At 60.2% G+C, this 230,686-nt stretch carries 195 protein-coding genes, 10 tRNA genes and 2 pseudogenes (1 of these 207 cut by a window edge); 118 read left to right on the top strand and 89 right to left on the bottom strand.

Features of this window, described 5'->3' with window-relative positions:
- Positions 1-256 carry the 3' end of a HEPN domain-containing protein gene (locus tag KVG87_RS12465; RefSeq protein ID WP_217850938.1) on the top strand. The gene continues 509 nt to the left of window position 1, outside the view, so only the last 256 of its 765 coding nucleotides appear in the window; its start codon lies off the left edge, out of view; its stop codon occupies positions 254-256.
- A gap of 69 nt (positions 257-325) precedes the next feature.
- On the opposite strand, the gene KVG87_RS12460 is transcribed toward KVG87_RS12465, so the two are convergent.
- From KVG87_RS12460 to KVG87_RS12410, 11 genes are all read right to left on the bottom strand, one after another.
- Positions 326-1,069, bottom strand: a complete 744-nt coding sequence (locus KVG87_RS12460; RefSeq protein WP_217850937.1) for a hypothetical protein — start codon at positions 1,067-1,069, stop codon at positions 326-328.
- A 198-nt stretch (positions 1,070-1,267) separates the two neighbouring features.
- Positions 1,268-1,744, bottom strand: coding sequence for a phage virion morphogenesis protein (locus KVG87_RS12455; protein ID WP_217850935.1), 477 nt, complete (start codon positions 1,742-1,744; stop codon positions 1,268-1,270).
- A 185-nt stretch (positions 1,745-1,929) separates the two neighbouring features.
- Entirely contained in the window at positions 1,930-2,712 is a 783-nt protein-coding gene (locus KVG87_RS12450) for a phage head morphogenesis protein (protein ID WP_217850933.1), read from the bottom strand.
- A gap of 1 nt (position 2,713) precedes the next feature.
- Positions 2,714-4,207, bottom strand: coding sequence for a DUF935 domain-containing protein (locus KVG87_RS12445; RefSeq protein ID WP_217850931.1), 1,494 nt, complete (start codon positions 4,205-4,207; stop codon positions 2,714-2,716).
- Positions 4,204-5,811, bottom strand: coding sequence for a hypothetical protein (locus KVG87_RS12440; RefSeq protein WP_217850928.1), 1,608 nt, complete (start codon positions 5,809-5,811; stop codon positions 4,204-4,206). The genes KVG87_RS12445 and KVG87_RS12440 overlap by 4 nt, the downstream gene beginning before the upstream one ends.
- A complete protein-coding gene (locus tag KVG87_RS12435) occupies positions 5,808-6,359 on the bottom strand; it encodes a phage protein Gp27 family protein (RefSeq protein WP_041478366.1) in 552 nt (183 codons plus the stop codon). The genes KVG87_RS12440 and KVG87_RS12435 overlap by 4 nt, the downstream gene beginning before the upstream one ends.
- A gap of 2 nt (positions 6,360-6,361) precedes the next feature.
- The gene (locus KVG87_RS12430; protein ID WP_041478368.1) at positions 6,362-6,655 is read right to left on the bottom strand and encodes a VpaChn25_0724 family phage protein; all 294 of its coding nucleotides are present in this window, start codon (positions 6,653-6,655) and stop codon (positions 6,362-6,364) included.
- Positions 6,652-6,957 carry a DUF2730 family protein gene (locus tag KVG87_RS12425; RefSeq protein ID WP_041478369.1) on the bottom strand — a complete coding sequence of 102 codons (306 nt, stop codon included), beginning with the start codon at positions 6,955-6,957 and terminating at the stop codon, positions 6,652-6,654. Before KVG87_RS12425 ends, KVG87_RS12430 begins: the two co-directional genes overlap by 4 nt.
- 150 nt (positions 6,958-7,107) lie before the next feature.
- Positions 7,108-7,671: a hypothetical protein gene (locus tag KVG87_RS12420; protein ID WP_217850926.1), complete on the bottom strand. Its 564-nt coding sequence runs from the start codon at positions 7,669-7,671 to the stop codon at positions 7,108-7,110.
- A 278-nt stretch (positions 7,672-7,949) separates the two neighbouring features.
- The gene (locus tag KVG87_RS12415) at positions 7,950-8,372 is read right to left on the bottom strand and encodes a hypothetical protein (RefSeq protein ID WP_217850924.1); all 423 of its coding nucleotides are present in this window, start codon (positions 8,370-8,372) and stop codon (positions 7,950-7,952) included.
- Between the two features lie 18 nt (positions 8,373-8,390).
- Positions 8,391-8,690 carry a hypothetical protein gene (locus KVG87_RS12410; RefSeq protein WP_217850922.1) on the bottom strand — a complete coding sequence of 100 codons (300 nt, stop codon included), beginning with the start codon at positions 8,688-8,690 and terminating at the stop codon, positions 8,391-8,393.
- 243 nt (positions 8,691-8,933) lie between these two features.
- Between KVG87_RS12410 and KVG87_RS12405 the strand changes: the two genes are divergently transcribed.
- The 8 genes from KVG87_RS12405 to KVG87_RS12370 all read left to right on the top strand — a co-directional run bounded on the left by KVG87_RS12405 (position 8,934) and on the right by KVG87_RS12370 (position 15,808).
- The gene (locus KVG87_RS12405) at positions 8,934-9,170 is read left to right on the top strand and encodes a DNA-binding protein (RefSeq protein WP_041478373.1); all 237 of its coding nucleotides are present in this window, start codon (positions 8,934-8,936) and stop codon (positions 9,168-9,170) included.
- A gap of 259 nt (positions 9,171-9,429) precedes the next feature.
- Positions 9,430-9,720, top strand: coding sequence for a helix-turn-helix domain-containing protein (locus tag KVG87_RS12400; protein WP_221264906.1), 291 nt, complete (start codon positions 9,430-9,432; stop codon positions 9,718-9,720).
- A 48-nt stretch (positions 9,721-9,768) separates the two neighbouring features.
- Positions 9,769-10,659: a hypothetical protein gene (locus KVG87_RS12395; protein ID WP_437180898.1), complete on the top strand. Its 891-nt coding sequence runs from the start codon at positions 9,769-9,771 to the stop codon at positions 10,657-10,659.
- 3 nt (positions 10,660-10,662) lie between these two features.
- A complete protein-coding gene (locus KVG87_RS12390; RefSeq protein ID WP_217851063.1) occupies positions 10,663-12,426 on the top strand; it encodes an integrase catalytic domain-containing protein in 1,764 nt (587 codons plus the stop codon).
- A complete protein-coding gene (locus tag KVG87_RS12385; protein ID WP_217850917.1) occupies positions 12,426-13,607 on the top strand; it encodes an ExeA family protein in 1,182 nt (393 codons plus the stop codon). Before KVG87_RS12390 ends, KVG87_RS12385 begins: the two co-directional genes overlap by 1 nt.
- A 1-nt stretch (position 13,608) precedes the next feature.
- Entirely contained in the window at positions 13,609-13,923 is a 315-nt protein-coding gene (locus KVG87_RS12380) for a hypothetical protein (RefSeq protein WP_241150601.1), read from the top strand.
- A gap of 30 nt (positions 13,924-13,953) precedes the next feature.
- On the top strand, positions 13,954-14,316 hold the full coding sequence (locus tag KVG87_RS12375) for a Mor transcription activator family protein (protein ID WP_217850915.1): 363 nt from the start codon (positions 13,954-13,956) through the stop codon (positions 14,314-14,316).
- Positions 14,317-15,454: 1,138 nt separating this feature from the next.
- Positions 15,455-15,808, top strand: coding sequence for a DUF6124 family protein (locus tag KVG87_RS12370; protein ID WP_016773880.1), 354 nt, complete (start codon positions 15,455-15,457; stop codon positions 15,806-15,808).
- A 290-nt stretch (positions 15,809-16,098) separates the two neighbouring features.
- Here the strand turns inward: KVG87_RS12370 and KVG87_RS12365 are convergent, their stop codons facing one another.
- From KVG87_RS12365 to inhA, 6 genes are all read right to left on the bottom strand, one after another.
- Entirely contained in the window at positions 16,099-16,518 is a 420-nt protein-coding gene (locus KVG87_RS12365; protein ID WP_217850913.1) for a type II toxin-antitoxin system YafO family toxin, read from the bottom strand.
- Between the two features lie 6 nt (positions 16,519-16,524).
- Complete coding sequence (locus KVG87_RS12360; protein ID WP_163005103.1) at positions 16,525-16,671, bottom strand: hypothetical protein; 147 nt, start codon at positions 16,669-16,671, stop codon at positions 16,525-16,527.
- 348 nt (positions 16,672-17,019) lie between these two features.
- Positions 17,020-17,724, bottom strand: a complete 705-nt coding sequence (locus tag KVG87_RS26210; protein ID WP_437180899.1) for a methyl-accepting chemotaxis protein — start codon at positions 17,722-17,724, stop codon at positions 17,020-17,022.
- Between the two features lie 378 nt (positions 17,725-18,102).
- A complete protein-coding gene (locus tag KVG87_RS26205) occupies positions 18,103-18,585 on the bottom strand; it encodes a PAS domain-containing protein (RefSeq protein WP_437180897.1) in 483 nt (160 codons plus the stop codon).
- A gap of 102 nt (positions 18,586-18,687) precedes the next feature.
- Entirely contained in the window at positions 18,688-19,479 is a 792-nt protein-coding gene (locus KVG87_RS12350) for a CPBP family intramembrane glutamic endopeptidase (protein ID WP_217850911.1), read from the bottom strand.
- 209 nt (positions 19,480-19,688) lie between these two features.
- Entirely contained in the window at positions 19,689-20,375 is a 687-nt protein-coding gene (inhA, locus tag KVG87_RS12345; protein ID WP_217850909.1) for an isonitrile hydratase, read from the bottom strand.
- 89 nt (positions 20,376-20,464) lie between these two features.
- Between inhA and KVG87_RS12340 the strand changes: the two genes are divergently transcribed.
- Positions 20,465-21,448: a GlxA family transcriptional regulator gene (locus KVG87_RS12340; RefSeq protein ID WP_217850907.1), complete on the top strand. Its 984-nt coding sequence runs from the start codon at positions 20,465-20,467 to the stop codon at positions 21,446-21,448.
- On the opposite strand, the gene KVG87_RS12335 is transcribed toward KVG87_RS12340, so the two are convergent.
- Complete coding sequence (locus KVG87_RS12335; RefSeq protein ID WP_217850905.1) at positions 21,417-22,304, bottom strand: alpha/beta fold hydrolase; 888 nt, start codon at positions 22,302-22,304, stop codon at positions 21,417-21,419. The genes KVG87_RS12340 and KVG87_RS12335 overlap by 32 nt on opposite strands.
- A 90-nt stretch (positions 22,305-22,394) precedes the next feature.
- Here KVG87_RS12335 and KVG87_RS12330 point away from each other — a divergent pair, with 90 nt between their 5' ends.
- The gene (locus tag KVG87_RS12330) at positions 22,395-23,027 is read left to right on the top strand and encodes a hypothetical protein (RefSeq protein ID WP_217850902.1); all 633 of its coding nucleotides are present in this window, start codon (positions 22,395-22,397) and stop codon (positions 23,025-23,027) included.
- Here KVG87_RS12330 and KVG87_RS12325 read toward each other — a convergent pair.
- The 3 genes from KVG87_RS12325 to KVG87_RS12315 all read right to left on the bottom strand — a co-directional run bounded on the left by KVG87_RS12325 (position 22,999) and on the right by KVG87_RS12315 (position 26,320).
- Positions 22,999-23,388, bottom strand: a complete 390-nt coding sequence (locus tag KVG87_RS12325; RefSeq protein WP_217850900.1) for a hypothetical protein — start codon at positions 23,386-23,388, stop codon at positions 22,999-23,001. The genes KVG87_RS12330 and KVG87_RS12325 overlap by 29 nt on opposite strands.
- Before the next feature lie 312 nt (positions 23,389-23,700).
- Positions 23,701-25,527 (bottom strand): glycoside hydrolase family 15 protein, encoded by a 1,827-nt coding sequence (locus tag KVG87_RS12320; RefSeq protein WP_217850898.1) that lies wholly within the window; start codon positions 25,525-25,527, stop codon positions 23,701-23,703.
- Positions 25,520-26,320, bottom strand: coding sequence for a glucose 1-dehydrogenase (locus KVG87_RS12315; RefSeq protein WP_217850896.1), 801 nt, complete (start codon positions 26,318-26,320; stop codon positions 25,520-25,522). Before KVG87_RS12315 ends, KVG87_RS12320 begins: the two co-directional genes overlap by 8 nt.
- 234 nt (positions 26,321-26,554) lie before the next feature.
- On the opposite strand from KVG87_RS12315, the gene KVG87_RS12310 reads away from it, so the two are divergent.
- Entirely contained in the window at positions 26,555-27,727 is a 1,173-nt protein-coding gene (locus KVG87_RS12310; RefSeq protein WP_073474040.1) for an MFS transporter, read from the top strand.
- Between the two features lie 111 nt (positions 27,728-27,838).
- Here KVG87_RS12310 and KVG87_RS12305 read toward each other — a convergent pair whose 3' ends face one another.
- Positions 27,839-28,972 carry a cupin-like domain-containing protein gene (locus KVG87_RS12305; protein WP_217850895.1) on the bottom strand — a complete coding sequence of 378 codons (1,134 nt, stop codon included), beginning with the start codon at positions 28,970-28,972 and terminating at the stop codon, positions 27,839-27,841.
- A 136-nt stretch (positions 28,973-29,108) separates the two neighbouring features.
- Between KVG87_RS12305 and KVG87_RS12300 the strand changes: the two genes are divergently transcribed.
- The 6 genes from KVG87_RS12300 (at position 29,109) to KVG87_RS12275 (ending at position 55,631) form a co-directional block, all read left to right on the top strand.
- Positions 29,109-29,849 (top strand): thioesterase II family protein, encoded by a 741-nt coding sequence (locus KVG87_RS12300; protein WP_217850894.1) that lies wholly within the window; start codon positions 29,109-29,111, stop codon positions 29,847-29,849.
- 35 nt (positions 29,850-29,884) lie between these two features.
- On the top strand, positions 29,885-30,868 hold the full coding sequence (locus tag KVG87_RS12295; RefSeq protein ID WP_217850893.1) for a TauD/TfdA family dioxygenase: 984 nt from the start codon (positions 29,885-29,887) through the stop codon (positions 30,866-30,868).
- 187 nt (positions 30,869-31,055) lie between these two features.
- Entirely contained in the window at positions 31,056-34,457 is a 3,402-nt protein-coding gene (locus KVG87_RS12290) for a non-ribosomal peptide synthetase (RefSeq protein ID WP_217850892.1), read from the top strand.
- The gene (locus KVG87_RS12285; protein WP_217850891.1) at positions 34,454-42,277 is read left to right on the top strand and encodes a non-ribosomal peptide synthetase; all 7,824 of its coding nucleotides are present in this window, start codon (positions 34,454-34,456) and stop codon (positions 42,275-42,277) included. The genes KVG87_RS12290 and KVG87_RS12285 overlap by 4 nt, the downstream gene beginning before the upstream one ends.
- 13 nt (positions 42,278-42,290) lie before the next feature.
- Positions 42,291-54,605: a non-ribosomal peptide synthase/polyketide synthase gene (locus KVG87_RS12280; protein WP_217850890.1), complete on the top strand. Its 12,315-nt coding sequence runs from the start codon at positions 42,291-42,293 to the stop codon at positions 54,603-54,605.
- A 69-nt stretch (positions 54,606-54,674) separates the two neighbouring features.
- A complete protein-coding gene (locus KVG87_RS12275; RefSeq protein ID WP_217850887.1) occupies positions 54,675-55,631 on the top strand; it encodes an alpha/beta hydrolase in 957 nt (318 codons plus the stop codon).
- 844 nt (positions 55,632-56,475) lie between these two features.
- On the opposite strand, the gene KVG87_RS12270 is transcribed toward KVG87_RS12275, so the two are convergent.
- The 5 genes from KVG87_RS12270 to pvdM all read right to left on the bottom strand — a co-directional run bounded on the left by KVG87_RS12270 (position 56,476) and on the right by pvdM (position 64,405).
- The gene (locus KVG87_RS12270) at positions 56,476-58,959 is read right to left on the bottom strand and encodes a TonB-dependent siderophore receptor (protein ID WP_217850885.1); all 2,484 of its coding nucleotides are present in this window, start codon (positions 58,957-58,959) and stop codon (positions 56,476-56,478) included.
- A 115-nt stretch (positions 58,960-59,074) separates the two neighbouring features.
- A complete protein-coding gene (locus KVG87_RS12265; RefSeq protein WP_217850883.1) occupies positions 59,075-60,724 on the bottom strand; it encodes a cyclic peptide export ABC transporter in 1,650 nt (549 codons plus the stop codon).
- Between the two features lie 109 nt (positions 60,725-60,833).
- Positions 60,834-61,721 (bottom strand): dihydropyoverdine dehydrogenase, encoded by an 888-nt coding sequence (pvdO, locus tag KVG87_RS12260; RefSeq protein WP_217850881.1) that lies wholly within the window; start codon positions 61,719-61,721, stop codon positions 60,834-60,836.
- A 36-nt stretch (positions 61,722-61,757) separates the two neighbouring features.
- Positions 61,758-63,044 (bottom strand): pyoverdine-tailoring periplasmic protein PvdN, encoded by a 1,287-nt coding sequence (pvdN, locus tag KVG87_RS12255; protein ID WP_217850878.1) that lies wholly within the window; start codon positions 63,042-63,044, stop codon positions 61,758-61,760.
- The gene (gene pvdM / locus KVG87_RS12250; RefSeq protein ID WP_217850876.1) at positions 63,041-64,405 is read right to left on the bottom strand and encodes a pyoverdine-tailoring dipeptidase-like protein PvdM; all 1,365 of its coding nucleotides are present in this window, start codon (positions 64,403-64,405) and stop codon (positions 63,041-63,043) included. The genes pvdN and pvdM overlap by 4 nt, the downstream gene beginning before the upstream one ends.
- A gap of 207 nt (positions 64,406-64,612) precedes the next feature.
- Between pvdM and pvdP the strand changes: the two genes are divergently transcribed.
- Positions 64,613-66,238: a pyoverdine maturation tyrosinase PvdP gene (gene pvdP / locus KVG87_RS12245; protein WP_217850874.1), complete on the top strand. Its 1,626-nt coding sequence runs from the start codon at positions 64,613-64,615 to the stop codon at positions 66,236-66,238.
- 615 nt (positions 66,239-66,853) lie between these two features.
- Here pvdP and KVG87_RS12240 read toward each other — a convergent pair.
- Genes KVG87_RS12240 through KVG87_RS12230 form a run of 3 tightly spaced genes read right to left on the bottom strand, consistent with a single transcriptional unit; the run spans position 66,854 to position 71,414 of the window.
- On the bottom strand, positions 66,854-68,272 hold the full coding sequence (locus tag KVG87_RS12240; RefSeq protein ID WP_217850872.1) for an efflux transporter outer membrane subunit: 1,419 nt from the start codon (positions 68,270-68,272) through the stop codon (positions 66,854-66,856).
- 7 nt (positions 68,273-68,279) lie between these two features.
- Complete coding sequence (locus KVG87_RS12235) at positions 68,280-70,250, bottom strand: MacB family efflux pump subunit (RefSeq protein WP_217850869.1); 1,971 nt, start codon at positions 70,248-70,250, stop codon at positions 68,280-68,282.
- A complete protein-coding gene (locus KVG87_RS12230) occupies positions 70,251-71,414 on the bottom strand; it encodes an efflux RND transporter periplasmic adaptor subunit (protein ID WP_217850867.1) in 1,164 nt (387 codons plus the stop codon).
- A 280-nt stretch (positions 71,415-71,694) separates the two neighbouring features.
- On the opposite strand from KVG87_RS12230, the gene KVG87_RS12225 reads away from it, so the two are divergent.
- The 10 genes from KVG87_RS12225 (at position 71,695) to KVG87_RS12180 (ending at position 85,992) form a co-directional block, all read left to right on the top strand.
- Entirely contained in the window at positions 71,695-72,177 is a 483-nt protein-coding gene (locus KVG87_RS12225; RefSeq protein ID WP_016773904.1) for a sigma-70 family RNA polymerase sigma factor, read from the top strand.
- A gap of 133 nt (positions 72,178-72,310) precedes the next feature.
- Entirely contained in the window at positions 72,311-73,648 is a 1,338-nt protein-coding gene (locus KVG87_RS12220; protein WP_076567052.1) for a lysine N(6)-hydroxylase/L-ornithine N(5)-oxygenase family protein, read from the top strand.
- Between the two features lie 559 nt (positions 73,649-74,207).
- A complete protein-coding gene (mgtA, locus tag KVG87_RS12215) occupies positions 74,208-76,907 on the top strand; it encodes a magnesium-translocating P-type ATPase (RefSeq protein ID WP_217850866.1) in 2,700 nt (899 codons plus the stop codon).
- A 169-nt stretch (positions 76,908-77,076) separates the two neighbouring features.
- Positions 77,077-77,511 (top strand): ANTAR domain-containing protein, encoded by a 435-nt coding sequence (locus tag KVG87_RS12210; protein WP_041478514.1) that lies wholly within the window; start codon positions 77,077-77,079, stop codon positions 77,509-77,511.
- Between the two features lie 125 nt (positions 77,512-77,636).
- Positions 77,637-78,269 carry a response regulator transcription factor gene (locus KVG87_RS12205; protein WP_076567062.1) on the top strand — a complete coding sequence of 211 codons (633 nt, stop codon included), beginning with the start codon at positions 77,637-77,639 and terminating at the stop codon, positions 78,267-78,269.
- A 10-nt stretch (positions 78,270-78,279) separates the two neighbouring features.
- Complete coding sequence (locus KVG87_RS12200) at positions 78,280-81,486, top strand: transporter substrate-binding domain-containing protein (RefSeq protein ID WP_217850865.1); 3,207 nt, start codon at positions 78,280-78,282, stop codon at positions 81,484-81,486.
- A gap of 158 nt (positions 81,487-81,644) precedes the next feature.
- Positions 81,645-82,511 carry a pirin family protein gene (locus KVG87_RS12195; protein ID WP_076567068.1) on the top strand — a complete coding sequence of 289 codons (867 nt, stop codon included), beginning with the start codon at positions 81,645-81,647 and terminating at the stop codon, positions 82,509-82,511.
- A 226-nt stretch (positions 82,512-82,737) separates the two neighbouring features.
- Entirely contained in the window at positions 82,738-84,180 is a 1,443-nt protein-coding gene (locus tag KVG87_RS12190) for a mechanosensitive ion channel family protein (protein ID WP_217850864.1), read from the top strand.
- Between the two features lie 83 nt (positions 84,181-84,263).
- Complete coding sequence (xth, locus tag KVG87_RS12185) at positions 84,264-85,058, top strand: exodeoxyribonuclease III (protein ID WP_130887377.1); 795 nt, start codon at positions 84,264-84,266, stop codon at positions 85,056-85,058.
- A gap of 100 nt (positions 85,059-85,158) precedes the next feature.
- Positions 85,159-85,992: an arylamine N-acetyltransferase family protein gene (locus KVG87_RS12180; protein ID WP_217850863.1), complete on the top strand. Its 834-nt coding sequence runs from the start codon at positions 85,159-85,161 to the stop codon at positions 85,990-85,992.
- On the opposite strand, the gene KVG87_RS12175 is transcribed toward KVG87_RS12180, so the two are convergent.
- Both KVG87_RS12175 and KVG87_RS12170 read right to left on the bottom strand, forming a co-directional pair.
- The gene (locus tag KVG87_RS12175; RefSeq protein ID WP_016773914.1) at positions 85,989-86,324 is read right to left on the bottom strand and encodes a BrnA antitoxin family protein; all 336 of its coding nucleotides are present in this window, start codon (positions 86,322-86,324) and stop codon (positions 85,989-85,991) included. The two genes, KVG87_RS12180 and KVG87_RS12175, sit on opposite strands and share 4 nt — an antisense overlap.
- Positions 86,325-86,327: 3 nt before the next feature.
- Positions 86,328-86,612 carry a BrnT family toxin gene (locus KVG87_RS12170; protein ID WP_217850862.1) on the bottom strand — a complete coding sequence of 95 codons (285 nt, stop codon included), beginning with the start codon at positions 86,610-86,612 and terminating at the stop codon, positions 86,328-86,330.
- Positions 86,613-86,864: 252 nt separating this feature from the next.
- Between KVG87_RS12170 and KVG87_RS12165 the strand changes: the two genes are divergently transcribed.
- The gene (locus KVG87_RS12165; protein WP_024012376.1) at positions 86,865-88,388 is read left to right on the top strand and encodes a nucleobase:cation symporter-2 family protein; all 1,524 of its coding nucleotides are present in this window, start codon (positions 86,865-86,867) and stop codon (positions 88,386-88,388) included.
- A gap of 113 nt (positions 88,389-88,501) precedes the next feature.
- On the opposite strand, the gene KVG87_RS12160 is transcribed toward KVG87_RS12165, so the two are convergent.
- Positions 88,502-88,577, bottom strand: a tRNA-Asn gene (locus KVG87_RS12160).
- A 10-nt stretch (positions 88,578-88,587) separates the two neighbouring features.
- Here KVG87_RS12160 and KVG87_RS12155 point away from each other — a divergent pair.
- Positions 88,588-88,800 (top strand): hypothetical protein, encoded by a 213-nt coding sequence (locus KVG87_RS12155; protein WP_217851068.1) that lies wholly within the window; start codon positions 88,588-88,590, stop codon positions 88,798-88,800.
- Complete coding sequence (locus KVG87_RS12150) at positions 88,797-89,027, top strand: hypothetical protein (protein ID WP_024012377.1); 231 nt, start codon at positions 88,797-88,799, stop codon at positions 89,025-89,027. The genes KVG87_RS12155 and KVG87_RS12150 overlap by 4 nt, the downstream gene beginning before the upstream one ends.
- Here KVG87_RS12150 and KVG87_RS12145 read toward each other — a convergent pair.
- Together KVG87_RS12145 and KVG87_RS12140 are read right to left on the bottom strand one after the other, a co-directional pair.
- Positions 89,024-89,224, bottom strand: a complete 201-nt coding sequence (locus KVG87_RS12145; RefSeq protein ID WP_041478524.1) for a hypothetical protein — start codon at positions 89,222-89,224, stop codon at positions 89,024-89,026. The two genes, KVG87_RS12150 and KVG87_RS12145, sit on opposite strands and share 4 nt — an antisense overlap.
- A 232-nt stretch (positions 89,225-89,456) precedes the next feature.
- On the bottom strand, positions 89,457-90,653 hold the full coding sequence (locus KVG87_RS12140) for an amino acid aminotransferase (protein WP_016773918.1): 1,197 nt from the start codon (positions 90,651-90,653) through the stop codon (positions 89,457-89,459).
- Between the two features lie 337 nt (positions 90,654-90,990).
- Between KVG87_RS12140 and uvrB the strand changes: the two genes are divergently transcribed.
- The 13 genes from uvrB (at position 90,991) to KVG87_RS12075 (ending at position 102,736) form a co-directional block, all read left to right on the top strand.
- Entirely contained in the window at positions 90,991-93,006 is a 2,016-nt protein-coding gene (gene uvrB, locus KVG87_RS12135; RefSeq protein ID WP_016773919.1) for an excinuclease ABC subunit UvrB, read from the top strand.
- 197 nt (positions 93,007-93,203) lie between these two features.
- On the top strand, positions 93,204-94,685 hold the full coding sequence (gltX, locus tag KVG87_RS12130) for a glutamate--tRNA ligase (RefSeq protein WP_071171803.1): 1,482 nt from the start codon (positions 93,204-93,206) through the stop codon (positions 94,683-94,685).
- A gap of 188 nt (positions 94,686-94,873) precedes the next feature.
- Positions 94,874-94,949: transfer RNA gene (locus KVG87_RS12125), tRNA-Ala, on the top strand.
- 79 nt (positions 94,950-95,028) lie between these two features.
- A tRNA-Glu gene (locus KVG87_RS12120) sits at positions 95,029-95,104 on the top strand.
- Between the two features lie 53 nt (positions 95,105-95,157).
- Positions 95,158-95,233: transfer RNA gene (locus tag KVG87_RS12115), tRNA-Ala, on the top strand.
- Positions 95,234-95,313: 80 nt separating this feature from the next.
- Positions 95,314-95,389 (top strand) — tRNA-Glu (locus KVG87_RS12110).
- Between the two features lie 181 nt (positions 95,390-95,570).
- Positions 95,571-96,110 (top strand): TetR/AcrR family transcriptional regulator, encoded by a 540-nt coding sequence (locus tag KVG87_RS12105; RefSeq protein ID WP_016773921.1) that lies wholly within the window; start codon positions 95,571-95,573, stop codon positions 96,108-96,110.
- 30 nt (positions 96,111-96,140) lie between these two features.
- Entirely contained in the window at positions 96,141-96,974 is an 834-nt protein-coding gene (locus KVG87_RS12100; RefSeq protein ID WP_056784361.1) for an alpha/beta fold hydrolase, read from the top strand.
- A 46-nt stretch (positions 96,975-97,020) separates the two neighbouring features.
- Positions 97,021-97,464: an acyl-CoA thioesterase gene (locus KVG87_RS12095; protein WP_076567088.1), complete on the top strand. Its 444-nt coding sequence runs from the start codon at positions 97,021-97,023 to the stop codon at positions 97,462-97,464.
- 175 nt (positions 97,465-97,639) lie between these two features.
- Entirely contained in the window at positions 97,640-98,599 is a 960-nt protein-coding gene (locus KVG87_RS12090; RefSeq protein ID WP_016773924.1) for a tRNA dihydrouridine synthase, read from the top strand.
- 119 nt (positions 98,600-98,718) lie between these two features.
- Positions 98,719-99,165: an Hsp20 family protein gene (locus tag KVG87_RS12085; protein WP_016773925.1), complete on the top strand. Its 447-nt coding sequence runs from the start codon at positions 98,719-98,721 to the stop codon at positions 99,163-99,165.
- A 188-nt stretch (positions 99,166-99,353) separates the two neighbouring features.
- Positions 99,354-100,049, top strand: a complete 696-nt coding sequence (locus KVG87_RS12080; protein ID WP_217850860.1) for a DUF1266 domain-containing protein — start codon at positions 99,354-99,356, stop codon at positions 100,047-100,049.
- Positions 100,046-102,736, top strand: a complete 2,691-nt coding sequence (locus KVG87_RS12075) for a DUF805 domain-containing protein (protein WP_076567094.1) — start codon at positions 100,046-100,048, stop codon at positions 102,734-102,736. Before KVG87_RS12080 ends, KVG87_RS12075 begins: the two co-directional genes overlap by 4 nt.
- Here KVG87_RS12075 and KVG87_RS12070 read toward each other — a convergent pair.
- The 3 genes from KVG87_RS12070 to KVG87_RS12060 form a co-directional block, all read right to left on the bottom strand.
- The gene (locus tag KVG87_RS12070; protein WP_217850859.1) at positions 102,733-104,424 is read right to left on the bottom strand and encodes a molecular chaperone HscC; all 1,692 of its coding nucleotides are present in this window, start codon (positions 104,422-104,424) and stop codon (positions 102,733-102,735) included. The two genes, KVG87_RS12075 and KVG87_RS12070, sit on opposite strands and share 4 nt — an antisense overlap.
- Before the next feature lie 94 nt (positions 104,425-104,518).
- Positions 104,519-107,797 carry a PAS domain S-box protein gene (locus tag KVG87_RS12065; protein WP_024012383.1) on the bottom strand — a complete coding sequence of 1,093 codons (3,279 nt, stop codon included), beginning with the start codon at positions 107,795-107,797 and terminating at the stop codon, positions 104,519-104,521.
- A 63-nt stretch (positions 107,798-107,860) separates the two neighbouring features.
- On the bottom strand, positions 107,861-108,751 hold the full coding sequence (locus KVG87_RS12060; protein ID WP_024012384.1) for a LysR family transcriptional regulator: 891 nt from the start codon (positions 108,749-108,751) through the stop codon (positions 107,861-107,863).
- Between the two features lie 139 nt (positions 108,752-108,890).
- Here KVG87_RS12060 and leuC point away from each other — a divergent pair, with 139 nt between their 5' ends.
- From leuC to KVG87_RS11945, 23 genes are all read left to right on the top strand, one after another.
- A complete protein-coding gene (gene leuC, locus KVG87_RS12055) occupies positions 108,891-110,321 on the top strand; it encodes a 3-isopropylmalate dehydratase large subunit (RefSeq protein WP_217850858.1) in 1,431 nt (476 codons plus the stop codon).
- A 2-nt stretch (positions 110,322-110,323) separates the two neighbouring features.
- Positions 110,324-110,968: a 3-isopropylmalate dehydratase small subunit gene (gene leuD / locus KVG87_RS12050; RefSeq protein WP_056784378.1), complete on the top strand. Its 645-nt coding sequence runs from the start codon at positions 110,324-110,326 to the stop codon at positions 110,966-110,968.
- Between the two features lie 95 nt (positions 110,969-111,063).
- A complete protein-coding gene (locus KVG87_RS12045; RefSeq protein WP_217850857.1) occupies positions 111,064-111,831 on the top strand; it encodes a class I SAM-dependent methyltransferase in 768 nt (255 codons plus the stop codon).
- Positions 111,832-111,886: 55 nt separating this feature from the next.
- On the top strand, positions 111,887-112,969 hold the full coding sequence (leuB, locus tag KVG87_RS12040; RefSeq protein WP_016773933.1) for a 3-isopropylmalate dehydrogenase: 1,083 nt from the start codon (positions 111,887-111,889) through the stop codon (positions 112,967-112,969).
- A gap of 66 nt (positions 112,970-113,035) precedes the next feature.
- Positions 113,036-114,148, top strand: coding sequence for an aspartate-semialdehyde dehydrogenase (gene asd, locus KVG87_RS12035; RefSeq protein ID WP_016773934.1), 1,113 nt, complete (start codon positions 113,036-113,038; stop codon positions 114,146-114,148).
- 245 nt (positions 114,149-114,393) lie between these two features.
- Complete coding sequence (locus tag KVG87_RS12030; protein ID WP_122506453.1) at positions 114,394-115,404, top strand: aspartate-semialdehyde dehydrogenase; 1,011 nt, start codon at positions 114,394-114,396, stop codon at positions 115,402-115,404.
- 209 nt (positions 115,405-115,613) lie between these two features.
- Positions 115,614-118,274: a motility hub landmark protein FimV gene (locus KVG87_RS12025; RefSeq protein WP_217850856.1), complete on the top strand. Its 2,661-nt coding sequence runs from the start codon at positions 115,614-115,616 to the stop codon at positions 118,272-118,274.
- Between the two features lie 273 nt (positions 118,275-118,547).
- Entirely contained in the window at positions 118,548-119,372 is an 825-nt protein-coding gene (gene truA, locus KVG87_RS12020) for a tRNA pseudouridine(38-40) synthase TruA (RefSeq protein ID WP_217851060.1), read from the top strand.
- A gap of 64 nt (positions 119,373-119,436) precedes the next feature.
- Entirely contained in the window at positions 119,437-120,069 is a 633-nt protein-coding gene (locus KVG87_RS12015; RefSeq protein ID WP_217850855.1) for a phosphoribosylanthranilate isomerase, read from the top strand.
- A gap of 199 nt (positions 120,070-120,268) precedes the next feature.
- Positions 120,269-121,189 carry an acetyl-CoA carboxylase, carboxyltransferase subunit beta gene (gene accD, locus KVG87_RS12010; protein WP_016773939.1) on the top strand — a complete coding sequence of 307 codons (921 nt, stop codon included), beginning with the start codon at positions 120,269-120,271 and terminating at the stop codon, positions 121,187-121,189.
- Positions 121,186-122,493: a bifunctional tetrahydrofolate synthase/dihydrofolate synthase gene (folC, locus tag KVG87_RS12005; protein ID WP_217850853.1), complete on the top strand. Its 1,308-nt coding sequence runs from the start codon at positions 121,186-121,188 to the stop codon at positions 122,491-122,493. The genes accD and folC overlap by 4 nt, the downstream gene beginning before the upstream one ends.
- Positions 122,477-123,136: an SPOR domain-containing protein gene (locus KVG87_RS12000; RefSeq protein ID WP_016773941.1), complete on the top strand. Its 660-nt coding sequence runs from the start codon at positions 122,477-122,479 to the stop codon at positions 123,134-123,136. The genes folC and KVG87_RS12000 overlap by 17 nt, the downstream gene beginning before the upstream one ends.
- Positions 123,137-123,234: 98 nt before the next feature.
- A complete protein-coding gene (locus KVG87_RS11995; protein ID WP_016773942.1) occupies positions 123,235-123,795 on the top strand; it encodes a CvpA family protein in 561 nt (186 codons plus the stop codon).
- 41 nt (positions 123,796-123,836) lie between these two features.
- Positions 123,837-125,342, top strand: a complete 1,506-nt coding sequence (purF, locus tag KVG87_RS11990; RefSeq protein ID WP_016773943.1) for an amidophosphoribosyltransferase — start codon at positions 123,837-123,839, stop codon at positions 125,340-125,342.
- Positions 125,343-125,413: 71 nt separating this feature from the next.
- A complete protein-coding gene (locus KVG87_RS11985; protein WP_217850850.1) occupies positions 125,414-126,625 on the top strand; it encodes an O-succinylhomoserine sulfhydrylase in 1,212 nt (403 codons plus the stop codon).
- The gene (locus KVG87_RS11980; RefSeq protein WP_150741439.1) at positions 126,622-127,398 is read left to right on the top strand and encodes an SDR family oxidoreductase; all 777 of its coding nucleotides are present in this window, start codon (positions 126,622-126,624) and stop codon (positions 127,396-127,398) included. Before KVG87_RS11985 ends, KVG87_RS11980 begins: the two co-directional genes overlap by 4 nt.
- Before the next feature lie 183 nt (positions 127,399-127,581).
- Positions 127,582-127,657, top strand: a tRNA-Val gene (locus KVG87_RS11975).
- A 55-nt stretch (positions 127,658-127,712) separates the two neighbouring features.
- Positions 127,713-127,789, top strand: a tRNA-Asp gene (locus KVG87_RS11970).
- 93 nt (positions 127,790-127,882) lie between these two features.
- Positions 127,883-127,959 (top strand) — tRNA-Asp (locus tag KVG87_RS11965).
- Positions 127,960-128,450: 491 nt separating this feature from the next.
- Complete coding sequence (locus KVG87_RS11960) at positions 128,451-131,282, top strand: xanthine dehydrogenase family protein molybdopterin-binding subunit (RefSeq protein ID WP_217850847.1); 2,832 nt, start codon at positions 128,451-128,453, stop codon at positions 131,280-131,282.
- Positions 131,275-131,814, top strand: a complete 540-nt coding sequence (locus tag KVG87_RS11955; RefSeq protein WP_123443186.1) for a (2Fe-2S)-binding protein — start codon at positions 131,275-131,277, stop codon at positions 131,812-131,814. Before KVG87_RS11960 ends, KVG87_RS11955 begins: the two co-directional genes overlap by 8 nt.
- Positions 131,815-131,816: 2 nt before the next feature.
- The gene (locus tag KVG87_RS11950) at positions 131,817-133,052 is read left to right on the top strand and encodes a c-type cytochrome (RefSeq protein WP_217850844.1); all 1,236 of its coding nucleotides are present in this window, start codon (positions 131,817-131,819) and stop codon (positions 133,050-133,052) included.
- Position 133,053: 1 nt separating this feature from the next.
- Positions 133,054-134,025: an XdhC family protein gene (locus KVG87_RS11945; protein WP_217850842.1), complete on the top strand. Its 972-nt coding sequence runs from the start codon at positions 133,054-133,056 to the stop codon at positions 134,023-134,025.
- A 129-nt stretch (positions 134,026-134,154) separates the two neighbouring features.
- Here the strand turns inward: KVG87_RS11945 and KVG87_RS11940 are convergent, their stop codons facing one another.
- A complete protein-coding gene (locus tag KVG87_RS11940; protein WP_217850840.1) occupies positions 134,155-135,438 on the bottom strand; it encodes an NAD(P)/FAD-dependent oxidoreductase in 1,284 nt (427 codons plus the stop codon).
- A 183-nt stretch (positions 135,439-135,621) separates the two neighbouring features.
- Between KVG87_RS11940 and KVG87_RS11935 the strand changes: the two genes are divergently transcribed.
- Positions 135,622-135,698, top strand: a tRNA-Val gene (locus KVG87_RS11935).
- Between the two features lie 464 nt (positions 135,699-136,162).
- On the top strand, positions 136,163-136,618 hold the full coding sequence (locus KVG87_RS11930) for a DUF2214 family protein (RefSeq protein ID WP_217850838.1): 456 nt from the start codon (positions 136,163-136,165) through the stop codon (positions 136,616-136,618).
- 219 nt (positions 136,619-136,837) lie between these two features.
- On the opposite strand, the gene csrA is transcribed toward KVG87_RS11930, so the two are convergent.
- Positions 136,838-137,032 (bottom strand): carbon storage regulator CsrA, encoded by a 195-nt coding sequence (gene csrA / locus KVG87_RS11925; RefSeq protein WP_003179932.1) that lies wholly within the window; start codon positions 137,030-137,032, stop codon positions 136,838-136,840.
- Positions 137,033-137,282: 250 nt separating this feature from the next.
- Between csrA and KVG87_RS11920 the strand changes: the two genes are divergently transcribed.
- Positions 137,283-137,648 (top strand): SPOR domain-containing protein, encoded by a 366-nt coding sequence (locus tag KVG87_RS11920; RefSeq protein ID WP_056784413.1) that lies wholly within the window; start codon positions 137,283-137,285, stop codon positions 137,646-137,648.
- 84 nt (positions 137,649-137,732) lie between these two features.
- Here the strand turns inward: KVG87_RS11920 and KVG87_RS11915 are convergent, their stop codons facing one another.
- From KVG87_RS11915 to KVG87_RS11905, 3 genes are all read right to left on the bottom strand, one after another.
- Positions 137,733-138,422 carry an endonuclease gene (locus KVG87_RS11915; RefSeq protein WP_217850836.1) on the bottom strand — a complete coding sequence of 230 codons (690 nt, stop codon included), beginning with the start codon at positions 138,420-138,422 and terminating at the stop codon, positions 137,733-137,735.
- 4 nt (positions 138,423-138,426) lie between these two features.
- Positions 138,427-138,696 carry a DUF1654 domain-containing protein gene (locus tag KVG87_RS11910; RefSeq protein ID WP_016774035.1) on the bottom strand — a complete coding sequence of 90 codons (270 nt, stop codon included), beginning with the start codon at positions 138,694-138,696 and terminating at the stop codon, positions 138,427-138,429.
- A 197-nt stretch (positions 138,697-138,893) separates the two neighbouring features.
- Positions 138,894-139,982 (bottom strand): asparaginase, encoded by a 1,089-nt coding sequence (locus tag KVG87_RS11905; protein ID WP_217850834.1) that lies wholly within the window; start codon positions 139,980-139,982, stop codon positions 138,894-138,896.
- 336 nt (positions 139,983-140,318) lie between these two features.
- Here KVG87_RS11905 and KVG87_RS11900 point away from each other — a divergent pair, with 336 nt between their 5' ends.
- The 8 genes from KVG87_RS11900 to KVG87_RS11865 all read left to right on the top strand — a co-directional run bounded on the left by KVG87_RS11900 (position 140,319) and on the right by KVG87_RS11865 (position 147,932).
- Positions 140,319-140,768, top strand: a complete 450-nt coding sequence (locus tag KVG87_RS11900; protein ID WP_041478549.1) for a hypothetical protein — start codon at positions 140,319-140,321, stop codon at positions 140,766-140,768.
- Positions 140,769-140,966: 198 nt separating this feature from the next.
- On the top strand, positions 140,967-141,923 hold the full coding sequence (locus KVG87_RS11895; protein WP_024012403.1) for a sugar ABC transporter substrate-binding protein: 957 nt from the start codon (positions 140,967-140,969) through the stop codon (positions 141,921-141,923).
- Positions 141,924-141,978: 55 nt separating this feature from the next.
- On the top strand, positions 141,979-143,532 hold the full coding sequence (locus tag KVG87_RS11890; protein ID WP_217850831.1) for a sugar ABC transporter ATP-binding protein: 1,554 nt from the start codon (positions 141,979-141,981) through the stop codon (positions 143,530-143,532).
- A complete protein-coding gene (locus KVG87_RS11885) occupies positions 143,529-144,506 on the top strand; it encodes an ABC transporter permease (protein WP_016774040.1) in 978 nt (325 codons plus the stop codon). The genes KVG87_RS11890 and KVG87_RS11885 overlap by 4 nt, the downstream gene beginning before the upstream one ends.
- Positions 144,507-144,509: 3 nt before the next feature.
- Positions 144,510-145,529, top strand: coding sequence for a LacI family DNA-binding transcriptional regulator (locus tag KVG87_RS11880; RefSeq protein WP_041478551.1), 1,020 nt, complete (start codon positions 144,510-144,512; stop codon positions 145,527-145,529).
- 24 nt (positions 145,530-145,553) lie between these two features.
- Positions 145,554-146,471: a ribokinase gene (gene rbsK / locus KVG87_RS11875; RefSeq protein ID WP_217850829.1), complete on the top strand. Its 918-nt coding sequence runs from the start codon at positions 145,554-145,556 to the stop codon at positions 146,469-146,471.
- Positions 146,468-146,872: a D-ribose pyranase gene (gene rbsD, locus KVG87_RS11870; protein WP_041478553.1), complete on the top strand. Its 405-nt coding sequence runs from the start codon at positions 146,468-146,470 to the stop codon at positions 146,870-146,872. Before rbsK ends, rbsD begins: the two co-directional genes overlap by 4 nt.
- Before the next feature lie 31 nt (positions 146,873-146,903).
- Entirely contained in the window at positions 146,904-147,932 is a 1,029-nt protein-coding gene (locus KVG87_RS11865) for a nucleoside hydrolase (RefSeq protein ID WP_056784434.1), read from the top strand.
- 33 nt (positions 147,933-147,965) lie between these two features.
- On the opposite strand, the gene KVG87_RS11860 is transcribed toward KVG87_RS11865, so the two are convergent.
- Positions 147,966-148,166: a hypothetical protein gene (locus KVG87_RS11860; protein ID WP_016774045.1), complete on the bottom strand. Its 201-nt coding sequence runs from the start codon at positions 148,164-148,166 to the stop codon at positions 147,966-147,968.
- Between the two features lie 129 nt (positions 148,167-148,295).
- Between KVG87_RS11860 and KVG87_RS11855 the strand changes: the two genes are divergently transcribed.
- Positions 148,296-148,598 (top strand): hypothetical protein, encoded by a 303-nt coding sequence (locus tag KVG87_RS11855; protein WP_217850827.1) that lies wholly within the window; start codon positions 148,296-148,298, stop codon positions 148,596-148,598.
- Positions 148,599-148,764: 166 nt separating this feature from the next.
- On the top strand, positions 148,765-149,082 hold the full coding sequence (locus KVG87_RS11850; protein WP_217850825.1) for an I78 family peptidase inhibitor: 318 nt from the start codon (positions 148,765-148,767) through the stop codon (positions 149,080-149,082).
- A gap of 65 nt (positions 149,083-149,147) precedes the next feature.
- Here the strand turns inward: KVG87_RS11850 and KVG87_RS11845 are convergent, their stop codons facing one another.
- Complete coding sequence (locus tag KVG87_RS11845) at positions 149,148-149,360, bottom strand: cold-shock protein (RefSeq protein WP_003179963.1); 213 nt, start codon at positions 149,358-149,360, stop codon at positions 149,148-149,150.
- A gap of 290 nt (positions 149,361-149,650) precedes the next feature.
- Complete coding sequence (locus KVG87_RS11840) at positions 149,651-149,953, bottom strand: hypothetical protein (protein ID WP_217850823.1); 303 nt, start codon at positions 149,951-149,953, stop codon at positions 149,651-149,653.
- 370 nt (positions 149,954-150,323) lie between these two features.
- Between KVG87_RS11840 and thrS the strand changes: the two genes are divergently transcribed.
- The 10 genes from thrS to KVG87_RS11790 all read left to right on the top strand — a co-directional run bounded on the left by thrS (position 150,324) and on the right by KVG87_RS11790 (position 158,198).
- Positions 150,324-152,246 carry a threonine--tRNA ligase gene (thrS, locus tag KVG87_RS11835; protein ID WP_024012407.1) on the top strand — a complete coding sequence of 641 codons (1,923 nt, stop codon included), beginning with the start codon at positions 150,324-150,326 and terminating at the stop codon, positions 152,244-152,246.
- Entirely contained in the window at positions 152,246-152,797 is a 552-nt protein-coding gene (gene infC, locus KVG87_RS11830) for a translation initiation factor IF-3 (protein ID WP_169432615.1), read from the top strand. Before thrS ends, infC begins: the two co-directional genes overlap by 1 nt.
- A gap of 60 nt (positions 152,798-152,857) precedes the next feature.
- Complete coding sequence (gene rpmI, locus KVG87_RS11825; protein ID WP_002553160.1) at positions 152,858-153,052, top strand: 50S ribosomal protein L35; 195 nt, start codon at positions 152,858-152,860, stop codon at positions 153,050-153,052.
- A gap of 27 nt (positions 153,053-153,079) precedes the next feature.
- A complete protein-coding gene (gene rplT / locus KVG87_RS11820) occupies positions 153,080-153,436 on the top strand; it encodes a 50S ribosomal protein L20 (protein WP_002553161.1) in 357 nt (118 codons plus the stop codon).
- Between the two features lie 109 nt (positions 153,437-153,545).
- Complete coding sequence (gene pheS / locus KVG87_RS11815; protein WP_003226365.1) at positions 153,546-154,562, top strand: phenylalanine--tRNA ligase subunit alpha; 1,017 nt, start codon at positions 153,546-153,548, stop codon at positions 154,560-154,562.
- A gap of 26 nt (positions 154,563-154,588) precedes the next feature.
- Positions 154,589-156,967: a phenylalanine--tRNA ligase subunit beta gene (gene pheT / locus KVG87_RS11810; RefSeq protein WP_217850821.1), complete on the top strand. Its 2,379-nt coding sequence runs from the start codon at positions 154,589-154,591 to the stop codon at positions 156,965-156,967.
- A 3-nt stretch (positions 156,968-156,970) separates the two neighbouring features.
- On the top strand, positions 156,971-157,273 hold the full coding sequence (gene ihfA, locus KVG87_RS11805; protein ID WP_002553164.1) for an integration host factor subunit alpha: 303 nt from the start codon (positions 156,971-156,973) through the stop codon (positions 157,271-157,273).
- The gene (locus KVG87_RS11800; protein WP_003179985.1) at positions 157,254-157,610 is read left to right on the top strand and encodes a MerR family transcriptional regulator; all 357 of its coding nucleotides are present in this window, start codon (positions 157,254-157,256) and stop codon (positions 157,608-157,610) included. Before ihfA ends, KVG87_RS11800 begins: the two co-directional genes overlap by 20 nt.
- Positions 157,611-157,699: 89 nt before the next feature.
- Positions 157,700-157,776: transfer RNA gene (locus KVG87_RS11795), tRNA-Pro, on the top strand.
- Positions 157,777-157,982: 206 nt separating this feature from the next.
- Complete coding sequence (locus KVG87_RS11790) at positions 157,983-158,198, top strand: hypothetical protein (RefSeq protein ID WP_076567342.1); 216 nt, start codon at positions 157,983-157,985, stop codon at positions 158,196-158,198.
- Positions 158,199-158,616: 418 nt separating this feature from the next.
- Here KVG87_RS11790 and rtcR read toward each other — a convergent pair whose 3' ends face one another.
- Positions 158,617-160,221: an RNA repair transcriptional activator RtcR gene (gene rtcR, locus KVG87_RS11785; protein WP_217851058.1), complete on the bottom strand. Its 1,605-nt coding sequence runs from the start codon at positions 160,219-160,221 to the stop codon at positions 158,617-158,619.
- Between the two features lie 195 nt (positions 160,222-160,416).
- On the opposite strand from rtcR, the gene KVG87_RS11780 reads away from it, so the two are divergent.
- From KVG87_RS11780 to KVG87_RS11770, 4 genes and pseudogenes are all read left to right on the top strand, one after another.
- Positions 160,417-161,643: an RtcB family protein gene (locus KVG87_RS11780; RefSeq protein WP_217850819.1), complete on the top strand. Its 1,227-nt coding sequence runs from the start codon at positions 160,417-160,419 to the stop codon at positions 161,641-161,643.
- 27 nt (positions 161,644-161,670) lie between these two features.
- Positions 161,671-161,796: pseudogene (locus tag KVG87_RS25885) on the top strand (nucleotidyltransferase); the annotation flags it as partial.
- 9 nt (positions 161,797-161,805) lie between these two features.
- A complete protein-coding gene (rtcA, locus tag KVG87_RS11775; protein WP_217850817.1) occupies positions 161,806-162,834 on the top strand; it encodes an RNA 3'-terminal phosphate cyclase in 1,029 nt (342 codons plus the stop codon).
- Positions 162,835-163,008: 174 nt separating this feature from the next.
- Complete coding sequence (locus tag KVG87_RS11770) at positions 163,009-163,296, top strand: hypothetical protein (protein ID WP_041478565.1); 288 nt, start codon at positions 163,009-163,011, stop codon at positions 163,294-163,296.
- 82 nt (positions 163,297-163,378) lie between these two features.
- Here KVG87_RS11770 and KVG87_RS11765 read toward each other — a convergent pair whose 3' ends face one another.
- Together KVG87_RS11765 and KVG87_RS11760 are read right to left on the bottom strand one after the other, a co-directional pair.
- A complete protein-coding gene (locus KVG87_RS11765) occupies positions 163,379-163,594 on the bottom strand; it encodes a hypothetical protein (RefSeq protein ID WP_041478566.1) in 216 nt (71 codons plus the stop codon).
- A gap of 127 nt (positions 163,595-163,721) precedes the next feature.
- Complete coding sequence (locus tag KVG87_RS11760; RefSeq protein ID WP_041478567.1) at positions 163,722-163,997, bottom strand: hypothetical protein; 276 nt, start codon at positions 163,995-163,997, stop codon at positions 163,722-163,724.
- A 196-nt stretch (positions 163,998-164,193) separates the two neighbouring features.
- Here KVG87_RS11760 and KVG87_RS11755 point away from each other — a divergent pair, with 196 nt between their 5' ends.
- Positions 164,194-164,523, top strand: a complete 330-nt coding sequence (locus tag KVG87_RS11755; RefSeq protein WP_041478568.1) for a hypothetical protein — start codon at positions 164,194-164,196, stop codon at positions 164,521-164,523.
- A 30-nt stretch (positions 164,524-164,553) separates the two neighbouring features.
- On the opposite strand, the gene KVG87_RS11750 is transcribed toward KVG87_RS11755, so the two are convergent.
- The 3 genes from KVG87_RS11750 to KVG87_RS11740 all read right to left on the bottom strand — a co-directional run bounded on the left by KVG87_RS11750 (position 164,554) and on the right by KVG87_RS11740 (position 167,872).
- A complete protein-coding gene (locus KVG87_RS11750) occupies positions 164,554-165,498 on the bottom strand; it encodes an alpha/beta hydrolase (protein WP_076567352.1) in 945 nt (314 codons plus the stop codon).
- 114 nt (positions 165,499-165,612) lie between these two features.
- Positions 165,613-166,611, bottom strand: a complete 999-nt coding sequence (locus KVG87_RS11745; protein WP_217850815.1) for an NAD(P)H-quinone oxidoreductase — start codon at positions 166,609-166,611, stop codon at positions 165,613-165,615.
- 61 nt (positions 166,612-166,672) lie between these two features.
- Complete coding sequence (locus tag KVG87_RS11740; protein WP_217850813.1) at positions 166,673-167,872, bottom strand: YbfB/YjiJ family MFS transporter; 1,200 nt, start codon at positions 167,870-167,872, stop codon at positions 166,673-166,675.
- Positions 167,873-167,983: 111 nt separating this feature from the next.
- Here KVG87_RS11740 and KVG87_RS11735 point away from each other — a divergent pair, with 111 nt between their 5' ends.
- A complete protein-coding gene (locus KVG87_RS11735) occupies positions 167,984-168,859 on the top strand; it encodes a LysR family transcriptional regulator (RefSeq protein ID WP_056784468.1) in 876 nt (291 codons plus the stop codon).
- 180 nt (positions 168,860-169,039) lie between these two features.
- On the top strand, positions 169,040-169,525 hold the full coding sequence (locus tag KVG87_RS11730) for a hypothetical protein (protein WP_225930862.1): 486 nt from the start codon (positions 169,040-169,042) through the stop codon (positions 169,523-169,525).
- A gap of 41 nt (positions 169,526-169,566) precedes the next feature.
- Here KVG87_RS11730 and KVG87_RS11725 read toward each other — a convergent pair whose 3' ends face one another.
- Complete coding sequence (locus KVG87_RS11725; RefSeq protein WP_217850810.1) at positions 169,567-170,289, bottom strand: pirin family protein; 723 nt, start codon at positions 170,287-170,289, stop codon at positions 169,567-169,569.
- A 220-nt stretch (positions 170,290-170,509) separates the two neighbouring features.
- Between KVG87_RS11725 and KVG87_RS11720 the strand changes: the two genes are divergently transcribed.
- On the top strand, positions 170,510-171,460 hold the full coding sequence (locus KVG87_RS11720) for a GlxA family transcriptional regulator (RefSeq protein ID WP_076567360.1): 951 nt from the start codon (positions 170,510-170,512) through the stop codon (positions 171,458-171,460).
- A gap of 90 nt (positions 171,461-171,550) precedes the next feature.
- Complete coding sequence (locus KVG87_RS11715) at positions 171,551-173,023, top strand: ATP-binding protein (protein WP_217850808.1); 1,473 nt, start codon at positions 171,551-171,553, stop codon at positions 173,021-173,023.
- Here the strand turns inward: KVG87_RS11715 and KVG87_RS11710 are convergent.
- Together KVG87_RS11710 and KVG87_RS11705 are read right to left on the bottom strand one after the other, a co-directional pair.
- The gene (locus tag KVG87_RS11710) at positions 172,988-175,837 is read right to left on the bottom strand and encodes an ATP-binding protein (protein ID WP_217850806.1); all 2,850 of its coding nucleotides are present in this window, start codon (positions 175,835-175,837) and stop codon (positions 172,988-172,990) included. The two genes, KVG87_RS11715 and KVG87_RS11710, sit on opposite strands and share 36 nt — an antisense overlap.
- 134 nt (positions 175,838-175,971) lie before the next feature.
- The gene (locus tag KVG87_RS11705; RefSeq protein WP_056784487.1) at positions 175,972-176,403 is read right to left on the bottom strand and encodes a helix-turn-helix domain-containing protein; all 432 of its coding nucleotides are present in this window, start codon (positions 176,401-176,403) and stop codon (positions 175,972-175,974) included.
- 236 nt (positions 176,404-176,639) lie between these two features.
- On the opposite strand from KVG87_RS11705, the gene KVG87_RS11700 reads away from it, so the two are divergent.
- From KVG87_RS11700 to ycaC, 6 genes are all read left to right on the top strand, one after another.
- Positions 176,640-177,623 carry an MBL fold metallo-hydrolase gene (locus KVG87_RS11700; protein ID WP_217850804.1) on the top strand — a complete coding sequence of 328 codons (984 nt, stop codon included), beginning with the start codon at positions 176,640-176,642 and terminating at the stop codon, positions 177,621-177,623.
- A gap of 54 nt (positions 177,624-177,677) precedes the next feature.
- The gene (locus KVG87_RS11695; RefSeq protein WP_039762138.1) at positions 177,678-178,601 is read left to right on the top strand and encodes a LysR family transcriptional regulator; all 924 of its coding nucleotides are present in this window, start codon (positions 177,678-177,680) and stop codon (positions 178,599-178,601) included.
- A gap of 906 nt (positions 178,602-179,507) precedes the next feature.
- Positions 179,508-179,921 carry a DoxX family protein gene (locus KVG87_RS11690; protein ID WP_024012430.1) on the top strand — a complete coding sequence of 138 codons (414 nt, stop codon included), beginning with the start codon at positions 179,508-179,510 and terminating at the stop codon, positions 179,919-179,921.
- Positions 179,914-180,540, top strand: a complete 627-nt coding sequence (locus tag KVG87_RS11685; protein WP_073474273.1) for an antibiotic biosynthesis monooxygenase — start codon at positions 179,914-179,916, stop codon at positions 180,538-180,540. The genes KVG87_RS11690 and KVG87_RS11685 overlap by 8 nt, the downstream gene beginning before the upstream one ends.
- 40 nt (positions 180,541-180,580) lie before the next feature.
- Positions 180,581-182,419 (top strand): amidohydrolase, encoded by a 1,839-nt coding sequence (locus tag KVG87_RS11680; RefSeq protein ID WP_042609477.1) that lies wholly within the window; start codon positions 180,581-180,583, stop codon positions 182,417-182,419.
- Between the two features lie 68 nt (positions 182,420-182,487).
- Positions 182,488-183,111, top strand: coding sequence for an isochorismate family cysteine hydrolase YcaC (gene ycaC / locus KVG87_RS11675; protein WP_016774080.1), 624 nt, complete (start codon positions 182,488-182,490; stop codon positions 183,109-183,111).
- A 43-nt stretch (positions 183,112-183,154) separates the two neighbouring features.
- On the opposite strand, the gene KVG87_RS11670 is transcribed toward ycaC, so the two are convergent.
- Together KVG87_RS11670 and KVG87_RS11665 are read right to left on the bottom strand one after the other, a co-directional pair.
- Positions 183,155-184,582 (bottom strand): mechanosensitive ion channel family protein, encoded by a 1,428-nt coding sequence (locus tag KVG87_RS11670; RefSeq protein ID WP_073474277.1) that lies wholly within the window; start codon positions 184,580-184,582, stop codon positions 183,155-183,157.
- Positions 184,583-184,690: 108 nt separating this feature from the next.
- Positions 184,691-185,713 (bottom strand): alpha/beta hydrolase, encoded by a 1,023-nt coding sequence (locus KVG87_RS11665; RefSeq protein WP_217850802.1) that lies wholly within the window; start codon positions 185,711-185,713, stop codon positions 184,691-184,693.
- A gap of 160 nt (positions 185,714-185,873) precedes the next feature.
- Here KVG87_RS11665 and KVG87_RS11660 point away from each other — a divergent pair, with 160 nt between their 5' ends.
- The 4 genes from KVG87_RS11660 to KVG87_RS11645 all read left to right on the top strand — a co-directional run bounded on the left by KVG87_RS11660 (position 185,874) and on the right by KVG87_RS11645 (position 188,389).
- On the top strand, positions 185,874-186,773 hold the full coding sequence (locus KVG87_RS11660; protein ID WP_041478583.1) for a LysR family transcriptional regulator: 900 nt from the start codon (positions 185,874-185,876) through the stop codon (positions 186,771-186,773).
- Between the two features lie 168 nt (positions 186,774-186,941).
- Positions 186,942-187,214 (top strand): CopG family ribbon-helix-helix protein, encoded by a 273-nt coding sequence (locus KVG87_RS11655; RefSeq protein ID WP_041478584.1) that lies wholly within the window; start codon positions 186,942-186,944, stop codon positions 187,212-187,214.
- A gap of 1 nt (position 187,215) precedes the next feature.
- Complete coding sequence (locus KVG87_RS11650; protein WP_041478585.1) at positions 187,216-187,491, top strand: type II toxin-antitoxin system RelE/ParE family toxin; 276 nt, start codon at positions 187,216-187,218, stop codon at positions 187,489-187,491.
- 100 nt (positions 187,492-187,591) lie between these two features.
- Complete coding sequence (locus KVG87_RS11645; protein ID WP_217850800.1) at positions 187,592-188,389, top strand: class I SAM-dependent methyltransferase; 798 nt, start codon at positions 187,592-187,594, stop codon at positions 188,387-188,389.
- 115 nt (positions 188,390-188,504) lie between these two features.
- Here the strand turns inward: KVG87_RS11645 and KVG87_RS11640 are convergent, their stop codons facing one another.
- From KVG87_RS11640 to KVG87_RS11555, 18 genes are all read right to left on the bottom strand, one after another.
- Positions 188,505-188,813 carry an addiction module antidote protein gene (locus tag KVG87_RS11640; protein ID WP_076567387.1) on the bottom strand — a complete coding sequence of 103 codons (309 nt, stop codon included), beginning with the start codon at positions 188,811-188,813 and terminating at the stop codon, positions 188,505-188,507.
- 2 nt (positions 188,814-188,815) lie between these two features.
- A complete protein-coding gene (locus KVG87_RS11635; RefSeq protein WP_217850797.1) occupies positions 188,816-189,109 on the bottom strand; it encodes a type II toxin-antitoxin system RelE/ParE family toxin in 294 nt (97 codons plus the stop codon).
- Positions 189,110-189,339: 230 nt separating this feature from the next.
- Positions 189,340-190,032 carry a hypothetical protein gene (locus KVG87_RS11630; RefSeq protein WP_056784508.1) on the bottom strand — a complete coding sequence of 231 codons (693 nt, stop codon included), beginning with the start codon at positions 190,030-190,032 and terminating at the stop codon, positions 189,340-189,342.
- Positions 190,029-191,219 carry a GNAT family N-acetyltransferase gene (locus tag KVG87_RS11625; protein ID WP_217850795.1) on the bottom strand — a complete coding sequence of 397 codons (1,191 nt, stop codon included), beginning with the start codon at positions 191,217-191,219 and terminating at the stop codon, positions 190,029-190,031. The genes KVG87_RS11630 and KVG87_RS11625 overlap by 4 nt, the downstream gene beginning before the upstream one ends.
- A 4-nt stretch (positions 191,220-191,223) precedes the next feature.
- Positions 191,224-191,913 carry a GNAT family N-acetyltransferase gene (locus KVG87_RS11620; RefSeq protein WP_217850794.1) on the bottom strand — a complete coding sequence of 230 codons (690 nt, stop codon included), beginning with the start codon at positions 191,911-191,913 and terminating at the stop codon, positions 191,224-191,226.
- Between the two features lie 61 nt (positions 191,914-191,974).
- Entirely contained in the window at positions 191,975-193,894 is a 1,920-nt protein-coding gene (locus KVG87_RS11615) for a hypothetical protein (RefSeq protein ID WP_217850793.1), read from the bottom strand.
- Complete coding sequence (locus KVG87_RS11610; protein ID WP_056784521.1) at positions 193,891-195,198, bottom strand: oligosaccharide flippase family protein; 1,308 nt, start codon at positions 195,196-195,198, stop codon at positions 193,891-193,893. The genes KVG87_RS11615 and KVG87_RS11610 overlap by 4 nt, the downstream gene beginning before the upstream one ends.
- Complete coding sequence (locus tag KVG87_RS11605) at positions 195,195-196,196, bottom strand: polysaccharide deacetylase family protein (RefSeq protein WP_024012445.1); 1,002 nt, start codon at positions 196,194-196,196, stop codon at positions 195,195-195,197. Before KVG87_RS11605 ends, KVG87_RS11610 begins: the two co-directional genes overlap by 4 nt.
- A gap of 13 nt (positions 196,197-196,209) precedes the next feature.
- Positions 196,210-197,346, bottom strand: a complete 1,137-nt coding sequence (locus KVG87_RS11600) for a glycosyltransferase (RefSeq protein ID WP_217850792.1) — start codon at positions 197,344-197,346, stop codon at positions 196,210-196,212.
- A complete protein-coding gene (locus KVG87_RS11595) occupies positions 197,339-198,307 on the bottom strand; it encodes a glycosyltransferase (RefSeq protein WP_076567404.1) in 969 nt (322 codons plus the stop codon). The genes KVG87_RS11600 and KVG87_RS11595 overlap by 8 nt, the downstream gene beginning before the upstream one ends.
- Positions 198,304-199,671, bottom strand: a complete 1,368-nt coding sequence (locus KVG87_RS11590; protein ID WP_056784531.1) for an O-antigen ligase family protein — start codon at positions 199,669-199,671, stop codon at positions 198,304-198,306. The genes KVG87_RS11595 and KVG87_RS11590 overlap by 4 nt, the downstream gene beginning before the upstream one ends.
- Positions 199,668-200,759 carry a glycosyltransferase family 4 protein gene (locus KVG87_RS11585; RefSeq protein ID WP_217850791.1) on the bottom strand — a complete coding sequence of 364 codons (1,092 nt, stop codon included), beginning with the start codon at positions 200,757-200,759 and terminating at the stop codon, positions 199,668-199,670. Before KVG87_RS11585 ends, KVG87_RS11590 begins: the two co-directional genes overlap by 4 nt.
- Complete coding sequence (locus KVG87_RS11580) at positions 200,756-202,348, bottom strand: GumC family protein (protein ID WP_056784537.1); 1,593 nt, start codon at positions 202,346-202,348, stop codon at positions 200,756-200,758. The genes KVG87_RS11585 and KVG87_RS11580 overlap by 4 nt, the downstream gene beginning before the upstream one ends.
- Positions 202,349-202,364: 16 nt before the next feature.
- Entirely contained in the window at positions 202,365-203,387 is a 1,023-nt protein-coding gene (locus KVG87_RS11575; protein WP_016774099.1) for a polysaccharide biosynthesis/export family protein, read from the bottom strand.
- Positions 203,388-203,408: 21 nt separating this feature from the next.
- Positions 203,409-204,056 carry a CpsD/CapB family tyrosine-protein kinase gene (locus KVG87_RS11570; RefSeq protein WP_024012451.1) on the bottom strand — a complete coding sequence of 216 codons (648 nt, stop codon included), beginning with the start codon at positions 204,054-204,056 and terminating at the stop codon, positions 203,409-203,411.
- Entirely contained in the window at positions 204,056-204,802 is a 747-nt protein-coding gene (locus KVG87_RS11565) for a sugar transferase (RefSeq protein ID WP_110646483.1), read from the bottom strand. Before KVG87_RS11565 ends, KVG87_RS11570 begins: the two co-directional genes overlap by 1 nt.
- A 14-nt stretch (positions 204,803-204,816) precedes the next feature.
- Positions 204,817-205,851, bottom strand: a complete 1,035-nt coding sequence (locus tag KVG87_RS11560) for an NAD-dependent epimerase (RefSeq protein ID WP_217850790.1) — start codon at positions 205,849-205,851, stop codon at positions 204,817-204,819.
- Positions 205,848-207,200 carry a UDP-glucose dehydrogenase family protein gene (locus tag KVG87_RS11555; RefSeq protein ID WP_217850789.1) on the bottom strand — a complete coding sequence of 451 codons (1,353 nt, stop codon included), beginning with the start codon at positions 207,198-207,200 and terminating at the stop codon, positions 205,848-205,850. The genes KVG87_RS11560 and KVG87_RS11555 overlap by 4 nt, the downstream gene beginning before the upstream one ends.
- 389 nt (positions 207,201-207,589) lie before the next feature.
- Here KVG87_RS11555 and KVG87_RS11550 point away from each other — a divergent pair, with 389 nt between their 5' ends.
- A complete protein-coding gene (locus KVG87_RS11550; protein WP_217850787.1) occupies positions 207,590-209,287 on the top strand; it encodes a sulfatase-like hydrolase/transferase in 1,698 nt (565 codons plus the stop codon).
- Positions 209,288-209,427: 140 nt separating this feature from the next.
- On the opposite strand, the gene KVG87_RS11545 is transcribed toward KVG87_RS11550, so the two are convergent.
- Together KVG87_RS11545 and KVG87_RS11540 are read right to left on the bottom strand one after the other, a co-directional pair.
- Positions 209,428-210,447, bottom strand: coding sequence for an AraC family transcriptional regulator (locus KVG87_RS11545; protein WP_217850785.1), 1,020 nt, complete (start codon positions 210,445-210,447; stop codon positions 209,428-209,430).
- Positions 210,444-211,388: a LysR family transcriptional regulator gene (locus KVG87_RS11540; protein ID WP_217850783.1), complete on the bottom strand. Its 945-nt coding sequence runs from the start codon at positions 211,386-211,388 to the stop codon at positions 210,444-210,446. Before KVG87_RS11540 ends, KVG87_RS11545 begins: the two co-directional genes overlap by 4 nt.
- A gap of 97 nt (positions 211,389-211,485) precedes the next feature.
- Between KVG87_RS11540 and KVG87_RS11535 the strand changes: the two genes are divergently transcribed.
- Entirely contained in the window at positions 211,486-212,334 is an 849-nt protein-coding gene (locus KVG87_RS11535; protein WP_217850781.1) for a helix-turn-helix domain-containing protein, read from the top strand.
- A 12-nt stretch (positions 212,335-212,346) separates the two neighbouring features.
- Here the strand turns inward: KVG87_RS11535 and KVG87_RS11530 are convergent, their stop codons facing one another.
- The gene (locus KVG87_RS11530; protein WP_217850779.1) at positions 212,347-214,320 is read right to left on the bottom strand and encodes an alkyl/aryl-sulfatase; all 1,974 of its coding nucleotides are present in this window, start codon (positions 214,318-214,320) and stop codon (positions 212,347-212,349) included.
- Between the two features lie 139 nt (positions 214,321-214,459).
- Between KVG87_RS11530 and KVG87_RS11525 the strand changes: the two genes are divergently transcribed.
- The 6 genes from KVG87_RS11525 (at position 214,460) to KVG87_RS11500 (ending at position 220,414) form a co-directional block, all read left to right on the top strand.
- A complete protein-coding gene (locus KVG87_RS11525) occupies positions 214,460-215,113 on the top strand; it encodes an ABC transporter ATP-binding protein (RefSeq protein WP_016774109.1) in 654 nt (217 codons plus the stop codon).
- Positions 215,113-217,581 (top strand): FtsX-like permease family protein, encoded by a 2,469-nt coding sequence (locus KVG87_RS11520; protein WP_437180896.1) that lies wholly within the window; start codon positions 215,113-215,115, stop codon positions 217,579-217,581. The genes KVG87_RS11525 and KVG87_RS11520 overlap by 1 nt, the downstream gene beginning before the upstream one ends.
- Positions 217,571-218,638 carry a lipocalin-like domain-containing protein gene (locus tag KVG87_RS11515; RefSeq protein WP_217850777.1) on the top strand — a complete coding sequence of 356 codons (1,068 nt, stop codon included), beginning with the start codon at positions 217,571-217,573 and terminating at the stop codon, positions 218,636-218,638. Before KVG87_RS11520 ends, KVG87_RS11515 begins: the two co-directional genes overlap by 11 nt.
- A gap of 650 nt (positions 218,639-219,288) precedes the next feature.
- Positions 219,289-219,531 carry a hypothetical protein gene (locus KVG87_RS11510; protein WP_217850775.1) on the top strand — a complete coding sequence of 81 codons (243 nt, stop codon included), beginning with the start codon at positions 219,289-219,291 and terminating at the stop codon, positions 219,529-219,531.
- An 11-nt stretch (positions 219,532-219,542) separates the two neighbouring features.
- Positions 219,543-219,743, top strand: a complete 201-nt coding sequence (locus tag KVG87_RS11505; RefSeq protein ID WP_056784567.1) for a hypothetical protein — start codon at positions 219,543-219,545, stop codon at positions 219,741-219,743.
- Positions 219,744-219,829: 86 nt separating this feature from the next.
- Positions 219,830-220,414, top strand: a complete 585-nt coding sequence (locus KVG87_RS11500) for a hypothetical protein (protein ID WP_217850772.1) — start codon at positions 219,830-219,832, stop codon at positions 220,412-220,414.
- Between the two features lie 324 nt (positions 220,415-220,738).
- Here KVG87_RS11500 and KVG87_RS11495 read toward each other — a convergent pair whose 3' ends face one another.
- The 11 genes and pseudogenes from KVG87_RS11495 to KVG87_RS11445 all read right to left on the bottom strand — a co-directional run.
- Positions 220,739-221,566: a glycosyltransferase family 2 protein gene (locus KVG87_RS11495; RefSeq protein WP_217850770.1), complete on the bottom strand. Its 828-nt coding sequence runs from the start codon at positions 221,564-221,566 to the stop codon at positions 220,739-220,741.
- Positions 221,567-221,723: 157 nt separating this feature from the next.
- On the bottom strand, positions 221,724-222,221 hold the full coding sequence (locus tag KVG87_RS11490; protein WP_217850768.1) for a hypothetical protein: 498 nt from the start codon (positions 222,219-222,221) through the stop codon (positions 221,724-221,726).
- Between the two features lie 118 nt (positions 222,222-222,339).
- Positions 222,340-223,350: a DUF6708 domain-containing protein gene (locus KVG87_RS11485; RefSeq protein ID WP_225930860.1), complete on the bottom strand. Its 1,011-nt coding sequence runs from the start codon at positions 223,348-223,350 to the stop codon at positions 222,340-222,342.
- 175 nt (positions 223,351-223,525) lie between these two features.
- Positions 223,526-224,068: a hypothetical protein gene (locus tag KVG87_RS11480; protein WP_217850766.1), complete on the bottom strand. Its 543-nt coding sequence runs from the start codon at positions 224,066-224,068 to the stop codon at positions 223,526-223,528.
- Positions 224,069-224,198: 130 nt separating this feature from the next.
- Positions 224,199-224,546 (bottom strand): ASCH domain-containing protein, encoded by a 348-nt coding sequence (locus tag KVG87_RS11475; RefSeq protein WP_269321742.1) that lies wholly within the window; start codon positions 224,544-224,546, stop codon positions 224,199-224,201.
- 24 nt (positions 224,547-224,570) lie between these two features.
- Positions 224,571-225,026 carry a transposase domain-containing protein gene (locus KVG87_RS11470; protein WP_375709720.1) on the bottom strand — a complete coding sequence of 152 codons (456 nt, stop codon included), beginning with the start codon at positions 225,024-225,026 and terminating at the stop codon, positions 224,571-224,573.
- Between the two features lie 25 nt (positions 225,027-225,051).
- A complete protein-coding gene (locus KVG87_RS11465; RefSeq protein ID WP_156089181.1) occupies positions 225,052-225,267 on the bottom strand; it encodes a hypothetical protein in 216 nt (71 codons plus the stop codon).
- A 197-nt stretch (positions 225,268-225,464) separates the two neighbouring features.
- The gene (locus tag KVG87_RS11460; RefSeq protein ID WP_122506395.1) at positions 225,465-226,433 is read right to left on the bottom strand and encodes a tetratricopeptide repeat protein; all 969 of its coding nucleotides are present in this window, start codon (positions 226,431-226,433) and stop codon (positions 225,465-225,467) included.
- A complete protein-coding gene (locus KVG87_RS11455) occupies positions 226,426-229,434 on the bottom strand; it encodes a hypothetical protein (protein ID WP_217850764.1) in 3,009 nt (1,002 codons plus the stop codon). Before KVG87_RS11455 ends, KVG87_RS11460 begins: the two co-directional genes overlap by 8 nt.
- Position 229,435: 1 nt before the next feature.
- Positions 229,436-230,269 carry a DUF4123 domain-containing protein gene (locus KVG87_RS11450; RefSeq protein WP_122506561.1) on the bottom strand — a complete coding sequence of 278 codons (834 nt, stop codon included), beginning with the start codon at positions 230,267-230,269 and terminating at the stop codon, positions 229,436-229,438.
- Positions 230,254-230,686 (bottom strand): annotated as a pseudogene (locus tag KVG87_RS11445) (DUF2345 domain-containing protein); the annotation flags it as partial. The gene KVG87_RS11450 and the pseudogene KVG87_RS11445, both read right to left, overlap by 16 nt.

Below are 230,686 nucleotides of genomic sequence, written 5' to 3'. Positions count from 1 at the left end.
CGAGCTTGGCACTAATTATAGTGATTTGAAGGCTTCACAGATACCGCATGTCGCGCAACTCTGCTTCGGCGTGGATCTCACTGAGTCAGAGGTTGAAAGCTTTTCCTCCTATAGAAACCTAAGAAACAGTGTTGCGCATGGACAAACTTTAACAATAGATTTTAACGAGGCGAATGCGGCGAATAGCTTTTTGCGCTCCCTAGCATTGAAGATAGACAAACATGTTGTTAAGCACTTTTTGGTCATAGAAATATGACAGTCAATATTTGACTAATAAGTCCCGGCAATCGCAGGTCTTAGAAGGACCTGCGATCAGCCGCTTACTCTACTCTTCTGCTATCGACTGTGGTGTCCACATGCAGTATATATCGCTTTTGCTATATACAATAATTTGAGAAAATCCCCTGAGCGAATCTGAAAGTTTTTCGAGCACGGCGGAGTAGTCTTTTGGCTTATCAATCTTTGGTGGCTGCAATCCAAAGTAACACTTGAGAAATCTTTCTTCATCCGTGTAAACCAGGAGCGCCGTTTTGGAGGGGTAAGTTTTCCCACTCTTTTTCTTCAGGGCTGTTTCGAATAAGTTGATTTTACGCACATGAGTTTCGTGATCTGATTCACTAATAGTCGTGATATTATTCCCTTCTGACAACTCCTCAAGTTGCTTTGCATCTTCCGAGCCCTGCAGGGTCGTGACTTCCAGATAACGTATGTCCGGAAAGCCCAAATTTTCAGCCAGATACTCGACAGTCGCGTCGTAATTTTGATTCCCGTCAACCCACTGGATCAAAACCTCCTTTGACTCAGAAAAATATAGCTTTGCAAAATTGGCGATAGGAAACAGCTCGTCATGAACCTTGCGAAGAAGTCCTGATCGCTGAGGATGCTTTGGTGCTGATCGAGTTCCAAACGTCAAGATGTTGAATAAGCTCTGAATTGAAGCTGCATGAAAATAATACTTGTCTGCTGTTGTAGGCTGCTGGGCAGCTTCTGTAATAGCAATTTTATCTTTCTCCCATTCCATGGTTAGTGGAGCAGATAATGGAAAAACAATTTTATCTTCTGTATTCATTGTTTTTTGATCCGTCTAAAATTATATTTCTCGGCCAACATGCTGGAAAGTATTTCGACTATCTCTATCCTCGTGGGCCTGCAAAATCAATATTGCACGGGCATCTATGTAAAGTCGGACCCGCCAACAAATGCAGTCGAGGTCTAAATAACTGATCTGCCCATGCTTAAGCCATTTCGACATGAACTACCGTATCGATCAAATACACGATAATCGCATTAAAAAATCAAGCGAAATTGCCAAGATGGCCTCCTCCGCTTCGTGTTGAAGAGACCCATGACTATTTGCCGGTAGATACGGCCGTTGCGGTATGTCTCCCCATAAGTGCGGAAAATTTTCCTGAGTCCCACCAAACTGCATCATCGCCGCATACGGTTTGTTGCTGCCAACCATGGCCGAACTCTCGGTCGCGTGCGTGGTTATCGATGCCGCCAAACCAGCAGCACTGGCCTGCAGCATTTGCCCCGGCCAGTGGCCGTGCTTCGCACGTTTCTCAGTGGTGACATCGGAGAGTTCGGGCCATTCGGGACGCCCTTCGTGTTCGAAGTTTTCTTCGGTTTGGCTGGCGAGTTCGGCGGCGATGGATTGCATCAGCGGGGTCAGGTCGCCGATGGCGTCTTCGATATGGTGGAGGGTTTGTTGTAGGTGTTGGCTGGTTAGTTCGATGGTGAGCATGGGGGCCTGTGTTTTGGGAAGTGGGTTTGTCGGTGGGCTTTGGTTTGCCAAGATCAAAAGATCGCAGGCTTCGCCAGCTCCTACAGGGGACCGGTCCGGCTTGGACGTTGTGGTGTTTGGTGGTCCGCTATCGCGAGCAGACTCACTCCTATATGGGGTTGCGGTGGGTGAATTTGGACGTCGGACTAATCTGGGCCGTGGTTAAAGCCTGGGTCTGGGTGGAATGTAAATTCATGGCCTTGGGCGTTGGTCAAGCGGATGCCGGTGACGGTGGCGGTTCGGGTTTCGCCGGTGTGTTTATCGATGCCAGTTTCCAAGGTTTGGGTGACGGTTTTGCCGTGGCTGGTCTGGATGGTGAGGCCTCGGCGTTGGACGGCGGCTGCGGTCAGGGCGATGACGCGGCAGCGGCAGTTGAAGCCGTTGGGTGGGTAGATGGTTTGCCAGATGGGGTCGTCGTGGCGGAAGACCTGGCCGTGCATGGCTCGGTGGCTGGGGCGGGTTTTGCTGTCGAGGATGGAGACGAGCATCCAGTACGGGTGGGTGGCAGTGGCAGCTTGCATGCTGGTTTTGCGGCCGGCCATGTAGGCGCTTTGCAGGTTGGTTTGGTAGATGGTTTTGAGGCGGCGCGGGCTGCCGAGTTGGACGGGTTGGGCAGTGCCGTCTGCGGCGACGATGATTTGTTTGCCCCACCAGCCTTGGGCTTGCAGCGTGGGTGTGAGGTTGGCGGTGAATTGTTTGAGGTTCTGGCCTTGTTGCAGGGCTGTTTCCAGGGCGGCGCGGATGTCGGAGAGCAGGTCCAGGCGCATGGCTTTGGCGACCGTGAAGGCTTGGTGGTGGGCCTGGTCGAGCATGTCTTGCCAATGCCAGGTGATGGCGTAGCCCTTGGCGTGCAGGTAGGCGATGGCGTTGGCGGGTTCGAGGCCGAAGATGGCTTGCAGGTGGCTGGAGTCGAGGGTGTGTTTGGCCATGTCAGTCTTCCCGGTCGGCGGTGGCGCTGAGGTGGCCCCAGGTGTTGGCGATGAAGATGAGCTGGGCCAGGTGTTGTTCCAACGCTTGGGTGTCCATGTGGGGGTTGGCCGCGGCTAGCCGTCCGAGCGCGTCGGCGTCGGTCGGGCTGTGCTCAAGCGCAGCGATCAACGGCGCAATGGCGTGTTGGCTGTGTTGGTGGAGGACGTTGGCTGGTAGACCATTGATGGCTTGGTCGAGGGCGTGCTGGTCGAGTGCGGAATGACTTTGGTACTCGCTGAATGCGGGCGAGCCGGTGACGGTCGGCGTTTTTCGCAGGTCGCCTTCTTGCAGGTTGTAGGTGCGTTGCCAGTAGGCGTTGGTGAATTGGACGCCGGATTCGGTGAGGGCTTTGTCGCGTTGGGCAAGGCTTTTGTCGATTTCTTCTTGTTGCCACAGCTGATAGTTCGGAGCGGCGACGTGGGGGCCGAAGTTGAGGTCGACGACGTGGCGAATACAGGCGTTGAGTGCGGCGGCGACGATGCCGGCGTCGCCGTCGCGGATGTCGTGGGTGACTTCGGCGCCGGCGGTGGCGCTGGCGCGGTTGCTGTCTTTTTCGGTGGTCTGGTTTTGGCCGAGCATGGCGACGTTGATTTCGCTGCGGCAGTACTCGAGCAGTTGGCGGTAGACGTCGGCGCTACCAGCTTTGCCGGCGGCTTCGATGATTTGCACGCTGGCATCATCCGGGATCGCAGCGACGGCGTCCTGGACCATGGCTTCGAGGCTGTCGAGTAGTAGGTCGGTTTCGTGGTCGTTGGCGCCGCGCGGATGTTTGCCGATGACCCAGGGGCTGCCGTATTTCTCGGTGAATTGAACCCAGAATTTCAGGCCGCCGCGCATGAAGGTCGCCGGCCAGAAGCACATGCTCAGGTCCGGGAAGCCATAGGGGTTGGCGTAGGTGGCGTCTTGGCGGGCAACAATGAAGCGTTGCGGGTCGCAGGCTTCGCCATCGTTGCCTGCGTCTTTGGCGCGAAAGCGTAGCGCGTTGTCTGGATCGTAGAAAAACCATTCGGCCGGTTTGCCGAGCAGGTCTTGCGGCACCAGGTATTGGCCCACGGGCTGCCACAGCAATTCGACTGGTTGGTAGCCATACAACGGCGCGTCGAGCAGTTCGCGCAGGATGCGATCGAGGTCGAGGTCGGCAAGCCAGTCGCAGACGAAGCGCTCGACTTTTGCTGGTGCGTCCGCGCGCTTCAGCCCGCGTTCCAGTGAAAGGACGGCGGCTTTGCGGCGGCGGATGTTGCCGCCGACCAACGCGCTGCTACGTAGGTCACGGTAGATCTGAATGTCTTGGCCTTGGGCTTTGAGGATGGGGTCAGGGTTTGGCAGGTGGCGGCTGAAGCCACCGGGTTCGATACGCCCGCGCGTGGCGATGTGGCGGTTGAGCGCGGGACGGCGTTGGGTGTCGGTGAAGTTGACGAATTCAGTGGGGCTGACCCACAGGCCTGGGCTGTTCATGCGTACCCTTGGGTGATGTGTTGGCCCTGACGTGGGCGGCGGGATTTGACGCTGACGGGGCCGGCGCTGACTTCGAGTGTGGCGAAGTGGGCCAAGGCACCGGCGCCGGCGAAGTCGCCGTGGCGGTAGAGGTCAGGGTCTTTGAGGTCTTGTTGCCGTGCTTTGGCGATCATGGGGATGCCGTCGACGGTTTCTATCGCGCGGATGTCTTGGTGCAGCGAGTCGTCACGCGGCAGCGTGACGCTGGCGTCTTCGAAGAGTTGAACGAATTTGGGCATCCAGGCGCCGTACCAGGCACGGCTGATTTTGACTTGGTGGATGCGGTTGTGGCCGAAGGCGTCGGCGGTGTCTTCGGCGAGAGTTTCGCCATTGCCGGTGGCATCGAGTGCGGCGCCAATGAAACGCGGCAGGCCGCGCAGGATGTGAAAGAGAATCTGTTTTTGCTGGCGGGTGGGCACTTTGTGCAGTTCGACGACAAAGGGCACGTCGCGGTGCCGGCGCTGGTCGACGGACATCGGGCAGATGATGGAAAAATCGCGGTGTCGCGCGTAATCCATGCCGAGAAAGTGGCGTAGTTCTGGCGCATGGGTCTGGCGCATGACCGGCACCAGATGGCGTTCTATCCAGTCGGTGACGTAGGCCTCACGGCGATGCACGGGTTGTTGGCTGAAGGCGTCGTCGAGGGCCAAGCGCAGGACGCTGCGACCCGCGCGCATGGCTTCGTCGATCCACACCCCGGGGATGCACACGCCGTTGCCGTCGCGCGGTATGGCGTCGAGTTCTTCGCGCATTTGCGCTTTGCGCGGGCCGTAGGCGTGGCGGATTTTTTTGTACCAGGCCTCTTTGCCTTCGGCCGTGGGTTGCTCCCCCGCCATGTAGCAGACGCGCTCATAGAGGCCATTGGCGACGGCGTCGTCGAAGGTGGCGCGGTAGACCTTGGCGCTATCGCCGTAGCGCTGGTCGCGGATGTCGCTGACCATTTGGTTGAAGGCGTTGGCTTTGCCGTTGTGGGTGCTGATGATGACGATGCGCCCGCCCCAGATGAGCAGCGCGGTGGCGGCGTCGAGCACGGCGGAGACGTTACGGTGGAAGGCGGCTTCATCAATGATGACTTTACCTTGCAGGCCTCGCACGCCGGCGGGGTTGCTGGAGAGCGCGACGATTTTGAAGCCTGAGGCGTAGCGGATGCGGTAGGCGTTGATGTGCCGCGTGTTGCCGCTGTCGTCCTGATCTTCGAATAAAAATTCTTCGATGTGGCTGACGCCGGACGCTTGGGCCTGGGCCATGACGCGGCTGAATTTGGCGCAGTAGCCGATGAATTCGAGGCCCTTTTCTTTGGTGTCGCCGATGTAGAAGCAGTCCATGCCGCCGGCGGTTTTTTGTGAGGCGGCGGTGATGACGCTGTCGAGGGCTTCGGCGAAGGTGATGCCGGTGCGCCGGCCTTTTTCACACAGTTTGATTTGCGCGTCGATGGCCAGCCATTGGCTTTGGTGGGCCATGAGCAGGCCTTCGGCTTGCGGATGATAGTCGGCGGGGATCTGCCGAACGCTGGGCGGCAGTTCGTCCCATTCGATGACGCGCAAAGTGCTGGCGGCCGGTTTCATGCTTTGACGCCGAGGAAGGTTTGGCGCCAGTACTGGGCCTGGTCTTCGCTCATGCCTTGGGTTTTGACGGCATGGTCGAGGGCGGCGGCTTGTTCTTGCAGCAGGCGTTCGCGGGCGGCGGTTTCGAGGGTTTGGCGCTCTTTGACGCTGAGGGTGCGCGCTTCCATGGTGGCTTTGGCGGCGCGGGCCAAGGCGGAGATTTCGGCGATGGTGACGTCGTCTTTTTCGTGGGCGCCGATGGCGGCTTGGTAGGTCAGGGTCGAGATGGCTTCGACGAGCAGTACGCCGGTTTTGTCGGTGGCGTCTTCGCCAAAGGCACCGACGAAGGCTTCGGCCATTTCGCGTTGTTGGCGGGCTTTGTCGGTGAGTTGGTCGAAGCCGACTTTGAAGCGCCCCAGGGCGCTGCGGCTGGGAGGCTTTTGGCTGGGGTAGCGAGCCTGGATGTCGGCGAGCATGGCGTCGAGGGTGAGGCGGTCTTCGCGCAGCAGTTTGTGCAGGTAGGCTTTGACGTCGGCCGGCAGGCGGTTGATGGTGGATTTGCCGGCCATGGTCAGGCTCCGGGCCGTTGGATGCCGGGCACGCGGGCGCGGCCGGCGGCGATGTCTTGGCCGCGTTCGGTGAGGGTGGCGACGAGGACGGGGCCGACTTCGCTGAGGCTGACGGCGTTTTGTTCGGCGAGCCATTGCAGTTCGGTTTTGGTCTGGTCGCGGCTGGTGCTGTGGCCGTAGTGGTCCAGGGCGGTGTTGAGGACGGAGCTGTTGGCGCGGTAGCCGGGCATGTCGGCGAGCAGGCGCAGGATGACGAGACGGATGTCGTGGCGCAGGTAGTCGGTGTAGGCAGTCATGGCTTTTCTCGCAGCAGGTAGTCGTTGATGCGGTCCAGGGCGCGGGCCAATGGGCTGAGGGCGTCTTTGACGCCGGTGAGTTCGGCGCGGATGGCTTTCATGTCACCGAGCAGGTCGGCGATGGCGCTTTGGTCTGGGAGGTGGCGTACGTGTTCTTCGAGGGCGACGATGCGGGTGCGCAGGTCGTGCAGTTGTTGGGCGCTGGCGGCTTGGCGTTTGGCGATCCAGGTGTAGAGGCTGAGGACGGTGAGGACCAGCCACTGGACGATTTGGCCGAGGGTGTTGAGGTCGTCGAGGGTCATGGGATGACCCGGCGGATGTTGGGGGTGTTGCGCGGGGTTTGGGGGTGCATGAGGTTGCCTCCGGTCGCGGCGCCCCGGGGTTTGCGGGGGGCCAGAAATACACACGCCGCTATGGTGGGCGGCGTGGGTTTGGAGGGCTTTTAAATGGGGTTAGGGAGCGGTTGGCGACGTATTGTTGGCTTTCGGGTTTTGTATGTCGCTTTCGCAGAAATCAAAGAACTGAGCTACGAGAGTTTGAATTGGGCCGATTTTAGGTAATTCCTCCTTAGTAAACCCCATCGCTCGCATGGTTTCGTTGTGGCAGATGGCATTCAAGACGTGGAGGACGGGAGGCTCTTCTGCTTCGATGGACAACCGTCTGCCTGCGACGTCAAGCAAACGCTCTTCCGATTCCGCACCGAGCATTAGCTTTTCTAACTCCACATATTTGCGCATAAAGTCTGTGTGGTCCCTCGCGCGGGAAGCGCTGCTAAGCACCAAATTTATGGAAGCAAAAACGGTTACAAGGCCAGAGGCAATGAGCGCAATCTCCTTTGAATTCTCTTGGAGCGTGCCATAAACCGCAACGGAGCCAAAAATCAATGACAGCATGTTAGAAATTTTATCTAACCGGTCAAAAAATGAACGGCGTCGCTGGTGATATCGGATGGAGCAACGCACGCTAAAAAGCGCTGCATACCAACGGTCGGCTAAGGCTTCCGTTGTCGTCTCCATCGTCACTTTCCCCTACCGGGGCGCTTTGGCGGAGTGAGTGTGTCTACCACGTCAGAATTTCCCCTTCTTCTTTTGTCATCGGAGCTTCGACTCGACCCGCTTTCATCTGACTTGTTGGTGTTGCCACGACCCTGATCTTTAGGTTTGTCATGAATGCCACTCTTTTCCTTGCTCACTGGATGACTCCTTTCTTGGTTTAGTGTTGAGGCGAGTTTGACTGTAGGTGATCGCCAGGAAATATGTATCTATTTCCTGAGGCCGAAACGAGTTTTTGATGCTCATTCCGCTGCGACGAGCATGAGCGCGAGACAACCGAACGCACCGGTCGCGATCAACGCATATGTTTTTAGGGCTTCTGGCAGGTGATCTTTCATCGAGAAGGTAATGGCGGCGATACTGATGCAGGCGATGCCGGTTTTTAGCAGGCGTCGGTTGTGGTGGTATTGGTGGATAAGCGCTGTTTGTTGGGCGGCGAGCTGATCGCAGTTGATGCAGTGGGTAGGCTGGGCGCATTCGCTGGGTGGCGGTGGGTGTTTGGGGGTGTGGCTGTCGAGGCTGGGGTGGCCGAGGTGGATGTGGCCTCGGTTGCCTTTGATTTTGATGGTGAGTTGATGATCTTTTCCGTCCGTGGGGAGGTGTTGTATTTGTTCTGAAAGCCTGGCTGACAGTTTGCTGACCAGGTCTTCGTCCTCGCTTGGCATAGCGTTCCTTTTTCTATTTCAGCGATTGATGACCAACTTGAGGATGCGTTCGACGCGCGGTTGGTCGAATTGTTGTTCTTGGCCGAGGGCGTTGTAGATCTCGGCGGCCACTTCGGCCAGCTTTTTGGCGGGCCAGCGCCGGCCGGCCTGTTTGGCGGCGGCTTCGAGCATTTCGATGATGCGCCCCAGTTTTTCCCCGTCGATGGGCGCCCAGGCCGTTGCCGCGGGGTTGGGCACGAGGATTTTTTGCCCGGTGATGATGAAGTACAGGTCGGCGCCGGCTTGGCCGATGGCGGCCATGTAGTTGGTGTCGGGCACGCGTTCGCCTGCTTCGTAGAGCATTTGGGTTTTTTTGGTGACGCCGGCCAGGGCTGCGAAGTCGGTCTGGTTGAGGCCTAGTCGTGTCCGCTCGGCGCGTAGCCGCTCACAAAAGGAAACCATTCGGTTACCTAAATCCTTTTACTTGGAAACCGTTCGGTTCCATCATTAAACCACACCGTCCAACGACGAACGGCTACTTAGTCGGCACCAAGGCGGGTGCCGTTACCCCGGAGGGATTTTATGACGCTACGTACTGCTGATGAGGCCAGAGCTGAGCTTAAGGCTAAGGGTATTTCGATTACTCAGTGGGCGATCGCGAATCGCTTTTCGCCCAACCTTGTGTTCGAGGTGTTGGGTGGGCGCAAGAAGTGTGTGCGCGGTCAGGCGCATGAGATTGCTATCAAGTTGGGCCTTAAGGCCGGTGAGATTTGTGTCGACCCGGCGGCGGCTCTTGAGTCCTCGCGTTTCGTGGCGTGAGGTGCTGGATGACTGCGCATTTCGGTTGTGTGGAATCTACCGCTTTTAAACATTTGTTGAGACTGCGTGCGGACGAAAAAAAGAACTTTCCTACAAAAATCACACTATTTGCCACTTTTTTGCGCCCACCCGCTCGCAGGCTCAATGGGCGGACGCTGCGAGGCCTTGTTTTAAGCGGCGCCAATTTATCCTTTTTTGTTGTGCGATTTGTGTCGGTGCAGATCGGCGCGGGTTCGTGGGTGCGATCGTGAGCCGGCCGATGTCGGCGTCGGTTCGGGTGTTGCGCGTGTTGAAGGCACTGAAGGGCCACACGGTGACCGGGCTGAGTAACTCGGAGTTGGCGGCTTTAACCCAGGACAGTCCGAGCAATATTACGCGGGCGATGCAGACGCTGATTGAGGAAGGGTTGGCGCTGAAGCTGGATAACGGCCGTTTTGCTCATTCGGTGGGTGTGTTGCAGATCGCGCAGGCGCATGCCGAGCACATGGCGCGGTTGACAGGACGGATGCAGGAAATCAATCAGCGTATTGCCGCTGGATCGAGGATTTAAGGAGGTTGTATGGCACGGAGCAAGGGTAATTGCGCGCAGGCGCTGGAGTTGCCGGCGCTGGATGGTGAGCGGCTGACGGCGGATCAGAATGCGATGGCGTCGTTGCAGGCAATGCACGGCGCTGAGCGTGATGTGGTGAATCAGTTGTTGGGCCAGTCGCAGATGGCGGGTGCGCTGGAGGCGTTTTCCCGCACGGTGCGGATTTCGAAGTTGGCGTTTGTGAAGGAAAACAAGCTGTACCGGGCGTTGGCGGGCACTAAAAGTCCGCACGGTGCGCAGGTGTTGAGCGGCACGTGGGAGGACTTTTGCGGGTTGTTGGGCCGCTCGGTGGATCAGGTGGACCGCGATATTGCGAATGTGCGGGCCTTCGGTGAGGAGGCGCTTGAGTCGATGTCGCGCATGGGGATTGGTTATCGCGAGTTGCGTCAGTACCGCCAGTTGCCGCAGGACCAGCAGGCGGCGCTGGTTGAGGTGGCCAAGGCCGGCGACAAGGAGGCGTTTGTTGAGTTGGCTGAAGAAATTATTGCCCGGCATGCGCAAGAGAAAACGGCCTTGGGCCGACGCCTTGAAGAGACGACGGCGGATTATTCAGCGCAAAGCGAGTTGATGGCAAAGAAGTCTTCGGAGCTGGATGACGCACGCCAGGCGCTGGAGCGCTCGCGCCAGCAGGTGCAGGCGATGCCGGCCGATGAGGTGGCGAAGGCGTTGCGGGCTGAGGTGACGGCAATCGGTTTTGAGGTGGAGGCCTTTGTGTTGGGCCCGCTGCGTGAGGGGTTTGCGAAGTTGGCGGCGCTGGCGGCTGACGGTGAGGATCATCGGGCTTTTCAGGCGGGATTGGTTGGACAGTTGGAAGTGACGCTGGGCACGGTTCGCAGTGAGTTCAATTTGCTGAGTGCGGCTAACGGCAACGCGGCTTGGCTGACGGCTGCGGAGGCTTGAATGATGAATCCTGTACAGGTGCAGCAGTTGTTGGAAATTGCCCGTCGGTTGGATGCGGCGGTGCATGGCGAGCGTACGGCTATTTATGAGGCCGGCGCGGCTGCGTTGGGGGTGTCGCTTTCGACGCTGCAACGGCAGTTGCGGTCGGTGCGTGTGACGAAGCCGCGCAAACGCCGAGAGGATGCGGGTAGCAGCGTTTTACCTATTGAGGAAGCCCGACTGATTTCGGCGCTGTTGTTGGAGTCGATCCGGGCCAATAACAAGCAGTTGTCGACGATTATGCGAGCGGTCGAACGCTTGCGTAGTAATGGCTTGATCAAGGCCGGTCGCGTGGATGAGGTGACGGGTGTGTTTCAACCGCTGAGCCGCAGTTCGATTTGCCGGGCGTTGCACACTTATAAGTTGCACCCCTCGCAGTTGTTGCAGGACGCACCAGCGGTGTCGTTGGCGAGTTTGCATCCCAATCATGTGTGGCAGGTGGATGCGTCGATTTCGACGCAGTTCTATTTGGCTGATGACGGCGCGCAGGTGATGCACAAGGCTGAGTTTTACGACGGCAAGCCGGCGAATTTGAAGCGGATCGAGCGCCAGCGTTTGTGGCGTTATGTGGTGACCGATCATACGAGCGGGACGCTGTATGTGGAGTATGTGTTGGGCGCCGAGTCGGCGGAGAATTTGTGCAATGTGTTGATCAATGCCATGCAGAAGCGCGGCGCGACGGACCCTTTCCACGGTGTGCCGTGGATCCTGATGACGGACCCTGGCGCCGCGATGACGAGCGGCATTTTCCGCAATCTGTGCCGGGTGCTTTCGATTGATTTGGTGATCAATCGGGTCGGCAATGCCCGCGCCAAGGGCCAGGTTGAGCAGGCTCACAATTTGGTGGAGCGCGAGTTTGAGAGTGCATTGAAGTTTCAGCCGGCCAAGACGCTGGAGCAAATCAATACGTGGGCGTCGCGGTGGATGCAGTTCTTTAATTCGACGTCGATCCATACCCGCACGCGGCGCAGTCGCTATGGCGTTTGGCAGCTGATTACGCCAGAGCAGTTGCGCTTGGCGCCGAGTGTTGAGGTGTGCCGTGAGTTGGCGGTGTGCACGCCGGAGCGTCGCAAGGTGAGTAATTTGCTGCGGGTGTCGTTCCGTGGCGCGTCGTTTGATGTGAGTTCGGTGCCGGATGTGATGGTTGGAGAGACGCTGCTGATTACGCGCAATTGTTGGCGGGATAAGGATTCGGCGATTGCGGTGTTGGTGGGTGATGACGGCCGTGAGCATTTCCATGTGATCGAACGAATTGGCGTGGATGCGTTTGGCTTCGCTGATTCGTCGGCGGTGATCGGCCAGCAGTTCAAGCGCCACGCGGATACGCCTGCGCAGGTGTCGCGCAAGGTGTTGGAGCAGCTGGCGACCGAGACGAGTTGCGAGGCGGATGCGCAGGCGGCGCGCAAGGCGAAGGCTGTGCCGTTCGGTGGGCGGATCGATCCGCACAAGTATGTGAGTGACACGGTGCTGCCGGCTTATCTGCCACGCCGTGGTTCGACGTTGCATGTGGATGCGCCGACGGTTGAGGTGGTGCCTTTGAGTGTGGTCGAGGCGGCGAAACGGCTTCGGCCGAAGTTGGGCCAGTTGTGGTCGCCGCAGTCTTACGGCTGGTTGTTGGAGCGCTTTCCTGAGGGGGTGCCGGAGGATGAGCTTGAGGCAGTTGAGGCTGAGTTGAGACGGCCTGTCGAGGTCAGGTGCAGGCCGTTCAGTTCGGTTGGGGGTGTGTGATGTTGAAGTTGAAAGGGATTTTGCAGGGTGTGGGCCAGCCGCAGGCGGCGTTGGCGCAGTCGTTGGGCGTGAGCAGTGCGGCGGTGGCGCAGTTGGTGAATCACAATTTGTGGCCTCGCCGTTTGGAGGGTGAGGTGTTGCGTGGCCGGATTCGTGCTTTTTTATCGGCCTCTGGTGTTAACGATGCCGCGATTGCTGCCGCGTTTGATGAGGCGGATGCGCCTGTTCTGAAGCCTGTTGCCAAGCCCTGTGTGAATGTTGTGTCCAAGGAGGACGATTCGATGTTGTTGCCCAAGCAAACGCTCCAACCCGCGACGCGCAAGGCGTTCGGTTTGTTTCGTGACCCGTTCGATGAGTTGCAGAGCGCGGAGGATATGTGGGTAAGCCCGGATATTCGGTATGTGCGTGAGGCGATGTATCAGACGGCGCGCCACGGTGGCTTTTTGGCGATTGAGGGGGAATCGGGGGCCGGTAAAAGTACGCTTCGCCGCGATCTGGTGAATCGCCTTGCGCAGAAAAATGATGCGGTGTTGGTCATTGAGCCGTATGTGTTGGCGTCCGAGGATAACGATACGAAGGGCAAGTCACTGAAGAGTACGCATATCGCCGAGTCGATGATGGCGGCGGTGGCACCGCTGGCGAAACCGAAGAGCAGTCCCGAGGCGCGGTTCGCTCAGTTGCATCGGGCGCTGAAAGAGTCGCATGCGGCCGGGTATCGCCATTGTCTGGTGATTGAGGAGGCGCACAGTTTGCCGGTGCCGACGCTCAAGCACTTGAAGCGGATTCTGGAGTTGGAGGTGGGGTTCACGAAGTTGGTGAGCATCATCATGATCGGCCAGCCGGAGTTGGGGGTGAAGTTGAGCGAGCGCAATGCGGATGTGCGTGAGGTGGTGCAGCGCTGTGAGCGGGTGACGCTGGCGCCGGTGGATCGGTCGCGGTTGAAGGAGTTTCTGACGTTTCGGTTTGAACGGGTGGGCAAGGCGCTGGCCGATGTGATGGATGACGGCGCTGTGGATGCGATCGTGGCGCGGCTGTCTCAGCCGACTCGGCATGGTGGGCGCGATGGGTCTGTTTCGCTGCTGTATCCCTTGGCCATCGGCAATCTGTTGATTGCGGCGATGAATCTGGCGGTGCAGTTGGGTGTGCCGAAGGTGTCCGCCGATGTGGTCAAGGGGGTGTGATGTGGGGACTTTGAATCTGTCAGGTGGTTTGAAGCGTGAGCCGCTGAGTATTTTGGCTGAGGGGTTTCCGGTCATGCTTTCGGCTTTCAATGAGCTGGTGCGGGAGTTGCGCGGCGCTGGGGTCGAGGTCAGGGAGCAGCTGCTTTTGGATAATCAGGTGGAGATTGAGGCGGTCAGCGCGGATTTGTTTGTGGAGCGGTTTGGTGATCGGTTCAGGGGTGTTCGCTACTCGTCTGCGGGGCGGTTCACTCGTAATTCGGTGACTGTGCGCGGGGTGGATGTGGTTTGGCTCTCTTCGATCCGGGAGCAGCAGTGATGCGCGGCCTTGAGGATGCGGCGGTGCGGTATGGGTGAGTTGCGCAGTAAGGGGCCGGAGTTGTTGGTCGATCTGACTGAGCATGTGGCGGCGTCGTTGGTTGAGTTGGTGTCGATGGAGGGTGACGCGGCGCGGCATGTGGCTCAGGAAGTGGCCGATCGGATGGCGGCGCACTGGGGTGGGCAGAATGTGTATTTCCCGATGGGGCTGGCGGGTAAGTTGAGCCGGCGCGATCGGCAGATCTTCGAGGAGTTCACTGGGACGAATCATAGTGATCTGGCGAGGAAGTATGCGGTGTCGCTGCAGTGGATCTACAAGATCGTGAAGGCGGTCAGGAAGGATGAGGTGGCGCGCCGCCAAGTGGATATGTTCGCCCCGTCGGTCGAGGACTGACGGGGCGTTTTTCATTGCAGTGGGTGCAAGGGAATTGCAGGAGGTGTCCCGGTTTGTGCCAGGGTGGCCCGGCTTATGTCGGGATTACCTCGGTTATGGGGTGTGGTTTTGGTCAGGCGTTAACATTTTGGGGGCATATCCGTTGCTGCGGTAACGGCTGCTTAGGGTTCCGCCCTTACGGCGGGTCACCTTTTTCAAACGCCAAAAAGGTAACCCAAAAGGCTTGCTCCTACGTTCGGCCCTCGCAGGCTCGGGTTCCTTCGCTGCGGGACTGATCCGGGCGCAGCGGCTACGGTTTGCTTCGCTGCACCTCCTTCCGTTGTGTTCGACTTCGTCGAACGGTCGCTGCGCTCCCACGCCCGGATCAATCCCTCCGCTCAGCCTTCCGACGTCGCCGGTGGATCAAGATCAAAAGCACTCGAGCTTGCGCTCATTGTTGAGTGGGGCGGCTTCGCCGCGGGCAGCTGCGCTGCTTTGCTTTTCTGCTTTTTGTGGGAGCGAGCCTGCTTGCGAAGGCGGCCTGACAGCCGACCTGATTCTTGTGGTTGTACCCAGTCCAACTGTAGGAGTGAGCCTGCTCGCGATGACGCCCTGACAACCGGCCACTATCTACCGACCGGACTCAATCCCTGTGGGAGCTGGCTTGCCAGCGATGGCAGCCTCCAAGTCGACCAATCCCCCACTGATGTACCCGATCCAAATGTGGGAGCGAGCCTGCTCGCGAAAGCTCCCTTCCAGACGACATCAAACCACCTGCCTGTCAGAGGCAATCCCTGCACTTAAACATCATCAAATAGCCACGTTTAAACTACACGATCCGTTACGCCATCCCGGCTACAACTCCTTGCGCCATTGCCTACGCCTACGCCAGAATCCGCCGGCTTACGCGCTATGAGGTTGGCTATATCGTTTCTAGGTCACTGACAAAAAGCAGTGATCGGGTTTGGTAGCCCGTCTCTAAGCGTCATGACGCCATATGCAGTCTCTGTAGAGACTCGATTTATGGTGGCCATGCGTGGGGCTCCTTCGGGAGCGCCGGGTTTCCTGCTTAGACCGGTCTACCAACCTGCGTATGGTCGCCACCCTCGTTTGGTAGCGAGAGTGATGACTCCTTATTTTCTAAGTAGGAGCTTCATCTATGTTCAAAGTAACCCCCAACCCGCCACCCTCCCACGACCGCGCACTAGACCCGCAAAAAATCCAGGAAGCCACCGACCGCGCCCTCGATTACTACCTCAAACCCGAAGATCTGGCCGCTCCACCAAGCTCTCCAAAATATCGCCCGATCTATGTCGTGGACCCCACGCTGGATGACGAAACCCTGTTGGTCGAGGCCTGCGAGTCGCTTTCATACGCGCATGCCATGGCCGGTAACATCGCCAACTCGATAGGCGGCCCGGAACGCAAACCACTGCTGGCGCTGCAACAGGTGATCATGCTCAATGAACTGTTGGTCAATCGACTGCTGGATAAGCTGAAGTTGCCTCAATAATTTCGTTGGTTTTTATGGCCTCTTCGCGAGCAGGCTCGCTCTCACAGGGGATTGTCGTCGGACACAAATCTGTGATCCCACTACGTTCCGAAGTGGGAGCGAGCCCTGCTCGCGAGGGTGGTTTGCCGAGCACTATCAATTTCAGACAGTTAATAAAAAAACTGGAAGCTTTTACCCGGTTTTGCAGGCTCAGATGATCGCAGCCTGCCACAGCTCTTACGGATGATCGGTATGGACGGTGCGCAGGTAGCGATCTTTCGCTTGTTGCTGATCTCGATCAGCTCTTTGAATCACAAATCATCCAGATCGGGAAAGAAAATCCTGCCTAGTGCCCAGGGTTCAACGATTTCACAATGCAGGGTACGCAAAAATGACCCCCACTCGCTTCGGTTATGGGCATCCGGGCCGGTGATCGTCAGTAGCAAGTACTCATCCCGAAAAGAGTCATAGGCATAAATCAGCCAAAAGTCATTGTCAGCATCATTTACCAATGCTGTCCGGTAATACTGACGATTGATTTTTGCCCATCGAGCCTGCAGTGCCTGTGTACTGGCAAGGTGGATATGGTGCATGTCGTTCAGATCGAGTCGTTCATCCCGTCCGAAAATGGCAGGTAATTCATCGCAGATTTTGTAGTTGTAGAAGTGTGCAGCGAAGTTTTGCCAGTTATTGATTCGTTCAAAAAGTGCAGAGATTTTGATTGCTGGCATTCAGGCCTACTTTGTGATCGGTAGCCTGCCAGTGATCACAAATTTATCGAACACTTTCTGCCCATCACGCGCGGCTTGCCGAACATCGAGGAATGTCAGTTCTTCACGAACTTCCTTTTTGCTGGGTTTGTCGGTTTTTCGAGTGGTGGCCATCGGAGCCTCCGAAGGATGTGTATTCATGCTGACCAGCTTATGTGAATAAGTTTTGACCGGCAAACGATAGAACCTAGCCTCAGCGCGCACCAGTCGGCTCGTTCTGGCGCAGTTGTAGGCAGTATCTGTTTTGCTTGAGTGAGATCGACGTCGGCATAGAAGGCCTCTTCGCGAGCAGGCTCGCTCCCACAGGGGATTGTCGTCGGACACAAAACTGTGGTCCCAAGCAGTTCCAATATGTGAGCGAGCTAGTTCGCGAAAGCGGTCTGCCAAGTATCATCACTTTCAGACAAGCAACAAAAACCCGGAGGCTCTCGCTTTCCGGGTTTTTTGTTTTCGCCAGTTCAATCAGCGGTTAAACCGCGCCACCAACGAATACTGCGTGTTGGCCGTCTTCGTCAGTTCTTCACTGAGCAACGCCGAGTTGTGCGCTTGTTCCGAGGTCTGATCGGCCAGTTCCGAAATATTGCTGATGTTGCGGCTGATCTCCTCAGCCACGGCACTTTGCTCTTCCGTCGCAGCAGCAATCTGCGTTGTCATGTCGGTGATGTTGGCCACCGCTTCGCTGATGCCGACCAGTGCCTGATCCGCTTCCAGTACCCGTGCCACGCCTTCTTCAGCCTGGCGATGGCCGGCTTCCATGGTCTGCACGGCGCTGGAGGCGGTCTGTTGCAACTTGGCGATCAGGGCATGGATCTGCCCGGTGGATTCGCTGGTGCGTTGCGCCAGTTGACGGACTTCGTCAGCCACGACCGCAAAACCACGGCCCATTTCACCGGCACGCGCCGCTTCAATCGCAGCATTGAGGGCGAGCAGGTTGGTCTGGTCGGCGATGCCTTTGATCACGTCGACCACACCGCCGATTTCGTCGCTGTCCTTGGCCAGTTGCGTCACGGTCAGGCCGGTTTCGCCGACGACCACCGACAGGCGCTGAATCGCTTCGCGGGTTTCCCCGGCAATGTCGCGGCCACGGCCGGTCAGGCGGTTGGCTTCCTGGGTGGCGTCAGCGGTGCGCTGTACGTGGCTGGCGACTTCCTGGGTGGTGGCGGCCATCTGGTTGACGGCGGTGGCGACCTGTTCGGTTTCCACGCGCTGGCGTTCCAGGCCGGTTGAGCTGTTGTGTGCCAGGGCGTCGGACTGCTTGGCCTGTTCGGTCAAGTGCTCGGCGGTGTCCTGCAAGCGGGTCAGGCAGGTTTTCAGGCGTGCTTCCTGGCTGAGGATCGACATTTCCAGACGCGCCTGGGCGCCACGGCTGTCGGTGTACATCTGCGCGATCAGCGGGTCGGAGGTGGTCTGTTCGGCCAGGCGCAGCAGGCGCTTGAGCCCGCGTTGCTGCCATTGCAGGCCCATCAGGCCCAGCGGCACCGACAAACCGGCGGCGAGAGCGAAGCCCCACTGCGAGTTGAGCGTCGCGCCAATCATGAAGCTCAGCTAGCTGACCAGAATGAACGGCAGCCAGTCCTGCAGGAGCGGCAGCCATTTGTCCGTCGAAGGAATCGCCGACTTGCCCTGGTTGATGCGTTGGTAGAGCGCTTCGGCGCGGCGGATCTGTTCGGCGGTGGGCTTGACGCGCACCGACTCGTAACCGATCACCTGATTGCCGTCGAACACCGGTGTTACATAGGCGTTAACCCAATAGTGGTCACCGGACTTGCAGCGATTCTTGACGATGCCCATCCATGGCAAGCCTTGTTTCAGTGTGCCCCACATGTGCGAGAACACCGCCGACGGCACGTCAGGGTGACGGACCAGATTGTGCGGCGCCCGGATCAATTCCTCCCGCGAAAACCCGCTGATCTCGACAAAGTCGTCGTTGCAGTAGGTGATCACGCCCTTGGCATCGGTGGTGGAAATCAACCGTTGCTGAGCTGGAAAGGTCCGCTCGCGTTGTGTAATGGGCTGGTTGTTACGCATGGTTTTTCAATCCGCAAGGCTTTGAATGGTTGTCGGCGCCGACAGGTTTTTATTGAAGTTTTTTTTCAGATTTAAGTACGGCGTCGCAAAACCGCGCTTGCGTCAACTGGCCAGCATCGGATAGGTGAACAGGCCGAAGTGCAGCAGGTTCAGGCCGAAATGGGTGGCGATCGCCGCGCCCAGTCCGCCAAAACGGTAGGCCAGACCATAGCCGACCCCGGCCAGTCCCGCCAGCAACACCCAGGTCCAGCCAGCGCCGGCATGCACCAGACCAAACAACAGCGAGGCCAACAGCAGCGCGAGGTTGTCGCCGTAGGGCAGGTGCTTGAAGCGACGGCTCAGCCCGCCCTGTATATAGCCGCGAAACAGCGCTTCCTCGACCAGCGTCACCAGCAGCAGGTTGTTCAGCACCCACAGCCAGGCCTGATCCGGCCACTTCGGCGCCCAAGCGATTACGCCGAGCAACAATGCGCCGCCAAGGGCGAGAATCGCGCACAGCGTCAGGGCGAGGGCAGTGGCATAGACCGTCAGGCGCAACGAACGCCGCGCGACGATCCACGGGCACACCAGCAGCAACCAGAAGCCCACCAGCGGTTTGTCGAGATTGAAGTACATCGCGAACGGCACGGCGTTGTCAGTGAAACGTTGCGGATTGATCACGCGGCCGTTGGCGAAGCCCGGCAGCCAGTGCATCGCCAGTGCCACCGCCAAAACGATGAACAGGCCATGGCCGAGCCAGCGCGCGACTGGCACTTGCTGCTGGCGCACGGCGAATGCGGCGAACAGCAAAAGCCCCACGGAGATCAATGCCAGCCAACCGAGCTGGCCGTAACTCAGGGCCAATCCATAACCGAGGCCGAGCAGCGCGAGATAGAGCCAGGGCAGCGCCTTCATCGAAAGTCCTTGTGCGAGATTTCTGGAAGGGGCTTTCTACACGGGCGAGGGAGGTGGGACAAGTGAAGGTGTGGCAGTGATGCCAGACACAAATCAAATGTGGGAGCGAGCCTGCTCGCGAATGCGGTCTTCCAGATGACGTCACTGGCGACTGACACTCCGCTTTCGCGAGCAGGCTCGCTCCCACAGGTTTTGCATTCGGCTGAAGATCAGCGCAGGCCCAGTTTGGCCGCCGCGCGCTCGGTAATCTCCGTACGCAATTTCAACGAAGGCGCCGCGCGCAACCGCGCCTCATCGACCACCGCGCTCGGCGCCACGTCCGGGCTCCCAGCGTTGAACGGCGGTGCCGGGGCATATTCCAATTGCAACTGCACCAGTTGCGCCGTATCGGCATCGACCAGTTCCGCTGCCAGCACCAAGGCGAAATCGATGCCAGCGGTGATTCCGCCACCGGTAAACAGATTGCCGTCGCGTACCACCCGATCCTTCACCGCAACCGCGCCCAGGGTCGGCAGCAACTGGTGATATGCCCAATGCGTGGTCGCGCGCTTGCCCTGCAACAGACCCACCGCGCCGAGCACCAGCGAGCCGGTGCACACCGAGGTCACGTAACGTGCCTGCGCGGCCTGGCGCTTGATGAAATCCAGCGTCTGCTGATCTTCCATCAGCGGCCCGACACCACTGCCGCCGGGCACGCAGATCACATCCAGATCCGGGCAATCCTCAAAGGTCGTAGTCGGTTTCAGCAGCAGCCCGGTGCTGGATGTCACTGGCATCAGATCCTTCCAGATCAGGTGGACCTGCACGCCGGGCAACGAGGCGAGGACGTCGTAAGGGCCGGTGAGGTCGAGTTGCTGAACCTGTGGGAATAACAGAAAACCGATCTGCAGCGTCATCGTTCTTGCTCCGTTGAAAGAAGTGGACGACTGCACTGTAGGCGCGTAGGTTCTGGCGCATACGCCAATCACCCCACGAATTACGCCAAATGCCCAAAGCCATTCACGTTCTCGCGTTTGCCAACATGCAGATTCTTGATGTCACCGGGCCGTTGCAGGTGTTCGCCTCGGCCAACGATCTGGCTCGCCAGCGCGGCATGCCGACGCCCTATGCGCCGAGCGTGATTGCCAGCGGTGGCGGGGCGGTGATGTCATCGGCGGGGTTGGCGGTGCTCGCCGAACCGTTGCCACAAACGCCCAGCGACACCTTGATCATCGCCGGTGGCTGGGGCATTTATCCCGCCGCCGAAGACTCGCAACTGGTCGACTGGGTGCGCGAGCACGGCACTCATTGCCGGCGCGTGGCTTCGGTATGCACCGGGGCCTTTCTACTCGCGGCCAGCGGCTGGCTCGATGGCCGCCGCGTGGTCACCCACTGGACGCGCTGCGAGCAACTGGCCGCGCAGCATCCGAATCTGCACGTGGAAGCCAATCCGATTTTCATCAACGACGGCCCGGTGTGGACTTCCGCCGGTGTCACGGCAGGCATCGATCTGGCGTTGGCCATGGTCGAAGAAGACCTCGGCCGCGACATCGCCCTCGACGTCGCCCGGCATTTGGTCGTCTTCCTGAAACGCCCGGGCGGGCAGTCGCAATTCAGCGTGACGCTGGCGCTGCAACAACAGGGCAACCGCTTCGATGAACTGCACGCCTGGATCGCCGAAAACCTGACCTGCGACCTCGGCATCCCGACCCTTGCCGAACAGGCCGGCATGAGCGAGCGCAGTTTTATCCGCCACTACCGCGCCGACACCGGCCAGACCCCGGCGCGGGCGATCGAATTGATCCGCGTCGAAACCGCCCGCCGACTGCTCAGCGATACCGGCTTGCCGGTGAAACGCATCGCCGCCAATTGCGGCTTTGGCAGCGAAGAGACGTTGCGGCGCAGTTTTCTGCGAGCGATTGGCGTGACACCGCAGGCTTATCGAGAGCGGTTTTCGGTCAGCGTTGCAGCAGATCCAGTATCGCCTTGAGGGTTTCCTGCGGCGCTTCTTCAGGAATGTTGTGGCCGACACCCGCCAGCACGCGCCGCTCATAGAAGCCGCTGAAATGTTCGGCATCTTCATCAATCAGCGAAGGCGGGCCGACGCCATCATCGGCGCCGCACAGCGAAATGCTCGGCACGCTGATCACCGGCTGTGTGGCCAGCGCTTCTTCCATCCACTCCAGGGCTGGATCGCCCGGGGCGTAGCCGAAGCGATGCCGATAGGAATGAATCACCACGTCGACAAAGTCAGGATTATCAAAAGCGCCAGCGGTCAGCGGGTAGCGTTCATCCTTTCGCGCCCATGTCGGCGACCACAGCCGCCAAAGCAACTGACACAACTCCCGGCGATTCTGCTTAAGGCCCTCGACGCCACGCGGCGTGTGGAAGTAGTACTGATACCAGAGCCGATGCTCGTCTTCGGGGTCCAACGGCTGTTTCGCATGGGCGATGTCCTGCACGAGGTAGCCGTCGCCGCTGACCAGCCCGCGCACTCGCGCCGGAAACAACGCCGCGACAACACACGCTGCCCGACCGCCCCAGTCATAACCGCAAAGCGTGGCCTGTTCGATGCCCAGCGCATCCATCAGATCGAGCAAGTCCTGCGCCATCGCAGCTTGCTGACCGGAGCGCAGGGTTTGCGCACTGTTGAACCGGGTCGGCCCGTAACCGCGCAAGTACGGCACGATGACGCGGTAGTCTCGCGCGGCCAGCGCCGGGGCGACTTCGTCGAAGGTGCGCGGGGAATAGGGGAAGCCGTGGAGCAGAATCACCGGGGCGCCGTTGTTCGGACCGTGCTGTTCGTAGGCAATGGTCAGAAAAGGCGTAAGGACTGACTGAATCATGACTGTCAACTCCGTGCAAACGTCTTCCAAACCCTAGACCATCGGATAGACTGCGCAGCTCATTCTGTCGACTGGCTTCAAGGACGATACATGTCACTCAAAACGCTGCTTGTTATGTCGGGACTTGTCGTGATGCTGACCGGTTGCGCATCGCCGCCACCGGCATTGCCGGACACCCCGCAGCGCCGTGAACTGATGGAACGCATGTTTGCCAAGTCGACGATCATGCTGTCCTTCAAGGAGTTGGACGCACGGTCCGCCGCTGTGCCGGGCGAACCGCAACGCCAGCTCAGCGCCGATGAGGCATTGGCCAGCCATAAGCAACAAATGAATGTAGACCTGCCGGCGGCGTACTGGGAGCAGCGCCGTGCAAACCTCGCGCAACTTATCGATGCCAGAGCAAAAGGTGAAGCCATAGGTCTGGCGACATACAAGCAAAAGTACTTCGAGCAATTGTCCCTGGCACCGACGCCAATGCTCGCGGCGCTGGCCAATGCGCCGAGGATGGACGCGCTGGCAGAGTTTCCATTGGTGCTGCCCAATGATCATCAGCTCAGTTACTTCTACCTGATGACCGTTGCGGATGAAACGTTTTGGGAAATCGAGCAGTTCTACCAGCACATGGCCGATCTGGACGCCCAGTACGGCGTCTGTGCCCTGTACCCGGATTGCTACCGCCCGGACTTCCGCACGGCTAAGCCTCAAGCTCCGCGACCTGATTGAAATATTTCGTCCGATCCGGTGTAAACGTCACCTTCATCTTCGTCCGCGAGCACGTCAGCGAACGCTCCTGCGCCAGATCGATATCCAGATCTTCGCCACGCAGTCCCTGCCACTGCGCAAGATATTTCAGTGAGCCGTACTTCTCGTTTTTTTTCAGGCTGCGACTGACGCCACCCTTCCAGCCAAGCACCGGCAATTCATCGGCCAGGCAGCGCTGGGCCACTTCGGGAAAGCGTTCGGCGCGCTGGCGGCCGATTTCCCAGCATTTGATCAGGCCTTGGTCGGCGGCTTCCCATAGCTGGGTGCGGCTCAGCCCGGTGCGAAGAGGGGAGTCGATGGTGCGCTGGACGTGATGAGGCATTCCGCTTCCTTGAATTCGGGTGTGGTTGGACAGCTCCGCTGTGCCCGTTGCTTTGGATGGTAGGTGTGGATGTAACGGCTGGCAACAAGGTATTTCGGCGTGTAAGCGTACGTTGCGTGAGGCGTTTCAACGTGACGTGAGTGGTTTTTGCAGGTGCGGTTTTTACACAGACTGTCGCCAGACGTAACCGGCGTACGGGTTTAACAGCGGATACGGGCCTGAGCCAGTTGTCTGGCATGCAGGCCCATTGTGGAAAAAATACCTGTCGACCAGAGATCGGTCTGACAAGCGCTGGCGAAAAAGCGCTCACCGCTATGGCTGCCAGGAACTCTTCTCGCCACTCAACTTGCGATCAAGAAAGCTCGCTGCACTGATCAACGCCAGATGCGTCAGCGCTTGCGGCGTGTTGCCCAGGTGCCGCCCATGGCTGTCGAACTCTTCGGCGTATAGCCCAAGCGGATTGGCATATCGCAGCAATTGCTCGAACTCCAGGTGGGCTTTTTCCACCTGGCCGGCGCGGGCCAGGCATTCGACGTACCAGAACGAACACGCGGCGAACGCGCCTTCGGTGCCGCTGAGGCCATCGATGTTGGCGTCTTCGTTGCGATAGCGATAGACCATGCCGTCGCGCACCAGGGTTTTTTCGATCGCTTCGAGGGTCGACAGCCAGCGCGGATCCTTGGCGCTGACGAAGCGCACCAGCGGCATCAGCAGCATCGAGCCATCCAGTGCGGTACCACCCTTGTACTGAACGAAATGCCCGCGTTCTTCGTTCCAGAAGTTGTCCCAGATGTCGGTGTAGATCGCTTGCCGGGTGTTATCCCAACGGGCGAACGGCGCCGGCAGCGAACGCTTGGAAGCCAGACGGATCGCACGGTCCAGCGCCACCCAGCACATCAGCCGCGAGTGCAGGAAATGATGGGTTTCACCGCGCATTTCCCAAATGCCAACATCTTCGCTCTGCCAGTTTTCGCAGACCTGATCGACCACTTCGCCGACGTGCCGCCAGCCTTCGTGGGAAATCGCATCACCGTACTTGTTGACCAGATACACCGCGTCCATCAGCTCGCCGAATATGTCCAGTTGGACCTGATCGTAGGCACCATTGCCGATCCGCACCGGTTGCGCGCCGCCGTGGCCGGACAGGTACGTGAGTTCGGTTTCCGGCAACTCCTGCTGGCCGTCGATGGCATAGAGGATGTTGAGTTTCATCGGTTTGCCGCAGCAATCGCTGACCCGACCACGCAGCCACTGCATGTAATGGTTGGCCTCATCGACGAAGCCCAGGCGCATGAACGCATACACGGTGAACGAAGCGTCGCGGATCCACGTGTAGCGGTAATCCCAGTTGCGTCTGCCGCCGGGTGTTTCCGGCAGGCCGAAGGTGGCGGCGGCGAGGATCGCACCGTGGCGGCGTGAGGTCAGCAGTTTCAGGGCGAGGGCGGAGCGATTGACGATTTCCCGCCAGCGCCCGCGATAGTTGGATTGGCCGATCCAGCCACGCCAGTATTTGAGGGTGCGCTCCATGCACAACTCGCCGGCGCCTTCGGCAAAACGCGGATCGTCGCTGCCGCCGAGCATGAACGCGGCGGTTTCATTGTGCTTGAGGGTGAACTGCGCGACGGCCGCTTGCGCATCGATTTGCAGTGCCTGATCTGAAGCCAGGCGTATCGACGGCTGGCCAGCGGCGTGGAACGTTACGTCTTTTTCGTCCATTTCTGCCCGGGTGTCGGCGCGGCCGTAGTCGTGGCGCACCGCGCAACGCAGATTGAACGTCGCCGAGCCGCTGACCACGCGCACCCGGCGCATCAGTACCGGCAGTGCGTCGACATCGTCACCGATGGGCAACAGATCGGTGATTTCCACCACCGCGTGTTCGCTCAGCCAACGGGTCTGCAAGACGTTGGTGTCGGGCAGATAAATCTGTTCTCGGCGCGCGTCCGGCAAGTCTGGCGCGAGCTGGAAAATCCCTGCTTCAGGGGTGTCGAGCAGCGAGCAGAAGATCGTCGGGCTGTCGAACTCCGGCCAGCAGAAAAAATCCACGCTGCCCTTGTCGTTGACCAGTGCGGCGCTGCGCATGTCGCCGATGATGCCGTGGGCACCGATGGGACTTTGTTGTTCCATTTCAGGCTCAGCCATTGCCGCGAAACTCCGGATAGAGGCTCATCCCGCCATCGATGAACAGGGTGGTGCCGACGATGTAATCGGACAGATCGGAAGCGAGGAAAACCACCGCGTTGGCAACATCCTCGACATCGCCAATGCGCCCGTAGGGAATCAGTTCGAGGAGTTTTTCGCCGGCTTCGCCTGCGGTGGCGTCAGCGTTGATCGCGGTGCTGATCGCACCGGGCGCAATGCTGTTGATGCGGATGCGCTGGTGGCTGACTTCCTGGGCGAGGCTCTGCATCAACTGATCGACGCCGCCCTTGGACGCCGCGTAATTGACATGCCCGGCCCATGGAATGCGCTGGTGCACCGAACTCATGTGAATGATCTTGCCCGCCGCGCGCGACACGCCTTCGCGCACGCCCTGACGCTGGAAAATCCGCAACGCCTCCCGCGCGCAGAGGAACTGCCCGGTGAGGTTGACGCCGATCACCGTGTTCCAGTCGTCGAGCGTCATGTCCACGGCAGCGGCGTCTTTTTGCAGGCCGGAGTTGGCCACCAGAATGTCCAGCGAGCCGAAGGCTTCGACGGTCTCTTTGAACAGCCTTTCGACCTCTTCTTCTTTCGAGACATCGGCGCCGATAGCGAGGGCCTTGCCGCCCTCAGCGTTGATTTGCGCGGCCAGTTCTTCGGCAGGTTCGGCGCTGCTGTTGTAGTTGATCACGACCGCAGCACCGGCCGCAGCGAGTGCTTTGGCGGCGGCATGGCCGATGCCGGAGCTGGCACCGGTGACAAGCGCCACCTGATGAGCGAGGGAAAACTGCATGACGATTCGCGCCTTGGTTCCAGAGACTTAAGTAGCTGACTGATGGCAGACGCTGAGAGTTCATTTGCTGGATGCGGTGATTGCGCCGGCCCCTTCGCGAGCAGGCTCGCTCCCACCGGGGGACGGCATTTCGAATGTGCGAGCGAAGGGGCCTTCACAGACCGCTAACAATTGCGCGCTTCCACGGCATTCAAGGCTATGGCAACTTGGCCGCCCCTGATGAGGCTGCAATCAATGGCAAACCCCTATCGCGAATTGTTCACCGCCCCCGGTGCCCGTGCGTTTGTGCTGGCCGGGATGCTGGCGCGCATGCCGATTTCCATGACCGGCATCGGCCTGATCACCATGCTCGCGCAGTTGAACGGCGGTTATGCGCTGGCGGGTGCGGTGGCGGCGACGTTTGCTTTGGCCACGGCGTTTTGCGCGCCGCAGGTATCGCGGTTGGTGGACCGTTATGGGCAGGGGCGGGTGCTGCCGATCGCAGCGCTGACCGGTGGCGGCGGGTTATTGATGTTGCTGCTGTGCACGCGTGTGCAGGCGCCGGATTGGACGTTGTTCGTCTTCGCCGCGCTGGCCGGGTGCATGCCGAGCATGTCGGCGATGGTGCGGGCGCGCTGGACCGAGATCTACCGTGGCCAGCCGCAATTGCAGACGGCGTATGCCCTGGAGTCGGTGCTCGACGAAGTGTGTTTTATCGTCGGGCCGCCGCTGTCGGTGGGCCTGTCGGTCGCGGTGTTTCCCGAGGCCGGGCCGCTGGCGGCGCTGTTGGCCCTGGCCATCGGCGTGACGGCGTTTGTCGCCCAGCGCAGCACCGAGCCGCCCGTGCACGCGCAGGAGTCGCAGCATCAGGGCTCGATCATTCGCTCGACCGACGTGCAATGGCTGCTGGCGTTGATGTTGGCGATGGGCGTGATCGTCGGGGTGATCGACGTGGTCAGCGTCGCCTTCGCCCAGCACCAGGGCCAGCCGGCAGCGGCCAGTATTGTCTTGTCGGTATACGCGATCGGTTCATGCTTGGCCGGCATCGCCTTCGGTGCGATGCGTTCGAAACTGCCGTTGCCGCGCCTGTTTCTCTACGGCGGTGTGGCGACGGCAGTGACCACGCTGCCGCTGCTTTTGGCGAGCAACATCCTCGGCTTGTCGATCGCGGTATTTATCGCCGGGCTGTTCTTTTCGCCGACGTTGATTGTTGCGATGGCGTTGATCGAACGCATCGTGCCACCAGCCAAACTGACCGAAGGCCTGACCTGGCTGGTGACCGGACTGAGCATCGGCGTGGCGATCGGCGCCGCTGGTTCCGGCGCGCTGGTGGATGCGTTCGGCGCGCGCAGCGGCTTCTGGCTGGCGATTGCGGCGGGGGCGGTGGTGCTGATTTCAGCGTTCCAAAGTTTCCGTCACTTGAAATGAAATTCCACTGTGGGAGCGAGCCTGCTCGCGAAGGCGGTGTGTCAGTAAATATCTTCATACCTGATACGACGCATTCGCGAGCAGGCTCGCTCCGACAGTTATTTTGCGGTGTTACCAGCCGCGGCCTGAGTCGACCCAGAAGTTGACTGACAGCGAAGTCGACACCGACTCCACCTGATGGAACCAGCCCTCTGGCAAAAACAGCAGATCCCCAGCCTCCAGCGTCACCCGCAGAAACGTCACCTCCCGCGCTGCCGGGAAACGTTCATAGTCCGGCGCGTCCGGGTTGAAATCGCAGCCATCCAGGCCTCCCTTGGGCGCGGTCGACCAAGTGCCCAGTGCCTCGCGGTGATGCGGCGCGGCAAGGGTGAATTTCTTCTGTCCCCAGACCTGCGCGAAGAGGTTGTCGGTGTCATCGCGGTGCAACGGCGTCAGCGTGCCCTTGGGGCCGATCCAGATGCGTGGCGGGATGAACAGCGACGTGTCGAAGTAGGGCGGGTACTGGATCTGCTCCAACAATTGCGCCGGCAGGATGTTGTTGCCCATGTACGCCGGCGGCTCGCCGTCCGCGCCCTTGACCGCCGGGCTGTCCAGCGAGGCGATGAACTCGGCCATTGAGGTCGAGCGGAAATCACGCTCGGTGGAAAAGGTCTTCTTCACGTAATCGCCATGGCGGGTGATGCCTTGCAGCTCGGCGAAATGCACCAGCGATTCCTCGCGGCTCAGGCTGAACAATGGCCAGTCGTGCAGGGCATTGCTGATCACCAACGGAATGCCGTTGGGCAAATAACGAGTTTCGAATTCGTGCCGGCTCAACTCGGCGCGCGCACGACGTTCGACGCTGGTCTGGCGAGGCAGCGCGGCAGTGAGCTTTTCGCTGAAGCGTGGCGGCGTCGGGTAGCGCTTGTTCATGTCGACCTTTGCCACCGTGCCGCCACCCTGGCGGGCGTGGTCGATGATCTGCGGCAACATCGTCGCCAGGCCCATGTTGCCGCCGATCTTCAGGCGCCCGCTGGCGAACAGTTCCTCTACATTGACCACGCCGGCCATGATCCCGAGAAAATCTTTTTCCGCGACTTCGATGGTCACGTCCGGGCTCGGGTGGCGCCCGGCTTCCGTGCGCCGGCTGGACTTGATGTCATACCAGTACGCCTGTTGCCCACTGAAGATGAACTGGAAAACCCCCTCGATGCCGACCGCGCCGGCGTTGGCGAACAACTTGCCCAGAATGCTCTGCAGGTCCACGGTGATTCCCTCGCGATTGTTGTTTTTTTCCTGAACAGGCAACGAGCGGCTGGCGGCGGAATTTAGCGGCCGGGCGACTAATTTGTCCGGCCAGTGATCCGTCTTTCTTGCAGACACATTTTTCAAGGAAAGCGCGGTGACCAAGCTGACATTGCTGTGCCTGCCCTATTCGGGCGCCAGCGCCATGGTTTACAGCCGCTGGCGGCGTCAACTGCCGACGTGGCTGCAATTGCAACCGGTGGAACTGCCGGGGCGTGGCGCGCGGTTCGATGAACCGCTGCAAACCGACATGCGCGCACTGGCGCGGCAACTGGCGCGCGAGCACAAAGCGGGGCTGCAAGGCCCGTATGCGTTGTTCGGGCATAGCCTCGGTGCGTTGCTGGCCTGCGAAATGGCCCATGCCTTTCGCGAATTGGGTGTGCCGGAGCCGCTGGCGCTGTTCGCCTCCGGCACCGCCGCGCCGTCCATGCGCAGCGATTACGACCGCGGCTTTGCCGAACCGCGCAGTGATGAAGAACTCATCGAACAGTTGCGCACCTTTCAGGGCACCAGCGAAGAAATCCTCGCCAATAAAGAGCTGATGAGCCTGACCCTGCCGGTGCTGCGCGCCGATTTCATGATGTGCGGCCGCTTTACGCCTGCCGAGCGGCCCTTGCTCAATTGCCCGGTGCACGTGCTCGGTGGCAAGGAAGACCGCGCCACCACCGAACAACTGATCGGCTGGAGCAAGGAGACCCTGGGCAGTTTCTCGGTGGACATGATGACCGGCGGGCATTTCTTCATTCATGAGCACGAGGCGCGGGTCATTCGCACGATCAAGACCCATCTGGAAGTGCATCACCGACGCCTTGCGCAGGCCGTGCAACCGGCGTTCTGAGACGCGCCTCATCTATCATTTTCAGGAGGCCAGTCATGGCTGTTGCTCTGGGATTTTCCGTGCGGCCACTGCTGCCGCAGCGCGGGCGCTTGCCGCTGCTGGTCGAGGCGAGCGATGCCGACACCGATCTGCTGGCGGTATTCGATGAATTGAAGGCCTTGGTTGACGAGCACCTGCTGCGCGACGGTGGCGTGCTGTTTCGCGGCTTCCGCCTCGACGGTGCCGAGCAGTTTCGCCAGTTTGCCGCGAGTTTCGGCCATCCATTGCTCAACTACGAGTTCGGCTCGACGCCGCGCACCAACGTCACTCAAGGCGTGTACACCTCCACCGAATACCCGGCGCACCAGAGCATTCCGTTGCACAACGAACAGGCCTATTCCCGCGACTGGCCGATGAAAATCTGGTTCTACAGCATGATCGCCGCCAAGTCCGGCGGCGAGACGCCGATTGCCGACAGTCGCGAAGTGTACCGGCGCATCCCCGTGGCGATCCGCGAGCGTTTCGTCAGTAAAGGCCTGATGTATGTGCGCAACTTCGGCAACGGCCTCGACGTGGCGTGGGAAGACGTGTTCAACACCGAAGACCGTGAAGTCGTCGAGGTCTACTGCAAGGCCCACGGCATTGTCTGCGAATGGAAGGACGACGGTGAGCTGCGCACGCGGCAGACCTGTCAGGCGGTGGCGGTGCACCCGGTGACCGGCGACCACGTCTGGTTCAATCAGGCGCACCTGTTTCACATCTCCAACCTGCCAGCGGACGTGCGCGAAAGTCTGCTCGATATCGTTGACGAAGAAGACCTGCCGCGTAATGTCTACTACGGCGACGGCTCGCCGATCGAAGACGAAGTGCTGGCGCAGATTCGCGCGGTGCTCGACGACTGTGCGATCAGTTTCCCCTGGCAGGAGGGCGATGTGCTGATGCTCGACAATATGCTCTCGGCTCACGCGCGCTCACCGTTCGAAGGGCCGCGCAAAGTCATCGTGGCGATGGCCGAGGGGCATTCGCAGGACGTGCGCTGACCTGTTCGCAACCCTTCAACTCAAATGCCGAATCCGGGCCTGTACCGGCTTCGGCATTTGTCTGTCTGGCCTTTGTACCGTCGGGCCGTGATTGCCGCTGGCGCGCTAAATCATTGCGCGGGCCATTCGTTCTTGTTGATACGACCGGGTCTCCAGGTCACGCCGCCGATCAGCAAGGACTCCACGCATGAATGCCGCAGACGCACAGAAACTAGCCCGCCGCTTTATCGAATTGCCCCAGGACAAACGCCGTCTGTTCCTCGCCGGCATGGCCCGCGAGGGCATCGATTTTGCGCAGCTGCCCATGACCGCCTGCGATGGCATCGCCGAGCGTGACGGCCTGTCTTACGCGCAGCAGCGCATGTGGTTTCTCTGGCAACTGGAGCCGTCCAGCGCCGCCTACAACCTGCCGATGGCTGTGCGTCTGGATGGTGAGTTGCAAGTCGAGGCACTGGAGCAGGCCTTCAGCCGTCTGGCGGCGCGCCACGAATGTTTGCGCACCACCTTCGGCCAGGACGGCGAGCGGGCCTTCCAGCGTGTGGCCGAACCAAAGCCACTGAAGTTGCCCGTGACTGACCTGAGCGAGTTGCCCCAAGCTCAGCGCTGGCCGCTGGCGCAGCAGCACATGATGGCCGAGGCGACCCAGGCCTTCGACCTGCAAAACGGCCCGCTGCTGAGTCTGCGTCTGTTGCGCTTGGCCGCGCAGGAACACGTGCTGCTGCTGACCCTGCATCACATCATCGCCGACGGCTGGTCGATGAACATTCTGATCGACGAATTCATGCGCACTTACGACGCGCTGGTGGCCGGGCGTGAACCGACGCTGGCGGCGTTGAGCGTGCATTACCGCGACTACGCACTGTGGCAACGCAGCTGGCTGGAGGCCGGTGAGCGCGAGCGGCAACTGGACTACTGGCGCACGCAACTGGGCGACGAACATCCCGTGCTGGAATTGCCCACCGACCGCGCCTATCCGGCGCAAGCCAGCCATCAAGGCGCACGCCTGGAAACGGTGATCGACGCGGCCCTGCGCGAAGAACTGAAAAACCTTGCCCAGCGTCAGGGCGTGACGTTGTTCGTGGTGCTGCTGGCGGCGTTCAAGACCCTGTTGCATCGCTACAGCGGCCAGACCGATATTCGTGTCGGCGGGCTGATCGCCAACCGCACCCGCAGTGAAACCGAAGGCCTGATCGGCTTCTTCGTCAACACGCAGATCCTGCGCAGCGTGGTCACCGCACAAACGCCCTTCACTGAGTTGCTGCAGAACCTGCGCCAGGCTGCACTGGGCGCCCAGGCCCATCAGGATCTGCCGTTCGACGCCTTGATCGAAGCCCTGCAACCGGCGCGCAGCCAAAGCCACAATCCGCTGTTTCAGGTGATGTTCAACCACCAGCCGCTGGTTACCGATTTGCATCAGGCGCAACTCGCTTCAGGCTTGCGCGTGGGTTATCTGAGCGAAGAGCAACTGGCCGGCAGCGCTCGGCAACACGCGGCCACCAGTGATCTGATGCTCGACACCCGCGAGGAGGGCGAGCAACTGTTTGCTGCCTTCACTTACGCCACGGATATTTTTGATGCTTCAACCATCGCCGCGCTGGCCGGGCATTGGCGCAACATTCTCCAGTCGGTGTGCCGCGATCCGCAGCAGTTGATCGGCGAAGTGGCGATGCTCGCCGACAGCGAACGCCACGGGTTGATCCAGGCCACCGCGCCAGCGCCTCGTTTCACTAGCGTGCAAAGCCTGTTCGAAGCGCAAGTCGCACGGACTGCGCAAGCGCCGGCGGTGCTGTTGGCCACTGCCCCTGCACCGGTATTCAGCTACGACGAACTAAACGTTCGAAGCAATCGCTTGGCCCATCAGTTGCGCGCACAGGGTGTCGGCCCGGACGTGCTGGTCGGTGTCGCGCTGGGGCGCTCTCTGGAATTGGCGGTAGCGCTGCTGGCGGTGCTCAAGGCCGGTGGTGCCTATGTGCCGCTGGATCCGCAGACCCCGGCCGAACGCTTGCGCCATGTGCTCGCTGACAGCGGTTTGAACCTGTTGCTCAGCGACCGGCAAAGCCTCGCCAGCCTACCGCCGCTCGACGGCATCGAATGCCTGTGTCTGGAGCAGTTGCCCGCCAGCGAGCAGAGCGACAACCTGCCGGTCACGGTCGAAGCCGACAACCTCGCTTATGTGATCTACACCTCTGGCTCCACCGGGCGGCCGAAAGGTGTGGCGGTCAGTCATGGCGCGCTGAGCGAGTTCATTGCCCGCGCCATCGACTACAGCGATCTGCGCGAAGGCGACCGGGTTCTGCAATTCGCCACGAGCAGTTTTGATGGCTTCGTCGAGCAGTTTTTCCCGCCGCTGTGCCATGGCGCTAGCGTGGTCATGCGCGATGCGCCGTTGTGGGACAGCGCGACGCTGCATCAGGTGATCATCGATCAGGGCATCACTCTGGCCGACCTGCCGGCGGCTTATTGGTATTGGCTGGTGCAGGAATACGCGGCGAAACCGCCGGCCAGTTTCGGTGCGCTGCGGCAGATTCACGTCGGCGGCGAAGCCATGGCGGTGGACGGCTTGCGCCTGTGGCAGCAGGCCGGGCTCGGCCATGTGCGCCTGCTCAACACCTACGGCCCGACCGAGGCCACGGTGGTCTCGACGATTCATGACTGCACCGCGCTGACCGCCCAAGACGTGTCGTGGCGCGGCATGCCGATCGGCCACGCACTGGCAGCGCGGCGTCTGTACGTGCTCGACGATGATCTGAACCTGCTGCCGCAAGGCGCGGTGGGCGAGTTGTACATCGGTGGACCGGGTCTGGCGCGCGGTTATCACCGCCAACCGAGCCTCAGCGCCGAGCGTTTCATTGCCGACCCGTTTGCCGACGGCCAGCGCCTGTATCGCACTGGCGACCGTGCGCGGCTGCGCGGCGATGGCGCGCTGGAGTATGTCGGCCGGGTCGATCATCAAGTGAAGATTCGTGGCTTTCGCATCGAACTGGGCGAGATCGAATCGCGCCTGCAGCAATGTCCGGGCGTTCGCGAAGCGGTGGTGCTGGCGGTGCCATTCGCCGGCGGTGCGCAACTGGTCGCCTACGTTGTGACAGAACCTGCGGTGCTCGCCAGCGCGGCGACGCAAGCGGCATTCCGTCAGCAGACCCGCGCTGCGCTGCAAGCCAGCCTGCCGGATTACATGGTGCCGGGGCATCTGCTGTTGCTGGCGAACCTGCCGCTGACGCCGAGCGGCAAGCTCGACCGCAAGGCTTTGCCGACGCCGGATCCGGCGCAGTTGCAGGGCGATTACCGCGCCCCGCAATCGCCAGCCGAGCAGTGTCTGGCGCAAGTCTGGGCCGAGGTGCTGCACGTGCCGCGTGTGGGCCTGGACGATCACTTTTTTGAACTGGGCGGCCATTCGTTGCTGGCCGCGCAGGTGATTGCCCGGGTCAAGGAGCAGATGGGCGTGGTGCTGCCGCTGCGCAGCCTGTTCGAAAAACCGCTGCTGGCGGATCTCGCCGAGGTGCTCGGGCAACTGGCCGAGGCGAGCGGCGACGACGACTGGTCCGACATGGATCAGTTCATGAATGCTTTGCAAGGAGAAGAAGTATGAGCGGCACGATGGCGGAACGTATTGCAAAAAGGTTCGTCGGCCTGCCGCTGGAACAGCGTCGGCTGTTTCTGGCCAAATTGCGCGAGGAGGGCAAGGATTTCAGCCTGTTGCCGCTGCCGGTCAGCTGCCACGACTGTGCGCAGATTCCCCTGTCGTTTGCGCAGCAGCGTCTGCTGTTCCTGTGGCAACTGGAACCGCATAGCGGCGCATACAACATGGCCGCTGGCTTGCGTCTCAAAGGTTCGCTGAATGAGTCAGCCCTGAGCCGCTCGTTCGATCATTTGCTGGCGCGCCATGAAGTGTTGCGCACGGTGTTTCACACCGACGGCGATCAAGCGCATCAGCTGATTCTCGAGCAACAAAGTATTGCGCTGGAACGCTTCGATCTGACCGGCACCGCCGCGCAAGAGCGCGAAGAACTGCTCGCGCAACACGTGCAAGACGTCACCGCGCAACCGTTCGATCTGCGCCATGGCCCGCTGTTGCGCGCGAGCCTGTTTGCCCTGGCCGACGATGAGTTCGTGCTGGTGGTGAGCATGCATCACATCGTCTCCGATGGCTGGTCGATGGACGTCATGGTCAAGGAATTCGTGCAGTGCTATCAGGCGTTCAGCCTGCAGCGCGAGCCGCAATTGCCGGCGCTGCCGTTGCAGTACGCCGACTATGCGATCTGGCAGCGGCGCTGGCTGGAGGCCGGCGAGGGTGAACGCCAGCTCGACTACTGGCGTCAGCAATTGGGCGACGAACATCCGCTGCTGGAAGTGGCGCCGGACTTTGCCCGACCGCTGACGCAAAGCTTTGCAGGACAGACCCTGAGCTTTGATTTCGGCACCGACCTGTCGCAACAGCTCAACGTTTTTGCGCGCAGCCAGGGCATCAGCCTGTTCATGCTGGTGCTGGCCGGGTTCTCGCTGTTCCTTTCGCGTCTGGCCGGCGAGCGCGACATTCGTGTCGGCGTGCCGAATGCCAACCGTGGCCGCGCCGAAGTCGAAGGGCTGATCGGTTTCTTCGTCAACACCCAGGTGCTGCGTTGCCAGATCGATGAGCGCGGCAGTTTCACTGATTTGCTCGCGCAGGTGCGTGAAGCGGCATTCGGCGCACAGGCACATCAGGAGTTGCCGTTCGAGCAACTCGTCGACGAATTGGTCGCCGAACGCTCCCTGGGCCACAACCCGCTGTTCCAGGCCAAGTTCAACCAGAACGTCGGCATGCAGAAACAGCGCTCGATGGCCTTGCCCGGCCTGACCGTCAGCGAATACCCGCTGGCCAAGGACGGCACGCACTTCGATCTGGCCTTGGACATCACCGACGACGGCACACTGATCCACGGTCAGATGACCTATGCCAGCGATCTCTATCGGGCGGAAACGGTCGCCGGTTTTGTGCCGATGTTGCTGGATCTGTTTACCCAGTTGCTCGACTCGCCGCAGGCGCCATTGCACACGGTTGCCACACCACGGCCTGCTGCGCTTGCCAGCCAACGCGAACCGGCGTTGACGGTGTTGCAGCACTGGGCGCGTGAAGTGGCCCGGCAGCCGCAGGCGTTGGCCGCTCGGGATCTCAAGCAAACGGTGACTTTCCAGGCGCTGGATCAGGAGGCCAATCGTCTCGCCCATTATTTGCGTGCGCAGGGCGTCGATGTCGGCGACCCGGTGGCGGTGCTGCTGGAACGTTCGCTGGACTGGCTGACTTGCGTATTGGCGATTCTCAAGGCTGGCGCGGTGTACATGCCGCTCGACGTCAAGGCGCCAAGCGCGCGCCTGCAACAGATGCTCGGTGCTGCGCAGGCGAGGGCGCTGATCGGTGCTGAAGGCGACGCACGGCTCAGCGAACTGGCGGCTGAGGGCTGTCAGGGTCTGGAGTTTGCGCCGGGGCAATGGCACTCGCTGCCGACGTCCGCGCCTGAGCTGACGCTGTATGCGCAGTCGCCCGCCTACGTGATTCACACCTCCGGTTCCACCGGGCAACCCAAGGGTGTACTGGTCAGCCACGGCGCACTGGGCAGTTACGTGCGCGGCGTACTCGAACGTTTGGCGCCGGCGCCGGAGGCGAGCATGGCGCTGGTCTCGACCATCGCCGCCGACCTTGGCTTCACGGTGCTGTTCGGCGCGTTGTGCTCCGGTCGTTTGCTACATGTGCTGCCAGAAGAACTCGGCTTCGACCCGGATCGTTTTGCCGAATACATGGCCCGCCATCGCGTTGGCATGTTGAAAATCGTCCCCGGGCATCTCGCCGCACTGTTGCAGGCGGCCAAGCCTGCCGATGTGCTGCCGGAACACGCACTGATCGTCGGCGGCGAAGCCTGTTCGCCGGCGCTGGTCGAGCGCGTGCAGCAACTGAAGCCGGGCTGTCGTCTGATCAACCACTACGGGCCGAGCGAAACCACCGTGGGCGTGCTCACCCACGAGGTCGAAGAGCTCGCCGCGCTGGCGCGCAGTGTTCCAATCGGCACAGCGCTGGCCGGTGCCCATGTCTATGTGCTCGACGATGTGCTCAACCCGGTGGCCGATCAGGTTGCCGGTGAGTTGTACATCGGTGGCGACAGCGTTGCCCTTGGCTACCTGAACCAGCCGGCGCTGACCGCCGAACGCTTCCTGCCCGACCCGTTCGGCACACCGGGCGCGCGGGTCTACCGCAGCGGCGACCGGGTCCGGCGCAATCGCGAGCAGGCGCTGGAGTTCATCGGTCGTGCCGACGATCAGGTCAAAGTGCGCGGCTACCGTGTGGAGCCTGCGGAAGTCGCGCGGGTGTTGCTCAGCCTCGACGGTGTCAGCGAAGCCGCCGTGCTCGCGCTGCCACTGGATGACGATCCGGCGCGCCTGCAACTGCTGGCGTGGTGCATGCCGGCAGTGGGCGCGAAGGTGCAGGCGCAGGAACTGCGCGAGCAATTGCAGGCGCGGCTGCCGGATTACATGGTGCCGGCACAGTTGCTGTTGTTGGAAAAGCTGCCGCTGACCGCCAACGGCAAGCTCGACAAGCGTGCCTTGCCAGTGCCCGGCGTGGTCAGCCAGCAGTTCGTCGCGCCGGTCGGTGAGATCGAGGAAAAACTCGCCGCGATCTGGGCCGAGGTGCTCAAGCTCGAAACAGTCGGCAGCAGCGATAACTTCTTTGAACTGGGTGGCGACTCGATCCTCAGCTTGCAGATCATCGCCCGGGCCAAGCGCCAGGGCATCAAGCTCAGCCCCAAGCAGTTGTTCGAAAAACAGACCATCGGCCAACTGGCTGCTGTGGCCAAACTGATCGAAGCCAAACCGGCTGCCGTCGCGGCACCAGTGGCACGCGGGCCGTTGCCGTTGCTGCCGATTCAGGTGCGTTTCTTCGATACGCCGATTGCCCAGCGCCAGCACTGGAACCAGGCGGTGATGTTGCAACCGACCCTGGCGTTGGACGTCGTACATTTGCGTGAGGCGCTGGCGGCGCTGGTCGAGCAGCACGAAGCGCTGGCCCTGAGTTTCGTGCAGTCGGGCGATAGCTGGCAGGCGTTGCCGCAGGCTCAGCGCGATGCCGAACTGCTTTGGCTGCGCGAACTGGACAGTCTCGATGCCTTGCCGGCCGTGGCCGACGCGGCGCAGCGCAGCCTTGATCTGCAACGCGGGCAGTTGCTGCGCGCGGTGCTGGTCAACCTGCCGAACGCCGAGCAGCGCTTGTTGCTGGTGATTCATCATCTGGTGGTCGACGGCGTGTCGTGGCGCGTTCTGCTTGAGGACTTGCAGCAGGCTTACCAGGCATTGGCGGCGGGGATGGCGCCGGTGTTGCCGGGCCAGAGCAGTTCGCTGCACAACTGGGCCGAGCAGTTGCATCGTTATGCGCAGAGTGAAGCGCTTGCCGGCGAACGCGATTATTGGCGCCAGACTCTGGCGGCGGAAGAGGCGGCACTGCCACAAGATTTCGCCGTGGACAGCCAGACTCGCGCCCAGGCCGCCCGCGCCAGTACGCGCCTGAGCCAGACATTGACCGACAAGCTGCTGAAAGTCGCCCCGGCGGCTTACCGCACGCAAATCAACGACCTGTTGCTGACGGCTTTGGCGCGGGTGCTGTGTGACTGGAGCGAGCAGCCGTCGGTGTTGATCCAGCTCGAAGGCCATGGTCGTGAAGACCTGTTCGACGACATCGACCTGAGCCGCACGGTCGGCTGGTTCAGCAGCCTGTTCCCGGTGCGCCTGACCCCGCAGGCCAATCCCGCTGCGTCGCTATGCGCAATCAAGGAGCAACTGCGCGCCGTGCCGGGCAAAGGCATCGGTTATGGCGTGCTGCGTTACCTCACGCGTGCAGCTGAGTTGCAGACGCTGGCGCAACCACGGGTAACCTTCAATTATCTCGGCCAGTTCGACGGCGCGTTCAGCGCTGAGCAAGGCGCGTTGTTCCTGCCAAGCGCTGACAGCACCGGCGCCAATCAGGATGGGCAAGCGCCGCTGGGCAATTGGCTGAGCGTCGACGGACAGGTTCTCGGCGGTGAGCTGGAACTGACCTGGACCTTCGGCACCGGCATGTATCGCGCCGAGACCATCGAGGCGCTGGCCGAGGCCTATCGCCGCGAACTGCAACGCCTGATCGAACATTGCTGCGACAGCGCGACCGGTGGCGTGACACCCTCGGACTTCAACCTCGCCCATCTCACGCAAGCGCAGCTGTCGGCGCTGCCGATGGCGCCGCGTGACATCGTCGATCTGTACCCGCTGTCGCCGATGCAGCAAGGCATTCTGTTCCACAGCCGCAACGAGCCGGACAGTCCGGCTTACACCAATCAGCTGCGCGTCGACGTCGAGCAGCTCGACGCCGAGCGCTTCCGCCAGGCTTGGCAGCAGACCCTCAATGCCCACGACATTTTGCGCACGGCGTTCGTCTGGCCGCAGGATGCCGCCGCGCCGGTGCAAGTGGTGCGCAGCCGCGTGCAGATGCCGTGGCAAGTGCAGGACTGGCGCGGTCGCGCTGGCCTTGATTCAGCACTTGATCATCTGGCCACTGAAGACCTGCATAACGGCTTCGATCTGCTCGACGCACCGCTGTTGCGCGTGACGTTGGTGCGCACCGATGAGCACACTCATCACCTGATCTACACCTGCCATCACATCCTGATGGACGGCTGGAGCACTTCGCAGTTGTTCGGCGAAGTGCTGCAACGTTACGCCGGCATCGCGCCGAGCGCAGGGCAGGGGCGTTATCGCGATTACATCGAATGGCTCGGCCAGCGTGATCAGCAGGCCAGTCGACAGTTCTGGAGTGCGGCGCTGGCGGACCTTGAACAGCCGACCCGACTGGCCAGCGCCATACCGGTCAGGCACGCGGCCAGCGGCTATGCCGATCACGAGCATGTGTTCAGCGAACCGCTGACCGCCGAACTGAACCGCTTCGCCCGCGAGCAGAAAGTCACCCTCAACACGCTGGTACAAGCGGCGTGGCTGCTGCTGTTGCAGCGCTACACCGGGCACGATCACGTGGCGTTCGGCGCGACGGTCGCCGGACGGCCAACCGATTTGCCGGGCGTCGAGCAGCAGATCGGTCTGTTCATCAACACCTTGCCGGTGGTGGCGGCGCCATCGCCGGAGATCGGCGTCAGCCAATGGCTGCAACAGGTGCAAGACCTCAACCTGGCCTTGCGCGAGCACGAACACACGCCGCTGTATGACATTCAGCGCTGGGCCGGTACGGGCGCCGGGGCGTTGTTCGACAGCATTCTGGTGTTCGAAAACTACCCGATGGCCGAGGCGTTGGCGCAGGGCTCTGAGACGGGCCTGAAGTTCTCGGCAATCCGCCGGCAGGAGCAGACCAACTATCCGCTGACGCTGGTGGCGGTCACCGGCCGCGAGATGAGTCTGGGCGTAAGTTACGATCAGGCCAGCTTCGACGCTCAAGCGATCCGCGTGTTGAGTGCGCAGTTGCAAGGCCTGCTCGAGCAGTTCCTCGCCGACGCCGCGCAGCCGCTGGGCGCGCTGGAACTGCTCGCCGAGCCACGACGGCAACAAGCGATCGAGTGGGGCAAGGCGCCGGTTACCACGCCGGATCAACGCACGGTGCTGGCGCACATCGCCGCGCAGGTGCAGCGACAGCCACAGGCGAACGCGGTGCTGTTCGCTGAGCAATCCATCGCTTACCGAAACCTCGATGCCCGAGCCAATCGTCTGGCGCACAAGCTGCAAGGCATGGGCGTCGGGCCGGAAGTGCGCGTAGGCGTGTGCATGCGCCGCACGCCGCAGATGCTGGTCGGCTTGCTGGCGATCCTCAAGGCCGGTGGCGCCTACGTACCGCTCGACCCGGATTACCCGCAGGAACGCTTGCTGCACATGCTCGACGACAGCCGCGCCGCTGTTTTGCTCACTGAGCCAGCGGCCTTGGCGATGCTGCCCGAAACCTTGAGTGCGCAGGTGCTGCTGGTGGACGAGAACGTCGCCAGCGAATACCCGGCCACTGCGCCACTGGTTAATCTCGCGGCAGACAATCTGGCGTACGTGATCTACACCTCCGGTTCCACCGGCAAACCGAAAGGCGTAGCGATCAGCCACGGCAATCTGTCGGCGCTGATTCAGTGGTCAGCGGGTGTCTATCGTGAAGAACAATTGCGCGGCGTGCTCGCTTCGACGTCGATCTGCTTCGACCTGTCGGTGTGGGAAATCTTTGTCACGCTGGCCTGCGGTGGCTGCCTGGTATTGGCGGACAACGCCCTGGCGTTGGCGGATTTGCCGGCGCGCGATCAGGTCACGCTGATCAACACCGTACCGTCGGCGATTGCCGCGTTGCAACGGGCCGGGCAGATTCCGTCGTCGGTCGGCACCATCAATCTGGCCGGCGAACCGCTCAAGCAGAGTCTGGTTGACAGCCTCTATGCCAGCACCCAGGTGCAGCAGGTCTACGACCTCTACGGGCCGTCGGAGGACACTACTTATTCAACCTTCACCCTGCGTACGCCGCAGGGCCGGGCGAACATTGGCCGGCCGCTGGATAACACCGTGGCGTACCTGCTCGACAGTCAGTTGCAGGCGCTGCCCGAGGGCGTGGCGGCCGAGCTGTATCTGGCGGGCGCCGGGGTGACGCGCGGCTATCTGCGCCGCGCCGCGCTGACCGCCGAACGCTTTGTGCCGAATCCTTACGCGAGCAACGGCGAACGCCTGTACCGCACCGGCGATCTGGTGCGCCAAGGCGACGATGGCAACATCGAGTACATCGGTCGCGCCGACCATCAAGTGAAGATTCGCGGCTTCCGCATCGAGCTCAGCGAGATCGAAGCGCGCCTGCTGCAGCTCGACGATATCCTTGAGGCGGTGGTACTGGCGCAGGACGGCGCCGCTGGCAAACACCTGCATGCCTACCTCGTCGCCGCGCCGGACAGCGAGCGGTCGACGCTGGCCGAGCGGGTGCGCAATGCCTTGGCCAGTCGCTTGCCGGCGCACATGGTGCCGGGGCATCTGCACCTGATTGACGCGATCCCGCTGACGCCCAACGGCAAGCTCGATCGCAAGGCGCTGATGGCGTTGGGCGAGAGCCCGACGCAAGAGCAATACCAGGCGCCGCAAAGCGATCTGCAATGGGAGGTCGCGACGATCTGGCAGGAGGTGCTGGAAGTCGAGCGGGTAGGGCTGGCGGACAACTTCTTCCAGCTCGGCGGCCATTCGTTACTGGCGACGCTGGTGGTGACCCGGGTGCAGGAGCGCCTCGGCGACAAGGTGCCGCTCAAGGCGCTGTTCGAGACCGACACGCTCAAGGATTTCTGCGCGCGGATCGAAGCGCTGCGCGTCGAAATGTCGCCCGTTCAGGATGAATTGGCTAAATCACTGGAGGCCCTCAAACGTCTATCCCTCGATGATCTGGAAAAACTGATTTCTTGAGAGGGAAAAACGCGTGCAAGAGTTAATCGAGTCGGTAGGACAACTTTCGGCTAAGCAAAGAAAGGCTCTGGCGGTTCTGCTCAAGCAGAAAGGCGTCAACCTCTTTGACATTGCCCCGGTTTTCAAGCGCACGGCTGAAGAGCCGTTGCTGCTGTCCTACGCTCAGCAGCGCCAGTGGTTCCTCTGGCAGTGGGCACCGCACAGCGCGGCCTACAACATTCCGACGGCCCTGCGCTTGCAGGGGCCGCTGGATGTGCCGGCACTGGAACGCAGCGTCGAGGCGCTGATCGAGCGCCACGAAACCTTGCGCACGGTGTTCTCTCAAGACAGCGCGCAACCCTTGCAAGTGGTCCTGCCCGCAGGACCTTTTGCGTTGGAGATTCATCACCTGAGCGCTGATCTGGCGAATGACCCGGAGCACTCGATCGAGGCTTTCGTCCAGACCCAGAGCCAGAAGACTTTCGACCTGCAGCACGGCCCGTTGCTGCGTGCCGCGCTGCTGCAGGTCGACCCCGCTGAGCATGTGCTGGTGCTGACCCTGCACCACATCGTTTCCGATGGCTGGTCGCTGCAAGTGATGATCGAGGAACTGGTGCAGCTCTATGCCGGTTTCAACCTCGGTCACGATGCCGGTCTGCCGGCGCTGCCGATTCAATACGCCGATTACGCCTTGTGGCAGCGCCAGTGGATGGAGGCCGGTGAGCAGGAGCGGCAACTGGCCTACTGGCAGGAAAAACTTGGCGGCGAACAACCGGTGCTGGAGTTGCCGCTGGATCGCCCGCGCGCGGTGGAGCAGAGCTTCGCCGGCGCCAGCCACAACCTGATTCTCGACCCGGAGCTGAGCCATGCCCTCAAGGCCTTTGCCCGGCAGGAAAACGTCACCCTGTTCGTGTTGCTGCTGGCTTCGTTTCAGGCCTTGCTGCATCGCTACAGCGGGCAAAGCGACATCCGGGTCGGGGTGCCGGTGGCCAACCGTGGGCGGGTGGAAATCGAGCGCCTGATCGGCTTCTTCGTCAACACCCAGGTGCTCAAGGCGGATGTCGACGCAGAGCTGCCATTTGTCGAGCTGCTGCGTCAGGTCAAACAGACCGCGCAGGAGGCGCAGGCGCATCAGGACTTGCCCTTCGAGCAACTGGTCGAGGCGCTGGAGCCGGGCCGCAGCCTCAGCCACAGTCCGCTGTTCCAGGTGATGTTCAACCACCAGGCCGAGCGCCGTGCGAGCGTCGCCACGCGCCTGAACGGCCTGAACATCGAACCGCTGGAGTGGCAGAGCCAGACTGCGCAATTCGACCTGACCCTCAACACCACCGAACAGGCCCATGGCATCGAAGCGGTGCTCAAGTACGCCACTGACCTGTTCGACGCAGCGACCATCGAGCGCCTGGCGCAGCACTGGACTGCGTTGTTGCAAGCGATCGTCGCCGAGCCGACCCGGCGCATCGGCCAGTTGCCAATGCTCGATGCAGCCCAGCAGCAACAGCTGTTGGCGCAATGGAATCCGCCGCTGATTGAACAACCGCTGACTCAGTGCCTCCAGCAAGCCATCGAGGCCCAGGCCGAGCGGCATGCCGATGCGGTGGCGGTGAGCTGTGCCGGGCAACGCCTGACTTACGCCGAGCTCAATCGCCGCGCCAACCTGTGGGCGCATGCGCTGATCGAGCAGGGCGTTGGCCCGGACGTGCGCGTCGGCGTGGCGGTGGAGCGTTCGCTGGACATGATCGTCGCCATTCTCGCGGTGCTGAAAGCGGGCGGCGCCTATGTGCCGCTGGACCCGAGCTACCCGGATGACCGCTTGAGCTACATGATCGACGACAGCGGTATTCAATTGCTGTTGACCCAGGGGCATTTGCTCGGGCAATTGCCGCTGCCGCCGGGGCTGATCTGCCTCGATCTGGATCACACGCCGGAGCACGGCATCTCAAGTAACCCGCCATGCCTGACCACGCCGGACAATCTGGCCTACGTCATCTACACCTCCGGTTCCACCGGCAAACCCAAGGGCGCCTTGCTGCCGCACGGCAACGTGATGCGCCTGTTCAGCGCAACCGCGCACTGGTTCGAGTTCGGCGCGCAGGACAGCTGGACGCTGTTCCATTCCTACGCGTTCGATTTTTCGGTTTGGGAGATCTTCGGCGCGCTGCTGTACGGCGGCAAACTGGTGGTGGTGCCCCACGATGTCAGCCGTTCGCCGGAGGATTTCTACACGCTGCTGTGCGATGAAAACGTCACGGTGCTGAACCAGACGCCGTCGGCGTTCAAGCCGTTGATGCAGGTCGCCTGCGAGTCGAGCCGCAGCAACGCCCTGCGTTACGTGGTGTTCGGCGGCGAGGCGCTGGAAGTACAGAATCTGCGTCCGTGGTTCGAACGTTTTGGCGACCGCGCGCCGACGCTGATCAACATGTACGGCATTACCGAAACCACCGTGCACGTCACTTACCGGCCGTTGTCGCTGGCGGATCTGCAGAGCAATCACAGCAGCCCGATCGGCGCACCGATTGTCGACCTGTCGTGGTACTTGCTCGACAGCTCGCTCAACCTGGTGCCGCAAGGCTGCATCGGTGAGTTGTACATCGCTGGCGCCGGTCTCGCTCGTGGTTATCTGAATCAGGCCGGTATGACCGCTACCCGCTTCGTGCCGGACCCGTTCAACCGCAAGGCCGGCCAGCGTCTGTACCGTACCGGCGACCTCGCACGGCTGCGCGGCGACGGGGTGATCGAGTACATCGGTCGTATCGACCACCAAGTGAAGATCCGTGGTTTCCGCATCGAGCTCGGCGAAATCGAAGCGCAACTGCTCAAGCATCCACAGGTGCGCGAAGCGGTGGTGCTGGCGGTGGACGGTCTCAGCGGTCAGCAACTGGCGACCTGGGTCGTACCCAACGAGATGCTGGACGCGGACGAGCAGGGCGCGCTGCGTGATTCGATCAAGGTGCACCTGCGCGAAACCCTGCCGGATTATATGGTTCCGGTCAGTTGGGCGTTCCTCGACCGGCTGCCGCTGACCGCCAACGGCAAGCTCGATCGCAAGCAGCTGCCGCAGCCGGACGTTGCGCAGGTGCAAGAAGCATACGCGGCGCCGCGCAGCGAACTGGAACAGCGTCTGGCGGAGATTTGGCAGGACGTGCTCAAGGTCGAGCGGGTCGGGCTTCACGATAATTTCTTCGAGCTGGGCGGCGATTCGATCATCTCGATTCAAGTGGTCAGCCGCGCGCGGCAGGCCGGCATTCGCTTTACGCCCAAGGACATTTTTCAGCATCAGACCGTGCAGCGCTTGGCCACCGTGGCGCAGCAGAGCGACGCCGTGCAGACGGAGCAGGGCGAAGTGCTTGGCGAAGCGCCGCTGACGCCGATCCAGCAGTATTTTTTCCACAGCGACATCCCGGCGCGGCATCACTGGAACCAGTCGATCCTGCTGACCCCGGCGAAAACCCTGCAAGCCGCGGCGCTGCAACAGGCCCTGGCGCAGGTGCAAAAGCAGCATGACGCCTTGCGTCTGCGTTATCGCCAAACCGAGCAAAGCTGGCAGCAAAGTTACGGCGCGGCGGATCAGCCACAAGCGTTGTTGCGCACTTTCACGCTGGACGACAGCGCGGCATTGCCAGCGCTTTGCCTGGACCTGCAACGCAGCCTCGACCTGCACAACGGCCCGCTGATCCGCGCGGCGCTGATCGATTTGCCGGACGCCAGTCAGCGTCTGTTGCTGGTGATTCATCACCTGGTGGTCGATGGCGTGTCGTGGCGAATCCTGCTCGAAGACCTGCAAAGCGCCTATCAGCAGATCAGCCGCGGACAGAGCGTGCATCTGCCGGCCAAGACCAGCGCGTTCAAGGACTGGGGCGTGCGCCTGCAAGAACATGCGCGAAGCGCGGCGCTGGGCAGCGAACTGAGCTACTGGCGCGAGCAGTTGCGCGACGCGCCGCTCGGTTTGCCGCTGGACCATCCGCAGGGCCAGTTGAACAACCGCTTCGAACGCAGCGTCGACACGCGGCTGGACGCCGAACGCACTCGCCAGCTGCTGCAACAGGCCCCGGCGGCCTACCGCACTCAAGTCAACGACCTGCTGCTGACCGCACTGGCGCGGGTGTTGTGTGAGTGGACCGCCAGCGACAGTGCGCTGGTGCAGCTCGAAGGCCATGGCCGCGAAGACCTCTTCGATGACATCGACCTGAGCCGCACCGTGGGCTGGTTCACCAGCATGTTCCCGGTGCGCCTGACGCCAAACGCCAGCCTGGAAACCTCGATCAAAGGCATCAAGGAGCAACTGCGCGCGATCCCCAACAAGGGCATCGGCTTCGGCTTGCTGCGTTATCTCGGTACCGCCGAAGCACAAGCGGCGCTGCGTGAACTGGCGCAACCGCAGGTGACGTTCAACTACCTCGGCCAGTTCGATAACAATTTCGACGAAGACGCCTTGTGGCGGCCGGCCACCGAAGACAAGGGCGCCGGTCAGGACGCAAACGCGCCGATGGCCAACTGGCTGACCATCGATGGCCGGGTTTATCAGGGCCAGTTGAGCCTGACCTGGACCTACAGCAGCGACGTCTTCGAGGAGGTGACCATCGCCGCTCTGGCCCGCGCCTACGAAGTGGCACTGAACGAATTGATCGACCACTGCCTCAGCCATGCGGGCGGCCTCACGCCGTCCGACGTGCCGCTGGCCGGTTTGTCCCAGGCGCATCTGGACAGCCTGCCGATCGCCGCCCAGCGCATCGAGGACATCTATCCGCTGGCGCCGATGCAGCAGGGCATTCTGTTCCACAGCCTGTACGACGCGGACGCCAGCGCCTACGTCTATCAGATGCTGCTGGACATCGACGGCCTCGACGTCGCGCGGTTCCAGCAAGCCTGGCAGCGCGTGGTCGACCGCCATGAAGTGCTGCGCGCCGGTTTCATCTGGGGCCGCGATGGCCTCGATGCACCGTTGCAGGTGATCAATCGCCAACTGACCCTGGAAATGCCGGAAGTTGATGTACGCGATGCCGCTGATCTGCCGGCGGTGCTTGAGGCGCGGGCGCAGGCCGACCGCGAGCGCGGCTTCGATCTGCAGAATCCGCCGCTGTTGCGTCTGTGCCTGCTGCGCACTGCCGACGACCGCCATCGACTGATTTTCACTTGTCACCACATCCTCATGGATGGCTGGAGCAACTCGCGGATGTTCGGCGAAGTGCTGCAGGATTACGCCGGCCAGCCGGTGCCGAGCGCACAGGGCCGCTACCGCGATTTTCTGGTCTGGCTGCAAGGCCAGGACAAGGCTGGGGCACAGGAATTCTGGCGCGGACAACTGGCCGAACTCGACGAGCCGACCCGACTGGCCTCGGCCTGCCACGGACGCACCGTGTCCGGGTCGGGCAAACAGATGCATCGTTTGCATTTCGACGAAGCGTTGACCCAGCGTCTGAACAGCTTCTCTCGTCAGCAACAGGTGACCCTCAACAGCCTGGTGCAGGCGGCATGGCTGCTGGTGTTGCAGCGCTACACCGGGCAGGCCACGGTGGCGTTCGGCGCTACGGTTTCCGGGCGGCCGGTGGATTTGCCGGGCATCGAAGAACAGTTAGGGCTGTTCATCAACACTCTGCCGGTGATCGCCAGTCCGCAGGCCAGCCTCAGCGTCGGCGATTGGGTGCGCAGCGTGCAGGACAAGAACCTGTTGCTGCGTGACTACGAACAGACGCCGTTGCAGGACATTCAACGTCTGGCCGCATTGAGTGGCGAAGCGCTGTTCGACACCTTGCTGGTGTTCGAGAACTACCCGGTGTCCGAAGCGCTGGACGCCAATCCGGGCGGGCTGCGTTTTTCCGGTCTGGAGCATCGTGAACAGACCAACTACGGCCTGACCCTGATTGCCGGCGCCAGCGAAGTGCTCAACCTCGATTTCAACTACCTCACCGAACACTTTGCCGAGCGCAGCGTGCTTGCTCTGGCCGCGCATTTGCGTGAAGTGCTTGAGCAATTTATCGCAGCGCCGCAACGGGCACTCGGCGAGATCGGTCTGCTGCCGCTGGCCGAGCGTCAGACGCTGGCGCAGTGGAACGACAATCACGCGGCTTATCCGGCTGAGCGGTTGATCTCGCAGAGCTTTGAAGCACGGGTGGCGGCGCATCCGCAGGCACTGGCGTTGAGTCATGCCGGCGTGGCCCTGAGTTACGGCGAACTGAACCGGCGCGCAAACCAGTTGGCCCGGCATCTGGTGACGCTGGGTGTCACCGCCGAAGTGCGCGTCGGCGTGGCGCTGCCGCGTTCGGCGGAACTGGTGATCGCCCTGATGGCGGTGCTCAAGGCCGGCGGTACCTACGTGCCGCTGGACCCGGACTACCCGGCCGACCGCGTGGCCTACATGCTCGATGACAGCCAGGCGAAAGTCCTCCTGACCCAGCAAGCGTTGCTGGCGCAACTGCCGTCCAGCGAAGCGCAGGTGGTGCTGGTCGAGGCCGGCGGTGAGGCGTTCGCCGCGCAAGCGCCGGACAACCTGCCGGCGCGCGCCGACTCGAGCAATCTCGCCTACGTGATCTACACCTCCGGTTCCACCGGCAAACCGAAAGGCGTGGCCATCGCCCATCGCAACGTGCAGGCGCTGATTCACTGGTCCGCCGAGGTCTACAGCGAGGACGATCTGCAGGGCGTGCTGGCCTCGACGTCGGTGTGCTTCGACCTGTCGGTGTGGGAGATTTTCGTCACCCTGGCGCGCGGCGGGTCCATGGTCATGGCGCGCAATGCCCTGGAGCTGGCGGACTTGCCCGAGCGTGATCAGGTGCGCCTGATCAACACCGTGCCGTCGGCGATTGCCGCGTTGCAACGCATCGGCCAGATCCCGCCGGGCGTGCGCATCATCAATCTGGCCGGCGAGCCGCTCAAGCAGGCGCTGGTCGACACCTTGTACCGCGAGACTTCGGTCGCCCACGTTTACGATCTGTACGGGCCTTCCGAAGACACCACGTATTCGACCTGGACCCGCCGCGAACTCGGCGGCCAGGCCAATATCGGCCGGCCATTACGCAATACCACTGCGTACCTACTCGATGAGCAATTGCAGCAAGCGCCGGTCGGCATCGCAGCGGAGCTGTATCTGACCGGTGACGGCATCACCCGTGGCTATCTGTTGCGCCCGGGCCTGACCGCCGAACGTTTCGTGCCCAACCCGTTGGCGAGCAACGGCGAGCGCATGTACCGCACCGGCGACCTGACGCGTTTCATGGACGACGGCCGTATCGAATACGTCGGCCGCATCGATCATCAGGTCAAGGTGCGTGGCTTCCGTATTGAACTGGGCGAAATCGAAGCGCGTCTGCTGGCCCAGGCCAGCGTGCGCGAAGGCGTGGTGCTGGCGTTGGACGGCGTTGGCGGCCAGCAACTGGTGGCTTATGTGGTACCGGCCGAGGCCGATCAAAGCCCCGCGCAACTGGATGCGCTGGGTGCTGAGTTGCAAGCCGCGCTCAAGGCGCATCTGCCGGACTACATGGTGCCGGCGCAGTGGATGTTCCTCGAACAATTGCCGCTGACACCCAACGGCAAACTCGATCGCAAAGCCTTGCCGGCACCGGATGCCAGCCAGGCGCAACGCGATTACGTGGCGCCGTCGACGGCGCTGGAGCAACAGCTGGCCGAGGTCTGGCAGGACATTCTGAAGATCGAGCAGGTCGGCGTGACCGACAATTTCTTCGCCCTCGGCGGTGATTCGATCATCTCGATTCAACTGGTCAGCCGCGCGCGGCAGCAGGGCATTTGCTTCACGCCCAAAGACCTGTTCCAGCAGCAGACCGTGCAGAAACTGGCCGCAGTGGTTTCGCTTGCAGGCGCGCAATCAGCCAGCGCCGCCGACTATCCCTTGGCGCAGCTGGATCAGGCGCAGCTCGATGCCTTGCCGGTGCTGGCGGAGCTGATCGAAGACGTCTACCCGCTGTCGCCGATGCAGGAAGGCATGCTCTTCCACACCCTGTCGGATAACGGCAGCAGCCTTTACGTGCAACAGGTCAGCCTGCCGATCAAGGGCCTCGACGTTGAGCGTTTCCGCCGGGCTTGGGAATTCATCATTGTGCGGCAGGCGATCCTGCGCACCAGTTTCCATTGGCAGGATGGGCTGGCCAAGCCGCTGCAGGTCGTCCATCGCCAGGCGCCGCTGCAGATGCAGGTGCTCGATTGGCGTGGGCAGGACTGCAGCGAGGCGGCGATTGCCGAGTTCGCCAGCGCCGATCGCGCGCTGGGCTTCGACTTGGCCGAAGCGCGTTTGCAGCGGGTGACCCTGCTGCAGCTGGGCGACGAGCAGTACCAGATGATCTGGACCAGCCACCACATTCTGATGGACGGCTGGAGCAGTTCGCGGCTGTTCGGTGAGGTCTTGCAGTACTACTCCACGGGCGAGGTGACTGGCGAAAACGGCCGCTATCGCGACTTCATTGCCTGGTTGCAGGCGCAAGATCAGGATGCCCAGGAGCTGTTCTGGAAGGCGCGTCTGGCGGTGGTCAACGAACCGACCGCGCTGAGTCAGGCGATGCACCCGCGTCACAGCGCCGACGTTACCGGTCACGATGCGCTCTATTCGAACTGGGACAAAGCGCAAACCGCGCGCCTGCTGGAGTTCTGCCGCGATTTGCGCATCACCCCCAACACGCTGATCCAGGGCGCGTGGCTGCTGCTGTTGCAACGCTACACCGGCCAGCAAACGGTGACCTTCGGCGCCACCGTATCAGGGCGTCCGGAAAGCCTGCCGAACGTCGGCAACATGCTTGGCCTGTTCATCAACACCTTGCCGATCATTCAGACCCCGCAGGCCGATCAGCGTCTGGCCGACTGGCTGGGTGAAGTGCAGGCCTACAACCTCGACATTCGCGATTACTCCCAGGCACCGCTGGCCGATGTGCAGCGTTGGTCGAATCTCGGTGGTCAGGCGCTGTTCGACAGCATCGTGGTGTTCGAGAACTTCCCGATCGACGAGCGCTTGCAGGAAGAAACCGACACCGAGCTGACCTTCGGCAAATCCATCGGCCATGGCGTGACCAACGTGCCGATGGACCTTGCGGTGATGCTCGGCGACGAGTTGTCGATCGAGTACCTGTACCTGCGCAGCCACTTCAGCGCCGAGGCGGTGCAAGGCATTCGCCTGACCCTGGAAAACACCCTCGCGGCGATGATGGCCGCGCCGTATGAGCGGCTGGGCAACTTGCAGCGTCTGTCCGCCGAACAATGGCAAGCGGCGCAGACCTGGAGTGCCGAGCCTGCGCACCGCCATGAACCGCGGCTGTTGCCGGAGCTGATCAGCCGTCATGCGCAACAGCAGCCCGACGCGATCGCGGTGCAATGCGCCGGCGAAAGCCTGACCTACGCAGAGCTGGAGCGGCAGGCTAATCGACTCGCGCAGTGCCTGATCGCCCACGGTGCCGGGCCGGAAGTGGTGATCGGCGTGGCGTTGCCGCGCTCGCTGGAAATGCTGGTGAGCTTCCTCGCCGTGCTCAAGAGCGGTGCGGCGTACGTACCGCTGGACATCGATTACCCGCCGGAGCGCTTGGCGTACATGATCGAGGATTCGCGCATGGCCCTGCTGCTGACGCAAACCAGCCTGCGTGCGACGTTGCCGGCGCCTAACGGCGTGCGGCGTCTGGAAATCGATCAACTCGATCGCAGTCTTTACAGCGATGCTGCCCCGGTCTGCGATGTTCACGAGCAGAGCCTGGCCTATCTGGTTTACACCTCCGGTTCCACCGGGCGGCCGAAAGGCGTGGCCGTTACTCAAGGCCCGCTGAGCATGCACTGCCAGGCGATCGCCGAGTTGTACGAAATGGACGCCAGCAGTTGCGAGCTGCACTTCATGTCCTTCGCTTTCGACGGTGCCCATGAACGCTGGCTGAGTACCTTGTACAGCGGCGGTCGTCTGGTGATTCGCGACGGTTGTCTGTGGACGCCGGAGCAGACCTATCAGGCCCTGCATGATTACGGCGTGACCATTGCCTGCTTCCCGCCGGCCTATCTCAAACAACTGGCCGAGTACGCGGCCGCCAGCGGCATTGCGCCGCCGCCAGTGCGCATCTACTGCTTCGGTGGCGATGCGGTGCCGGAGCAGACCTTCGAACAGGTGAAAGCGGCGTTGCGTCCGCAGTTCTTCACCAACGGTTATGGTCCGACCGAAACTGTGGTCACGCCGATGCTCTGGAAAGTCGCCATCAGCCAGCATTGCGAAGCGGCGTATGCGCCGATCGGCCGCGCGGTCGGTGCGCGTTCGCTGTACGTGCTCGACGACGATCTGAATCCGCTGCCGCCGGGTTTTGCCGGTGAGTTGTACATCGGCGGTTACGGCGTCGCTCGCGGTTATTACGGGCGCCCCGATCTGACCGGCGAGCGCTTCGTGCCCAACCCGTTTGCCCCGGGCGAACGCCTGTACCGCAGCGGCGATCTGGTGCGCCGTCGCGCGGACGGCGTGGTCGATTACGTCGGGCGCATCGACCATCAGGTCAAGGTGCGCGGCTTCCGCATCGAGCTGGGCGAAGTCGAGGCCAGCCTGCGTCAGTTGCCGGCGGTCAGCGATGCGCTGGTGATTGCCCGCGACAATGCCTCCGGCAAGCAACTGATCGGTTATGTGGTCACCGCCACGGGTGATGATATCGGCGATGAACTCAAGGCCGGGCTGCGTGCTTCGCTGCCGGAATACATGGTGCCGGCGCAGATCGTCTGCCTCAGCGCGTTCCCGGTTACGCCCAACGGCAAACTCGATCGCAAGGCCTTGCCGGAGCCGGAGTTCAAAAGCGACGAATATGTTGCCCCGCGCACCGAGCAGGAACGCCTGCTGGCGGAAATCTGGGCGCAGGTGTTGCAGGTCGAGCAGGTGGGTATCAGCGATAACTTCTTTGAACTGGGCGGCGATTCGATCCTCAGCCTGCAAGTGATCTCGCGGGTGCGAAACCACCCGACGCTGCAAATGGAACTGAAGCTGCGCGATCTGATGCGCTATCAAACCATCGCCGGCATCGTCGAGCAGCAAGTGGCGAAGGAGGGCGCCGGGCAAGCGTTGCCGGACCTGACTCAGGTTGCCGCAGAGGGCGCGTTCAATCTGCTGCCGATCCAGGAGTGGTTCTTCGCCGAAGGCATGGCCGAGGCGCATCACTACAACCAGTCGTTGCTGCTCAGTGCACGTCAGCCGCTGGATCTCGATGCCCTGGAACAGGCCCTGAGCTTGATCGAACAGCATCACGATTCGCTGCGTTTGCGGTTTTCCAACGACGGCGGGCGCTGGTTGCAGCGCTATAGCACCAGCGTGTCCGACGAGGCTGTGCTGTGGCGCCGTGAAGCGCAAAGCAGCGAAGAGGTCGAAGCCTTGGCCAACCTCGCGCAGCGCAGCCTCAAACTCAATGACGGGCCGGTCTGGCGGGTCATGCATGTGGCGTTGCCGGATGGTCAGGCGCGGTTGCTGGTGGTGATTCATCACCTGGTGGTCGACACCGTGTCGTGGCGGATTCTGCTCGACGATCTGAAAGTCGCTTATGAGGCGTGCGTGCAGGGGCTGGCGCCGCAGCTGCCGATTCGCACCAGCAGTTATCGTTCGTTTGCCGAGGCGTTGCAGGCGCAGGCGCCGGTGATTGCCGAGCAGGAATTGAGCTATTGGCTGGAGCAACTGGATCAGCCCGGCGTTGATCTGCCGTGCGACAACCCGCGCGGCAAGAACCTTGTGCGGCAACAGGCGCAGGCGCGGCTCAAGCTGTCCCGTGAGCACACCGAACAACTGCTCAAACGGGCCCCGGCGGTGTACGGCACGCAGATCAACGACCTGCTGCTGTCAGCGCTCAGCCGTGCCCTGTGCCGCTGGAGCCAGCAATCGTCGGCGCTGATTCTGCTCGAAGGGCACGGGCGCGAAGACCTCTTCGAATCGATCGACCTGAGCCGCAGCCTCGGCTGGTTCACCAGCATGTTCCCGGTGCGTTTGCGTCCGGACAGCGATGACATCGGCCAGTCGATCATCGATGTGCAGGCGCAACTGGCGGGCGTACCGCAGAAGGGCATCGGCTATGGCGTGCTGCGTCATCTGGCCGGGCCGGAAATCTCGGCGCAACTGGCTGCATTGCCGCAGGCACGGGTGACGTTCAACTACCTCGGGCAGTTCGACCAGAGCTTCGATGAACAGGCGTTGCTGGTGCCGGCACTGGAAGAGACCGGCGACAACTACAGCCTCAAGGCGAACCTGGGCAACTGGCTGGAAATCGTCGGCCAGGTCTATGACGGGCAATTGGCCTTGCGCTGCATCTACAGCAGCCAGCGTTACCGCGCCGGCACCATGGATGCGCTGATGAGCGATTACCAGCGTGAGCTTGAAGCGTTGATCGAACACTGCATGGCGCGGGCGGGTTGATCGCCCGGTCTTTTGCGCGGGCGCTGCGCAGGCGCGCCCGTCTTATTGCGGATACAAGGATTTTTATCGATGTCGTTACACCCTGATCTGGAAGCTTTCCTCGACCTCGCTCAAGACAGCCAGGACGCCGGTCTGCCGGCCATGCACCAACTGACCCCGAGCGAGGCCCGCGCCACCTTCGAGCAGACCACCGCGCAACTGCGCTGGCCGGCGCCGCAGGATGTTGAAGTCACCGAAATTGAGACACTGGCCCGGGATGGCGCGGCGCTGGCGTTGCGTTTGTATCGGCCCAACGGTGTTGAATCGCCGCTGCCGGTGCTGGTGTATTTCCACGGTGGCGGGTTTGTGGTTGGCAGTCTGGATTCCCACGACGGTGTCTGCCGCGAGTTTTGCCAGCGCACGCCGTGTGCGGTGCTCTCGGTCGGTTATCGACTGGCGCCGGAGCATCGCTTTCCGACGGCGCTGGAGGATGGCGAGGACGCTTTGGCCTGGCTGGCCGAACAGGCTGTGAGCCTCGGCCTGGATGGTTCGCGCGTTGCGTTTGGTGGCGACAGCGCGGGCGCCACGTTGGCGACGGTGCTGGCGATTCAGGCGGTGCGGCAGCCGCACACGGTGGCGATCGCGCCCAAGGCGCAGTTGTTGTGTTATCCGGTGACCGATGCTTCGCGGGTGCATGATTCGCGGCTGTTGTTTGGCGAGGGGTATTTGCTCGAGAACGACACGCTGGAGTGGTTTTATCAGCACTACGCGCGTGGGTCGGAGGATTATCTGGATTGGCGCTTTTCGCCGTTGCTGGCGGAGGATCTGCGTGGGGTTGCGCCGGCCATTGTGCTGCTCGCCGGGTTTGATCCATTGCTGGATGAGGGGCAGGCTTATGTCGACAGGCTGCGTGGGCAGGGGGTTGAGGTCGAGGTCGAGGTTTGTGCCGGGTTGACTCATGATTTGTTGCGGTTGGGGGCGGTGGTGCCTGGGGTTCTGGAGGTTTATTTGCGAGTGGGTGGGGCGCTTGCGCGGGCTCTGGTTTAGTGCGCATATCCGTTTCTGCGGGTGCTGCTGATTACGGTTCCGCCCTTACGGCGGGTCACCTTTTTCAAACGCCAAAAAGGTAACCCAAAAGGCTTGCTCCTACGTTCGGCCCTCGCAGGCTCGGGTTCCTTCGCTCCGGGACTGATCCGGGCGCAGCGGCTCCGGTTTGCTTCGCTGCACCTCCTTCCGCTGTATCTGGCTGCGCCAGACGGTCGCTGCGCTCCCACACCCGGATCAATCCCTCCGCTCAGCCTCCCGACGTCGCCGGTGGATCAAAAGCAAGATCAAAAGCACTCGAGCTAACGCTCATTGTTGAGTGGGGCGGCTTCGCCGCGGGCAGCTGCGCTGCCTTGCTTTTGCTTTTGTGGGAGCGAGCCTGCTCGCGAAGGCGTCCTGACAGCCGACCTGTTTCCCTCTGATGTACTCAATCCAATTGTAGGAGCGAGCCTGCTCGCGATGGCGATCTGCGAGGTAACCAATTCCTATCGAATTCACGCGATCCAACTGTAGGAGCCGCCGAAGGCTGCGATCTTTTGATCTGGCTTTGGCTTTGGCTTTGGCTTTTGATCCGGCTCTTGATCTTTTGCCCCTTCGGCAGGCTGCGCCCGGATCGGTCCCGTAACGAAGGTACCCCGAGCCCCAGCGAGCGGGCCGTACGCCGGGGCAAAGCCTTTTTGGTTACTTTTCGCGGGGCCGGCATTCCGGCGTTTGGAAAAAGTGACCCGCCGTAAGGGCGGAACCCTAAGTGGCCTTCACCGCAGCAACGGATATGCCCCCCAATCCCAAAAACCAAAAAGCCCCGCATCTCACAATGCGGGGCTCTCTCACAGCTCAAATCAAAAAATCAGAAATCAGCCTTCACCGACATCACAAAATTGCGCGGATCCCCGTAGAAGTTACCGAACCCCTCGGTACCAATGGTCGCGTAATAACGCTTGTCGAACAGGTTATTGCCGTTCAACGCCACCGACCAGGTGTCATCAATCCGATAACCAATGCGACCGTTCCAGACCGCATAACCCGCGCCGTCGACATTGTCCCCGCCCAGAGGCGAAACGCGGTAGGTGCCTGTCTGCGCATTGACACCCGCACCAATCGTCACACGATCCAGCGGCCCGCTCAGGGCGTAATCACCCCAGACGCGCAACAGGTGACGCGGCACGTAGGAGTTGTAGACCGCGCCATCCTGAGTAGCATCGGCGTCTTCCAGCACTTTGGTCTGGGTGTAGGTATAACCGGCCAGCAATTGCAGGCGGTCGATCACTTCACCGCTGACTTCAGCTTCAAAGCCCTGGGCGCGGACCTTGCCCGAGTTGATCTGGCAGGAGCTGTCTTCGCACCGCAGGTCATCCTGGGCCGCGTCTTTCTGGATGGTGCGGAACAGGTTGAACGTGGTGTTCAGACGACCGTCGTACCACTCACCCTTGATCCCCAATTCGTAGCTCTGGCCAATCAGCGGCTTGAGCGTGCTGCCGTCGATGGTTTTGTACGAGCCTTGCGGGGTAAAGATGTCGGTGTAGCTGGCGTAGGCGGTCAGGTTGTCGTTGAGGTCGTAGAGCAGGCCGGCGAACGGCGTGACCTGGCCGGTTTCGGTGGACTGGGTGTTGACCTCGGTGCCTTCGCCACGGAAGTACTGCACCGAATCGGTGTCGGATTTGTACCAGCTGACCCGGCTGCCGAGTACCAGGGTCATCGGGTCGGCGAGTTTCAGGCGGGCGATCGAGTAAGCGCCGTATTGCTTGATGTGCATGTCCACCGGGCCGCCACGGGAGGCGTTGGCCAAGTAGTAGCTTTCATCCGGCTGCGGGATGTTGTGGTTCGGGTTGAACACGTTCTGACGCTGTGGCAATGCCGCCACCGCGTAGAAGTCGTCCTTGTGCGAACGGCTGGCGTTGGCGCCGACGATCAGTTCGTGCTGCTGGCCGAAGGCGTCGAATTTGCCGTCGACGTAAGCATCGAAACCGTAGTCGCGCTGATCGTAGTCATAGGTACTGCCGAGCATCAGCGTGTTGGTGGCGGTGGCGCCCAACGGCACTGTGCCGCTCGGGAAGGAATATTCCATGTCCTGAGTGTTGCGCGAGTAGACACCGGCGACTTTCAGCGACCAGTCATCGCTGAACTGGTGTTTGACGTCGGCGAAGTAGGTGGCGCGTTTGCTGCGCTGGTTGTTCCACGAGGTGTTCAGGCAGGTGGAGCGTTTCAGGTGCAGGTCGGAGCCGTCGGCGTAGCGCGGCAGGCCGCCCCAGCACGGGGTGGCGTCGACGTCTTCATAGGCCATGCCCAGACCGAGGGTGGTGTCGGGGCTGAGGTCGAAGTCCAGGGCGCCGTAGTAGATCTGATCACGGCGTTCGGCCACGTCGTAGAAATACTTACGGGTCTGCTGGGTCACCACGGCGCGGCCACGGACAGTGCCGGCGTCGTTCAGCGGGCCGCCGGTGTCGACCTGGCCGCGATAGTTGTCCCAGGTTCCGGCCGACAGAGACAGCTGTGTGTGCGGGGTGTCCTGGCCGCGCTTGCGCACGAAGTTGACGCCGCCGGCGGTGCCGCCCGCGCCCTTCATCATGCCGGCCGCGCCGCGGAGGATTTCCACGCGGTCGTAGATGGCCATGTCACTGTTGAAGCTGTCCGCCTGCACGTAGCTGCTGCCGATGTCCAGCGGCACGCCGTCGTACTGGTACTGGCCGGTCATGCGGAAACCGCGGGAGTAGAAATACTTGCCGCCCATTGGCGAGTCGTAGACGGTGATGCCCGGGGTCTTCTCCATCACCTGTTCGATGGTGTTGAGGTTCTGGTCATCGAGCATCTTGCGGGTCATCACCGTGACCGACTGCGGCGTTTCCTTCAGCGAGTGCACGCCTTTGCCGATGGTCACGCCGCCGGTGGTGTACGAGTTGCTGCCTTCGGTGGTGGCGCCGAGGCGGTTGGCGTTGACGTTGGTCGGCGCCAGCTCCATCGCGCTGCCGCCAGTGGCCGGGCCGAGCACGGTGACGGTGTTGCCGTCACGCTGATAGCGAATGCCGGTGCCGCTGAGCATGGCCTTGAGCGACTCGTCATCCTGATAGCGGCCGTTGAGGGCGCTGGAGCGCAGGCCTTGCAGGCTTTCCGGGCTGTAGACGATTTGCAGGCTGGTCTGCTGACCGAGGGTTTGCAGGGCCTGGGCCAGCGGTTGGGCCGGGATGTTCAGGGTCCATTCCTGGGCCTGGACATACGGCGCTGCCGCGAGGGTCAGTGCCAGACCCAGGCCGCTACCGGCCAGGCGTGTGCGGGTCGCGCCGTGCATCAGCAGGGCTCGAGTCAGAGGGCGAAGCATGAAACGGGATGCGGACATGAGGTTAAGACCTTGGCAGGTATAGTTGTTAATGGTTCTTATTCATCTCATTAAGACGAGGAAGCCGCGGCAAACCGGAAAAGTTTTTTCTCCGGCCCGGTCGCGGCTGCCTCGATCAAGCGGTTTGTAGTTCGCTTCTGACCTTGCCGGCCTCCATGCGCACCAGTTGGTCGGCGACGTCGAAGTAACGGTCGTCGTGGGAAATCACGATGATGGTTTTGCCCAGACGTTTGAGGTCGGGGAGCAACTCGGTATAGAAGATGCGCCGGAAGGTCGGATCCTGATCCGCTGCCCATTCATCGAACACCAGCACCGGGCGCTCTTCGAGCCAGGCGTTGACCAGTGCCAGGCGTTTGCGCTGACCGGTGGACAGGTCGGTAGTGCTGAAGGCGCCGTCGCGCACGCTGACCTTGTGCGCGATCTCCAGACGTTCCAGGTAGCGGGTGGCATCCTGCGGCACTTCACGATCGCCCTGGATCAAGTCATCGAACAGGTAGTAATCGGCGAAGATCGTGGTGAAGTTCTGCCGGTAATCATCGCGGTTGACGGCGGTTATCGGCTTGTCGTTAACGCGGATTTCGCCCTCGGTCGGCGCATACAACCCCAGCAGCAATTTGATCAGCGTGGTCTTGCCGCAGCCGTTCTCACCGACGATAAACACAATGTCGCCCTGTTCGATGCGCAGGTTCACCGGCCCGAGGCGGAACGGCTCGCTGCCTTCCACCGCCGGGAAGGCGTAGCGCACGTTGCGCAGTTCCAGGCTGTTGACGGCGGCTGGCTTGCTGCCCTGATCCTGCAGCAACAGGTGCGGTTCCGGTGATGAGAACTGTTCGCTGAGTTCGGCAATGCGGCGGAAGGCAATCTGCGCGCGGCTGATGATCGGCAGGGTGCTGATCAAGTGTTCCAGCGGCCCCTTCATGTACAGCAGCACCAGAACGAAACCGCTCATCACCGCTTTGTCGGCACTCGGCCACAGCGATTGCAGGGCCAGGGCCATGCCGATGACCACGAAGAACAGCATCGAGCCAAACGACTTGGCGATGACGAAGGTGTTGATCGATCTGATCTGGGTGTCGCAGATTTTCTCGGCGGTTTTCTGAATGCCGGCGACGAACATGCGCTGGCGGCGCGGGCGGTGAATGCGCAGTTCCTTGGCGCCTTCGGCGATCGCGTTGTAGTGCTTTTGCAGTTCGTCTTCGGAATCGCGGGCGGCGTAGAAACCGCGCATGCCCTTGGCCCGCGCAATCGCCTGGATGGTGGTGCCGATGGCGATGGCCACCAGCATCATCAGGAACATCGGCCACGACAGCATGGCCAGATAGCCGAGACAACCAAGGGTCACGGTCATGGAGATCGCCAGGGGCGCGAAGGCAAAGGCGAAGTCGCTGATGGTGTCGACGTCGTGGGTCAGCACCGGAATCAGGCGATGGCTGCGATAGCGTTCGATCTGGTCGATCGGCGCCGACAGGACTTTCTCCCCCAGCTCTTTGCGCAGTTTGGCGATGATGTGCTGGCCGACGTAGTTGGTGCCGATGTCCGACAGGATCGTGGTCAGCAGGGCCAGGGCACAGAGGCCGGCGAAGATCATCACCACCGTGCGGGTCAGGCCGTCATCGGAATGCAGGGCGTTGTTGATGGTCGCCAGCAGCACGGTGACGCTCAGGCCGCCGAGCATGCCGAGCACGATGGACGCCGAGACGATCAGGCGGAAGGGCTTGAGCAGGGCGAACAATTCGTTGATCGCCCCACGCGTAGGCTTGGTCATGGAGGATTCCTGCTTCGATGCGGAGGGAGTGCCGGTACTTAAGGAAAACGAATGGTCGCGGAGTTTCTTTAAACGAGCGCAGGCGTGGCTGCGCTCGTCGAGGGCGGGATCAGAGGTCGCGTACTACGCGAAAGCCCAGCCAGTCGCCCTTGCTGGTCGGCCAGCTGCTGTTGCGGTTGCCCGAGCGCGAGAAGATCGGCGCTTCGCCCCAGTCGTTGCCGCGCATGACCTGGCGTTCGCAGTTTTCCTGGGTCCATGGGCGACCGTCGGCGGGCACGCCGGAGTAGTCCGGGTGATAGCAATCGGCGGTCCATTCGTAGACGTTGCCGTGGGCGTCGAACACGCCAAACGCATTGGCCGGGAAGGTGCCGGCCGGCGAGGTGAAGTTGTAGCCGTCGGCCGCGCCGTAAGTGTTGGCGTGTTTGGAGATCTGGTAATCCTTGCCCTCATCGAACGGGAAGGGGAAAGGCCCGGTGCTGCCGCCACGGGCGGCGTATTCGCGGATCGATTCGCTTTGCAGGCGATAGGCGTGGCCGGTCTTTTTCGACAGCCATTCGATGTAGCCCTGGGCTTCGGCGACGTTCATGCACACGGCCGGGTCGCGTGGCGTCTGTTTGAATTCCGGTTTGCCGGCGGTGCAACGACGGCCCGGGCGGTCATCGAAGTCGTAAGGTTTGTTGCCGGTCTCGCGCACGTAGGCGTCCCATTCGCCCACCAGCACCTGCGAGCGGCTGATAGCGAACGGTTTGCTGAACGTCACGGTGTGCAGCGGGCCTTCGTCGGGTTGGCGGCCGACTTCATCGTCCGGCGTGCCCATGGTGTAGCTGCCGGTTGGCAGCACGACCATTTCCGGGCAGTCCTTGCAGTCCTTGAACACTTTGCCCGCAGCGGGCGCGGTCGACGCCTGCGCGCTGCCGGGCAACAGCGCAGCGCAGAGGGCGCTTAGCGCCAGTGCGGGCAGGGCTTTGGAGAGGAGTGACGCGTGAGGCTTTTTCATGGGTCGTCTCTTTGAAAGGAAAACGGCAGTCGAGGGTCAGGCACGCAGCTTTTTGCCGAGGATGTCCATGAAGCGATCCACTTCGGCTTCGTTGTTGAGCAAGCCCGGCGCGGTGCGAATCACCGGCCCGACGTCGCGGCTGACCGCGTCGCAGATCACCCGGTTCTGCATCAGCCAGGCAGCTACTTCATCGCTGTCCTGGCCCTTGATCCGGAAGAAGGTGAAACCGGCGGAGAACTGCGAGGCGAGCGGGGTCACCAACTCGATGTTGCGGTGCTCCTGCAAGCGTTGCTTGAGGTAACTGTTGAGCTGATGAATGCGCGTCTGCACCTCGGCCTTGCCCAGTTGCAGGTGCAACTTGAAGGCTTCGTCCAGCGCCCAGCGATGCTCGAAGGCGTGGTAGCCGCCCGGGGTCATGATGGTCGAGAAAGCCGTGGCCTCGGAGAAGGTCGGCACGCTGGGGCTGACGTATTTCAGTTCTTCGGTGCGGCTGCAGACGATGCCGGTGCCGCGCGGGCCGAACATCCACTTGTGCGTGCCGGCGATGAAAAAGTCGCAGTTCATCTGCGGGAAACTCAAGTCGTCGACGCCGAAACCGTGCACGCCATCGACCACGTAGATCAGCCGGTCCTGGTCGTCGCGCTGACGGTTGTGCTCGTCGACCAGCCGCGAGATGTCGCTGATCGGCAGCTTCACACCGCTGCCGGAATGCACCCAGGTCATGCCCAGCACGCGGGTCTCGGGGCGGATATTGCGATTGATCGTGTCGAGTACCTGATCCAGAGAAATGCTCTGCGGGGTTTCGAACAGCTTGAGTTTGCGCACGCGCGTACCGTCACGACGGCTGCGGAAATCGAGAATGTTGCGCGTCGAGTAGTGCTCGTGAACCGTGGTGAGAATTTCCTGATCCGCGCGCACCTGCACGCTGCCGTAGATCATCGCCAGGCCTTCGGTGGTGCTGCCGGTCAGGGCGATCTGCGCCGGTTTGGCTTGCAGGTATTGGCCGGCCCAATGGCGCACGTTTTCTTCGCGCTTCTCGGTGACGCCCAGATCCCAATCCATCGCCAGACCCGGATTCAGATCCAGCGCCGCGCGATGGCGTTCGATCGCTTCGCGCACCGGTTTGGGATGCGAGGTGACGAGGAAATTGGCGAAGTGAATCGCTTGGGGATCCTGATCGAACATTTGACGCAACTGCGCCCATTTGTCTCGCGACGCGGTCGGCACGGCAGCGATGGCCGCCGGAGCACTCAGGCTGGCGCCCAGGGGCAGGGCGGCGGCGAGCAGGCCGGCCTGCTTGAGAAAAGTGCGACGATCGGTCATGGCCGGGCCACCTCCTGGCGTGACGCCAGCGCCGGTTTCGCGGCTTTTTGCACCTGATCCCAAACGCGCATGAAGTTGCCGCCCCAGAGCTTGGCAATGTCCGCTTCGGAGTAGCCGCGCTGTAGCAGTTCGGCGGTGACGTTGCGGATCTCGCCGACGTTTTCCCAGCCCTTGATGCCGCCACCATCGTTGAAATCCGAAGCAATGCCGACGTGGTCGATACCGATCTTGCGCACCGTGTAATCGATGGCGTCGCCGAAGTCCTTGAGGGTGGCTTTCGGTTCCTCTTCGAGGATCGCGTAGAGGCCGCTGGCGTACTGGCCGAGCTTCTGTTCCGACCAGGCGGTGATGATCGGATCGCCAGGCATCAGCGCCATCGCCAGGTTGGGCAGTGGCGGCAGATCGAAGCGCGCACGCAACGCATTGAGTTTGTCCTGCGTGCCCTGGGTCAGCGGTTTCAGGTACTGCGAGAAGGCGACGACCTGCAACACGCCGCCACTGTTCTTGATCAGTTGCAGCTCTTTGTCGCTGAGGTTGCGCGGGATATCTACCGCCGCCCGTGGCGCCGAGTGCGAGGCCACCAGCGGTGTGCGGCTCAGTTCGGCGACTTGCTCGAGGGCCTTGGTCGACATCTGCGAAACGTCGATGATCACGCCCAGATCGTTCAAGCGCTGCACCGCTTGTTTACCGATGTCCGACAGGCCATCGAGGGCGTCGGGCGAATCATTGAAAAACGGTAGCGGCCGCGACGAGTCGGCCCAGCTGTTGTTGCCGATGTAACTGAAACCGAACATGCGCATGCCGCGCCCGGCCCACAGGTCGAGTTTGCTCAGGTCATTGCCCAGCGGGTAGGCGTTGAGCATGCTGATGAAAATCGCAAACTTGCCTTCGCCGTGCAGGCGGCGGAAATCATCCGGCGTGTAGGCGATGCCGGCCTGATTGGGGAAGTCGCGGACAATCCCGGAAATGATCTTGTAACGCACCTCCTGCTGATTGCGCGCTTCTTCGACAAAACCCTCGGTCGGACGGTGCGGGGCATTCGGGCCGTTCCACATTTCCGGCCAGCCAAACACCGTCAATGCTGCGCCGGACAAGCGCCCACGATTGGCCTTGACCAGGTCGAACTGGCCCGAGCCATCCTTGTCGGCTTCGTGGTCGTGGCTGCCGAAACTCAGCGGCACGGTGATGTGGCTGTCGAACGACAGCAGGCGATCCTGCAACTCGCTCGCCTGTTTCATCACCTTCACCGGATAGCCGGGGTTGTTCCAGTAATCCCAGGCCAGAAATCCTGCGCCGGCACTGATCGCCAGGGCCAGCGGCAGGCCGATGAATAGAGCCTTTTTCCAACGCGGTTTTGTCATTGCCATCTCATTCAGGTTCGCCGTCGAGGTACAGGCGCAGGGGCCTTTGCTATCTGGGAAGAACGAGTGGCTGCACGGCTAATTTAGGTGTGCGTTACAAATGCCCGGCAGCGGCGCGGGTGGTGATTGCCGGCGGCGTAAATTTCCGCGCCGAGCAAACGTTCTAGCTTGGATAAAGCCTGCTTCATGGCTGACACAGGTAGGGCAATGACGATCTCTCGACGCTGGTTCATGGCGGGCATGGCACTCACGGGCGCCGCGCTGCCTGCCGCTTTTTATGCACATCGTGAATTGACCCGCGAGGAGTTTCCGATCACCCCGGGCGAGGCCACGGTCGATCTGGCGGACACCGCCGGGCAACAGCTGGCGGACAATTTGCGTGGGGTCTGGGACATTCGCTTTACCGGTGCGGCGGCGGGGCTTGATGGTTTGCCGGCGCAAGGCCTGGAGCTGTTTCTCGACATCGCTCATCGTGGGCGCGGCCTGCGCGGTTATCTCGACACCGGAGCGAATCTGCGTGCCGAAGGGCCTGTGCGTTATCAAGTGGTTGGCGATCTGGCGCCGGGCAACGGCGCCGAGATGTATTGGCGCCTGCTGCGCACCGATGCGCCGCTGGCGCCACCGGTGTATGAATTCAAAGTCAAACTGGATGAAGTCTGGGCGGCGTTCGGCAATGCCGGCAGCGCCACGTTCACCGGGCAAGTGCTGCGCCTGGACCGGCCGTTGGCCTTGCCCGAGCTGGACAATCAGTTCATCGCTATCAAGCGGCGTTTTCCCGAGGCCCGTGAACGCACCGGGCTTAATCCGCAACTGTTGGCCTGGCTGGTGGCGCCCGAGCATCGGTTGTTCCACCAGCTCTGGCACGCCACCCGCGACAAGTGGCACAAGCTCCCGGAGAAAAAACGCGAAGCGCTGCGCGGCATCGGCTGGCAGCCCGGGCCGCGTGACAAGGAGCGCGACGCCCGTGGGCCAAGCAAGGATCGCAATGGCTCGGGCGTGGATTTTTTCTTTATGCATCGGCACATGCTAGGCATCGCCCGCTCGATGCAGGATTTGCCTTCCTGGCCGGCGTTCCCGCAGCCGCAGCCTGAGCTGGAGCGGGACCGCCAGGGTTTCGCCCGTTACTTCGACAATCATGACGGCAATTCGCTGCCGCCGACCTGGCTGGCCGAGGGCGATGACGAGTACACCAAGTGGGTCAGCGACATCAAAGCGGCGGAGACTTTTCATAGCAATTTTCTGGTTTGGGAATCGCAGTATCGTGATCCGCGTTATTTGTCGAAATTGACCCTTGGCCAGTTCGGCTCGGAAGTCGAACTGGGCCTGCACGACTGGCTGCACATGCGCTGGGCTTCGGTGGCGCGTGACCCATCCAATGACATTCCAGTGCCGATGGCGCGCGATCAGGCGGACTTCGCTGCGCGCTGGTATGCGCCGGAAAACGACTTTCTCGGTGATCCGTTTTCCTCCCATGTGAATCCGGTTTTCTGGCGTTTCCATGGCTGGATTGATGATCGCCTGGAAGACTGGTTCCGCGCCCATGAACGTTTTCACCCGGGCGAAGTGAGTCGTTTGGAAGTCAACGGCGTGCCGTGGTTTGCACCGGGACGCTGGGTGGAAGTCGCCGACCCCTGGCTCGGCCCCGACACCCACGGCTGCAGCACCGTGCCCGGGCTGCAAGTCGGACGCTCAGTGGAGATGGACCCGGAGACCATGAAGCTGGCGCTGCGTATCACCTTCGGCGATGAAGACAACATGACCGAGCTGTTCCGCAAAGTGCCACAGCGCCCTTGGTATGCGCGGCACCTGAAGGTCAAGGGCCGACAGCTCTAGATTGGTTCAACACACACACGCAGAATAGTTCGCAATCCCCTTGCGGGAGCGAGCCTGCTCGCGAATGCGGTGTGTCATCCAGATGCATCAGTGCCTGACAAGGCCTCTTCCCGAGCAGGCTCGCTCCCATATGGGGCCTTGGTCGTGCCGAAGATCTCGGTCCAAACCGAATTCCATTTGTGGGAGTGAGCCTTCTCGCGAATGCGGAGTGTCATTCAGATGCATCAGTGCCTGACAGCACCTCTTCGCGAGCAGGCTCGCTCCCACATGGGCCTTGTTCGTGGCGGAGATTCAGGTCCAAACCGAATTCCATTTGTGGGAGCGAGCCTGCTCGCGAAGGCGGTGTGTCATTCAGATGCATCAGTGCCTGACACGACCTCTTCGCGAGCAGGCTCGCTCCCACATCGGCCTTGTTCGTGGCGGAGATTTCGGTCCAAACCGAATTCCATTTGTGGGAGCGAGCCTGCTCGCGAATGCGTTGTGTCATTCAGGTGGATCAGTGCCTGACAGGACCTCTTCGCGAGCAGGCTCGCTCCCACATGGTGCCTTGTTCGTGGCGGAGATTTCGGTCCAAACCGAATTCCATTTGTGGGAGCGAGCCTGCTCGCGAAGGCGTCAGTCCATTCGACGCATCTCTGTCAGATCACCCCCCCAGCCGCCCCCCAACGCTTTGTACAAGGCAATGCTCGCCTGCAATCGCGACAGGCGCAGCTGCACGTTGAGGTCTTGCGCGGCATAAAGCGTGCGCTGGGTTTGCAGGACGGTGAGCAGGTCTTCGGCGCCGGCCTGGTAGCGACTCTGGGCGATGTCGAAGGCGGTTTGTGCCTGGCTCAGTTCTTCGCTTTGCCATTGCCGTTGTTCGTCGAGGCCACGAATGCTGCTGAGGGCTTTTTCGACGTCGGCGAAGCCGTTGATGATTGCCCCGCGATAGGTCTCCAGCAGTTCATCCTGTCGGGCCTTGGCCTTGTCGCGTTCGGCGCTGAGGCGGCCGTTGTTGAAGATCGGCGCGGTCAGCCCCGAGGACAGGTTGTAGAACGTCGTGCGCAGCAAATCGGCGGCCAGATCGGCGCCGCTGCCGAGGCTGGCGGTCAGGGTGATTTTCGGCAGCATCGCGGCGCGGGCGACGGTGACATCAGCCTGCGCCGCCGCCAGTCTGGCCTCGGCGCTGGCAATGTCCGGGCGGCGACTGAGCAAGTCGCTCGGCACGCCACTGGCGATGTCCGGCCAGTGCAATTGGGCGAAGGATTGCTCGGGCAACGGCAACGCTTGCACCGGTTGGCCGAGCAGGGCGGCGAGGCTGATCAGTGCTTCGCGGGCCTGTTGTTGCACCAGCGGCAGGCGACGCTGTTGTTCGGCCACCAGGCTTTTCTGCTGGGCCAGTTCCAGCGCAGTGGCGCTGCCGGCGTCAAAACGGGTCTGCACCAGCTGCAGCACATTCTGCGCATTTTTCAGATTGAGTTCGGCAATGCGCGCCTGCTCACGCAAGGCCAGAGCCTGGGTGTAACTGTTGGCGACGCCGCTGAGCAAGGTCAGTTCAACAGTAGCGCGGTCGAACTCGCTGGCCTGCACACCGAACACCGCACTGTCACGCGCTGCTCGATTTCCGCCCCAGAAATCGATTTCGTAACTGGCGCTGAGCTCGGCGTCGTAATAATCCAGCGAGCGATTCTCCGGGCTGACATCCAATTGGCTGTAGCCCTTGCCGTGGATCAGTTTCTGCCGATTGGCATTCAGCCCGGCCTTGAGTTCGGGCAACAGCGGGGCGCCGGCGATGGTTGCGCTGGCCTCGGCCTGTCTGACTCGCGCCACGGCGGCGGCGAGGTCGTAGCTGCCCAGCCGCGCCTGTTCCACCAGCCGCTCCAGCTCGGGGCTGCCGAATTGCGTCCACCATTGCCGATTGCTCTGCAGCGCGCCGGGGGTGTCGGCGGACTGCCACGCGCTCGGTGGCTGCACGCCGCTGTCGAGGCGCGGCGCCGGGCCGCTGCAGGCCGCCAGCAACAGGCTGGCGGCGAGGAAGGTCAGTCGCACTTTCATAGGTCGATCATTCACTGGTAAGGGCCGTGACCGGGTCAAGCCGGGCAGCTTTGCGGGCCGGCATGAAGCCGAAAATGACGCCGGTGACCAGCGCACAGGCAAACGCACCGATCACCGCCAGCCCTTGAAAGGCGATCGCCACGCCACTGAGCAACAACACGCCGCCGACCAGCAGCGCCATGCCAATTCCGGCGATACCGCCGACTACCGAGAGCATCAAGGCTTCAGTGAGAAACTGACGGAGGATGTCGCGCTGACGGGCGCCGGTGGCCATGCGAATACCGATCTCGCGGGTACGTTCGCGCACGGTCATGAGCATGATGTTCATCACGCCGATACCGCCGACCAGCAGGGAAATCGCCGCAATCGCCCCCAGCATCAGCGACAGCGTGCCTTGCGTGCGCGCTTCGGCCTGGATCATCGCGGCATTGTTGGTCAGCTCGAAATCCTTCTTGCCGTGGTGCCGACGCAACATCGCCTGTTCGATGGCCTGTTCGGCGTCCTTGACCTTGCGCGCGTCCTTGGCGGCAATCACCACGTATTGTGGATTGCGGCTGCCGAACAGGCGCGTGCTCGCCGCCGAGTAGGGAACGGCGATGCGGTTGTCGCTATCGGAGTCGCCGGAGCTGGCGCCTTTTTCCGCAAGCACGCCGAGGATCTGGAACGGCACGTTTTCGATGAGGATGTATTGACCGATGGGGTCGGCGACATCCTTGAGCAATTTGTCGCGGACCTTGGTGCCGATCACCGCGACGGCGGCGGCGCTGTCCTCGTCGGCCTGGGTGAAGTAACTGCCCTGGATCACCGGCCAGTTGAAAATCTGCGGAAAGTTGGTGTCATTGCCGCCGACGTAACTGCTGTGGTCGGCGTTGCCAAAGCGCACCCCGGCGGTCGAGCCGTTGACCGGCATGATCCGTTCCACCTGGGGCAGGGTGGACAGTTCGGCGACGTCGTCGAGGGTGATGATGCCCTCCGGTGTACGCGGGTTCGGCGCCGAACCGCTGAGGTAAATGATGTTCGAGCCGAACGCGCCCATTTGTGCCATGACCTGACGCTTGCTGCCTTCGCCGACGGCGAGCATGACCACCACCGAGGCCACGCCAATGACGATGCCCAGCAGGGTCAGCGCCGTGCGAAAGCGGTTGATCCACATCACTCGCCACGCCGCTTGTACAGCGTCGACCAGTTCACCTTTCCAGGCGCCGGTCTGGTTGCTGCCGTTGCTCAGGCGCTGGCGCAGGTCGACCGCTTGCAACGCCCCGGGATTGGCCGCAGGCGGCGCGCACGCGTGCTCGTCGCTGTCACTGATGATCAGGCCGTCACGGATTTCGATAATGCGTTTGGCCCGTTGCGCCACTTCGCGGTCGTGGGTGATGAGGATCACCACATGACCCTGATCGGCGAGTTCGTCGAGCAGGGTCATGACCTCGGCGCCGCTGTGGCTGTCGAGGGCGCCAGTCGGCTCGTCGGCGAGGATGATATGGCCGCCATTCATCAGCGCACGGGCGATCGACACCCGCTGTTGCTGGCCGCCGGAAAGCTGATGCGGACGATTGCCAGTGCGAGTGCCGAGGCCGAGACGTTGCAGCAGCGCGTGAGCTCGGGCATGCCGCTCGGCGGCCGGGGTGCCGGCATAGATCGCTGGCATCTCGACGTTTTCCTGGGCCGAGCCGGACGGGATCAGGTGATAGCCCTGAAAGACAAAACCGAACGCTTCGCGGCGCAGCCAGGCCAGTTCATCACTGTCCAGATGCGCGACGTTTTCCCCGGCGAACAGATACTCGCCGCTGGTGGGACGGTCGAGGCAACCGAGGATATTCATCAGCGTCGATTTGCCCGAACCGGAGGCGCCGACGATGGCAACGAACTCGCCGGCGTGGATCGACAGATCGATCCCGCGCAGCACTTCCACCAGCGGGCTGTCATCACCGCCGTAGGCTTTGCGGATCTGCCGCAGGTCGATCAGGGGCGTGTGCATTCAGCCTCCATGACCAGTGGCCGGTGCGCTGAGAACATGCTCGCCCTCGGCCAGACCTTCCAGCACTTGGGTGCGCAGGCGATCGCTGATGCCGGTGCGTACTTCGCGCGCCTGAATATCACCGTTGGCAGCGACGATCTGCGCTCGCTGCCACTGCGGACGCGAGCCCGGTTGCAGGGCGGCAGTCGGCACGGTCAGGGTGTCTTGCGCCTGTTGCGCGACAAAGAACACCTGGGCGGTCATGTCGGTCATCAGGCTGTGATCGGCGTTGTCGACGTCGAGTAGCACGGTATAAAGAACCACGCGTTCGCTGCCGCTGCGACCACTGGTAGGGCTGCCGCCCTGATTCTGTTCAAGCGGACGTGGCGGCACCGGCAGGATCTGCCGCACGGTGCTGCTCCAGCGCCGAGTGCCACCGCTGAGGGTGGTGAAGTAGGCGGTCATGCCGGGTTTGACGTGGCCGATGTCGGCCTCTGAAACCTCGGCCCACACCGTCATCGGCGACAGCCGGGCGATGCGCAGGATCAGCGGGGTCTGTTGCTGCGCGTTGAGGGTCTGGCCTTCGCGCGCACCGACGGCGACCACGGTGCCGCTCATCGGCGCATAGATGCGCGTGTAACCGAGTTCCGCCTCGTCGCTGCGCAGGCTGGCCTGGGCCTGACGGATCTGCGCCTGGAACATGTCGATGCGCGCCTGCGTTGCGCGAACCTCGGCGCGCGCGGTCTGCACGTCTTCTTCGCGGGTGGCGCCACCGGCGGCGAGTTTCTGCTGGCGCTGGTATTTCTGCTGCGCCAGATCGTGCTGGGCACGTTGCTCCTGCAGCTGCGCCTTGAGGTTCTCGATGGAAAAGCGCCCGGCATCGAGCTTGGCTTTCTGTGTCGACGGGTCGATTTCCACCAGCAACTGGCCTTCCTTGACCGTATCGCCGGCCTCGACGTGAATCTTCTGAATCTGCCCCGAAGCCTGTGCGCCGACATCCACATAGCGGCGCGGCTGCAAGGTGCCGAGCGCTGTCACGCTATTTTCGATATCGCCGCGGCTGACCTGCACAGTGGCAACGGCGTCGCGACCGGGTGGCAAGACTTGCCAGGCAGCTACGGCGATCACGGGAATCAGACAGAGGGCGACAAACAGCGCGCGACGGGCGGGGCGGGGACGATTCATGCAGGGTTCCGGCCAGTGGTTGCGGCCCGTCGCAAGGCACGACAGACACAGGGGCTGTCCTGTAAACGAGGCATGGGCGACGGAATTTAGCCGCAGACACATCGAGTTACCGGACGCCGGGCCACGACTATTTGTCCGGGATATGGAATCAACTCTTTAAATCTATATGAGAATTACTATAAATTACGCACCTCAAGTTGCCACTATCTTGCTACTGCGTGATCCGCAGGTCTGATCAGTGCGCTCAAGGACAGAAACGGCATCGATGCGGTCGGGAGTCATGTTGGAAAACTACTATCGTGAGCTGGTGTGTTTCCTCAACGCCAGACTGGGCAACCGTCAGGTCGCCGAGGATGTGGTGCATGACGCCTATGTACGGGTGCTGGAACGCTCCAGCGAGGTACCGATCGAACAACCCCGGGCCTTCCTCTATCGCACCGCATTGAACCTGGTCATCGACGATCACCGTCGCAACGCGCTGCGTCAGGTCGAATCGCTGGACGTGCTGGATAACGAAGAGCGCTATTTCACTCCGTCTCCCCACGGCACCCTCGATCACGGCCAGCGCCTGGAAATGCTCCAGCGCGCATTGGCCGAGCTGCCGCCGCTGTGCCGTGACAGTTTTCTGCTGCGCAAGATCGAAGGAATGTCCCATCCGGAAATCGCCCAGACCCTCGGCATCTCCCGGGCGCTGGTGGAAAAACACATCGTCAACGCCATGAAACATTGCCGCTTGCGCATCCAGCAATGGGATGGCCAGTGATCCGCACCGGTTAAATTTCCTTTCATCGTCCTCGTTCCTACTCAACAGACGACCTGCTGACCTGATTCAGGCCGGTCAGGCCACCCAGGCTTTATTTCCCCGCGTTGAGGGGTTCATCCAGAGGACACTGGAAATGACACAGGCAATTGCATCGCCCATCGTTCACGACCTGATCGGCGTCGGTTTCGGCCCTTCGAACCTGGCACTCGCCATCGCCCTGCAAGAGCGCGGCCGGATCCAGGGCGAACTGGATGTGCTGTTCCTCGACAAGCAGGCCACTTACAGCTGGCACGGCAACACCTTGTCGACGCAGAGCGAGTTGCAGATTTCCTTCCTCAAGGATCTGGTGACCCTGCGCAATCCGACCAGCCCGTACTCGTTCGTCAATTACCTCAAGCACCACGGGCGTCTGGTCGACTTCATCAACCTCGGCACTTTTTATCCATGCCGCATGGAGTACAACGACTACCTGCGCTGGGTGGCCGGGCAGTTCACCGAGCAGAGCCGTTATGGCGAAGAAGTGCAGTTCATCGAACCGGTTTTGCACAACCAGCAGGTCGAGGCATTGCGGGTGATTTCCCGGGGCAGCGACGGCCAGCAATTCGTGCGTACCACACGTTCGGTGGTGGTCAGCGCTGGCGGCACACCGCGCATTCCAGAGGCGTTCAAGGCGCTGAAGGGCGATCATCGGGTGTTCCACCATTCGCAGTATCTGTCGCAAATGGCCAGACAGCCATGCGTGAACAATCAACCGATGAGCATCGCGATCATCGGAGGCGGGCAGAGCGCGGCGGAAGCCTTTATCGATCTGAACGATTCATTCCCGTCGGTGCAGGTCGACATGATCCTGCGTGGTTCGGCGTTGAAGCCTGCGGATGACAGCCCGTTCGTCAACGAGGTGTTCTCGCCGGAATTCACTGATCTGGTGTTCCAGCAGAACAGCGTCGAGCGCGAGCGTCTGGTCAACGAGTACCACAACACCAACTATTCGGTGGTCGACATCGACCTGATCGAACGCATCTACGGCATCTTCTATCGGCAGAAGGTTTCCGGGATTGCCCGCCATGCGTTCCGCACCCTGACCACCGTCGAGAGCGCCAATGCCACGGCAAACGGTATCGAATTGGCCGTGCGCAATAACGCCACCGGCGAAGTAACGGTGCGAATCTATGACGCCGTGGTGCTGGCCACCGGTTACGAGCGCCAGATGCACCGCAAGTTGCTTGCGCCGCTGGAGGAATACCTCGGTGAGTTCGAGGTCGATCGCAACTACAAACTGATCACCGACGAGCGCTGCAAGGCCGGCATATATATGCAGGGCTTCTGCCAGGCCAGCCATGGCCTGAGCGATACGCTGCTGTCGGTGCTGCCGATTCGCGCCGATGAAATCGCCGGCTCGCTGTACGAGCATGGCAAGCAGCGCGGGCACAGCCGCTCGGTGGCGGAGTTGTTGCTGGCCACTGCCAGCTGAATCTGCATTGCCTGACATACCGCTTTCGCGAGCAGGCTCGCTCCCACAATGGTTCTGTGAACGCAGGCCAGAATGTGGGAGCGAGCCTGCTCGCGAAGGGGCCATGGAAAGCCCCACAGATCCTGAATCTGAACCCTTCCTGAACACCCCCCACATTCCCCGAAAACACCTCTTCCAGCTGTTTCGCTGCGGGCGTAAGCTGCGCGCGTTTTCATCAATTGCGGAGACCCACAGTGGGTACTTGTTCGAGTGACAGTTGTCGGCCGGTCTCGATCACCGGCAGATTCTCGGCAAGATAACGCGCAGTCTTTCCCTGCCGTTGTCTCGCCGTAACAGCGAGCAGCGGCATCCCGTGCACGGCCGGTTTTGGGTCGTGTCTCGACGTCCTTCTCATCGACGCTGAACCAGGCGTGATGGCGACCTCAGTCGTCATCGCAGCCTATCGACACGCCTGTCATACCCGACCGGCGTGCCACGCCTTGCCGTGCCGGTTTTCGCGGTGCCAGGGCGCGGCGGTACCTGCTCGACGGTTTCCCGGCTGACCACAGGGGACACAGCCATGAAACTCACGCTCAAGGAATTTTTCGCAGGCTTTCTGCGCAGCCGTCACATCGCCCGGCACTTCCGTCGCCTCGCGTTGCTGGATTCGATCAACGACACCAAGGTCAACCGTGAAGTGCCGCCGACGCTGGCCAATACGCTGGTGGCTGCCGCCCATGCCGACAGCGCCGCGTTGCTGTCGTCGTTGGGCACGCACGGCGAGGGGCTTACCGAGGTAGAGGCCGATGCACTGCGTGCGCAACATGGCCTCAACGAGGTCGAGCACGAGCAACCGCTGCCGTGGTGGACTCATCTGTGGCACTGCTACAAAAATCCGTTCAACCTGCTGCTGACCTTGCTTGCGGTGATCTCCTGGCTGACCGAAGACCTCAAGGCGGCCGTGGTGATTTTCTCCATGGTGGTGCTGTCGACGCTGCTGCGCTTCTGGCAAGAGAGCAAATCCAATCAGGCCGCCGATGCGCTCAAAGCCATGGTCAGCAACACCGCCACTGTGCTGCGCCGGAATGGCCCACGCCGGGAGCTGCCGATCAAGCAACTGGTGCCCGGCGATCTGATCGTGCTCTCGGCCGGCGACATGATTCCCGCCGATTGCCGCGTGCTCAGCGCCAAGGACCTGTTCGTCAGCCAGGCAGCGATGACCGGTGAATCGATGCCGGTGGAGAAATTCACCCGGCACACCGATCGCGACACGCGTAACCCGCTGGAGCTGGACAACATTCTGTTCATGGGCACCAACGTCGTGTCCGGCAGCGCGATTGCGCTGATTCTCACCACCGGCAACAGCACCTACTTCGGTGCGCTGGCGCAAAGGGTCGGCGCGACGGACCGGGCGGTGACCTCGTTCCAGCAGGGCGTCAACAAGGTCAGCTGGCTGCTGATCCGCTTTATGTTCGTCATGGCGCCACTGGTGCTGTTCATCAACGGTTTCACCAAGGGCGACTGGAGCGAAGCGCTACTGTTCGCGCTGTCGATTGCCGTCGGCCTGACCCCGGAAATGCTGCCGATGATCGTCACCTCGACCCTGGCCAAAGGCGCCGTGTTCCTGTCGCGCAAAAAAGTCATCGTCAAACGCCTCGACGCGATCCAGAACTTCGGCGCCATGGACGTGCTATGCACCGACAAGACCGGCACCCTGACTCAGGACAAGATCTTTCTGGCGCGTAATGTCGACGTCTGGGGTGAGGATTCTGACGCTGTGCTGGAACTTGCCTACCTCAACAGCTACTACCAGACCGGCCTGAAAAACCTGCTGGATGTGGCGGTGCTGGAACACGTGGAAGTCCATCGTGAACTCAAGGTCGGCAGTGCGTTTCGCAAGGTCGATGAAATCCCGTTCGACTTCAATCGCCGGCGCATGTCGGTGGTCGTGGAGCGCCGCGGTCAGCCCCATCAATTGATCTGCAAAGGCGCGGTGGAAGAAGTGCTGGCGGTGTGCAGCCGGGTGCGTCACGGCGAAGTTGATGAGGCATTGAGCGATGAATTGCTGGCGCGGATTCGCCAGGTCACCGGCGCCCTCAACGCTGAAGGTCTGCGCGTGGTGGCGGTCGCGGCTCGCTCAATGGCAGAAGGGCGCGAGACTTACAGCCTGGCTGATGAACAGGAACTGACGCTGATCGGTTACGTGGCGTTCCTCGATCCGCCGAAGGAAAGCACCGCGCCAGCGCTCAAGGCCTTGGCCGAGCATGGCGTGGCGGTCAAGGTGCTGACCGGCGACAACGAGCTGGTGACGGCGAAAATCTGCCGTGAGGTCGGCCTCGCGCAACAGGGTTTGCTGCTGGGCAATGACATTGAGCGCATGAGCGATGCTGAGCTGGCCATGGCGGTCGAGACGACCAACGTCTTCGCCAGACTCACGCCGTCGCACAAGGAGCGCATCGTCCGTGTGCTCAAGGGCAACGGCCATGTGGTCGGGTTCATGGGCGATGGCATCAACGACGCGCCGGCGCTGCGCACCGCCGACATCGGCATTTCCGTGGACAGCGCGGTGGACATCGCCAAGGAAGCGGCGGACATCATTCTCTTGGAAAAAAGCCTGATGGTGCTGGAGGAGGGCGTGCTCGAAGGGCGGCGTACCTTCGCCAACATGCTCAAGTACATCAAGATGACTGCCAGTTCCAACTTCGGCAATGTGTTCTCGGTGCTGGTCGCCAGCGCGTTCATCCCGTTCCTGCCGATGCTGCCGATGCACCTGTTGGTGCAGAACCTGCTCTACGATATTTCGCAGATCGCCATTCCGTTCGATAACGTCGACGAAGCGATGCTGAAACAGCCGCAGCGCTGGCAGCCGGCTGACGTCGGGCGCTTCATGCTGTTTTTCGGCCCGATCAGTTCGATATTCGACATCACGACATTCGCCTTGATGTGGTACGTGTTCGACGCCAATACCCCGGATCACCAGACACTGTTCCAGTCCGGCTGGTTCGTGGTCGGGTTGCTGACCCAGACGCTGATCGTGCACATGATCCGCACGCCGAAGATTCCGTTCCTGCAAAGCCGTGCAGCCATGCCGCTGATGGTGATGACGGCGATCATCATGGCAGTCGGCATCTTCCTGCCCATGGGCCCGCTGGCGCATTACTTCAAGTTGCAGGCATTGCCGTCGCTGTATTTCGTGTTTCTGCCAATGATTCTGCTGGCGTACATGGCTTTGACTCAAGCGGTGAAAGGCTTCTACATCCGTCGATTCGGCTGGCAATAGCAGCCATGGAATGCTTTCCCCTGTGGGAGCGAGCCTGCTCGCTCCCACAGGGGATATTGATGCGTCAGGGCCGCCGGATGAATGAGCGGATTTTTAGGAAAAGTCCTACAGAGCTATCCCCGACGCTTGCGTAGTCTTGCCCTCCCCAAACCTCACCGGGAGAATGACCATGAGCAACAAAGCGTTGCGCATCCTGATCGCCGACCCGCAGCATTTTCATCGCATGAAAATCGAGCGCCTGTTCAACTCGCTCGGCTACTACCGCGTCGCCCCGGTGCAGAATCTCGGCGAATTATTGACCCTGGTCGACTACGGCTGCGAGCCGTTCGATGTATTGGTGATCAATGCCGAGCTGGCGGCAGGCTCCCTGGATCTGTCGGGCTTTCTGCTCGATCACCCACAGGTTCGCCACGCTCTGATCTACAACGAACCGTCGGCGCCCTTGCTGGCGGTTGCGGGGTTTGCTCAGGAAAACGCGCAGATCAGCCCGACGCCATTGCCCAATTCACAGCTCATCGGGCAGGTGATGGCGAGAGTCGAAGCTTGCGACGAACGCCAGGCACCGCCCGACTCTCACGCGTCGTTGCGCCATGCCAATGCATAAAAAACCACTCTGCACAACTGTCAGACCTGACAGGTGATTCTCTTGCTCATCCATGTAACAGTGCCGGCGCAGCCACCGACTCCGGGACAGACTGTTGCGGTGTCTTCGATTTTGCAGGAGTACCAATGAAGTCAGCGCTGATCGTCGATGATCACCCAGTCGTGCGCGCGGCCATTCGCATTGTCCTGCAGGCTCAAGGCTTCACGCAGATTCATGAAGCGTCCAATGGCAATGAAGTCGTGCCGTTGATTTGCGCGCATGATCCGCACCTGGTCGTGCTCGATCTCGGGTTGGGGTCCATGGACGGGCTGGAAGTGCTGGCGCGAATCCAGATCAAAGCGCCGACGGCACGCTGCCGGATCCTGGTGTTCAGCATGCATGAGCCCACGCATTACCAGGAGCGCTGTCTGCGCGCGGGCGCGCGGGGTTACGTGACCAAGAGCAATCATCTGACGCTGCTGCACGACGCTATCAAGGCGCTGATGTCCGGCCACACCTATTTCTCCGCGTTGCCCAATACCAGCGGTCTGTACAACGCGGTGCAACGCACTGAACAGGAGCTGATCGCTCAGCTGTCCGATCGAGAGTTATGCATTTTCGTGAACCTGGCGTTGGGCAAACCAAACAAAGCCATCGCCCAGGAGATGCACCTGAGTCACAAGACCGTCAGCACCTACAAGACCCGCATGATGGCGAAACTTGGCCTGGGTTCGCTGGTGCTTCTGCGTGAGTTCGCCAAGCGCAATCACTTGATCTGAGTACCTCGACATGACGCAGGGACTGCGGGTTTTAGGTATTTGGCTGGGGCTTGTGGCCTTGGTCTGGGCGAATGATCAGCCGCAGACGCTGGAGGTGCTGGCGCGCCTCGAACCGGGGGGTATCCAGGTCCGCCTCGATGATAGGGAACGCCAGTGGCTGCGTGAGCATCCAGTCTTGCGCATGGGCATCTCCGGCCCGGATTACCCGCCCTTCGAAATCACCCGCCAACAGCATGAGCTGGAAGGGCTGACCGCCGATTACGCCGATCTGCTGGCGCAACTGCTCGGCATCAGGATCGAAGTGCGGCGTTTCGCCGATCGGCCGGCACTGATGGCCGCACTCAAGCGCGCCGACGTTGATCTCTTGGGCACCTCGAACAGTTTCGAAGCGGCGGATCCGGCCTTCATTCTGTCGCGGCCTTATGCTGAAGATCAGCCGATGCTGGTCACGCGCCACGACGAGAAGCTGCCCGCCGACCTGACGGCCAATCGCATCGCCATGGTCGAGGATTACCTGCCACTGGCCCATGTTCAGGCGTTCTACCCCGGCGCCCACGTGCAGCTTTATGCTTCGGCCATGGATGCACTCGGCGCGGTCGCCTTCGGTGCCGACGACGTGTACCTGGGCGACTTCATCAGCGCCAATTATCTGATCAACACCAACTATCGCAACGACCTGCAATTGGCCGGGCCGTCGGGGCTTGATGCCAATCCGTTCGCCTTTGCGTTATTGCACAGCGATGTGGTGCTCAAACGCATCGTCGACAAGGCCTTGCTGGCCGTGCCCATGGAACGTCGGCATCTGATCGAACAGCGCTGGAGTGTCGGCCTCGCCGAGATGGCCGAGCAGTCCCGGGTACAGCTCAGCGCCGCAGAGCAGCAGTGGCTGGATCAGCACCCGGTGGTGCGGGTGGGCGCGGTCGAAGACTTCGCACCGTTGGCGTTTTTCGATGCCGAGGGACGCTTCAACGGCCTGGCAGCGCAGTTGTTGAGCCTCATCGCCCAGCGCAGCGGGCTGAATTTCGAGATCGTGCGTGGCACCTCGTTGAACGATCAGTTCGAGCAGCTCCAGGCGGGTGAACTTGATGTCCTGCCGGTGGTGACGCCGAGCACCGAGCGGGAAGCGCAGCTGCAATTCACCCGCGCCTATCTGAACAATCCGTTCGTGCTGGTCAGTGCGGCGAACGGCCAACATCCATTGCCACTCGACGACCTGGCGGGCAAACGCCTGGCCATCTATCGCGGCCACCCGTTGCGCGAATACCTGCTGCAACGCGTGCCCGGACTACGTCTGGTCGAAGTCAAAAGCCCTGCCGAAGGCATGGCGCTGATTGCCCGAGGACAGGTCGACGTAACGGTGAGCTCGTTGCTGGTGGCGCGTTTTCTGATTGCCCGGCAGTACCGCGATCGCCTGCGAATTACCGGCACCGTTGGCGATCAGCCGGCGCGCATCGCATTGGCCACGGCACCGCAATCGGCATTGCTGCACTCGATCCTGAACAAGGCGTTACTGAGCATTGCGCCGCAGCAAATGGATGAACTGGTCGAGCGCTGGAGCCACGATGTAGTGGTCGAGAACAGCTACTGGCTGCGCCACCGTCAGGAGATTCTGCTGGGTTTCGCCAGCGCAGCTGCCTTGCTTCTGTTGGCACTGCTGTGGATTGGCTGGCAGCGCCGGCAGATCCACCAGCGTCAGCAATGGTTGCTGCAACTGCAACAGGCCAAGGACGCGGCGGACGAAGCCAGTCGGGCCAAGAGTACTTTTCTGGCGACCATGAGCCACGAGATCCGCACGCCGATGAACGCCCTGATCGGCATGCTCGAACTGGCCCTCAAGCGCGCAGAGGAGGGCGTGACTGATCGACTCGCCATTCAGGTGGCGTCGAATGCCGGCCAGCAATTATTGGCGTTGATTGGCGACATTCTCGATATCGCTCGTATCGAGTCCGGGCATTTGTCCCTCGCGCCCGAGCGAGCTAATTTACGCGAGACGGTGTTATCGGTATGCCGAGTGTTCGAAGGGCTGGCGCGGCAGAAACGCTTGTTGTGGCGCATCGAGCTTGATCCGCGCGCCGACGTGGATGTGTTGATCGATCCGACGCGCTTCAAACAAGTGCTTTCCAACCTGTTGAGCAATGCGATCAAATTTACCCAGTCAGGTGACGTCTGCCTGCGACTGCAGATCGTTGCGATATCGCACGAGCAAGTGAGTGTGCAAGTGCTGATCGAAGACAGCGGCATCGGTATAAGTGCTGAAGATCAAAAGCGCCTGTTCAGCCCGTTCGTTCAAGCGAGCAATAGCCTTCAAGCGGCGCGCAGCGGTTCCGGCCTGGGGCTGGTGATCAGCCGTAACCTCTGCGAAATGATGGGCGGCACGCTGGGTCTCGATAGTGATCTCGGGCAAGGCACGCGAGTAAAAATCAATATCCAGTTGCCGCTGCTGACGTTGGTGACGACCACACTGGCAACGCCCGAGGCGGCAGCCGCGACCTGTGTATTAAGCGTGTTGGTGGTCGACGATCACCCGGTCAATCGCTTGCTGATGTGCTGGCAACTGAGTGAATTGGGGCATCGCACGGTAGACGTGGGCGACGGAGAACAGGGGCTGGACCGCTGGCGAACCCAGGCCTTCGATGTGGTGATCACCGACTGCAACATGCCGCGCCGCAATGGCTATGAGCTGGCACAGGCGATTCGCAACGAAGAAGCCGCCAGCGACCGCAGGCCCTGTCTGATCCTCGGTTTTACGGCCAACGCGCAGATCGAAGAGCGCCTGCGTTGTCTGGATGCCGGTATGGACGGCTGCCTGTTCAAACCGATTCGCTTGCACGATCTGGCTGAAGCCATGAACGGCGCCCGCCGTTGCGAGCTTCACGAGGATGAACTGCCTGGCGCCGAGTCGGTCGAGATTGACCTGAGTGCCCTGGAGCAGATGGCCGGGACCGATCACTCGTTGATCGAGCGTTTGCGCAAGGAAGTCGGCAATAGCTTGCGCGACGATCTGCAGGCTTTGGATCAGACCCACGTCGGCGACCGCAACGGCCTGCGTGAGCTGGCCCATCGCATCAGGGGCGGTGCGCAAATGGTTGGGGCTGCGCGGGTTGTTGCGGCGTGCGCAGATCTGGACACGGCGTGCCGAGACTGTGACAACGCTGTCATCGACCGTGCCATCGGCAAGTTGCGCGAAACCATGCACGGCCTCGCGCGCTGTCTCTGAGCCAACGCAGTCTCCTGTGGGAGCGAGCCTGCTCGCGAATAGCGCATCACCAAATCAATTGTTCTGCCTATGGAACACTCAGGCCGATATGCACCCTCTAGTCGAATATTCGATATGCCTTTAGGCTTAATCCAATGCATTTACCCATTGGAGACCCCATGAAAAACATCATCGGCATTTACACCAGCCCGCGCGGCCATTGGGTCGGCGATGGTTTCCCGGTGCGCACACTTTTCTCTTACGACAACCTGGGCAAGCACATCAGCCCGTTTCTGCTGCTCGATCACGCTGGTCCCGCCGAATTCACCCCGACCACTGAACAGCGTGGCGTCGGCCAGCACCCGCACCGTGGTTTCGAAACCGTGACCATCGTTTACGACGGCGAAGTGCAACACCGCGACTCCACCGGCAGCGGCGGCACCATCGGCCCGGGCGACGTGCAGTGGATGACCGCAGCGTCCGGCATCCTCCATGAAGAGTTTCATTCGGAGAACTTCGCCAGAACCGGCGGCAAGCTGGAAATGGTCCAGCTGTGGGTCAACCTGCCGGCCAAGGACAAAATGGCCGCGCCGGGTTACCAGACCATTCTCGACCGCGACATTCCGAGCGTCGCGCTCAAGGACGACGCCGGCAGTCTGCGTCTGATCGCCGGTGAATTCGACGGGCACACCGGACCTTCGCGCACCTTCACGCCGATCGACGTCTGGGATCTGCGCCTCAATGCTGGCAAGTTGCTGACGCTTGATCTGCACGAAGGACGCAATACCGCACTGGTGGTGCTGAAAGGCTCAGTGCAAGTCAACGGTGCGGAGTCGGTTGGGGTAGGGCAGTTGGCGCTGTTCGAACGCGACGGTGATCGACTCACTCTCCAGGCCAGCGAAGACGCGGTGGTATTGCTGCTCAGCGGCGAGCCGATCGACGAACCGATCGTTGGCCACGGCCCGTTCGTGATGAACACCGAGCAGGAAATCCACCAGGCCTTCGCCGACTTCCAGTCCGGGCGCTTTGGCCAGATGCACGCCTGAACCGAAGCTTTACTGGCAACTGAAATTCCCTGTGGGAGCGAGCCTGCTCGCGAATGCTCTGATTCAGTCGAAGAGGTAGTGACTGACAGGACGCCTTCGCGAGCAGGCTCGCTCCCACAGGTTTTTCAGCGTTTTCGAGACGCTGTTCATCCGCCGAAATCAATTGCTCCTACACTGTGCCAATCTGTGCGATCTTCTCGCGATTGGCCTTTGTCGGAGTTGTTTGATGCTGTCTCTGCTGACCGAACACCCGTTGTTTAGCGCGTTGATCCTGATCCTGCTCGATCTTGGCCTGTGGCGGCTGATCAGCTCTCGCGGCAGCGAATGGAAGCTGCTGGTGCGGGTACTGATTTTCGCCCTGTTCAGCATTGTGCTGTTCAACGAAGGCCTCAACCCGATGGAACCGGCACCGTGGGCCGACAACGTGCCGCTGCATCTGGCGGCGACCGGGTTGCAGATCGGCTGGTGGCTGTTTGGTGCGCGCACCCTGACGGTGTTGATCGGCGCGGCGATGATGCAGCGGGTCGGCCACACCGGCCGGCTGTTGCAGGACTTGCTCGGCGCGGTGATTTTCCTCATCGCGATCATTGCGGCGCTGGCGTACGTGCTCGATCTGCCGGTCAAAGGCGTGCTGGCGACGTCCGGCGCGTTGGCGATCATCGTCGGTCTGGCCTTGCAGAGCACGTTGAGCGATGTGTTCTCCGGCATCGTCCTCAACACCACCAAGCCCTATCAACTTGATGACTGGATCTCCATCGACGGTACCGAGGGCCGCGTCACCGACATCGACTGGCGCGCCACGCGTCTGCAAACCAGCCAGGGCAGCATGGCCGTGATTCCCAACTCGCTGGCGGCGAAAGCCAAAATCATCAACTTCAGCCGACCGAGCAATATGTTCGGCGTTTCCGTCAGCGTGCCCGTCAGCCCCCATGCCCGGCCCAGTTCGGTAATCGAGGCGCTGGAGCGGGCAATGCAGGGTTGTCGGCAATTGCTCGACACACCGGCGCCCAGCGTGTCGTTGAAGAGTTCTGCCAGCGGCGGCGCGGAGTACGAAATCAGTGGATTTGTCGCCTCGATGGGCGAGAAGCGCGTGGTGCGCAATCAGTTGTTCGACCTCGCTTACCGGCATTTGCAGGCCTCCGGCGTCAATCTGCTGTCGAGCAACGAGACCAGCGCCGCACCGCAGTTGTCGCGGCCACGGGCGCTGCTGGAAAGCTCACCGATCTTCTCGACTCTGCGTGAAGAAGAAAAAGACACCTTCAGCCAGAACATGACCCTGCAAACTTTCCGCGCCGGCGAGACGATCCTGGCGGGCGGGGAGGTCAGCGATCACTTGTTCATCATTGAGTCCGGCGTGGTTTCGGTGACGCTCAAGCGCCATGGTGCACCACTGGAATCCGGGCGCATGGGGCCGGGTGAGGTGATCGGCGAGGCCGGGATTCTTTCCGACACCGCCTTGCCGGCGGATTTTTCCGCGAAGACTTTCTGCGCCCTGTATCGCATCGAGAGGTCCTACCTGAAACCGTGCCTGGACGCGCGCCATGACATCCACGATGCGATGCAGGCGTTGCTCGATTTCCGTCTGCACAAGGCGCAGTCGCTGACCGAGGAAACGCCCGTGGTCGCGCCGAAAAGAGGCTTTCTGCAATGGCTGCGTAATCGCGTCTGAGCTGTCGCTTTGTGATTCGATGCAACCTGCGCGGCGTTCTCAGGGTCACAATTTGCAATCCCACCGGGCAGGAGTTGCAGACGATGAAAAACCTGCGAATCGCCACCTTCAACGTCAACGGCATGCGCGCGCGGCTGCCGAATCTGCTGGAATGGCTCAAGCGCGAGCAACCGGACATCGTCTGCCTGCAAGAGCTCAAGTCAGTGGACAGCGCATTTCCCGCCGCCGAACTGGAGGCCGCCGGTTACGGCGCAATCTGGCAGGGCCAGGCGTCATGGAATGGCGTGGCGATTCTGGCGCGCGATGCACAGCCGCTGGAGAGTCGACGCGGTTTGCCCGGCGATCCCGATGACACGCACAGCCGCTATATCGAAGCGGCGGTCCACGGTGTGCTGGTCGGTTGCCTGTATCTGCCCAACGGCAACCCGCAGCCGGGGCCGAAATTCGATTACAAACTGGCCTGGTTCGAGCGTCTGATCAATTACGCCAAAGACCTGCAAAGCAGCGATCACCCCGTGGTGCTCGCCGGTGACTTCAATGTCGTGCCCACCGACATGGACATCTACAACACCCGATCCTGGCTCAAGGACGCTTTGTTGCAACCCGAAAGCCGCGAGTGCTACCAGCGGCTGCTGGATCAGGGCTGGACCGATTCCCTGCGCCACGTGTATCCCGAAGAACGCCTCTACACCTTCTGGGATTACTTCCGCAATCATTGGCAAACCAACTCCGGCCTGCGCATCGACCACCTGCTGCTCAACCCGGCATTGAGCCCGTATCTGCACGACGCCGGTGTTGACGCCTGGGTGCGCAACGAACCGCACGCCAGCGACCATGCGCCGACTTGGATTCGCATCGGCTCGCGGAAAAAACGCTGAACGGGCGATTGGCGAAATCAATTGTCGAAAACTGTGCCTGATCCCGTATACAGGGCAACATCCACGCAGTGTTCTGCGGCCCATGCATAAGGATCGAGCAATGAGTGCGCCACGGCTGACCAGTACCAATCTGTACCTGCAACGTTTGGGTTTCGATGCGCCGCCGGCACCGACGCTGGATACGTTGCGCCAGTTGCAGTCCCGCCACACCGCTCGGTTTGTTTTCGAAAATCTGGCAACGATCAGTGCAGAGCCGGTGTTGATCGACTTGGTCTCCATCGAAGACAAGGTATTGCAGCAGGGGCGGGGCGGCTACTGCTATGAGCTCAATCATTTGTTTTATGCGCTGCTGCTTGAATTGGGCTTCGACGCGCGGGCGATCAGCGGGCGCGTGGTGATGAATCAACCGGAAGGCAGCTGGACGGCGCGCACCCATCGTTTGAGTCTGGTGACCATCGACGAAGTGCGTTACATCACCGACGTCGGCTTTGGCGGCATGGTGCCCACCGCGCCGCTGTTGCTCGACAGTGAAGATGAGCAACCCACCCCACACGAACCCTACCGTATCGACAAGCAAGCTGATGGCTACCTGCTGCGCGCCAAAGTCGCAGGCGAATGGCGGCCGATGTACCTGTTCGATTTGCAACGCCAGGAAGACATCGATTACACCGTTGGCAACTGGTACGTCTCGACGCATCCCGAGTCACCGTTCGCCCAGCGCCTGATGGTGGCGCGCACCGGCGCTGGCTGGCGCAAAACCCTGAACAACGGCAGTTTTGCCATTCATCACATGGGCGCGGACAGTGAGCGGCGCGAGGTGGCAGACGTCGACGAGCTGATGAAATTGCTGCGGCGCGAGTTCGATCTTCAGGTGCCTGATTCACCGCGTGTGCGACAAGCGCTGGCTCGGGTCATCGCGCCAGCCTCCATCTAAGGCTTTACATCAGGCTCCAATACGCGACGGATTTCGCCGATGGCCGCTGACAGCTTTCGCTCGAGACTCTTGAGATCGGTGGCGGTGATGCCTTTCTTGAATTGCCCCGTCAGACCTGAATCGTCAGCGCTTCCCTGCTGGCGTGGGCCATCAAGCAGAGCATGGCGCAGGGTGTTGTTGATCACAGTCTGGTAGCCAAAGCCCTCGGTTTCCGCGGCGGTACGCGCCGCTTCGATCACCGCGTCATCAAGCATGATAGTGATGCGGGTCTTGCCCTTGCTCGGCGCTACTGCGCCGCGTTTACCTGCGGAAAAGTCATATTCGTCTTTCATCGGTCAAGCCTCCTGAAAATACGCGCGTCGTTCGCTGGGTGTGGCGAGACGTGCGGAAATGATTCGAACAACATTGGCTTCGCGATAGCTGTAAGCAACGGCAAGCACACGACCTTTGGCATCGAGGCCGAGGGTGATCCAGCGTTGTTCGTCATGGTCGTTGTCCTCAAGTGTCAGTGCGCGTTCGTCATGGAAAACCGGTTCGGCTTCGGCGAGGCTGATGCCCTTGTGCTTGAGTTTGTTGGCTGGGTTTTTGCTTTTGTCGTACTGAATCTTGAATGACTTCATTATGCATACTTTATATGTATAAAAAAGAGCGCGACTACACCGTCGGTCGCCGTGAACACTTCAGCCTAGTGGGCACTGGCGCGAGCGCAGCGGGGATGTGTTGCCGAATTTGTTGGGGCAAGAAGCGCAGGCTAGAAGGTTGGATGGCTACCTAACCATTATGTGACTGACAAGTTGTATACAACTCTATGGACATTTGTCCTGAGTATTGAATACAGTGTGCGCATAACAAAAACCAGGGAACCCCCCACCATGAAAACGCCCCATGTTTCACACCAACGGCCCGAGGACGAAAACCTCGGGGTCGGCGCGAATATGGCTTACGGCCTGCAACATGTTCTGACCATGTACGGCGGTATCGTTGCGGTGCCACTGATCATTGGCCAGGCGGCCGGTCTGTCGCCGGCGGACATTGGTCTGTTGATTGCTGCTTCATTGTTTGCGGGGGGGCTGGCGACGTTGCTGCAAACCCTGGGTCTGCCGTTTTTTGGCTGTCAGCTGCCGCTGGTCCAGGGCGTATCGTTCTCCGGCGTGGCGACCATGGTCGCGATCGTCAGCAGTGGCGGGGAGGGCGGTTTCCAGTCGGTGCTGGGCGCGGTGATTGCCGCCTCGTTGATCGGCTTGCTGATCACGCCGGTGTTCTCACGCATCACCAAGTTCTTTCCGCCGCTGGTCACCGGCATTGTGATCACCACCATCGGCCTGACGCTGATGCCGGTGGCCGCACGCTGGGCGATGGGCGGCAACAGCCACGCGCCGGACTTCGGCAGCATGCAGAACATCGGTCTGGCGGCGGTCACGCTGGTGCTGGTGTTGCTGCTGAGCAAGGTTGGCAGCGCGACCATTTCTCGGCTGTCGATTCTGCTGGCCATGGTCATCGGCACGGTGCTGGCGGTGTTCCTCGGCATGGCGGATTTCTCCAGTGTCACCACCGGCCCCATGTTCGGCTTCCCGACACCGTTCCACTTCGGCATGCCGACCTTCCACTTCGCCGCGATTCTGTCGATGTGCATTGTGGTCATGGTGACGCTGGTGGAAACCTCGGCGGACATCCTCGCCGTGGGCGAGATCATTGACACCAAGGTAGATTCCAAACGCTTGGGCAACGGCCTGCGCGCCGACATGCTGTCGAGCATGTTTGCGCCGATCTTCGGTTCGTTTACGCAAAGTGCTTTCGCGCAGAACGTCGGGCTGGTGGCGGTGACCGGGATCAAGAGCCGATTCGTGGTCGCCACCGGCGGCCTGTTCCTGGTGGTGCTCGGCCTGCTGCCGTTCATGGGCCGGGTGATTGCTGCCGTGCCGACTTCGGTACTCGGCGGCGCCGGGATCGTGCTGTTCGGTACTGTGGCTGCGAGCGGCATCCGCACGTTGTCGAAGGTGGACTACCGCAACAACGTCAACCTGATCATCGTTGCCACTTCGATCGGTTTCGGCATGATCCCGATCGCCGCGCCGAACTTCTACGATCACTTCCCGAGCTGGTTCGCGACGATTTTCCATTCGGGCATCAGTTCGTCGGCAATCATGGCGATCCTGCTCAACCTGGCGTTCAACCACTTCACGACCGGCAACTCGGATCAACAGTCGGTGTTCGCCGCAGCCGAAGAGCGCACTCTGCGTTATCGCGATCTCGCCGCGCTGCGTGAAGGCGATTACTTCAGCGACGGCAAGCTGCATGATTGCGATGGCAAGGAAGTGCCAGTGATCGAGCCGGATGACCATGATCATGGCCACGGCGCGCCGAAGGTGCAGGTGAAAAGCAGCGAACATGTCTGACCGCTGCGTCTGAAACGGAAAAGGCCGATCTGCCCAAACAGATCGGCCTTTTGGTATTTTTAATGCGCTCACAAAAAAGCCCCTGAACCTTGCGATTCAGGGGCTTTGCTATTTGGCTCCACAACCTGGACTCGAACCAGGGACCCAGTGATTAACAGTCACTTGCTCTACCAACTGAGCTATTGCGGAATTGGTGCGTATGTTACTGATTCAAAAAGAGAAGTCAAGCATCGCCTGGCAACTTTTGCGATTCGTCGGGACGGACGGCATTTTGTCAGCGATTGGCGGTTACCAGAATGACTTCAGAGGTCTACCATGGCAGCCCGGAAGTGGTCACACGCGCTACCGGCCATTCGCCGCAAAGGTACGCGCCATGACTCAAATCACCCGCAACACCGAGGTGCTCGCATGAGCACTGCACAGATCAGCCTGCCCAAAGGGATCGGCCCGCACGCCGAAAAACTTTTCGATGCAATCACCGGGGCAAGTACCGCCGAAGAATTGAACCGCGCCGGCGGCAAGGCCGAAGGTTTCGTCCTCGGTCTCGAAAGCAGCAAGGCCATCAAAAGCCAGGTCGCCGAATCGCTGTATGTGATTTACGACGATGCCGCCACCCAGCGCTCGGCTGAACTGGCTTAACTGCCGAAAGTAATCGTGCCGAGCATCAGCTTGGCATAGACCGCCGTCGCCGCCAGTTGCACCAGCCACAGGGCTAGGCCACCGAGGAATACCCCGGTGGCGACTTGCAGCACCAGGCTCTTTTCACGCTTGGCCGGAGCGCGCGGGATGAAATCATCCAGGTCGTCACGGTCGGCGCGCAGGTTGTCGTTTTTCATGTGGGTTCTCGCAAGGTTCCGGGTTCGGCTCATGTCCTGTGGGAGCGAGCCTGCTCGCGAAAGCGTCTTGTCAGCTGACATAGCATCGACTGGCCGACCGCATTCGCGAGCAGGCTCGCTCCCACAGGTTGGATTTGTGTGCAGTCCAGTCTAGAGGTTGCAAGGCGTTTTCTGAGACAAATAAAAACGGGAAGCCGTTCAAGGCTTCCCGTTTTTTCATCACTCGCCGAAATCAGATGACCTGAACGATCGCGTCCGTCACAGCCTTGATGTTGCTCTGGTTCAAGGCAGCCACGCAGATGCGGCCGGTGTCCAGGGCGTAGATGCCGAACTCGTTGCGCAGGCGATGCACTTGTTCAGTGGTCAGGCCGGAGTAGGAGAACATGCCGCGCTGACGACCGACGAAGCTGAAATCGCGGCCCGGCGCTTTTTCCGCCAGCAGGGCAACCATCTGCTCGCGCATGCCGCGAATACGCAGACGCATTTCGGCCAGTTCGGCTTCCCACTGCGCGCGCAGTTCCGGGCTGTTCAGCACCGCAGCAACGATGCTGGCGCCGTGGGTCGGCGGGTTGGAGTAGTTGGTGCGGATCACGCGCTTGACCTGCGACAGCACGCGCGCGCTTTCTTCTTTCGATTCGCTGATGATCGACAGTGCGCCAACGCGTTCGCCGTATAGCGAGAACGATTTGGAGAACGAGCTTGAGACGAAAAAGGTCAGGCCGGATTCGGCGAACAGGCGCACAGCGGCGGCGTCTTCATCGATGCCGTCGCCGAAACCCTGGTAAGCCATGTCGAGGAACGGCACGTGACCTTTGGCCTTGACCACTTCCAGCACCTTGTTCCAGTCCGCCGGGGTCAGGTCGACGCCGGTCGGGTTGTGGCAGCAAGCATGCAGGACAACGATCGAGCCGTTCGGCAGGGCGTTGAGGTCGTCGAGCATGCCGGCACGGTTCACGTCGTGGGTGGCAGCGTCGTAGTAACGGTAGTTCTGCACCGGGAAACCGGCGGTTTCGAACAGCGCGCGGTGGTTTTCCCAGCTCGGGTCGCTGATCGCCACGACAGCGTTCGGCAGCAGTTGCTTGAGGAAGTCGGCACCGATTTTCAGTGCGCCAGTCCCGCCGACCGCCTGAGTGGTGATGACGCGACCGGCGCTGATCAGCGGCGAGTCGTTGCCGAACAACAGTTTCTGCACGGCCTGGTCGTAGGCAGCGATGCCATCGATCGGCAGATAACCGCGCGAAGCGTGTTGCGCGACGCGAATCGTCTCGGCTTCGATCACCGCGCGCAGCAGTGGAATTCGCCCCTCTTCGTTGCAGTACACGCCCACGCCCAGGTTGACCTTGGTGGTCCGGGTATCGGCGTTGAATGCTTCGTTGAGGCCCAGGATTGGATCGCGGGGTGCCATTTCGACAGCGGAGAACAGGCTCATTATTACGGCGGCTCTGAATGGAGAGTGGAGGGACGTGTAGCGCTCCAGCCGAATGCACTAGAGCGGTGCACAAACGGGGAGCTAGTATAGAGGCCATCACCGCGCAATGGCGACAGGCGAATCGGCTTTTGGGGTAAGTTTTTCCGATTATTTCTGGACCGTTAGTCGATTGACTTTGTCAGACTCTTTACCGGATGTAGGACGTTTGCCTTGAAAGGTTAGGCAATCGCCACCACATTCAGCACAATCCAGGTTTTTTCTTGCGCGACATCGGTCGTTTGCGGTCGTCCTCGTGGTGCTCCGCCTGACGCGGAACGCCGCGATTCCAGAGGTGTGTATGTCGGAATTCCAGCTAGTCACCCGCTTCGAGCCTGCCGGCGATCAGCCGGAAGCCATTCGCCAGTTGGTTGAGGGCATTGACGCCGGGCTGGCGCACCAGACACTGCTCGGTGTGACCGGTTCGGGCAAGACCTTCAGCATTGCCAACGTCATCTCCCAGGTCCAGCGGCCGACGCTCGTACTGGCGCCGAACAAGACCCTGGCCGCGCAGTTGTACGGGGAGTTCAAGGCGTTCTTCCCCAACAACGCCGTTGAATACTTCGTTTCCTACTACGACTACTACCAGCCCGAAGCGTATGTGCCGTCGTCCGACACCTTCATCGAGAAGGACGCGTCGATCAACGACCACATCGAGCAGATGCGACTGTCCGCGACGAAAGCGTTGCTGGAGCGCAAGGACGCGATCATCGTCACCACGGTGTCGTGCATCTATGGTCTGGGCAGCCCGGAAACCTATCTGAAAATGGTCTTGCACGTGGATCGCGGCGACAAGCTCGATCAGCGCGCGCTTCTGCGGCGCCTGGCTGACCTGCAATACACCCGCAACGACATGGATTTTGCCCGGGCGACGTTCCGCGTGCGCGGTGATGTGATCGACATCTTCCCGGCGGAATCCGATCTGGAAGCGATCCGCATCGAGCTTTTCGACGACGAGGTCGAGAGCATTTCCGCCTTCGACCCGCTGACCGGCGAAGTCATCCGCAAGATGCCGCGCTTCACTTTCTATCCGAAGAGCCACTACGTGACGCCTCGGGAAACCCTGCTCGACGCCATCGAAGGCATCAAGGTCGAATTGCAGGAGCGCCTCGAATACCTGCGCAGTAACAACAAACTGGTGGAGGCCCAGCGCCTGGAGCAGCGCACCCGTTTCGACCTCGAGATGATCCTCGAGCTGGGTTACTGCAACGGCATCGAAAACTACTCGCGCTACCTTTCCGGGCGTCCATCCGGCGCGGCGCCACCCACGCTTTACGACTATCTGCCGGCCGACGCCTTGCTGGTGATCGACGAATCCCACGTCAGCGTGCCGCAGGTCGGCGCGATGTATAAGGGCGACCGTTCGCGCAAGGAAACCCTCGTTGAGTACGGCTTCCGCCTGCCTTCGGCGCTGGACAACCGGCCCATGCGTTTCGACGAGTGGGAAGGGGTCAGCCCGCAGACCATTTTCGTTTCGGCAACGCCCGGCAATTACGAAGCCGAGCACGCCGGGCGGGTGGTTGAGCAGGTGGTGCGGCCGACCGGCCTGGTCGACCCGCAGGTTGAAGTGCGGCCGGCGCTGACTCAGGTCGATGACTTGCTCTCGGAAATCACCAAGCGCGTGGCGATCGAAGAGCGTGTGCTGGTCACCACGCTGACCAAGCGCATGGCCGAAGACCTGACCGATTACCTCGCCGACCACGGCGTGCGCGTGCGTTATCTGCACTCGGACATCGATACCGTCGAGCGCGTCGAGATCATCCGCGATTTGCGCCTCGGCGTGTTCGATGTGCTGGTCGGGATCAACCTGCTGCGTGAAGGCCTCGACATGCCGGAAGTGTCGCTGGTGGCGATTCTCGATGCCGACAAGGAAGGCTTCTTGCGTTCCGAGCGCTCACTGATCCAGACCATCGGCCGCGCGGCGCGTAACCTCAATGGCCGGGCGATTCTCTACGCCGATCGCATGACCGGTTCGATGGAGCGGGCGATTGGCGAGACCGAGCGCCGTCGCGAGAAGCAGATCGCCTTCAACCTTGAGAACGGCATCACCCCGAAAGGTGTGATCAAGGACGTCGCCGACATCATGGAAGGCGCCACCGTGCCCGGTTCGCGCAGCAAGAAGCGCAAAGGCATGGCCAAGGCCGCCGAAGAGAACGCCAAGTACGAAGCCGAACTGCGCTCGCCAAGCGAAATCACCAAACGCATCCGCGCGCTGGAAGAGAAGATGTACCAATTGGCGCGGGATCTGGAGTTTGAAGCGGCGGCGCAGATGCGCGACGAGATTGCCAAACTGCGCGAACGATTGCTTACGGTATAAGGGATCGTTCCCACGCAGAGCGTGGGAACGATCATTGTGTTTCCCTGTGGGAGCGAGCCTGCTCGCGAATGGCCTTCACACAAATCGGACGGCCTAGCGCATCCGGCTTAAATACCCTGCCCGCTGGAGCGGGGCGGGTGTCGCCTGTTACCATTCGCCGCTTGATTGTTCTGCTCTTCATTTTTTCGAGACAAGCCATGACCACCGTCCGCACTCGCATCGCGCCATCGCCTACCGGGGACCCCCACGTAGGTACCGCTTACATCGCATTGTTCAACTACTGCTTTGCCAAGCAGCACGGCGGTGAGTTCATCCTGCGCATCGAAGACACCGATCAGTTGCGTTCGACCCGCGAGTCCGAACAGCAGATCTTCGACGCCCTGCGCTGGCTCGGCATCGACTGGAGCGAAGGCCCGGACGTCGGCGGCCCGCACGGCCCGTATCGGCAGAGCGAGCGCGGCGACATCTATCAGAAGTACTGCCAGCAACTGGTCGACATGGGCCATGCGTTCCCGTGCTTCTGCACTGCTGAAGAACTCGATCAGATGCGCGCCGAGCAAATGGCTCGCGGCGAAACTCCACGTTACGACGGCCGCGCACTGCTGCTGTCGAAGGAAGAAGTCGCGGCGCGCCTGGCCGCTGGCGAACCGCACGTGATCCGCATGAAGGTGCCGAGCGAAGGCGTCTGCGTGGTGCCGGACATGTTGCGTGGCGACGTCGAGATCCCGTGGGATCGCATGGACATGCAAGTGCTGATGAAGACCGACGGCCTGCCGACGTACTTCCTCGCCAACGTGGTCGACGATCACCTGATGGGCATCACCCACGTGCTGCGTGGCGAAGAATGGCTGCCATCGGCACCGAAACTGATTTTGCTGTACGAATACTTCGGCTGGGAACAGCCGGAGCTGTGCTACATGCCGCTGCTGCGTAACCCGGACAAGAGCAAGCTGTCCAAGCGCAAGAACCCGACCTCGGTGACCTTCTACGAGCGCATGGGCTTCATGCCGGAAGCGATGCTCAACTACCTCGGGCGCATGGGTTGGTCGATGCCGGACGAGCGCGAGAAGTTCTCGCTGCAGGAAATGGTCGACAACTTCGACCTCAAGCGTGTCTCCCTCGGCGGGCCGATTTTCGACATCGAGAAGCTGTCGTGGCTCAACGGCCAGTGGCTGCGCGATCTGCCGGTGGAAGAGTTTGCCGCCCGCGTGCAGAAGTGGGCGTTCAATTCCGACTACATGATGAAGATCGCGCCGCACGTTCAGGGCCGTGTTGAAACGTTCAGCCAGGTCGCACCGCTGGCGGGGTTCTTCTTTGCCGGCGGCGTGAATCCGGATGCCAAGCTGTTTGAGTCGAAAAAGCTCTCCGGCGATCAGGTTCGCCAGTTGATGCAATTGATCCTGTGGAAACTGGAAAGCCTGCGGCAGTGGGAGAAGGACAGCATCACCGCGACGATCCAGGCGGTGGTCGAATCTCTGGAGCTGAAACTGCGCGACGCGATGCCGCTGATGTTTGCTGCGATCACTGGGCAGGCCAGTTCGGTGTCGGTGCTCGATGCGATGGAAATCCTCGGCCCGGACCTGACCCGTTTCCGTCTGCGCCAGGCGATTGACCTGCTGGGCGGCGTGTCGAAGAAAGAAAACAAGGAGTGGGAAAAGCTCTTGGGCGCCATCGCCTGATTGCTTTTGCTTCTCTGCAGGACTGCCGAAGGCTGTGATCTTTTGATCCTGCCTTCGGCGTTTCTCCCGAATTTACGGGGGAGGGCGGTAAGTGATTGTTATCCCGGCAAAAAATTTTGAAATTTTTCAAAAATAAGTTTGACAGGCTTTCGATACGCCCTTAAGATTCGCCCCGTCCTCAGCGATGAGGGGCTATAGCTCAGCTGGGAGAGCGCTTGCATGGCATGCAAGAGGTCGACGGTTCGATCCCGTCTAGCTCCACCAATTTACACTTCGAGGTCTGGCCACACCGGCCTTGAAGCGATCAACACTCAGCGTTGATCAGTTGTATAGAAGGGTTTGCGTCCCCTTCGTCTAGTGGCCTAGGACACCGCCCTTTCACGGCGGTAACAGGGGTTCGAGTCCCCTAGGGGACGCCAGTTTTACAGAAGTGATGTTGCAAGAGATCACTCCGCCGCGAGGCGAAAAATCCGGGGCTATAGCTCAGCTGGGAGAGCGCCTGCATGGCATGCAGGAGGTCAGCGGTTCGATCCCGCTTAGCTCCACCAATTTTACAGTTCAAGGTCTGGCCACACCGGCCTTGAATCGATCAGCTCTCAGCACTGATCAGTTGTATAGAAGGGTTTGTGTCCCCTTCGTCTAGTGGCCTAGGACACCGCCCTTTCACGGCGGTAACAGGGGTTCGAGTCCCCTAGGGGACGCCACGATTACCCGCTCTGCGGGATTTATAAGGGTCATTCAATTATTGAATGGCCCTTTTGTTTGTCCGGCGTTTGGCCAACTCTCCTTTTTCCTTACACTGTGCTTCAGACCAGCGGTCATATTCATGACTTGCGGAATATTATTATGCGAATAATATTCTAGTCGTAATATTCGGAGGCAACGATGAACGATAAAAAAGCTCAAACCCGCGAACGCATCCTCAAGGCTGCCAGCGCCGCACTGATTCAGCGCGGCCCGGCTGACCCGAGCGTGGGCGAAGTGATGGGCGCAGCCGGCCTGACCGTCGGCGGCTTCTACGCACACTTCGAAAGCAAGGACGCGATGATGCTCGAAGCGTTCAAGCAACTGCTGGGCCGGCGTCGCGACCTGATTGCCGACATGGACGCCGATCTGACCGGCGAAGAGCGTCGCGCTTTGGTGGCTGCGTTCTACCTGTCACGCAAACACCGTGATTCCAGCGAAGCCGCATGCCCGATTCCGGCCTCGATTGGCGAGCTGGGGCGTTTGCCGGAGTCGTTCCGCATAGCGCTGAACGAGCATTTGGAATTGATGGTCGCGCAGCTGGCGGCCAGCCCTGAAGACACCGACAAGGCTTTGGCCGATGTCGCGTTGATGGTTGGTGGTCTGGCCTTGGCCAGAGCGCTGGGTCCGGGAGAGTTATCCGATCGATTGCTGCGCGCCGCCAAGTCGGCGGTGCGTTGACCTGAAGGCAACAAGCCTGAGGAGAGTGCGATGAACGCGTTGAAGTGGGTTCGTGGCGTTAACGGTACCTTGGGCTGGTTTGCACCGAGACTGGTGGCAAGCAAAATGCGTCTGGCGTTCATGACGCCCCGCGCGCTACCGCTGCGCGATTGGGAGCTGCCGCTGTTGGCCAGCTCCGAACGCATCACATTGCGCTTCGGCCTGTCGGCGCTGCGCTGGGGCCAAGGTCCTACAGTGTTGCTGATGCATGGCTGGGAAGGGAGGCCAACGCAATTCGCCTCGTTGATCAATGCTCTGGTCGATGCCGGCTACACCGTCGTCGCGCTCGATGGCCCGGCCCACGGTCGCTCCCCTGGGCGAGAAGCCAATGTAGTGCTGTTCGCCCGCGCCATGCTCGAAGCCGCTGCCGAATTGCCGCCGCTGCAAGCGGTTATCGGCCATTCCATGGGCGGCGCCAGCGCGATGCTCGCCGTGCAGTTGGGTCTGCGCACCGAAACCCTGGTCAGCATCGCCGCACCGTCGCGGATTCTCGGCGTGCTGCGCGGTTTCGCGCGAATGGTGGGCATGCCGCCGCGCGCGCGTTCGGCGTTCATTCGTCAGGTCGAGCAGGACGTCGGCATGCGCGCCGCAACGCTGGACGTGGCCCACTATCAACTTGATATGCCCGGCCTGATCGTGCACGCCGAGGACGACAACTTCGTCTCGGTCAAAGAATCGCAATTGATTCACGAAGCCTGGTTCGACAGTCGCCTGCTGCGCCTGGAAAGCGGCGGCCATCAACGCGTGCTGGCCGACCCTCGAGTGATTGATGGTGTGTTATCACTGCTTGCCGGTCGCAGCCTTCAGGCGCGCCAATCAGCCTGAGCTCCGTTACACTGCCCCGGTTGAATACTTTGACCGGGAGTGGGGCATGGGCTGGGATCGGGCAACGCCGTTTACCATTGATCTGCAAGTAGGCGCCGAAGACATCGACGGGCTCGGGCACGCCAACAACGCCGTTTACGTGACCTGGCTCGAGCGCTGCGCCTGGCGCCATTCGCAGCGCCTCGGCCTGGATCTGGTCGAATACCGGCGGCTGGATCGGGCGATGGCGGTTGTCCGCCACGAAATCGATTACCTGGCCGCCGCCTATGAAGGTGATGAACTGCAACTGGCGACCTGGATCGTCGACTGGGATCAGCGCTTGAAAATGACCCGGCATTTCCAGCTCAAACGCCCCAGCGACAACGCCACCCTGTTGCGCGCGCAGACCACATTTGTCTGCATCGAACTGTCGACCGGCAAGCCCAAGCGTATGCCGGCTGAATTTATCGACGGCTATGGCCCGGCGATCCAGATTGCAGAGGCAATATAAATCTCACCCTGTGGGAGCGAGCCTGCTCGCGAAAGCATCGGGTCAGTTACGCATGCGTCAACTGACAGACCGCCTTCGCGAGCAGGCTCGCTCCCACAGAGATATGTGTTGTTCTGCGGATTTGTGCGATATCCAGTAAACTGCTGCACGTTTTTTCTTCAAGTAGTGTTTCCCCATGCAAATTGCTCTGGCGCCCATGGAGGGGTTGGTCGACGACATCCTGCGCGACGTGCTGACCCGCGTCGGCGGCATCGACTGGTGCGTGACCGAATTCATTCGGGTCAATGACCAGTTGCTCACTCCGGCGTACTTTCACAAGTTCGGCCCCGAGCTGCTCAACGGTGCTCGCACCGCGTCCGGTGTGCCGCTGCGCGTGCAGTTGCTCGGTTCCGATCCGGTGTGCCTGGCGGAAAACGCTGCGCTGGCCTGCGAACTCGGTTCTGAAGTGATCGACCTCAACTTCGGCTGCCCGGCCAAGACCGTCAACAAATCCCGCGGCGGCGCCGTGCTGCTGAAGGAGCCGGAGCTGCTCAATCAGATCGTCGAGCATGTCCGTCGCGCCGTACCGGCGCACATCCCGGTCACCGCGAAAATGCGCCTGGGTTTCGACAGTCCTGACGGCTCGCTGGTCTGCGCCACGGCACTGGCCGAAGGCGGGGCAGAGCACATCGTCGTACATGCGCGGACGAAAATGGACGGCTACAAACCGCCGGCGCATTGGGAGTGGATCCCGCGTGTGCAGGATGTGGTCAAGGTGCCGGTGTTCGCCAACGGCGATATCTGGAGCGTCGAAGACTGGCGCCGTTGTCGCGAAATCAGTGGTGTCGAAGACATCATGCTCGGTCGGGGGCTGGTCTCCCGCCCGGATCTTGCCCGGCAGATCGCCGCCGCTCGCGCTGGTGAAGAGGTCGTCGAGATGACCTGGGCCGAGCTGATGCCGCTGATTCAGGACTTCTGGCTGCAGGCCAAGGCGCAGATGACCGCGCGCCAATCGCCCGGTCGCCTCAAGCAATGGCTGGCCATGCTGACGCGCAACTACCCGGAAGCCGCCGAGCTTTTCACCGTTCTGCGCCGTGAAACCGAGCCGGATCAAGTCTCGCGTCTGCTCGGATTGCCGCTCGTCGAAGCCGCATAAAAAATCTCAAAATATTCTCTTGAAATCAAAACAGCGGTCCCTATCTAAGGGTTACGCGATGCCGAATTCGGGTCGCGGAGACACAAAACCTTGCTGATTGTTTTCAGGAGATTTGAATCATGAGTACTGCATTTTCTCTCGCACCACTGTTCCGTTCCTCGGTAGGTTTCGACCGTTTCAACGACCTGTTCGAAACCGCCCTGCGCAACGAGCCAGGCAGCAGCTACCCACCTTACAACGTCGAAAAACACGGTGATGACCAATACCGTATCGTCGTTGCGGCCGCCGGTTTCCAGGAAGAAGACCTGGACCTGCAAGTCGAGAAGGGTGTGCTGACCATCAGTGGCGGCAAGCGTGACACTGACGAAAGCGTCACGTTCTTGCATCAAGGCATCGCCCAGCGAGCCTTCAAGCTGTCGTTCCGTCTGGCCGATCACATCGAGATCAAGGACGCTGCGCTGCGCAACGGCCTGCTGAGCATCGACCTGCTCCGTGTGATCCCGGAAGAAGCGAAAGCCAAGCGCATCCCGATCAATGGAGCGCAGCAGCCGGCGTTGCAGCATTGATTCATGTGCTGACACACAATCGCCCGAACCGGCGATAAGCCGCTGAACGAAAGGCCCCGATACGTCGGGGCCTTTTTTGTGCGCGCAGTCAAAGCGATGCAGGGTTTGCCGCTGTTGTCGGGGCTCTTTACAATCTGCGCAGTTTTGCCGACCCCCATTTCCCAGCGGTCGGCCTGGAGCCTTTTTTCATGGACGAGATTCAACAGCGCTGGCTGTGCGCGTTGTCCGCACCAATGGCCGCGCTCAACACCGGCGCCGGGTATGACGACCCGGCGTTCTGCAACGATCGTTACATCAACCTCAAGGAAAGTTGGGGTATCGATGATCGGCAACAGTTGTTCGACATGCTCGGATGGATGACCGACGACGGCCATGCCAAGCATCTTAGCGGGGCCTATCTGGCGTGGCAGCGATGCCTGCCGAGTGAATGGCAGTCGTTGCTCAATGATCTGAGCCCGCGCGAGCGCGTCCTGCATGAATTTGCCAGCCGTACCTTCGGCAGCTGTGGTCCCGGCGGCATCTTGTCCTGGGATTACGGCCGGATGGGCTTTCTGTTGCGCTGCGCCGTGCGTAATCAATGGATCGATCTGGCCGAGAGCAACTGGTTGCACAGTCGTCTGGCGTTGCGGGCGCAGTTTCATTACGGCAGTTGGATGGCTTATTTCAACGGCTTTCTGGTGGGACGAACCTTTTGGTGCTGCATGAGCAAAAGCGATGATGAACTGGCGGTCGAGATGAGTCGTGAGGGCACCAGCGCTTTCAACACCAGGATTGCCCGAGGCCTTGCGCAAAACATTCCACACTTTCTCGCTGATCTGCCTTGGCACATGGACATTGATCCGCCGTCTCGTCCGGCATCGCTTGGGGAGTTCGACTGGTCATGAGTTGCTGGATTCGACTGGGCATTGAGCCGACTACTGACGAAACCCTGATTCGCAGCGCCTATCGCGCCCGTTTGCCGGCGCATCATCCGGAAACCGATCCGGAAGGTTTTCAAGCGCTACGCATGGCCTACGAGAGTGCCCTGCGTCTGGCCCGTGAAGAGGAGGCAGAGGCTGAAGACGAGATCGACGCTGCACAAGCCAATGTCGTTCGGGCGCCTCAAGCTTTCCTGGATTTCTGTGCGCTGCTGGATGATCCCGCGCGACGCTTCAATCACGGGGCGTGGCAGGCATTCGTCCGGACGCTGGATGAGTTGTCACTGGAGGTTTTCGATGACCTCAACTGGGGCTTGTACCACCGACTGTCCGGCGCCGGTCCGTTGTCCTACCGTTGTGCGAATCTGTTGGCGCAACGCATGGCCTGGGACCAGCAATTGCTCGATCTGGCATTCGACGATGCGCAAGCGGTAGAAAGCTTTTTGCAGCGCATCAAGGCGCCCGACCCGTTCGACACGGATCTGATGAGCGCCTGGTCAGAGCCGGCACAGACCGAGTCGCTGTGGTATGCCCGTAGCCTCGATTTCATCTTTACTCAGCGTCCTCTTCACGAGTTCGCCGAGTTCGCCAGTCGGCACACGTGCTTGCCGTTACCCAACGATGCCGCGTACCTCAAGCGGTTGCTGGTGCAGTTCACCCAAGCGGGGATGGGCGCGCCGACGTTCCTGCAATGCTGTGCCGAACAGCACGATGCCGCGCCGGATAACGTCGACTGGCTGTACCTGCTGGCGTGTCAGTACAGTCTGTTGGGGCACGACGATCAAGCGTTTCCATACTGGATTCGGCTCTGGAGCGAACATCGCCATCCCGCGGCAGAGAGTCGCTTGCTGGAGCTGTGTGCCAAGCGTCAGCCGACCTTTCTGCCGTTGCTGATTCAGGCGTTCGATCGTCTGGAGGACTGCGCCGTTTGGCCGGACGAACTGGGTGCTGAGTGCCAGGTGTATGGCAGTCCGTCACAACGGCCCGAGACGTTGACCCGTTGGTTGGGTGTCGGACGGCTCAAACTTGATGCGCTGGCGCAGAGCTTTGTTGATTGGCGCATGGCGGGCGACGAGCTGCCATTGCTCGCGCAGTTGATCGGCGAAAACCACGACAGCCGTTTGCTGTGTCTGTACCGGCACGCTTGGGCGCTGCATCGTGGTGATTCGGCCTTGTTGCAGCAGATTGTCGACGAACCGCCGCCGGTGGACGCGCTGGAATGCCTGGTTTTGAGCGGCCTGAAGTATCAGGCCAGGCAACATCTGCATTGGCTGGCCAAGGCGCCTGTTGCGCAGGCCATGAGCGCTTTCACTGACTCGCAAACACTTTCACCGCAATTGCCGCTCGCGTTGTCCGAAGGTGCGCTGCACAAGGTTTGTCGTCTGTGGTTGCGGCGCTTGCGGCCCTATAGCGACACGGCGCTTGCACGCATTGCCGACGCGTTCGAGCTGAGTGCGGTCAAAGACGGCAATGACCTCTCGGAGCTTGATCTCATGCTCCAGTTGAGTCGGCGCGCGACAGGTTTGCCGCCGATCGGTTTGGGAGCGGCCATCTGGGATTGGCACGCTCAAACCGTATTTTTGCTGGCATTGCTGGAACAACCCGAGCGCTGGTTGCAATTGATTGATGCGCAGTGTCTGGAGCGTTTGCCGTTCAATCCTGCGCATCCTTTGAGCCGACTGCAGCCGCTATTGCGGCGCTTGCTGCGTGAGCAGGGCAATGGCGCCGGTTTGCTCGGCTGGCTGCAGGGTGACGATCCTGTGCACGGTTTGCTGGTGCAACAGTTGTTCAGTGTCGAGCAGGCTCTCGACAGCGCCAGGCTGCCCGCCAATACCCTGCTTTACACCTGCGTCGAAAGTGACCGTGCGGCGTGCGGCGATGACCTGCTGGGCTTGTTGATGTTCTGGGGCGTGCTCTACCACGATCCAAGCCTGAGCGCCGAGCAGCACCGGGCGTTGTTGCAGTCGATTGAAGCGCTCAGTTGCGAGGATGACTGGTTCGAAGGCTTTCGCGACGGTCTGATCAAGGGCGAACCGGTGTGGCCACCGCGCAAGGTGTTGACGGATTTCGGTGTCGACAAACTATTGGCCTATGAGGCGCTGGATGCGCTCAAAAGCTTGATTCGCTACGGCGCTGCCGGTGTGCCGAAAACGCGAGTATTGCGGCAACTGCAGCAGGGTAAGGATGACGTGCAGAACAGCGTCGGTTTGCGCTTGGCACTGTGCGCGTTGCTGTCGTGGTCGGAGCGGTTGCTGTTAGCCAACAGTGATGTCCAGCCAGTACCAGCGAAAGCTTTCTGGCGCCTCGGATCACGGCTGGGGCGCAAGGCTTTTATCGCTCAGGTCCTGGGATGCGTAGTGGTAACCCCAATAGCCGGGCTGATAACGGGCACGACGATTGGCGGGATGGTCATCTTTTTGCTTGGCGTGCTGCTGTTGTTCGCGGCAGTTCTACGGCGGTTGCACGATATGGGCCGGGGCATACCGACACTGCTGATATTTCTTGGATTGTCGCCGTTTCTGCCATTCCTGCCGCTGGTTTTGTTCGGCTTTCCGGGAGACAAACTGCCTAACCGCTATGGCGTGCCGCCGGACAGTGGGGCAGATATGTTGTCCGGCGGGTTGCAGGCTGCTTTACGGCAACTGAACGGTTAAAGACGCATCTGATCCAGCGCATCATTCAGCGCTGAGCGGTGGCTGGCGATTTCGCTGGCTTGCTGGCCGGCAAGCACGGTGTTGAAGGTGTCCATCCACTCGGCAATACGCGCACGCTCGTCGCCCAGAGTTTGCATCCATGCTCGCTCCACTCGTGCGAGCAGGGTGCGGTTGGGCAGGGCGTCGCGAGGGTGGACTTTGAGCGTCGCGAGCCGGGCATGGCTGTCTCTGCGCGCCTGTTCATCCAGTCCGGTCGGGCTGCGGTCGATGCTGTGGCCGTAACGTTCGCCGGTTTCCAGAAGCGTGACGTCTACTTCCAGCAGGCCGTTGATGTCATAACTGAAACGCACATCGAGGCTCTGCAGCTGCTCACTAGGGGTGAACTGGATGTCGAAAGAATCGATGAAAATATTGTCGCGTACCCACGGGCGTTCCCCTTGGTAAACCGCGATACGGATTTCAGTCTGTTGCGCAAACGTCGTCGAGTAACGCTGCACCCGTGACGTTGGAATCACCGTGTTACGCTCGATGATCGGCGAGAACGCGCCACTGACGCCTTCGCCACGATTGGTCGAAATCCCCAGCGTATACGGACAGACATCCGTCAGAATCAATTCCTCAACCGCACCGTCCCGCGCCTTGCATGCCGCCTGCGTCGCTGCGCCCAGCGCCACGATAGTATCCGGATCAAGATGCCGATAAGGCAGGCGTCCAAACAACGTGGCAACCATTTGCTGTACCGCCGGCATGCGCGTGGCGCCACCGACCAGCACCAGGCTGTCGAGGTCACGCGGTTTCAGTCGGGCATCGCGCAGAGCCTGTTCGATTGGCGCGCGCAAGCGGGCCAGCAACGGCTCCCAGATTTTCACCGCAGCGGCTTCATCCAGTTCCCATTCGAATGTCTGCTCGGCATACCGCCAGCTCAAGTGCTGCGCGCCTTCGCCGAGTTTGCATTTCAGCTGTTCGAGCGCATCACCGAGGCTGGCCATGGCTTGTGCATCGATCGTTGAGGGGGTGAGTTGCCAGTGTTTCAGGCAGGCCTGCAACAGGGCGGCGGTGAAGTCTTCGCCGCCAAGAAAGTTGTCGCCAGTGGAGGCGTGCACTTCGATCAGCGGCAATGCGTATTCGAGCACGGTGACGTCGAACGTGCCGCCGCCGAGATCGAATATCAGCGTGCGTTCGAACTTCTGTTCGTGCAGGCCGTACGCCATGGCGGCAGCGGTCGGCTCATTGATCAGGCGCGTCACGGACAGCCCGGCCAGTTCGGCGGCGAACAAGGTGCGCTTGCGCTGCTCGTCACTGAAATATGCCGGTACGGAAATGACCGCTTCTGTGACCGCCTGGCCGAGAAAGGCTTCCGCGTCTTGCTTGAGTGAGCCAAGTACCAGCGCCGACAACTCTTCCGGGCTGAACTGGCGAGAGCCGAGCTGGATTTGCCTGTCGCTGCCCATGAAGCGCTTGAACGCGGCGGCAGTGCGTTCCGGGTGCGTGGTCAGGCGGGCGCGGGCGGCTTTGCCGACCAGAATCGTGTCGTCTTCATCAAGGCTGACCACCGACGGTGTCAGCACATCGCCGAGGGCGTTGCGGATCAGTTCGGCGCGGCCTTCACGCCAGACGGCGATCAGGCTGTTGGTGGTGCCAAGGTCGATGCCCAGCAGGGCCGGGCGGGGAAGGGATGCATCCTGCATGGTTGATCTCGAAGCGGCGCAAAAAACGCGACCCTACAGGCTGAGGCAAAGCGTGGCAATTGTTGCTCTGTTGCCAGTCTGTGCGACCGCCGATTCAGGGCAGCAGTTTTTTCAGATCCTCCAACCCCACCGGTCGGCTGTGCAGATAGCCCTGATACAAATGGCATTCCAGACCCTGCAAAAACGCCAGTTGCGCTGGCGTCTCCACGCCCTCGGCAATGACCTCCAGCTCAAGGCTGCGGGCCATCGCGACAATTGCGCGAATGATCTCGGCAACATTGGAGTCAGTGGTTGCATCGCGGATGAACGACTGGTCGATCTTCAGGGTGTCTACCGGTAGCCTCTTCAAATACGTCAGCGATGAATAACCGGTGCCGAAATCGTCCATGGCGAAGCTCACGCCGAGCTTTTTCAGGCGGCGCATTTTGCTGATGGTGTCTTCCAGATTCTGGATGACGATGCCTTCGGTGATTTCCAGTTTCAGCAGCGAGCAGGGCAGGCCGTGGCTGGTCATGCTGTGTTCGATGCGTTCGACGAAATCGTTCTGGCGGAACTGTCTCGGGCTGATGTTCACGCACAAGCTGAAGTTCAGCGGGTCGACCAGTTTCAACGCGATCAGTTGTTTGAAGGCGTTGCAGGCTTCATCGAGGATCCAGGTGCCGACTTCGAGAATCAGGCCGCTATCTTCCAGTACCTTGATGAACTCGGTGGGCGACTGCGCACCCAGTTCGGGATGGTTCCAGCGCACCAAGGCTTCGGCGCCGATGATGCGGTTGTCGCGGGCATCGACCTGTGGCTGAAAGTGCACGTTGAACTCGCCGCGCGACAGCGCCAGGCGCAGGTCGGTCTCCATACGCAGGCGTTCGCTGGCCGCTTTCTGCATGGTGTTGTGATACATCTGCGTGGTGTTGCGCCCGGAATCCTTGGCCCGGTACAGGGCGATGTCGGCGCGTTTGAGCAGGTCGGTCGGGGTCGAGCCGTGATCGGGAATCAGCGCCACGCCAATGCTCGGCGTCACTTGCAGGCGCTGGCCATCGAGGAACATCGGCTCCGAAAGCAATTCGCGAATGGTGTCGGCCAGCGCGCGCACTTGCTCGCTGACTTCACTGCGCGAACCTTCGAGGCCGCTGAGCAACACCACAAACTCATCGCCACCGAGGCGCGCTACCGTGTCTTCCATGCGCACGCTGGCTTCGAGCCGCGCGGTGATGATTTTCAGCACGGTGTCGCCGACCGGGTGACCGAGGGAATCGTTGATGTGCTTGAAGTGGTCGAGGTCGAGAAACAGCAAGGCGCCGCGCAGATTGTGGCGCTTGAGCAGGGCGATCTGCTGACTCAGGCGATCCATCAGCAGGGCGCGGTTGGGCAGGTTGGTCAGCGGGTCGTGATAGGCCAGGTGACGAATCTGCGCTTCGGCGTTCTTCAACAGGCTGACGTCGCGCGCGGTCAGCAGCAGGCAGGCGGTTTCATTGAGGGTGATCGGCTCGACCGAGACTTCCACCGTGAGCAACTCGCCGCGCTTGTTGCGCCCGAGCATTTCCTGATGATGCACGCGGCCCTTGATCTGCAACTCGGCGAGTAAGGTCGAGCGTTGTTTCTCTTCGGCCCAGATCCCCACCTGATAGACGGTTTTGCCCACCACTTCGTCGGCGCGGTAGCCGGTGAGGCGACAGAAGCCGTCGTTGACCTCCAGATAACGCCCGGTGTCGCGTTCGGTGATGGTGATGGCGTCGGGGCTGGAGTGAAACGCCTTGGCAAATTTTTCTTCGCTGGCCTTCAGCGCCGCTTCCGAGCGCTGTTGCTGGGTGATGTCGCGCAGGGTGGTGACGATGCACGGCTGATCGCCGACGCTGATCTGCCGGCTGGAAATCACGCAGGTCAGCGACTGGCCGTCCTTGTGCTGGACGAGAATGGCCACGTTGCTCAGGCCTTGTTCGCGAATCACCCGTTCGATGCGTTGCAGGCTCTTTGCCGAGGCGTCCCACAGGCCGATTTCTTCGGCGGTGTGGCCAATCACATCGGCGGCGCTCCAGCCAAAGGTCTGGCTGAAGCTCGAATTGATTTCGATGAATTCCCCGGTTTCCTGGCGCGTGACGCAGATCGGATCGGGGCTGACCTGAAACAGCGTGGCGAATTTCTCTTCCGAGGCGACCAGCCGCTGCTCGCGCTCGACCTGATCGGTGATGTCCAGCAACGTGCCGGCCATGCGCAGCGGCGCGCCGTTGTCGTCGCGATAGAGACGCGCGCGGCTTTCCAGATAGCGCGAGCTGCCGTCGGGCAATTGCACGCGGTAGGTCAGTTGATAATTGCCGGCCGGACCTTCGCGCAGGCTGCGGTAGGCATCGCGCATGCTGTCGCGTTCCTCGCCCGGCACGCCTTCGAAAAACTCCTCGAATGATTCATGGAATGGAATCGGCTCCAGCCCGTGCAATTGCGCAGCGCGCGCCGATCCGTAAAGCATGCCGCTGGGGATGTGCCAGTCCCAGGTGCCGAGTTGCGCCGAGTCCAGCGCCAGGTCGAGGCGCTCCTGGCTGTCCTTCAAGGCCAGTTCGGCGGCTTTGCGTTCGGTGGTGTCGAGGAACGTGCTGAGCAGATAGGGCTGACCTTCGAGCTCGACCTTCTGCGCGCTGAGGATGCCGTCGTGCACTTGGCCATTGCTGGCGCGAAACTGCACTTCCATGCTGATCAGCTCGCCCTTGGCTTTGGTTTTCTTCACCAGTTCGGCGCGTTGCTCGGGGTGCACCCACAAGCCCAGTTCCAGGGTGGTGCGGCCGATCGCGCTTTGCACCGGCCAGCCGAACAGGCTTTCGAAATACTGGTTGGCCTCGCTGATCAGACCGTCATCCTGACGGGTCAGCAGAACCATGTTCGGGCATAGGTGGAAAAGTGTCGCGAAACGTTTCTCCGAGCTGCTCAAGGCCTGCTCGCGCTGGCGTTGGTGGGTGATTTCGCGAATCACCCCGATCATTCGGGGCCGGCCGTTCTTGTCTGGCAGCAGGCTGCCGCTGATCTCCAGCCAGTGCAGGCTGCCGTCGGGCCAGCGAATACGGTGATGCATCGCCTGTTCCAGCGGCGCGCCGGCAATCACCGCGTGGAAAGCACGCACGGTTTTCGCGCGGTCCTCCGGCGGCAACAGGTCGAGGTATTCCAGGTCGGCGGGTAACGGCTGCCGTGGATCGAAACCGAACAATGCCTGAGTGCCCCGCGACCAGCTGATCTGCCCGCGCTCGATGTCCCAATACCAGGCACCGAGCCGCGCGCCGTTGAGCGCGGCGAGCAATTGCGGCGCGCTTTCCCAGCTCTGCTCGGAATGGCGCGGATCAACGGCCTGGATTCGCGGCATCGGCGGAGTTCGGTCAACAGATTTCGGCATTGTCAGCGGGCCTTGAGCTGAGTGGCGTTAGGCACAGGAGCGGCTCTATAGGAGTAGCACAAGTCAGGCCGGGATCCCTGGCCGATCGATTTGTGCATCCAGCAGGGCCATGAAGGCGCGTGCTGCATTCGATAGCGTCCGTTCGGTGTGCAAGATATAGCCTAGCTGGCGAGTGAGCTGTATGCCCGGCAATGCGATGCTTGCCACTTGTTCGTCGAGCATGGTGCGCGGCAGCACGCTCCAGGCCAGGCCAATGGAGACCATCATCTTTATGGTTTCCAGATAGTTGGTGCTCATGGCGATGTTCGGCGTCAGGCCCTGGGCTTCGAACAAACGCTGGACGATGTGGTGGGTAAACGTGTTTCCGCCGGGAAAAACCGCCGGATGGCCGGCGATGTCCGCCAGACTGACGGCGCCGTTGTTGATCAGCGAATGCTCCGGGGCGACGACAAAATCCAGCGGGTCGTCCCACACCGGCGTGGCTTTGACCAGGGTGTGCGGCTCTGGCGCCAGGGTGATGACCGCCAGTTCTGCGCGGCCGTGGAGAATTTCCTCGTAGGCCACTTCCGAATCAAGGAACTGAATATCCAGCGCAACCTGTGGGTAGCGGCGGGTGAACTCCCTTAATAGAGGCGGCAAGCGGTGCAGGCCGATGTGGTGACTGGTGGCCAGCGTCAGGCGACCGCTGACCTCGCCGGTCAGGTTGGTCAGGGCGCGGCGGGTGTCGTCGAGCACGTTGAGAATCTGATAAGCCCGTGGCAGCAGGGCGCGACCGGCCTCGGTCAGGCCGACTTCGCGGCCCAGTCGGTCGAACAGGCGCACCTTCAATTGCTGCTCAAGACCGGCGATGCGCTTGCTGATCGCCGGTTGGGTCAGATGAAGGCGTTCGCCGGCGCCGGAGAAGCTGCCGGTCTCGGCGATGGCAATAAAAGCGTTGAGGTTAGCCAAGTCCATGTCGCATTCCAGTTGGTTATCCAAAGCATAAAAAATATGAATTTGAGTTATTTAATCTAACCCCATAGGATCGGCCTCACAAGCCAAAGGGTTATTGATAAGCCCAGGGCATAGAAACAAGCTGATGAGGAACCGTCTGATGGCCGGCAAAACGCTCTACGACAAGCTCTGGGATTCGCATTTGGTCAAGCAGCGCGATGATGGCTCGGCGCTGATCTATATCGATCGTCACATCATCCACGAAGTGACTTCGCCGCAAGCTTTCGAAGGCTTGCGTCTGGCCGGGCGCAAGCCTTGGCGCATCGATGCCAACATCGCGACCCCGGACCACAACGTACCGACCACCCCGGAGCGCAAGGGCGGCATCGAAGCCATTGCCGATCAGGTCTCGCGTTTGCAGGTTCAGACCCTCGATGACAACTGCGATGAATACGGCATCGTCGAGTTCAAGATGAACGACGTTCGCCAGGGCATCGTCCACGTCATCAGCCCGGAGCAGGGCGCGACCTTGCCAGGCATGACCGTGGTCTGCGGCGACTCGCACACCTCGACCCACGGCGCGTTCGGCGCGTTGGCTCACGGTATCGGCACCTCCGAGGTCGAGCACGTCCTCGCCACGCAGTGCCTGGTGGCCAAGAAAATGAAAAACATGCTGGTGCGCGTCGAAGGCCAATTGCCGTTCGGCGTGACCGCCAAGGACATCGTCCTTGCGGTGATCGGCAAGATCGGCACCGCCGGCGGTAACGGCCACGCCATCGAATTTGCCGGCAGCGCGATCCGCGATCTGTCCGTTGAAGGCCGCATGACCATCTGCAACATGTCCATCGAAGCCGGCGCCCGCGTCGGCCTGGTGGCGGCGGATCAGAAGACCATCGACTACGTCAAAGGTCGTCCATTCGCGCCGAAGGGCGAGCAGTGGGACATGGCCGTCGAAGCCTGGAAAGATCTGGTTTCCGATGCCGATGCCAAATTCGACACCGTGGTCGAGCTCGACGCCGCGCAGATCAAGCCGCAAGTCAGCTGGGGCACGTCCCCGGAAATGGTTTTGGCCGTGGATCAGAACGTCCCGGACCCGGCCAAGGAAATGGATCTGGTCAAGCGCGACTCGATCGTCCGCGCCTTGAAATACATGGGTTTGACCGCCAATCAGGCGATCACCGACATTCAGCTTGATCGCGTGTTCATCGGTTCCTGCACCAACTCGCGCATTGAAGACTTGCGCGCCGCTGCGGTGATCGCCAAGGGCCGCAAGGTCGCCTCCACCATCAAGCAGGCGATCGTCGTGCCGGGCTCGGGTCTGGTCAAGGCGCAGGCTGAAGCCGAAGGGCTGGACAAGATTTTCCTCGAGGCCGGTTTCGAATGGCGCGAGCCAGGCTGCTCGATGTGCCTGGCGATGAACCCGGACCGTTTGGAGTCCGGCGAGCATTGCGCCTCGACTTCCAACCGTAACTTCGAAGGCCGTCAGGGCGCCGGTGGCCGTACCCACCTGGTCAGCCCGGCCATGGCTGCGGCAGCAGCAGTGAACGGCCGTTTCATCGACGTTCGTGAATTGTTCCAAGGAGCACAGTAAAGATGAAGGCATTTACTCAGCACACTGGTCTTGTCGCGCCTCTGGATCGTGCCAATGTCGACACCGATCAGATCATTCCCAAGCAGTTCTTGAAGTCGATCAAGCGCACCGGTTTCGGTCCGAACCTGTTCGACGAGTGGCGTTATCTGGATGTGGGCCAGCCGTATCAGGACAACTCCAAGCGCCCGCTGAACAAGGATTTCGTCCTCAACGCCGAGCGTTATCAGGGTGCCAGCGTATTGCTCGCCCGCGAGAACTTCGGCTGCGGCTCGAGCCGCGAACACGCGCCGTGGGCGCTGGAAGAGTACGGTTTCCGCAGCATTATCGCGCCGAGTTACGCCGACATCTTCTTCAACAACAGTTTCAAGAACGGCCTGCTGCCGATCATCCTCAGCGATGCAGAAGTTGATGAACTGTTTAAGCAGGTTGAAGCCGAGCCGGGTTATCAATTGCAGATCGACTTGCAGGCGCAGACTGTGACCCGCCCGGATGGCAAGGTGTACAGCTTCGAGATCGATGCGTTCCGCAAGCACTGCCTGCTCAATGGTCTGGACGATATCGGCCTGACCTTGCAGGACGGCGATGCGATCGCGACGTTTGAGGCGAAACATCGGGTTAGCCAGCCGTGGTTGTTTCGCGACGTGTGATTCGAGATTGATGTAGTCAGGGCTGGCCTCTTCGCGAGCAGGCTCGCTCCCACAGGGAATGTATTTCAAACAACACTGCTTACAGGACGTGACCCATGACCAGCACCGCCCAACACACTCAGGTCGTCCAGAAGCAATTCGGCGAACAGGCCGCCGCTTACCTGAGCAGCGCGGTTCATGCCCAGGGCAGTGAATTCGCACTGCTGCAGGCTGAGCTGGCTGGGCACGGCGAGGCTCGTGTGCTGGACTTGGGTTGCGGCGCAGGCCATGTCAGTTTCCACGTCGCTCCCTTGGTCAAGGAAGTGGTGGCTTACGACTTGTCGCAGCAAATGCTTGATGTGGTTGCCGGCGCTGCCGTCGATCGCGGCTTGAGCAACATCATTACCGTCAATGGTGCTGCCGAGCGCTTGCCGTTCGCCGATGGCGAGTTCGATTTTGTGTTCAGCCGCTATTCGGCGCATCACTGGAGCGACCTTGGCCTGGCGTTGCGCGAAGTACGTCGGGTGCTGAAGCCGGGCGGGGTGGCAGCGTTCGTTGATGTGTTGTCACCGGGCAGTCCGTTGTTCGACACTTACCTGCAAAGCGTTGAAGTGCTGCGCGACACCAGTCATGTCCGCGACTACTCCGCCGCCGAGTGGCTGCGCCAGGTCAGCGAGGCCGGTCTGCATGTGCGCAGCACCACCCGGCAGCGTCTGCGTCTGGAGTACAGCAGTTGGGTCGAGCGCATGCGCACACCTGACGTGATGCGCGCGGCGATCCGCCAGTTGCAGCAGTCGATGGGCAACGAAGTGCGTGAGTATTTTGAGATAGATGCCGACGGCTCGTTCAGTACCGATGTCATCGTACTGATGGCCGAGCGATAGGAATTTTTCCCGGCGCGCCGTTCACTGGCGCACCGCTTGAAGACACGAGGAAAGCATGAGCAAGCAGATTCTGATTCTCCCGGGTGACGGTATTGGTCCGGAAATCATGGCCGAAGCGGTCAAGGTGCTGGAATTGGCCAATGACAAGTACAGCCTGGGCTTCGAGCTGAGCCACGACGTGATCGGTGGCGCGGCCATCGACAAGCATGGCGTGCCGCTGGCCGACGAAACCCTCGATCGCGCCCGCGCCGCCGATGCCGTGCTGCTGGGCGCGGTCGGTGGCCCGAAATGGGACACCATCGAGCGTGACATCCGCCCTGAGCGCGGTCTGCTGAAAATCCGCGCGCAACTGGGCCTGTTCGGCAACCTGCGCCCGGCGATCCTCTATCCGCAACTGGCCGACGCGTCGAGCCTGAAACCGGAAATCGTTGCCGGTCTGGACATCCTCATCGTCCGTGAGCTGACCGGCGGCATTTACTTCGGCGCGCCGCGTGGTACCCGTACGCTGGACAATGGCGAGCGTCAGTCCTACGACACCCTGCCGTACAGCGAAAGCGAAATCCGCCGCATCGCCCGTGTCGGTTTCGACATGGCCATGGTGCGTGGCAAGAAGCTCTGCTCGGTGGACAAGGCCAACGTCCTGGCATCCAGCCAGTTGTGGCGCGAAGTGGTCGAGCAAGTGGCCAAGGATTACCCGGAAGTCGAGCTGAGCCACATGTACGTCGATAACGCCGCCATGCAGTTGGTGCGCGCACCCAAGCAGTTCGACGTGATCGTCACCGACAACATGTTCGGCGACATCCTCTCCGACGAAGCGTCGATGCTCACCGGTTCGATCGGCATGCTGCCTTCGGCCTCCCTGGACTCCAATAACAAGGGCATGTACGAGCCGTGCCACGGTTCGGCCCCGGACATTGCCGGTAAAGGCATTGCCAACCCGCTGGCGACGATCCTGTCGGTATCGATGATGCTGCGTTACAGCTTCAATCTGCACGACGCTGCCGATGCCATCGAAAAAGCCGTCAGTGTCGTGCTCGATCAGGGCTTGCGCACCGGCGACATCCACTCGGCCGGTTGTACCAAAGTCGGTACGCAGGAAATGGGCGACGCAGTAGTCGCCGCGCTGCGGAATCTGTAATCTCTCGGGCCCGCTGCGAAATTCAATACAAAGCAGCGGCCCACTTTTCAAGAAGGTGTAGTTGCGATGAAACGTGTAGGTCTGATCGGTTGGCGCGGGATGGTCGGTTCCGTGCTCATGCAGCGGATGCTGGAAGAGCAGGATTTCGATCTTATCGAGCCGGTGTTTTTCACCACGTCCAATGTCGGTGGCCAAGGCCCGTCCGTGGGCAAGGACATTGCTCCGCTCAAGGACGCTTACAGCATTGACGAGCTGAAGACCCTCGACGTGATCCTGACCTGCCAGGGCGGCGACTACACCAGCGAAGTATTCCCCAAGCTGCGCGAAGCCGGCTGGCAGGGTTACTGGATCGACGCGGCGTCGAGCCTGCGCATGAACGATGACGCGGTGATCATTCTCGACCCGGTCAACCGCAAGGTCATTGACCAGCAACTGGACGCGGGAACCAAGAACTACATCGGCGGCAACTGCACCGTCAGCCTGATGCTGATGGGCCTGGGCGGTCTGTTCGAGGCCGGTCTGGTCGAGTGGATGAGCGCCATGACCTATCAGGCGGCCTCCGGTGCCGGTGCGCAGAACATGCGTGAACTGATCAAGCAGATGGGCGCGACCCACGCCGCTGTCGCCGATCAACTGGCCGATCCGGCCAGCGCGATCCTCGACATCGACCGTCGCGTGGCCGAAGCCATGCGCAGCGACGCGTACCCGACCGAAAACTTCGGTGTACCGCTGGCCGGCAGCCTGATCCCATGGATCGACAAGGAGCTGCCGAACGGCCAGAGCCGCGAAGAGTGGAAGGCCCAGGCCGAGACCAACAAGATCCTCGGTCGCTTCAAGAGCCCGATCCCGGTCGACGGCATCTGCGTGCGCATCGGCGCCATGCGCTGCCACAGCCAGGCGCTGACCATCAAGCTGAACAAAGACGTACCGATCGCCGATATCGAAGGGCTGATCAGCCAGCACAACCCTTGGGTCAAGCTGGTGCCGAACAACCGCGAGATCAGCATGCAGGAGCTGAGCCCGACCAAGGTCACCGGCACCCTGAATGTACCGGTCGGTCGTCTGCGCAAGCTGAACATGGGTTCGCAATTCGTCGGCGCCTTCACCGTCGGCGACCAACTGCTGTGGGGCGCGGCCGAACCGCTGCGCCGCATGCTGCGGATCCTGCTGGAGCGTTGATCGCTTGAAGCAATGAAGAAGCCCGTGCCTTGTGAGAGGTGCGGGTTTTTTTATGCCAAGGATTTCTCCGGTGTCTGTACTGCCTTTTTCGCGAGCAGGCTCGCTCCCACATTGAAATGCGGTCCCTGTGGGAGCGAGCCTGCTCGCGAAAGGGCCGGTCCAGCCGCCGCAAATCCTGCAGAAATTGCCTGTGCGCCACCCACCCGGTAAAGTGCCGCTCCCCCCGTTTTGCCAGAGGTAGCTCCATGACCCAGACTTTCGATATCGCCGTTATCGGCGCCACCGGTACTGTCGGCGAAACCCTCGTACAGATTCTCGAAGAACGCGACTTCCCGGTCGGCAACCTGCACCTGCTGGCCAGCAGCGAATCGGCCGGCAGCTCGGTGCTGTTCCGCAACAAAAACGTCCGCGTGCGCGAGGTCGACGAGTTCGATTTCAGCAAGGTCAGACTGGTGTTCTTCGCCGCCGGCGCTGCGGTGTCGCTGAGCTACGCCGCTCGCGCCCATGCTGCCGGTTGCTCGTTGATCGACCTGTCTGGCGCCTTGCCCGCCGATCAGGCGCCACAAGTGGTGCCCGAGGCCAATGCCGATATTCTCGCCAGTCTGAAAAGCCCATTCCAGGTCAGCAGCCCAAGCCCGTCTGCGACGACGCTTGCCGTGGTGCTGGCGCCGTTGCTCGATCTGCTCGATCTGCAATACGTCAACGTCACCGCCAACCTGGCCGTTTCTGCGCAAGGTCGCGAAGCGGTCACCGAGCTCGCGCGGCAGACTGCCGAGCTGCTGAACATGCGCCCGCTGGAGCCGACCTTCTTTGATCGGCAGATGGCGTTCAACCTGCTGGCGCAAGTCGGTACGCCTGATGCGCAAGGCCATACGCTGCTGGAAAAGCGTCTGGTGCGCGAGTTGCGCCAGGTGCTGGCAAAACCTTTATTGAAGATTTCTGCCACTTGCGTTCAAGCCCCGGTGTTTTTTGGCGATAGCTTTAGCGTGACCTTGCAGTCAGGCAGCGCTGTTGACCTGGAAAAGGTCAACGCCGCGCTCGAGGCAGCACCGGGCATCGAGCTGGTCGAGGCCGGCGATTATCCGACCGCGGTCGGCGATGCGGTGGGGCAGGACGTGGTCTATGTCGGCCGCGTGCGCAGTGGTGTCGACGACCCGGCGGAACTAAATCTTTGGCTGACGTCAGATAACGTACGCAAAGGCGCGGCGCTCAATGCCGTGCAACTGGCTGAGTTGTTGATAAAAGACCTGCTGTAAAAGATACTTGGCAACAATTTGTCGACTGATTCTAGGTGAGCGCTATGCTTGCCCGAAGCGCGTCGATGACGAGTCACCCTCCGGGACTTTCCGGGGCAGCACAGAAATGATCGCGCGCGGCGACCCCCGTCGTCGCGCGCAATGCCTTACGGCAGCGGTATTCAAAAGCTTCTCGCTGGCCGAGGAACGTTCAAACAAAGGATGAGGCTATGGTTCAAGTTCGCAAACTGGTGTTAGCAATAGCGGCCGCCTCGGCGCTGTCCTCCGGTATGGCGCATGCCCTCGGGCTCGGGGAGCTGACCCTGAAGTCGACCCTGAACCAGCCGTTGGTGGCTGAAATCGAGCTGCTCGACGTCAAGGATCTCACCGCCGCCGAGGTGGTGCCGAGCCTGGCTTCCCCTGAAGATTTCGCCAAGGCTGGCGTTGATCGTCAGGCTTTTCTCAATGACCTGACGTTCACCCCGGTACTCAACGCCAGCGGCAAAAGCGTGTTGCGCGTGACCTCGAGCCAACCGCTGTCGGAACCGATGGTGAAGTTCCTCGTGCAGGTGATGTGGCCCAATGGCCGCCTGCTGCGTGATTACAGCGTGCTGCTCGATCCGTCGAAGTTCTCGCCGCAGACCGCAGACGCCGCCGCGCAACCGGCGCCGTCGCAGACCATCACTGCGCCAACCACTGGCGCCACCCATCGCAATCAGTACACCACCACGCCGCGCGACACCCTGTGGGAAATCGCCGCGAAGGCGCGCAACGGCGGCTCGGTGCAGCAGACCATGCTGGCGATTCAGGCGCTCAATCCGAATGCCTTTATCGACGGCAACATCAACCGTCTGAAAACCGGCCAGGTGCTGCGTCTGCCGGACCCGGTACAAAGCACAGCGCTGCCGCAGTCGGCTGCCATCGCTGAAGTGGCGGCGCAGAACGAAGCCTGGCGTCAGGGCCGTCGTTATGTAGGCAAGCCTGGCACCGGTCAGCAGCAGCTGGATGCGACCAATCGTGGCCGTGGCAATACCGGTGCAGCGGCCAACACCCAGGACAATCTGAGCCTCGTCTCGGCGGAAAGCGCCAAGCCCGGCGCAAAAGGCCCGGCCGGCGACGCCAAGGCGCTGAGCAACAAACTGGCAATCACTCAGGAAAACCTCGACACGACCCGTCGTGACAACGAGGAACTGAAAAGCCGCATGGCTGATCTGCAGAGCCAGTTGGACAAGCTGCAAAAGCTCATCGAGCTGAAGAACAATCAACTGGCGAAGATGCAAGCCGACGGCGCCGGCGCTGCGCCTGGCGCCACTGCTGCTGTACCGCCGGTGCCGGCTATCACTGCCGAACTGGCCGCAACACCGCCAGCCACTCCGGCCGACGCCGCAGCGGCTTCACCGACTCCAGAGTCGGCCATCGCGCCGCCAGCGGAAACCCCGGTTGAGCCGGTCGTCGAGCCGGTGGTCGAAACTACGCCGCCTGCTGCCGCCGATGACGACAAAGCCTTCAATGAGCTGCTGACCAATCCGATCCTGCTCGGCCTGATCGGCGGCGGTGCGGTGGTTCTGCTGCTTCTGCTGTTGCTGCTGGCGCGCCGTCGCAAAGCCCAGCAGGAGGCCGAAAAGCACCTGCGCATGGCCCGCGCTCTGGCTGAAGAGCAAGAGTTCTCCGCTGAGCAGGATCTGCCGGAAAGCAGCTTCTCTGGCCTGGAAACCCCGGCAGCCAGCGTCAAACTCAATACGCCAGCTCCGGCACCTGCGCCAACTCCAGCGCCGGTCGTCACTCCGGTGGTGATGGCTGCGCCGATTGCCGCACCACTGGTGGCCCCGGCCGGCGAACGCTCTGATGATGTGCTCGACAAAGCGCAATCGCACATCAATGCCGGTCGCCTCAATCAAGCCGCCGCGCTGCTGGAAGAGGGCGTCAGCCTTGAGCCGGAACGCAGCGATCTGCGCCTGAAGCTGATGGAAGTCTACGGTCAGCAGGGCGATCGCGATGCGTTCGTTGCGCAAGAGCGTCAACTGGTGGCCAATGGCGATAACTTCGCCAAGGTCGAAGCACTTAAGAGCCGCTTCCCGGCCATGGCCGTGGTTGCTGCCGGCGGGCTGGCGGCTGCCGCCGTCGCTGCCGAGCTGGACGCGCAGTACGTCAAGGAACTGTTGCAGGACGAGCCGCAATCACCTGAGGCTGCCACTGACGATCTCGACACTGCGTTCGATTTGAGTCTGGACGACCTCGACAACATCACCCCGGTCGATCCTGCGCCAGCGGTCGAGCCAGAAGCGCCTGTCGAGCTCGACGCGTTTCCGGCCGAAGACGACCTGAGCTTCGCTTCAGTGCTGCAAGAACAAACCGAGATGAAAGACAATCTCGACGATCTGTCGGACTTCGATCTGGATATGGATCTCGGCGCCGAACCATCGCCGGCCACGTTGGCTGAAGATGACTTCCTGCTGGATCTGGACGACGGCGTGAAGGACTTGCCGCCGGTCGAGACGCCGGTTGTCGCTGACGTGCCGCAGGACGACCTGGAGCTCCCGGCTGATTTCGACCTGTCGCTGGCTGACGAAATGGACAGCAACCCGGCTGCTGAGCCGGATGCCTTCGCGGCCGAGCTGGACGACGTCAATGCCGAGCTGGATCGCCTGTCGCAAAGCATGGCCGAACCGAGCTTCACCGAAGCGGACGCGGCGATGGGTGATGATTTGGGAGAAGACGATTTCGACTTCCTCGCCGGCACTGACGAAGCAGCGACCAAACTCGATCTGGCCCAGGCCTACATCGACATGGGCGACGCTGACGGTGCCCGTGACATCCTCAACGAAGTGTTGACCGAGGGTGACGAGAAGCAGCGGGGCGAGGCCAAGGAAATGCTTTCCAACCTGGCGTAAGTTCAGCGGTAAACAACAAGCGGCAGCCCGGTGGGGCTGCCGTTTTTGTTTGTGCCGGATGAAGGGTTGTGAGTGCCGTCGTCATCGCTGGCAAGCCAGCTCCCACAGGTTGGGTGCACGCCGCAAATCAATGTGGGAGCTGGCTTGCCAGCGATGGCGGCAGATCATGCGATAGAGAACTCTGGCATCCCCAGCCCACCGCCTTATAATGCCCGCCTTTGCAAATCAGCAGGCTGTCCCACCTTGGCAAACATAGATAACCCGGTCGCCGAAATGGCGCTCGACGGCTTTTACCGCGTCGCGCTGGGCGTTGAGTACAAAGGCTCGCGTTACAGCGGCTGGCAACGGCAGCTGACCGGAGTGGCGACTGTGCAGGAAGAGCTTGAAAAAGCCCTGTCGAAAGTCGCCAATTCGCCGGTTTCCCTGCAATGCGCCGGGCGTACCGATGCCGGCGTGCATGCCTGCGGCCAAGTGGTGCACTTTGACACCCAGGTTGATCGCTCGCTGAAAGCCTGGGTCATGGGCGCCAATATCAATCTGCCCCACGACATTAGCGTCAGTTGGGCCAGGGTCATGCCGGCGCATTTTCATGCGCGCTTCAAGGCCATCGCCCGGCGTTATCGCTATGTGATCTACAACGATCAGATTCGCCCGGCGCACCTCAACGAAGAAATCACCTGGAATCACCGCCCGCTCGACGCCGAGCGCATGGCCGAGGCCGCGCAGTACCTGATCGGTACCCACGATTTCAGCGCGTTCCGGGCCGGTCAGTGCCAGGCCAAGTCGCCGATCAAAAAGATGCATCACCTGCGCGTGACCCGACACGGCAAGATGATCGTGCTCGACATTCGTGCCAACGCGTTCCTGCATCACATGGTGCGCAATATTGCCGGTGTGCTGATGACCATCGGTGCCGGGGAGCGCCCGGTGGAGTGGATGAAAGAAGTGCTGGAGAGTCGCGAGCGCCGCTCCGGCGGGGTGACGGCGCATCCATATGGGCTCTATCTGGTGCAGGTCGAGTACCACGACGAATTCCCGTTACCCGAGCGCTTTATCGGGCCACATTTCCTTACGGGTTTCTCCGAACTTGACGGCTGACGCCCTCGGACGCTTTTGTTACCATCCGGGACGTTTTCGGATTTTGCCTTGAGGTTTTCCTGACATGTCAGCTGTTCGCAGCAAGATCTGCGGCATTACCCGCATCGAAGATGCGCTGGCCGCCGTCGAAGCCGGCGCCGATGCGATCGGTCTGGTGTTTTACGCCAAGAGCCCACGTGCAGTGAATGTGCAGCAGGCAAGGGCGATCATCAAGGCGTTGCCGCCGTTCGTCACCACCGTGGGGCTGTTCGTCAATGCCAGTCGGTGCGAGCTGGGAGAAATCCTCGATGCGGTGCCGCTTGATCTGCTGCAATTCCATGGCGACGAAAGCGCGGAGGAGTGCGAAGGCTGGCATCGTCCTTACATCAAGGCGCTGCGGGTCAAGGCTGGCGATGACATTGCCGCTGCCTGCGATGCCTTCCCCGGCGCCAGTGGCGTACTGCTCGACACGTATGTCGAAGGGGTGCCTGGCGGAACCGGCGAGGCGTTTGACTGGTCACTGATTCCGCAACACCTGAGCAAGCCGCTGATTCTGGCCGGTGGCCTGACGCCGGAGAACGTTGCTGATGCGGTAGCGCGGGTCAAGCCCTACGCGGTGGATGTCAGCGGCGGGGTAGAAGCGAGCAAAGGCATCAAGGATCACCACAAGATTCGCGCATTCATCAACGCGGTGCGCGGCAATACATTGTCGATGTGACGGCTGGCAGTCTGCCGCCGTCCATCAATGCACTTGCACAAAGCAGGCGCGGCTGAGGGTTGCTGAATCGTACGCAGGTCATGTTCCGCGCTGACCGCGACTCTTCATCAACCATCGCCACACACATGAATTTAGCTCAAGGGCATACGCGGGGCTTCGAACCAGAGCGTTCGGGCCGCCGGTACTGGAGAAAGAAAGCATGAGCAACTGGTTAGTAGACAAACTGATCCCTTCGATCATGCGCTCGGAGGTCAAGAAGAGCTCGGTGCCTGAAGGTCTGTGGCACAAATGCCCATCCTGCGAGGCGGTGTTGTACCGTCCGGAGCTGGAAAAGACCCTGGACGTTTGCCCCAAGTGCAACCACCACATGCGCATCGGCGCACGTGCGCGCATCGACATCTTCCTCGACCCGGAAGGCCGCAATGAGCTGGGTGCTGACCTGGAGCCGGTTGACCGTCTGAAATTCCGCGACGGCAAGAAGTACAAGGACCGCCTGGTCGCTGCGCAGAAGCAGACCGGCGAGAAAGATGCGCTGATCTCGGTCAGCGGTACCTTGCTGGGCATGCCGGTAGTGGTTTCCGCATTCGAATTCAACTTCATGGGCGGTTCCATGGGCGCCATCGTCGGTGAGCGCTTCGTTCGCGCTGCCAACTACGCACTGGAAAACCGCTGCCCGATGATCTGCTTCGCCGCTTCCGGTGGCGCACGCATGCAGGAAGCGCTGATCTCGCTGATGCAGATGGCCAAGACCTCGGCCGTGCTGGCGCGCCTGCGTGAAGAAGGTATTCCGTTCATCTCCGTACTGACCGACCCGGTTTACGGCGGCGTTTCCGCCAGTCTGGCGATGCTTGGCGACGTCATCGTCGGCGAACCGAAAGCCCTGATCGGCTTCGCCGGCCCGCGTGTGATCGAGCAGACCGTGCGCGAGAAACTGCCGGAAGGCTTCCAGCGCAGTGAATTCCTGCTGGAGCACGGCGCGATCGACATGATCATCCACCGTCAGGAACTGCGTCCGCGTCTGGGTAACCTGCTGGCACAGATGACCGGCAAGCCGACGCCGAAATTCGTCGCCGCGCCGATCGAGCCGATCGTGGTGCCACCGGTGCCTGCCAACGTATGACCCAGCGCACCCTTGGTGAATGGCTCGCCTACCTTGAGCAGTTGCATCCGTCGGCCATCGACATGGGCCTGGAGCGTTCGCAACAGGTAGCGTCCCGAATGGGGCTAGGCCAGCTGGCGCCTCGGGTGATCACGGTCACCGGCACCAACGGCAAGGGTTCGACCTGCGCGTTCGTGGCTTCGTTGCTGCGTGCCCAGGGCCTGAGCGTTGGTGTCTACAATTCTCCGCACCTGCTGCGTTACAACGAGCGGGTGCAGCTCAACGGCGTCGAAGCCACTGACGCGCAGCTCTGCGAAGCCTTTGCTGCGGTCGAGGCGGGCCGCGGCGAGACTTCCCTGACTTACTTCGAAATGGGCACTCTGGCAGCGTTCTGGCTGTTCCAGCAGGCGGCGCTTGACGCTGTGGTGCTTGAAGTGGGGTTGGGCGGGCGTCTGGATACCGTCAATGTGGTCGATGCCGATATTGCGCTGGTCACCAGCATTGGCGTCGATCACGCCGATTATCTGGGCGATACCCGCGAATCCGTCGCCTTCGAGAAGGCCGGTATCTTCCGTCAGGGCAAACCGGCCTTGTGTGGCGATCTGAATCCTCCGCAACCACTGCTCGACAAGGCGCACGAACTGGCTTGCCCATTCTTTCTGCGTGGACGCGATTTCGATCTCGGCATCACTGACCAACACTGGCAATGGCGCGGCACCGATGCCCTGGGCCAAGTGGTCGAGTTGCGCGACTTGCCGCTGCTCGATCTGCCGATGGAAAACGCCGCGCTGGCGCTGCAAGCCTATCTGCTGACAGGTTTGCCGTGGAATGCCGAACAGATTGTCCCTGCATTGCAGGCGACGCGCGTGGTCGGACGCCTCGATCGTCGGTCATTCGAATGGAATGGCAAGCGCCTGAACGTTTTGCTTGATGTTGGTCACAACTCGCACGCCGCTGAGTATCTCGCCCGGCGTCTGGCCGCGCGGCCGCCGGTTGGCAAGCGTCTGGCGGTGTTCGGATTGCTGGCCGACAAGGATCTGGATGGTGTTGTTGGCGAATTGAATGCTAGTGTCGCGCATTGGGCTGTCGCGCCGCTGGATTCGCCGCGCGCGCGTCCGGTGGCTGAACTTGAGGCAGCGCTGGAGAACCTTGGCGCTTCTGTTACGTCTTACGACAGCGTCGCGGCGGCTCTGGAAGGGCAGTGTGCGGTAGCAACCAGTGACGACGAGATTCTCTTGTTCGGATCATTTTATTGTGTCGCCGAGGCCCTTGAATGGCTGGCCCGGCGCTCCACGGAGGAAGCGGCAAATGGCTTTGCTGGATAAAGCGTACAAGCAGCGCATGGTTGGCGCGCTGGTGCTGGTGGCGCTGGCGGTGATCTTCCTGCCGATGCTGTTTTCCCGTCAGGACGAGCAGCGTCAGGTGACCGTCGAGGCCCCGGCTGCGCCTCAGCCTTCGGCCATGCCGCAAGTGCAAATGGACCCGGTCGCCGTGCCCGAGCCGCAAGCCTTGCCGCAAGAGCCTGTGCCGACTGACGAAGAAGTCGCTGAAGAAGCTGCGCCCGCTGCACCGGCCACCCCGGCCGCCCCGGCACCGACCATCCCGGCGCAGATTGCCCGCCCGGCAACGCCGCCACCAGTGGTCAAGCCGATTCCGGCGCCGGCTCAGCCAATCACCTCCGCAACCAGCAAGCCTGACACCACGCAGAGCCGCGTCGATGCCAACGGGCTGTCGGTGAGCTGGTCAGTGCAACTTGCCAGCCTGTCGAGCCGCGCCAGCGCCGAGAGCCTGCAGAAGAACCTGCGCAGCCAGGGTTACAACGCTTACATTCGCTCGGCCGATGGTAAGAATCGGGTATTCGTCGGTCCGCTGATCGAACGTGCCGAAGCCGATCGTCTGCGCGATCTGCTGAGCCGTCAGCAGAACCTCAAGGGCTTCGTTGTCCGTTTTCAGCCTGAACGTGGCTGAAATCTATCACCTCGATTGAAAAGCACTGACAATCGCAGCTTACCGACAGCCATGCGCTCTGCTAAAATGCGCCGCCTTATCCGTCTGTAGGCTGCACTGTGCCATTTACCTGGGTTGACTGGGCGATCGTTGCAATCATCGCCATCTCCGCTTTGATCAGTCTGAGCCGCGGCTTCGTAAAGGAAGCTTTATCGCTGCTGACCTGGATCATCGCAGGAGCGGTTGCCTGGATGTTTGGTGGCTCACTGTCCGAGTACCTCGCCGGATACATCGAAACCCCATCGGCTCGCGTGATCGCGGGCTGTGCCATCATGTTTGTCGCCACACTGATCGTGGGCGCAATGATCAATTATCTTATCGGCGAGTTGGTTCGCGTCACCGGGTTGTCCGGGACCGACCGATTCCTCGGCATGGCCTTCGGCGCAGCGCGTGGCGTGTTGCTGGTGGTCGTGGCGGTCGGGCTGTTGAGCCTGGGGCCGGTACAGCAGGACGGGTGGTGGAAAGAATCACAGCTCGTGCCCAAGTTTCTATTGGTCGCCGACTGGTCCAAAAACCTGATACTGGGGTGGAGCAGTCAGTGGCTTGCCAGCGGAATCAGCGTACCCGCTGAGATTCCGTTCAAGGAGCAGCTCTTGCCGACGGCGAAAACGCCTCAGTGAGTGTTGTTCAGTTCAGATCCATTAAGTAGGGGTTGCGTCGCATGTGTGGCATCGTCGGTATCGTCGGTAAGTCGAACGTCAATCAGGCGCTGTATGACGCGCTAACCGTGCTCCAGCACCGCGGCCAGGACGCTGCCGGTATCGTGACCAGCCATGATGGCCGGTTGTTCCTGCGCAAGGATAATGGCCTGGTGCGTGACGTGTTCCAGCAGCGTCACATGCAGCGTCTGGTCGGCCACATGGGTATCGGCCACGTCCGTTACCCGACTGCCGGCAGCTCGACGTCGGCCGAAGCCCAGCCGTTCTACGTCAACTCGCCGTACGGCATCACCCTGGCGCACAACGGTAACCTGACCAACGTTGAACAGTTGGCCAAAGAGATCTACGAATCCGATCTGCGTCACGTCAACACCAGTTCCGACTCGGAAGTGCTGCTCAACGTGTTCGCCCACGAGCTGGCCCAGCGCGGCAAGCTGCAGCCTACCGAAGAAGACGTGTTCGCCGCCGTGACCGACGTGCACAACCGTTGCGTTGGTGGTTACGCCGTTGTGGCGATGGTCACCGGTTACGGCATCGTCGGTTTCCGCGATCCGCACGGCATCCGCCCGATCGTGTTTGGCCAGCGTCACACCGACGAAGGCGTCGAGTACATGATTGCCTCGGAAAGCGTTTCCCTGGACGTGCTCGGTTTCACCCTGATCCGCGATCTCGCGCCAGGCGAAGCGGTGTACATCACCGAAGATGGCAAGCTGCACACCCGTCAGTGCGCAACCAACCCGTCGCTGACCCCGTGCATTTTCGAACACGTCTACCTGGCGCGTCCGGACTCGATCATCGACGGCGTGTCGGTGTACAAGGCGCGTCTGCGCATGGGCGAGAAGCTCGCCGAGAAAATCCTGCGTGAGCGTCCTGAGCACGACATCGACGTGGTCATCCCGATCCCCGACACCAGCCGTACCGCTGCGCTGGAACTGGCCAATCACCTGGGCGTGAAATTCCGCGAAGGCTTCGTCAAGAACCGTTACATCGGTCGCACATTCATCATGCCGGGCCAGGCTGCGCGCAAGAAGTCGGTACGTCAAAAGCTCAACGCCATCGAGCTGGAATTCCGTGGCAAGAACGTGATGCTGGTCGATGACTCGATCGTGCGCGGCACCACTTGCAAGCAGATCATCCAGATGGCCCGCGAAGCCGGCGCGAAAAACGTCTACTTCTGCTCGGCGGCACCTGCGGTGCGCTTCCCGAACGTCTACGGTATCGATATGCCGAGCGCTCACGAACTGATCGCGCACAACCGTTCGACTCAGGACGTGGCCGACCTGATCGGTGCAGACTGGCTGATCTATCAGGACCTGCCTGACTTGATCGAAGCGGTCGGCGGCGGCAAGATCAAGATCGAACACTTCGATTGCGCAGTGTTCGACGGCAAGTACGTGACCGGTGACGTCGACGAGGCTTACCTGAACAAGATCGAACAGGCGCGCAACGATGCCTCGAAGGTCAAGACCCAGGCAGTCAGTGCGATCATCGATCTGTACAACAACTGAGTTTCCACCGGCCCTGAGGGGCCGGTTTTGTATCTGATATTTATTGTTCGAGAACAGCAAGGAGAGACAGCATGAGTCAGGAATGGGATGCCGGTCGGCTGGACAGCGACCTCGAAGGCGTAGCGTTCGATACCCTGGCCGTCCGTGCCGGTCAGCACCGCACGCCGGAAGGCGAACACGGTGACCCGATGTTCTTCACCTCCAGTTACGTGTTCCGCACCGCTGCCGATGCAGCGGCGCGGTTTGCCGGCGAAGTGCCGGGCAACGTCTATTCGCGCTACACCAACCCGACCGTGCGTGCGTTCGAAGAACGCATTGCCGCGCTGGAGGGCGCCGAGCAAGCCGTCGCCACGGCAACCGGCATGGCCGCGATCATGGCGGTGGTGATGAGTCTGTGCAGTGCTGGCGATCATGTGCTGGTGTCGCGCAGCGTGTTCGGCTCGACCATCAGCCTCTTCGAGAAGTACTTCAAACGCTTCGGCGTCGAAGTCGATTACGTCCCGCTGGCCGATCTGTCGGCCTGGGACGCGGCGATCAAGTCCAACACCAAGCTGCTTTTTGTCGAGTCGCCGTCCAATCCGTTGGCCGAACTGGTGGATATCGCCGCGCTGGCAGAAATCGCGCATGCCAAAGGCGCGCAGCTGGTGGTCGACAACTGCTTCTGCACCCCGGCGTTGCAGCAGCCGCTGAAGCTCGGCGCGGACATTGTCGTGCACTCGGCGACCAAGTTCATCGACGGTCAGGGTCGCTGCATGGGCGGCGTTGTCGCCGGTCGCGGTGAACAGATGAAAGAAGTGGTGGGTTTCCTGCGGACCGCCGGCCCGACCCTCAGCCCGTTCAACGCGTGGATCTTCCTCAAAGGCCTCGAGACCCTCAACCTGCGCATGAAAGCGCATTGCGCCAACGCTCAGGCGCTGGCCGAATGGCTGGAGCAGCAGGACGGCATCGAGAAGGTCCATTACGCCGGTCTGAAGAGCCATCCGCAGCACGAGTTGGCTCAGCACCAGCAGAAGGGTTTTGGTGCGGTGGTCAGCTTCGAGGTCAAAGGCGGCAAAGAGGGCGCCTGGCGCTTTATCGATGCTACTCGGTTGATTTCGATCACCGCCAACCTCGGCGACAGCAAAACCACGATCACCCATCCAAGCACCACCTCCCACGGCCGTCTGGCGCCGCAGGAGCGTGAAGCGGCGGGGATTCGCGACAGCCTTATTCGCGTCGCGGTTGGTCTGGAAGATGTGGCTGACCTGCAGGCTGACCTGGCGCGCGGTCTGGCGGCATTGTGATCGAGTTGTCCACACCGGCGGCCAATACCCATGGCCGCGTGGCGCTGGTCACTGGCGCTGCACGCGGTATCGGCCTCGGAATTGCCGCCTGGCTGATCAGCGAAGGCTGGCAAGTGGTGCTGACCGATCTCGATCGGGCGCGTGGTTCGAAAGTGGCGAAGGTGCTCGGCGAGAATGCCTGGTTCATCGCCATGGACGTCGCCGAGGAAAATCAGGTCGCACTGGGCGTGGCCGAGGTGCTGGGACAGTTTGGTCGCCTTGATGCGCTTGTCTGCAACGCGGCGGTGGCAGATCCGCACAACATCACTCTGGAAAGCCTCGATCTGGCGTACTGGAATCGGGTGCTGGCGGTGAATCTGAGCGGGCCGATGTTACTGGCCAAGCACTGTGCGCCTTATCTGCGTGCGCACAACGGTTCGATCGTCAATTTGGCCTCGACCCGTGCGCGACAGTCGGAGGCGGACTCGGAGGCGTATGCGGCGAGCAAGGGGGGGCTGTTGGCGCTGACCCATGCGCTGGCAATCAGCCTTGGGCCGGAAATCCGCGTGAATGCGGTCAGTCCGGGCTGGATCGATACTCGTGATCCCTCGGTGCGCCGCGCCGAACCTTTGGCCGATGCCGATCACGCCCAGCATCCGGCGGGCAGGGTGGGGACGGTCGAAGACGTGGCGGCGATGGTGGCGTGGTTGCTGTCGCGCAATGCGGGATTTGTCACCGGGCAGGAATTTGTCGTCGATGGCGGCATGACCAAGAAAATGATCTACGAGCAGTGAAAGGCAGCTTCAAGCTTCAAGGTGCAAGCTAAAGCAAGACGCTGGTGTGCCTGCTTTAGGTGATCCTGCTTTTTCTTGGAGCTTGGAGCTTGCAGCTAAAACCCGTTTTTGAAAAAAACTCCAATCCTGCTATTGACTTAGCTTCGCCACCTGCGTAAATTTCGCGGCCTCGGAGATGCAAACGGGTGATTAGCTCAGCTGGGAGAGCGTCTGCCTTACAAGCAGAATGTCGGCGGTTCGATCCCGTCATCACCCACCACTCCCGAGAAGCTTGCGCAAGCAAGAGAGTAGGCTGAAAGTGCCTGCACCGACGCGCAGCGGTAGTTCAGTCGGTTAGAATACCGGCCTGTCACGCCGGGGGTCGCGGGTTCGAGTCCCGTCCGCTGCGCCATATTTTACGAGTCAGATTCATCTGGTTCGCGATTGCAAGGCACCGAAGCCGGCAATCAAAACGAGTTACTTGAGCGCAAGCTCAAAGCGATACGCAGCGGTAGTTCAGTCGGTTAGAATACCGGCCTGTCACGCCGGGGGTCGCGGGTTCGAGTCCCGTCCGCTGCGCCATATCTGTTTCAAGGACCGCTGAACGCCTTGAAGCGCCGAGATAAGCCATTGGCTGAATCGGATCGATAGCAAAGACCCTGGTCGAAAGGCCGGGGTTTTTTGTGTCTGAAATTTGGTTATTCCTCATTCCTCTCTCCTTAAGTCCATGCGAATCCCTGTGGGAGCGAGCCTGCTCGCGAAAGCGCCGGCACGTTCAAAATCTGTATTGCCTGGAAAAACGTTTTCGCGAGCAGGCTCGCTCCCACATAGGCACGCTCTGTTGTCTCGGCAGATCGGATGCGGTGCTACGTCGCATTGATTATTTTGATTATTTAGTCAGGTTTTTGTAACTGGTTGTTTGCTGTGGGCGCAGAAACCTTTAAAGTTAACCTTTCGGTCAGCTTTGCACTGTCAACACAGCTCTTTGCTTCGCCAGAAAGAGCTTCTGCACGACTCGAGATCCCCAGTAGATAACCACAAGGGCGGACCTATAACCGCCCAGAGGATGATCCATGTCCAACCGTGAAATATCCCGGCGCTCGTTCCTCCAGGGCGGGCTGGTGGCGGGTGTGAGCGTTACGCTCACGCCGCTCAGCAGTCAGGCGCTGGCTGCCTTGATGGAAAACAGCGTCACCGTGCCGTCCGAGAAATGGCTCGGCAATAACGGCAAGGCCCGTCAACGCAACGATGCCTTGTCCAAGGTCTGCGGCAGCAAGGTGTTTGCCCGCGACATCCGCGCCAAGGACATGCCCGGCTGGCCTGAGCAACAGGGCCACGCCATGCTGCTGAAAACCATCAAGGCCGACCATATCTACGCAGGTTACGACCTGTCGTGGCTCGGCGCCGATCTGCAACCGGACCGCATCGTTACCGCTGTCGATCTGGACAAGGACGGTATCGTCTTCCCCGAAGAGCACGCGCCTGATCCTTTGCTGCCCGAAGGCAAGGTGCCGATGTTCATCGGTCACCCGGTGGCGATCCTGATCTGGAACGATTTCGAGCGTTTCCGTCAGGCCAAGAATCAACTCAAATTCAATGACAAAGCGATTCGTTACGGCGCCAAGGTGCCGTTCTACGAAGGCGATCCCTACGGCAGCTTCCGCTACGTGCGCGTCGGCGGCGCGACTTCGGCGGACGAAGACGAGTTCGCCAGCCTCAAGGATTCGATCCTGTTCCCGATGCTGAAGAACCGCCGTCCAGTGTGGAATGCATCGCCGAACCTGCATGGCAACCTCACCGAGCGCGGCCTGTTCTACGCCGATCGCATGAAACAGGAGATCGACACGCCGCCAGACAACTGGCTGGTGTTCGATGAGCGCTACAAGACGCCGTCGATCGAGCCGGCCGCCCTCGAGCCGGACAACGGCAACGGCTGGTACGACCCGAAAACCAAAACCCTGCATTTCGTCGTGGCGACGCAATGCCCACTGGAAGTTGCGACCGAGACCGCGAAGATGATCGGGCCGTCGAGTTTCGGCCTGGCCAATCTGAACATGCACCCGGGCTACACCGTCGGGTATGGCTCCAAAGACCACAACATTTTCGTCTACTACGCAGCCTTGGCCGCGCTGTACGGCGCCGGTGTGCCGGTGCGTCTGGCCAACGACCGCTATGAGCAATTCCAGAGCGGCATCAAGCGTCACCCGTTCGACATCCGCTACCAGTTGGCCGTGGACAAGAATGACTACACCTTCAAGATTTTCCGCGCGGAAATGAGCGTCGACGGCGGCGGTCGGGTCAACTACAGCCCATCGGTGGCGGCGGTTGGCGCCACCGCAGCGCAGTCGATCTACTACATGCCGCAGAACGACCTGCAAGTCACCGCGTATCACTCGCGCGCGGTCGAGGCGGGTTCGATGCGCGGTTACGGCACTCTGCAAAGCATGGCGGCCACCGAAATGATGGTCGACGAGATCGCCAATCGTCTGGGTGTCGACGCCATCGATTTGCGCCGCAGGAATGCCCTGCGTTCTGGCATGAAAAACACCCAGGGCGCAATCCCGGCCGGTGCACTGCGCCTGCACGAAATTCTCGACAAGGCCTCGGTGCACGAAGTCTGGAAAAACCGCGACACGATCAAGCAACAACGTGAAGCGGCGGATCCGGATAACTGGTACGGCGTCGGTTTCGCCATCTGCCAGAAAGACTTCGGCACCGGCTCCGAAGCGCCGATGGCCAGCATCGAATTCACCGCTGACGGGCGCATCACCCTGCGCCATATCGGTATCGAAATCGGTACCGGCATGTCCACTTCGCAAGCCTTGGTCGTCGCCGATTTCCTCGGCAGCCCGGCGCATGATGTGAAGACCGGCGAAACCGAGTGGCAGGAAATGCAGCTGATCACCAGCGGCAACCCGTACATCATGAGTCAGGCCGAACAGGACAATCTGCTGCGCAACCCGCGCTGGGTCGGCAAGCTGGCGTCGGCGTCTTCGGCGACCAACTCCGCCTATTACTTCAGCCATGCAACCCGTGAAGCGGCGCGTGTGCTGTTCAACCACGGGTTGTGGCCGGCGGCACTGGAGATCTGGCGTCAGGGTCCGTACGGCGGCCAGGCAAACCCTTACGTGGTGCGTCGCGAAGATGCGCATTGGATCGACGGCAAGCTGACCGCCAACGGCATGCAGCCGCTGAGTTTCGAAGAACTGGCCAAACGCGCCCACGAACGCGGTCTGGTGACGGGTGCCACGGTGCACGGTTTCAACCGTTGGAGCTGGGCCGAGGCCGAGTACAGCATCGACGGCGTGCGCGAGCGCCTGCCGCTCGACGGTCTGGCGGTGAAATACGGCGATGGCGCGCCGCAAGCGAAGAAAGCGCAGATGAACAGCGCCGGCTTCCACTTGCTTGATCGGCAGAACGTCAACTACCCGGTAGTGCAGTTGAACAACGCTGCCGTGACCTATTACAGCCCGGTCGCCACGTTGGTCGAGCTGAAGGTCAACAAAGGCTCGGCGGAGGTTCAGGTGCTCAACCACCATTCGTGGATCGAGTGTGGTCGGGTGCTGGTTGAAGAGTTGGTCAAGGGCCAGCTCGAAGGCGGTATCGCGATGGGTATTGGTCATGCGCTGATGGAAGAGATGCCGTTGTACGAAGGCGGGCCGGGGGAGGGTGACTGGAACTTCAACCGTTATCGTCTGCCGATGGCCCGTCATGTTGCGGTGTGGAAGCAGACTGCGGAGATCCTGCCGCCGCTGTCGCCGAGCGATCCGTCCAAGGGCATCGCCGAAGTGGTGATGATCCCGATTGTCGGTGCCATCGGTAACGCCGTGGCGCACGCCATCGGTAAACGTGTTCGTGACTTGCCTATCACCGCTGCGCGCATCAAGGAGGCCCTCAATGGCTAACCGTCCGCTTCAACTGACCCTCAATGGTCAATCCGTCGGCCCGGTGGACATCCCTGATGACCTGCCGATGATCGACTATCTGCACGAATACAAAAACCTCACCGGCTCGCGGCTGGGCTGCGGTCAGGGGATCTGCCACGCCTGCGTGGTGATCGTCGATAACCCCGACGGTACCAGCGAAGAAGTGCGCACCTGCATCACCGGCGCGCACTACTTCGAGGGCAAGAAAGTCCGCACCATCGAAGGCCACGCCACTCGCGACGAGCAGGGCCAGGTCACCGAGCTCAATCCGATCCAGCAGCGCTTTGTCGACGAGTTCGCTTTCCAGTGCAGCTACTGCGCGCCAGGCTTCGTCAACGCTGCCACCGTGCTGGTGGAGAAGCTGCAGCGTCAACCAACCGTACACAGCAAGCTGGAACAGGTGATCGAGGACAGCCTCGGCCATCACGTCTGCCGCTGCACCGGGTACGTGCGTTATTACAACGCCACGCGCAACGTGCTGACCGATCTTGGTCTGGTCAAGGAGGGTTGAGCATGAAGCGTTTACTGACCCGCCTGGCCCTCGCGGTCGGACTGGCTGCGCCGCTTTTGGCGGTCCACGCCGATGAACAGGTCAAGCGCGGCGAATACCTCGCCCGCGCCGCCGACTGCATGGCCTGCCACACCGCGCCGGGTGGTGCGCCCTATGCCGGGGGGCTGCCGATCGTCTCGCCATTCGGCACGATCTACGGCACCAACATCACCCCGAGCAAAGAGCACGGCATCGGTCTGTACAGCGATGATGAGTTCTTCGCTGCGTTGACCGAAGGCAAGCGGCGCGACGGTGCGAATCTGTATCCAGCGATGCCGTACACCTCGTATCACCTGATGCCGCGCGCCGATTCCGATGCGATTCACGCGTATCTGAAAACCATCGAGCCGATCGAACGCGCCGCGCCGGTGACCAGCCTGAGCTTTCCGTTCAACGTGCGTCTGGGCCTGACCGGCTGGAACATGCTCTACGGCAAAGACGTCAAGCTGGAACCGGTCGAGGGCAAAAGTGAAGCGTGGAAGCGCGGCCAGTATATGGTCGACGTCCTTGGTCATTGCGGCGAATGCCATACGCCACGCGGCCTGCCGGGTGCGATGCAAATGGACAAGCGCATGGCCGGCGGCATTCTCAATGGTTATCTCGCGCCGAGCCTGCTGGCCACCGACCTGGCCGCGCGCGGCTGGAATCAGCAGGATCTGAGCACGTTTCTCAAGCACGGCATGAGCGCGCAAGGAACGATGTTCAACGAAATGTTCCCGGTGTTTCACAACAGCACTCAAGGTCTGAGCGATGCTGACCTGGCGGCAATGGCGACGTTCCTCCTTGGCGAGCAACCGCCACCAGCCAAAGAGCTCGTCGAAGTACCGCTGGACAAGCTCAACGCGAGTGCCCAGCGCGGCCGTCAGGAATATCTGAACGTCTGCGCCGGTTGCCACGCGGCTGGCGGTGAAGGCAAGCCGCACATCGCAGTGGCCATGCGCGGCAACACCACGTTGCGTCTGGAAGATCCGCGCAACTTGTTGCGAGTGATCGAGGATGGCATCGGCGAACAGAAGTTTTCCGGGTTCGAGCACATGCAGCCGATGCCGGGTTTTGCTGAAAAGCTCAGTCCTGAGCAATTGACCGATCTGCTCAACTACCTGCGTCAGGGTTGGGGCGGGCAGGGCGCTGAACTGGCGGTGAGCGAAGTGCAGAAGCTGCAAGCCGACGCGCCGAGCGTCGAGCACAAGGCCCACTGATATGCAGCATCTCGATCTGCAAGTGGTGCGTAGGGCGCTGGAATGGTCGGTGGCCGGGCAGCGAATCTGGCTGTGCACGGTGCTGACCACTTACGGCTCGGCACCGCGCGCGCCGGGTTCGCTGCTGGCGGTGAACGAAAGCGGGCAGTGGATCGGCTCGCTATCGGGCGGTTGCGTCGAGGAGGATTTCCTTGAGCGCGTCGCCGAAGGTGCGTTTCTCGAAGCAGTAAGCGTCGTGCGTTACGGCGAAGGCGATGATCCGCGCTCGCGGGTCAGTCTGCCTTGCGGTGGCATTCTCGATGTGTTGGTGGAGAAACTTGACGCCGACTGCGCGGTGCAGGCGCATCTGCGTGAACTGGAATCAGCGCTGCTGGGTCAGCGTCGTCTGCTTCGCGAAGTCGATCTGGCCAGCGGTGCGCGCGCTCTGTTTGCTGATCGCGAGCAGGGTGCGCGGATCGAGCGTGAGATCGATCGGGTGCGCATCCGTATTGGTGCAGCACAGCGTTTGTTGCTCGCCGGCTACTCCAGTGTGGCGCAGGCCTGTGCCGAGTTCGCGGTAGGACTTGGCTTCGAAGTGATTCTCTGCGATCCGCGCGATGAGGTGCTGGAAGGGGTGGTGCTCAATGGCGTGGAAATCCGTCGGCAGTTGCCTTCGGTATTTATTGCTGACGGTGGTTGTCATCGCGACACGGCAGTGGTGGCGCTGACCCATGATCCGCGCATCGACGATCTGGCGATGATGGAAGCGGTGCGCACCGAGGCGTTTTACATTGGTGTGATGGGGTCGCTTCAGACATCGCAAAAACGCTTCGAGCGCTTGCGCCGCATTGGCGGTCTGGGTGAGGCGGAGCTGGCGCGGATTCATGCGCCGATCGGCCTCAACCTCGGCAGCAACACACCGGCGGAAATTGCGCTGGCGGTGCTGGCGGATATCCTGCGGATTCGCAGCGGGATCGCTCGGGATCAGCTCTGATCCTAAGCCTTGCTGAATCTACTGTGGCGAGAGGATTTATCCCCGTTGGACTGCGCAGCAGTCCCCTCCTGCTCAAGAGGGGGCGCTTCGCACCCCCAACGGGGATAAATCTCCTCGCCACAATGGTGTTTATAGGCCGTACTTATCGCGCAGCCCGTAATACCAGGCGCCCAGCGCGGCAAACGGTGTGCGTAGCAATTGCCCGCCGGGGAAGGGGTAGTGCGGCAGGTCGGCAAAGGCATCGAAACGCTCGGCCTGACCGCGCAACGCTTCGGCGAGGACTTTGCCAGCCAGGTGCGTGTAGGTGACGCCGTGACCGCTGCAACCCTGCGAATAATAGATGTTGTCGCCCAGGCGCCCGACCTGTGGCAAGCGCGACAGGGTCAGCAGGAAGTTGCCGGTCCAGGCGTAGTCGATCTTCACGTCCTTGAGTTGCGGGAAAGCCTTGAGCATCTTCGGGCGGATGATCGCTTCGATGTTCGCCGGATCGCGAGCGCCGTAAACCACGCCGCCACCGAAGATCAAGCGCTTGTCGGCGGTCAGGCGATAGTAGTCGAGCAGATAGTTGCAGTCTTCCACGCAGTAGTCCTGCGGCAATAGCGCCTTGGCCAACTCATCGCCCAGTGGCTCGGTGGTGATCACCTGAGTGCCACACGGCATCGATTTGGCCGCCAGTTCCGGCACCAGATTACCGAGGTAGGCGTTGCCGGCAACGATGATGAACCTGGCCCTGACCTTGCCTTGCGGCGTATGCACAACCGGATTGGCCCCGCGCTCGATGTGCACGGCAGGTGATTGCTCATAGATGGTGCCGCCGAGAGACTCGACTGCCGCCGCTTCACCGAGCGCCAGATTCAGCGGATGGATGTGGCCGCCGCTCATATCTAGCATGCCACCGACGTATTGATCGCAACCCACCACTTCACGGATGCGGCGTTGATCCATCAATTCCAGCTGGGTGTGGCCGAAGCGTTCCCACAGGCGCTTTTGCGATTCCAGGTGGCCCATTTGTTTGGCGGAAAGGGCGGCGAATACACCGCCGTCTTTCAGGTCGCACTGGATGTTGTATCTGGCCACGCGCTCGCGAATGATCCGGCCGCCTTCAAAGGCCATTTCGCCGAGCAGTTGCGCCTGCTTGGGGCCGACCGTGCGTTCAATGACGTCGATGTCGCGGCTGTAGCTGTTGACGATCTGCCCACCGTTGCGGCCCGAGGCGCCAAAACCGACTTTCGCCGCTTCCAGCACGGCTACGCGAAACCCGTTCTCCAGCAGGAACAGGGCGGACGACAGCCCGGTATACCCGGCGCCGATCACACAGACGTCCGTCTCCACATCATCCTGCAGCACAGGGCGTGGTGGTACGGCATTGGCCGACGCAGCGTAATAAGACTCTGGGTATTGGGTGTTCGCCATCCTGCCGCCTCTGTTTAATATATTTTACGAGTGTGCCGATCCTACCCGAGTTGAAAAACCTCCGCCAGCCAGCGGAAAATCTTCTTCGCTGAGGCGAAATTAAATATTTTGCATATTCATAGGGTTAGGTGAAAAAAAGGTGTTGACACCCCTCCGGAATTCCGTAGAATGCCGCCTCACAGCAGGCACGTAGCTCAGTTGGTTAGAGCACCACCTTGACATGGTGGGGGTCGTTGGTTCGAGTCCAATCGCGCCTACCAAACAAAATCCGCTCTGCTGGGCGGTCTAGAAGGGCTCACCGAAAGGTGGGCCCTTTTTTGTTGTCTGCGATTTGCGCAACGCTTGTTCCCGGTCCTTTCCGCTTCGCTCTGATCAGCTCTCCATTCATTACTGTTTGCGCAAAATGATCAAGCGCCATTTTGGTGCATTCTTCTTCCATTTCGTTGTTGAAAACACCTGAATATCCAAAGGCTTACAGCTCTTTTTCTCTAACCGGTTATCGAAAAAGCCTTGTTGCATGTTGGGAATTTAAGTAACATCCGACCTGCGTTCACCACCACGGTTTATGCATTTTTAAATCCCAAGCTTCCATCAGCTGCTTGGGATTTTTTTTGCCTGCGATTTGGCGTTGGGCATCTATCTCACCTTCACCTCCAGGCGAGGCGCCGTTTTTTCGTCTACTACTGACTGGCCGATTTTCAACTCTTTGTAAGGGAGTGCGTCGATGCTGAGTCAGTGGGTCCTTGCGGCTGTTCATCTATTCGCGTTTGCCTTGGCTTTCTGGGCAGTGCTGACGCGCGGCACAGCGTTCAGCCAGCTCTCGGCGGGCACGGGAGAGGTCAAGCGCGTGCTGCTCGCGGATAACTTGTGGGGGCTTTCAGCTTTGACGCTGCTTATTACCGGAGCGATGCGCGCGTTTGGTGGTTACGAGAAAGGCTCTGACTATTACCTGCATCAACCACTGTTTCATCTGAAGATGACGCTGTTCGTGCTGATCCTTCTCATGGAGCTTGCACCCATGATCACACTGATCAAATGGCGCATCGCATCGTCGCGCGGGGTGGCGCTTGGTAGCAGACGTGCGAAGTTGTACGCGCGAATCAGTCATGTTGAAGCGCTGCTGCTGATCCTGATGATGGTCGCGGCGACAGGCATGGCGCGTGGGGTGATATTCGCTTAGAAGGCGAAATTCTCCGTGCTCTATCGGAAACGTCCGACAGCCAGCTCCAGGAGTGAAAGGTAATATCGGCGCAAGAAAGGAGGGAGTGACAAGTGAAAGGAGTCAGTGTGCTTCAGGCGCCGTGCCCAGCGGGGTGAAATGCGGATGGCTAAACGGCGCGTGAATCTTTAGCCAGTCTTGCGCGACGGCAATAGGACTGGCTACGTAATGCAAAGTGGCTCAGGGCGTTTGCGGCTTGTCCGGAGCGGTCAGGCCGGCCTGGATGCGTTGGTAAATTTCTTCACGGTGCACTGCCACGTTTTTCGGAGCGTTGATGCCGATGCGGACTTGTTGGCCGCTGACTCCGAGGATGGTGATCGTGATGTCATCACCAATGTTTATGCTTTCACCGACTTTGCGGGTGAGTATCAGCATGGTCTTCTCCTTGATTGCTTTGTAGGGCACCTGATTCAGACAGTGCAGAGGTCGGTGGTATCTATAGATTAGTGCGAAGTCTCACGGTTTGGGTGCCTCTTTCTGACGCGCAGATGCGGCATTAATTCCCAGGGCGTAACTATACAGAGGCTGCAATCATCATTCTCGTTGTTTTGTGCCCATTTTGCGGGGCTCGCTAAGTATTTTTGAATGATAAGATCGCGGCTTTACGAATTCCGAGGAAAGCGTTGTGCGCAAATTGGTTTGGCTGGTAGCGGCACTGGCATTGGCAGGCTGCGGTGAAGGCAAGAGTGTAGATGCGCCCAAGCCTGAGACAAAGGTCGCGGCAGCGCCGGCGGCCGCCGCGCCACAGTGGGATCTGGAAGTGCGTGGCGAGACCCCTCAGGCCGTCAGTGACCTGAGCGGCTGGTTGATCGAGCATGCTTTCGTTCCGACAGTCGTCAAGGACGGCAGCGGTAAAACACGAATTCTGATCGGTCCGTTCAATTCCCAGGCTGACGCCGAGGCGCGAAAGGTGCAGGTCGATGCAGCGCTGGTTAAAGCCAAGAAACAAAATATCGAATCGGTGGTGATTGAGCATCCGCTCACGCCATAAGCGTAGCGCCTTCAAACAGATTGAACGCCAGACATGAAAAAGGCCTCGAGCATAACGCTCGAGGCCTTTTTATTTGTGCTGCGATCAGCCGCAGGCTTTCAGATTTACCGAGCCGACAAACTCGTTGCCACGCCCCATCACGCACGCCACGCTCTGGTTGCGCTGACGTTCCCAGTCCTGCACTGGATAGGTCTTGTCCCACGCCTCGTACAACTGCCGATCCTGCTTCGACAGGCGCAGTCCGTATTGTTTGCTCATATAAAAATACGTGCGGGCGATCATGCCGCGAATCGAAGGGCGGGGCATGACTTTCTTCGCTTTGAAGTCGACCTGGGTCAGGCAGGATCCATACTGACCGGACTGCACCGGCAACCAGCCGTAGCTGAAGTTGCTGCGATCACCGTTGACCTCACCGATGCTCGGCACCAGGTTGTGCAGGTCAGCTTCGGCCTTTTGATAAACCGGATCGTAACGCGTGCAATTTTTGCGTCCGCCTTGCTGCCAGCACTGCCGCTGATGTCCGATCTGCCAGGCTGGCACGATGTGCTCCCACTCGATTCTCGATGCACGCTTGGCGTTCTTGCGCGGCACATAGCCGCAAGCTTTGAGATCGACGCGGTTGCCGGTGTACTTGCAGCCGCAGTAAAACTCCGTGGACTGCGGCGCGTAGAGTTTCCACGCGGCTTTCTTGGCTTCGGAAAATGTACGTGGGGCGCCAGCCTGGGCGCCCACGGCGAAAAACAACAACAGCAAAGCAACACTGCGGACACTCATTGAATCAATCTTCCTTCGGCACAACCCAAAAAATCTGCACGCCACCGTCATCGCGATAGGCGAGGGTGACGTTATCGTTCTCGTCGATTTCCTCAAGCAAGCGCTCCCAGTCGTCCATCGGCTCATCCGGCAGACGGAAAATCAGTGCGGCTTTGGCTTTTTGTGCGGTGGGGGAATTGATGATTTTCTGAACGCGCATACCCATGCGTTCGTAAGCGTCAGGAGCAGCAGGAGAGGTGGCCACGAGGTTATCCTTATTAAGCTGTACGTGCATACAGTATTTAACTGTAAGCGATTTCGCAACTGCTTAAAATTCAAGAAAATCCTCTGACAGCGGGTTTCCGGTTTTGGTGTAGGGCTTGTCGAGATTTTTGTGGGAAAAGTATTGGAAGGGTGTAAGCGGGGCACCACCTGCCAAGCTGACAGGTGATGCGCAATTGCCTGATCGAGAAGTGATCAGGCGATGTTCAATCAGTATTCCCAGAACATCCGTTGCAGCTCTTTGCTGTCGTTGGTCTTGGTCAGCGCGACCATCGCCAGGATGCGGGCTTTTTGCGGGTTCAGATCGTGAGCGACAACCCAGTCGTATTTGTCGTCAGGCTGTTCGGCGTTACGCAGGACAAAGCCGCCGGCGTTGACGTGGGACGAGCGAATGATCTGCACGCCATCCTTGCGCAGCGCTTGCAGGGATGGAACCACGCGAGAGGATACCGAACCGTTGCCAGTGCCGGCGTGGATGATGGCTTTGGCGCCGGCTTGCGCCAGTGCCTTGTAGGCGGTATCGCTGACGTTGCCGTAGGAATAGGCAATTTCTACGTCAGGCAGGCTCTTGATGTCCTTGATGTCGAATTCCGAATCCATGGTGTGACGCTTGGCCGGCAGGCGGAACCAGTAGGATTTGCCTTCGACCACCATGCCCAGCGGACCCCAAGCGCTTTTGAATGCTTCGGTCTTGATGTTGATCATTTTGCTGACGTCGCGACCGGACTGGATCTCGTCGTTCATGGTCACCAGCACACCTTTGCCGCGTGCTTCTTTGCTGCTCGCCACGGCGACGGCGTTGTACAGGTTGAGCATGCCGTCTGCCGACATGGCAGTGCCCGGACGCATCGAACCAACGACGATGATCGGCTTGTCGGTCTTCTCGACCAGGTTCAGGAAGTAAGCGGTTTCTTCGAGGGTGTCGGTACCGTGGGTGATAACGATGCCGTCGACGTCCTTGCTGTCAGCCAGTTCGGAAACGCGACGACCCAATTGCAACAGGTTGTCGTTGGTGATGCTTTCCGAAGCGATCTGCATGACTTGTTCGCCACGCACGTTAGCCAGTTTGCTCAACTCGGGAATGCCGGCAATCAGTTGTTCGATGCCGACTTTTGCTGCCTGATAAGTGGCGCTGTTGGCAGCACTGGCGCCGGCGCCAGCGATGGTTCCGCCTGTGGCGAGGACGACGATGTTGGCCAGTTTCGTCTGGGTTTCGGCTTCTTTTGCCTGAAGGGCAGCAGGCAGGAGCAGGAGGAGGGCCAATGCGCCCGGAATCAAAGTATTGAAAGCAGATTTCATTATTTTTCTCTCTAGTCGTGAGACGGTGCTGATGCAGGTTCATCTAGATGCGCCCCAAGCCGATCTGAATGCTCGGGGTGCAAGGACGGGAGCAGGATTCATACCATGCGTAATGTGCTGGCGGAAAATGTTTAACCCAATGATTTAAATCAATATTTGTCGAGGGCTGGAGCATCGTTGAGGATTCATCCATCCGGGATTCCGAACGACAGGAGGATTCGTGTTCGGCTCGCCGATAGGCAATCTCTGAAAAGCCAGGCGGGTGACAAATCCCCGCTAAAGAAATGTGCTCTCAGGCCGATGCGTCCTCAAGGAAACCAAATCTTAGGAGTTCACATGTCACTGACGGTCGGTTTTGCCAATCCCGCTGCGGTCACCATTGGCGGTAAAACTGCAGCGACGATCAACAGCCTGAACGATGCGACCAATGAGACTTCGGCGCAGGCCCTGGGTACCGAAAAGACTGAGAAGAATCAGGTCAGAACCGGTGGCGGGCCTGTGCAGGAAAACAGTGAAACCGAGGCTGACAGCAATCTCAGCATCACCGTCAAGACGTTGCTCAAGCGGATGAAGGAATTGCAGAAGCAACTTCAGGAGCAGCAACAGCAACTGGCTGCGGCTCAGGCTGCAAGCTATCCGACTCCCGAAGCGAAGTCCCAGGCAGTGATGTCGATTCAGGGCCAGATCGCGCAAACCAGCGCCGCACTGGCAGAGGTGGCGGGTGCGTTGGTCAAGGAGATGTCGAAAAGCGCTACCAGCGGTGGCCTGGTCAACACGACCGCCTGAAGCGTCAGATGGCCGACTCAGCGATTCGGCCTACAACAAAAGACGATTTCTGATTGTTGACAAATGTCGGCGGGATTCTCATAGTTCGGTCTACGCAAACGTTTGCGCGGCTTGGAAGGGCATCTGCTCCCGGAGCCGTGACGTAGCTTACGTCAGCGCAAACGTTGCTCACAATAATCATAAGATCGGAGTGAACCCATGAAGCTGCCATTCGCCGCACGTCTTCTTGCTGTCGCTATGCTGGCTGCCACAGCCGCCGCACTACCTGTCTCCTCGGCGTTCGCCGAATCTGCAGAAAAGCCCAAAGTCGCCCTGGTCATGAAATCCTTGGCCAACGAATTCTTCTTGACCATGGAAGACGGCGCCAAGGCCTACCAGAAAGAACACTCCGCCGATTTCGATCTGATCTCCAACGGTATCAAGGACGAAACCGACACTGCCGGGCAGACTCGCATCGTCGAACAGATGATCTTGGCCAAGGTGAATGCACTGGTGATCGCGCCTTCTGACTCCAAGGCCATGGTGCCGGTGATCAAGAAGGCCGTAGACGCCGGTATCACGGTGATCAACATCGACAACCAGCTCGATCCCGCCGTGGTCAAAAGCAAGAACATCAACGTGCCGTTCGTAGGTCCGGACAACCGCAAGGGTGCACGTCTGGTTGGCGAATATCTGGCCAAGCAACTGAAGGCGGGCGACGAGGTCGGCATCATCGAAGGCGTGTCCACCACCACCAACGCGCAGGCGCGCACGGCCGGTTTCAAGGACGCGATGGAAGCCGCGCAGATCAAAGTGGTCTCGCTGCAGTCCGGTGACTGGGAAATCGACAAGGGCAACAAGGTTGCGGCTTCGATCCTCAGTGAATACCCGGATGTCAAAGCGCTGCTGGCCGGTAACGACAGCATGGCGGTCGGTGCCGTTTCCGCAGTCCGTGCCGCTGGTAAGGCAGGGCAGGTGAAAGTCGTCGGTTACGACAATATCAACGCGATCAAGCCAATGCTCAAGGACGGCCGCGTGCTGGCGACGGCTGACCAGTTTGCAGCCAAGCAGGCCGTGTTCGGCATCGAAACCGCGCTGAAGATCATCAAAGGCGAGAAAGTCGACAGCGGTGCCAACGGCGTGATCGAAACACCGGTCGAGCTGGTCACCCAGTAAGTCATCTGGCGACACAACGGCGCTCGTCCGTCCGGGCGAGCGCATGGAGATTTCTATGTCAGTTTCCGCCCCGAACGCTGTCCTCTCGGTCAGCGGTATCGGCAAGACCTATGCGCAACCGGTGCTCACCGGCATCGATCTGACGCTGATGCGCGGTGAAGTACTGGCGCTGACCGGCGAAAATGGTGCCGGCAAAAGTACCCTGTCGAAGATCATTGGTGGTCTGGTCACACCCACTACCGGCCACATGCAATTCCACGGCAAGGACTACCGTCCGGGCAGCCGTACCCAGGCTGAAGAGCTTGGCGTGCGCATGGTCATGCAAGAACTCAATCTGTTGCCGACGCTGTCGGTGGCGGAAAACCTGTTTCTGGATAATCTGCCGAGCAGCGCGGGTTGGATCAGCCGCAAGCAATTGCGCAAGGCGGCCATCGAAGCCATGGCGCAGGTCGGCCTCGATGCGATCGACCCGGACACGCTGGTTGGCGAGTTGGGTATCGGTCATCAACAGATGGTCGAAATCGCGCGCAACCTGATTGGCGATTGCCACGTGCTGATCCTTGATGAGCCGACCGCGATGCTCACGGCGCGCGAAGTCGAAATGCTCTTCGAGCAGATCAGCCGATTGCAGGCTCGCGGCGTTTCCATCATCTATATCTCTCATCGTCTCGAAGAACTGGCGCGGGTGGCCCAGCGTATTGCCGTGCTGCGTGACGGCAATCTGGTCTGCGTCGAGCCGATGGCCAACTACAACAGCGAGCAACTGGTCACCTTGATGGTCGGTCGCGAACTGGGCGAACACATCGACATGGGGCCGCGCAAGATCGGCGCTCCGGCGTTGACGGTCAAAGGCCTGACCCGTTCTGACAAAGTCCGCGACGTCTCTTTCGAGGTGCGTGCCGGGGAGATCTTCGGCATTTCCGGATTGATCGGAGCTGGGCGCACGGAACTGCTGCGGCTGATATTCGGTGCCGATGCTGCCGACAGCGGCACCATCGCGCTCGGCTCCCCGGCCAAGGTCGTGAGTGTTCGCTCGCCAGTCGATGCCGTACGCAATGGCATCGCGTTGATCACCGAGGATCGCAAGGGCGAAGGGCTGCTGCTCAGTCAGTCGATCAGCGCCAACATCGCCTTGGGCAACATGCCGGAAATCTCCAGTGGCGGTTTCGTCAACAACGGCGACGAAACTTGCCTGGCGCAACGTCAGATCGAGGCCATGCGCATCCGCAGTTCGAGCCCGACGCAGTTGGTTTCGGAACTGTCCGGCGGCAATCAGCAGAAGGTCGTGATCGGTCGCTGGCTGGAGCGCGACTGTTCGGTGCTGCTGTTCGACGAGCCTACTCGTGGAATCGATGTCGGTGCCAAGTTCGATATTTACGGTCTGCTCGGTGAGTTGACCCGCCAGGGCAAGGCATTGGTCGTGGTGTCCAGTGACTTGCGTGAGTTGATGCTGATCTGCGACCGGATCGGCGTGCTCTCGGCGGGACGTCTGATCGACACCTTCGAGCGCGACAGCTGGACCCAGGATGATTTGCTTGCCGCCGCTTTCGCCGGCTACCAGAAACGTGATGCGTTGCTCAATGAAGCAGCGCCTAGGGATCTCCCATGAAAACTGCATCTTCTGCCAGTAAACGTAGTGGCAATTTCTTTGGCCTGGGTACTTATCTGGGCCTGGCCGGTGCCTTGCTGGCGATGATTGCGCTGTTCTCGGTCCTGAGCAGCCATTTCCTCTCGTACAACACCTTCAGCACCCTGGCCAACCAGATTCCCGACCTGATGGTGCTGGCCGTGGGCATGACCTTTGTGCTGATCATCGGCGGCATCGACCTGTCCGTCGGCTCGGTCCTCGCGCTGGCCGCATCGACGGTCAGCGTTGCGATTCTCGGCTGGGGCTGGAGCGTTTTGCCAGCGGCGCTGCTCGGCATGGCGGTGGCGGCGCTGGCCGGGACCATCACTGGCTCGATCACCGTGGCCTGGCGGATTCCGTCGTTCATCGTCTCCCTCGGCGTGCTGGAAATGGCCCGCGGTGTGGCGTATCAGATGACCGGGTCGCGGACTGCGTACATCGGCGATGCGTTCGCCTGGCTGTCGAATCCGATCGCGTTCGGTATTTCACCCTCGTTCATCATCGCTTTGCTGGTGATCTTCATCGCGCAGGCAGTTTTGACTCGCACTGTTTTCGGCCGCTACCTGATCGGCATCGGCACCAACGAAGAAGCCGTGCGGCTGGCCGGGATCAATCCCAAGCCCTACAAAATTCTGGTGTTCAGCCTTATGGGCCTGCTGGCGGGCATTGCCGCTCTGTTTCAGATTTCGCGTCTGGAGGCGGCTGACCCGAACGCAGGTTCGGGTCTGGAACTGCAAGTGATCGCGGCGGTGGTTATCGGTGGTACCAGCCTGATGGGTGGACGCGGTTCGGTAATCAGTACTTTCTTTGGCGTGCTGATCATTTCCGTGCTCGCGGCCGGTCTCGCACAGATTGGTGCGACGGAGCCGACCAAGCGCATCATCACCGGAGCGGTAATTGTTATCGCCGTGGTGCTCGACACCTATCGCAGTCAACGCGCCAGTCGCCGAGGCTGAACCATGGCAACGATCAAGGATGTAGCGGCGCTTGCGGGTATTTCCTACACGACCGTGTCGCACGTGGTGAACAACACCCGCCCGGTGAGTCAGGAAGTGCGGCGCAAAGTCGAGGCGGCGATCAAGAGCCTCGACTACGTTCCCAGTGCCGTGGCGCGCTCGCTGAAAGCCAAAACCACGGCGACCATCGGCCTGCTGGTGCCTAACAGCCTCAACCCGTACTTCGCTGAATTGGCGCGCGGAATCGAGGATTACTGCGAGCGCAACGGTTACTGCGTGATCCTCTGTAACTCCGACGACAATCCGGACAAGCAGCGCAGTTATCTGCGCGTGTTGCTGGAAAAACGCATCGACGGTTTGATCGTCGCCTCCGCCGGCGGTGACACTGGTCTGGCGCAAGGGCTGGCAGGCGTGAAGACGCCGATGGTTATCGTTGACCGGGGCCTGGAAGGTGTAAATGCCGATCTGGTGCGTATCGATCATGAATACGGCGCTTATCTGGCAACCCGTCACCTGCTCGAGTTGGGGCATCGCGACATCGCCACCATCGGCGGTCCGGCCAGTACCAGCGTGGCGCAAATGCGTCAGGCCGGTTATTGCCGAGCGCTGCGAGAAGCGGGAATCGAGGTGCGCGAGGAGCGTATGCTCGAAAGCGACTTCACCAGCACCGGCGGTTACAACGCCGCTGCCCGGCTGCTCGAAAGCAATCCCCCGAGCGCGATTTTTGCCGGTAACGACATGATTGGCATCGGTGTGCTGCGTGCGGCGGCTGAACGTAATGTCCGGGTGCCGGCCGAGCTGTCGGTGATCGGCTTCGATGACATTCAGATGAGCCGTTATGTCTATCCGGCGCTGACCACGGTCGGCCAGTCGATCCTGCAACTGGGCGAGATGGCCGCCGAAGTGCTGTTGCGCAGAATTGCTGCGCCCGATTCGGGCACCGATCAACGCATCGTGACCCCGAGCATTGTCCTGCGCGAATCGACCGCGCCGCTGTCCGGCGTGTTCACCGAATATCGCTGAAACCGAATTGATGAGTAGTGATGTATGCCAGCAAATGTAGTGGTAATAGGCAGCCTGAACATGGACCTGGTCACCCGGGCGCCACGGCTGCCACGCGGCGGTGAAACGCTGATTGGTCATTCCTTTGCCACGGTGTCTGGCGGCAAGGGCGCCAATCAGGCGGTTGCTGCTGCGCGCTTGGGCGCTAAGGTGGCAATGATCGGTTGCGTCGGAAATGACGACTATGGTGTGCGATTGCGCGATGCCTTGCTCGCCGAGCACATCGACTGCCAGGCTGTCAGTGTCGTAGAGGATTCCAGTGGCGTAGCGCTGATTGTGGTGGATGACAACAGCCAGAACGCCATCGTGATTGTCGCCGGTGCCAACGGCGCGATGACGCCGGCAGTGATCGACCGCTTTGATGCGGTTTTACAGGCCGCCGATGTAGTGATCTGTCAGCTCGAGATTCCCGATGCGACGGTCGGACATGCGCTCAAGCGTGCGCGTGAACTGGGCAAAACCGTCATCCTCAACCCGGCGCCGGCCAGCCGTCCTTTGCCGGCAGACTGGTTTACCGCCATCGACTATCTGATTCCCAACGAAAGCGAAGCCGCCGCATTGAGCGGGCTCGCTGTCGACTCGCTGCAGTCGGCAGAAACGGCTGCCACTCAGTTGATTGCCATGGGCGCGGGCAAAGTCATCGTCACGTTAGGCGCGCAAGGCTCATTGTTCGCCAACGGCAACGGCTTCGAACATTTCCCCGCGCCGGCCGTGAAGGCGGTCGATACCACGGCGGCGGGCGACACTTTTGTCGGCGGTTTCGCCGCAGCGCTGGCCGATGGCAAATCTGAGGCCGAGGCGATTCGCTACGGTCAGATCGCCGCTGCACTGTCGGTTACCCGCGCCGGTGCGCAACCGTCGATTCCAACCATATCCGAAGTACAGGCGTTCAAACCCGCATGAAAAAGACTCCTTTGCTTAATGTCGCGCTGTCGCGACTGATCGCTTCTCTTGGCCACGGTGACATGGTCGTGATTGGCGATGCCGGTTTGCCCGTGCCACCGGGTGTCGAGTTGATTGATCTGGCGCTGACCCATGGCATCCCTGATTTCGTCAGCACGCTGAAAGTTGTACTCAGCGAGATGCAGGTAGAAAGCCATGTGCTGGCCAAAGAGATCTTCGACAAACAACCCACGGCACTGGCCGATCTGGACGCGTTGAACGAAGAGGGCGCGCTGGGCCGTAGGGATCTGCTCACCCACGAGCAGTTCAAGGTGCTTAGCCGACAAGCCAGGGCGATCATTCGTACAGGAGAATGTCAGCCGTACTGCAACATCGTTCTGGTCGCCGGGGTTACATTCTGATTTCCGATATCATCTGCACAAGGAATGCGCTATGCAACGCTATGCTGCAAAACTTCATCAACTGGTCCGGAGCCTGCTGCTTTTGTCTGTGATAACTGCGACCGGCGTTCAGGCCGCTGAAAAAATCGATTTGATCATCGACACCGATCCAGGCGCTGACGACGTTGTCGCTTTGCTCTTCGCGCTTGCGTCGCCGGATGAACTGAATATTCGCGCGCTGACTACCGTGGCCGGCAACGTGCGCCTGGACAAGACTTCGCGCAACGCGCGGCTGGCTCGCGAATGGGCCGGGCGCGAAGACGTGCCGGTTTACGCTGGCGCACCGAAGCCGCTGATGCGCACGCCGATCTACGCCGAGAACATTCATGGCAAGGAAGGCTTGTCAGGCGTCACGGTTCACGAACCGAAGAAAGGCCTGGCGAAAGGCAATGCGGTCAATTATCTGATCGACACTCTTAAATCGGCCAAACCGCACAGCATCACCATTGCCATGCTCGGTCCGCAGACCAACCTGGCTCTAGCATTGATCCAAGAGCCGGAAATCGTTCAGGGCATCAAGGAAGTGGTGATCATGGGCGGGGCGCATTTCAACGGTGGCAACATCACCCCTGTGGCTGAGTTCAACTTGTTCGCCGATCCGCAGGCTGCCGAGGTGGTGCTCAAGAGCGGGGTGAAGCTCACCTATCTGCCGCTGGACGTGACCCACAAGATCCTGACCAGCGATGCACGTCTGAAGCAGATTGCGGCGCTGAACAACAATGCGAGCAAGATCGTCGGCGACATTCTCAACGAATACATCAAGGGCGATATGGAGCACTACGGCATTCCCGGTGGCCCGGTGCATGACGCGACGGTTGTGGCGTATCTGCTCAAGCCTGAGTTGTTTACCGGTCGGGCGGTCAACGTCGTGGTGGATAGCCGTGAAGGACCGACATTCGGCCAGACCATTGTTGACTGGTATGACGGCCTGAAAGCACCGAAGAATGCATTCTGGGTCGAAAATGGCGACGCCCAGGGATTCTTTGATCTGCTGACCGAGCGCCTGAAACGCCTGAAATAAGTCGTCAACCCGCAGGCGGTTGCCTGCGGGTTTTCACTGCGGCTGTTCGGCCTGACCGATCGGATAGCGTTCGAATACCTGATTGATAAAATGCTGCGCCGCTTCTATCCCCAACTCCTTGACCAGTAAATCAATGCCGATCAGCGCCAATTCTTCCGTCGTGCCGGGGCTGTAAGAGCTGTGTCCTTCGGCCCATTTGGCGTTGATGGCGGCGTCGATGCTTACACTGGTCATGGGAGGCTCGAAAGGTCAGGATGTCTGTTTTCGAGTTAACCATTTTGTGCGGCATTTGGCACTGCGACTTAGGCATGAGCGGAGCGCTATGCGACACTTGGTCTTTTCCGGCTTGCAAAGGACCCCGCTGTGCAGATTGATCTGAATACCCCTGACGGCCTGACACTCGAAGCAGTGCGCCAATTGCTTGCCTCGGCCAGTGACGACGCGCACAACCAATTGCGCGTGACCAAAGATGGCATTGCCTATCTGTCTACGGTGACCGGTGGGCAGGATATCGAGGGTCTGTTGTTTCGCCTGGAAACCTGGGCTAAGGGGTCGGGCTATGTGGGTAACGTCGCAGCCAGCGATGAAGTCTGGGTGATGCAGATTTTCAACGCACTCAAAGACAACTGGCCGAATCCGCCCTACGACTACATCGACGTTTATTGAGGTTGTTAATATTCAGTCACGAATGTTTGATGAGCCGGACAGGGCGGCTCAGGCACACTCGGCATTTTTCCGCTCGTGGGGCAGGGCATGGCTTGAGCCTTGAAACCAAACGCTGCATTGGCGGTCGCACGATCTCTGCTTAAACATTTGAAAACAAGGAGGCTTCATGCCTTTGAAGTTCGCGACACTGGGTGCACTGATGGCCGCTGCTCTGTTGGCTGGTTGCAGCACAACCTCCAGCGAGTCGGCAAAGGAGCCCGTGACGGCTGAATCAGGAAATAGCCGCTGCGAAGCATCGGCAGCGCAATTTGCCATCGGCAAGAAGGCGTCCCCTGAGTTGCTGGATCAGGCGCGTGCCAAGTCTGGCGCGCAAAATGCGCGTTTCCTCAAGCCGAACGACATGATCACCCTGGAATACCGCTCCGATCGCCTGAACCTGAACACCGACAACAACCTGGTAGTTACTCGCGTCAACTGCGGCTGAGTCCATTTGTGTCAGGCATAAAAAACCCCGTCACCAGGACGGGGTTTTTTTAGTGCGCCGAGAAATTACTCTGGGCGAACCTGTGCAGCTTGCATACCCTTTTGGCCTTTCTCAGCCACGAAAGAGACGGTCTGGCCTTCTTTCAGGCTTTTGAAACCGTCGGATTCGATAGCTTTGAAGTGTACGAACAGGTCGTCACCGCCACCTTGAGGAGTGATGAAGCCGAAGCCTTTTTCATCGTTGAACCATTTAACGGTGCCGGTTTGGCGATTAGACATGGTGTATCTCCAAGAAACATATATTTTCAGTAGTGCTGTGCTGCTCAGGCCAACTGGGCACACCCGGGTATCATAGTCGAAATGTTCGCTTTGGGAGCCCCCCGGACGTGCTGTTTGCCAATCAGTCGTGTTTTCTTTACCACCCGTTTCTGCTGAAAGCCCCGGTTTGAAAGGCTTTCAGCGAAACGTAAAGACAATAAAAAAACCTGTAAAACCTGCATAAATCGTCTGAAAAGGCTCATTTCCAGCACTTTTTTCCGCCTTTCAGCCGATGTTAATGCCCGGTGTTCTTATTTTTTCGGGGCGCTATTTGCCTTGCATTTGGCGATCTGGCCAAGGGCTTTCTGTTGCAATTCGGGAGTCGCCTTGTTGTCCATCAGCGCCTGAATGTCACTGGCCGGATAGGACTTGATGGCGTCAGCTCCGCAAGCGCAGTGGGATTTCGCCGCGGCAGCACCGATTTGCTGGGTTGCAGCCTGAGTGCACTGGGCCATGTACTTCTCGCGCTCGCCTTTCGGCCAGTCGGCATGGGCGCTCAGTGGCAGCAGCAGAACGACGGGGGCGACGAGGGCGAATAAGCTTTTCAGACGCATGCGAGGATGCTCCTTGTGGGTCAATGTCTTGTTATCTGAGGGCGCAAGGGCCTCTCAAGTTCAGCACTCTGGCATAAAAACGGACATTTGGCCTTCTGCCAAATCAGGACGTAAGCGACCGCTCATCTGTGCTAGCATGCCGGGCTCAAGCGTTCTCAGGCTTCGGATGACCTTCAGTCCCGAAGCGGTCGGCGTGCGAATTTTTCCGATTTGAATCCCAGTCACTCTGGTTCGGTTTTCCGGTTGGCCGCAAGGCTCCTGCCGCTGTAAGGCAGGCGTTCGTCATTGAATGGCCTGGATCGGATCTTGTACTGGCTCATCCCAACCCACGTGACCTTTGGTAGGGGTCACCACTAGGAGAGGAGGCGCCATGCCAACTATTACTCTTCCCGACGGCAGTCAACGTTCATTCGATCACCCGGTTTCCGTAGCCGAGGTCGCCGCATCCATTGGTGCAGGTCTGGCCAAAGCCACGCTCGCGGGCAAGGTCAATGGCCAACTGGTCGACGCCAGCGACATCATCAGCAGCGACGCGACCCTGCAAATCATTACGCCAAAGGATGAAGAGGGGCTGGAGATCATTCGCCACTCTTGCGCGCACCTGGTTGGCCACGCGGTCAAACAGCTGTACCCGACCGCGAAGATGGTCATCGGCCCGGTCATCGACGAAGGCTTTTATTACGACATCGCCTACGAGCGTCCTTTCACGCCGGAAGACATGGCGGCCATCGAACAGCGCATGCAGCAGCTGATCGAGAAGGATTATGACGTCATCAAGAAAGTCACTCCGCGCGCAGAAGTGATCGAAGTGTTCAAGGCCCGCGGCGAAGATTACAAGCTGCGTCTGGTCGAAGACATGCCGAACGAGCAGGCCATGGGTCTGTACTATCACGAAGAATACGTCGACATGTGCCGCGGTCCGCACGTGCCGAACACGCGTTTCCTGAAATCCTTCAAGCTGACCAAGCTGTCGGGCGCCTACTGGCGTGGCGACGCCAAGAACGAGCAATTGCAGCGCGTCTACGGCACCGCCTGGGCGGACAAGAAACAGCTGGCGGCGTACATCCAGCGCATCGAAGAAGCCGAGAAGCGCGATCACCGCAAGATCGGCAAGCGCCTGGGCCTGTTCCACACTCAGGAAGAGTCGCCGGGCATGGTGTTCTGGCACCCGAACGGCTGGACTCTGTACCAGGTGCTCGAGCAGTACATGCGCAAGATCCAGCGCGACAACGGCTACCTTGAGATCAAGACTCCTCAAGTCGTCGACCGCAGCCTGTGGGAGAAATCCGGGCACTGGGCCAACTACGCCGACAACATGTTCACCACTCAGTCGGAAAACCGCGACTACGCCATCAAGCCGATGAACTGCCCATGCCACGTGCAGGTGTTCAATCAGGGCCTGAAAAGCTACCGCGAGTTGCCGATGCGTCTGGCCGAGTTCGGTGCTTGCCACCGTAACGAGCCGTCGGGTGCGTTGCACGGCATCATGCGCGTGCGAGCGTTCACTCAGGACGACGCGCACATCTTCTGCACAGAAGAGCAGATGCAGGCCGAGTCCGCTGCGTTCATCAAGCTGACCATGGACGTCTATCGCGATTTCGGCTTTACCGAAGTCGAGATGAAACTCTCCACTCGTCCGGAAAAACGCGTCGGCTCCGATGAGCTGTGGGATCGCGCTGAAGCAGCATTGGCTGCAGCCCTTGATTCTGCTGGCCTGCCGTACGATCTGCAGCCGGGCGAGGGTGCTTTCTACGGGCCGAAGATCGAGTTCTCGCTGAAAGATTGTCTCGGTCGAGTCTGGCAGTGTGGTACCTTGCAGCTCGATTTTAACCTGCCTGTCCGTTTGGGCGCTGAATACGTCTCTGAAGACAACAGCCGCAAACACCCGGTGATGTTGCACCGCGCGATCCTCGGTTCGTTCGAGCGTTTCGTCGGGATTCTGATCGAGCACTACGAAGGTGCTTTCCCTGCGTGGCTCGCGCCGACCCAGGCGGTGATCATGAATATCACTGATAAACAGGCAGATTTTGTTGCAGAGGTTGAAAAAACTCTCAACGAAAGCGGATTTCGTGCCAAGTCCGACTTGAGAAATGAAAAGATCGGCTTTAAAATCCGCGAGCATACTTTGCTCAAGGTTCCCTATCTTTTGGTTATCGGAGATAAGGAAGTCGAGATGCAGACTGTCGCTGTGCGTACTCGTGAAGGTGCTGACCTGGGCTCGATGCCCGTCGCCCAGTTCGCTGAGTTTCTCGCGCAAGCGGTTTCCCGGCGTGGTCGCCCAGATTCGGAGTAATTATTATTAAGCGTGAAATGAGACAAGATAAACGAGCTGCACCGAAAGCCCCGATCAACGAGAATATCTCGGCACGCGAGGTTCGGTTAATTGGCGCTGATGGCGAGCAGATTGGCATCGTCTCGATTGATGAAGCGCTTCGTATCGCTGAAGAAGCAAAGCTTGATCTGGTGGAAATTTCCGCAGATGCAGTCCCGCCTGTTTGCCGGGTGATGGACTACGGCAAATCGATTTTCGAGAAGAAGAAGCAGATTGCCGCGGCGAAGAAAAACCAGAAGCAGATTCAGGTTAAAGAAATCAAGTTTCGTCCAGGGACGGAGGAAGGGGATTACCAGGTAAAACTGCGCAACCTGGTACGTTTCCTGAGTGACGGGGACAGGGCCAAGGTATCCTTGCGATTCCGCGGCCGTGAGATGGCCCACCAGGAGCTGGGGATGGAACTCCTCAAGCGGGTTGAACAAGACCTGCTCGAGTACGGTTCGGTCGAACAGCATCCTAAGATGGAAGGACGCCAGCTGATCATGGTCATCGCCCCGAAAAAGAAGAAGTAATCAACAGGGCACGGCAGGCCTTCTGATTATGTTTATCAACTGAATGCGGAGTATCCGAACATGCCAAAAATGAAAACCAAAAGTGGTGCTGCCAAGCGGTTTCTGAAAACTGCTAACGGCATCAAGCACAAGCACGCTTTCAAGAGCCACATCCTGACTAAAATGTCGACCAAGCGTAAGCGTCAACTGCGCGGTAGCAGCTTGCTGCATCCGTCTGACGTGGCAAAAGTCGAGCGCATGCTGCGCCTTCGTTAATTTAGTCAAGAATAGAGGAAGTAACTCATGGCTCGTGTAAAGCGTGGCGTCATTGCCCGTAAGCGTCACAAAAAAATTCTGAAACTTGCTAAAGGCTACTACGGCGCACGCTCCCGCGTATTCCGTGTTGCCAAGCAAGCGGTAATCAAGGCAGGCCAATACGCCTACCGTGACCGTCGTCAGAAAAAACGTCAGTTCCGCGCTCTGTGGATCGCTCGTATCAACGCTGGTGCTCGTGTTAACGGTCTGTCCTACAGCCGTTTCATCGCTGGCCTGAAAAAAGCGTCCATCGAGATCGACCGTAAGGTTCTGGCTGATCTGGCAGTGAACGAAAAAGCGGCGTTTGCTGCGATTGTCGAGAAAGCTAAAGCCACCTTGGCTTAAGTACCCCCGACAGTCACCCGGCCTCACCTCTGTGGGGCCAGGTGTTAAACGTCATAAATAGGGGAAGAGCCTTCAAGCTCTTCCCCTATTTTGTATCTGGAGTCTGTACATGGAAAACCTGGATGCGCTGGTCTCTCAAGCACTAGAGGCTGTGCAAAGCGCTGAAGATATCAATGCCCTGGAGCAAATCCGGGTTCAATACCTTGGCAAGAAGGGCGAATTGACTCAGGTGATGAAGACCCTGGGGAATCTGCCGGCCGAAGAGCGTCCGCAAGTCGGTGCGCTGATCAACGTTGCCAAGGAACGTGTTACAGGCGTTCTCAATGCGCGCATGGCATTGTTTGAAGAAGCCGAACTGGCTGCCAAACTGTCTGCCGAATCCATCGACGTGACGTTGCCAGGCCGTGGCCAGACCTCTGGCGGTCTGCATCCGGTCACCCGGACTCTGGAGCGCGTCGAGCAGTTCTTCACCCGCATTGGCTACGGCATCGCCGAAGGCCCTGAGGTCGAAGACGACTACCACAACTTTGAAGCGCTCAACATCCCAGGCCATCACCCGGCCCGGTCGATGCATGACACCTTCTATTTCAATGCCAACATGTTGCTGCGCACCCATACCTCGCCGGTACAGGTCCGCACCATGGAATCCAAGCAGCCGCCGATCCGCATCGTCTGCCCGGGCCGCGTCTATCGCAGCGACTCCGATATCACCCATTCGCCGATGTTCCACCAAGTCGAAGGCCTGCTGGTCGATCGCGATATCAATTTTGCCGATCTCAAAGGCACCATCGAAGAATTCCTGCGGGTGTTCTTCGAGAAAGAACTGGCCGTGCGTTTCCGTCCTTCGTACTTCCCGTTCACCGAGCCATCCGCTGAAGTCGATATGGAATGCGTGATGTGCAGCGGCAAAGGCTGCCGCGTCTGCAAGCAGACCGGCTGGCTGGAAGTGATGGGCTGCGGCATGGTTCACCCGAACGTGCTGCGCATGTCCGGCATCGATCCGGAAGAGTTCTCCGGATTTGCCTTCGGCATGGGTGTCGAGCGTCTGGCCATGCTCCGTTACGGCGTGAACGACTTGCGTCTGTTCTTCGACAACGACTTGCGGTTCCTTGCGCAATTTCGCTAGTCGTAACGAATTCTTAGGAGAGCAGGATGAAATTCAGTGAACAATGGCTGCGTGGCTGGGTCAGCCCGCAGGTAGATCGCGACGAGCTGGTTGCCCGTCTGTCGATGGCCGGTCTTGAGGTCGATAGCGTTACTCCGGCCGCCGGCGTATTCAGTGGTGTGGTGGTGGGTGAGGTGCTGAGCACCGAGCAGCATCCGGACGCCGACAAGTTGCGCGTATGCCAGGTCAGCAATGGCGCGGAAACCTTCCAGGTCGTATGCGGAGCGCCAAACGTGCGCCCGGGCCTGAAGATTCCGTTCGCCATGATTGGCGCAGAGCTGCCGGGCGACTTCAAGATCAAGAAGGCCAAGCTGCGTGGCGTCGAGTCCAACGGCATGCTGTGCTCGCAGGCAGAGCTGCAGGTCGGTGAGGGCAACGACGGTCTGATGGAGCTGCCGGCCGATGCGCCGGTGGGCGAAGATTTCCGTGTGTATCTGGATCTGGAAGACGCCAGCATCGAGGTCGACCTGACCCCGAACCGTGGCGACTGCCTGTCCCTGGCCGGTCTAGCCCGTGAAGTCGGCGCGCTGTACGCCGTGCCGGTAACCCGTCCTGTGGTGCCTGCGGTTGCAGCGGTACACGACGAAGTCCGTTCGGTCGAGGTGCTGGCCCCGGCTGCCTGCCCACGTTACCTGGGTCGGGTCATCCGTAACGTCGACCTGTCCAAGCCAACCCCGCTGTGGATGGTTGAGCGTCTGCGTCGCGCCGACGTGCGCAGCATCGACGCTGCCGTCGACATCACCAACTACGTGATGCTCGAGCTCGGCCAACCGCTGCACGCTTTCGATCTCGCCGAAATCAATGGCGGCATTCGTGTGCGCATGGCTGAAGAGGGCGAGAAGCTGGTTCTGCTTGATGGTCAGGAAGTCAGCCTGCGTAGCGATACGCTGGTCATCGCTGACCACACTCGTGCACTGGCGATCGCCGGCGTCATGGGTGGCGAGCACAGCGGTGTTTCCGCGACCACGCGCGATGTGTTCCTCGAATCTGCGTTCTTCGATCAGATCGCTGTTGCCGGCAAGGCACGTTCTTACGGCTTGCACACCGACGCTTCGCATCGCTACGAGCGTGGCGTTGACTGGCAGCTGGCACGTGAAGCCATGGAGCGCGCCACTGGCCTGCTGCTGGAGATCACTGGTGGCGAAGCTGGCCCGATCATCGAGACCGTCAGCGAGCAACATCTGCCATCGATTGCACCGATCACTCTGCGTGCGCAGCGCATCACGCAAATGCTCGGCATGGAGATGGATTCGGCACAGGTCGAGCGTCTGCTCGGCGCCCTGGGCCTGAACATTGCCGCTGACGGCGAAGGGCAATGGCGCGTTGAAGTGCCAAGCCACCGCTTCGATATCAGCCTGGAAGTCGACCTTATCGAAGAGCTGGCTCGTCTGTACGGTTACAACCGTCTGCCGGTTCGCTACCCGCAAGCGCGTCTGGCTCCGCAAGCCAAGGCCGAAGCGCGTAGTGATCTGCCTGAGCTGCGTCGTCTGCTGGTTGCTCGTGGTTATCAGGAAGCGATTACTTACAGCTTCATCGATCCGCGTCAGTTCGAACTGTTCAATCCAGGCGTCGAGCCGCTGTTGCTGGCCAACCCGATCTCCAACGATATGGCCGCCATGCGCTCGTCGTTGTGGCCAGGTCTGGTCAAGGCGTTGCAGCACAACCTCAACCGTCAGCAGGATCGCGTGCGTCTGTTCGAGAGCGGCCTGCGCTTCGTTGGTCAGCTTGAGGGCTTGAAGCAAGAGCCTATGCTGTCCGGGGTTGTTTGCGGGAGTCGCTTGCCGGAAGGCTGGGCGCAGGGTCGGGATACCGTCGACTTCTTCGACGTAAAGGCTGACGTGGAAGCGCTACTGGGTTTCGCCGGTGCCCTGGATTCGTTCACCTTTGCTCCGGGCAAGCACCCGGCGCTGCATCCGGGTCAGACCGCGCGCATCGAGCGTGAAGGTCGCGAGGTAGGCTATATCGGTGCAATCCACCCTGAGTTGTCAAAGGCGCTGGGGCTGGATCGTCCGGTGTTCGTCTTCGAGCTGGTTCTGGCGGAAGTGGCGCTCGGTAAAATGCCGAAATTCCACGAGTTGTCGCGCTTTCCTGAAGTGCGTCGTGACCTTGCACTGATCGCGCACAAAGACGTCGCGGCCTCGGCTGTGCTGGACGTAATCCGTGAAAATGCAGGCGAATGGCTCACAGAGCTCAGGCTGTTTGACGTGTATCAGGGTAAAGGTATTGATCCTGATAGAAAAAGCCTTGCAGTCGGCTTGACCTGGCAGCATCCATCGCGCACTCTTAATGACGATGAGGTGAATTCGACGACGCAAAATATCCTCACCTCGCTCGAACAAAGGTTGAACGCCACGTTAAGGAAGTGACGTATGGGGGCTTTGACGAAAGCTGAGATGGCGGAACGTCTGTATGAAGAGCTGGGCCTGAACAAGCGGGAAGCCAAGGAATTGGTCGAACTGTTTTTCGAGGAAATCAGGCACGCTCTTGAAGACAACGAGCAGGTCAAATTGTCCGGTTTCGGCAATTTCGACCTTCGGGACAAACGCCAGCGGCCTGGCCGCAACCCGAAAACGGGGGAAGAAATCCCGATCACGGCTCGCCGTGTGGTCACCTTTCGTCCAGGGCAGAAGTTGAAGGCCCGAGTTGAGGCTTATGCTGGAACCAAGTCATAACGACGAACTACCCGTCATCCCGGGCAAACGCTACTTCACCATTGGTGAAGTCAGCGAGCTGTGTGCCGTAAAGCCACACGTGCTGCGCTACTGGGAGCAGGAGTTTCCTCAGCTCAACCCCGTCAAACGCCGCGGGAACCGCCGGTATTATCAGCGCCAGGACGTGCTGATGATCCGGCAGATCCGCGCGCTCCTTTACGATCAGGGTTTCACCATCGGCGGCGCACGTCTGCGTCTGTCCGGCGACGAAGCCAAAGATGACACCACACAGTACAAACAGATGATTCGGCAGATGATTGCCGAATTGGAAGATGTGCTGGTGGTACTCAAGAAATAAAAAGCTGCGTTTGAATACTTCCAGTTTTCAAAAGCTTGCGATATATTCTTGAGCGTTCTTCGAGGTGAAGAACGAAACGCAACATCAGTCGGGGCGTAGCGCAGTCCGGTAGCGCACTAGCATGGGGTGCTAGGGGTCGAGTGTTCGAATCACTCCGTCCCGACCATATTTTTCAATGATCTAGGCCAATGTCCAAAACATTGGCCTTTTTCATGCGCGTGAGATTTGCGGGGCTACTCGATCACGCCTGCGACTCGCACCAAGTGTTTGGATTAGTAAGAAAGTCCGCTCGTCGAGCAAATAGCACTCTCTGTGCGCCGATCTTCTCTTACTTATTAAGCGCAGCCCCTGCGCCACTGACGGGAGAGAATGATGATCGACGACAACAACGGCCCTGAAGCTCCATATCCGGGACCAGACGAACAAACCCCTGATTCTGGCGAGGGTCATGATTCCGGCCTGGAGCAGGCTGATTCTGAGCCGAAGCAGGGTACCGACGAACGACCAGAGGACTGGAATCCGCCACCCGGCAATCCTGGCTCTGATCAAGACGCCCAGACGGGCCGAGATAATGGCGGCGCTAAGTAAGCCCGATCAATTGTTATCGTTCACGAGACCCGGCCATCGCGCCGGGTTTTTATTGCCGCCCAATCCTCTATCGACATCCCCGGGCGCAGACGGTTATTTGGGCTTGGGTGGGCGAAGCCGAGGGCGCCGGCGGCTGGACGCTTCGATCCAGGCGCCGGCAACAAGCATGTTCACTCTACGATGCAGATCCAGCGATGGTTGTATCGATAGGGTGCGCGGGTGAAATGGACGTCTGAGACCATTTTCATGCCTCGCTCTTGGAGCGCTTCGGTCAGTTGTACGAGTGTCTCTGCCTGGATAGTCATTGCTGTCACCTCGTCAGATTTACTGCGTTCATAATTCTTGACCGAGAGATCAGGCGGCTAATTCATTTTTTCTACAGTCATCATTGAAGTAGTGTGATCAAGTGCGCTGTGCTTCACTTCGTGTCCACTAACTTGCCCCATTCAAGTCCGAACCGCGCCAGGTACTTCCTCAAGCGATCGGCATCATTAGGCTGCGCCTTGGCCTGCCGGGAAATACCGAACAGCTGTCGGCCGGCATCGGACAGGCTGTCGGCCTGCCGGCATACCTCAATAACCGCCTTCAGCTGTAAGCGATCGAACAAGTCCATGCTCTCGCTATCTCCCGGCAACTCGGTTGATACAGCAGTGGGTTGCGCCAACCCCCACGCATATCGCAATCGATCGATCTCATCGTCTACCTGCGCTTCATCGATGCGCCCGCTATCGGCCAGAGTCGCCATCCGTGTAATCGATGCGGAGAGTTCGCGAAAGTTACCCAGCCACGCTGCTTCACGTGAGCTGGCGAAGGCCAGGTAGCGTCGGCGTGCTTCGAGATTGAAACGCGCGCGTTGCCCATGTTCGCGCGCGTGGCGTTCCAGTTCGAAATCGATGTTTGGCTCGATGTCCTCGCGGCGGCCGGCGAGGCCGGGCAGGTCGAATGTCCAGAGGTTGATCCTTGCGTACAGGTCCTCGCGAAAAAGGCCTTCGGCGACCCGGCTGCGCAGGTCGCGGTGGGTGCCGGCGATTATCAGAAAATCACTCTCGACTTCCTTGTCCGAGCCCAGCGGGAAGAAGCGTTTCTCTTCTATTGCTTTTAACAGCATCGCTTGTTCGTCTGCGCCGAGCTCGCCGATTTCATCGAGAAACAACATGCCACCGTCGGCGGCGCGCAGCAGGCCATCGCGAGCGTTTTGCGCGCCGGTGAAGGCGCCTTTGACGTGGCCGAACAAGGCCGACATCGCGCCGTCGCCACGCAAGGTTGCACAGTTGACTTCGACAAAGCGTCCCTGCATTTGATGACGGTTACGTTTGAGTTCGTAGATGCGCCGCGCCAGGAAGGATTTGCCGGCGCCGGTCGGGCCGATCAGCAGCATGGGGGCTTTCGAGCGCAGCGCAACGCGCTCGATTTGTTCAATGGAGCGGTTGAAGGCCGGGTTGCGCGTGGCGATGCCGGACTTGAGAAATTCCAGGCCTTCGAGGCGTTTGCTGGCGAAACGTGAGGCAATGCGATCATAGCGCGACAGATCGAGATCGATCAGCGCGTGAGTGCCGCAGGCGGGCTCGTTTTCGTTCTTGCGCTTGGCGGGGGAGGTCTGAATCAGCCGGGCTGGCAGATAGCGCGCCTCGGTCAGCAGGAACCAGCAGATCTGTGCGACGTGGGTGCCGGTGGTGATGTGGACGAGGTAATCCTCGTGCTCGGTGTCAAAATTGTACGCAGTGGTGAAGTCGTGCAGGGCGCCGTACACCTCCTCGAAATCCCAAGGGTTGCGCAGCGACATTGGATGCAGGCGCACTTCGGTGCTAGGAGAAATCTGCTGGATGTCCGCTCGGGCACGCTCGGCGAGGCTGACGTCGCGCGCGTCGAGGCCATGAATCAATTCAAGTCGGTGGATAGGGAGGTCTGTTTGTTGGCACAGGCCTACGCTTGGTCGCCAATAATTCCACCGGCTGGCACCTTTGCCGACACGATCCAGGGTGGCTCCGATAAATCCGATGGCGACCGTGCGTTTGTTGGGCATGCTTATCTCATAGGATAAATGACGATATGCAATGATAATTTTGCTGGTCGGATTTGTCTTCCATAGATTATCGAGCCTCGTCAAATCAGAGATAAAAGTTATTAAAATCAAAAACATAGCAGAAACAACCATGGCCGCATCCGAAGCTGGCACAGCGGCTGCAATGCTGATGGAAACGAACATGGACACCAAGATATGAAAGACCAAACCTACCAGCTTCTCGAAGTCGCCAACGGCAAGCCCATCAAACTCTGGACCGAAGGTGTCCCGGTTGAAAACGAAGCCCGCGCACAGTTGATGAACACGGCAAAAATGCCGTTCATCTTCAAGCATCTGGCGGTCATGCCCGATGTGCACTTGGGGAAGGGCTCGACAATTGGCAGCGTGATTCCAACGGTCGGCGCGATCATTCCCGCAGCGGTGGGCGTCGACATCGGTTGCGGCATGATCGCTGCGCGTACGTCGCTGACGGCTGCAGATCTGCCAGACAACCTGCATGGATTGCGTGCTGCAATCGAACAAGCGGTGCCGCACGGCCGCAGTTCGAATCGTTCGCGGCGAGACAAAGGCGCCTGGGACGAGGTTCCGCAGCAAGCCGATCAGGCCTGGGCGGGGTTACAGCCGCGCTTCAAACTGATCACCGACAAGTATCCGAAACTGGCCAACACCAACAACCGTGGGCACTTGGGGACGCTCGGCAGTGGCAACCACTTCGTCGAAGTGTGCCTGGATGAAGCCAACCGTGTCTGGTTCATGTTGCACAGCGGTTCGCGTGGCGTCGGCAACGCTATCGGCAACCTGTTCATCCAGATGGCCCAAGCCGATATGCGTCAGCACATTGCCAACCTGCCGGACCGTGACCTGGCCTATTTCGAAGAGGGCAGCCAGCATTTTGAAGATTACGTGGAGGCGGTTGGCTGGGCGCAGGACTTCGCCAGACAGAACCGTGAACTGATGATGCGCGCGGTGGTTCAGGCCACGCGGCAGATCATCCGCAAGCCGTTCGAAGTGGCGCTGGAGGCGGTCAACTGCCACCACAATTACGTGCAGAAGGAACGGCATTTCGGTGAGGACGTGCTGATTACCCGCAAAGGCGCGGTGTCAGCGAAGAAGGGCGAACTGGGGATTATTCCGGGCTCGATGGGCGCCAAGAGTTTCATTGTGCGCGGTCTGGGCAACGAAGAGTCGTTCAGTTCCTGCAGTCATGGCGCCGGGCGCACCATGAGCCGCACGAAGGCCAAGAATACCTTCACCGTCGCCGATCAGATCCGCGCCACTGCCCATGTGGAGTGCCGCAAGGACGAAGCGGTGATTGACGAAATTCCGATGGCCTACAAGGACATCGACAAAGTCATGCACGCCCAGCGTGAGCTGGTGGAAGTGCTGCACACCCTGCGTCAGGTGGTGTGCGTCAAAGGCTAAGGAACTACAGCGCTGGCGAGAATTCTGCGTCCGGCGCTGCACCGGTTCATCGCGGCTGAGCTTGAGCGCGAAGCGCCAAAATTACCCAGAACTCAGGAAGACTCGCGGCGGCTGGATCGCTACCTCAGGGACACCGTCGGGCTGTACTCGTAAGGAATTGCTATGAAAAAGGATGTAATTGAACTGGACGGCGCCATCGGTGGCGGCCAGGTGTTGCGCAGTGCGTTGAGCCTGTCGATGGTGACAGGTCGGGCGTTTCGCATTAAACAGATTCGCGCCAGACGCAGTCGTCCGGGATTGCTGCGTCAGCACCTGATAGCAGTGATGGCGGCGGGCGAGGTTTGTGGTGCAGAGATATCTGGTGCGTATCTGGGGTCGCAGGCCCTGAGCTTCGAACCGGGCGAAATTCGCGGCGGCGACTTTCAGTTCGCTATCGGCACGGCCGGCAGTTGCACGCTGGTGCTGCAGACGTTGCTGCCAGCCTTGTTGCGGGCATCGAAGGCCAGTCGGGTGACGATCTCCGGTGGCACGCATAATCCGCTGGCACCGCCGACGGATTTCCTGTCGCGCAGTTGGTTGCCGCTGCTGCGGCGCATGGGCGGCGATGTCGAGTCGGAGTTGCTGCGTCATGGTTTCGTACCGGCTGGCGGTGGCGAAATTGCGGTGAAGGTGCAGCCCTCGCGCCTCACGCGCTTGGACCTGTGTGAGCGCGGCGAGGCAGTCTCACGACGCGCATTGGCGCTGACCGCAGGTCTCGCACCTGCTGTCGCTCAGCGAGAGCTGAGTCAGGTGGCCAAACGTTTGAACTGGCCAGTGGAGGCGCTGCAATCTGTGGCGCTTGATCCGGCACGCGGCCCGGGCAATGTGTTATTGCTGGAGTATGTTTTCGAGCATGTCACTGAGGTGTTCAGCGCATTTGGCCAAGTGTCGTTACGCGCCGAGAAGGTGGCCGATGCCGCAATCAATCAGGCCGTCGACTGGTTGCGCAGTGATGCTGCGGTCGCTGAGCATCTGGCCGATCAGTTGCTGTTGCCGATGGCGCTGGCCGGTGGCGGATCGTTCACCACGCCGCGCATGACTGATCATCTGCGCAGCAACATCGAAGTCATTCACCTGTTTTTGCCGGTCCGTATCGATTGCCGAGAGGAGGGCGGCGATCGCTTGCGGGTAGACGTTTTCCAAACCGATTAACAGCAGCCGGCAACCGGAAAGCAGCTGCACAACCTCATCGCAGGGGAGGCTAGCCTTCAGCCATTAGCACATCCGACCTAATTGCCCCCGTTCTGGCTCGACCTTAAAGTCCTTTCGCTTGGCAGGTTATTGCCAGTATTTCTCCGGTATGAAAATCAAAAAGGTCGATCTGCAATGAACTCATCAAGGACTATCCCGGTTCTCGCTTTATTCGCAACAATGGCGCTCGCAGTTACTGGATGCCAGACCGTCAAACCGGGAGAGAGTGATCTCAAGAATCGCGCACAGACCACCATCGGCAAACCCGTAATCAAGGTTTCCAACATCCGCAGCGACTTCAATACAACCTTCTACACCGCTCAAACCGAAAGTGGCGAATATACGTGCGAACTGCCGAGCGGCCCGATGGTTGCTCTTGGTTCCATGGGCATGGGACTGGGCGCTCAGTGCACCAAGCAATGACTAATCAATCCTTTCGAAGCTGAAATAAAAAGGCCAATGTCGATGACATTGGCCTTTTTCTTTAACGAATACTCGGCGCAGATCAGCTGGTTTTCGAGTTCAGCTTGCGCAGTTCTTCGTAGGTCGCCGATTGCACGAACCAGAAGCCGGAGACGATGCACCAGCCCAGGGTGCCGCCTACGAACATGCCGAGACCCGAAAGAAAGCTCTGGCTCATCATGAAGAGGGAAACGATCAAGATGACCGCCAGTGCGATGTAGAGAACGATGTTGTTGACGCCGATGACGAAATCTTTCATTTGCATTCCTTGGATGTATTTTCCTCTGGCCACCTTCTATGGTGGCCAGTGGGCACATCATATTGATATCACCCTGTATTGCGCTAGTTCGGCGTCGGTATTTCGTTATGAATAGCAAAGTCCGTCGTTACTGAGCGGGTTTTTTCTCAAGATCTTCGGAGTCGCTCGACGTCGCCGCATCCTTCTCCGTCTCGTGCGGTTCTGAGCCCGCATTGGCGCCTGAAGACTCTTCACCTTTCTTGTTGGCCTTCTCATCATGGTCACTAGAGCTTTGTGCATGATTGACACCGGGCAGGGCGGTGGCGGGGGTGGCAGCGCCCGCTGTCGTTTCGGCTGCCCAAGCGTGGAGCGGGCCAATCAAGCACAGACTGAAAAACGACATTGCGAAGATTTTCTTGTTCATCACGTGGGCCTTCTACGCGGTGGGATGTATAGCGTTGGATAGGCCTGTCTGGCAAAGGTGCGCGGTACTGGACGAGCGGCGAAGCCTGATTGTATTCAGCCGGATCAAAAATCTCGCAACAGCAGGCAAATTGCTGGCCCCCATAGGTATTTCGCACCGGCAAAATCGCCTTTTTTCAAAAGGTTAGGTTGGCTGTATGCGCACGATTGTCATCACCGTTGTGACGCTTTCCCTGGCTTTGATCGCCTCGGGAGTGCAGGCAAAAGAGTTGAGCAAGGGCCATCGCTTTGCCTGCACCTGGGGCTCGGATATTGCTGCCGGTGCGCAGCGATCAAAACTGTCCGGGGTTTCGCTGTATGGCGCGCGCAAGCAATTGCAGGTTCGCCGATTCCAGCAACCCTGGATGCGCATGACAGCGATGGGGATTACCGAGCAGACCTACAACAGCAGTTCGAAGCTCAAACCGGCAGCGGTCAAGCAGACCTATTACGAACAATGCGTACGCCATGAGTTGGCTCGGCGCTGATGCCGGTTTCTCAGGACTGATTTACACAGCTCAGGAATCGCGAGAGCCCTTGGCGACTGCCGGCCCGGCAACCCGCGGCGCCGCTTTGGTCTGCATCAGTGCATCCAGAGCCTTGCGATAACCCTGACCGCCTAGCGCCATGCTGTTGTTGTGCGTCGCCCCGGGCACCAGCAGCAGGCGTTTGGGCTGCTCTGCGGCATTGAATAGCTGCTCGCTGAAGCGCGGCGGCACGAAGGCATCAGCCAGGCCATGCACCACCAGCAGTGGCATGTGAATGTCGGCGATCTTGTCGATGGAATCGAATTTCTGCGACAGCAACCAGCGCACCGGGAGCGAGGTGTTGGCCACGGCGGCGGCGACATCGGCCAGGGAAGTGAAGGTTGATTCAATGACCAGACCGCGTACCGGCAGAGGTGTGTGGTTGCGCGCCGCGTTCTGTCCGAGTTCGGCCGCCAGATCAATCGCCACCGCGCCACCGAGAGAGTGGCCGTAGATCAGGCGCTTGTTCGGGTCCGGTTGCAGCAACTGGAAGCGCTCCCAGGCCACGCGGGCATCTTCATAAACGCTGCTTTCGGATGGTAGATCACCCTTGCTTTGTCCGAACCCTCGATAATCGATGGCCAGCACCGAATAGCCCGCCGCGCGTAGTTGCTCTATGCGGAACAACTGTCCGGTGAGGTTCCAGCGCACACCATGCAAGTAAAGGATTGCCGGGGCATTGGCACGTTCCGCCGGCCACCACCAGGCATGGATGTTCTGCCCGGCCTTGAAACTCTTCGGTTGCAGATCGAGTTCCTGAACGCTGCCGGGCAGACCGCGATACCAGCCGGCGGTGCCCGGCTCGATGCGAAACAACAGTTTGCGCTCGGTGTGTTCCAGCACTGCACAACTCGTCGGAACGCCAATGATCAGCGCGGCCATCATGGCGAACGCCAGGCGGCGGCGTCGCAGACGGGTCAGCAAGGACAGGAACATTAATCGTTTCACCACAGCGCAGACAAAGAACGCTTTTTACCAGATGCCTCGGTCTGCGCGTGACTGTTTTTCGACCACCGTGCACGCCCAACGATTACAAGATGCTGCAATCGATCACGCCACTTGCAGCACAATCTTGCCGATATGATCGCCGCCCTCCATGCGGGCATGGGCCTGAGCCGCGTCAGCCAGCGGGTAAACCTTGTCGATGATCGGCAGGCAGCGCCCGGCGCTGAGGGCAGGCCAAACGTGTTCTTGCAGTTGATCGGCGATGGCGGCTTTCTCCGCAGCGGTACGCGCGCGTAGCAGCGAACCGGTGACCACCGCGCGTTTGCCGAGGATCGCCAGCAGATCGATGTCGTTGGCGCGGGCGCCGCCGAGAAAGCCGAGCATCACCAGCCGGCCATCCATTGCCAGTGCGCTGATGTTGCCGTTCAGATACGAGCCACCCATGATGTCGAGAATCACGTTCACGCCTTGATCTGCGGTTTTCTGGGCAATGACCTTGGCGAAATCTTCCTCACGATAGTTGATCGGTTGCCCGCCAAGCTGACGGATCGCGTCGCATTTTTCAGCACTGCCTGCGGTAGCAAACGCCTCGATGCCAAATTCACGACAGAGCATCAGCGCGGTGGTACCGATACCGCTGGTGCCGCCGTGAATCAGCACGCGCTGGCCGGCCTTGGCACCGCCGAGGCCGAACAGGTTGGCCCAGACGGTGAAAAAGGTTTCTGGAACTGCGGCGGCCTGGACCCAATCGACTCCATCCGGCACAGGCAAAGTCTGACCGGCCGGAACCGCGCAATACTCGGCGTAGCCACCGCCATTGGTCAGCGCGCAGACCCGATCGCCGACCGCGAAACGCGTTACTCCGGCGCCAACCGCGACCACTTCACCAGCCACTTCCAGACCGGGGATCGGGTCCATGCCGGGTTTCATCGGGTACTTGCCGGCGCGCTGCAAGGCATCCGGGCGATTGATGCCGGCAGCGTGAACGCGGATAAGCACTTGGCCTTCGCCGACGGTTGGCAGAGGCACACGCTTGGCTTGCAATACTTCAGGGCCGCCGGGTTCGGTGATTTCAATACGGGTCATTTCGTTGGGCAGTGACATTGTCGATTCCTGTGAAAAAGGTCGTGTAGATGGGAGCGCTGGCAGCGCGCAATGATTCCCTTCAGTTCGCCGCGCAACGGGTTTCAGTTGTAGAGGGCAGCCAGCGCATGGCTTGCTCCAGCAGTAGAGCGACGACGATCGCGCCAGCGGCGATTACAAAAAGCAGTGTGTGCTGACCACCTGAAGCGTTGAACAGCGCCGAGTAGGCAAACCCCGCCAGCGCCTGAAAGGTGGCGAACGACACGGTGGCACGGCTCCAGGCGATCTGCTGACGGTGATGCGACGGCACCAGCTCATGCACCCGGGCCAAGGCCAGCGGAACGATGCCCGGCGGGAACGAGCCGAGAATCACCGCCAGTAAAGCCAGCGCCAGAAATGAATGGGAGACGGCGAGCAAACCGAGGGCGATGGCTTGCACTACCAACACCAGTCGAATACCAGTGCGGGCGCCAAGCTGGTCGGCCAGGAAGCCGTAAGTCACCGGCCCGACAATCGCTCCCAGGCCATACATCACCCAGACCATTGCGCCGATATGCGCCCCGGCGCCCAGTCCGCGAGCCACGTAATCCACCAGAAACACCATGGCAGGCACCAGCCCGGCGGCCATGAACGCGTATTGAGCAAACAACAGGTAGACGCCCGGCGGTGTCGGCTCATCAGCCGACGTTGCGTGCGCAGCCACAGGGTGCGCGGTATCCGCAGGCCAGCCGAACCAGCTCAACGCGGTCAGCAACAACGCCAGTACGCCCAGTCCCAGCCAGGTCGCCTGCAAGCCGAGGCTCAGCAGCGGCGGCACGATGGTCCCGGAGCCGGCGATTCCGAGGCCGATGCCCAGGAAGATTGCGCCACTGGCCAAACCTCTGCGCGCCGCCGGAACGTGAGGCAGCACGGTTGCCGCCACCAGCACCATGATCGCGCCACCGGCAATGCCGGACAGCAAACGCCAGCCGAAGAACCAGCTCACCGACAGCGGATAAGCACAGGCAAAAAAAGCTCCCGTGACCGCCAGCATCATCAGGCGCAAGGCGTTGCGGTTACCCAGTCGATGGGCCATGGGCCGACCGAGCAGGGCGCCGATCAAGTAGCCGACCAGATTGGCCGCGCCGAGATAGACGACATCATTGGCGGAAAACCACTGCGCCTGAATCAGCGAAGGGATCAGCGGCGTGTAGGCGAAACGCGCCAGGCCAATGCTGACCAGGCTGGCGCAAAGCCCGGCGAAGATCGGCAGCCAGATGCCGGAGGAATTTGCAGTACGCATGATAGCGATCTCACAAGAGGTGTATGGCGCTCAGCTTATCGGCTATCTTGGCTGCGCATATGCAGCGATTAAGCGGCAGAGTGATGCAAAAATGCTTCGACGAGGATCAGCATGAATTGGGACGATGCGCGGGTTTTTCTGGCGGTCTGTCGCGAGTCCACCTTGCGCGGTGCTGCACGGGTTCTGGGCGTGGACCAGGCCACTGTCGGGCGGCGTATTACCGCGCTGGAAAAGTCATTGAGCGCGACGCTGTTCCTGCGCACCTCCGATGGCTACGCGCTGACCAGTGTTGGTGAAGCGGCGCGTAAAAGTGTGGAAAAAATGGAGCATTCGGCACTGGAACTGGAGCGGCACATCCACGGGCTGGACGATCGTCTGACCGGTAATGTTCGGGTCAGCACCACCGACTCGATGGCCATCGACTTCATCATCCCGGCGATGGCGCGCCTGCATGACCAGCACCCCGACGTGCAGATTCAGCTGGATGCGTCGACGCAAATTCTCAGTCTGGCCAAGCGCGAAGCCGATATCGCGGTGCGCAATACTCGGCCGGATAACCCGGATCTCATCGCTCGGCGAATCGCCCGTTGGCCTGTAGGACTTTTCGCAGCACAGGCCTATGTCGAGCGCCATGGAGAACCGCAGCCCGGCAACGCTTTCGAGGGCCATGATCTGGTGGTGTATCAGCCGTACTTACAGAGCAAAAAAGACCTAACGCTGGTCTCTGAACCGTTGACCCGCGGACGCATCGTCGCCACGCTCAGCTCCAGCCTTTTGGTGCGTCGAGCCCTTGCCGCAGGCCTCGGGATTGGCGAGATACCGGTATACATGGGCGAACGCGATGGCCTCGTCAGACTTTGGCCGGAGCGGACCCGGCCGCTGCCGTATGAAGTGTGGCTGGTCACCCACGCCGACCTGCGTCACACCGCGCGGGTACGGGCGGTCATCGAGCAGATCGTTGAGGCTTTTGCGCTGGAAAACGAATAAGTGGTTCAGGGTTTTGCCGAGGCTACAACTGCTGACGAAACAGCCTACGTCCGAGACAGAATGGGCCGGCTTGTTGTAGTCCGTGATGAGTTCTATTGTCACTGCAGCTCGATGCAGACCTCGGTGACGCATCGAAACGAAGAGCCAGGGAAGGCCGCGTAGCCGCAGAAAGGTGTCGAATTGAAAATCAGGGAAGTGAATCAATATGCAGTCACGGACAGATCGGACGCGGGGCGGGACAGGCAAATCATGAGCAGCATAAGTCGCGAAGAATTCGATGCCAGGATAGAAACCATCGAGACGAGGATGGATGGCCGCGTGGCAGAAATGCGCGCCGACATTCGCGGGTTCCTGGCTGCTCAGGCAGAGCGGGACAAGGCACTACAGGAACGGGACAAGCGTTATGACCTGATGTGGATGGGCGTGCAGAAAATTGCCGACGAATCGCGGGAAGCGATCAGACAGGCATCGACGGTAAAGGCCAATTACTGGGCTGCCACCGCTGTGCATTTCCTCGGCGTGGCTTCCTTGCTCGTTGGCGCACATTTCGCCAATCAGGCGGCGGTGTTGACCACCATACAAACCACGCTGGCAGCGATTCAGATTGGCAAAGAGGTATCGTCACCCAAACCTGTCGTACAACCCTCACCAGTGCCGCCACAATAAAAAACGGCCTTCTGTGGAAGGCCGTTCTGCATCGCGCCAGATCATGGCATTTCCGGCAACTCCTGAGGGCGCAAGTCGAACACCAGCACTTCGGCATCGATACCGTTGCTCAAAGTGAGCAGCTGTTCTTCACGAACCCGCACGCCGTCGCCTTCCTGCAAGGCTTGGCCATTGAGTTCGACGCTGCCACGCGCAACGTGGACGTAGGCGTAACGATTGGCCGGCAATTTCAGCTTGGCACTCTCGTCGCCGTCGAATAATCCGGCATAGACCCGCGCATCCTGACGGACTTTCAGAGAACCGTTGCTACCGTCCGGCGAGATGATCAGTTGCAGGCGACCACGTTTTTTCTGCGCGCTGAAGTGTTCCTGTTGATAGCGCGGCTTGGCGCCACTGACATCCGGCACGATCCAGATTTGCAGAAAGTGCACGGGCTTGGTGGCCGAGTGGTTGAACTCACTGTGCGCCACGCCGCTGCCGGCACTCATCAATTGCACGTCCCCGGGGCGGATCACCGAGCCAGTACCGAGGGTGTCCTTGTGTTCCAGCGCGCCTTCGAGCACATAGGAAAAGATCTCCATGTCGCGGTGCGGGTGCTGGCCAAAGCCTTTGCCGGCGGCGACCCGGTCATCGTTGATCACCAGCAGATCGGAGAAACCCTGTTCACGCGGGTTGCGGTAGCTGGCGAAAGAAAAGGTGTGAAACGACTTCAACCAGCCGTGATTGGCGAGGCCGCGATCGGAGGCTTTGCGAAGAGTCAGCATGATGAAATCTCCTGGCGGGACGTGAATTCGTCCGAGTGAGGAGAAGGTTACTGGTTACCCGGTGAGGCAATAAGTAGATGGAAATTGAAAGACTGTCCGGCTCAGGTTGACAGTTTTGCGTTATGGTTCACCCATTCGATCACGCTCCTGAACACTCGGTCCGCCATAATGCCTTGGCTGAAGCGTGCGTATTGACCCTTGAATATGTGTGAAACCTCCCATGAAAACCGTGGCAATGGTGCTGTTCCCTGACTTTCTGATGCTCGACATGGCGGGGCCGCTGGAGGTGTTTTCAGTCGCCAACCGTTATCTGAAACCTGATCTGCACTATCAATTGACGACTCTCGGCACAGAGCGCGGCTTGCTGAGGGCGTCCAACGGCGTACAGGTTCAGGCTGACTTGCACATCGACGAAGCGGCCGAGCGCTATGACCTGTTATTGGTGCCCGGCGGCCCCGGCGCCTATAACCAGAGATTTCCCGAGCTGTTTGGCTGGTTGAAAAAAGCCGTGCCGCGCGCGGAGCGTTACGGTTCGATTTGCACTGGCGCATTCATCCTCGGCCACGCTTGCCTGCTTGATGGTTATCGCGTCACCACGCATTGGAACTACACCGAACGGCTGATCAAGGCTTTCCCGAAAACCACGGTGACCACCGATCAGATCTACGTCGAGGATCGTAATCTCATCACCTCCGGTGGCGTTACGGCCGGCATCGACCTGGCGCTGGCGGTGGTGGCCAAAGATCACGGCAAGAAAATCGCCCAGGACGTTGCCAAGGTCTTGTTGGTGGTCATGAAGCGCCAAGGCGGGCAAGCGCAGTTCAGCCCGTTGATGGCGGCAGTCTCACCGCAAGAAACGCCCATCACCCGCGCACAGAATTACGTCCTTGAACATCTGGATGAAGCGTTCACCGTCGAGCGCATGGCTGGATTGGCGAACATGAGCGCACGGCACTTTGCTCGCCTGTTCGCCCGTGACGTCAATATGACGCCGATGGAGTTTTTGCAGAATGCCCGCATTGACTGCGCGCGAAACCTGTTGGAAACCAGCGATCTGCCGCTCAAGACCATCGCCTACAAAAGCGGCTTTGGCAGTGTCCGGCACATGCGCTCGTTGTTCGCCGAAAAGCTCGGTCTTACGCCGTTACAATACCGCGAACAGTTCAGCTAGAGCGGTTCTGTCCGTCTGACGCAGCGGGATGTCCGTGCTGCGTCGGCTCTGGCGGTTGTATCGTCACGCGAGAGTGCCAAGATGTTTGGCATGAATAATCACAACGACACAAGCCACGGTTCAGTGCTGCGTTTCGGCCCCTACGCCTTTCATGTGCGCCAACGTCTGGTCCTTGAAGGGGCGCAGCCGCTGCGCATGGGCGGGCGCGCCATGGACATCCTTCAGGCGCTGCTCGAACACGCGGGTGAGGTGGTCAGCAAAGAGCAGTTGATTGCTCGAGTATGGCCGACCTCGGTCGTCGAAGAGATCAACCTGCGGGTGCACATTGCGGCGTTGCGCCGCGCACTGGGTGACGGCGTAAACGGGCAGCGTTTCATCATTCACGTGGCGCACTGCGGCTACAGTTTTGTCGCCCCGGTGGAGCAGGGAACCAGTGATGCGCTGACTATGCCCGCTGCCGCGCTCACGCCCCTGCACAATCTTCCGGCACGACTGACGCCAGTCAGTGGGCGCGACGCCTTGATCGGTGGTCTGGTTCGACAAATGCCGGTATGCCGCTTGATGACGATTACCGGTGCACCGGGCGTTGGCAAAACCACTGTGGCACTGCGCGTGGCGGAATTGCTGTTGCAATACTTTCGCGATGGCGCCTGGTGGGTCGACCTTGCCAGCCTCGAAGATGACATTCCATTGCTCGAGCGCCTGTTGCACACCCTGAACACAGACTTTTTCACACTGACCGGCCGGCACGCCTTGTTGATACTGGATAACTGCGACCACCAGCGCGACAGCTGTGCGGCACTGGTGGAAACGCTGTTGCATGCTGCGCCTCGTCTGTCGATTCTGGCCACCAGCCGCCAAGCTCTGCAAGTCGCTCAGGAGACCGTTCATTACGTGCCGCTGTTGGCGATTCCCAAGCGCTCGACATTGAACACCGTCGAAGAAGCCATGGGCTATCCGGCGGTGCAGTTGTTCGTCAATCGCGCGCGGGCACGGCAGCATGGCTTCTGTTTGCGTGAGCAGGATTTGCCAGGTGTGCGCGAGATCTGCCGTCAACTGGACGGTCTGCCGCTGGCGATCGAGCTCGCCGCTGCGCAGATCGACGCGCTGGGCTTGATCGGCTTGCAGACACAGGTTGAAAACGGCCTGCAGTTACTTGGCCAAGGCCGGCGCACCGCGGAACCGCGCCATCAGTCGATGGCCGCTGCGATCGATTGGAGCTTCCAGTACCTGACGGAAATGGAACAGCGTGTGCTGCTGCGGCTGTCGGTATTCAGCGCGGGCTTTACCCTGGAGGCCGCACTGAGTGTGATCAGCAGCGCGGATCTGGCGGGTTCCAGACTGTCCGCGATAATCGAAGGGTTGGCGCGCAAATCGTTGCTTGTTCGAGAACCCAACCGTGCGACGGCGCGCTATTGGATGCTCAACACCGTGCGCCGCTATGCTCGTGATCAGTTCGAGCGCAGTGACGACAAGTTCGAATTGAAACAGCGCCATGCGCGCTATCTCAGCAGAACGCGCAACGCTTCAGGCCGGGCACTGCTCGTGGAGGCTGTCGAGTAGCAGGCGGACCTTGCGCAAGTCCGGCGTGGCGTAGCCTTCGGTGAAGCGCTGGTAAATGGGGCTGAGCAAATCCCATGCTTCGTGATGGCGGGACTGGCGCTGCCATAATTGGGCGAGGTCCGTGGCGCTGCGCAGTTCCCAAGCCAGGGCGCCTTGGTCTCTGGCGACACTCAGGGCTTGTTGCAGGATTTGTTCGGCTTCTCGGGTTTCAGCGGTGTCTGAGCGGGCCGATTCGCGAGCAGGCTCGCTCCCACAGGATGACCCCTTCAACAATGCCGCCGCCCGCGCCCGCAGTATCTCCGCTGCACTCCAACCCGCATCCCCGGTGCGCGCGCGCTGCACCAGTGCCTCATCGACAAAGCGCTCATCCAGCGTAACCATCACTTCCCGAATCAGACCGCTGCTCTGTGCTGGTACGGGCACGGCATTATCCGGATCGATCACCTGCGCATACTGTCGGCCCCAGTTATTGAACAGCAGCACCGAGTGCTTCTGCGATTGTTCCAGCAGCAACTGCAGCAGCGCGCGGGCGTTTACATGGTCGCCGTTGTAATGAGCGATCAGACAACTGGCCAGCGCCAGGGTGTAACAGATCGATGTGCCGTGATTGATCTGCACGGCGATGTCCAGCGCCTGCCGTGCGGCGCGCCAGGCTTGCTCGGGCAGACCCTGCAACCACAGCACTCGGGCCAGTACTGTCAGCGAAGCGACGCTCTGATCGTACTGCACGCCAAAACCATGGGTGAAACGATTGAGATGGCCGCTGTGGGCCATGCGTTGCAGCACCTGCTCGGCATGTACGCGTGCCTGCGGCTGGTCGCCGGCATAATGCAGGGCCAACACCCGCAAGCGATGAGTGCTCAGTGACAGCAGCGGTTCGCCGTGCAGGCCGATGCGGTCGAATTGCTCACTCTGGGCCAAAGCCATGCGGTAATGCCCGCAACTCAGATTGACCGCCATATGCCCCGATATCGCACGCAGTTGCCCGGCCAGATCGCCGTGTTCCTCGGCCAATTGGCAGGCGTCGACGAAGGCCTGAATGGTTTGTGGCGTGCCGCCCCAGGTGTGATAGCTGGCGCTGCCGAGCGCCAGTTTCAGCGCGATCTGCAGGCGTGGGCAGGGCGGTAGCAGCGAGTCTGCTGGCGAAGCCTCCAGCAGACTCAGTGCCCGGCGCACATAGCGGCTGTAATCGCGCAGCAACGACAGCTCCTGCCATAAAGGCGCCGAGGCGGCTGCCAGTTGCACCCCCAGCTCATCCGGTCCCGGGCCGTTGAGGCTCCAGTCCAAAGCCGCGCGCAAATCCTCCAGACCCCGGGCATAGCGCTCCATCCACAATACAGTCGGAGTATTGTCCCAATCCGCCTGCGCCTGCTGCATCAGTGTCAGGCAGCGCTCGGCGTGGCGTTGGCGGGTTGCGCTGAGTTCGTTGGCCTGTTCGAGTTTTTCCCGTGCGTAGTGGCGCGTGGTGTCGAGCAACCGGTAGAAAACATCTTCGTCGCCCACTTCGACGCTCAGCAGGGATTTGGCCACCAATTGCGTGACTGCGGTGAACACCGCGCCGGGGTCGATCTGTTGGCCGATGATCACCGCTGCCGCCGAGGCGAGGGTGAAGCTGCCGCGGAAAATCCCCAGTCGCCGCAGACAGGTTTGTTCGCAGGCGTTGAGCAGGTTAAAGCTCCAGTCCATCGTCGCGCGCAGGGTCAGGTGGCGTTCGGCGCTGCTGTGGTGTCCGGCCGACAATGGCGGCAAACCCTCGCGCAATTGCTTGAGCAATCCGTCCATGCCCAATTCGCTGACCTGCGCGGCGGCCAGTTCCAGTGCCAGCGGAATGCCGTCCAGGCGCTGGCAGATTTCGATCGCCTGCGGCAGCTCGGCGTGGCTCAGTCGGAAGTTTTCCCTGGCTGCGGTGGCGCGCTCGACAAACAACTGCATCGCAGCAAAGCCCAGCGCCTGGGCCGGCTCCATCGGGGGCGACATGGACGGGCATTCGAGCGATTCCAGACGCTGCACGAACTCACCCTCAGCGCGCAGGCTCTCGCGGCTGGTCGCCAGGATATGCACCTTTGGTGCCCCCCGCAGAATCTGCTCGCTGAGCGCGGCGACCGCATCAATCAAGTGTTCGCAGTTGTCGATCACCAACAACATTTGCTGTTCTCGCAGGCCGTCGACCAGACCAGCCTGCGCATCGCCTTCAGATGCGGACAGATCAAGCAGCGTCGCCAGATGCGATCCGATCAGCCCGGGATCGGCGATGGGCGCCAGATCCACCAGGCGGATGCCGTCGCGATACTGGTCGAGCAATTGTTCGGCGACGCGCAGGGCGACGGTGGTCTTGCCAATGCCGCCGGGGCCGACCAGAGTGATGCAGCGTCGGCGCGGCAGTTGCGTAATCAAGTGATCGATCAGGGGTTGGCGACCGATCATCCGCGTACGACGCAGCGGCAGGTTGTGCCGGGGCGCGGCGACCGCAGGCGTTGCTTCGATGCTGTCGAGCACGAACGGTGCGACAAAGCTGTAGCCGCGCTGCGCCACGGTGACGATGTAGCGCTGGCCGTTCTGCCCGTCGCCAAGCGCTTTGCGCAGCGCCGCCATGTGCACGCGCAAATTGATGTCTTCAACGACACTGTCTGGCCAGACCCCGGCCATCAATTGCTGTTTGCTCACCAATTCACCGGCATGGGCCAGCAAAATCAGGAGGATGTCCATCGCCCGCCGTCCCAGGCGCAGAGGCTGTTGGCCTTCAAGTAGCAATCGTTGCCCGGGATGAATCCGATAGGGGCCAAACGCAATGGCCTGATTCGGGGAAAAACTCAACAGCGCGCTCCTGCGGTGATGCGGCGGACAGGGCGAATCAGTGCCTGGCGCAAGCGCAGGCCGTCTGATCCGGGGTGTCCGGGCATAATCCTCAGGTTTGAGCATCAGTGCAACGGGTGGCGTAACGGCAGCAGTCAAAACACCGCAGGCTGCGCTGCGGTGTTTTTCGGTTTGTCCATGACTCGACAGCGCCAGGCGAAGGGATTGATGCCCTCGCTGCGGGTGAACATGTGGCAGAAATGCGCCTGATCGCAGAAGCCGCATTCCAGGCTGATTTGCGTCAGGCTCAGGTCGGTGTGCTGGATCAGCAACTTGGCTCGAGCCAGGCGCTGGGCGCGGATCCAGTCCTGTGGCGACAGGCCGGTGCTGCACTTGAATGCGCGGGAGAAATGACTGCGTGACAGTGCACATGCCCGGGCCAGCTCAGCTACTTCGAGGCTTTCGCCCAAGCGATCCAGGATCAACTGTTTGATCTGGCGTTCGCGCTGCGGACTGAGTCCGCCAGTCGTGTTTTTACGCGGTTCGCTGGCAGGGGCGAGGGCGACGGTTTGCTGTGGATAAGCCATGGCCAAGGTCCGTGTCGGTGGGGAAGGCACGGTCGGCGCATTCCCTCAGGTCAAAAAAGCAACGCTGCGCAGAGGGCTTCATTGTTGGGCGATGCCTTGAGACTGACGAGTTAATCGTTGTTAATTTCCTCGCTCAGGCTGGAACTCAGCACATCCTTGCAAGTCAGCGCGCGGCGCTTTGCGCGACCATGTCGACAAAGCACGGCCGCCGTTGGCCAGGTTCAAAGGGGAATGCAATGAAAAGCTTGGTGAAAGCGGCAACGACGCTGGCGGTCGTGCTGGCAATGTCCGGCGCCTTGGCGCAGGCACCGCAGGTTGGCACTCAGGCGCCGGGTTATTTCCGGCTGGCTGTCGGCGATTACGAAGTCACCGCGCTGTTCGACGGTTACAACGATTTGTCGCCGAAGTTGTTGCAGGGCATGAGCCAGAGTCAGATTCGCGCGCTGCTTGCGCGCCGTTCGATTGAAACCCCTGGCGTGCAGACGGCGTTCAATGCCTTTCTGGTCAACACTGGCAAACAACTGATTTTGGTCGACACGGGCGCAGGACAGTGCATCGGCGCCACCGCAGGCCAACTCTCGGCCAACATGCAGGCCGCCGGTTACAAGCCTGAACAGGTCGACACGATTCTGCTGACGCACCTGCACCTCGATCACGTCTGCGGTCTGGTCGACGCCGAAAAGAAACCGGTGTTCGCCAACGCCACCGTGTTTGCAGCCAAAGCCGAGGCCGACTACTGGCTCGATCCGGCAGCGCTGGCCAAGGCCCCGGCGGGCGCAAAAGAGTTTTTCAAGATAGCGCAGAACTCTACGGCGCCCTATGTTGCCGCCGGTCGCTTCAAGACGTTTGCCGCCGGGCAGTCGCCACTGCCGGGACTGGTCGAAGCAACCCTCGAAGCCGGCCACACGCCGGGCAGCACCACATATCGCTTCAATTCGCAGCAGCAGAGCATCGTGTTCATGGGCGATCTGGTGCATAACCTGGCAGTGCAGTTTTTGCACCCGGAAGTGTCGATCGGTTTCGACGTCAACAGTCAGCAAGCGATCAGCAGTCGTCAGGCAGTGTTCAGTGCTGCGGCGGCGAGCAAGACCTGGGTGACGGCAGCGCATCTGCCGTTCCCGGGCATCGGCCACATCACCGCCGAGGGCAAACACTTCCAATGGGTGCCGGTGGAGTACGGCCCCTACAAACGCGCGGCGAAAGTGCCATTGATCGAGTAAAGTGCCCAACGCCTGTGGCAAAAAGCGTCTGACACCGATAAGGAAACCACACTCATGAACCGTAACGATCTGCGCCGCGTCGACATGAACCTGCTGGTGATTTTCGAAGCGCTGATGTTCGAAAAGAATCTGACCCGTGTGGCGGAAAAACTGTTCATGGGCCAGCCGGCGGTCAGTGCTGCGCTGGGGCGCTTGCGTGATCTGTTCGACGATCCGTTGCTGCTGCGCAACGGTCGCGGCATGGAGCCGACAGCGCGGGCGCTGGCGATCCTCAAGGAATTGCAACCGGCAATGGACGTGATTTCCGGCGCAGTCAGCCGCGCCAAGGAGTTCGAACCGGCCAGCAGTTGCGACGTGTTTCGCATCGGTCTGTCGGACGACGCCGAGTTCGGTCTGTTTCCGCCGCTGTTACGCCAGCTTCAGCAGGAGGCGCCGGGGATTGTCGTGGTGGTGCGCCGCGCCAACTATCTGTTGATGCCGGCGTTGTTGGCCTCTGGAGAAATTTCCGTGGGCGTCAGCTACACCACGGATCTGCCGGCCAATGCCAAGCGCAAGAAGTTGCGTGATATTCCCTGCAAAGTACTGCGAGGCGACGACCGTCCGGGGCCGTTGACCCTGGACGAATATTGCGAGCGTCCGCACGCGATGGTGTCGTTCTCCGGTGACCTGAGCGGCAATATCGACCTGGATCTGGCCAAGATCGGCCGTTGCCGCCGAGTCGTTCTCGGCGTACCGCAGTTCAGCGGCTTGCGCGCCTTGCTCGCCGGTACCGAGATGATCGCGACGGTGCCGGACTACGCCGCCTGTGCCTTGGTTGAAGGCTGCGCCCTGCGTGCCGAAGATCCGCCATTCCCGATCGATGCCGCGCAATTGTCGATGGCGTGGAGCGGGGTGCATGACAATGACCCGGCGGAGAAGTGGCTACGCTCGCGCATCAGCCAGTTCATGGCGGCGCCGCTGGATATTCCGGCGCTTTAAGCGCCCTCGATTACACAAGCAGTTCTCCTGCGGGAGCGAGCCTGTACGCGAAAGCGGTGTGTCAGTCAGTGCGGATGTGACTGACCTGACGCCTTCGCGAGCAGGCTCACTCCCACATTGTTTTTGTGGCGGTCTGCAAATTGAATGCATGCCGCCAATCCCTGTGGCAGCGAGCCTGTTCGCGAAAGCGGTGTGTCAGTCAGTGCGGATGTGACTGGCCTGACGCCTTCGCGAGCAAGCTCGCTCCCACATTGTTTTTGTGGCGGTCTGCAAATTGAATGCATGCCGCCAATCCCTGTGGGAGCGAGCCTGCTCGCGATTGCGGTGTGTCAGTCAGTGCGGATGTGACTGACCTGACGCCTTCGCGAGCAGGCTCACTCCCACATTGTTTTCGTGGCGGTCTGCAAATTGAATGCACGCCGCCAATGCCTGCGGGAGCGAGCCTGCTCGCGAAAGCGGTGTGTCAGTTAGTGCGGATGTGACTGACCTGACGCCTTCGCGAGCAGGCTCACTCCCACATTGTTTTTGTGGCGGTCTGCAAATTGAATGCACGCCGCCAATCCCTGCGGGAGCGAGCTTGCTCGCGAAAGCGGTGTGTCAATCAACGTATATATGACTGACCTGACGCAATCGCGAGCAGGCTCACTCCCACATTGTTTTTGTGGCGGTCTGCAAATTGAATGCATGCCGCCAATCCCTGTGGGAGCGAGCCTGCTCGCGAAAGCGGTGTGTCAGTCAGTGCGGATGTGACTGACCTGACGCCTCCGCGAGCAGGCTCGCTCCCGCATTGTTTTGTGGCTGGCGGCAGAACATCAAAGACCTGAAAAGCAACTAAGCACACCCATCCAATTTCTCCCGCGCCGGCCTTGGCATGATTCCCGTCAATGACATTCAAAGGGTCGGGTCATGATTGCTACGAGGGATGAACAGGCGCGCGACATCGGGTTGCTGTTTCTGCGGGTCAGCGGCGGGTTGTTTCTGTTGTGGGTGCACGGCTTGCCGAAGTTGCTGGACTTCACCGCGCAGCTGCAACTGATCGAAGACCCGTTCCATCTCGGCGCCCACCTGACCCTGATCCTGGCGATTTTCGCCGAAGTCCTCTGCCCGTTGCTGATCGTCGCCGGTGTGCTGGCGCGATTGGCTTGTTTGCCTATTCTCTTTGTACTGCTCGTGGCGTTGCTGGTCGTGCATCCGCAATGGAGTGTGGCTGAGGGGCAGTTTGGCTGGTTGCTATTGATTCTTTTCACCACCGTCTTGATCGCCGGGCCGGGACGGCTGGCGATTCCTGTTCGTTTGCCCGGAGTGCTGCGTTATGCCTGAAGTCCTCAATTCACAAGCACCGGGGGCCGATGAGACCGTCACGTTGATCATCAAACACTCGGTCAAAACCGGTTTCGAATCGGCCTATGAAGCATGGCTGCGCAATATCGTGCGCGTCGCCGGGCAGCGCGAAGGGCATTTGGGTGTCGACGTGGTGCGCGGCAAGCGCGGGCGTCTGGATTTCTACACTTGCGTATTGCGCTTCAGCTCCACCGAAGCGATGCAGGGCTGGCTGGAGTCCTCCGAGCGTCAGGCGCTGGTGGCTGAAGCCGCACCGATGCTGGCCGACGGTGATCAGACCGAAGTCGCCCCAGTCAACGAGTTCTGGTTCACACCGCTGGCCGAAGCCGGCTCGCCACCGCCGCGCTGGAAGCAGGCTGTCGTCACCCTGTTAGTGATTCTGCCGCACACCCTGCTGGTGCCGCTGATCTGGGGGCCGTTGCTGGCGCTGCATCCGTTTCTGTCCAACTACGTGGTCGCCACGTTCCTGATTACCCTGACCATTGTCCTCTCGGTGGTCTACGTGGTGATGCCGCCGGTCACCCGTTTGTTTACCCCGTGGCTGGAAGCCAGTCAGGCCCATGAACACCTCGATTCCCAAGAAACCTCGCCGCGTTGAGCGGGGTTTGCTTCTTTTCACTTTCGCTTGAGGAACTGCGATGAGCGCCGATCTGATTTTATTCAATGGCCAATTTCATACCGTAGACCGGGAAAAACCACTGGCCAGTGCGGTGGCGATCAAGGATGGCCGTTTCGTCGCCGTCGGTAACGATGCCGAGGCCATGGCCCTCAAGGGCAGCGCCACACAAGTGGTCGACATGAAGGGCCGCTGCGTCATCCCTGGCCTCAACGACTCGCACTTGCACCTGATTCGCGGCGGTCTGAACTACAACCTCGAACTGCGTTGGGAAGGCGTGCCATCGCTCGCCGACGCGCTGCGCATGCTCAAGGATCAGGCCGATCGCACGCCCACTCCACAGTGGGTGCGCGTGGTCGGCGGCTGGAACGAGTTCCAGTTCGCCGAAAAACGCATGCCGACCCTGGAAGAAATCAACCAGGCCGCGCCGGACACCCCGGTGTTCATCCTGCACCTCTACGACCGTGCGCTGCTCAACCGCGCCGCCCTGCGCGTGGCCGGTTACACCCGCGACACGCCAAACCCGCCGGGTGGCGAAATCGTGCGCGACAGCAACGGCAACCCGACCGGCATGCTGGTCGCGCGGCCGAACGCGATGATCCTCTACTCGACACTGGCCAAGGGACCGAAGCTGCCGCTGGAATATCAGGTCAACTCGACCCGCCAGTTCATGCGCGAGCTCAATCGCCTGGGCCTGACCAGTGCAATCGACGCCGGTGGTGGTTTCCAGAATTACCCGGACGATTACCAAGTGATCGAACAACTGGCCAAAGACGACCAGTTGACCGTACGCATCGCTTACAACCTGTTCACCCAGAAGCCGAAAGAAGAGCTGACCGATTTCCAGAACTGGACCGGCAGCGTCAAGTTGCATCAGGGCGACGACTATCTGCGCCACAACGGCGCCGGCGAAATGCTGGTGTTCTCCGCCGCCGACTTCGAAGACTTCCTCGAACCGCGTCCAGACCTGCCGCAGACCATGGAACAGGAGCTGGAGCCGGTCGTACGCCACCTCGTCGAACAGCGCTGGCCGTTCCGTCTGCACGCCACGTACAACGAATCGATCAGCCGCATGCTCGACGTGTTCGAGAAGGTCAATCGCGACATTCCGTTCAACGGTCTGCCGTGGTTCTTCGACCATGCCGAAACCATCACCCCGCAGAACATCGAGCGTGTGAAAGCGCTGGGCGGCGGTATCGCGATTCAGGATCGCATGGCGTTCCAGGGCGAATACTTTGTCGATCGCTACGGCAAGCAAGCGGCCGAAGCCACGCCGCCGATCAAGCGCATGCTCGCCGAGGGCGTACCGGTTGGCGCTGGCACCGACGCCACCCGAGTGTCCAGTTACAACCCGTGGACCTCGCTGTACTGGATGGTCAGCGGCCGCACCGTTGGCGGTCTGGCGTTGTACGAAGAAGGTTTGCCACGTAGCACCGCGCTGGAGCTGTTCACCCACGGCAGCGCCTGGTTCTCCTCGGAGCAGGGCAAGAAGGGCCAGATCCGTGTCGGCCAACTGGCAGACCTGGCGGCACTGAGCGCGGACTTCTTCAGCGTTGAAGAAGAAGCGATCAAGTGGATCGAGTCGGTCATGACCGTGGTCGGCGGCAAGATTGTCTACGCCGCCGGCGATTTCGAAGACCTCGGCCCGCGTTCGATTCCGGTACTGCCGGACTGGTCGCCCGTGGTCAAAGTACCGGGCCACTGGCGCCCGAACTCGCCACTGCAGGCGCAGGTGCACCAGTGCAGCGGGCCGTGCGCCGTGCACACCCACAGTCATGAAAAAGCGCGGATGTCGAATGCGCCGGTCAGCGATTTCGCCGGTTTCTGGGGCGCATTCGGCTGTTCCTGCTTCGCGTTCTGAGTTTGAAAAAAGCGCCGGTCATCAGGGCCGGCGCTTCCCGCAACAACCATCCATCCAGGAGTTTTGCCATGAGCGTTCCTTACAAGCGACTGAACAAAGATGATGCCGTCGTCCTGCTGGTCGACCACCAGACCGGTCTGATCTCGCTGGTGCAGGATTTCTCGCCGAACGAGTTCAAGAACAACGTTCTGGCACTGGGCGACATCGCCAAGTTCTTCAAGCTGCCGACCATTCTGACCACCAGCTTCGACGCAGGTCCAAACGGCCCGATCGTGCCTGAGCTGCTCGAGCAATTCCCTGACGCGCCGTTCATTCAGCGTCCAGGCCAGATCAACGCCTGGGACAACGAAGACTTCGTCAAAGCGATCAAGGCCACCGGCCGCAAGCAACTGATCATCGCCGGTGTAGTGACCGACGTTTGCGTAGCTTTCCCGACCCTGTCGGCGATTGCTGAAGGCTTCGAAGTGTTCGTCGTCACCGACTCGTCGGGTACTTTCAACACCACCGTGCAACAAGCGGCATGGGCGCGGATGTCGGCCGCCGGTGCACACCTGATGAACTGGTTCGCTGTGGCCTGCGAGCTGCAGGGCGACTGGCGCAACGACATGGAAGGCCTGGCGCATCTGCTGTCCGAGCGTCTGCCTAACTATCGCAACCTGATCAACAGCTACACCAAGTTCACTGCCAAGTAAGACGAAAAGATCGCAGCCTGCTGCAGGCTGCGATCTTTTGCTTTCAACGCTTCTGCAACCACCCCAAAAAACCACCTTTTTTCACCGCCACCGGTTTGGCCATCAACGCGAGGCGACTGTTCTGCTGACGCACCGCCTGCAACTTGTTCAAGGCCCGGCCGACTTCGCTGCGCTTGTCCATGCACTCACGGGTCAACTGTTTGTCGAGACGATAGATGATGCTCGACGTCAGCGCCGTGAACGTCGCCTGCGACGGTGTATCGGCAAGAATGCTCTGCTCACCCATGACTTCGCTCGGCCCCATGCGCCCGGCCTCGGTCTGGCCGTTGCCGTCCGGCACCGTCGCGCTGACCACGCCCGTGGCAATCACGAACAGGCTGTCCGGCACCTCGTCCAGATCCAGCACCACCTGACCCGCCGTGTACTGTTGCGCGACCATCGACTCAGCCAGTCGATCACGTTCCTCGCTGCTCAGCGAGCGGAAAATCTTCACCTCATCCAGCAGCGCACGAGCACGGCTCGACGGTTCGATCACGCCGTCGGGATGCCGGGAAATACCCGCCGCTTCGAGATGGCGGTGGGCGAGGTCGAACAGTTGATTGCGCACTTCGCTCTTCTTCCCCAGCTCAGCGATGAAACCGCTGGCAACGTATTCCGACATGGTTTCGCCGGCTTCTTTGAGCACGGCTTTCGGCGCCGGGCTGAGCAACAGCGAACTGCTGCCCTGCAGAGTGCGATCAAGGGCATCCAATACCCGACGCGGACGAATGTGGTTCGGCACTTTGATACTGATCGAGACACCGTGCATGTTGCTCGGCCGGCTGAGATTGACGATTTTCGCCTTGGCCGCCACCGAGTTCGGTACTACGGCCATGGTGCCGGCGCTGGTCAGCAGGTGCGTGGCGCGCCAGTCGATATCGAAGACCTTGCCTTCGACGCCGTCGATCATCACCAGATCGTCCACCTGATACGGCTTGGTGGTGTTGAGGACGATGCCGGAAAACACATCGGCGAGGGTGCTTTGCAGCGCCAGACCGACCACGATGGCGACCACCCCGGAGGTGGCGAGCAGACCTTTGACCGGCAGTTCCAGCACGTAACCGGCCGCCGCGACAATCGCGACCAGAAACACCAGCGCACCGATGACGTCCTGCAGCAAGCGACCGCTGTGACCGATGCGGCGCATCAGCGCCAGGCCGATCACTTCGGTCAGCACCCGTGCTGCGTACAACCACCAGAGAATCCCCAGCGCCGTCGCACCCAGCTGCGCCACGCGATCATCAGCGAACAGCGGCGCCTGCAAGGGGCTGACACCGGCGTTGATCACCAGCGCGCTGAATGCCAGAAACAACGCCAGACGTACGCCGACTCGCGGCGCGCGATGGCTGAAGGGCGAGAAGTGCCAGAGTGCGGCGTCGAGCAGGAGCAGGACGGCGCTCCAGGACAGCAGGTGGGCGTAGAAAAGAGTCATGACCGGTACTCCGCGACGCTAGTGAGAAAAAAGATCGCAGCCTGCGGCAGTTCCTACAGGGAATCGTATTCCAGGGTAGGCGCTGCCGCAGGCTGCGATCTTTCGCTTTTATGGATTCAGATGAGTCTTCAGTTCAGCCGCCGCTTGACGCACCGCTGCTTTGACTTCCGGAATCTGGCTCAGCGGATTGAGCAGGCCAAAGTCATGAATCATCCCGTTGTAGCGCACCGAGGTCACCGGCACGCCGGCCGCATCCAGATGCCGCGCATAGCCTTCGCCTTCATCACGCAGCACGTCGAACTCGGCGGTCTGCACCAGCGCAGCGGGCAGGCCCTTGAGCTGTTCGGCGCTGGCGTTAAGCGGCGAGGCATGGATCTGCGCACGCTCGGCCGGGTTGGTGGTGTAGTTGTCCCAGAACCACTGCATCATGCCCTTGGTAAGGAAGTGGCCCTCGGCAAATTGCTGGTACGAACCGTCATCGAATTGCGCATTGGTTACCGGCCACATCAACAGCTGAAAGCGCAGGGCAGGGGCTTTCTGTTCCTTGGCCATCAACGCCACGACCGCCGCCATGTTGCCGCCGACGCTGTTGCCGGCCACCGCCAGACGTTTGCCATCGACACCGATGTCCTTGCCGTGCTCGGCCACCCATTTCGTCGCGGCGTACGCCTGATTGATCGCGGTCGGGTACTGCGCTTCCGGCGATGGCGTGTAATCGACATACACCGCAACAGCGCCAGAGCCGACCACCAGATCACGGATCAGGCGCTGGTGCGTCGGGAAGTCACCCAGCACCCAGCCGCCACCGTGGAAAAACATGAACACCGGCAACTCGCCTTTGACCTTGGCCGGGCGCACCACTTTTAGGTTGATGGTCTGGCCGTCGACCTTGATCGCCTTGTCGCTGACTTCCACGCCGGACAGATCAACCTTTACCGAAGCCTGTGCACCAGTCAGCACTGCACGGGCGTCCTTCGGGCTCAGTTGCTCCAGCGGACGACCACCGCCAGCGGCGAGGGCATCGAGGAACGCTTGGGTGTTGTGTTCGACGCCTGGACTGCCAGCGGCGAAAGCGCTGCTGACGGACAGGGCGAGGAGGGACGCGGTGAGGGTTTTCTTGACGATGTTCATGGGTGGAAATCCTTTTGAATGATTTTGATTGTTTGCCTGAATTGCGGGCTGCTGTGGCACTGGGTTTGCGGCCTCAGCAACACCGTGAGCACAGATTAATGGGCTGCTGAAAAGCGAAAAAGCGGCTATAAAGCGTTTAACTGTCCACCAGAGAGTGACAATGAACCCGTTCGAAGACATGCGTATTTTTTGCCAGGTGATGGACTCCGGCAGCTTTACCGCCGCGGCCGATCAGTTGGGACTGTCGAAGCAGTTCGTCAGCCGCCGTTTGATGCAACTGGAAGAGCGCCTCGGTGTGCGCTTGTTGAATCGCTCGACCCGCCGCCTCGACGTCACCCCGCTGGGGCAGAGCTATTACGAATCGGCGTTGCGCTTGTTGGGTGAGGTAGAGCAGGTCGAGCAGGGCATCGCCGGCGAAACCGCCGAGCCGCGCGGCACGATTCGCCTCAGCGCGCCGTTGTCGTTTGCCGTGGCGCATCTGGGTTGTCTGCTACCGTTGTTCCTGCAGCGTTATCGCGAAGTCACCGTTGAGGTGGATCTGAGCGATCGCCCGGTGGACCTGCTCGGCGAGGGCTACGACCTGGCCCTGCGCATCGGCGTACTGGAAGACTCGACTCTGATCGCCCGACGCATCGCCAGCATCGAACGGGTCTATTGCGCCAGCCCGGCCTACCTCGCCGAACGCGGCACACCGCTAAAGCCTGAAGACCTGCACAGCCACGACTGTCTGCCTTACGGCCACGGGCGCTCGGTGCAATGGCGTTTCAACGAAGCGCCGGGCAAACCGCTGCTGATCAACGTCGCCGGCCGCATGCGCGTCAACAATGGCGAACTGCTGCGAGACGCCGCGGTGCAGGGGATGGGCATTACTTATCTGCCGACCTTCATCGTCGGTGCGGCGCTGAAGGACGGGCGGCTGGTACCGGTGCTGGATGATTTACGCCCGGAGCCGCTGACCCTGTCGGCAGTTTATCCGCAGCATCGCCAGGCTTCGCGGCCGGTGCAGGCGCTGGTGGAGTTTTTGCGTGAGCGGCTTAACCAGAGTCATGTGAATCTTTGATTTTATTTACCGTCGAGTATCGCGTTCTGTCGGGCCAAATAGCGGTGCATGGGCAGTTATGATTAACTTTGATTCAATTTGTATCAAAGCTGAGCGAACACAAGGGGGCAGGACTACTCTGATCAACGGTGAACCCCCGCTGCCCGCAATCTCAAGGAGTCAACTGACATGGCCGCGCCAATGAAAACCCGATCCGTGACTGCCCATGTACCCGTGCAATTGGCCGAAAAGGTCGATCTGATGGCTGAGCGTCTGGAACGCTCGCGTAACTGGATTGTGAAACAGGCCCTGAGCGCCTGGATTGATCAAGAGGAAGAGCGCAGCCGTTTGACGCGCGAAGCCTTGGCTGATGTGGACGCCGGGCGCGTTATCGATCATCAATCAGTGCAGGCATGGGCGGACAGCTTGAGTTCCGATACGCCTCTCAAGGCTCCACTTTGATATGGAGTTGAAGTGGACCAGCAAAGGGCTTTCCGACCTGACCAGGCTTTATGAGTTTTTGGCAGCAGTTAATCAACCTGCCGCTGCGCGCACTGTGCAACAGCTGACCGCCGCTCCGATAATGCTGCTAGCCAATCCGCGCTTGGGTGAACGTCTGGAAGAATTTGAACCGCGAGATGTTCGAAGGATTCTGGTCGGGCACTACGAAATGCGCTACGAAATTGTCGATTCGACTATCTACCTGCTGCGCCTTTGGCACACTCGCGAAGAACGATAATTCATCGCCAGAATCGCGCTTACAACATCGCAACAACCCCAACTCCGGGTCTGTTCTAGACTCACGCCGCTCAATCACGAGCCTCACCCGGAGTAGCGCCATGGAAGTGCCCAACCCCAAAAACGCCATCGAAAGCAATCGACAGGCGTGGAACGATTCCGCCCGTCATCATCAGGATTCGCCGGACTGGCAGGCATTGCTCAGCGATGTCGCGCAGGCAGAGTTTTGCTGCCTTGATGACACCTTGCGCGGCTTGCTGGAAGTCGACGGCAAAGACGTGATTCAACTGGGCTGCAATAACGGTCGGGAGAGCCTGTCGCTGTTTGCGCTGGGTGCGCGCAGTGTCGTCGGCGTCGATCAATCCGCAGCGTTTCTTGAGCAGGCCCGCGAGCTGAACAGCCGCTCGCCGCACAATGCCGAATTCGTCGAGAGCGATATCCACCATCTGCCTGCAACGCTGCATAACCGCTTCGACGTCGCCCTGATCACCATCGGGGTACTCAACTGGATGCCTGACATCGGCGAATTCTTCCGCCATGTCGCGCAGGTGCTGAAGCCGGGCGGCAAGCTGGTGATCTACGAAACCCATCCGTTTCTGGAAATGGTTGATCCGCAGGCTGAAGATCCCTACCGCCTCGCCAGTTCGTATTTCCGTGCCGAGCCGTTTGTGCAGGAAGAGCCGATCGTTTACGTAGGTAAAGTCGAGCAGCCGGCGGCAAAGTCGTACTGGTTCGTGCATACGCTGGGCGCGATCTTCAGCGGCGCCATTGGCGCGGGGCTGAGCATTGTGGATTTTCAGGAATATGCGCATTCGAACCGGGAAGAGGTGTATGACTGCTACCTGAACCAGCAGGCGCAGCTGCCGATGTGCTTTAGCCTGGTGGCAAGCAAGGCCTGAGAACCTTTATTGCGATGACAGGCCTCTTCGCGAGCAGGCTCGCTCCCACAGGGAAACGCATTCCAGTGTGGGAGCGAGCCTGCTCGCGATGGCGGCCTTGTGACCGCCAGAAAATTCAGGGAACGGCGTGATTGACTGCGTGCCCCGGCTGCGCATAAAGATCAATGCCCAGCGCATGAATCACCTTCAACACTGTGTCAAAGCGCGGCTTCGCTCCGGGAGCAAAAGCTTTGTACAAACTTTCACGACCCATGCCTGAATCCTTGGCGATCTGCGTCATTCCTCGCGCCTTTAACACGTAGCCGATTGCGCGAAGGAATTCTTCGCTGTCTCCGTCTGCAAGCACCTGTGACAGGTACTCACTGATGGCTTCATCACTGTCGAGCAGCGCGACCATGTCGAAATTCGTCAAAGTCTGGCTCATGGTTAAACCTCCTTTGCCATTTTTTGTGCGCGTCGGATGTCTGCGCTTTGTGAGGATTTGTCGCCTCCGGCCAGCAGAATGATTACTGCGCCATTGCGAATTGTGAAATACACCCGGTAGCCCGCGCCAACATCCAGACGCATCTCAGAGACTTCATCGCCCACCGATTTGGCGTCGCCGAGATTGCCTGTTGACGCCCGATCAATACGCCGGGCGATAGCCACTTTGGCGCGCAAGTCTCTAATCGAACGGTGCCAAGCCTGGAATATTGCGGTTTGCTGGATAAGATAAGTCATTGCTCGACTGTATCCAAGTGGATACGGAAAAACAGTCGGCCAAGTCTTTACTGGATGTTGGAAGTGTCGTCACAGTTTGTAGGCAACCAGCCAATCGCTTGTGAGAGCTGCGGGTGCAGCTACTGGCCTCTTCGCGAGCAGGCTCGCTCCCACAGGGAAATGCATTCCAGTGCAGGAGCGAGGCTGCTCGCGATGGCGGTATCAAAACCGCCGCAAATATTCAGCCTGAATCAAGCCTGCGCGGGCGTACTTACTACTGGTCTTTCCGGCTTGCGCAGCGCCTCCAGCCTCGACTCGCTGTAGCGCGTTTCGCGGAAGAAGCGCCAGTGGCCGAACAGGTCGTAAACATGCGTGATCCGCCCTTGTTCCTTATAGCCCAGGCGCACATGCATCTTCAGGGCCTGGATATTGGCGTTGTCACAGATATCCACCACCTTTTTATACCCCCCGGCGTCCATGACTTGCCAAAGTGCGGTCTGTGCGTCGACGGTCAAGGTGCTGCCGAAATAGGGCCGGGCAATTTCGGCACCGAACTGGAAGTACTCACCGGGCTGGATCGTGAACGTGTAGCGGTAGAAGTGCCGATCGTAATAGTCGCGGGTACTGGCCCAGACGAACCCGACGGTGTGGCCTTCCTGGTCCAGGTACATGTGCCCCGTGTGCCCTTCAGCGGCCAATTCGGCCATGGTCTGCACACGGTCACCAAAGTACTTGCCGAAAGCCTTGGCGTTGTCCTCGGTGATGTCGACTCTATGTAAACCTTCACAGGGGCGCAGTTTGTTCGGCGCGATCGGCGTGACCAGATCGCGCTCCATCCACAGCAATTCACGGTGAGCGAAGACATAACGTTTGCCGAAAGCGCCAAGGGTGCGGCGCAGGCCTTTTTGTTTGATGCGCAGAAGCAGTTTGTCGATGACGTTCATGATGCTCTCCGAGGCGCTAGCCCTGGTGTGGTGGATGATGTTGCCGGTTGAGTTGCGCAGGTATTTGCCGCTTTCGGTTTGCCGGCACGCTGTGCGCGCCATTTTTGCAGGGCCGGTTTGACGCAGTACCAAAGACGCAGGCCCAGGCCCAGCAGCAAGCCACTGGGGCGCCATGAGTAGAAGCTCCAGCGCCAGTGTTCCAGTTGTCCGGTCATGCGCTCGTGCAGTTGATGACTGGAGTTTTCCAGGCTGACCCGCGAGGCATCGATCCAGTGCCATTGCTCGTCCAGGCCCCAGCGAATCCATTCCTCCAGCAGCACTCGACCACTGCCCAGATCGGCATGTTGCGGCAGGAACGCCAGGTTGTAGTCGTAGAGGCGGCCCTGCTCGAGCAGGCCCAGCCGATAACTGATGCAGCGGCCGTCCAGCTCCAGTATCACCACTCGCACCAGCCCTTGAGCGGCGAGGGCGGTGAAGGCGTTCTGTATCCATTGACGACTGTGGTCAGTTGCGAAAATGCCGACGCCCTCGTCGCCTTTCCAACTGACCGACTCGACTTCTTGCAACGCCTGTAAAACCGGAGGCATCGACAGCGCATCGGGGGTGATTCGCCGTACTTGAGCGCCGCACGCGGCAATCCGTTTGCGCGCACGACGCAGTTTGTAGCGCGGGTCGCCGGAAACTTCCTGCTGGTCGGCGTCGCTGATCAGATGCACCGGCACCCGGCAACTCAGGCGCCGTTCAGCGGTGGAGCTACGCGCCATCCAATCGGTGACGGCACTTTCTTCCCCGGCAGGTTCCGACAGTTCGTTGAGTTGCAGCAGCGCATGGGGCAGGCGCTGACGGATCAGCATCAGCGCATCGCGCATATCCTCTGCGCCGAGCAACGACAGCAGGGCCAACCGATCGGCCAGCGGATAACCCAAGTGGCGCAAGACGCGAAATGGCACGCCCGCGAAGCGTTCGCGGCTGGACACCAGGGGCAGGCACAGGCGCAAAGCCTCTGCTTCCCAGCCGAGCAGAACGTGCAGGCACTGATTCTCTTCCAACGCCTGCTCTGCTGCGCACAACCAGCCGAGGTGGTTGAACGGCGTGTGATCGGCTACGTGAAGGCGCAGCGTTTCATACGCGGTTGCCGGGAAGTCGGCAGCGCACAGGGAGGTGCGCCATTCAAATCGCATCACCATAGGTTCAGACCGCCGTTGCTGGGACAGGTGGACGAGAATTTTTCCGCAGTGCCTCCAGGCGCGAGCCGCTGTAGCGGGTTTCGCGATAAAAGCGCCAGCGACCGAACAGCGTGTAGATATTCATGATCCGCTGTTGCTCGGTATAGCCCATGCGCAGGTGCAGCTTGAGCGCCGGGATGTTGCTCGAGTCACAGACATCGACCACTTTGCGGCAGCCTTTCTCAGCCATGGCTTGCCACAGGCGCACTTGCACATCGACTGACAATTCGCTGCCCCAGTAGGCACGGGTCATTTCGCCACCGAATTCGAAGAACTCGCCAGGTTTCACCGGGAACCGGCAACCGTAGTAATGCCGATCAAAATAGTCGCGCGGCGTACCCCAGATGAACGCAACGGCATCACCTTGCTCGTCGACATGCATATGCCCGGTATGACCCTCACTGGCCAGCTCGGCCATGACGCCGACACGGTCGCCGAAGTAACGGGTGAAGGCGCTGGCGTTGTCTGCGGTGATCTCCATTACGCGCAGCGGCGGGTAGGGTTTGAGGCTATGCGGCGGCACGGGGCTGACCAGATCACGTTCCATCCACAGCAGTTGCTGATGGGCAAAAATGTACATTCTGCGGATCTTCGCCAAGGTCGCTCGCAGACCTTTGCGACGGATATGTCCGCTGAGTTTTTGCAAGATTTCCATGGTCTCTTCTCCTGATGAAAGTGCCGCGCGCAGCATCACGCTCGCAGGGCGGAGGGGCGGTTCATGAAGCGTTCCAGTTCAGGGCAAACAGGGTTTGCCCGGGTAATTCGAAACGCACGCGCCCGTGTTCGCAGGCAAATGGTGCGTCGCGGGCGCGATTGTCAGCGCCGAAGAAATGCAGGGCGTCTTGGTTGAGCGGGCACTTGGCACCGCTCAGAGCAACGCGTTGCAGGCGCGTGCCTTTGTTCACCCCGAGCAACGTGCGCTGCTCGTCGCCGGCCATCGCCAGTACGTCCACTTCGAAGGCGTCGTTATCCAGTTGCAGCACGTGCGGCAGCCAATGCCGGGCGATGAATTGCTGGGCCAGGCCCACCGGTTTCAGCTCGAAGCGATCGCCGGCCAACACGCGCACCATGCCCTTGGCGTAGGGCGGTTCGTCGGCCGCCTGAAACCAGTTGAGCATGCTCAGCAAACCGTCCTGAGAAGCATTGATGACCACCGATGCCCACCACAGCGCGGCGTAATGAGTTTCCTGGTCGTACGGGCTCAGGCTCGAGCCACTGGACAGATTGGTCTGATCGAGCAGCAAGGCTTTGCGCGGCTGACCCTTTGCGTCGAGGCCGACCAGTTGCGCGGCGCGGCGCACGCTGTCGCGGTAGACGCGAGTGGCGAGCAGGTCGCGGATCATCCATTCGTGCCAGGCCAACGCGTCAATCTGATCGGGCGCTTCACTGAGCAGACGCCGTGCCCAATCGATCCCGCGTTTGTCTGCGGCGTTATTGGCGAACGGGCCGTTGACCAGGCGCGAACTGGCCGGCATGGCGATGCGCACGCCGGCCCTGGCGTTGGCGGGATCGCTGCGCACCTGGCGGGCCATGCTGACAAAAATCGAGCGGTATTCGTCGTAGCTCGAATAGTTGAGGTTCGGCTCGTCGGCGAAGCCGATGTAATGCGTGCCTTGACCACCCAAGGCACGAGTGCCGGCGAGCCACGTCTCAAGGCCGTTGCTGCTTTGCACATCGGCGCGCAGATTGGCCTGACGCCCGGTGCCGGCGAGCAGGGTGATGTCCTGGCGGATGCCGAAGCGCGTCTGATAAAGCTGACGAACCGGGTCTTCGAAGCGGGCACTTTTCGACGTTATGTCAACGTAGCTGTAGTAGCTCGCCGCACTCGGCTTCAACGCATCCAATGCGGCATGACTGCTCGCGGGCGGCATCAGATTGGGCAGCGCGATGCCCAGATCCGGAGTGCGCCCGAGCACCATGGCGTGCAGGGTCAGGCGGACCTCACCCGATTCTTCATGCACTGGCTGCAGCTGCTGCGGATTCTGCGCAAACAGGTTGGCCGTGCCGTCGAGCCAGAACGCCGCTTTGCCGCTGCCCTGCAGGCGCAAGCGCCAGACCTGAGGGCGGTCACTGACCGGCAAGGCCACTTGATCGAATTGCCAATAGGCGCGGTGGGGCTTGAGGGCCAGCGACAGCTGTTGTCCATCGTCCACCCGCTGTGCTTGCAGCGCGTTGACGCCGCCATGGTATTTGCCGTTCAGCACCGCATGCTCTCCCGGTGCGACCTGGAAAAACAGCTCAGTACCATTGCGGGTTTCGACGCTGAAATGCACTTTGGCCGGACTGAACAGCGCCACGGTGGTTGCGTCATGCTCGACGCGGTAACTACGGAAGCTGTAGCCGGGAATCTCCAGGCGATAACCGGCAGCTCCCGGCACCAGCGGCCAGCTTTGCGAACCGCGAACCTCACTGGCCTTGATGAAGCGATCACCTTGCAAGCGGCCATGGCCGTCAAGCAGGTAGATATGCTCTTCATTGGCCTCGGCCTGCCACGCCGGAACCCAGCGCACGGTGACTGTATCCGGGCGGTCGGCTTGCAGATACAGGCTGCCATCGCGGATGTCGCCCCACTGCATGGGCGCAGCGAAGGCATTCAGCGTCATGCCGAGTCCGAACAGCAGGGCCAGGCGCTTCATGCGGCTTTCCTGCGGTGCAGCATCAGCCACATCGGGCTGAGATCGCCGGGCAGAATGAACAGCGTGTGCCAGAACGGTACGCCGCTCAGCCTGCAATAAAGCACCAGCATCGCCAGGGTCACTGCCAGATAGGCAATCGAGGACGCCGCCGCTGCGCCGACGATGCCGTAGCTCGGGATCAGCAGCAGATTCAGGCCCAGATTCAGCAACGCGCCCACCCCCATCATCAGCGAGACGGTGGCAGGGCGATTCTTGCCGATCAGGTCCAGGCGCAGAATGCTTGCGTAGCACAGGCCCAACAGCCCCGGCAGCAAAGCCAGCAGCGCCGGATACGCGGGTTGGTAGGCGACGCCGAACAGGATGATGATCAGCCATTCGCCGATCAGCGCCATCGTGACGCAGGCGCAGAGCATTACCGTCGCGGTCAGGCGCAGCGCCAGCGGCGTGACCTTGTCCATGCCCTTGTCCTGTTGCAGCAGACGCTTCATCAGCGGTGTGGTGACTGCTTCCGGAACGATCAGCAACAGTTCAGCAGCGGCGCTGGCCATGGCGTAATGGCCGAGCGCGCTGCTACCGAGCAGGGCGCCGATGAACAAGTAATCTGAGCGCAGGATCACCTGTTGGAACAGCAGGTCCGGATGGCTGCGTGCACTGAATTTCAGCAGCTCCTTCTGGCTTGCACGATCCCATTGCAGTTGCAGCGGCTGTGCGCGTTTGAGCCACATCCAGCCCACCAGCACCACCAGGCTGATACCGGCCAGCCAACTGATGAGCGCCGCTTCGAGTGCCGCCTCTTTCCACATCCAGAACAGCGCGACAAAAAGCAGCAGCGGTGCCAGCGATTCGATCAGGCGCAGGACATTGAAGGCGACCACGCCACCCGACGCGTTGTGCAAGGTCAGCAGGCCGCTTTTGAGCACGGTCAGCGGTACCGCCAGCAGTAACAGCCACGCCAGCAGACCGAGCTGCATCGTGACGTCGAGTTCGCTGCCGAATTCTCGCGCCAGCGCCACCACCAGCAACGTCAGCAGCCCGGCCAGCAAACAACCGAACACCAGCACCTGGGCGAGCAACAGCCCCATCGGCCGCTGGTTAGCCGCTTGATAACCGACCGCTGAATTCAGGCCGCCGCTGGTCGCCGCACTGATCAGATCCGGCAGGGTGCTGAGCAGCGCGAACAGACCGCGTTCGCTCGGCCCGAGAATCCGCGCCAGCAACACATTGCGCAGCAGGCGCAGGGCGATCATCGCCAGTTTGGTGCCCATGCTCAGGGCGAGGTGCTTGATGTAGCTGCCGCGACTCATGGCCGTGCCCCGCGAAAGATCCGTAGCGACAGCAGCTCCGGATTGCGCGCGGTACGTTGGCTGACGCCGAAGCGCGGCAGGTTCAGCGGGTCGCCGGCGCCGCGATAGAGTCCGGTGGACGTGCCAAGCGCAAACGGATAATCGTGATTGGCGACCTGCTCGCGCACGCGCTCATCGTTGTCGCCGTTGGGGTAGCAATACACCGGCAGTGGCCGATTGCAGCCGTTGTGCAGGGCGTCGCGGCTGCGGCTGATTTCTTCGTGTAGACGCATGTCATCCAGGCCAGTGAGGATCGCATGACTGGCGCCGTGGGGGCCGAAGCGCACCAGACCGGACGCTTCCATGGCGCGCACCTGATGCCAGTCCAGCGCTTGTGGCAGAGAATCCGGCGGACACTCATTGGTCAGACGTTCGAGTTCCTGCGGATCGAGGCTCTTCAGCCCTTGCAGGTAATGCAGCAGTGCCAGGCTGCGCCGGTCGACATCGATATCGTCGAGCAGCACCGGCAGCGGATGACCGGTGATGCGCAGGTGCTCGATCAGGTGCATGCGCGCCTTTTCGCCATGGCTGCCCCACAGCGTTTCACCGACGCTTTCCCACCAGAACCGTTGCCGACTGCCAATGAAATCAGTGGAAAGAAAAATGCTCGCCGGCACCTGATATTTTTGCAGCAGCGGATAGGCATTGACCGCGTTGTCACGCCAGCCGTCATCGAAGGTCAGCGCCACGCGCGGGCGCTCGGTGCGCAGGGCGTTGGGCTGCAACAGCTCCATTAGCGGCACGCAATCGAAATGCTTGCGCAGCCATATCAGCAAGTGTTCGAACGCCTGCGGGCCGACACACAGTTCATTGCGGTGCGGCAGGTTGGCGGCACGGTCGTTGGCCAGCACTCGGTGGAGCATCAGGATGACTCCGGCCCCGTGCAGCTGGCTGCGCCCCACGGACGAGTTGAGATAGAGCCAGCCGCTGGTGCGTTTTATCAGTTGTTTGATAGCCATGGCATGCGCCCTCTCAACGATTCTGGTCAGGATTCCACTGTGCGTACCGTTGCCCGCGCAGGAACTGCCACAGGCCGACGCTCATGCCTGCCAGCGTCACCAGCAGGAAGGCCGCGAGGCGGAACGGTTTCGGTAAACGGTGTTGCGAATCCAGCAGGCCGGCGATGGCAATCGAGTAGCCGAGCAATTGCGCGACCAGGCTCAGGCGATAGAAACCGTGCTGGTTCCACAGCCAGAAATTGCTCAGCAGCAGCGGCAACAACAGCACCGGCGCCAGTCGACGAATCAGTTTGTGGCTGATCAACGCGATCGAATACAGGCCGTGCTTGAAGGGATTGAGCAGTTCACGGCGTTGCGCCAGGCTCTGCAGGCCACCGACGGTGACCCGCTGGCGGCGACGCCATTGCTTGTCCGCTTCGTCGACGCCCTGATCGATCACCTGCGCCTCGGGCACGTAGACGATGCGTTTATGCGCCACCGGTGCGCAGGTACTGATGAAGAAATCATCGTTGACCTCGGCCGGCACGGTCTGGAACAGCTCGCGACGCAAGGCGAGCAGGGCGCCGTCGGCGGAGACCATGCAGCCGGTGCGATTCTCGACCCGGCGCAACCAGCCTTCGTAATGCCGATACAGGCTGTCGCCGATGCTCAGGCCGCCACCGGTAACCGGGATCACCATGTGCCCCGCGCAGGCGCCTACCTGTGGATCGCTCAACGGCGCGAGCAAGTGGCCGAGGGTGTCGCGCGACCACTGGTTGTCGGCATCGGTGAACACCAGAATGTCGCCGCTGCTCAGGGCGGCGCCGGCATTCAGCGTGGCGGCTTTGCCCTGGCGCGGCAGGTCGAGCACGGTGATGCGCGGATCAATCACTTTGTGCGCGCAAGCCACGGTGTCATCGGTCGAACCGTCGCTGGCCAGAATGATCTGCAACGCGGCCGGCTGATAGTCCTGAGCCAGCAGCGTGCGCAGCTTGTGCTCGATATGGCGTGCCTCGTTGTGCGCGGCAATCACGATGCTGACGTTCAGCGGCGGTGCGGGGGCATGTCGCCAGGCCGGGAACAGTGGCGCGAGCAAGGTGAGCAGCAGCGGATAGCCGATGTAGGCGTACGCTGGCAACAACAGGCACAGGCAAAAAATGAGTTCAGCCACGGGCAGGCCTCCTTGCATTCCAATGACACAGACCGAGAATCAATGCTGCGCTTGCCAAGTGCAGGCGCACCCAGTGCAGGCCCCAGAGCTGCAAGGTCAGGCTGAGGTTATGCTGGCGAATGCTTTGCCGCAGGCTGAGCAGCAGACTGGGCAGCAGGCCTGCCATCAGCAGCAGTAACGCCTGCTGCGCGTAGCCGCCCAGCAACGCAAGAATCGCCAGAGCATCAAGCAGCCACACCAGTAACGAGAGCAGCGGAAACCGCAGCAGACGCAAGCTCATGCCGTGGGCCCGGACCAATTGCAGATGACTGCCCTGACGCCACAGTTCCTTGCCGACCCATTCGCGCCAGGTCATTTCGTAGCCCCAATGCAGAGCGACGCTGGTATTGACCGACAGCAGACGAGCACCGTGTCTGTGCAGACGCAGGGTGTATTCCTTGTCCTCGCCGGTGCGCAGGGTTTCGTTGAATCCGCCGACGTTGTCGAACCACTGCTTGCGCATCAGCAGGTTGGCACTGGGCAGCCATTGCACAGTGCGCGTGGCGCCACCCGACGGGCGCAAAGAGCGGCGCTGCCACGCGGCGGCGAACCATGGCGCGGCAGCAGGGGTGTGCAGGTCGAGGCCGAAGACGTCGCCCTGGTCGCCCGCAGCCAAAGCCAACATCTGCTTCAGCCAGTCTTCCGGCATCTCGATATCGGCATCAATGAACGCCAGCCATTCACCACGGGCAACCGTTGCGCCACGATTGCGCAAGGCGCCGATCAGCAGGCCGGGCAGCAGCAGAACCTGCGCGCCGAATGCGCGGGCAATCTGCGGCCCTTCGTCGGTGGAGCCGTTGTCGACGACTATCAATTCACAGTCGATGTCGGCTGCGTGCGCGGCCTTGCTGGCGGCCAGCAGCGTTCGGCCGATATGCCGGGCTTCGTTGAACATCGGAATGACAATGCTGATCCGGCTCATGCTTTGGCCTCCGTCAGCGCTGCCTGCTCGGCTTTCAGGCGCAGCACCCAGGTCAGCGCCAGCATGATCCACAGGTATTTCAGGTTCGGCGCACTGAGGAACATCAGGAACAGCGTCAATGACAGAAAGCTCATGCCCAGATGGGTAACCATGCCTGCGTGCTGCCACTCGCGCCGTTCCAGCCACGTGCGTCGTGCACGGATCAGGTTATAGAAACCCTGCACCAGCATGCCGACAAACAGCAGGCCGGCGGGAATCCCCAGTTCGCTGAAGATCTCCAGATAAGTGTTATGCGCCCGGCGATACAGGTCGCCGATCTTGCGGTTGGCCGAGAACGCCTTGGCATAACCGGTGGTCGCGTAGTGCAGCGGGAAGGTGCCAGGGCCGGAGCCGAGCAGCGGATGCTCGCGAATGATCTGGCTGCCAACGACAATGTAGGAGGCGCGACGGCCGAGGGATTCGTCCTGGGCCTTGGCCCCGGCGCTGAGGATGCTCAGCGATTGAATGCGTGCCAGATAACCGGCCGGCATCGCATAGATCGCCAAGGGCAGGATGATCGCAGCACCGAGCATGGCGAAGCCGAAATGCCGTGGACGAATGCGGGTCAACTGCTGGCGGTAGTGCCAGATCCCGATTGCCAGACTCAACGCCAGTACGACCAGCCCTGAGCGCGACTCGGTTTTGGTCATGCCGCCGAGCAGCAACAGACAGCAACCAGCCCAGAACAAACGGTGCAGCAGGTTCGGGCTGCGAATCACCAGCAGCAGGCCCAGCGGCACGGCGAAAGCGATCAGCAGGGCAAAGGCATTCGGGTCTTCGAGCAGGCCGGCGGCGCGGCCCTTGTCCTGGAATCGGCTGGAAAACATCGCCATCGCGCAGGTCGTGCTGACGCTGAGGGTGACCAGTCGGGCGAACAGATCCAGATTCAACTCACGGCCGATCAACAGGGTGATCACGAACAAGACCAGGCCCACGCTCAGTTCACGCAGATGAGTCTGCGACATGCCCAGATTGTCGCTGGCGAACAGGCTCAGCAGGTACAGCGCCATGAAACCGATCAGGTAACGCCACAGATTGCTGCGCAGGCGTTGCGACGGGATCTGGTGCAGCGCCAGTTGCAGCATCACGATCACTGCCAGCGAGGCACCGATCAATTTGCTGCCCGATACCGAGCTGTCCTTGAAGAAACCTTCGAACGGCACCAGCGCGGCAATGCCGAGCAGGCCCCAGGTCGGCTTGCGGTACAGAACGGTGAAACCGACCAGCCCAATAACCGCCCCCGGTGCCAGATACGGCCAGGGGCTGGCCAGCAGACCGAGGCTGACCAGGGCGAACAGACTGACGATCGAGAGCGGGAAAATCATGCGCGTGTCTCCCGTGCCGTTTGGATGTACAGCTGCGACCAGCGTTCGGCCAATGCCTTGAGGTCGTAGCGCTCCTGTTGGGTGCGTCTGGCGTTGTCGCGCAACTGCGCGGCCAGCTTCGGTTCGGCCAGCAAGGTGTCGAGCTGGCGGGCGAGGGCGGCGGTATCCGTCGGCGCCGCGAGCAGGCCGTTGTGACGATCCTGCAAGACATCCGGAATACCGCCGACCGCGAACGCCACCACCGGCACGCCGGCCTGCATCGCTTCGAGCAGAATCATCGGCGTGCCCTCGGTGCGCGAGCTGATCACCAGCGCATCGAGTTGCTGCCACCAGCCTTGCATCGCCGTCTGGTAGCCCGGCAAGCGAATCCGCTGCTGCAACCCGGCAGCATCGATACGCGCCTGCAAGGCCTCGCGTTCCGGGCCGTCGCCGAGCATCACCGCGTCCAGTTGCGGATGCTGGTGACACAACGCAATCAGCGCATTGAGAAACAGGTCCGGGCCTTTTTCACTGCTCAACCGCCCGACGTAACCGGCCAGCCAGCGTTGCCGATCTGCCACCGGCTGCATTGCCGGTGCCGCTGGCAAACCGTTGGGAATCACCTGCAACTTCTCCGCGCTCACGCTGGCCTTCAGATGCAGCGTGGCGATGCTGTGCGCCACGCAAACCACCCGTTTCACCGACGCCGTGCGGCACAGTTGCAGGCTCAGCCAGGTGTAGAACTTCTGCTTGCGACTGCGCGGCGTGAAGCCGTGCTGGGTGATCACCAGCGGCACGCGCAACAGCGTGGCGCCAACCCAGCCGAACAGCAGACCTTTGAAGTTGTGGGTGTTGAGCAACGGTTGGTCGCCACGGCGCTGACGCAAGTGCCGCAGCAATTCGCCGAGCCCGGCACAAGCGCGAGCGTCCACCCCGGCTTCACGAAAGCGCGCGATCAGTTCTGGCGGCGCGTCGAGGAACAGCACCTGGTGCTGCCCCGGCGTGGCCAGGCAATGATCCAGCAACATCCGCTCGGCCCCGTAGAAGCCGCCGCTGCTGAGCAAATGAATGATCGGCAGGGCGACGATTGGGGTGGACACCGCGTTCAATTGCGCACCCAGTGCACCAGGCTCGGCATGGTCCAGTTCTTGTGCGGATTGCCCGGCTGCGACGTTTCTTCGTTGAGCACCAACAACACTGGCACGCCCAGTTCATGGCTTATTTGCGCCGGATGCTTGAACCGATGGTCGAAGAACTCACGCACGTAGACGAACGCGATTGCCAGCAGCAGCCCGGTGAACAGCCCGAACGGAATGATCAGCATCGGCTTGGGAAAAGCCGCCTCGGTCGGCTCGAACGGTGGACTCAATACCCGGGCGTTGGACAGGTCGTTGTCCAGCGCGCGTGTCGTACTGCTCTCGGCAAAGCGTTGCGCATAGGTAGAAAACGCGGCGTGCAACGCGCCGATCTCGGTGTCCATCTGGCGCAGCTTGCTTTGGGTCTGCTGCAACTGATGGATGCGATTCTTGAACTCGGCAATGCGCGCGGTTTTCTGCTCGATGACCTGGCTCACCACCGACAGGTCGATCGTGCGTTCCTGGATGCGGTTGTTGACCACTTTGAGGAACTGTTGGCGGGTGCGGGCAATTTGCTCGCGGGCCAGCAACATCGGCTCGCTGCCAGGCTGGAATACCGCCAGGTCATTCATATAGCGGCTGACCTGAGTGGTAAGCGCCTCGCCCATCTGCCTGATCTCGCGGTCCTCGAAGGCAATGTTGTCCACCGTCGTGGTGAAGGTGAACGGGAAGGTGTAGTCGTTGAGTTTGTTGGTGTTGGCGGCGGCCAGGCTGGTTTTCAGATAATCGAGCCAGCGCTGACTTTGCAGCAAGCGATCGCGATACAGGTTGAGTGCCTGCTCTTCGGTGTTGATCGCGTTGAGGCGAAAGGTGATTTCCTCTTTCGGGTCGGAAGAACCGACGCTTTCCAGCAGGCTCAGCCGCGCGCCTTCTAGACCATCGAGCCGCACCTGATACTGATGCTTCTTGGTTTCGTAGAACGAATGCGGCAGCTCGATCGACTGCAACGCTTGACGATCGACCAGATAGTTCTGCAGCAACGCGGCAACAAACGTTGTGCCCTGGGCCGGATCGGGAAAGCTGTAGACGATCGAGATCACATTGGAACCCGGCAGGGTTTCTATCTTCAGGTTGTCGATGGCGTCCTGGGTCAAACCGTCCAGTGCCGTGTCGCGCACCGGATCGGTTTGCATGCCCAGCGCATCACGCAGCGGATTGATCACGTATTCGCGCAGCGGCGTGCTGACGTAACGCTTGAACGGCTCGCCCGCCAGCTTGCTGAGCATCCCCGGCGGCGGGTTGTACTGACCCATGTCGCGCAGTTCGCTGATGGTCTGACGGATCAGCGCCGGCGAACGGAGGATATTGCTTTCGGTTTCCATGTCCGCCAGCGATGGCGGAATGAAGGTGGCGCTGTCCTGGGTCAGCGAGGTGGTCGCATCGCCCTGAGACAGCTTTTTCGACTGCACGATGACCTGCGCGGTGATATCGAAGCTCTGTTTGAGCAGCAACGGCAGGAGCAGGGCGATCACTGCAAAGGTCAGGAAGATGCGCTTCACCGTTTGCTTGTTGGCGAAGAAAATCCTGAAGAACTCGTGCAGGTAATTTTCTTTTGGGTTCATGTCGGTCACCTGAGAGTCAGTTGTCACTGCCTTTGTTGTCGACGCGGTAGCCGAAGCTGAAACCGACGCCCTGGAACAGCACCACATCAGCCAGTTGGCGGGCGAGTTCGCCGGCGCTGGCCAGTTTGGTTTTTGGCACGTAGAGCATGTCATCCGGCTGCAGATAGGCGATTTGTGGCGCGTCACCGGACAGTGCTTTCTCGACGTCGTAGTTCATCGCCTGCACCTGATTGCCGTTGCGCCGCATGATCACTACCGAATCCAGCCGCGCCTTGACGTTGGTGCCGCGCGCCAGAGTCAGCGCCTCAAGCACTGACACCGGCCGGCGGATCGGGTAGGAGCCCGGTTGTGCGACTTCGCCGAGCACGTAGATCTCGTTGCCGGCGGTGGACTTGAGCAGCACATCCACAGTCATGCGGCCCGGCAGTTGCGCGTATCTCTGATTGAGGAAGGTTTCCAGCTGATTGACGGTCATGCCTTGCAGCGGCACCGCGCCGATTTCCGGAAAACTCGCGTAGCCATCAGTGCCGACGGTGATCTCGCGGCTCATGCCGGTGGCCGGATGGTTCAGCGCACTTTTAAGGTTCTGCTCGTTGCTCAGCGGGCTGAGAATCTGTACCGAGAGCTGATTGCGGTTGGGTTGGAACAATTGCTTACGCTGATACGCACGCTGGATTTCCTGACGGGCTTCTTCGCTGGTCAGCCCGGCGATTTTCACCGAGGTGTTGGCGCCCGGCAGTTCGATAGTGCCGTCGGGCAGCACCAGTTGCGTGCCGTTGAGCTGACTGGCGGCGGTGAAATTCAGGCCGATCTGGTCACCTGATTGCACGCGGTAAGCGTCCGAACCGCTGGTGCTGATGTGAAAGATCACATCCAGCACGTCTTTCGGGCGCAGGGTCTGTTCGACCCGCGGCATGTCGGTGGCCTGGGCGTTGGCCGGTGTGGCGGTGAGAATATTCACCGGCATGTTGCGGGTCTCGGAAGTGCTGGTGCAGCCCGCAAGCGGCAGCAACAGCAGGACAAGCATTCTGGCGTTCATGGCGTCATCCTTTGCGTTCGCTTACAGGTTTTTGTAAAGCCATTTGGGCATGTAGTACTTACGCCGGTTGAACACGCTGCCGACCACTTTCGCACCGGCCTGAGTCAGGCGTTGCACAGCGGCCTGGGCGACTTCCCAGCGGGTGTCTTCGGCGCGTACGACAAACACCACGCCGTCGACCTGAGTGCTGATGACCAGGGTGTCGGCGGCGGAATACACCGCGTCGCCGTCGATCACCACAAAGCGGTACTGGCTGCCCAACTGGTCGAGCAACGGGCTCAGGCGCTCGGCGGTCAGGTGTTCCAGCGTGCGGATCGGCCGGCCGTTGGGCAGCACATGGAAGGGCAGGCTCGAGACCTGCACCACGCAGTCCTGCAACAGCGGCGGGTTGCCCGGGTTGAACAGCAGGTCGCGCAGGCCGCGCTCCTTGCCGAGGTTCATCTGCTGGGTGAGGTTGTTCGCCGACTGGCTGGCATCGACCAGCAGCACCTGGCCGCTGCTCATCTGCGCCAGCTGACTGGCCAGTGCCAGCGCGCTGGTGGTGGTGCCGGCGCCGGGATTGGCGGCGGTCAGGAACAGAATGCGCAGATCGAGATCCAGCACGGTCGAAGTCAGATTCGATTCGCTGGGGCTGGCGATGCTCAGGCTTTTATTGGTTGAACCGTCCATTAGCTTGCTCCGTGGCCGCTGAATACTTTGAAGGGGGTTTTCAACAGAATCTTCAGATCAAGCAGAAGGCTCTGCTCGGCGATGTAGCTGAGGTCCAACTCAACGCGCTGGTCGAAGTCGATGTTGCTGCGTCCGGAGATCTGCCACAGACCGGTCATGCCGGGGTAGATCGCCAGACGCGCGAGGTGATTGTCCTTGTAGCGGTAAGCGTTGAACGAGGTCGGACGAGGGCCGACCAGGCGCATGTCGCCGGTCACCACGTTGATCAGGTTGGGCAGCTCGTCGAGGCTGGTGCGCCGCAGAAAACTGCCGATGCCGGTGACGCGCGGGTCCTTGTCGATCTTGAAGTCGATGGCGTCTGCCCCGTGCTTGTTCAGGTGGCGCAGCGACTCTTTGAGTTCTTCGGCGTTGCTGACCATGGTGCGGAACTTGAACATGCCGAACTTGCGCCCGCGATAACCGGTGCGTTTCTGCACGAACAGCACCGGCCCCGGGCTGGTGAACTTGATGGCCAGGGCCAGGCCCAGCAGCACTGGCGAGATCAGCACGAGAATCGTCAGCGCGCCGAGGCAGGCGACCACCCGGTTGGTCCGCGACAGCTGCCATGGGCGGCCACCATCGCGGCCGCTGAGCCAGCCGCGACCCTGACGGTGGATCGCTGCGTCGAGGCGCATGCGATGTTCCGGGTCGACGCGCTTGTCAGGGCGCATCTGTGCAATCGACACACTTCTTTCATGTCCAGTCATGGCGTCCTCCGCATTCAATCAGCCGCAAGCGGCGCACGGGCAGTGGGGTAGTAGTCGCGGAACCAGGCGATGAAGCGGCCCAGTCCTTCATCCAGTTCTATCCGGGGCTGGAATCCGGTGGCCTGGGCCAGATCGCTGGCCTCGGCGCAGGTGTTGAGCACGTCGCCCGGTTGCAGCGGCAGCAGCTCGACAATGGCTTGCCGATCGAGATGTTTTTCCATCAGCGCGAGGTAGGCTTTCAGTGCAACCGGCTGCTGCCCGCCAATGTTGAACAGACGCCACGGCGCCATGCTGCTGGCCGGGTCGGGCTGCTCGCGATCCCACTGCGGATTGGCTTGCGGTGGCTGATCGATGAGGCGGGCGATGCTTTCGATGATGTCGTCGATGTAGGTGAAGTCGCGCTGGTGCTCGCCGTAATTGAACAGCTTCAGCGGCTCGCCTTCGCTGATCGCCCGGGCGAACTGGATCGGCGACATGTCCGGCCGCCCCCAAGGCCCGTACACGGTGAAAAATCGCAAGCCGGTGCAGGGAATGCCGAACAGATGGCTGTAGCTGTGCGCCATCAGTTCATTGGCTTTTTTGGTCGCGGCGTACAGCGACAGCGGATGGTTGACGCCATCCTTGACCGAGTAAGGCGTGTGTTGATTGGCGCCGTACACCGAACTGGACGAGGCGTAGATCAGGTGTTCGACCGGGTGGTGGCGGCAGCTCTCGAGAATGTTCAGGAAACCGTTGAGGTTGCTGTCCAGATACGCCCGTGGATTGTCCAGCGAATAACGCACCCCGGCCTGCGCGGCCAGATGGATCACCACTTGTGGCTGCTCGCGGGCAAACAACGCGTCGATCGCTGAAGCGTGGGCCAGATCCACCGTCGCCAGCGGAAAATCGCCGACCTGCTCGCGCACCCACTGCACGCGATCGTGCTTGAGCTGCGGGTCGTAGTAGTGATTGAAATTGTCCAGGCCGACCACCGAATGCCCGTCGCGCAGCAAGCGCAGGACGCAATGGGCACCAATGAAACCGGCGGCACCGGTCACCAGAATTTTCATGGGCGTAGCCCTTCAGGGGCGATGTGGCGCAGGCCGATGCCGCTGTAATGCAGGCCGGCGGCGGCAACCTGTTCCGGGTTGTACAGGTTGCGCCCGTCGATGATCACCTTCGAACGCAGCTTCTCGGCGAGCAGTTCGAAATCGACTACGCGGAAGTTTTTCCACTCGGTGCAGATCACCAGCGCGTCGGCGTCTTCAAGGGTGTCGTCGCGGGTCGCGCACAAGTGCAGGTCGTTGCGATAACCGTAGATGCGCCGGCACTCGGACATGGCTTCCGGATCATAAGCCTGCACGCTGGCGCCTTCGGCCCACAACGCGTCCATCAGGTAACGGCTGGGGGCTTCGCGCATGTCGTCGGTGTTCGGTTTGAACGCCAGGCCCCAGACGGCGATGGATTTGCCGGCCAGGCCTTGCGGAAACTGCGCGCGCAATTTGCTGAACAGGATGTGCCGTTGGCTGTCATTGACGTCGGTGACGCTGCGCAGCAGTTTCAACGGCATGCCGTTGTGTTCGGCGGTGTGCAGCAGGGCACGCAGATCCTTGGGAAAGCACGAGCCACCGAAGCCGCAGCCCGGATAAATGAAGTGGTAGCCGATGCGCGGATCGGAGCCGATGCCTTTGCGCACCGCTTCGATGTCGGCGCCGAGCAGCTCGGTGAGATTGGCCAGTTCGTTCATGAAACTGATGCGGGTGGCGAGCATCGCGTTGGCCGCGTACTTGGTCAGCTCGGCGCTGCGGTTGTCCATGAACATCAGTTTTTCGTGGTTGCGGCAGAACGGCGCGTAGAGCTCGCTCATCTGCTCGCGGGCAGCGTCGTCGCGGGTGCCGATGATGATCCGGTCCGGGCGCATGCAGTCGGCGAGGGCGCTGCCTTCCTTGAGAAATTCCGGATTGGAAACCACGCGCACCTGCAGCTCGGTTTTGCCGCGCAAAAGCAATTCGCTGTTGGCCGTGGCCAGGACTTGATCGGCAGTCCCGACCGGCACCGTGGATTTGATGATCAGCGTGCGATCAGCCTCCATCAGGCTGGCAATCTGCCGGGCGACGTTGAGCACATGGCTGAGGTCGGCTGAGCCGTCTTCGTCCGCCGGGGTGCCGACGGCGATGAAAATCAGCTCGGCGTGAGTCACCGCATCACTGGCCTGGGTGCTGAACAACAAGCGCCCGGCCTTGATGTTTTCTTCAAGTGTTGCGGACAGGCCTGGCTCACTGATGGGCGGTACCGCTTGTTGCAGTTGTTTGATCTTGTTCGGATCAATATCAATGCATAAAACCCGATGACCGACATCGGCAAGTGCAGCGGCTTGTATAAGTCCGACATAGCCAGTGCCAAATACGCTCACGTCCATCTGCGCACCTCAATAAAACCAGAAAAGTTAACTACGGAATGAGATTGTTAAAGGGGTATAGCGCAGGGTTTGAAAAGCGTGTCAGCAAAATGACATGTTGCACGGGTATAACACTTGAGGCGTTTTTGGCGATTGGCCATCAAGTCATTGCTGCGATTGAATTTGTTGTTTTCTTGCAGATTTGTTCAGATTTAATTTAACCGACAGACGGTTTAAGTCCCCGAAATTAAAGGCTTTAATCGCTACAGGTGTGTCAGATTTGAGTCACCGTTTTTTTGACGCTTTACCCGGCTATCAGTCATTTCTTGCGCTTTGATGGCCGGGTGCTAGTGTCAGGTTCTGACCGACAAAGCTTTGACAACCTCCCATTTCGGACGGCCGGTATCGCCATGTTCAAATACGCCAAGGAACTGCTTTTAGTTGCCTATCTATTGCTCTTTTCCGACTATTACCTGGATCGGATAAATGCTATCGGGTGGGGTTTGAATATACTTGTTTTTGGCGCGATGTTTTTGGCGCTTACTTTTGCGTTATATCTAACTGCCTATATACGTCAGGCTCTCGTTCGACATGCATTCGCATTAACGATGTTTGCCGCAGCAGTTTTTTTTGATGTTTACACTCGTGTCACCGCGGATTACCTGAGGTACAGCGATTTTGTCTCGCTGGTGTACTCCGGCGGCTTCATTCAGGAAGCCGCGTATCAGTATCGCGATGCGATCCTGCGCGCGGTGCTCAGCGGCTTGCTGCTGTTGTTCGGCATCGGACTCAAGCCGCGTCATGCGCTGTTTATATCCAATACGTTGCGAGTAGCGGCTCCGGTCATCGGCGTGTTGATGCTCAGCGCTTTGCTGTTTTTACGTGCGGGTGAGGGCGCGCGTGGTCTGCCGATCATGTACACGCCGCTGGCCTACCTGAACCTGTTTGCCTATGAAGCGTTGCATGACACCGTCGGCCCGCGTGAATCGGTGACGCTTGCGCGCGCCACGTCTGCCATCAGCCACGACATCGTGCTGATCATCGATGAAAGCATTTCCGGCAATTACCTCGACATCAACGCGCCGTTCGGCGTGCACAGCAACCTCAAGCAAGCGCCGGCCGGGGTCGATGTCTTCAACTTCGGTTATGCCGCGTCCATTGCCAACTGCAGCGCCGACACCAACGTCACCTTGCGCTACGGCGGCACCCGCGCCGATTACAGGCGCATCAACAGCACGTTGCCGTCGATCTGGCAGTACGCGAAGAAGGCCGGGCTCGGCACGGTCTACATCGACGCCCAGCGCACCGCCGGCAACCTGCAGAACCTGATGACCGCCGCCGAGAAAAACGACATCGACAGTTTCGTGCAATTCGACCAGACCAGCGTGCGCGACCGCGATATGGCGGCAGCGGCGAAGCTGATCGAATTGGTCAATGACGATCGCCCCGAGCTGATCGTGATCAATAAGGTCGGCGCGCATTTTCCGGTGCATGACAAATACCCGGACGCGTTCATGGCCTACCGGCCGACGCTGCCGCGCGGGCAGTTCACCGAAGTCGCCGACACTGGTGAACGCCCCGGTTTCAATGGCCAGCCGGATGACTGGGTGCTGTATCGCAACGCCTACAAGAACACGCTGTTGTGGAACGTCGGCGAGTTCTTCGCCCGGGTTTTCGCCCAGGCCAATCTGGACAATGCGCTGCTGATCTACACCTCCGATCATGGCCAGGATCTGCATGAGCGCGGCAACCCGGGCTTGAATACCCACTGCGGCGGCGACCCGGTGGAAGAGGAGGGGCTGGTGCCGCTGGTGGTGATTCAGGGTAGTGGCCTCAGGACGCCGGACTGGGCGGCGAATCTGCCGGCAAACAAGGACCGCTCCAGCCACTACAACATCTTCCCGACGCTGTTGCAGGTGATGGGTTATGACCTTGCGGGGATTGAAGCGGTATATGGCAAACCGCTGAGCGTGCCGACGGCGGATGAGTTCACTTTCAACTACCGCTTCAATGCGCGGTTGGGGGCCAAGCCTGAATGGAAGCATATCGATCTGGGCAGCATTGTTACGCCCGAGCGGGCGCCGGCGAGTGTGGCTTCGGGGCAGTGAGTTTTGGGTTGCTCGGGCGGGCCTCTTCGCTGGCAAGCCAGCTCCCACAGGGTTCGAGGTTGTTCACAAATCCTGTGTCAGCACTGGCCTCTGTGGGAGCTGGCTTGCCAGCGATGGGGCCAGCACTGACACCAGCCAATTCAAAGCTTCAGCCACCGCGCGCGATACTCCCCAGGCGCGCACCCCAGCCAGCGCGCGAAAGCCCGGTTGAATCCCTGCACATCGCTGTAACCCAACCGATCCGCCACTTCGACCAGTTCCAGCGCCCCGGATTGCAGCAGGTCCTCGGCACGATAGCGGCGATGCTCATCAAGCAGTTCGCTGAAAGTCCAGCCCAACGCCTTCAAGCGCCTTGCCGCCGTGCGCTCGAGCACATGCTGTGTAGCACAGAACTGCTGCCAATCCGCTGTCGCCAGATCTTCGATCAGATAATCGCTGAGCTGTCCGAGCAAGGTCGATTCACTGAGACGTCGGGTCTGCTCCAGCAGATCGACAAGCGTTGTTTCCAATGCCGGATTGCCCGGTGTCAACGGCATCACGAACAGCTGAGGATCCAGATAAATCGCCGCGCATGACTGCTCTGCGCTCACCGGGGTGCGCAACGCCGATTCATGTTCCTCGCGGCTGGCCGACACCAGAGCCACGCCCAGCACCGGATCACGATTCACGCCGCTGGCGAGCAATTTGCGTCGCACCAGGCTGCACAGGCTGACGAGTAGGTAGTCGGTCAGCGCCGCCGGAGGACCAAGACTGCCGGCTTCGACCAGACGCAGTGTTACGCCGCCATCTTCACGCAGGATTTGCACACGGAAATGTCCGTTGAAAAACGCGAAGTACTCGGCGAAAAACTCACAGGCACGTTCCAGCGACACGGCGACATCGAACAGATAGGTCAGTCCATTGGTGGTCGTCGAAACGAAGCGTTCACCCGCCGCCAGACCGATCAGTGGATCCCCGCTCTGTTCCACGGCAAACGCCCAGAAGCGCCGCGACATCAGCAGCGGCATGCGCGTGAACGGCGTGCGCAGATCGAACAGGCTGCGGCGCAGTTGTGCTTCGATTGCGCCTTGGGTAATGCCGCGCGCGAGCAATTCTTCAATGGCCGGCAGCAGGGTCGGCGCGTAAAAAGCGTTGGCGGGTTGCGGATGGATTTTGCTCATGTTGTGCGCGCGTCTCCCGTCGCTCCGTTAGCCGCCAGCAAACGCTGATCGACGCTGAGGATCGCCTCGATCATCGCCCGCGCTGCTGGCGTCAGGGTAAAACCGGCGCGGCTGACGATGCCATAACCCAGTTGCAGCGCCGGCTCGTCATGGGGGACGTCGACAAAGTCGAGCAGCTCGATCAAGCCGCGATCAAGTTGTTCACGCAAGGCCTCAAGCGTGGCCAGCCCCACCGCGTCGGAGCGCAGCACTACGCGCTGGATCGCGTCAAATTGTGCGCACTCGACGCTCGGGGTGAAGTCCTGCTCACCGAGGATATCGGCGAGCACCTTGCGGATCATCGGTGGAATGCGCGTGCCGACGATCGGGTAATCGAGCAGGGCGCGCAATCGCAGGTCTCGTTGCGCGGCAAGCGGATGGCCAGCGCGACAGAAAAACCGTCCCGGCCGCGTGCGCAGCAGATGCACCTGATACTGCGGATCGCTGACGAAGTGCCGCGCATCGGCGACGAAAAACTCGATCTGCTGCTCGCGCAACCACAGCGACAATTGCTGCCAGTCGCCCTGATGAAACCGCGTGCGAATCGCCGGATGCGCATCAATGAAGTCGGCCAGCGCTTCCGGCACTAGCACCTGCGCCGGATACGGACCGCAACCGAATTGCAGTTCGCCGCCGGTGAGGCCGTTGTATTGAGTCAATTCGTTGTGCAATGCCTGACTGCCAGCGAGCAGGCGCCGCGCGTGCTGCAGCACCAGTTCGCCTTGCCCGGTCAGGCGAAACTCACGGCTGCTGCGCTCGACCAGTTCGCAGCCGAGATCCCGTTCCAGAGTCTGGATGCTGCGGCTGAACGCCGGTTGGCTGAGGTTGATCGCCTCGGCGGCGCGACCGAAGTTGCGGTAATCAGCGAGGGCGACCAAATGGCGAAGCTGGCGAAGATCCATCATGCGTCTCCTGCATTTTGTTAATACTTTTAATGCATTGGATCGATAGCACGTCCGCTGGCATAAGTACACGCCTGTTCTTCGATGGCACGCCTTCATGTCTCAGTCTCTGTTCGCCTCCAGTGCGTTTACCCGCACGATTCTCGCGCATGCTCGCCAGTCCGGACTGTGCCCGCAACGCTTGATGGCGCGCGTCGGGATCTGCCCGTCTGTGCTCGCCGGGCAGCCTCAATTGATCGCCGCACAAGCGCTTGAACGGTTGTGGCGTGAGTGTGAATGGGCCGGGGTAGCGCCGACGTTTGGCTGTGAACTGGCCGACGGGATGGCGACCGATTGCCTGCAAGGACTGAATATTCTGCTCGACTCGTCCGCGACCTTGCGGGCCAGTCTGAAGTGCTTCATCGACTGCTTGCCAAGGGTGATCAATTACGTTGCGGTGGAACTGGTCGAGGCGGGCGATTTCGCTCATTTGCGCCTGCGTTCGCAGCAGGGGCAGTTGCATCATTTCGCTCTGGATGCGGCAGTGATAACGCTGGTGCGCAACATTGCCCGTCGATTGGGCGGGGCGCCTGGAGATTCGTTTGTGAGTGTCAGCCTGCGCCCGGCGCAAATGGCCGGTGGCTGGCTGCGTGGAGTGGGTATCGCGGTGGAGCAGGGCGAGCATCTGTGCCTGACCTTGCCGCGCTCCAGGCTCGATCAGGCCTTGCTGGGCGCCAACCCGTTTCTGCATCAGAGCATGCTGCGCCACTGGCACGCAGCAACTTGCGCGCCTGCGCGTGAGGACAATCTGACGATGGCGCGGCACTGGCTGACGGCGGGCGATCAACCGATCGAGCGGATCGCTGAGCGGCTGGGTTATCGCCAGCCGAGCAACTTTATCCGCGCGTTTCGCAAACAGTTCGGGATTACGCCGAAGCAATTCAGATTGAATCCCGGTCAGGCATGAGGGGCGTTTGGCCTAAGGCGTGACGATATTGAACTGCGGCCCGAACGTATCCAGGCTGCCCATCAATAATCCGAATTTCTGACCATTGCCCTGCAACTTCACCAGTCCTTTTTGCATCGCCGTCGGGAAGTCCAATTGTTTCAGGCTGATCTTCTCCAGCGTATCGCGGCTCAGACTGACGCTTGCATCCGCCGCCGGATTCAAGCCGGCGCGGTGAGTCAGCACGCCATTGCGCAAGGTCAGGGTGAAATCCTTTTGCACATCGTCGAACGTCCAGTTCAGCGTCAGGTCATGGGCCACGGCTTTGTCGCTGTCCAGGCGTACCGCGAGGTAGTCGAAGAACATTTCCGGACTCATCGCCCGGACCATGTCCACCGATACGGTATTGGCAGACTGCGGTGGTACGCCGTTGCGCAGTTCCATCGCACCGGTCAGGTACATGTTGCGCCAGGTGGCGTTCTCGCTTTGATAACCCAACTGCTCCAGCGTCTCGGCTTGAGCATTGCGTGCATCCGCGTTGTCCGGATCGGCGAACAGCAACTGGTTGCCCAACTGCGCGGCCCATCGGTAGTCAGCGCTGGCCATCGCACTGCGCATTTTCTCCAGCACCGACGCGGTACCGCCCATGGCCTCGACCGAGCGTTTAGCCGCATCGACCGGGGGCAGCGGGTTGAGGTTGGCCGGGTTGCCGTCGTAGAAACCCATGTAGCGCTGATACACCGCGCGCGTATTGAAACTCAGCGAACCGTAATAACCACGGGTGTACCACTTCTGATCGAGCGAGCCGGGCAGCTTCTTGATCGCATCAGCGATTTCCAACGGCGTCAGGCCCTGGTTGAGCAAGTGCAGAGTGCGGTCATTGATGAAGGCGTACATGTCACGCTGATCGGCGAGCAAAGTACGAATCCGCTCGCCACCCCAGGTCGGCCAGTTGTGTTGGGCGAACAGCACGTCGGCCTTGTCACCGTAGCGCATGAGGCTGTCGTCGAGGTATTGCGACCAGGCTTTGGCATCACGCACTTGCGCACCGCGCGGGGTGAGGATGTTGTGCATCATCTGCGTGGCGTTTTCGGCCATGCACAAGGCTTTCAGCTGCGGTAGATAAAGGTTCATTTCCGCGGGCGCTTCGGTGCCTGGGGTCAGCTGGAATTCGACTTGCAGGCCAGCGATGGTGCGGGTTTCCAACGGCTCGGCAATCAGATCGGTAGGCGCGATTAGTGTGACCGTGCCACCGCTGGGCGCGCTCTTGCCGAGGCCAGCGTCGATCTGACCTTTTTCACTGCGCGGCAACAGGCTGCCGAACTGGTACTGCGCGCGGCGGCTCATGGCGTTGCCGGCCATGACGTTTTCGCTCATCACGTGTTCCATGAAACCGACCGGCGCGTAGACCTTGACCTTGCCGGACTTGACATCGGCCTCGTCGATCACCCCGCGCACGCCGCCGAAATGATCGACATGGGTGTGGCTGTAGATCACCGCGACGACCGGTTTGCGCGGGCGATGGGCGTAGTACAGATCCAGCGCCGTCCTGGCGGTTTCGGCCATGGTCAGCGGATCGATGATGATCAGCCCGTCGTCACCTTCGATGATGGTCATGTTGGAAAGGTCGAGGCCGCGCACCTGATAGAGCTTGGGGCTGACCTCGAACAGACCGGCGTGGGCATTGAGCTGGGCCAGCCGCCACAGGCTCGGATTGACCGATTCCGGCGCCTTGTCTTTGGCGAGGAAATCATAGGCATTGACGTTCCAGATGACTTTGCCGGCGGCATCCTTGATCTGGCCCTTGAACGGTGCGATCAAGCCTTTGCTGACGGATTCGAAATCGGTGCGGTCGCTGAAAGGCAGGGTTTGCAGGACGGCAGCGTTGCTTGCAGCGGTTTGCATGCTCGGCGCCACCGGACCGTCAGCAGCGAGCAACGGTTGGCTCAGGCAAGCGGTGATCAGGCAGGTCAGCAGGCCGCGCGGGCTCAGGTTGAAACGGGGCATGGGTGTCTCCGGTTTTATTATCGTTATGGCCGAACAGCCAGCAGCTTAAGGCGCGGCGCTAGGTTGACGATGATCATCAGCGGACAAAAACCATTCAGGGCCGCTATCCTAGGCCCAGGTTCACTGATCGGGTTTGCCCATGCTTGAGGTTCGCGACGTTTTCAAAAGCTATGCCACGCCACAGGGATTGTTGCCGGTGCTGCAAGGCGTCGACCTGACGCTGGAGGCCGGTGGCAGCCTGGCGCTGATGGGCGAATCGGGCAGTGGCAAAAGCACGCTGCTGCATCTGGTGGCGGGGCTGGACAAGGTCGACAGCGGCAGCATCCGCAGCGGTGAACATCGTCTGGAAGCCATGAGCGAAGCGCAACTGGCCAACTGGCGACGTACGGAAATCGGTCTGGTGTTTCAGCAGTTCAACCTGATCGGCAGTCTGCGCGTGGAAGACAATCTGGCCTTTCAGGCGCGCCTCGCCGGGCGCCATGAGCCGCGCTGGCAAGCGCATCTGGTGCAGCGTCTGGGTCTGGGCGATCTGCTCTCGCGTTATCCCGAGCAACTCTCCGGCGGTCAGCAGCAACGAGTCGCATTGGGCCGCGCATTGGCCTCGCAGCCGAAATTGCTGTTGGCCGATGAACCCACCGGCAGCCTCGATGAAGCGACCAGCGATGAAGTGCTGCGGCTGTTGCTGGAATTGCTCGATGACACGCCGACGACTTTGTTGATGGTCACTCACAGTCAGCGCGTTGCGGCGCGTCTGGCTCAGCGCGTGGTGTTGTCGAACGGGCGGGTCGCCTGATGATCTGGCGGCAAACCCTGCGCGCTCTGCTCAGCCACTGGCGGCGCCATCCCGTGCAGTTTTTCAGTGTGCTGACCGGGCTGTGGTTGGCCACTAGTCTGCTCACTGGCGTCGAGGCGCTGAACAGTCAGGCGCGCGACAGCTACGCGCGGGCCAGCCAGATGATCGGCGGTGAACCACAGGCCAGCCTGAGCACGCCAAATGGGGCACTGTTCCCCCAGCGCTGGTTTATCGAATTGCGCCGTCAGGGCTGGCCGGTGTCGCCGGTGTTGCAGGGCCGGCTGACGCTCAAGGGCCAGGAAGATCAACGCATTCAGGTGATGGGCATCGAGCCGGTGTCGCTGCCGTCTGATTCCGCGGTAGCCGGGCAGGCGATGCCGATCGAGCGCATCGTCGAATTTTTCAGCCCGCCGGGCAGCACCTGGATTTCCCTGGACACGATGCAAATGCTCGGCTTGCGCGAAGGCGATACACCGCGAACCGTGAACGGCCAAACCCTGCCGCCGCTGCTCGCGCAGAAGGACATGGCGCCGGGCCTGTTACTGGTCGACATCGGCGTAGCGCAGCGCCTGCTCGAACAACCCGAGCAACTGTCGCGATTGCTGCTGCCCAAGGACTTTCATCAAGAATTACCAGCGAGTTTCAACGACCGCTTGCAGCTCAAAAGCAGCGGCGAAGAAAACAATCTGGAGCGGCTGACCGAGAGCTTTCACCTCAATCTCGATGCCCTTGGATTTCTATCGTTTCTCGTCGGCTTGTTTATCGTCCACGCCGCCATCGGCCTCGCTCTGGAACAGCGCCGAGGCTTGCTGCGCACGTTGCGTGCCTGTGGCGTCAGTGCACGAATGCTGATCGCATGTCTGGTGGTTGAACTGGGTGTGCTGGCGCTGATCGGCGGATTATTCGGTGTGATCAGCGGCTATTGGCTGGCCAGCGTGCTGCTGCCGGACGTCGCCGCCAGCCTGCGCGGTTTATATGGCGCGGAAGTGGCGGGGCAGTTGCGTTTGAGTCCCTGGTGGTGGTTCAGCGGCATCGGTCTGAGTCTGCTCGGCGCGTTGCTGGCCGGGGCCAACAGTCTGCTGCGGGCGGCGCGCCTGCCGTTGCTGGCGGTGGCCGATCCGCAGGCCTGGCATCAACAGTATTCGCGCTGGTTGCGCCGACAGGGTTGGCTGGCGACAGCGCTGCTGACAATTGCGCTGGCGGCGCTGATCTGGGGCGACAGCCTGAGCAGCGGTTTCGTGCTGATGGCCGGGCTGTTGCTCGGTGCCGCGCTGGCCTTGCCGGTGTTGCTCAGCGCGTTGTTGAACCCGTTGCTCGGGCGCAGTCGGTCGGTGCTCGGCCAATGGTTTCTCGCCGACTGCCGCCAGCAATTGCCAGCCCTGAGTCTGGCGCTGATGGCGCTGCTGTTGGCGCTCGCCGCCAACATCGGCGCCGGCAGCATGACCGCCGGTTTTCGCCAGACCTTCAACGACTGGCTCGAACAACGCCTGAGCGCCGAGCTGTACATCAATCCGGCCAATCCGGCGCAGGCCCGCGAGATGCACAGTTGGCTCAGGCAGCAGCCCAACGTGACCGCTGTGCTGCCCAACTGGCAGGTTTCGGTGACGCTGCAAGGCTGGCCGGCCGATGTCTACGGCATCATCGACCACTCCTACTATCGCCAGCACTGGCCGTTGCTCGACAGCAGTGGCAGCGATCCGTGGGGCAAACTGGCCACGGATGATGCGGTGATGCTCAGCGAACAACTGGCGCGACGCCTGAAAGTGAAGCCGGGCGAGCATCTGAACGTTCCCACGCCGAACGGCACATGGTCGCCGCGCATCGTCGGCATCTACGCCGACTACGGCAATCCGAAGGGTCACGTGCTGATCAGCAGTGAGCACCTGCTGCGCGGCTGGCCGCAACTCACGCCGAACCGCTTCAATTTGCGTATCGACCCAGCGCAGATTCCGGCGCTGCTCAACGCCTTGCAGGCGCGCTTTGCGCTGGATGACAACCGCATCGTCGATCAGGCGCGGCTCAAGGGCTGGTCGGTGCAGGTCTTCGAACGCACCTTTGCCGCGACGGCGGCGTTGAACAGCCTGACCTTGGCCGTGGCTGGCGTGGCGCTGTTCATCAGTCTGCTGACCCAGAGCCAGAGTCGCCTCAGTCAACTCGCACCGCTGTGGGCGCTGGGCGTGACGCGCAAACAATTGATGCTGCTCAACCTCGGCCAGACCTGGCTGCTCGCCGTATTGACGTTGCTGTTGGCGCTGCCGTTGGGCATTGCTTTGGCGTGGTGCCTCGATGCGGTGATCAACGTGCAGGCGTTCGGCTGGCGCTTGCCGTTGCGGGTGTTCCCGTTGCAGTTGCTGCAACTAATGGGCCTGGCCTTGCTGGCGACTCTGTTGGCTTCGGCATGGCCGCTGTATTCGCTGTACCGCACACAACCGGCGGACTTGCTGAGGACGTTTGCCCATGAGGACTAAATGGCTCGTGCTGATGATTGCGCTGCTGCTCGGTGGCTGCGATCAGTCTGCACCCGAGGAAAAGGGTTTTGCCGGCATGGGCGATCAGGCGCAATCCTTCACCCCGGTGGTGCCCGGTCGGGTATTCAGCTTCCCGGCCGATCATGGCGCGCATGATGGTTTTCGCATTGAGTGGTGGTACGTCACCGCCAACCTCAAGGATCAGCAGGGCAATGACTTCGGCGTGCAATGGACGCTGTTTCGCAGCGCCCTGAAACCGGTTGCCGAGCAAGCCGGTTGGGGCAACCAAACGATCTGGCTGGGCCATGCGGCAGTCACTTCGCGCTCGGTGCATCATGCCGCCGAGCGCTACGCCCGGGGCGGAGTAGGCCAAGCCGGCGTGCGCCTGGCACCGTTCGAGGCGTGGATCGACGACTGGATGTTTGCCAGCCAGGCGCAGGATCCGTTGCGCGATATGCAACTCAGTGCTCGTGACAAGAATTTCGCTTATCAACTGCGCCTTACCTCCAGCCGACCGCTGGTGCTGCAGGGCGACAACGGTTTCAGCCAAAAATCCGAAGAAGGCCAGGCGTCGTATTACTACAGCCAGCCATTTTTCCAGGCCAGCGGCACGCTGCAGATCGACGGCCAGACCTACACCGTCAGCGGCCCGGCGTGGCTCGATCGCGAGTGGAGCAGCCAACCGCTGACTGCCAACCAGACTGGCTGGGACTGGTTCTCCCTGCATCTGGACAGCGGCGAACACGTGATGCTTTATCGCATGCGGCAGAAGACCGGCGCGCCTTATCTGACCGGCACCTGGATCGCCGCTGACGGGCAGATTCAGACGTTGCGCAGCGAGCAGATCAGCCTTGTGCCGCAGGATACGGCCAAGGTTGCTGATCGACCGATGCCGGTGAAATGGTCGATCCGCATTCCAGACAAGAAACTCGATATCAGCGTTGACGCGATCAACCGCAATGCCTGGATGGATTTGCGTATTCCGTACTGGGAAGGGCCGGTGAAAATCAATGGCAGCCATCCTGGCCAGGGTTATCTGGAAATGACCGGGTATTAACGGTAGGTGCAGTTTCCCTGTGGGAGCGAGCTTGCTCGCGAAGGCTTTTTGTCGAGCGATGATTTGTTCTGCTTGACCGGGTACATATCCGTTGCTGCGGTAACGGCTGCTTAGGGTTTCGCCCTTACGGCGACTTACTTTTTTACAAGCGCCAAAAAAAGTAAGCAAAAAACGCTAGCTCCTACGTTCGGCCCTCGCAGGCTCGGGTTCCTTCGCTGCGGGATCGATCCGGGCGCAGCGGCTACGGTTTGCTTCGCTGCACCTCCTTCCGCTGTGTCTGGCTTCGCCAGACGGTCGCTGCGCTCCCACGCCCGGATCAATCCCTCCACTCAGCCTTCCGACGTCGCCGGTGGATCAAGATCAAGATCAAGAGCAGGCGAGCTGACACTCGGCCTATAGGTGAACGTGGGACTGTAGGAGCTGCCGAAGGCTGCGATCTTTTGCTTTTGCTCTTGCTCTTGCTCTTGTAGGAGTGAGCCTGCTCGCGATAGCTATCTCAAAAACACCGATGAATTACAGCTTAACCCCAATCCCTGTGGGAGCTGGCTTGCCAGCGATGGCGTCAGCAAGATCACCACTAATCAAACCGCTCGGAACTCTCCCTTCGCCAATACGCTCTACCCAGAAACCCGCCATTTTCGGACTCACCCATGAGCGACGACCTGCAACCCCCAGACCTCAACACCTGGCAACGCCAGTTCGACGATCAGACTCTTTGGCAGCAATCGCCCGACACTCACTATTTCGATCTGCAGCGCATCGCCGATGACCTGCTCGGCCAAGGCGCGATCGACCTTGAGCAATGGCAGTTGCTACGCGCCAAAGCCGACGATCTGCACAAGCAGTCACCCGAGGTCAACGTCGCCCGCGAACTCGACGATCCCGAAGCCTGAGGACTTCTGCCATGAATACCACCAGCAACCAGAACGACAACCCCGACGAACCACGCCCGGCCGGCGAAACCGAACGCGATAACGATGCGCTGCGCCCGACCGATCCCAAGCAGCGGCAGGACAGCGGCAAGGGCACGCCGAGTGGCGAATCCACCGCGCAAGAGACTGCCAAGCCACACACCCGAGGGCCACAAACCCAAGTCAAGCCCTGAACAGCGTCTATGCTCACTGGCACGCCCGCCGCTGAAGTGTTTTCGGTGGCGGGTGTCGCCATTTCATCACAGGGAAAGTAATGCATATGAAGCTCGACGCTCTGGCCAAGGCCATCACCCTCGCAACGCTGCTTTCTGTCACGAGTTTCGGCGCTATGGCTGCCGACATTCCGTTATCTGCCGTTGTTGAGGCCGATTCCGTCACCACCAAAGTGCTCGCCGTCGACCCGGCCAATCACCAGGTCGTGCTGGAAGGCCCCGAGGGACGTCAGGTCCACGTTCAGCTCAGCGACAAAGCGAAAAATCTCGCCAATCTCAAAGTAGGGGACCTGGTGAAGATCGAAGTGCAGCGGTCTGTCGCCGCTTATCTCGACACCGATGTAGATAAAGGTCTGCCAGGCACCACCGAGCGCACTGGCGAACTGCGCAAGGCCCCGGGCAGCGATAACCCGGGCGGCGAGGCCTATCGTCAGGTTCAGGTGCAGCTGAAAATCAGCAAAATTGATTTGAAGACCAATCAGGTCACCCTCCAAGATCCGTCCGGACAATCGAAGACGCTCGATGTGAAGAAGCCGGAGATTCAGGCCAAGTTGAAAGATCTGAAAGTAGGGCAGAGCGTTATTGTCACTTATACCGATATCCTGAAAGTGACCAGTCAGCACGATAGTTGAGTATTAACTCTACAAGTTTATTGCTCTTGTACAACTTTATGTATGAGAGCAATCATATAAAGTTTTTTTGTAAGACAATTCCCGGGATAAATCGGCAAAACACAGTTTTTAACTTTTCAGTGCAAAAATTTCATGTTTGCCCATGACGACAGGTCCACTTGTTTGAATTAAAATCCTCGGCGTTCGCCCAGTGTCAGGGCTCTTTACCGGTGCAAGGATTGCCAGGCCGTAACACTGGGCGAACTCCACTACTGGCGAAAGTTGTATACAGAATCTGCAAACAAAAAGGGCGACTTTGCAGTCGCCCTTTTTTATTGTTTTCGATCAAGTCGAAGCTTGCATACCGGTTTTGCCATGCTGCCCCTGCAAGCGTTTGAGGGTCTGCTGGTACATTTTTGTCCGGCGATGATCCTTGCCATACGTGCCTGCCGCAGCGACGGTGCCGGCCTGGATGTGATCAAGGTAGCGGAAGATCTTCCGCGGCGAGAGAAACCTGACGCCATAGCCCAACCCGACCATTCGATCCTGAAGCGTGTAACCAGGCACCTCCTCATCCATGCAGAAGTGCAAACCCAGCGACTTGATCAAACGCGCATTCCACAGCGTACAGAAACTTTTCAGATGCGTTTCTCTATACGGGCGTGGTGGTTTCGAATGCAGCCCGAGATGAACTTTTAGCCGGCGAACATGATGTTTGCAGAACCGCGAAGTTAAACGCCAGGTATCACGTAGCAACCCACGATCAAGTTGCTCGACACAACCGACCGCCGCCATGTCCGCACTTTTCGTGCATTCGCGCATCATCATCGCAAACACTTCCATGTCGTAGACAAAGGTGTCGGTGTGCAGCAGAAACAAGTAGTCAGTCTCAACTTTCGCCAAGGCCAGATCCAGCGCCTTGCCATGGGCAATATGCCCCATTTCCTTGCCCGGCGACGGCCGCTCGATCAAATTGATCCAGTCCAGCGAACGCAAATAATCAAGGCTGGCATCCGCCGAATCGTTATCCACCACCCACACTGGAATGCCCTGCGCCTGGACATGCTCGCGCAACAGTTCCAGACACATGCGGGTGATGTCCGGGGTTTTGTAATTGACCAAAACAAGACTGAAGTTGGGATGCGGTCGGGTAGGTAGATCAAAAGCTTTCATGTCGGAGGGACTCATCCACGGCTCAAGACGACAGGTTGATGAGCCGGGATGCTAGCGGGGGAAGCTTAGGTGAAGCTTAATTTGGCAGGGTCGGACACTGGAGAAATGTGAGGACGTAAAACGGTTGGGATGCGTACCGGATGTAGCCATGCGTTCATCAGGTTGCGAAGTAAAGCTCATCCAGTTGGCGCTTGCGGATTGCCAAGTATTCCTCCCACAAATTGGGAAAATCCTCATCTCTGGTTAGCGGAAAGGTCAGATAGATGTGTTTTCCGACAACACTGACGTACTGGCGCGCACGTTTGAAGGCCGGCTGTTCGTATACTGAAAGGCTTTCGTCGTAAGCGTCGTGATGGTGGCGAATCGTTACTCGATGAGGGGCAATCATCTCTCGCGCAAAATCGATTACCCAGTCGCCGTCTATGGCCGTACGCAAATAGCCGTAAACACCATCGCCCGAGAGCAGGATGCAGGTGTTGGCTTGGCGGCCGTCCTCGTCGTTCGCTAGAACAATCTGGTCTGCGAAGTATTTGATCGTCTGGTTATCCGGACCCTGTAGAAGCAAGCTCCAGCCCTCGACGCCCATGCGAAACTCGCCGTTGTTTTGAAAGGTTGCGGTCCATCGATTGGCAAGCGTTATCTGACGGGTATTCATTGGCTTTTCAGACTCGAGATTTCCGACTTATGGTGTCGGATAAACCGAAAAAAATCGGCTTTACGTTTTAACAGATGTTAAAAATCCAAAGAAATAGACGACCTTGGTTGCTCACATTTCATCCATGCAAACCCGCCGCTTTGCACGCTTCGACGAACGTGGCGCCTTTTTTGTCCATGGCAGTCTTGACCATTTGATTGGCTTTCACCAATGCAGCGGTGGGCTTGGCCCATTGCTCTGGTGGCAACGCCTCAGACCATGTCTGCACTTGCTCCGGAAGGGTAGGCCGCCCTTTGCGATGCGCCCATTCGGCTAGCATGTAAGGCATCTTCCAGAAGCTCAGCACGCGCCACATGTACCAGCGGCGCAGTGGCCAATGGGATTTTTTCGAGTAACCGTAATGCTCGCGCTGCTCGGGCGTCAGTTCGTCGCCACCCTCGTCCAGCGACCCCATCGCGCGTGCGTCTTCGCGTTCGATTTCAAAAGTGTGTAGGCCTTCGTACGGTTTGAGCCGATCACCGGATGGAGTCAAACCCAGTGCCTTGAGCATCGGGTTTGGAGCATCTACCAACTGACCGTCTTCCATGTAATTACGAATTGAAGTCCACATCCCTAAAGCATGTGCATCGCTGGGTTGTGATAGCAGGAGGAATTGCACTTTGTCCTGCTCCTCATCCTCCAGACCCATGCCGAACGTGTACTGGCGAGTAGCGCCATAACTGGTGACGCCCTGAGTGCTGGAGACCCAAGCGACGACGCTTTCCCAAGGTACGATGAGGACGTGGCGGGTTTTGCTGTCGACGTAGCAGACTTCGCGGCGTTGGCGGTTGAAGCGGACGGGGTAGGTTTTTGCTGCTTTAAAGACGCCGGAGAGCATTCCGTATAAGTACGCACCAAGAGGGAGAATAAACAGTAGAGAGCCACTAGCAAAAACCAGTAACGAGTCACCAATTAGGTCGACGAACCTTCGATCTATTCCGTGAGGGCTGAAAAGTGCGAGCCAAGCACAGATAAGCACCGGAGCAATGAATGCTGTCGTCAATGCCATCCAAATTCCAGCGGCAAGTATTTTTCCTTGTTCAACCATTCCCCAATTACTTCCACCGAGTTCCAGGAATACTTCGTTCATCCCTGAAAAATTCCGGCGAGAGGATTGAGTTTGTCCTGTATAGACCGGTAATGGCGATAGAAACAAAGTTTCATTCATTCCACGGACGCGGACTTCTCCAGCCCTTGGCCTCTCGCTACGGATGTCCGCTGCGGCTTCAGAAGTAGTGAATTTAGCGCCGCGCTTGAAAAGGCTTTTAAGCATCGATGGTCCCCAAATCTTCTTTTTTGAACAATATGAATTGGGATTTACTTATGCCAATCGGCAACGAGTCAGCAGAATCAAGCTTAAAGACACCGCGCGTTGGATCGCGCCTATAAGGTGAGCTAATAATATGCAGGTCACGGAGCACAAAGCAGGTTTCGTGCATTACGTCACGTTCAGCTTCCAATTGATAAGCGATGGTCAATGCCAAGGAAAAATCTGTGGTCTGCAATGAGTCACTGATCGGCAAATGAATTGTCAACGCTTCGCTGCCTTTACTGGCTACGACTAATCGACTAATCCAAGTTGTCGTGCACTCCCGCCATCTCAAGGGAAATGGGCCGGGCGCGTAACCCCCTTTCTTTGGAACATCGCGATATTGCTGGTACGCTTTCAATTGCAATTTTCGAGTATCCATTTCCTGCGTGCTAACGCCTGGAATTATAAGCTTCAGATAGGTCTGCTTGGCATCACGAATCATTTCACAAGTAGGTTTTTGCACGACCTTTGCCAGTTCGTTCCATTCGTCCTGCATGCTGCGATTCTTAGTTTTGTTCCCCCAGACGCTGGTCTCCATCCATTTTTGCAAGTCGTCCAGATTAAAATAGTTGTAAAGGCCTTCCCCTACCAATGTAAGCGTCTGCCCAACACATCTTGCTCAATGTTCAGCGTCTGTCTGGGAGTAGGAAATCTACCTCGTAGATACCCCGTGCCGCACGGATGGTCACAGGGTGTGTGACTGGCCTTACGTCACTCAACTCCCATGCGAGCCAGCCATCCTCAAAATAGCTTGCACAGGCCGCTTGCATGTCAGCGAGGATGAAAGGGCGCACGGTTTTCACGCGCACAATTGCGACGGCAGTACCGTTATCGTCTTCGTCCCCATCGTTATGGAGAAAACGCCCGTTTTCCACAATCACGAGATCCTCGGGAGGATTTAAGTCTGGATGCCAACGACGGACTTCGAGGATTTTCTCGCCAGAAGCGATTCGGCCTCCACTGGGCCGTACAATTGATAACGCCTTTATGGTTCTCTTCTAAAAATTAGACGCTTGGGAAATAGTCGCTTCGATAGGATTCCACTTATGCGGCAGAAGCTCGGCGATCTCACTCGCCCGTTGCGTCGGCAGGCGTGTAAGAACATCCTTGAGGTATGCATACGGATCATGCCCATTGAACCGCGCAGACTGGATCAAACTCATGATCGCTGCGGCACGTTTACCACTGCGTAGCGAGCCTGCGAACCACCAATTCGAGCGGCCAAGAGCCCACGGCCGAATCTGATTCTCGCACCAATTGTTATCGATGGGCACAGCACCGTCATTCCATTTATGGACGAGGTTGGCATTGAGGTTGTGGGTCAAGGCGACATTGGCAATTGAGGTGTCAGCCTGCGCACACTCGGCGATGACCTGGGGCTTAAATGACTTGGAATAGGAACGGCGTTCTTGTGGCATGGGCGTCCGCTTAAAAAGGCTAAAAATGGTGTCCACTTAAATTTAGGTGGACACCATCGCCTTAAGCGATGGCATCAGGAAGGTGTGTTGCCCGGACGGTTACCTTGCACCCGGCCTGGGCACCGGCGAAGACTTCAAACTTCGCCAGTTCGCCGGATTTTTCGGCCATGTCGACGCCGACCAGGCTGGTGTAGCCGGTTTTTTGATCCAGGGTCAAATCGCGCGACAGCATGAGGCTTGCGCCAGCGAAGCCCCAAGCCTTGGCTTGAAGATCCAATGACATTTTGCCGAAGTTGACACTGCGTACGCTGCCGTCGTGGGCCTTGTATTTCGCTATCCAGGGATCAGCCGTTGCCCGTTAAGGGAACTCGACTTTCTGCAAGTTTTAAGGTCGGCGATCTTCAGTCCTTATAACTTTTTAAACAAGTTTTGACTATGTTGAACTAGAGTTGAGACATGATGCCATGTGAGAACTCAATAACCATAAACGGGAACAAAATAAGAAAGTGGTGGGCGTGTTTTCTTCCATTCTTCCGCAAATAGAAGACCTTGCTTGATGTCTTCTTTGGTCATTTTTTCAGTGATTTTTGGGAGCATTCTTTCGCCGTCTTCAGCTGCTGTCCCGCCACCCTCGAATTTAGACAACAGATAGGCTAGTCCATAAGCCTCAATCAAGTTTTTTGGGTAGTCTAGATCGTTTGGTATATGGGCTACGCTGAGGGCGTAATTACCAACCGCGCTGACGTATCCGCCTTCGGCCGATTTTTTTAACCAATAAGCAACTTCTTCTTTCCTACCTCCATGTTCAAATAAATAGTTGGCATAAAAATACATTGCTTTGGGGTATCCACCTTCAGCTGACGCTTTGTACCACTTTTGAATGGTTTTTTCGCGGCTACCCGGAACGATGAACCATCCTTCCCCATCTTCGTAGATTCCTGCGAGTGTATTCTGTGCTAGATGATCACCTGCCTCCGCTGCCATTTCTAACCAACTGAATCCTTGTTTGGTTATGAATAAAACGGTCATTGCTTCAGTGTCATTGTTTTTAGCTCGTTCCTGAGCTAGTTGTATTGCTTGTTCTCGCCATTCGTCTGCACTCTTACCACCGCAGCTTTTCATTTCATTACAGATATCACTCTTACTGCTTAGTCTTAGCATTGCGTAAAGGTTGCCCTGTTGCGCAGCTGCTTCATACCATTTTCTTGCTTCATCAGTTGTGTATCGGTTGCTCAGCCGAATCGCCTCTGCCAAGTAATATTGGGCTGTCTCGTCACCCGCAATAGCAGCACTTTCCAGTAAAGGTTGAGAGTCGTACCAGTCGCTTTGCTGATACAAAATTAGTCCTCTCTCTTTTTTCGACTGCTGTTCTTGTGTTAGTTGTGCAGAAGCTGAGTAGGGAAAAAGGACGAATAGAAATAAGCATAATACGATTTTAATCAATGTTAGGTCCCTTATAGCTTGCTTTTGTATCTTGGATTGGAGCGAAAGCCGGGCCCTTATAGATGGTGTTGTACTCACAGTGTCCAGTTAGTCGGGCGCCCAATCTTGCTACATGCTCGCGATAAATTCTTCTTGATTCGTTACTGGTCTTATCCAGAGCCTTAACTCGTTCAGCCATAAATGAATCGAGCTTGAATTTGTTTTTACAATATGTAAGCCCGGCTTGCGGTGATCGCAATCCATCCCGATTCATACGTATAATTGCCTCTTCGAACTGCAGAGTAGCGTTAGGGTTGGATGATATCCACCCTAAACACCGTTCGATCGCTCTCTGCTGTAGTTGATATGCCTCGTCTTCCTTGACGCTTTTATTGTCTTGGTCTTCTTCTATTGAAAAAGATTCAGGAGATGAGCTAAGGGTCAATAGCAACGGTCCAAGTGCCTGTGGCTGCAAGTTACACACCCATTCCTGCATCTCTTTCTGTTTTTTGTCGGTGACGATTGAGTAAGCAATCAATCCCCCACGCCCCCCCTCAGTCAGCGCATCAAATATCCCTTTAACAATGGCATATCCACGCACATAGGCAAACGCCACATCGATACCAGTGGCGCCTAGGAAGCTCAGCTTTTGCAGATAGTCCATGGCTTCCCCATCGACCCACTCAAGATCCTTGTATTGGTTCGCGGCCATTTCCTGTCGCACCAGTTCCGTCAAGGCCACGATGCTGTCGTAGCCGACTTCAAAGGTCAAATACCCTTTGACGCCTGCGCCCCAGACCAGCGCGCCCTTGATCGATAACAGCAGTAGGCCGTTTTGCATCCGCAGGTGCATGTCGCCGTTGTAGCCGGCGCCGATGGCTACGGCCGCTTCAACTTCCAGTTTGGCCAAAGGGCGCCACTGGTTGGCTGAAATACGATTTGGCACGGGAGCAGGAGGGAGGACGCTTGGGGGAGGGCACCAGAACAGTTTGCCGGTTACCTTGCACCCGGCCTGGGCACCGGCGAAGACTTCAAACTTCGCCAGTTCGCCAGATTTTTCGGCCATGTCGACGCCGACGAGGCTGGTGTAGCCGGTTTTTTGATCCAGGGTCAAATCGCGCGACAGCATGAGGCTTGCGCCAGCGAATCCCCAAGCCTTGGCTTCCAGATCCAGAGACAGTTTGCCGAAGTTGACGCTGCGCACGCTGCCGTCATGAGCCTGGTATTTTGCGATCCAAGGATCAGCCTTTGCCCGTTTAGGAAGCTCGACTTTGAGCAAGCTGACTTCGCCTCGCCACGCTGTGACATCCAGTGCAACTTCTACGTTGGCAATCTGAGGGGAACCACTTTTAAGAGTGGGGCCTTCCATTTTGACTTCGGACAGCAAGTTGGCGCTTTCCGGAAGTAAGCATCGAACGAGTTGGGCCTGGGGGCTGTTGTCGAACAGCATGAGATTGCGCAGCTGTTTATCTTCGAAAACCATGGCTTTCAGATTTTCGCCCCAGGTTTGGCGTTTGGCTTCGGCTTTCAGGCTTTCGACTTTGTAGCCTTTGGCTTCCAGCGCCGCGAAGAACTTATCAGGCACAAACAGTCCATTTTCATCGAACCATGGTCCCTTTTCATCGAATTGGAGCGCGCCTTCCTGTTCCAGCCAATCGCTGAATACCCGATCGTCATCGGCCTCTTTGGCAATCGATTTTGGCAGGCTGGTCGCAAGCTCCTTGAGCTGGCCTTGGAATGCGTTACCACTGATTTGTGCCAGATGTTTCAGGCTGATGTGGTTGAGTATCGTTGTTGACGAGGCGCTACTGAGTTCGCGCAGAGGTATGTTGGTTTTGGCCAGACGTTCGATCGGCTTTGGCTTGTAGCTTTCCGGTTCCCACAGGAACAGGCGGGGTGGCTTGAGCCCACGTACACGCGCCTCTGCAGTGATCTGGATTCGCTCTGCCTCGTTATTCAGGTCGTACCACTGCTTTTGCAAATTGACGAACAGAACGCCGGGCGGTGCGGATTTGCCGCCAGTGGCCGACACCCATTGAGAGTAACGCTCCTCGATTTTTTTCTCGAGCTCATCGCGTTTGTTGGTCAGCTCGATAAACGCCTGAAAATCCTCGGTACCGGCGTACTGGTCATCGGGACTTAGCGCAAACTCGGGAACTGCAATCCCGCACTCGGCAAGCTCCACGATCGCATTGATGTACTTGGACATCAGGTCTTTCAACGCCAGGATGTTGAGCTGAACACCCCTTAGTTTTTTTTCGTCGATCTCGCCGGTTTCGATCAGCTTTTTGTGAAGCGCCTTGTACTCTTTCAGGTGTTCCCAAGCCGAAGCGATCTTGCCGGTGCCAGGGTCAAACATTTTGTAGCCGTGGGCTTTCGCCTTGTCGCGTTCTTCAATGTATTTGTCAATTGCATCACGCGCCTTCAAGGCACGCGGGGTGTAAAGAACGCCGTTTTCCCGTTTGTACCCCAGTGTCTTTGCTTTCGCATCGGAAACTTTTTCCAAGGTTTGCATGTTCTGCTGATTTGTCTCGATGCGTTTTCCGGCATGGAACATCTCACGTTCGGCATGCATTACCGCGTCGCTATCACCTTTGGCCTTCGCCGCTTCCCAATCCTTGCGGCACTGTGCTTTTTTTGCAGTGTCCTCGGGGATTGCCGCTTTCGACTCCACATAACTGGTGTGTTGCTCACCTTCTAGAAAAGCTTCCGGACCCGGAGTGAGGAAGTAGTCCATCAACCCTGCATCGGCGATGTTGCTCATGCGCGCGGCTTTATCCGTGTCTACGGTCTTCTGCTTGAGCAGGCTGACGCTTTCCTTGAGTTTCTCGGACGTGCGCTTGGGCAACAGCCAGAAACGGCGCTGACCGGTAACGTAGATGATGTCTTCATAGCTGCTGCTGCAGCCCGGCTTCTTGTCTTTGCAGAACGTTTCCGCATCGGCAGTCTTTTTTGGCGGATCGGCCGGAATGACGACAGGCGGCTGTTCGGATAGGGATGTTTGTTCGGACGTACCTGTCATCTCAGACTTCCATTCGTTGTACTTTCTCGAATGCTGGCATGTCGCTGCTCAGCAAGTTCATGACGTCAGTGCGCGCCTGCAACGGACCTTGGTTTAGATTCGGCAGCAGGCGCTCAAGATGACGTCCTTCTGCAATGCCGTGGTCCACCAGCAGTTGCAAATTATCGGCCACGCCAGACAGCTGCGAGTCCGATAAGCCTACAGCGGACTCGGCGTTCCGCAGCCGAATCCAATACCACCAGCGGATTTCATCGAACGCTATCAGCGTGTTGATCTTTAGTTGCAACGGATATTTTTGTTCGCCATTAGAGGCATCAACTTTTTCTCTTTGTTCCCAAACACGCCATTGTTGATCATCGCTGTGGGCGGGCGGGGTATATACGATGTCCCAAGGGCCGAACAGAGGTCGGGCGGGTACCGTCAGCGCCAGCGCGCTCCAGAACGCCGGGTCGTAGTAGCGAGCTAGCGAGTCACCATGAGCCGGGTCGTTCATGCGCAGGAGGCGACGAGCATGCAAGAGCGCGGTCTCCGGTTTTTCACACGATGTGAGCAGAATACCGGCGCGGTTGTCGCGGCATAGCTCAAGGGCTTGGGCGGCGGCAGGACTTCCCGCTATCAGCTGTATCCAGATCGGACTGACATCATTCATTTCGGCAAACGGCGTGTCCTGAAACAACTTTTCAACACCCGTCAACCCGGACTGTTGGTAAAGCTTTTCCAGAGCCCGAGGCTGGCGAACGCTGTCGATGATGCCGTACAGGGTGCGGTTTCCAGTGGTGCCCAATGGCGTCGTGGCCACGGTTTTTTCCAGGAAATGACTTAGCCATTCAGACATGGGCAAACCTCACGCGAGCAAGCGCCATTAGCTTGCTTTCCACAAATCGGAACAAGGGGAAGGCCTTGAATGCTTTTTCGTACAAACGGGTTCGCCATAGGTGGCACTGTTACCTGCCCCGCCTTATCCGCATCAGCCTGTTTTAAAGGCCCCGGCATCAACGGCGCAGCACCGGTCCCACTGCCCGGGCTACCACCGGAGTTCATGTTGATCACCGGCCCGCTCAGGGTCACGCCGCCGGCGTCAATCTTGATGAAGCTGCCGCCACCCACCAGGGTCAGCTCCGCACCAGCTTCCATCACCACTTTCATGCCGCTGCTCAGGTGGATTTCTTGCCCTGCGTCGATGAACTGGCCCGTGCCGATCTTGATGTGCTGATTCACGCCCACGGTGAGGTGGTCGTTGGCGCGGGTTTCT

The organism is Pseudomonas siliginis, from assembly GCF_019145195.1.
In the GTDB taxonomy this organism is placed as follows: Bacteria; Pseudomonadota; Gammaproteobacteria; order Pseudomonadales; family Pseudomonadaceae; genus Aquipseudomonas; species Aquipseudomonas siliginis.
The sequence above is the reverse complement of the archived record's forward strand: the minus strand, read 5'-3'. Positions and strand labels throughout refer to the sequence as shown.

What these genes read in the sequence shown, in the direction of transcription:
- KVG87_RS12460 (WP_217850937.1), bottom strand. Translation starts at nt 1,069, where the DNA reads ATGAATACAGAAGATAAAATTGTTTTTCCATTATCTGCTCCACTAACC.
- KVG87_RS12455 (WP_217850935.1), bottom strand. Translation starts at nt 1,744, where the DNA reads ATGCTCACCATCGAACTAACCAGCCAACACCTACAACAAACCCTCCAC.
- KVG87_RS12450 (WP_217850933.1), bottom strand. Translation starts at nt 2,712, where the DNA reads ATGGCCAAACACACCCTCGACTCCAGCCACCTGCAAGCCATCTTCGGC.
- KVG87_RS12445 (WP_217850931.1), bottom strand. Translation starts at nt 4,207, where the DNA reads ATGAACAGCCCAGGCCTGTGGGTCAGCCCCACTGAATTCGTCAACTTC.
- KVG87_RS12440 (WP_217850928.1), bottom strand. Translation starts at nt 5,811, where the DNA reads ATGAAACCGGCCGCCAGCACTTTGCGCGTCATCGAATGGGACGAACTG.
- KVG87_RS12435 (WP_041478366.1), bottom strand. Translation starts at nt 6,359, where the DNA reads ATGGCCGGCAAATCCACCATCAACCGCCTGCCGGCCGACGTCAAAGCC.
- KVG87_RS12430 (WP_041478368.1), bottom strand. Translation starts at nt 6,655, where the DNA reads ATGACTGCCTACACCGACTACCTGCGCCACGACATCCGTCTCGTCATC.
- KVG87_RS12425 (WP_041478369.1), bottom strand. Translation starts at nt 6,957, where the DNA reads ATGACCCTCGACGACCTCAACACCCTCGGCCAAATCGTCCAGTGGCTG.
- KVG87_RS12420 (WP_217850926.1), bottom strand. Translation starts at nt 7,671, where the DNA reads ATGGAGACGACAACGGAAGCCTTAGCCGACCGTTGGTATGCAGCGCTT.
- KVG87_RS12415 (WP_217850924.1), bottom strand. Translation starts at nt 8,372, where the DNA reads ATGCCAAGCGAGGACGAAGACCTGGTCAGCAAACTGTCAGCCAGGCTT.
- KVG87_RS12405 (WP_041478373.1), top strand. Translation starts at nt 8,934, where the DNA reads ATGACGCTACGTACTGCTGATGAGGCCAGAGCTGAGCTTAAGGCTAAG.
- KVG87_RS12400 (WP_221264906.1), top strand. Translation starts at nt 9,430, where the DNA reads ATGTCGGCGTCGGTTCGGGTGTTGCGCGTGTTGAAGGCACTGAAGGGC.
- KVG87_RS12390 (WP_217851063.1), top strand. Translation starts at nt 10,663, where the DNA reads ATGAATCCTGTACAGGTGCAGCAGTTGTTGGAAATTGCCCGTCGGTTG.
- KVG87_RS12385 (WP_217850917.1), top strand. Translation starts at nt 12,426, where the DNA reads ATGTTGAAGTTGAAAGGGATTTTGCAGGGTGTGGGCCAGCCGCAGGCG.
- KVG87_RS12375 (WP_217850915.1), top strand. Translation starts at nt 13,954, where the DNA reads ATGGGTGAGTTGCGCAGTAAGGGGCCGGAGTTGTTGGTCGATCTGACT.
- KVG87_RS12370 (WP_016773880.1), top strand. Translation starts at nt 15,455, where the DNA reads ATGTTCAAAGTAACCCCCAACCCGCCACCCTCCCACGACCGCGCACTA.
- KVG87_RS12365 (WP_217850913.1), bottom strand. Translation starts at nt 16,518, where the DNA reads ATGCCAGCAATCAAAATCTCTGCACTTTTTGAACGAATCAATAACTGG.
- KVG87_RS12360 (WP_163005103.1), bottom strand. Translation starts at nt 16,671, where the DNA reads ATGGCCACCACTCGAAAAACCGACAAACCCAGCAAAAAGGAAGTTCGT.
- KVG87_RS26210 (WP_437180899.1), bottom strand. Translation starts at nt 17,724, where the DNA reads ATGGCCGCCACCACCCAGGAAGTCGCCAGCCACGTACAGCGCACCGCT.
- KVG87_RS26205 (WP_437180897.1), bottom strand. Translation starts at nt 18,585, where the DNA reads ATGCGTAACAACCAGCCCATTACACAACGCGAGCGGACCTTTCCAGCT.
- KVG87_RS12350 (WP_217850911.1), bottom strand. Translation starts at nt 19,479, where the DNA reads ATGAAGGCGCTGCCCTGGCTCTATCTCGCGCTGCTCGGCCTCGGTTAT.
- inhA (WP_217850909.1), bottom strand. Translation starts at nt 20,375, where the DNA reads ATGACGCTGCAGATCGGTTTTCTGTTATTCCCACAGGTTCAGCAACTC.
- KVG87_RS12340 (WP_217850907.1), top strand. Translation starts at nt 20,465, where the DNA reads ATGCCCAAAGCCATTCACGTTCTCGCGTTTGCCAACATGCAGATTCTT.
- KVG87_RS12335 (WP_217850905.1), bottom strand. Translation starts at nt 22,304, where the DNA reads ATGATTCAGTCAGTCCTTACGCCTTTTCTGACCATTGCCTACGAACAG.
- KVG87_RS12330 (WP_217850902.1), top strand. Translation starts at nt 22,395, where the DNA reads ATGTCACTCAAAACGCTGCTTGTTATGTCGGGACTTGTCGTGATGCTG.
- KVG87_RS12325 (WP_217850900.1), bottom strand. Translation starts at nt 23,388, where the DNA reads ATGCCTCATCACGTCCAGCGCACCATCGACTCCCCTCTTCGCACCGGG.
- KVG87_RS12320 (WP_217850898.1), bottom strand. Translation starts at nt 25,527, where the DNA reads ATGGCTGAGCCTGAAATGGAACAACAAAGTCCCATCGGTGCCCACGGC.
- KVG87_RS12315 (WP_217850896.1), bottom strand. Translation starts at nt 26,320, where the DNA reads ATGCAGTTTTCCCTCGCTCATCAGGTGGCGCTTGTCACCGGTGCCAGC.
- KVG87_RS12310 (WP_073474040.1), top strand. Translation starts at nt 26,555, where the DNA reads ATGGCAAACCCCTATCGCGAATTGTTCACCGCCCCCGGTGCCCGTGCG.
- KVG87_RS12295 (WP_217850893.1), top strand. Translation starts at nt 29,885, where the DNA reads ATGGCTGTTGCTCTGGGATTTTCCGTGCGGCCACTGCTGCCGCAGCGC.
- KVG87_RS12290 (WP_217850892.1), top strand. Translation starts at nt 31,056, where the DNA reads ATGAATGCCGCAGACGCACAGAAACTAGCCCGCCGCTTTATCGAATTG.
- KVG87_RS12285 (WP_217850891.1), top strand. Translation starts at nt 34,454, where the DNA reads ATGAGCGGCACGATGGCGGAACGTATTGCAAAAAGGTTCGTCGGCCTG.
- KVG87_RS12275 (WP_217850887.1), top strand. Translation starts at nt 54,675, where the DNA reads ATGTCGTTACACCCTGATCTGGAAGCTTTCCTCGACCTCGCTCAAGAC.
- KVG87_RS12270 (WP_217850885.1), bottom strand. Translation starts at nt 58,959, where the DNA reads ATGTCCGCATCCCGTTTCATGCTTCGCCCTCTGACTCGAGCCCTGCTG.
- KVG87_RS12265 (WP_217850883.1), bottom strand. Translation starts at nt 60,724, where the DNA reads ATGACCAAGCCTACGCGTGGGGCGATCAACGAATTGTTCGCCCTGCTC.
- pvdO (WP_217850881.1), bottom strand. Translation starts at nt 61,721, where the DNA reads ATGAAAAAGCCTCACGCGTCACTCCTCTCCAAAGCCCTGCCCGCACTG.
- pvdN (WP_217850878.1), bottom strand. Translation starts at nt 63,044, where the DNA reads ATGACCGATCGTCGCACTTTTCTCAAGCAGGCCGGCCTGCTCGCCGCC.
- pvdM (WP_217850876.1), bottom strand. Translation starts at nt 64,405, where the DNA reads ATGACAAAACCGCGTTGGAAAAAGGCTCTATTCATCGGCCTGCCGCTG.
- pvdP (WP_217850874.1), top strand. Translation starts at nt 64,613, where the DNA reads ATGACGATCTCTCGACGCTGGTTCATGGCGGGCATGGCACTCACGGGC.
- KVG87_RS12240 (WP_217850872.1), bottom strand. Translation starts at nt 68,272, where the DNA reads ATGAAAGTGCGACTGACCTTCCTCGCCGCCAGCCTGTTGCTGGCGGCC.
- KVG87_RS12235 (WP_217850869.1), bottom strand. Translation starts at nt 70,250, where the DNA reads ATGCACACGCCCCTGATCGACCTGCGGCAGATCCGCAAAGCCTACGGC.
- KVG87_RS12230 (WP_217850867.1), bottom strand. Translation starts at nt 71,414, where the DNA reads ATGAATCGTCCCCGCCCCGCCCGTCGCGCGCTGTTTGTCGCCCTCTGT.
- KVG87_RS12225 (WP_016773904.1), top strand. Translation starts at nt 71,695, where the DNA reads ATGTTGGAAAACTACTATCGTGAGCTGGTGTGTTTCCTCAACGCCAGA.
- KVG87_RS12220 (WP_076567052.1), top strand. Translation starts at nt 72,311, where the DNA reads ATGACACAGGCAATTGCATCGCCCATCGTTCACGACCTGATCGGCGTC.
- mgtA (WP_217850866.1), top strand. Translation starts at nt 74,208, where the DNA reads ATGAAACTCACGCTCAAGGAATTTTTCGCAGGCTTTCTGCGCAGCCGT.
- KVG87_RS12210 (WP_041478514.1), top strand. Translation starts at nt 77,077, where the DNA reads ATGAGCAACAAAGCGTTGCGCATCCTGATCGCCGACCCGCAGCATTTT.
- KVG87_RS12205 (WP_076567062.1), top strand. Translation starts at nt 77,637, where the DNA reads ATGAAGTCAGCGCTGATCGTCGATGATCACCCAGTCGTGCGCGCGGCC.
- KVG87_RS12200 (WP_217850865.1), top strand. Translation starts at nt 78,280, where the DNA reads ATGACGCAGGGACTGCGGGTTTTAGGTATTTGGCTGGGGCTTGTGGCC.
- KVG87_RS12195 (WP_076567068.1), top strand. Translation starts at nt 81,645, where the DNA reads ATGAAAAACATCATCGGCATTTACACCAGCCCGCGCGGCCATTGGGTC.
- KVG87_RS12190 (WP_217850864.1), top strand. Translation starts at nt 82,738, where the DNA reads ATGCTGTCTCTGCTGACCGAACACCCGTTGTTTAGCGCGTTGATCCTG.
- xth (WP_130887377.1), top strand. Translation starts at nt 84,264, where the DNA reads ATGAAAAACCTGCGAATCGCCACCTTCAACGTCAACGGCATGCGCGCG.
- KVG87_RS12180 (WP_217850863.1), top strand. Translation starts at nt 85,159, where the DNA reads ATGAGTGCGCCACGGCTGACCAGTACCAATCTGTACCTGCAACGTTTG.
- KVG87_RS12175 (WP_016773914.1), bottom strand. Translation starts at nt 86,324, where the DNA reads ATGAAAGACGAATATGACTTTTCCGCAGGTAAACGCGGCGCAGTAGCG.
- KVG87_RS12170 (WP_217850862.1), bottom strand. Translation starts at nt 86,612, where the DNA reads ATGAAGTCATTCAAGATTCAGTACGACAAAAGCAAAAACCCAGCCAAC.
- KVG87_RS12165 (WP_024012376.1), top strand. Translation starts at nt 86,865, where the DNA reads ATGAAAACGCCCCATGTTTCACACCAACGGCCCGAGGACGAAAACCTC.
- KVG87_RS12155 (WP_217851068.1), top strand. Translation starts at nt 88,588, where the DNA reads ATGTTACTGATTCAAAAAGAGAAGTCAAGCATCGCCTGGCAACTTTTG.
- KVG87_RS12150 (WP_024012377.1), top strand. Translation starts at nt 88,797, where the DNA reads ATGAGCACTGCACAGATCAGCCTGCCCAAAGGGATCGGCCCGCACGCC.
- KVG87_RS12145 (WP_041478524.1), bottom strand. Translation starts at nt 89,224, where the DNA reads ATGAAAAACGACAACCTGCGCGCCGACCGTGACGACCTGGATGATTTC.
- KVG87_RS12140 (WP_016773918.1), bottom strand. Translation starts at nt 90,653, where the DNA reads ATGAGCCTGTTCTCCGCTGTCGAAATGGCACCCCGCGATCCAATCCTG.
- uvrB (WP_016773919.1), top strand. Translation starts at nt 90,991, where the DNA reads ATGTCGGAATTCCAGCTAGTCACCCGCTTCGAGCCTGCCGGCGATCAG.
- gltX (WP_071171803.1), top strand. Translation starts at nt 93,204, where the DNA reads ATGACCACCGTCCGCACTCGCATCGCGCCATCGCCTACCGGGGACCCC.
- KVG87_RS12105 (WP_016773921.1), top strand. Translation starts at nt 95,571, where the DNA reads ATGAACGATAAAAAAGCTCAAACCCGCGAACGCATCCTCAAGGCTGCC.
- KVG87_RS12100 (WP_056784361.1), top strand. Translation starts at nt 96,141, where the DNA reads ATGAACGCGTTGAAGTGGGTTCGTGGCGTTAACGGTACCTTGGGCTGG.
- KVG87_RS12095 (WP_076567088.1), top strand. Translation starts at nt 97,021, where the DNA reads ATGGGCTGGGATCGGGCAACGCCGTTTACCATTGATCTGCAAGTAGGC.
- KVG87_RS12090 (WP_016773924.1), top strand. Translation starts at nt 97,640, where the DNA reads ATGCAAATTGCTCTGGCGCCCATGGAGGGGTTGGTCGACGACATCCTG.
- KVG87_RS12085 (WP_016773925.1), top strand. Translation starts at nt 98,719, where the DNA reads ATGAGTACTGCATTTTCTCTCGCACCACTGTTCCGTTCCTCGGTAGGT.
- KVG87_RS12080 (WP_217850860.1), top strand. Translation starts at nt 99,354, where the DNA reads ATGGACGAGATTCAACAGCGCTGGCTGTGCGCGTTGTCCGCACCAATG.
- KVG87_RS12075 (WP_076567094.1), top strand. Translation starts at nt 100,046, where the DNA reads ATGAGTTGCTGGATTCGACTGGGCATTGAGCCGACTACTGACGAAACC.
- KVG87_RS12070 (WP_217850859.1), bottom strand. Translation starts at nt 104,424, where the DNA reads ATGCAGGATGCATCCCTTCCCCGCCCGGCCCTGCTGGGCATCGACCTT.
- KVG87_RS12065 (WP_024012383.1), bottom strand. Translation starts at nt 107,797, where the DNA reads ATGCCGAAATCTGTTGACCGAACTCCGCCGATGCCGCGAATCCAGGCC.
- KVG87_RS12060 (WP_024012384.1), bottom strand. Translation starts at nt 108,751, where the DNA reads ATGGACTTGGCTAACCTCAACGCTTTTATTGCCATCGCCGAGACCGGC.
- leuC (WP_217850858.1), top strand. Translation starts at nt 108,891, where the DNA reads ATGGCCGGCAAAACGCTCTACGACAAGCTCTGGGATTCGCATTTGGTC.
- leuD (WP_056784378.1), top strand. Translation starts at nt 110,324, where the DNA reads ATGAAGGCATTTACTCAGCACACTGGTCTTGTCGCGCCTCTGGATCGT.
- KVG87_RS12045 (WP_217850857.1), top strand. Translation starts at nt 111,064, where the DNA reads ATGACCAGCACCGCCCAACACACTCAGGTCGTCCAGAAGCAATTCGGC.
- leuB (WP_016773933.1), top strand. Translation starts at nt 111,887, where the DNA reads ATGAGCAAGCAGATTCTGATTCTCCCGGGTGACGGTATTGGTCCGGAA.
- asd (WP_016773934.1), top strand. Translation starts at nt 113,036, where the DNA reads ATGAAACGTGTAGGTCTGATCGGTTGGCGCGGGATGGTCGGTTCCGTG.
- KVG87_RS12030 (WP_122506453.1), top strand. Translation starts at nt 114,394, where the DNA reads ATGACCCAGACTTTCGATATCGCCGTTATCGGCGCCACCGGTACTGTC.
- KVG87_RS12025 (WP_217850856.1), top strand. Translation starts at nt 115,614, where the DNA reads ATGGTTCAAGTTCGCAAACTGGTGTTAGCAATAGCGGCCGCCTCGGCG.
- truA (WP_217851060.1), top strand. Translation starts at nt 118,548, where the DNA reads ATGGCGCTCGACGGCTTTTACCGCGTCGCGCTGGGCGTTGAGTACAAA.
- KVG87_RS12015 (WP_217850855.1), top strand. Translation starts at nt 119,437, where the DNA reads ATGTCAGCTGTTCGCAGCAAGATCTGCGGCATTACCCGCATCGAAGAT.
- accD (WP_016773939.1), top strand. Translation starts at nt 120,269, where the DNA reads ATGAGCAACTGGTTAGTAGACAAACTGATCCCTTCGATCATGCGCTCG.
- folC (WP_217850853.1), top strand. Translation starts at nt 121,186, where the DNA reads ATGACCCAGCGCACCCTTGGTGAATGGCTCGCCTACCTTGAGCAGTTG.
- KVG87_RS12000 (WP_016773941.1), top strand. Translation starts at nt 122,477, where the DNA reads ATGGCTTTGCTGGATAAAGCGTACAAGCAGCGCATGGTTGGCGCGCTG.
- purF (WP_016773943.1), top strand. Translation starts at nt 123,837, where the DNA reads ATGTGTGGCATCGTCGGTATCGTCGGTAAGTCGAACGTCAATCAGGCG.
- KVG87_RS11985 (WP_217850850.1), top strand. Translation starts at nt 125,414, where the DNA reads ATGAGTCAGGAATGGGATGCCGGTCGGCTGGACAGCGACCTCGAAGGC.
- KVG87_RS11960 (WP_217850847.1), top strand. Translation starts at nt 128,451, where the DNA reads ATGTCCAACCGTGAAATATCCCGGCGCTCGTTCCTCCAGGGCGGGCTG.
- KVG87_RS11955 (WP_123443186.1), top strand. Translation starts at nt 131,275, where the DNA reads ATGGCTAACCGTCCGCTTCAACTGACCCTCAATGGTCAATCCGTCGGC.
- KVG87_RS11950 (WP_217850844.1), top strand. Translation starts at nt 131,817, where the DNA reads ATGAAGCGTTTACTGACCCGCCTGGCCCTCGCGGTCGGACTGGCTGCG.
- KVG87_RS11945 (WP_217850842.1), top strand. Translation starts at nt 133,054, where the DNA reads ATGCAGCATCTCGATCTGCAAGTGGTGCGTAGGGCGCTGGAATGGTCG.
- KVG87_RS11940 (WP_217850840.1), bottom strand. Translation starts at nt 135,438, where the DNA reads ATGGCGAACACCCAATACCCAGAGTCTTATTACGCTGCGTCGGCCAAT.
- KVG87_RS11930 (WP_217850838.1), top strand. Translation starts at nt 136,163, where the DNA reads ATGCTGAGTCAGTGGGTCCTTGCGGCTGTTCATCTATTCGCGTTTGCC.
- csrA (WP_003179932.1), bottom strand. Translation starts at nt 137,032, where the DNA reads ATGCTGATACTCACCCGCAAAGTCGGTGAAAGCATAAACATTGGTGAT.
- KVG87_RS11915 (WP_217850836.1), bottom strand. Translation starts at nt 138,422, where the DNA reads ATGAGTGTCCGCAGTGTTGCTTTGCTGTTGTTGTTTTTCGCCGTGGGC.
- KVG87_RS11910 (WP_016774035.1), bottom strand. Translation starts at nt 138,696, where the DNA reads ATGCACGTACAGCTTAATAAGGATAACCTCGTGGCCACCTCTCCTGCT.
- KVG87_RS11905 (WP_217850834.1), bottom strand. Translation starts at nt 139,982, where the DNA reads ATGAAATCTGCTTTCAATACTTTGATTCCGGGCGCATTGGCCCTCCTC.
- KVG87_RS11900 (WP_041478549.1), top strand. Translation starts at nt 140,319, where the DNA reads ATGTCACTGACGGTCGGTTTTGCCAATCCCGCTGCGGTCACCATTGGC.
- KVG87_RS11895 (WP_024012403.1), top strand. Translation starts at nt 140,967, where the DNA reads ATGAAGCTGCCATTCGCCGCACGTCTTCTTGCTGTCGCTATGCTGGCT.
- KVG87_RS11890 (WP_217850831.1), top strand. Translation starts at nt 141,979, where the DNA reads ATGTCAGTTTCCGCCCCGAACGCTGTCCTCTCGGTCAGCGGTATCGGC.
- KVG87_RS11885 (WP_016774040.1), top strand. Translation starts at nt 143,529, where the DNA reads ATGAAAACTGCATCTTCTGCCAGTAAACGTAGTGGCAATTTCTTTGGC.
- KVG87_RS11880 (WP_041478551.1), top strand. Translation starts at nt 144,510, where the DNA reads ATGGCAACGATCAAGGATGTAGCGGCGCTTGCGGGTATTTCCTACACG.
- rbsK (WP_217850829.1), top strand. Translation starts at nt 145,554, where the DNA reads ATGCCAGCAAATGTAGTGGTAATAGGCAGCCTGAACATGGACCTGGTC.
- rbsD (WP_041478553.1), top strand. Translation starts at nt 146,468, where the DNA reads ATGAAAAAGACTCCTTTGCTTAATGTCGCGCTGTCGCGACTGATCGCT.
- KVG87_RS11865 (WP_056784434.1), top strand. Translation starts at nt 146,904, where the DNA reads ATGCAACGCTATGCTGCAAAACTTCATCAACTGGTCCGGAGCCTGCTG.
- KVG87_RS11860 (WP_016774045.1), bottom strand. Translation starts at nt 148,166, where the DNA reads ATGACCAGTGTAAGCATCGACGCCGCCATCAACGCCAAATGGGCCGAA.
- KVG87_RS11850 (WP_217850825.1), top strand. Translation starts at nt 148,765, where the DNA reads ATGCCTTTGAAGTTCGCGACACTGGGTGCACTGATGGCCGCTGCTCTG.
- KVG87_RS11845 (WP_003179963.1), bottom strand. Translation starts at nt 149,360, where the DNA reads ATGTCTAATCGCCAAACCGGCACCGTTAAATGGTTCAACGATGAAAAA.
- KVG87_RS11840 (WP_217850823.1), bottom strand. Translation starts at nt 149,953, where the DNA reads ATGCGTCTGAAAAGCTTATTCGCCCTCGTCGCCCCCGTCGTTCTGCTG.
- thrS (WP_024012407.1), top strand. Translation starts at nt 150,324, where the DNA reads ATGCCAACTATTACTCTTCCCGACGGCAGTCAACGTTCATTCGATCAC.
- rpmI (WP_002553160.1), top strand. Translation starts at nt 152,858, where the DNA reads ATGCCAAAAATGAAAACCAAAAGTGGTGCTGCCAAGCGGTTTCTGAAA.
- rplT (WP_002553161.1), top strand. Translation starts at nt 153,080, where the DNA reads ATGGCTCGTGTAAAGCGTGGCGTCATTGCCCGTAAGCGTCACAAAAAA.
- pheS (WP_003226365.1), top strand. Translation starts at nt 153,546, where the DNA reads ATGGAAAACCTGGATGCGCTGGTCTCTCAAGCACTAGAGGCTGTGCAA.
- pheT (WP_217850821.1), top strand. Translation starts at nt 154,589, where the DNA reads ATGAAATTCAGTGAACAATGGCTGCGTGGCTGGGTCAGCCCGCAGGTA.
- ihfA (WP_002553164.1), top strand. Translation starts at nt 156,971, where the DNA reads ATGGGGGCTTTGACGAAAGCTGAGATGGCGGAACGTCTGTATGAAGAG.
- KVG87_RS11800 (WP_003179985.1), top strand. Translation starts at nt 157,254, where the DNA reads ATGCTGGAACCAAGTCATAACGACGAACTACCCGTCATCCCGGGCAAA.
- KVG87_RS11790 (WP_076567342.1), top strand. Translation starts at nt 157,983, where the DNA reads ATGATCGACGACAACAACGGCCCTGAAGCTCCATATCCGGGACCAGAC.
- rtcR (WP_217851058.1), bottom strand. Translation starts at nt 160,221, where the DNA reads ATGCCCAACAAACGCACGGTCGCCATCGGATTTATCGGAGCCACCCTG.
- KVG87_RS11780 (WP_217850819.1), top strand. Translation starts at nt 160,417, where the DNA reads ATGAAAGACCAAACCTACCAGCTTCTCGAAGTCGCCAACGGCAAGCCC.
- rtcA (WP_217850817.1), top strand. Translation starts at nt 161,806, where the DNA reads ATGAAAAAGGATGTAATTGAACTGGACGGCGCCATCGGTGGCGGCCAG.
- KVG87_RS11770 (WP_041478565.1), top strand. Translation starts at nt 163,009, where the DNA reads ATGAACTCATCAAGGACTATCCCGGTTCTCGCTTTATTCGCAACAATG.
- KVG87_RS11765 (WP_041478566.1), bottom strand. Translation starts at nt 163,594, where the DNA reads ATGAAAGATTTCGTCATCGGCGTCAACAACATCGTTCTCTACATCGCA.
- KVG87_RS11760 (WP_041478567.1), bottom strand. Translation starts at nt 163,997, where the DNA reads ATGAACAAGAAAATCTTCGCAATGTCGTTTTTCAGTCTGTGCTTGATT.
- KVG87_RS11755 (WP_041478568.1), top strand. Translation starts at nt 164,194, where the DNA reads ATGCGCACGATTGTCATCACCGTTGTGACGCTTTCCCTGGCTTTGATC.
- KVG87_RS11750 (WP_076567352.1), bottom strand. Translation starts at nt 165,498, where the DNA reads ATGTTCCTGTCCTTGCTGACCCGTCTGCGACGCCGCCGCCTGGCGTTC.
- KVG87_RS11745 (WP_217850815.1), bottom strand. Translation starts at nt 166,611, where the DNA reads ATGTCACTGCCCAACGAAATGACCCGTATTGAAATCACCGAACCCGGC.
- KVG87_RS11740 (WP_217850813.1), bottom strand. Translation starts at nt 167,872, where the DNA reads ATGCGTACTGCAAATTCCTCCGGCATCTGGCTGCCGATCTTCGCCGGG.
- KVG87_RS11735 (WP_056784468.1), top strand. Translation starts at nt 167,984, where the DNA reads ATGAATTGGGACGATGCGCGGGTTTTTCTGGCGGTCTGTCGCGAGTCC.
- KVG87_RS11725 (WP_217850810.1), bottom strand. Translation starts at nt 170,289, where the DNA reads ATGCTGACTCTTCGCAAAGCCTCCGATCGCGGCCTCGCCAATCACGGC.
- KVG87_RS11720 (WP_076567360.1), top strand. Translation starts at nt 170,510, where the DNA reads ATGAAAACCGTGGCAATGGTGCTGTTCCCTGACTTTCTGATGCTCGAC.
- KVG87_RS11715 (WP_217850808.1), top strand. Translation starts at nt 171,551, where the DNA reads ATGAATAATCACAACGACACAAGCCACGGTTCAGTGCTGCGTTTCGGC.
- KVG87_RS11705 (WP_056784487.1), bottom strand. Translation starts at nt 176,403, where the DNA reads ATGGCTTATCCACAGCAAACCGTCGCCCTCGCCCCTGCCAGCGAACCG.
- KVG87_RS11700 (WP_217850804.1), top strand. Translation starts at nt 176,640, where the DNA reads ATGAAAAGCTTGGTGAAAGCGGCAACGACGCTGGCGGTCGTGCTGGCA.
- KVG87_RS11695 (WP_039762138.1), top strand. Translation starts at nt 177,678, where the DNA reads ATGAACCGTAACGATCTGCGCCGCGTCGACATGAACCTGCTGGTGATT.
- KVG87_RS11690 (WP_024012430.1), top strand. Translation starts at nt 179,508, where the DNA reads ATGATTGCTACGAGGGATGAACAGGCGCGCGACATCGGGTTGCTGTTT.
- KVG87_RS11685 (WP_073474273.1), top strand. Translation starts at nt 179,914, where the DNA reads ATGCCTGAAGTCCTCAATTCACAAGCACCGGGGGCCGATGAGACCGTC.
- KVG87_RS11680 (WP_042609477.1), top strand. Translation starts at nt 180,581, where the DNA reads ATGAGCGCCGATCTGATTTTATTCAATGGCCAATTTCATACCGTAGAC.
- ycaC (WP_016774080.1), top strand. Translation starts at nt 182,488, where the DNA reads ATGAGCGTTCCTTACAAGCGACTGAACAAAGATGATGCCGTCGTCCTG.
- KVG87_RS11670 (WP_073474277.1), bottom strand. Translation starts at nt 184,582, where the DNA reads ATGACTCTTTTCTACGCCCACCTGCTGTCCTGGAGCGCCGTCCTGCTC.
- KVG87_RS11665 (WP_217850802.1), bottom strand. Translation starts at nt 185,713, where the DNA reads ATGAACATCGTCAAGAAAACCCTCACCGCGTCCCTCCTCGCCCTGTCC.
- KVG87_RS11660 (WP_041478583.1), top strand. Translation starts at nt 185,874, where the DNA reads ATGAACCCGTTCGAAGACATGCGTATTTTTTGCCAGGTGATGGACTCC.
- KVG87_RS11655 (WP_041478584.1), top strand. Translation starts at nt 186,942, where the DNA reads ATGGCCGCGCCAATGAAAACCCGATCCGTGACTGCCCATGTACCCGTG.
- KVG87_RS11650 (WP_041478585.1), top strand. Translation starts at nt 187,216, where the DNA reads ATGGAGTTGAAGTGGACCAGCAAAGGGCTTTCCGACCTGACCAGGCTT.
- KVG87_RS11645 (WP_217850800.1), top strand. Translation starts at nt 187,592, where the DNA reads ATGGAAGTGCCCAACCCCAAAAACGCCATCGAAAGCAATCGACAGGCG.
- KVG87_RS11640 (WP_076567387.1), bottom strand. Translation starts at nt 188,813, where the DNA reads ATGAGCCAGACTTTGACGAATTTCGACATGGTCGCGCTGCTCGACAGT.
- KVG87_RS11635 (WP_217850797.1), bottom strand. Translation starts at nt 189,109, where the DNA reads ATGACTTATCTTATCCAGCAAACCGCAATATTCCAGGCTTGGCACCGT.
- KVG87_RS11630 (WP_056784508.1), bottom strand. Translation starts at nt 190,032, where the DNA reads ATGAACGTCATCGACAAACTGCTTCTGCGCATCAAACAAAAAGGCCTG.
- KVG87_RS11625 (WP_217850795.1), bottom strand. Translation starts at nt 191,219, where the DNA reads ATGGTGATGCGATTTGAATGGCGCACCTCCCTGTGCGCTGCCGACTTC.
- KVG87_RS11620 (WP_217850794.1), bottom strand. Translation starts at nt 191,913, where the DNA reads ATGGAAATCTTGCAAAAACTCAGCGGACATATCCGTCGCAAAGGTCTG.
- KVG87_RS11615 (WP_217850793.1), bottom strand. Translation starts at nt 193,894, where the DNA reads ATGAAGCGCCTGGCCCTGCTGTTCGGACTCGGCATGACGCTGAATGCC.
- KVG87_RS11610 (WP_056784521.1), bottom strand. Translation starts at nt 195,198, where the DNA reads ATGAGTCGCGGCAGCTACATCAAGCACCTCGCCCTGAGCATGGGCACC.
- KVG87_RS11605 (WP_024012445.1), bottom strand. Translation starts at nt 196,196, where the DNA reads ATGGCTATCAAACAACTGATAAAACGCACCAGCGGCTGGCTCTATCTC.
- KVG87_RS11595 (WP_076567404.1), bottom strand. Translation starts at nt 198,307, where the DNA reads ATGAGCCGGATCAGCATTGTCATTCCGATGTTCAACGAAGCCCGGCAT.
- KVG87_RS11590 (WP_056784531.1), bottom strand. Translation starts at nt 199,671, where the DNA reads ATGATTTTCCCGCTCTCGATCGTCAGTCTGTTCGCCCTGGTCAGCCTC.
- KVG87_RS11580 (WP_056784537.1), bottom strand. Translation starts at nt 202,348, where the DNA reads ATGAACCCAAAAGAAAATTACCTGCACGAGTTCTTCAGGATTTTCTTC.
- KVG87_RS11575 (WP_016774099.1), bottom strand. Translation starts at nt 203,387, where the DNA reads ATGAACGCCAGAATGCTTGTCCTGCTGTTGCTGCCGCTTGCGGGCTGC.
- KVG87_RS11570 (WP_024012451.1), bottom strand. Translation starts at nt 204,056, where the DNA reads ATGGACGGTTCAACCAATAAAAGCCTGAGCATCGCCAGCCCCAGCGAA.
- KVG87_RS11565 (WP_110646483.1), bottom strand. Translation starts at nt 204,802, where the DNA reads ATGACTGGACATGAAAGAAGTGTGTCGATTGCACAGATGCGCCCTGAC.
- KVG87_RS11560 (WP_217850790.1), bottom strand. Translation starts at nt 205,851, where the DNA reads ATGAAAATTCTGGTGACCGGTGCCGCCGGTTTCATTGGTGCCCATTGC.
- KVG87_RS11555 (WP_217850789.1), bottom strand. Translation starts at nt 207,200, where the DNA reads ATGGACGTGAGCGTATTTGGCACTGGCTATGTCGGACTTATACAAGCC.
- KVG87_RS11550 (WP_217850787.1), top strand. Translation starts at nt 207,590, where the DNA reads ATGTTCAAATACGCCAAGGAACTGCTTTTAGTTGCCTATCTATTGCTC.
- KVG87_RS11545 (WP_217850785.1), bottom strand. Translation starts at nt 210,447, where the DNA reads ATGAGCAAAATCCATCCGCAACCCGCCAACGCTTTTTACGCGCCGACC.
- KVG87_RS11540 (WP_217850783.1), bottom strand. Translation starts at nt 211,388, where the DNA reads ATGGATCTTCGCCAGCTTCGCCATTTGGTCGCCCTCGCTGATTACCGC.
- KVG87_RS11535 (WP_217850781.1), top strand. Translation starts at nt 211,486, where the DNA reads ATGTCTCAGTCTCTGTTCGCCTCCAGTGCGTTTACCCGCACGATTCTC.
- KVG87_RS11530 (WP_217850779.1), bottom strand. Translation starts at nt 214,320, where the DNA reads ATGCCCCGTTTCAACCTGAGCCCGCGCGGCCTGCTGACCTGCCTGATC.
- KVG87_RS11525 (WP_016774109.1), top strand. Translation starts at nt 214,460, where the DNA reads ATGCTTGAGGTTCGCGACGTTTTCAAAAGCTATGCCACGCCACAGGGA.
- KVG87_RS11520 (WP_437180896.1), top strand. Translation starts at nt 215,113, where the DNA reads ATGATCTGGCGGCAAACCCTGCGCGCTCTGCTCAGCCACTGGCGGCGC.
- KVG87_RS11515 (WP_217850777.1), top strand. Translation starts at nt 217,571, where the DNA reads ATGAGGACTAAATGGCTCGTGCTGATGATTGCGCTGCTGCTCGGTGGC.
- KVG87_RS11510 (WP_217850775.1), top strand. Translation starts at nt 219,289, where the DNA reads ATGAGCGACGACCTGCAACCCCCAGACCTCAACACCTGGCAACGCCAG.
- KVG87_RS11505 (WP_056784567.1), top strand. Translation starts at nt 219,543, where the DNA reads ATGAATACCACCAGCAACCAGAACGACAACCCCGACGAACCACGCCCG.
- KVG87_RS11500 (WP_217850772.1), top strand. Translation starts at nt 219,830, where the DNA reads ATGAAGCTCGACGCTCTGGCCAAGGCCATCACCCTCGCAACGCTGCTT.
- KVG87_RS11495 (WP_217850770.1), bottom strand. Translation starts at nt 221,566, where the DNA reads ATGAAAGCTTTTGATCTACCTACCCGACCGCATCCCAACTTCAGTCTT.
- KVG87_RS11490 (WP_217850768.1), bottom strand. Translation starts at nt 222,221, where the DNA reads ATGAATACCCGTCAGATAACGCTTGCCAATCGATGGACCGCAACCTTT.
- KVG87_RS11485 (WP_225930860.1), bottom strand. Translation starts at nt 223,350, where the DNA reads ATGAACGAAGTATTCCTGGAACTCGGTGGAAGTAATTGGGGAATGGTT.
- KVG87_RS11480 (WP_217850766.1), bottom strand. Translation starts at nt 224,068, where the DNA reads ATGCAGGACGAATGGAACGAACTGGCAAAGGTCGTGCAAAAACCTACT.
- KVG87_RS11455 (WP_217850764.1), bottom strand. Translation starts at nt 229,434, where the DNA reads ATGACAGGTACGTCCGAACAAACATCCCTATCCGAACAGCCGCCTGTC.
- KVG87_RS11450 (WP_122506561.1), bottom strand. Translation starts at nt 230,269, where the DNA reads ATGTCTGAATGGCTAAGTCATTTCCTGGAAAAAACCGTGGCCACGACG.